This window comes from Phocicoccus schoeneichii (assembly GCF_014635565.1).
In the GTDB taxonomy this organism is placed as follows: Bacteria; Bacillota; Bacilli; order Staphylococcales; family Salinicoccaceae; genus Phocicoccus; species Phocicoccus schoeneichii.
The window spans coordinates 518,272-748,957 of the sequence record NZ_BMDB01000001.1 but is presented as its reverse complement, the minus strand read 5'-3'; the positions used below and the strand labels follow the sequence as shown (position 1 = coordinate 748,957).

The following is a 230,686-nucleotide window of genomic DNA, read 5'->3' as shown; positions in this document are numbered from 1 at the left end:
GGTGCAGCAGACATGAGTGGTTGGATGATCATGGGTCTACCAGGGGAAGTATACTCAATAGGTCTATCCGCATCATGGATTGCAATTGGTCTAACACTTGGTGCGTACATAAACTACTTTGTAGTTGCACCTAGACTTCGAGTTTACACAGAAAAAGCGAATAACTCGATAACACTTCCTGAATTCTTTAAAAACCGTTTAGATGATCAGTCTAATACGATTAAGATTTTAGCAGGGCTTATCATTGTTGTATTCTTCACACTATATGTGAACTCAGGTATGGTAGCAGGCGGGAAACTTTTTGAAAGTGCTTTTGGTCTTAAATATCATTATGGATTAATTTTAGTAGCAGCAATCGTTATTTTCTATACATTTATTGGCGGTTATCTTGCAGTATCACTGACGGATTTCTTCCAAGGTGTAGTTATGTTAATCGCTATGGTTATGGTTCCAATCGTAACGATGATGCAATTAAACGGATTAGATACTTTAGGGGATGCAGCGCGCCTCGAACCAACAAACTTAGATTGGTTTAAAGGAACTACTGTAATAGGTATTATCGGATTTATTGCATGGGGACTTGGATATTTTGGTCAACCACATATCATCGTACGTTTTATGTCGATTAAAAGCGTAAAAATGCTACCAACAGCGCGCCGTTTTGGTATTAGCTGGATGGCAATTAGCTTATTAGGTGCGGTGTTAGTTGGTTTAACAGGTATCGCATTTGTTGATGCACAAGACGTAGTAATAAAAGATCCAGAAACAATCTTTATCTTAATGGGACAAGTATTATTCCATCCACTAGTTGGTGGTTTCTTACTTGCAGCAATCTTAGCGGCAATAATGAGTACGATTTCTTCACAATTAATTGTAACGTCTAGTTCATTAACTGAAGACTTTTATAAACTGTTCCGTAAAGAATCACCAACAGAAGATCGTCGTAAAGAGTTCTTACTTGTTGGACGTTTATCTGTACTTGTCGTAGCAATTGTTGCGATTTTCTTAGCTTGGACTCCAAACGATACAATTTTAAACCTTGTAGGTAACGCTTGGGCAGGATTTGGTGCCGCATTTGGACCACTTGTACTCCTTTCATTATATTGGAAGAATCTAACAAGAACTGGTGCAGTCAGTGGTATGGTTGCTGGTGCAGTTACAGTACTCGTATGGATTGTATGGGTGAAACCACTTGGTGAAACTTATGAATTCTTTAACTTGTATGAAATTGTACCGGGATTCTTTATTAACTTATTTGTGGCATATTTTGTGAGCTTAGTTACTAAGAAACCTGCCATTGATGTTGAAAGAGAATTAGAAGAAGTTAAAGCAGAAATTAAATCAACAATGAATAGCTAAAAAATAAAACTCTCATTCTTAAGAATGAGAGTTTTATTGTGTTTTTATCGTCTTTGTTTTCTTCCTAGACCCATAGCACGATTCATTTTTTCTAAAGTACGTGACGTAACTTTAATTGCTCTGTCCCGACCTTCGTCTAAAATGTCATTTAATTCGTCTGAATTCAGGTAATAATTTACTTTTTCTTGGAATTCAGTTAAGAATGCCTCAATGACCTCTCCTAAATCTTTTTTAAAGTCACCATAAGTTTTACCTTCGTACATCGCTTCTAATTCAGAAACTGATTTTTTTGCAAAGATAGAATAAATTTCAAGTAAGTTTGTGATGCCTGGTTTATTTTCTCTATCATATTTAACAACCATATCTGAATCTGTCACGGCACTTCTAATCTTCTTCGCTGCTGCTTTAGGATCATCCATTAGCGAGATAAACCCACGCTGATTCTCATCACTTTTACTCATCTTTTTAGTTGGTTCTTGTAAGCTCATGATACGTCCACCGAATTCTGGTAGCTTCGTTTCAGGTAAGGTAAAGATATCATTGTAATGATGGTTAAAACGCTGTGCTAAAGTTCTTGTTAGCTCTAAATGTTGAGATTGGTCATCGCCAACAGGTACAACATCTGCATTATATAGTAAAATGTCAGCTGCCATTAGAGTAGGATATGTGAATAACCCAACAGGGATACCTTCTTTTTTAGAAGCTTTTTGAGACTTATCTTTAAATTGAGTCATGCGCTCTAATTCACCCATATAGCTGATTGTCTGAAGCATCCAAGTTGCCTCTGCATGGGCGGGAACTTCACTTTGAATAAAAAGTGTTGCTTTTTTAGGATCAAGTCCTGATGCAAGATAAATAGCTGCTAAGAGTTTAGTATTCTCTCTCAGTTTAAGACGATCTTGAGGCGAAGTGATCGCGTGTAAATCAACGATACAAAAATATGATTCGTGGTCATGCTGCATTTCAACGAATTGGCTGATTGCACCAACATAGTTACCAATTGTTGGAACGCCACTTGGTTGAATTCCTGAAAATAATTTTTTCATCATATACTCCTTAAAAATCTTATTATATTTAGTTTAATACGAATAATCATTTCAATCAACGATACATATTTATCATAAAGACATAATGTTTTCAAACTTTTTAACAAATTCTCATACTATTTTAATGTTCAGGCAGTATAATAATAAGTAATCAGAGATAGATATTGCTATAATACTGATTAATACAACCGAATATTGGGTATAACTATACAAATATTCGAAAGAAATGGGAGTGTAAGTATATGGTAACATTATTTACTTCACCTAGCTGTACATCGTGTCGTAAAGCAAAAGCTTGGCTAGAGGAGCATAACATTCCATATTCTGAAAGAAACATTTTTTCAGAACCCCTAAAATTAGACGAGGTTAAAGCGATCCTGAGAATGACAGAAGACGGTACTGATGAAATTATCTCTACACGTTCAAAAGCATTCCAGAAGTTAAATGTGGATATTTATAGCCTTCCAATGAATAAACTTTATGATTTAATCATGGACAACCCAGGCATGTTAAGACGCCCAATCATCCTTGACCACAAACGATTACAAGTAGGGTATAACGAAGATGAAATTCGTAGGTTCTTACCACGTACAGTAAGAACGTTACACCTAGAAGAAGCAAAAAAACTAGCAGAGTAATAGAATAATGATATGATATAGAAAAGCGCCTGTAGCTCATGTTTACAGACGCTTTTTTAATGGGTATAGAATGATAACTCGTTATTGTGGAAATTTAGTTAATTTCACGTATAATAAATGTTACTAGATGAGAGTAGGGAGTGAGTCAAAATGAGAATAGAGCGAATAGATGACTCGACACTCAAATTCTATATTACTTATCAAGATATAGAATCTCGTGGCTTCGATAGAGAAGAATTATGGATGAATAAGAGACGCGGAGAAGAATTTTTCTGGCAGCTCATGGACGAAGTTAAAGATGAACACACAGTCGAATTCATTAATGAAGGTCCGTTATGGATTCAAGTTCAAGCGTTTGATAAAGGACTTGAAGTAACTGTTTCAAAATCACAACAACACCCTGAGTCTATTGGCATTCAAAAAGGCCAGCTCGGGTTAGACCATGATGAAATTACTAATTTCCTTGAAGAGACGTTACAAGAAGAACAGACAGGTGAGATTGACCATACTGATCTTGAACGCGTGAAACGTATGTTAAATAAAGAACTAGGTTCTCATAACCTCTATAGAAAACCACTAATTGTTGAGTTTGACGAATTCGATGACTTAATCGATTATGCATATCACCAAGAACAAGACGAAACGTTATATGACGATTTGTTTATCACATATGAAGGAAAGTATTATTTCCTAATATACTTTGGAAAACAAATTTCTGATGAAAAACGTGAACAAACACGCGTACATCTATTAGAGTATGCGAATTTAACGCATACTACTGAAGAAGTACTAATGGAATATGGAAAAACACTGTTATCTAACAACGTTAGACGCATGGTGAGAAATAAATTTGCAGCGTAAAAAAGCAAACCCTCCTTTTACATGTATATATGTATAAGGAGGGTTTTTTATGTTTATTGCGATAGATGAAGTTGGAAATGAAATAGAAGCCATTCATGCATCTAGATCCAAAAAATATTATTGCCCCGTATGTCAGAGTGAAGTGATTGTAAAGCGAGGTGATATAAAAATCGCACATTTTTCTCACCAAAACATAAATATGTGTGAGAGGTATTTATATAGAAGAGAATCTCCACTACATTTAAAATTAAAAAACAATCTTTATTTGATGTTAAAACCAAATTACGATGTGAGGTTAGAGTATTATCTACAAGAGATAGAACAAATTCCAGATTGTTTAGTTGAATGCAGTGTAGCCCTAGAAATTCAACTTTCTAAAATTTCACCATCCCTAATAATGGATCGCACAAATGGATATAAGACACTCGGTATTGATGTTCGATGGATTCATGATGATTCAGGGATTGTTGCTAAAAATGACACGATTTACTTGAGTCATTTTCAAATTTCTACTTTGAATCAATTTCACCTATTCACTGTGGATAGTGAGACAATGACATTTTACATGTATCGGGTGATTGGGAATGTTGGAGGCATGAGATGGCGTTATGAGAAAAAGAAGATTTCTTATCATGATCTCATCAGACCAGTAGAAGACATTTACGAGTTTATTAAAATGGACCGTGTTTTTATCGATAATGAAATTAAAAGAGCTAGAATGATGCGTAGTGTTCGAAATAAGACGTTAAGCTATCTATATTTACTACAATTAACAGCTGATGAACTCCCAACACTATTCATGTATTTGACTCCATTTGAGCGTTTTATAGAAGAACCGCAACTAGAATGGAAGTTGTATCTCTACTATCATATTAAGAATAAATCGTTTGATTATCATGCGTTTTTAGAATATATTACGCTACGGAAAGTAAATACAAATCTCACAAGTAAAGATATTGCAAATGGTTTGCTATATGATTTTAAAAAAATACTTCGAATTTCGAATGAATAACTTGCCAATCATATATTATATTGAGAAAATTAAGTTATCAAGAGAATGTTTGGAGGATTTAGAATGTCAGAATTAATGAAACGTGAAGATCAACTACTAGAAAATACATGGGATCTCACAACGATTTTTGAATCAGATGAAGCGTGGGAAGAAGCGCTGAAAAATATTGAATCTAGAATCGGTGAAGAAGAAAAGTTTAAATCAGGTTTTGATTCTAAAGAAGTATTGCTTGAAGCACTAGAGCTCGAGCGTGACATAGATATAGATTTCGGTAAGGTTTATGTATATGCACATCTTAAACATGACCAAGATACTTCAAATGATGTCTACAGTAACTTAGAGTCACGTGCACGTTCACTAGGAGTGAAATTATCCTCTGCATGGAGTTTCTTTCTACCAACGCTAATGGAAATTGATGCGGACACTTTAACAGAGTGGGCTGCGGACGAATCATTTAAAGACTTCAAATTAGATATTGAAAAAATTAATAAGCGTCGTCCTCACGTGTTAAGTGACAAAGAGGAAAAGCTACTTGCTGAAGCGGGCGAAGTTTTATCTACACCAACGTCAACATACATGATGTTTAATAATGCGGATTTAACTTTTGATAAGGCTAAAGACAAAGATGGAAAAGAGTATTCTGTAACTCAAGGTACATTTGTCGACTTATTAAAATCAAGCGATCGTGAATTACGTCAATCGGCATACGAGAATCTTTATTCAGCATACCAGGGATTTGAAAACACGATGAGCAAGACACTTGAGGGTGTTGTGAATGCACATATCTTCAGTAGTAATGCACGTGGTTATGAATCAGCAAGAGCACAAGCTTTAGCAAATAACCATATTCCTGAAGCGGTATATGATCAACTTGTTGAAACAGTAAACAATAATTTACATTTATTACACAGATATACTGAATTGCGTAAAGAATTACTGGGTCTTGACGAACTCAAGATGTATGACATTTACACACCGCTTGTGAATGAAGAGTTTAAAATGACGTATGAAGAAGCACAAGAGTGGATGTTAAACGCATTACAACCACTTGGTGATGAATACGTATCAATCGTTAAAGAAGGATTAGACAACCGCTGGGTAGATATCTATGAGAACAAAGGTAAACGTTCTGGTGCATACTCATCAGGTACTTATGGAACAAATCCATATATCCTAATGAACTGGCAAGACAACGTTGATAACTTATTTACGTTAGCGCATGAATTTGGACACTCAGTTCATAGTTACTACAGCCGTAAAAATCAACCTGCTAATATTTCAGGTTACTCAATCTTCGTAGCAGAAGTAGCGAGCACATTTAACGAAGCACTTCTTGCTGATTACATGTACAACAAGTTAGATGACAAGAAAAAACAACTGTACTTATTAAACGAACAATTAGAAGGTTTCCGTGGAACAGTGTTCCGTCAAACAATGTTTGCTGAATTCGAGCACAAAATTCATAGCCTAAAAGAAAGCGGTGTACCACTTACTGCAGGTAAATTAAATGAAATTTATGGTGAATTAAACAAGAAATATTACGGAGATGCTGTATCATATGATGAGTATATCTCACGTGAGTGGGCGAGAATTCCTCACTTCTATATGAATTACTATGTATATCAATATGCAACAGGATACTCAGCAGCAGCAAGTCTTTCAAAACAAGTACTGGAAGGCGGAAGCGAAGTAGCAGAACGTTATATTAACGAATTCTTGAAAAAAGGATCTTCAAACTATCCAATTGAAATTCTTAAGAATGCTGGAGTAGACATGACAACTGCAGAACCAATCGAAAATGCAATGAAATTCTTTGAAGAAAAGCTAGAGCAGTTCGAAAAACTAATCAAAGAATAGCAAAAAAACCGCTACGAGCGGTTTTTTTGTCTCGATTCGGCTTTTTGGTCAAAATGTCCAAAGAGTTTGTGAAGTTGTACACAGGCAACAAACATGTGAAATCATTATCATAATCCTTGAGAAACCGTTGTAATCGTGCTATATTTAATTCATGGAAAAATAATTCACTGAAAAACATACCCCTTTTGTTAACAGTGAAGTAAAGTTTCTCCCATCCCCTTTGTAAGGAGTACACTATAGAAGGTGTGCTCTTTTTTTGTGAGAAAAATGAGGTTTAGTACCTCGAAAGAGAGGGGTTAACGACTAATCTCTCGAAATTCATAGCAGTTGTAAAATGGAATCTTACTCTACTTAAAGATGTAAAATTTTACAAACCAAATAAAAAATCCAACAATGCAGCTTCTAATCAACTACATTGTTGGATTCATCTAACATCTATTCTGTTTTGGCTATTTTGTAATATTCTGTGTCGACGAGTTTGACTCGATTGATCACATGTTCGAATTCGAGTCTTCTGAGTTCATTGAGTAACACGCCTTCTCGCCAATCGTATATTGTCTTCAATTCTCTAAAGCTCACGAGTTCATTTTTCATGATGTAGTCTTTTATGTTTGGTAATGCTTTTTTCTTCACATCTATGCCAAGCATTTCATGAATGATATGTGCGTACACATAATAGTCGTATATACCTTCTACTTTCAAGCCGTCTTCCTTCACGTCTCCACTAAAGAATACGAAAGTAGGGTGTTCTTCTATTTCTAATTCACGATAAAGTGCTAGGTCACGCTTTAAAAGAATGTGTAAATTTTCGCTGCCAACTTCTTCTTTGAATGCGCTCATATCGAGACCTGAAAGTTCTGCACATTCTTCTATCATCTCACTTGTACAGAGGCCATTCACTGGTGTGATTCGATTAAATAAAAATCTCATGAATTTACGAGCTTTCATGCGACCTTGTACTTCTGCTGCTTTGTACGCAAGTGCAATATTATCTTGGTTGGAAGTCGATTGAGCCTGGCATTTTGTCAGTACTTTCAAAGATGGTGCAAGTACTTTTGTAATATGCAAGTGTCCCTTATATTCAAGTAATAACTTATTTATAATAGCCTCCATTTCAAGCGATGTCTCTTGAAATGGATCGAAAAAATAAAACGCCTCTACCCTATAATCTACAGGATCTATAAAGAGAGGAATAATATTTGATTTACTCACTGTATGTCACCTCATGAAATTTAACCATTATTGTTCAAAAGTATTGACCATATGATTGGCTGTTAAAGTATATCGAGCAAGTAGGTGTTCACTAAGGTCACTATTTAGTCCAACATCATTCATTGCTTTTCTCATATTATCGAGCCAAGCGTCTCTTGATTCTTCCGTAATTCTAAATGGCATATGTCTAGCACGCATCATCGGATGGCCAAATGTTTCATTATATAAATTTGGTCCACCTAAAAACTGTGTTTGAAACAACTTTTGCTTATATGCTGTATCTTCCCAGTCTCCCGGAAACAGGAAGTTAATACGATCATCTTTTTGAACATGCTGATAAAAAACATCAATCATTTCATAAAGCTTTTCCTGTCCAATAGTCTCATAAACTGATACCAATTTACCCATCTTTCCTTTCTACTAACTTCCTATAAAAACGTTCGCTCTTAACAACTTCTTCAGTTCTCTGAATATCATAGTGGTCAAGAATCTCATTAAATACTACTTTACCATCACTCACATTTTTTGCCTCAAATTCTAGCTCATAATCAGTTTCACCGAAGTATTGGCTCTCATCCAGCACTAATAAACCATTTTTATATGTGCGTTCATAGCGGATTGTCTCTAATTGCCCTTGGATTTTTAAAGTATTCGTATCAATATTTCTTTCCTTTAGAACATTTATTATATCAGCTCCGAGGTCAGATTCATCGATATTTGTTTTCTCGAGCACTGATTCATCCAAAATTTGATGATATTCAGTAATTACATGTGCTTCGTTTGGAACTTTTAATGTAAGTACAAAACGATCTTCAAGTTCCCTGATGCGCAGCATCAAAATATTTTTTCTAATTTGTAAGTCCTCTGTGTCAATATAGAAGTTTGTTTGATAAAAGGGAGTAATGTCAATAAAAAGGGAATCTCTAATTTGTTTGAATTGGTTACTCGTAATTAAATTTTTAAATTCAATTTCAGTCTCTATCATATCTTACACCTCAATCATTATTATGCGTATTTAATCTTTACCTGTAAAGCAATCAGATTTAATATGGGATACGAGTAAATATATGGTAAAATATATGTCGGTAGGAGTGAAAAAAATGGATATTTATGTTACTGAAATGAAATTTGAAAATGAAGTATTAAATGTATTTACAGAGGCAGACGTTGAAAACTGTACTGCATTGAGTCAAATGATTGTTGACTCAGATGATTTCTCATTTATTTATCTTTTAGATAACGGTGTCGATTATGTGAGACTCCATTTTGTAAGTGAGACTTGGGAAATGTTAGAGAGATATAGAAATCAAAAAATAGTTTTAAACGAAACCTTAGAACTCAGCGATTTTTATGACGAACTTAACTATTTAATTTCAAACATCGAAGGCAACAACAACTATGGTAAAGAGTTTGAAGCGAAAGTGGTAGAAACGTTTAAGGCATAGGAGGCATTAATATGGATGAATGGGATGTTTTTTTATCACCATACAGACAAGCCGTCGAAGAATTAAAGATAAAATTAAAAGGGATCCGAAAAGATTACCAAATCAATCGTATGTCATCGCCCATTGAATTCGTAACAGCACGTGTCAAACCTGTGCAAAGTATCATCGAGAAAGCGAGTAAAAATAATATCTCATACGATAACTTAAGAGAAGGTATGTATGACATCGCTGGTGTCAGAATCATGTGCCAGTTCGTTGATGATATTGAAATTATTCGAGATCAAATCAAAAAAAGAAAAGATATGCGAATTGTTGAAGAACGAGATTATATTACAAACACAAAAGAAAGCGGTTATCGTTCTTATCACATCATTATCGAATATCCAGTTGAAGACATTGACGGGCAAGTGAAGATCTTAGCTGAAATTCAAGTCCGCACCCTAGCAATGAACTTCTGGGCGACAATAGAGCACACATTGAACTATAAATATTCTGGAGAATATCCAGAAGAAATTAAAGAGAGATTGCAGACAGCTGCTGAAGCGGCGAATAAACTCGATCAAGAGATGTCATTAATTAGAGAAGAAGTTCAAGAAGCACAAAAGTTCTTTTCTAAGAAGCGTAATCTATAGAGGAGGTACAGTATGCACTTTCAAATCATATCTAGAAGAGACGAGATTTCATCAGAATTACAAAAAAAGATGATCGAACGACTCATAGATGCGGGTATGGCTTTAAATGAGGAAAGTCCAGAACTTGTGATATCAATCGGTGGTGACGGCACGTTACTCAGTGCCTTTCATAAATATCAGCATCGCCTAAAAGAGACGTGCTTTGTTGGTGTACATACTGGTCACCTTGGATTCTATGCAGATTGGAATCCTGAAGAAGTCGATGAATTAATCGATTTGATTATCAAAGAGAATTTTGACGTAATCGAATATCCACTCGTTGAAACGAAAGTAATATGTGCAGATAAAACACATGAATTTCTATCATTAAATGAATCTACTTTAAAAATGCCGCGTGGAACGACGTTAGTCATCGACGTTAGCTTAAGAAAAGGATTATTCGAGAGGTTTCGTGGAGACGGAATTTGTATATCAACACCATCTGGGTCAACAGCATATAATAAGTCGCTAGGTGGAGCAATTATTCATCCATCGTTTAGAGCGATGCAACTGACAGAAATCGCGTCTTTAAATAATCGTGTTTTCAGAACTGTGGGATCACCTATGGTATTTCCAGATACACATTTTGTACGTATCACAACGACTACAGAAGCTCCGCATGCAGTCACTGTAGACCATTTACATTTTGAAATTGATGGAATCGAGGAAATTGAATATCGCGTCGCAAAAGATACAATTCGATTTGCACGATTTAGACCATTTCCGTTTTGGCAACGTGTCAGAGAATCATTTATTTCTAACTAAAATAGGGGGAAGTCATGGAAACTAACAATAGTAAAGAAATTGAATCACATCAAGATATCGACTTTGAAGTCGTGTTTCTTGAGATGAGAAATTTATTAAATAATAACGAATATGACATGTTTAGAGAAGCGTTCCTTGACCTCCATACTTATGAGCAAAGTGAATTCTTCCTGACATTAACTGAAGGTGAAAGAGAGAAACTCTATCATTTCTTATCACCAAAAGAAGTCTCAGACTTCTTCGATAGCTTCGAATTAGAACCAGATGAATATGAAGAACTCTTCAGTGAAATGGACGCACGTTATGCAGCTCAAGTTGTAGGGCTCATGCAGTATGACAACGCAGTAGACATTTTAAATGAACTTCCAAAAGAAATGGCTGCGACGTACTTACCGCTCATGAACCGTGAAGATCGCGAAGAAATTCGTTCACTTATGGATTATGAAGAAGATACCGCTGGCGGTATCATGACGACGGAATTTGTATCTATTGATAGCGAAATGACCGTCCGTCAAGCAATGGAGCACTTAAAAAAAGTAGCGCCAAATTCAGAGACGATTTATTATCTATTTGTCACAGATCCAAGAAACAAACTTGTAGGTATTATCTCTCTTCGTGATTTAATTGTTGCAGAAGATGATGCATATATTGGTGACATCATGAAAGAACGCGTAATTTCTGTACGTGTTTCTGATGACCAAGAAGAAGTTGCAAACATTGTGCGTGATTACGATTTCCTAGCTGTACCGGTTGTGGATTTTCAAAATCATTTAGTCGGTATCATCACAGCGGACGACATTATGGACGTTATACACGAAGAAGCGGAAGAAGACTACTATAAACTTGCTGGGATGAGTGAAGAAGGTTCTCCGCAAGACGGAAATGCACTACAAAGTGCGAAGAAGCGTCTACCATGGCTCATTGGACTTACGTTCATGGGTATGATTACTGCAACGATGCTTTCAACATTTGAAGAAACACTACAAAAAGTAGCAATTCTCGGAGCGTTCATTCCAATCATCGGTGGGATGGCAGGTAACGCTGGAACGCAAAGTCTTGCAGTAGCGGTACGTGGACTTTCTACAGGTGAGATAAAAGACCAGAGTCTTATTAAACTCGCACTTAAAGATATTTTTACTGGAATGATCACGGGGCTTGTCTGTGGGGTACTATTATTTGGTATTATCTCTATTCTATTCGGACAACCAATGCTCGGAGTTATTGTTAGTGTGTCATTATTTGTAGCGATGACTGTCGCAACATTATCTGGAACGTTTATCCCAATGGGTATGGCAAAACTCGGCATCGACCCAGCAGTAGCAAGTGGTCCATTTATTACAACAAGTAACGACATTATCAGTTTAGTCATTTATTTCTCATTAGCAAATGCTTTAATGAGTGCTCTTGTTTAATTTCTAAATGATTTTAATTGATTTTTATGAGTAAGAACTTTAAAATTAGTAGTAGGTACTAAAAACTAGGAGGTCTACCATGAATTTAGAAGGTAAAACGTATGTCATTATGGGTGTTGCGAACAAACGCTCACTCGCATGGGGTGCTGCACAAGCATTAGACAAAGCAGGAGCAAAGATTGTTTTCACATCACTTTCTGAGAGATTCTCAAAAGAGATTGAAAAGCTTGCATCTGAACTTGAAGGAGATCACGATATCATCGTGGAATGTGATGTGTCAAAAGACGAAGACGTTGAACGTGCATTTAAAGAAATTAATGAAAAAACAGGCGGATTCGATGGTGTGTTACATGCAATCGCATTTGCAAATAAAGAGGAATTAAAAGGTGGATATTCTGAAACTTCACGTGACGGATTTAAACTAGCTTTAGATATCTCTGCATATTCTTTAGCAGTTGTTACAAAAGAAGCGAAGAAATATATGAACGAAAATGGTTCAGTGGTTACACTCACTTACCTTGGTGCAGAACGTGCAATGCCTAACTACAACGTTATGGGTGTAGCTAAAGCAGCACTTGAAGCTTCAGTAAGATACTTAGCATTTGAATTAGGTGAAGAAGGTATGCGTGTAAACGCAGTATCAGCAGGCCCAATTCGTACTCTCAGTTCATCAGCTGTTGGTGAGTTCAAAACAATCCTTAAAGAAATTGAAGAGCGTGCGCCATTACGCAGAAACGTAGACCAAGTAGAAGTAGGTAACGCGGTAGCATTCCTATTATCTGATTTCGCATCAGGAATTACTGGTGAAGTATTACATGTGGACAGTGGATACAGCATTATGGCATAAAAAAATTTTCCCGAGCCATCGGGAAAATTTTTATTTTTTTATAAAGTATTCTACTGCATGTTCAAGTTCAGGTTTCCAAGTTTTCCAGATATGACCGCCTTCTAATTCCTTATATGTGTATAGATATGGCGTGTATTCTATTTCTTCATTTAGCTCTCTGTTTGGAGTTAAGAAATCCGCTTCTTTACCCATAATAGTCGTAAATCGTTTTTCATCTAACCCAATAGTATGGTAGAAGTCTATTTTTTCAATACCAGGACTTTCCAAGATAAAATCTTTAAACGTGTCCGAAATCATCGGAGAAAAAGCCAACACTTTGTTGAACGTGTTCGGATAACTAATCGCTGTTTTTAGTGCAAAGCTTCCTGCGAGACTTTCCCCCATTAAGATTCTAGAACTCCCCATCTTAAAAGTAGAGAAGTTTTTATCCATAAATGGTGCAAATTCTTTAGTAACGAATCTCATAAAGTCTGTAGACTTATCACCTTCTGGATGGAAATAATGATTACGCCACTCTACTGTCGGGTATGGAATACCTATGATGATTGCGCGTTCAATTTTATTTTCTTTGTAAAGTCGCTCATAAATTCTATCGATTTGTCCATACTTAAAGAAGTCTTGAGAATCGAATGTGAAAATAGTGTGGTACTTGTAAAGATCTGTATAATTTTTAGGTATATAATATTGAAATGTGACTTCCTCACCGAGGATTTCGGAGTGGATCGTACTTTCATGAATACCTTCTGTTTTATCCATCAAGAATCACCTCTTAGCTCTCATTATATCTATCTCTTATACCTATGTGAATAAAAATTAAAGTGGTATAATAAAATTTAAGAAAAAAGGAGGCAATAGAATGACGAATAAAGTTTGGTTTCAAAGTGGCGTCGCAATAATCATGACGCTCGTAATCATCTTTATGGTGACAAAAGTTGATTACGTGTTCAAACCATTTATAACTATATTTGCAACTATCGCTTTGCCGCTCTTATTGGCTGCAGTCTTATATTATATAACGATCCCAATTCAAGAATTTTTAGAGCGACATAAAAGCCCACGTTGGCTATCGATTATTGCATCCCTATTAATGATTGTAATTGTAGTTACTGTACTTTCGATCTCAGTTATTCCGATTGTGTCAGAACAGGTGCATAACTTAGTGACTCGTGCCCCGCTATTACAACGTGAGGCAACAAGCGTTGTGAATCAACTGATGGCACAAAGAGACAGATTACCATTCGAAGTTAATATTGAAGAAATAACAGATAAAATTGTGAATTTTGGTTCTACAATATTTACAGGAATTATCAGTAACGCATTCAAGATTATTATGAATACTGTGTCTGTCGCAATTTCCTTAGTACTTATTCCGTTCTTCTATATCTTTATGCTTAAAGATCATGAACGCCTAGTACCAATGATAACTATGCCATTCACAGGTAGACTTAAACTATTCCTTCTTGATGCACTTAAAGACATTGACTTAACATTACGTGCATTCATTCAAGGTCAAATGTTAGTTTCATCTATTTTATGTATTATATTATACATTGGTTATTTAGCAATTGGACTCGATTATGCATTATTACTTGCGATCTTCGCACTATTTATGAACGTTGTACCATTCGTTGGTCCATGGGTAGCCTTCTTACCAGCAGGTATTTTAGCACTGATTCAAGACCCGATGATGTTCGTATGGGTATCACTCATTACTTTAGGTGCTCAGCAATTAGAATCACACGTAATTACACCAAACGTAATGGGTAACAGATTACAAATGCATCCACTTACAGTAATTACAATCGTGTTAGCTGCAGGAAACATTGCAGGATTCATAGGAATCTTAGTTGCGATTCCAACCTACGCTGTAATTAAATCAATCATTCAAAATATCTGGAGATATCGCCGTGACTTATCCGATACTTTCACATCAGATGTACCAGAAAAACGAATAATCAAATAGGAGGGTAAGAGAGAAATCTCTTGCTCTTTTTTGTCTTTATTTTAATACCAAACGATATATCAATTGGAGGGGATAATATGAATCCAATTGAGTATTTAAAACAACAAGGATTTAAGGTGACGAGTAATCCGAATCAGTATGCGTCTCGAGTTTTTGGTCTCAGGAATTACACGTTGAATGGGTATAACTATGATAGTTATTGCGGAGGGTATCATTGTGCATATGATCTCGTAAAGTCAGATGGCGCGAAGATTCCAGCAGTGATGAGTGGGGTGGTTGTTGCAGGGACTAGAGTAAAAGGTAATTTCGGTGCGACTATTGTAGTGGCAAATAAAAAGCTAAATCGACAAGTTATATATGGTCATTTGAAAGAGAATATTTGTGTGAAAATAGGAGATCATGTTTCTGTTGGTGACACAATTGGCTTTCAGGGGAACACAAATTATTATGGCGTCAATATGGCGAGTCATCTGCACATTCAGTTTCAAAAATATGGATATTTAAAAGAACGTGATTTTGTGTGTAATGGCATTGATTGTAAGGATATGAATATTTTAAAAGATAAAATTCAAGGGACATTTATTTCGTCAGCCACAATTAATATGCGTAAAGGCATGAGTGTGAAAAGTGAAAGGATTGGCAGCGTTCATATCGGTTTTGAAATGAAATTTAAGAAAATAGAATATCGTGAAGGTCATTACTGGATTGAAGGCACACGGGGTAAGGATAAGTTTTATATCGCGATTGGTAATGCACATTCAATTTGGGGAAAAATAAAAATGTTGTGATACTTTTGTATCACAACATTTTTTATGTGTGTCTGTTTTGTAATCTAGCATCAATCTTTTGAAGCATTTGGTTGATTGTGACTTGATTAAACATTTCTACGAAAAAGACTACAATAATTGCATAAAGGATCGCAGCACCAACTACATAAATATTTCCTGTCAATACAGTCATAACGATTGCAGGAATTAATACTAGCGCAACATAAAGAACGAGCATGATTACTCTATTTGAATCGATTGAACGTTGTGCAGTTTTAATGTCTTCACCGAATTCACGCGTTGCATAATCAAGGTCTACATTGTTGTCATCTGTGTATACACTCGTAATTTTTGGCTTACGGTAAAGTTTGTCTTCAACATACCTTAGATCCATGTGTTTAGAGTTCCAAGTTAAATCTTTAAAAAATCCCATCGTTCGTGCCCCCTTTTTTAAAAGTGTTCTTACAATAAGTATATCCCTTATAGCCGTCTAATTCAAAGGTGTAAATTCGAGTTTTTATTTTTCGTTATTTTTTAAAAAAATTGAATAATTATGTGTAAATAGGGTATTTATAATTATAATCCACAAACACGTGGATATCTTTATGGGGGTGACAGAAATGTCAGAAGAAAAACAGTTTTCGAGACGTGATTTCTTGAAAACGACAGGTGCAGCAACTGGCGGAATCATCGGAGGGTCGCTACTCGGTGGGTTTATTGGGTTTAATCTGAACGATGATCAGAGTGAACAAGCAGAACAGAATAAGACAGATGGTCATTCTGACGGACACGAAAGTTCTGGCGGGGGTTTATCAGATAAAACGCGTGTGTTCTTTATGACGGACGAAGACTTTATAGTCGTTGAAGCGGCGATGGAGAGAATTTTCCCAGAGTCGAAAGTAGGTCCAGGTGCAAAAGAACTCGGCGCAGCGTATTATCTTGACGGTCAACTTGCAGGGCAGTGGGGGTCTAACACGAAAGAATATATGGTTGGACCATTCCATGAAGGACTTCCAACGCAAGGGTATCAGTCTCCGTTGACACGAGCAGAATACTTTACAATTGGTATTAACAAGTTGAAGAGTGAAGCACAAGATAGACACGATAAAGGATTCCATGAACTAGATGAGAAAGATATGGATGCAATTTTACAAGATTTCCAGGATGGTAAAGTGGACTTAGGGGTACCTAAAAATATTGCAACGAGCGCTTACTTCTTTACGATGTTGCGTGGGGCGACTTTAGAAGGTGTGTACTCAGATCCAGTGTATAGAGGAAACAGAAATATGGAGGGCTGGAAGATGAAACAGTTCCCAGGACATCAACATTCATACCTACAGTTAATTGAATCAGATGAATTTCAAGAAATCGATCCAATGCCAAACTTTGGTATGTAAAGAAGGGTGAAATAAAATGGCTAAAGAATTAGAAAAAGTAGATGTTGTAACAGTTGGTGCTGGATGGACAGGAGGAATCGTAGCTGCAGAAGCAGCTAAAGCAGGTTTAAAAGTTGTAAGTTTAGAGCGTGGTAAAAGACGTGGAACGAAGAACTATCAACACGTCCATGATGAATTAAAATACGCACTTAGATATGAATTGATGCAGGATGTTACTAAAGAGACGATTACATTTAGGAATAATCAAGATCAGCGTGCGTTACCTATGCGACAAATGGGTAGCTTTTTACTTGGTGAACACGTCGGTGGTGCAGGTACGCACTGGAATGGTTGGACATATCGATTCTTACCGTATGATTTTGAAATTAAGACGATGACAGAAGAAAAATATGGTAAAGAAAAACTAATGGAAGATAAAGGATATAGATTTCAAGATTGGGGCATTACATACGATGAATTAGAACCGTATTTCGACCAATTTGAAAAGACTGCTGGTATTAGCGGTGAAGAAAACCCACTTGGCGGTAAGAGAAGCGACAAATATCCAAACCCTCCAATGGTAAAAACTAAAATTTTAAAAATGTTTGAAAAAGCAACTAAAGAAATGAAGTATCATCCATACATGTTACCTTCAGCAAACATGTCTCAAGAATATACAAACCCTGATGGAGAAAAAATGGGTGCTTGCCAATATTGTGCATTCTGTGAGAGATTTGCTTGTGAGTATGCTGCAAAAGCAAGTCCAGAAGTTACTGTAATACCTACTGCTGAAAAAACAGGTAACTATACAATTCGTACAGAAGCAAACGTTGTTGAAATTATTAAAGACGGGAATAACAAAGTTAAAGGTGTTAAGTTTGTGGACACTGTAACGAAAGAAGAGTTTATTCAACCGGCTGATGTTGTTGTACTTACAAGTTACATGCTTAATAACTATAAGCTTCTTAGAATTTCAGATATCGGTGAACAATATGATCCTAAGACTGAAAAAGGTACATTAGGACGTAACTATTGCTATCAAACAACAGGTGGAGCTACAGGATTCTTTGACGAGCAATTTAACACATTTATGGGTGCTGGTGCATTAGGTATTACACTCGATGACTTCAACGGAGACGAGTTTGACCATACAGATTTAGACTTTCTTCATGGCGGCAGTTTATATACAACTCAAACGGGTGCACGACCAATTCTCTCAAACCCAGTTAAAGCAGGTACAAAAAATTGGGGAGAAGAGTTTAAAGAAGAATCTATCAAAAACTATACACGTACTATCAATGTGTCCGGACAATGTGCAACGAGTCCACATAAAGATAACTATCTAGATATTGATGAAGATTACACAGACGCATATGGATTACCGCTCGTAAAACTTACGTATAACTTTACTGACCAAGATCGCTTACGTACGAAGTATCTTGCGGAACGTTCTGGTGAAGTATTAGAAAAGATGGGTGCGAAGCATGTGGACGTTGGTGGAGATCTAAAAGACTACGACATCGTTCCTTACCAATCTACACACAACACAGGGGGCACTGTGATGGGTGATGACCCAGAAATTTCAGTAGTAAATAACTGGTTACAACATTGGGACGCAGATAACTTATTTGTAGTTGGAGCAGGAAACTTTGCGCACAACTCAGGCTACAACCCAACAGGAACAGTTGGTGCACTGGCATACCGTTGTGCTGAAGGGGTAATTAAATACCATAAAAATCCAGGTAGACTGGAGAAATAGTTATATCATATTACTCTCTAACTTTGATTAGAGAGTAATTTTTTGAATTGTGGTGCGCGATTTTAAATTTGATGCGGTTCCTGAAGTTTTGTGGGTATTTATCTTGTGAAATTTAAATATTTGATGCAACTACTATCAAATCGCAACTCGCATTATTGGTGTCGTTGTGGTTCACTCAAGATAAAAACAGAGGTGAACCGTGGATTGAACAAGTTAGAAATTTTGAAGAAACGTATGGCACTCAATACTTCTGAGTCTAAATTATTATTTCTTAAAAGAACGGGCGATGAAGGGGAAACGTATGTGTCGAAAGTGTTGTCTGAGAGGTTGGAAGTTCAGCCGTTTGTATTGGAAGATTTTTTGTTCGAGATTGATGGCAGCGAATGCCAAATCGATTTTTTAGTGATGTTTGAGTATGAGTGTTTGTTGATTGAAGTGAAGCATTATGAGGGAGATTTTATTTCGGGTGATGAATACATAACCAAGGTGGATTCCAAGAAGAAATATCCGAACCCATTGGCACAACTGGCTCGAGCGACTGATAGATTAGAGAAATTATTTATGAGAGAGAATATTCGTATGAAAATTGTGGCGTTAGTCATTTATACGCATCCGTGTTTTTATCTATATCATGCACGAGTAGATAGTCGAATCGTGTTTTTGTCACAAACGAGAAGATATGTGGCGGAGTTAAATCAGAAGCCGTGTAGAATTGGAGAGCGACATAAAAAGATTTTTGAGAGATTGAATTCGCTACGCCTCGAAACATCTGCATATGAGAAAAAGATCGTGTACGAATACGAAGATTTGAAGAAATGCATAACCTGTGCGAAGTGTGATGGTGAGATGGAGCGCAGAAGCACTGGAGACAGGAAGTTTATCTATTGCAATATGTGTGGCGTTCGAGAAAAACTTTATGACGCCATACTACGAAACGTTGCAGAACTAGAATATCTATTTCCTGATAAGGAGCTGACCCTGACGCTGGTGTTGGAATGGGTTGGTGGATGTATTACAAGAAAGTTTTTAACTAAAATACTTTTATCGAGATATGAGTTAATCAAAAAAGGGCGTAGCTCGTATTATATAAAAAAATCTTGAAAAAATTACTAGTGAAACATTATCATATCTTCGTTTCGAACATAATCAGGTCGTGGAAGTTGTGCTATGGGTAAACCACACCTTGAATAGACGTTAATCAGGTCGTGGAAGTTGTTGTATGGGTAAATCACACCTTGAATAGACGTTAATCAAGTCGCGGAAGTTGTTGTCTGGGTAAACCTCACCTTGAATAGACGTTAATCAAGTCGTGGAAGTTGTTGTATGGGTAAACCGCACCTTGAATAGACGTTAATCAGGTCGTGGAAGTTGTTGTATGGGTAAACCGCACCTTAAATAGACGTTAATCAAGTCGTGGAAGTTGTTGTATGGGTAAATCACACCTTGAATAGACCTTAATCAAGTCGTGGAAGTTGTGCTATGGGCCAACCGCACCTTGAATAGACGTTAATCAAGTCGTGGAAGTTGTTGTATGGGTAAACCGCACCTTGAATAGACGTTAATCAAGTCGCGGAAGTTGTTGTCTGGGTAAACCGCACCTTGAATAGACGTTAATCAGGTCGTGGAAGTTGTTGTATGGGTAAACCACACCTTGAATAGACGTTAATCAGGTCGTGGAAGTTGTTGTATGGGTAAACCACACCTTGAATAGACCTTAATCAAGTCGTGGAACTTGTGTCTTGAGTAGACCACACCTTGAATAGATCTTAATCAGGTTGTGAAATTGAGTTAAGATAAACCACGTCCTGATTAGATTTTAAATATCATGCTAAATAAAGAAATCTCGAAACCCACGTCCTGATTAGATTTTAAATATCATGCTAAACAAAGAAATCTCGAAACCCACGTGATGATAAGTTCCTAATAATCATATGTCACACAATTAGTGACCGCGTTTAGCAGATTGATATGTAAATCTGGCATAGTATAGCCTCACCCACACATTTGTTTTAATCGAAAATGCATAGTATTATTAAATAATAGAATAAGTTGGGGTTTTCGTGATGTTTTAATCGATAAAGTGATTGATTTGCAGTTATTTAGTGAAATAAATCACAAAACAAAAACTCGCTCAAGTGAGCAACAACTCACTCGCGCAAAAATTAATTCATTCACACAACCAATCAACCAACTTCAATCGGTAAAATTCACTCGCGTGAATTTTTTCTAGTTAATATCATTACACGATTTCAGGTGAATATTATGGAAGAAAAAGAGACAGAGATTGTCAAACAGAAACGCAGAAAGCTTACGCAAGAAGATAATATGGCGAGCTTGACTGAGCATCTCATGGATTTACGTGCGGTGGTCATCAAGAGTGCAATTGTTATCGTTATTTGGTTTGTCATTGTTTTTGCGACTGTGACTTGGTGGTTCCCTTTTGTGTCTAAGGGTGCGGATATTGTTGTACTCGGTCCGTTCGAAGTCATTCGTTTCTACATACAGACTTCTGGGGCAATCAGTTTAGGATTATCGATTCCTTTTATCTGTTGGTTCTTATGGCAATTCATGAAGCCCGGACTTGTCGAACGTGAAACGATGTTCATTAAAAGTAGTTTACCCGGTATGTTAGTCCTATTTATTGCTGGTGTAGCTTTTGGATATTTCATTGTCCATCCAATCAGTTATTTTTTCTTAATCTCTATGGGTGAACGTAACTTTGACGTACTTGTTACGGCAGATGAATACATGAGCTTCTTACTAATGACGACAATTCCATTTGGCTTGATATTCCAGTTGCCAGTCGTGATTTTATTCTTAAATTATATTGGACTACTCGATGCAGAGATAATGCAAAATATGAGAAAATATGCGTATTTTATACTACTCGTCGTGACGGCTCTCATTGCGCCGCCTGACTTATTCACGCATTTAATTACACTTTCACCAATGATCTTACTCTATGAAATCAGCATTATTCTGATAAAAAGACGAGATAAGAAAAAAGCGAAAAAAGCCCAAAAAGAAGCACATTCATAAATCACTCTTACAATACGTAAGAGTGTTTTTCATGAATGTTTATAAATGCACCAAATAAAGGTATAATTGTAATAGTGATGAGGTGGAGAGATGAAAACAGAACAACTATTATCGTTATTAAAAATTAAAAAAGTGCACGGCACATTGCCAGAGTCAGTGACAGATATTTCAATCGACTCTAGAGAAGCGCATGCGACAAGTATATTCGTCGCGATTGCAGGTGCGAACTTAGATGGATTTGATTTTATTGATGATGCAATAGACAAAGGATGTACGTTTATTCTGTCTGATAGAACGAGAGAACTGCCAGATAATGTGGGACTTCTTCAAGTAAAGGATCCTGAAAAAGTTGCAGCATTATTCAGTGAGCACATCTATGAATTTCCACACGAATCGATGACGATGATTGGCGTTACAGGTACGAATGGTAAAACGACTGTGTCTATGATGATTCATAACTTGAGTCTCGCTATGGGGAAAGAGACTGCATACTTAGGTACAAATGGATTCATGATTTCAGAAAAGCATTTCCCGTCAGCGAATACAACACCAGAGACGACACGTTTACACAGAAATCTAAAAGAAGCTGAAGATGAAAAGATGGATGTCTTCACAATGGAAGTATCTTCACATGCGTTAAAGATTGGTCGTACATACGGACTGAACTTTGATATTACAATTTTTACGAATCTTTCTCAAGACCATCTCGATTTCCACAAAACGATGACAGAGTATGGATTTACGAAAGGTCTTCTATTTAGTCAACTTGGTCAAGATCTTCGTAAACGCAAATATGTAATTCTAAATAACGATGACGAGTGGTCAGACGAATTTAGAACGATGACACCATACGAAGTGATTACATTTGGTAATACGAGCGATGCAGATTTTTATCCAACGAATATTAATGGTACGCTTGAATATACAGAGTTTACGCTCAATACTCCGGAAGGTGAATTTTTCATTCACTCACCGTTCGTTGGTGATTATAATATCTCGAATTTAATTTGTGCGATTATTTCTGAATGGGTTCAAGGATATGAGTTTGACGAAATCATTTCTGCAATAAAAGATATGAAGCCTGTGTCTGGTCGACTTGAAGTTTTAGACAAGACGCTGCCTATCGATCTTATAATCGATTTTGCACACTCACCAGATGCACTTCAAAAAGTGGTTGAAACAGTTCGTCCATTCAAGAAACAGAAGCTCATTTTACTGCTCGGAATGACTGGTGAGCGTGACTATTCTAAAGCTGAAGCGATGGGGCGTATTGCCTCGATGGCGGACTACGTTTTTATTACGGTAGACAACCCAGGTAATGATGATAAACACATGCTCATCGATATTCTAGAGCGCGGGATGACCCATAAAAATTATGAGACGTACATTGACCGTGAAGAAGCCATTAAACGCATGGTCGATTTTGCTGATGAAGGGGATACCCTGTTACTCGTTGGTAAGGGCCGCGAGCCGTATCAAATTATGGAAGGACATGTGAAAGTGCCGCACAGAGACGACCTTATCGTTCTCGACGCAGCGTATCGCAGATTTAAAAGTGATGAATACGAAGAAATTTAATATAGATTATAACGATATTGAAACAGAAATTTATATGATAGAAGATAAAGACACGCTAGTCTCAATACCAGACTTGTTTTTATCTTTTAAACTAGAGGAAAGAGACGAAATGGAAATCGTCTCTTACTTATTTAGTGTGATGGACGAAAGTGATGCGGAATTATTCGCAGATCGAATTTTAAAAGAACTAGGAGAACATAATGGGATTTAAAGAAGAAATAGAAAAAAGAAAGACGTTCGCAATCATCTCTCACCCGGACGCAGGTAAAACGACACTGACAGAAAACTTGCTACTCTTTGGTGGTGCCATTCGTGAAGCGGGTGTAGTTAAAGGACGTAAGACAGGTAAATTCGCAACTTCAGACTGGATGAAAGTAGAACAAGAACGTGGGATTTCTGTGACGAGTTCTGTGATGCAATTTGACTTTGATGGGTATAAAATCAATATTCTAGATACACCAGGGCACGAAGATTTCTCGGAAGACACGTATCGTACATTGATGGCAGTAGATAGTGCGGTAATGGTAATTGATGCAGCGGAAGGTATTGAGCCACAAACGTTAAAATTATTCAAAGTAGCAAAAATGCGTGGCATCCCTGTATTTACGTTTATTAATAAACTCGACCGCATGGGTAAAGAACCATTTGAACTATTAGAAGAAATCGAAGAAACATTAGATATTGAAACATATCCAATGACATGGCCAGTCGGAATGGGACCAAGTTTCTTTGGAATCATAAATAGAAGAACGCGTGAAATCAATCCGTATCGTGAAGACGAACCATTAAAATTCAACGATGAGTATGAACTTGAAACACCGCATAAAATCGAAGAAGATAGTGCTTACCAAACTGCAATGGAAGAATTCATGTTGGTAGAAGAAGCGGGAGATCCGTTCGATAAAGAAAAGATCGCTCGTGGTGATTTAACACCTGTTTTCTTTGGTTCCGCACTCGCATCATTTGGTATTGCAGAATTCCTCGATACATTCGTTGATTTTGCACCGTCACCTAAAGCAAATGAAACGAAAAACGGAGAGATTATTGAGCCAACAGACAAAGAGTTTTCTGGGTTTATCTTTAAAATTCAAGCGAATATGGACCCAAGACACCGTGATAGAATCGCATTTATGCGTATTGTATCTGGTGAGTTTGAACGTGGTATGGACTTGACGTTACAACGTACGGGTAAGAAATCTAAGATTACGCGAGCGACGATGTTTATGGCAGACTCAACGCAGACACTTGACCATGCATATGCAGGAGACATCATTGGACTTTATGATACAGGAACGTATCAGATTGGAGATACGTTAACTTCAAGTAAACATATCGAATATGTAGACCTTCCACAGTTCACGCCTGAATTATTCATGAAAGTTTCAGCGAAGAACGTAATGAAACAGAAGCACTTCTATAAAGGGATTGAACAACTTGTTCAAGAAGGTGCGATTCAATATTATAAGACGATTCACACGAATCAACCAATTTTAGGTGCAGTGGGTCAATTACAGTTTGAAGTATTTGAGCACAGAATGAAAAATGAATACAATACAGATGTCATTATGGAACCGATTGGTAAGAAAATTGCGAGATGGATTGAAAATGAAGAGACAATCACAGATGCAATGAGTACGACTCGTTCGACATTAGTAGATGATCGTTTTGGAAATAAAGTCTTCTTATTTGAGAACGAGTTTGCCCTAAGATGGTTTGTGGAGAAGTATCCGGTGGTAAAACTATATAGTCTACTTTAATCTTTACATGTCTCAAAAAATTAAGTATAGTATTCTTAACAAGCAAATATGTACTCTATGGGGAGTAACGACTAGAATTTCTATCAACATATCGTCATGACGGAAAAATCCCGGTGTGTTGAGCAAAATTAATTTTTGTACAGTGAGACCATAGCAAGTAGACATATCGTCTATTTGTTCATGGTCTCTTTTTGTTTGTAAAAGTAAAGGAGAGAAAAAATGGATACAGCTATTTTATTAGAATATGGTTGGGTTTTAATTGTACTCGTTGTATTAGAAGGATTACTTGCAGCAGATAACGCAGTCGTTCTTGCCGTAATGGTAAAACACTTAGAACCAAAACAAAGACAAAAAGCATTGTTTTATGGTTTACTTGGTGCGTTCGTCTTCCGTATGGTCGCAGTATTAATGCTCGTTTGGCTCGTTCAATGGTGGTGGGTACAAGCAATTGGTGCACTATACTTACTATACGTTTCAATTAGTCACATACTGGCCTTCTTCAAGAAAAATGATCATTCAACCGAAGATTTGATAGAAAAAGAGAAGAAGAAAAAGCATTCAGGTTTCTGGATGACAGTATTAAAAGTAGAAATTGCGGATATCGCATTTGCGATTGACTCAATTTTAGCAGCAGCTGCAATCGCTTTAGCGTTACCACACATTGGTGGCGACTTCTTTGGTATTAACGTCGGTCAATATACTGTAATGGTGGTCGGAGGACTTATGGGTGTAATCATCATGAGATTCTTCGCGAACTGGTTTGTTAAGATTTTAGACCAAAAGCCAGGACTTGAAGTTGCAGCATTTACGATTGTTGGTTGGGTAGGTATTAAGCTTGCGGTATTAACACTCGCTCACCCAGATCTTGGAGTAATTCCTGAAGACTTCCCACATTCAACAATCTGGAAAGCAATATTCTGGTCAGTAATGGTTATCATTATACTTGTTGGTTGGTTTAGTGATAAATTTAAAACAAACAAAGCTGCTTAAAAAGAACTAAGGAGTGTGTTGTACATGTCGAATGAACAAAGACCGGAATCTTTCGATGAGAGATTCAGACGCAGATCTCATTCATTTGAAAATGATGATTTCGAAAAAGATAACACTGACGAAGTGGCGGATACTGAAAGTGGAGTAGAAACAGAGACGTTTTCGTCTAAGGAGACAGATGATTATTACGTTGAACCGAGAGAAAAGAGAAACGGTGGGTGTTTATCATCTGTTCTATTACCACTAATTGCAGGTATAGTTGGCGCCATACTTGTAGTGATGCTCTATCATACGTTTTTTGATGGCGACACTCCGGTAACAGATAATAATACGGATCAAACAGAATCTAAAGAATTAAATGAAGTAAAAAAAGATTTAGAAGAAGAGCATTCTGATAAAGTGATTACGGACACAACAGCAGCTGTAGAAAAAGCAAGCCCAGCGGTTGTTTCTGTAATTAACCTCCAAGAAACACAATCATTATATGGTCTTGGTGCAGGTGAAATTCAAGAAGCGGGAAGTGGCTCTGGAGTGATCTATAAGATAGATGACAACAATGCATACATCGTGACGAACAATCACGTTATAGAAGGTGCATCAGAACTTAAAGTGAATTTAGAATCTGGTGAATCGATTCCTGCTGAGCTCGTTGGTACAGATATTTGGACAGACCTTGCCGTACTTCGAGTAGAACGTGGTAATATCGATGTTGCGATTGAGTTTGCTGATAGTGATAAAGTGCTTGTAGGTGAAGATGCGATTGCAATCGGATCACCACTTGGTGCGATGCTATCTGGCTCTGTATCACGCGGTATCGTATCTGCATTGGACCGTGCGATTCCTGTAGACTTTGACAACGATGGTGTCATCGACTGGGAAGCAAATGTACTTCAAACTGACGCAGCGATTAACCCTGGTAACTCTGGTGGCGCATTAATTAACAGTGATGGGGATTTAATCGGAATTAACTCTATGAAGATTGGCCAAGACAATGTTGAAGGTATTGGATTTGCGATTCCTTCAAACGAAGTGACAAGAATCATTAAAGATCTTGAAGAGCATGGAGAAGTAAAGCGTCCATTTTTAGGCGTAAGCATGATGGACCTTTATACGATTTCTAGTGATATCTTACAAGGACAACTAAATTTACCTGAAGATGTTACAGCTGGTGCACTGGTTACTGGAGTTCAAGAAAACTCTCCAGCAGATATCGCAGGGCTTAGAGAGTACGATGTAATTGTGTCACTTGACGGTGAAAAAATCGAGAACTCTCTAAAACTCCGTCGTTATCTCTACGAGAAAAAAGAAATCGGTGATGAAATCACGATTGAATTCTATAGAGATGGAGAAAAACAAAGCACAACAGCAACATTAGAATAATATAAATTTTAGACTAGGGATTCCCTAGTCTAATTTTTTATAGATGAGAATCTGAATTATATTGAAAGACTTTAAAATAGAGCGTATGATAAATGATATTAAAGGGGTGAGAGAATTTGCAGTCTATTATGAGTGTGTTTAAAAGTACAAGTCCTCAAAGACTCATTCTATTTTATTATGCACTGTGTCTATTTGTTGCAACATTACTCATGCAAATTCCGCTTCTGTATCGTAGTGGAGCATCTGTATCATTTATGGATACAGTGTTTGTCGCAGCATCAGGGATTTCAGTTACCGGACTTACGACAGTGAATATCGCAGAAACATTCTCTGTACCTGGGTACATTGTTTTGATGTTTATCTTGAATCTCGGTGGTATTGGGATTATGGCCGTATCTACCTTTGTCTGGGTTGTACTAGGAGTTAAAGTCGGTCTTAAAGAACGTGCAGCAATCATGGTAGATAACAGTCAGGTTAAGATGAGTGGCGGTGTAAAACTCGTTTTAAATATCGTCCAACTCCTTTTTGTGATAGAACTGATTGGTGCAATCATCTACACAACTATTTTCTACATAGAAACAGGAAATTTTGCGAAGTCTTTACTGGATGGTGTGTTTTTATCGGTTTCAGCAACGACGAACTGTGGGTTCGACTTATATGAACAGTCTTTGATTGGCTACAGCAACAACTACATTATCCAGGTGCCTGTTATGTTACAAATCGTATTAGGTGCAATCGGATATCCGGTATTAATAGAGATAAAGGAATACTTCAGCAAGAAGAACAAACGATTCAAATTTAGTTTATTTACAAAAGTGACAGTAACGATGTACTCGATTTTGTTTGTGTTAGGAGCGTTTATGTACACACTCTTAGAATGGAACGGGAATAGTGCAGAAGAATCAGCATTCTCTAAAATTATGAATGGTGTGTTTATGTCGATATCTGCGAGAAGTGGTGGGATCGTTGTGGAAGACCCATCGACGCTTAATGAAGTGACTCAGATGATTCTTTCGATGCTGATGTTTATTGGGTCATCACCATCATCAGCAGGTGGGGGAATTAGAACTACAACACTTCTGATTATCATTGTGACAGTATATGCGTTTTCTAAGGGACGTAAACATGTGAGTATGTTTAAACGTAGGATTGCACGTCAAGACATCGACAGAGCGTTTGTAGTGCTTGCTATTGCGATGTTCTTGGTATTTATCGGCGTATGTATTATCGCTTTTGTAGATGGGTCTAAGCTCGGTCTCGGTGCGATTATATTTGAAGTAACGAGCGCATTCGGAACGTGTGGTATGTCGATGGGGATCACAAAAGACTTATCAACGGTAAGTGAATGTGTCATAATCTTATTCATGTTTATCGGACGAGTAGGATTCGTATCATTCTTACTCTCAATCGGTGGAAAACAAACAAAAGAAGTATTTAAATACCCAGAAGAAAGACTGATGGTTGGGTAAAGAATAAAACTAAAAAAGTGTACTCGAGAATACCCGAGTACACCTTTTTAAATTATTTAAGAATTTTGTAGCGTTTATGATTGACGACTGTTTTTTCGAAATCTTCGTTTTCATCCCAGTCTTCATTAATTGTAATATCTACAATTACAGAGTTTTCATTTACTTTTTCAACTCTACCCAGTTGGCCATCGTTGAATTCAACGAAATCTCCGACCTCAGCTGGAATAATTTCAACTTCTTCTTCTTTCTTACTCAAATGAACCCCTCCAAACGCATAGTCACGTTATTATACTAAAAAAACACACTTTTTTCAAGTTTGTAGGGTTTGCTTTAGTTTATTTCTGATACTCATTCGTATATTCTTTGCTGTTGAGTTTGATACACCGAGCATGATAGCAATTTCTGAGAGTTTATATCCATGTAAGAGGTATGTAAACACATATTGTTCTCGCTCATTTAAATGTTTTTTTAGATCTTCAAATAATAAGTCATCGTAGTAATCTGAACTTGAGTAAGTTTCCATAAGTTCATCTTCAGTAGTGGTGTGATAGTTTTGGTAATTTGATTCTTTTCTAATCGCATCAATCATGCGCTGATAGATTCTTGTGTAAATAAACTGATCGAGCGTACAGTTCGCTTTTTCTTTATTGAATGTAGTCTGTGCATTATATACTGCAATTCTTCCTATTTGCATGTATTCATCAATATGGTACATAATCCCAAGTTTCTTTATAATACTCATAATCATCGGTTCATACGTTTTAATATCTTTCAATTGATTTCCAATCTGATCGATCGTTTTATTTCCGGATAATCACAGTGTATGTAAATGGATGTAAAAAAACCAAACAACTAATTAACAAAAATTAACAATAAGTTAACTTTATATATTGTTTTTTATCTATATTGTCATATAATCGATGTATAACTTGAAGTTATATTAATAATATTAAGCGAATACGCGTAGACAGAAAGGAACATACATGCATATCGAACTCACAAATCATTGTCTTTATATAGAACCAATCTTAGATGCAAAGTATGCATCTCGAGCAGTATTTACAGACAGAATCGCATATAGCACAAAATCTTCTACAAAATGGATTGATGATACTTTGAAGAGATACTATGCTACAAATATTGAAGCAAGAAAGTATCACGCAAAATTTCACTTTAATTTCCACAGACTAACTCCAGTTCTTTTTACCACACATAACGGTTTTCTCTTATTTCCACTTCCTAATAAGCAATTCAAATTGAATAATTACTGGATTAATTTAAGTAAATGTTACGCATTTAAAGGAAGTGATGTTGGTGTAACGATTGAATTTACCAATGGAACTTTCTTTGATGTACCAGTGCCACTTACAGTTTTTGAAAAGCAATATACAAGAGCATTATTTTTAAATGATCAATATGGAAAATTTATCATCGCTAGAGACAACCGCAATCTTATGAATGATAGTGGTAAAATTGTATATAATATGAGTAATTCAAATGAATAAACTTGTAAAAGTATATGATTGTATCTTAGAATTAGTATCAAGAGAAGGGACTGAATCGTTTGAAATTAACTGTAAATGTAAAGAGCGAACAACTCGGTTCAAATCAGTTTACTTACCAAATTTCTGCAGAAGAAAAACTAGATAAATTGATGCAATTAATTATTCTTGACCAAGAATTTTTAACACATGAAGCGGGCAAATTAAACTATGGTGAGTATCCATTCCAAGAATTTCAATCTTTAACTATTGGTAATCTATTTCATGGCACGGATCGTATTGTAGTAGAGGGTAGTAGTGTCCAGATTGAAATATTAAATAATAAACAAGAGAAAAGAGACACAGACTTACTACTGTTTGATTACACTCAGTTTATAAAAGCATGTGACATATATAATGATTTGTTAAAAGAAATCGAAGTAGAGAACGGTACGGTGTTTTATATTCAACAAAATAGAGAGCAGTATCTCGTTAGAAAAGAAGAACATCACCTAGAGTTCTATCATTTTAAACGTCAATTTGATAACGCATTTGATGAAGAGGGGCGTACACCGTTCTTTATAGTGGAATTTAAATCACGTAAAGCACTCACAGTATCAGAGTCTCATTTTATTAAGAAATATCGTTATCCAAAAAGCGATTATCTAAACCCAATTATCCATCTGGAGCTCGCAAGAATCTCTCAATCAGTCATTCAAGAAATGACACTTCTAATTCATCGGTTATTTACGATTTTAGGTCGATTTGTAAATGCGAATGTTGAAATTGATGACGTGGAAAAAGTACCATCATACATTCAAGTAGATGAAAAAGAAACAATTGGATTTGTAAAGTACGCTGACTTAGCGAGTCTCATCCAAAAAGATAATTAGATGGTATATAATTAATGTAGAATGGAAGAAGTCGTATGGCAAACCAAAATAAATATGTGACTATTTCTGGTGTTTCATTTATCAATATTGAAAAATCACAATTTCTTAATTCTATATTAATACCTAGAATTAAAAATGAAGAAAAGACATTTATCGTAACTGCAAATCCTGAAATTGTAGATCGTACAATTCATGATCACGAATATAAAGAAGCAGTATTAAGAAGTGATTTTACTGTTGCTGATGGCGTCGGTATACTTGTCGCCGCTAAAATGAATAAAATGAATATTAAAGAAAGAATCGCAGGATATGATCTTCTCGTAGATCTTTTAGAGTTTGGTAATGAAGAAAGACTCAAAGTTTATTTACTCGGTGCAGAGGAAAGTGTAAATAAAAAGGCGAGTGATCATGTCAAAGTCAACTTCCCTAATGTTGAAGTCGTCGGACGTCATCATGGTTTCTTTGATATGAATGACGACAGAATAGCAAAAGAAATTAATGAAACAAAACCAGATATTATATTTGTGGCACTCGGTGTTCCAAGACAAGAAAATTGGATTCATAATAATATTGACCAGTTTAATAAAGGTGTATTTATGGGCGTTGGTGGAAGTTTTGATGTACTTGCAGGAACGGTAAAACGTGCACCAGATATGTGGATTAAACTGAACTTGGAATGGCTTTATAGAATGATGAAACAACCAGAACGTTTTGGTAGAAACTTAAAGATACTAAAATTTATGATACGACAGTTACCCATATTCAAAAGAAAATGACTATAGGAATGAAACTATGACTGATAATAAATTAATAAACGTAATTTTATGTGCACTTATTGCTGGAATCATTGCAGCGCTTGGTACCTTCTTTTTTATTGATAATAAATATGATGCAGTGAGTAAGGTGTCGATTGCAGATAGCGATATAGAATTACCTTTAGCGAAAGAATTAAAAACAGAAGAAATTATAAATTCATTAATTGAATCAAATGATTGGGAATTGACTTCAACGGAATTAATGGATGCAATAAAAATCGAACAGGAGGATAACACTTACTTATTACATACTTCATTCAATAACAAAGAAGACTCCGTCCAAATTGCAAATGAGTATACAGAACATCTTGTTACTTATTTCAATGGATATGAGATCTCTGTAGATGAATTAAGTCATCTGTCTTCAGTGAGTAACCAATCTATTCTGCCTAAAGTTTTATATATCTCAGCAGGTGTATTAATTGGTGTGTTAATTGGAATATTAATGAATGTAATGCGTAATCCAAATAACAAAAAAACTTCAGGTAAGAGACCTGAATCTATAGCGAAGTACCCTGTGCTAGGTACAATCAAAGTATATTAGGTGGTGAAGTAATGAGTATCTTAAATAGAAACAGAATTGTGATTGATTCACCAAACGATATGATTTCGAATGCATTTATGAAAATGTCAGAAAAACTAAAATTTTATGCAGGAGATGACAAGAAAGTCATTCTCTTTATGTCTGCAGAAAATGGCGATGGTAAATCAACCGTTGCAACAAACACGGCGATTAGTCTAGCTAAACTTGGTAGCAAGGTCGTTTATCTTGATGCAGATTTTGAGAATCCGTCAATCAATGAAACGTTTGATATGCAGATGCGTAAAGGTGTGTCTGATGCCGTTTTACATGATGAGGATATCTCATATATGATTTATGATACATCAGTTTATGGGCTCAGTATTATATTTGCAGGACTAGAAAAAGATAATACGGGTATGGTATTACTATCTAATAAATTTAAATATTTAACAAAGACACTAAAAAACTCATTTGATTTTTGTGTTTTAGATATTAATTCAAGTAAAAATGAAGACGTATATCTAGAAGCTTTAAAAGATTTTGTAGATGGTGTTGTTATAGTGGACAACAGAAGTAGAGATAATGAAGGTTTAGAAGCTCTCATTCAATTAATTGAAAAACATGAGATTGACATTATTGGTGTCGTGAATAATTTAGAAAAACAGTAATAATAGGAGTAGAGATGAGCACATTTACTAATTATTTTTCAAAACATGTGAGAGAAAAGTTTACTAAGTTTATAGAGCTTGTCGATATTAACGAAGAAAGGGATCACTTTACATTTACGTATGAAGTGCTCCCATTTATTAATTTAAGGGTAATATCGAATTATACTGCAAAGGTGTTTATAAAGGATCGTAGTTATCCATTACAGTGCACCTATCAAGATCGTATCATCAAAGTAGTACTTCCAAGGCACTTTTTTGATGATGTGCCAGACAATTTGATGATTCAGCTATACTCGTTTGACGTACCGATGCGTATCAAGTTAGATAGAGAGTCTGAAGATGAGACAATAAAAACCCAATATTTAATCAATGAGAAGCTTTATAATATTAAAGCAAAAAAAGATACGTATCTATCTAAAAGATTTATGACTTTAAACTTTAAAGATACACCTGTCGAAATTAGTGATTTGCAGGTAGAGAAAGATTTATTCAGGTTAACATTTAAGGATTTTAATGTGTCTAACAAGACACAATTGTTTTTATCTTACCCGCACAAGTTTATAGAACTTGCTAAGCATGTTGATGATGATAAGTCACTCACAGTCTTTAATATAGATGATTTAACACATGGACGTGCACGACTTTATATTGGGAACGATAATGAAATTTATCCGATTTCAAATACACAGAATCTATCTTTAAAGCTGTTTTCGAAACTATATCTGTTCAACTTTAGTTCAGTAGATGGAAAGTTCACGATTGATATTGATGAGCATGTTGTTTATCCAAAATCATTTATTGTGAATGAAGTCGAGGATGGAAAAATAAAGGTACAATTTGATATCGACACAATGGGCGTAATAGAGCATCCACAATTTGGTATTTTTGACCCAACTTTAGACGTGCTAAAGCGCTTTGATATGTCTGATGATTTAAAGGTAGAGTTACCAATTGAAGCACTAGTCAGTGACTATACACGTAAGAAAATTAATATCATCAACGATGACATCAAGTATCAAGTAAATATTAGTGAAGCATATATACAAGACTTTATGTCGGGAGAAGTCACGTTTATGGACGAGGTATTAACTGCTCATTTCTATAAACGTCGTGATGATTACCTGGGATTCAATGTGAAAAGACCCAAACTATTGAGACGTGTCACAGAAATTAAAGATTTTACCTTTACAGGTTTTGTAAAAGAAAAGGGGAAATTTAATTCTACGTCTACAGTAATGATTTTTGAAGATCGTTTTAGTGGAGAACAATATATTGAACCAATTGAGAAGAAATTTAATGTCGAGTTAAATGTAGAAAAACTACTTCAAATCATGAGCAGAAATAAAACTGTAATCGACGTATTTGTGGGACTATTAGATGACAATCTAGAAGTGATTACAAAGGCTAAGATTACGTATAAATTCTCTGATTATAAAAAAGATAACTATTACGACCAAAAGGTCATCACAAAAGATAACGGAGATCATGTTCATTTCTTAGTGACGACAACACCGTTTAATAACTTGAAAGTTGAAACGTTTGTGGTGCCTAAAGCACTCGATACTCGATTAGTTAGAAATAAGAATGTTTGGTTACTAGGTGAGCGTTCAGATACTGCACAAGAAAATGGGATTACACTTTTTAAATATCTGAGTGAACACACTGATGTTGATGCGTACTATGTCATTGAGGAGGACAGTCTCGATTACGACAAAATCAAACATTTAGACAATGTACTCACATTTGGTAGTTTAGAGCATTATCAAAAGTCACTTGAAGCGGGCGTGCTGCTTTGTACACATGACTTTGAGAATATCTTACCGTATAAACCAGCATGTGGATTCTTTAACTATGAGGATACAGTAAAAGTATTCTTGCAACACGGGGTGCTTGGACGTAAACCTGCTGAGTACCATAAAAAGTACTATGATGATCCATTTGATTTATTCATTGTTTCATCTGACAATGAAAAGTTTGATGTAGTAATGAAAGAGTTGGGTTATAGCATCGATGAAGTTGCGGTAACAGGACTTGCAAGATTCGACCAGCTACCATTAAATCAAAAAGCGAGTCATATACTACTTATGCCAACGTGGAGAGATTGGATTAATACAGATGAAGCATTCTTAGAAAGTGAATATTACCGTAGATATAAATCATTCATTGAAAACGAACGTCTTCATGAAATACTTGAAGCGAATAATGTGTATTTAAATTTCTATCCGCATTATAGAGCACAACCATTTTTCAATAGAGATTTACTTGAGACGAATGACTATGTAAATTTTATAGAGCTTGGTGAGAGAACCGTTCAAGACTTACTGATTGCCCATGCGCTTCTAATTACAGACTATAGCAGTGTGAGCTTTGATTTCACAATGATGAAAAAACCAGTTCTGTATTATCACTTTGACGAGTCTAGATTCTTTAATAGAGGAATCCTAAGACCAGTGAACGAAACATTCCTTGGTGATATTGCAGAAACTGAAGAACAGCTTGTGAGTGATATAGAAAAGATTATTCAAGACGGATTTAAAGCTAACGTCGAAGACCTATCTGGTATATTTAAATATATCGATCATGATAACTGTAAGAGAATATATGAAGTTGTTTCTGGAGTTATTGATTCTAAATAAGACGAGATATTTAAAGTAAAAAAAAGCTGGGACGAAATTTATTTCGTCCCAGCTTTTGTATTATAAACTGCAAATCATATCAACGTGTGGGATTCCAGCATCATCGAATTCACCTGATGACACTTGATATCCTATTTTTTCATAGAACGGGATTGCATGTGTTTGTGCACCAAGCTTAGCCCATGTGAATCCTTTTGATTTTGCATGTAAGTGTACAAAGTACATGAGGTTCATACCAAAATGTTTCCCTCTATGTTCTTTTAACACAGCCATACGTTCGATTTTAACTGTCGTATCATCATACTTTCTATATCGAACAGTACCTGCCGGCTCATTATCTAAAAGGAGTAATACGTGGACACATTCATCTTCGTATTCATCAATTTCCATTTCTAGTGGTACATTTTGTTCCTGAACAAAAACTGTTTCTCTTATTGTTACGCAATCTGGATAATATTTCTTATCATCTGATACGAGAATTTCCATGTTTTTCGCCTCTTTTTTACACAAATGACAAAACCGAAGTACGATTTGGTCATAATGTGTTGTTTTAAAACTTAATTGATACTACCAACCATTATTTTCACTATCTTGTTCATTGTTTTCAGTACCATCATCATAATATTCATTATTCATTCCGTCAACGTCATCAACGTTTGTGTCACCTTCAATTTCATGCTGTTGAAGTGTTTCTCTTGTGACGTCAAAGCCAGTTCCATATGGACTGTCATAGCCTTCTTCTGTGTAGAATGGTTCTTCTTCTAAATTATAGTTCTCAACAATATCAGTAGGAATGATTGCACCTGGATTCATCCAATATTCGTATCGAATATTCTCAAAGTCATCAGCAACTGGTGGATCAAGGTTTAAGATTTCTCTTAAAGTTTTTGAGATGACGAATAAGTGTTCATTCGCAGGTTTATAATAATATGCTCCATTATGTGCCCAGTAATCATCACCTAGAATCATAGAAGATTCAAAGTCGATTTCATTTTTACTAAAGTATGTTGCAATGTTTCCTAACTCATTCATAGTGAAGTTATGGTTTACATTTCGTGCAACAACTTTTACAAGATCATCATATTTAGAAATTGCACCGGTTGATTTTGCTTTTTGCATAATAGCTTTAATCATTTGCATTTGTCGTTCGCCCCGACCGAAATCTGAGTCATATTGTCTACTTCTAACAACAGCTAGCGCCTGTTCTCCGTCTAACGTTTGTTTACCTTTCTTCACTCTTGTTTTACCGTCATCATAAGGGTTTGGCTCTACCATATCGAATGGTACATCAAACTCAACACCATTTAGTGTATCAACCATTTCTACTAAAGCGTCAAAATTTAAACGAATATAGTAGTCAACTGGGACATTTACAAGATTTTCAACTGCATCAACAGCACTAGGTACACCACCAAGTGCGTGTGCATGGTTGACTTTATCGAATGTTTGTTCATTAGACATGTATGTTAAACTGTCACGAGGAATACTTAACATTTTTACAGAGTTAGAATTCTTATCAAATGTTGCAAGGATCATAGAGTCTGTTCGGAATTGATCCCTTGAAAGATTCTCTTTTTTAGAACGGCTTTCGTTCTCATCAATTCCCATAATTAAAACTGTAAAACTATCTTCAACAGATACTTCTTTGCTACGAAGCTCTGATTTACTTCTGTCATTACCAATATCTTCGTATGAATCGGAGACACCTTTATTTACTGTATAAAATAAATAACCAATCCAAATCACAGCTGCAATAGCAGCGAGTATTAATAGTACAACGAATGCTTTTAGAAATTTGTTCATAATATGCTCCAATTAATTAATTTACAATAGACCAATATAAACGTATTAAGAGATTTTTTCAATCAATAACTGTGTGTTGTTCCCTTTTGAGAATTCATTCCATTTATTTTTGAAGGTCTCAATGTCGCTTAGATCAAAGTTGTTTCTGTTTATAATATTAACGATATCTAATGTAGAATAGGCAATTTGTCCGACAACTAGATTAGAATATTCACCAGTAAGGCCACGCGTAATTTTATAATCTTCTAAATCATACGGATAAAAAATGATTGGTTTATTAAAGTTTGCGAAATCAAAAGCTACTGAAGAATAATCTGTAATTAGTATATCAGTTACAGAAAGAACATTCTCAATAGATTCTTTATTAGATAAGTTTAAAACTCGTTTGTTATTGAATTTTCGATCATTATAAATTACAGATGGATGTAGTCTAAAGATAATCGAATAATTCTCAGGTAAGGTAGTAAGCATATGCTCAATATCAATTTCTAATTCACTCACATTAAAAACATTGTCTCTATATGTTGGTGTATAAGTGATTACTGTTTGTCCATTAAGTTCAGGATATGAACGAATCATATAATTTTTAGCGTTATTGACTTTAGCGACATTCACATAAAAATCACTCGATGGCATACCAAAATTTAATAGACTTTTATCCTCTACACCGAAAGACTGTTTAAAAATATTGCCCATAATCGTAGATCCATTAAGTACATAATCAATATTACGATATGACTCTTTAAATCTTTTAACAGAAAGAGCACTTCTCTTCTTCAAAGAATGATCTTCAAGTCCAAACTTTTTAAACGCACCAACAGCGTGCCATGTTTGGAAGATAGAACCATTTAAGTATTTTGCTGCACCAAGAAATGGGTAGAAATTATCAATGACAATTTCTGAAGCGTTACTTAAGTCTTTCATCATCTGTATATGTGTCCTTAAGTTATGCTTACTATAAATAGTTAATTGGCTATGTTTGAAATCTAAAGGTTGTTTACTATAGTTATAAAAAACGACTTGTTTTTTTGTTTGATCCATAAGTTCAGGTATCGTATCAGAAGCATTTTTTAAAAATGTAGATATGAATACAATTTTTTGTTGAGGTCGCTTTCTTCTATTAATTAAGAAAAACAACTTTACGAATAATACATAAAGTTGTAATGCAAGTTCTTTAATCATTTTGGCCTAAGTCATTTTTGATTTTAGATGTTGAAATACCTTCAGTTCTTGGAAGGTATACGACTTCACAATAATCTTTTAGGAAGTCGAATTTACCTTCCCAGTCGTGTCCCATAACAAATGTATCGATGTTATGTTTTTGAACATCAGAAATTTTTTGATCCCAAGACTCTTCAGGAATAACCTCATCAACATATTTAATTGCTTCTAAAATTAATTTGCGATCCTCAAACGAATGGTAGGCATGTTTGTGTTTAAGAGAGTTAAACTCATCAGTAGAAGTAGCAACTACAAGGTAGTCACCCATTTCCTTAGCTCTTCTTAAAATATTAACGTGACCTGCGTGAAGAAGGTCGAATGTTCCGTAAGTAATGATTTTTTTCATATCTTTCACCTTAATCTTTTATTAATTTTATTATATAATCTATTCTAATCAATATTAGGTATAATATAAACTATAGATAGTCATATTATAATACAATTATCAAGGAAGTTACGAGTTAATGAAAATTATAAAAGCAATATTATTACAAATTTATAAAGACTTTTTTGTTCTTGCAGGTAAAGTACTGCCGAAAAATAACAAATTAATCGTATTTGAGAGTTTCTTAGGGAAGCAATTTAGTGATAATCCTAGAGCACTTTATGAATACATGATAGACCAATATGGTGATGAGTATGATCTCGTATGGAGTGTGGATAGACGATACGTAGATGTATTTGAAGAGAACAATATTAAATACTTAAAAAGGTTTTCGTTAAAATGGTTACTTACATTAAATAGAGCAGGGTTATGGATTTCTAATAGTAGAATGCCTTTATGGATCCCAAAACCTAGGAAAACAAAATATTTACAAACTTGGCATGGTACGCCTTTAAAACGACTCGCACTCGATATGGATGCAGTTTTGATGCCAGGAACAGATACGGAAAGCTATAAGAAAAACTTTACAACTGAGTCTAGTAAATGGGATTATTTAATTTCGCCAAATCCATATTCTACAGAAATATTTAGACGCGCATTTAATTTCAATAAAACAATGCTTGAAACAGGATATCCAAGGAATGATATCTTAGTAAATAGTAATAATGATGAATACATCAACAAATTAAAGATTGATATGGGTATCAGAAGAGATAAGAAGATTATTCTATATGCTCCGACATGGAGAGATAATGAGTATTACCAAAGAGGTAAATATAAGTTTGATATTAAATTAGATTTAGAACGTATGAGAGAATCGCTTTCTGATGATTATGTGATTCTTCTTAGAATGCATTATCTCATTGCTGAGAATATTGATACATCAAAGTATGATGGTTTTGTAATTGATATGTCTAAATATGAAGATATTAGAGATTTATATCTCATTTCTGATATACTACTTACGGACTATTCATCGGTATTCTTTGATTATGCGATATTAAACAGACCTGTTTTATTCTTCACATACGATCTTGAAAGTTATAGAGATAATCTAAGAGGGTTTTATTTTGACTTTGAAAAAGAAGCGCCAGGTCCGTTACTTTATGATACAGCAGAAATTATTGAGCAGGTACACTTGATTGAAAATGGCGAATTTGAATTCAGTGAGCGACTTGCTGAGTTTAGAAAGGTATATTGTAGTCTCGAAGATGGCGCAGCATCAAAACGTGTCATGAATAGAGTGCTATAACATTGAAGGGATATTATTAATGAAATCATTTTTTAAGTTAATTCAAGAACAGATTGATAACTTCTATCTTGTTCGTAGATTATCCATGTATGATCTTGTCAGTAGTAATAAAAATAACTATCTTGGTATATTATGGGAACTGTTAAACCCAATGACACAGATTGTTATTTACTGGTTTGTATTCGGTACATTAAGAAGCAGAGCACCAGTAGAAGTTGCAGGAGAAGAAATACCATTTATCATTTGGCTAATTGTCGGTTTTCTTGTATGGATATTCTTTTACCAAGCATCCATTGGAGCATCAAAGTCTATTTACTCAAGACTTAGAATGTTATCAAAAATGAACTTTCCACTTAGTGTAATTCCAAACGTAGTAATTTTCTCTAAGTTATACATTCATCTTGGAATGCTAGGTATTGCATTTATTATCTATCAATTTGCTGGATATTACGTATCGATTTATTTTGTTCAGATTATATACTTTATTTTCTGTCTATACGCATTTACATTTGCGTTTGGTCTTATTATGTCAACACTATCTACAATAGTAAGAGACGTGCATTTATTCTTAAACTCAACATTAAGAATGGGATTATACGTATCAGGAGTTTTATGGCCATTAAGTATATTAGCAGATTTCCCTAAAATTCATGCATTACTTAAATTTAACCCATTAATCTATGTGATTGACGGATATCGATATTCATTCTTAGGATCAGGTTGGTATATTGTTGAGCATTGGAAATATGGATTATACTTCTGGGCTGTCGTTTTAATTATGTTACTAATTGGTTCAGTTTTACACATGAAATTTAGACGTAATTTTATTGATTATTTATAGAGGTGGAGTTTATGAGTAAAGTAATTGAGGTAAAAAATGTCTCTAAACGATATAAGCTCTATCGAAATACAAAAGAACGATTATTGAGTATTTTTAATAGGGACAAATATGGTGAAGATTTTTACGCCCTAGATAATGTTAACTTTGAAGCGGTTGAAGGAGATGTGGTTGGTTTTATTGGAACAAACGGCTCTGGTAAATCAACGCTTTCAAACATAATTTCAGGTATTGTACCTGAAACTTCTGGTGAAGTTCATACGCGAGGTAGCGTCATGCTGATTGCTGTCGCAGCTGGTTTAAATAATGACTTAACTGGAAGAGAAAATATTGAGCTCAAATGTTTAATGCTTGGATTTAGCAAACAAGAAATAAAAGAACTAGAGCCTGAAATCATTGAATTTTCAGAGCTTGGTTCATTTATAGATCAGCCAGTTAAATCTTATTCTAGTGGTATGAAATCAAGACTCGGATTTGCAATTTCAGTCAGTGTAGATCCAGATATTTTAATTATTGACGAAGCTCTATCCGTAGGTGATAGAGCATTTGCTGATAAGAGCTTAAAGAAAATGAAAGAATTCAAAGAATTAGGTAAAACAATGATTTTCGTATCTCATTCCATAGGTCAAATGAAGATGTTTTGTGACAAGATTCTTTGGTTAGAATTTGGACGAGTAAAAGCTTACGGAGAAGTAAATGAAGTATTAGGTATGTATGAAGCATTTTTAAACAAATGGCAAAATATGTCTAAAAAAGAACGAGAAGATTATAAACAGCGCGTGCTTTCAGAACCAGCCAACAGCGAAGCTGTTAAAAACGATAATGAAGTACAAGTATATTCAGATGAGGCACTTCTACTCGAATCATCAGACGACTATACAACTGTACCTACAAGTCGTCTAGCACACATCAGAGGAGGACAATCCAAAGTTTATAAAGCGCCAAACAGTGAAGAATACATCCCTTCAGATGAATTTAAAAATCATGTGTATCATGTAACAAAAGAAGCGAACTTTAGATTCGATAAATACTTTTTACTTAGCACAGAAAAAAGTTCTGAAACAGGTACAATAGGCTGGATGAAAGAACAAGACGTTCAAAGTCATCTTTATGTTGAAGTAGACTCTGATGAAAAAGAGGGTATATTAAAAGGAATAGGTTCAGGTTCAAAAGAACCATGGGGCGGAAAGAAACAGTTAGCATATAAAGACTTAGCTGTATTTGAAGGACAAAAAATAAAAATTGTTAAAACAGTACTCATAGGTAAAAACATTTGGTATCAAGGAACAGTTGAAAAAGGAAAGTTATTCTGGCTACATGTAAATCAATTAGAAAATCTAATTTAAAGGATCGATTTATAATGATTAGAAATATAACAACTACTATACCAAAACAATTTGGCGGAAGAACAAGATTAATTCTAAGGCGAATTAAACTTATTCATGAAGCTATGAATATAAAACAAGACATATTAACTACGAATTATAACATCGACTACCCTGATATAATTTCAGATTTAAAAGAGAGTAACGAATTGCCTGAATCAATAGAACATATAAATATATATGATTACTACTCTGGAAGTAAATTATTCTGCAAATCTCCATCTTTTTTCTTCAAACTAAAATCAAAATTTGAAAAACATTCTCTAACGATTGATGGTTTAACAGATAAATTAGATGAAAAAAAACATTGTGTTAGATATTACAGAAATATTGATGAAAAACAGCTATATGTAAAATATAGGAAGTATGATTCAAAGTTTAATCGTATAATCTTTGAGGATGAATTTAGCGTTTTTACTAAAAAACGAATAAAACGAAAAGAGTATGATAAGAACGGTAGGATGCATAGGATAACTATATATAATCCAAATAATGATTTTAAATTATTGGATAGATTATATGACAATGAATCTAGATTATTTTGTGAACGTCGATATTATAAAAATAATAAAATTAGGGGCATAATTTTATACAAAAATGACAAAGTATTTAAATCTTTCAAAGGAGAAAAAGAATTTTTCATAGATTTCTTTAATAATGTATTTAATGATGGAGATATAGTATTTAATGATGCACGTCTTTTAGATCGTGCAAATTTCGTTCAGACTAAAGATACAAAAAATGTTATTGTTTACCATAGTACTGAACGTGATTTAAATGGAGAGTTAAAGGCTTCATACGCAACATCAACTAAAAACGAGTCTAATGTTTCAAAATACATTACATCAACTGAAATGCAAAAAGCCAGTTTAATAAATAATTATGAAATTCCTGAAGAAAAAGTGAATGTAATTTCTAGTTATATAGATCCTGTTTCACAAATTTCATACAGAGATAATAGTGACATTATCTACGTAGGTAGACTAGACGAAAATAAGCAAGTTATAGATATTATTGAAGCGTTTGATTCTATTAAAGACGAGATACCAGAAAATTGTGTCCTTAGAATTTACGGTGAAGGTCCTAATTTAGAGTCTTTGAAAAGTCAAATTAAGAATCTAAAGCTAGGAAAACGAGTTAAATTTATGGGATTTGCAAATAACTTAGATGAAGTTTATAAAACAGCAAAAGTATCAGTTTTGACTAGTAAGTTCGAAGGATTTGCTCTCTCGATTATGGAAAGTATTAACTATGGTTGTCCAGTAGTAGCATATGACATAGAGTATGGCCCGAATGAAATAATTACTCAACTTGAAACGGGAGTACTAATAGAAAAGCACAATGTAAAAATGTTGGCAGATACTATTAAAAAAATTATAAATGATGAGATTACTTTTGAAAATGTACAGACAGATGAAAAGTTTACAAAAGAAAGTATTCAAAATAGATTCATTTATCTTATTAATGAGTTAGGAGGCAATTAGTATGATTAAAACAATCACATCCACGTTACCTCTAATTCATGGTGGGCGCACACATGCGCTATTGAGAAGAATTAAATTTCTTGAGGAAGAACTAGGTATAAAAGATCAACAAATAATCACTACGAACTATAATGCAAATTATTATGAGGTTTATAGGAGCTATTTACAACAAAAAAAAATTTCTAAAAACATTGATATCATAAATATATATGATTATATTTGTCGTGGTATGTTACTTGACGAATCCCTGATGAAGAAAATAGAAACAGAAGTAGAAATAGAAGGGTATAGTAGTGAAATTGTGCCAAAAAGAAATGCGGTCAGATATTATTATGACGGTGAATACGTTCTTTTTAGAAAGTATTATGATAAAACGAGAATTATTCAATTTGAGGATATAATGACTCAATCGTGTAAACATAAAATACAAAGAAATGAATATAATTCATATGGCATGTTACATAGAATAATTCATTATTCAGTAGAAAAGAATGTTAAGATTCATGAAGAACTTTTCAATCTTAAAGGTCAAAAATATATGGAAAAGTTTTACAGTGACAAAATACCAAATCTAGTTATTGGTATACAAATATATGATACTAATAATCTATTATCACTATCATTTTCAAATGAAGATGAATTATTTGTTTGGTTCTTTAGTAAAATATTTAATGATGGAGATACTATATTTAACGATGCAAGGTTATTAGACTATGGGTTGCTAAATAATACTAAAGATACGAGAAATTTTATTGTCGTGCATTCTAATCATTTAAATAATGAAAACAAATTAAAAAAAAGCTATCAATATTCAATTAATAATCATGATAAGGTGAGTTCTTTTATAGTATTAACTCATAAACAAAAGGCCCATTTGCAGCAAGAATTTAATATTCAAAATAACAAAATTGAAGTTATACCTCATTTTATAAAATTTAAAAAAGTAGATAGAAATAATATAAAAAATCAATTTGTTTATATTGGCAGAATCGATGAAAATAAACAAGTAGATCACATTGTAGAAGCCTTTTCAAAATTTTGTAAAACTGAGGATCAAGTTAAACTCATCATATACGGTAACGGCACTAAAACATGCATTGAGAATTTAAAGAAATTGATAGAAAGTAAAAGGTTAGATAACAAAATAAGTTTAAAAGGATATTGTGCTAATCCTGAAACTAAATTTAATGAATCAATCGCTTCTTTTCTTACAAGTAAAACCGAAGGCTTTGGTTTGGTAGTTATGGAAAGTCTGAACGCTGGTTGTCCAGTAGTATCATATGATTTAAACTATGGACCATCAGATCTTATTAAAAATGGTAAAAATGGAATTTTAGTTGAGCAGAATAATATAAACGAACTGGCTAAAGCTATGAAACAAATAACACAAGAAAAATTTCGTCATGTAGAAAATCTGCCTGAATTTTCAATAGAAGTTGCACAAGAAAACTATAAGAATTTATTAGGTATGTAAAAAGCAAGAGCCAAAAATATTGGCTCTTGCTTTATTTTTTGCTATTTTGTATTTGTTTATGAATCATATCACCAATAATTTTAGAAGCTATACCGTGATCTACAGAACAAAATCTATCATAAAAATGATTTATTGGTTCTGTATAATCTTTTTCTACCTTAGACATATTTGAGAGTTGTTCAATCAAGTCATCAGATGTCTTAACAATAGGACCAGGTAAATCATTCATATAATCAAGGTAGAATCCGCGAAGTTCTCCTTCATATTTTTCCAAATCATAAGCATAAAAGAATTGAGGACGTTTAAGTATCCCGTAATCAAACATAACGCTTGAGTAATCAGTGATCAGGCAATCACTGATTAGATATAATTCAGATATATTATTATATGAAGATACATCTATAGCAAAGTCTTCAAATCCTTTAATATCTAATACGTTAGAGATTAGGTAATGCATACGTAATAAAATAACATACTCATCTCCTAGTTCTTCGTACATTTTCTCTAAGTTTATCTTTAACTCAAAATTATATTGTCCTTTTTTAATGTACTCATCATCTCTCCAAGTTGGTGCATAAAGTATGACCTTTTTATCTTTTGGTAAGTTAAGCTTTTCTCGGATTTGAGAAATATATTCTTTATCATTTGCACGATTAACCAATACATCATTTCTTGGATAGCCGATTTCTAAAATGTTTTCTTCTTTCATCCAAAATGCAGACTTAAAGATTTCTGTTGAATATCTGTTAGGAGAAATTAAAATATCCCATCGCTTTGTTTCGTTTCTAAAGTTTCTCTTATATCTTTGTGTGTTTGTACCTGGCATTTTAACATTATCCATGTCATTTCCAAGACGTTTTAATGGTGTACCATGCCACGTTTGGATATAAAGCTGATCGTTCTTTTTCTCAAGATGAAGTGGTGTTCTTGCATTTGTTACCCAGAAACCTGCTTTAGAATATGCTTCGTAGGATTGTTTCGAAAATCTTTTGATTTTTTCAGCATGCCCTGGAACTCGTGTAGATCCAGGTCGGCGAAGTATCCATTTATAGTTATACTCAGGATAAGTCTTCATCATATACTCATATACAGCTTTTGGACTATCACTATATGCTTGTCCAGCAAAGGATTCAAAGAGTATTGTTTCGGGATCGACTTTAGTATACCTATTTTTTAATTCATACCAAGAACGGTTTTTTGTTCTATGATTTGTTAAAACATGTTTTAAAAGTCTAGCCCTATATCTAAAGTCATTTATTTGAGAAGCAAGTTTATCTTTCTTAAACTTCATAGAAAACATTTCTAAATTAAAAAATGGTTTTTTCTTATCTATTAAGAATGTATCGATAAATGCTACAGCTTTATTTAGAGCTTCTTTATTATTTGCATGTCGTTCTGCAATTTGGGCATGGTGTGGATCAAATTCTATCTCTAATTTAGAAATTAAATCCATTCGTATAAATGATTTTATTTCTTCAGTATGTGCATGTTCATATGAATAAATTACACGATCAACATAATCCATAAATTCATCATCGAAGTCATTCTCCGCAAACTTTAAAACATCTAAAGTAGGGTAACCATCTTCTTTATAATAGAGTGGGAATCCATTGAAAAGTAGAATAGATGAATTTATTGAGGCTACTTCTAAGATCATTGCACAATAGGCATAAATATCGATGTTTGTATTTAATCTAATGTTACATTTGTTCAACAGGTCAGTTTTAAATAAAACACCAACTATACTGCTCTGCCTCAATAACTTAGCATTACTTAATTGCGAAGAGTCTTCTGTTTGTTTCAACTTGTCATAGTCTACATATTGCGGAATGGTAAATGTTTTTTGGAAAAGACTTGGTACAATCATGTCATATTCGCCTAAGAATTTTCTAAAGTGTGATGTAGAGTAACTTGGTAAAATATCTCCAGCATCTAAGAACATGAAATAATCTGATTCAATACCATCTATCACTTCATTCATTATTTCAAGTTTGTTGCTATTACCTAATGAAGGAATTATTTGATATTCAATATTTGTATCAGACATAGCTTCATGCAACAGTTCAATGTTGTCTTCAATATCGGGTGTTGTAACTACAATAAATTTAAAATCGTGATTACGTTGATTAATAATACTTTTTACCGTCTCTAATGAAAGTGCAATATTTTCGTTAGAGATTAGGATATAACTTAAGCTATTCATAGTTCTCTCCTTCATTATTACCTATATATATGTTAATTAAATTAACGGGTTTGGTCAATTTATTTCATTATCATATCTAGCCATTTAATTTCTATTAAGTATATTTCCGACACAAAATTTCCTCATTTTTGATTTTAATTTAACACTTCGCTATGTTACAATTCCATTACAATAGTTACGAGTTGGAGGCAACCATGAAAAAATACATATTTCTCTTCAGTATTATTCTTGCCGTTCTTACTTTAGCCGCATGTAATAATGAAGATCTTGCTAATAATATTAATAATGGGAAGTCTAATGATTCTATCCAGCATATGGATACGGAGTTCTCTGAATTTAAAATTGCCACGTATCAATCTAAAGAGAATCCTCTCATTGAAATTAAATATCCTGTTTTTAAAAATGATGATATCAATAATAAAATCATTAGATATCGTGATCACGATATCACTGAATTCATCAAAATGGTTAAAGATGATAATGAGAACAACTTATTAATCATCGACATTGATCCTAAACAGTTCAATGATGATGTCTATTTCTTCAACAAGACAAAGAAAGCGCGTATCTCTGATTCTGATATTTTTTCACAGCACAATATTTTTGCTGTAAATCTAAAAAGTGGTCAAGTGGGTAGTACGGAGTCATTTTTTAAGACAGATTCTAAGACACGTGAGTCTTTGTTTAAAATTTTAGATGAAGCCATCAGTGCTGATGGTTCTATTTTTCCTTATTATCAGCACCATAAACTTGAAGCGTATGTAAATAATATGACAAACGGCTTTCTGAATATCGAATTTGATGACGATTACGCAATTTTTCAATTTGATTCTGAGGAAATAGGACTGCCTGCAATGGGAACGCCTAAAGTAAAAGTATTAAAAAAAGACCTAATTCCTTTAATGGATGAAACGATCCAGCATTGTATCACTGGTCAGAAACCTAAGCCTGAAGAGACTGATTCTAAAGAAACAGAAGGGTCTAAGGATAATAAACAGGCAAAGGAGTATTTAACTATTCGTGAACTTGACCCAAACCAAAAAATGGTTGCTCTTACTTTTGACGATGGTCCTAAGTCTGATACGACAAATAAATTACTCGATAAACTTCAAGCTAAAAATGTGAAAGCGAGCTTCTTTATGCTTGGTTCTAGCATAGAAGCTTTCTCGGACACTGCTACACGCGTGGATAGAGAAGGACATGAGATTGGCAATCACTCATATTCACATCAGGATATGATGCAAGTGAGTTTTGATGAAATACGAGCAGAAATAAACGATACAAGTGCTTTAATTGAAATGTATACAAATCAGACACCGAAGTTCTTTAGACCGCCGTATGGTTCATTTAATGCCACGCTTGAAGCGAAGGTAAACATCGAAACATCTTATTGGTCTGTCGATACGAAAGACTGGCTTACTCACAACACAGATGCCATTCTGAAAGAAATTAAAGAAAATGTACAAGATGGTTCTGTGATTTTACTTCATGATATTCACATGGAAAGTGTGGATGCTATAGATGATGTTATTGATTACTTAACAAGTGAAGGATATCAGTTTGTGACTGTTTCCGAAATGTCCCATTACAAAGGGGAAAATACACTAAAAATGCGCTAGCTTCATAGCGTATTTATTTTGCGTAATATGTTATAATTTTTTAGGATTGGAGTGTAGGAAATGATAAAAAATATAATCAATTTTTCAATAAAGAATAAACTCGCAATTGTATTAATGACAATCATTGTTGCGGTTGCCGGTGCTTATTCTGCATTGAAAATGAACATGGAAATGTTACCGAACATTTCATCACCTGTTCTCACAGTGACGACGCCTTATCCTGGTGCGACTCCTGAGAACGTGCTTGAAAGTGTAACAGATCCAATTGAAAACCGTGTGGCGAGTATGGAAGGAGTAGAGGACGTTCAATCGCAATCTATGCAAAATGCGTCTGCTATTACGATTACATATGATTTCGGCACAGACATGGACAAAGCTGAAGAGGAAATAAAGGATGCCATCGAGTCACTTGACTTACCTAAAGAGGCAAGTGATACGACAATCAACCAGATTTCAATGTATGAGTTCCCGATTATCAGCTATAGCTTTACTGATAAAGACAACGACCTAGAAAAGCTAACAAAAGATATCGAAGAGAACTTACTGCCTAAAATTGAAGGTGTGGATGGCGTTTCAAGTGCAACTTTTGCTGGTCAAATGTTGACAGAAATTACGCTTAATTTCGATGAAAAAGCACTCGAAGAAAATGGCCTAACTGAACAAGATGTACTTCAATACATCAAAGCTTCAGCAAGTGATTTCCCACTTGGGCTATACACATTTGAAAATGACTTAAAGTCAATTGTAGTTGATGGACAGTTCACTTCTATTGAAGCATTAAAAGATTTAGAAGTTCCTGCTGGACAAAAAGAGGGTGCTGATGCGCCTGAACTTTCAGATGCTGAAAAAGCACAAATGTCTCCTGAGCAACTTGAAAAGATGCAAAAAGAGATGGAAGAGAAGATGAAAGAAGCTGATATTCCAACAGTGAAATTAGGAGATATCGCTTCGATTGAAAATACACAAGAGCGTGAGTCTATTTCTAAGACTAACGGAAAAGATTCTCTTTCAATTCAAATTGTAAAAACAACAACTTCAAACACGGTATCTGTTGTAGATGGTGTTAAAGAAGTTATAGATGATTATGTAAAAGAGAACAGCAACACTGAAGCGGTTCTTATGATGGACCAAGCGAAACCCATCGTTGATTCAATTAAAACAATGGTTGAGAAAGCTTTAATTGGTGCGTTATTCGCAATCATCATGATTCTTTTATTCTTAAGAAATATCCGTTCCACATTAATTGCGGTTGTTTCAATTCCAATGTCTATTCTTATGGCATTCTTAGTGCTGAAACAGTTTGATATTACAATTAACATTATGACACTCGGTGCAATGACAGTAGCGATTGGACGTGTTATTGACGACTCCATCGTTGTAATAGAAAACGTCTATAGAAGAATGAAGTTAGATGACGAGCCATTAAAAGGCCGTGCTTTAATCGCGGATGCAACAAAAGAGATGTTTATTCCAATCATGTCTTCAACTGTTGTTACGATTGCAGTATTCTTCCCACTTGCGATGGTAACAGGTGAAGTCGGAGAAATCTTTAGACCGTTTGCATATACAGTAGTATTTGCACTCGTTGCATCGCTCATTATTGCGATTACTATTGTGCCTATGCTCGCACATGTATTCTTTAGAAAAGGTGTAAAGAACTCTAAGAGTAAAGAAGGAAAACAAGGGGTCATTCAGCGCGTGTACCATAGTGTGCTTGAATGGTCTTTATCTCATAAATGGATAGTGAGTATTGTAGCAATAGCAATCTTTATTGGGTCACTTATGCTTACACCACTCGTAGGGACATCATTCATATCAACAGGTGATGATAAATTCCTAGCACTGACGTATAAACCAAGCCCTGGTGAAACGGAAAGTGAAGTAGTGAAAAAAGCTGAAAAAGTAGAAGATATTTTAAATGAGAATAAAGATGTATTAAATATCCAATACTCAGTAGGTGGGGAAAACCCAATGAGTCCCGGTTCTACGACTGATACGGCGATGTTTGTTGAGTATGATAAAGACACTGAAAACTGGGATACTGAAGCTGAGAGAGTATTAGATAAGATTGATGAGTTGAAACATGAGGGTACATGGAAGAACTTAGACGTCGCAACAGGAGGATCTTCAAACTCAGTTTCTATAACTGTAACAGGACCTTCTATTGAAGCTATGAGAGACACTGTAAAAGAAGTTGAAGATGTTTTAAATAATCAAGACACACTGACAAACGTGTCTTCATCAATTAGTGACTCTTATGAAGAGTACCAACTTGTAGTGGATCATAAAAAAGCTGCCAAACTTGGACTTTCTGCAGGACAAGTCGCACAAGAGTTAAACCAATATGATCCGAAAGAAACAGTTGCTACTGTCGCATTAGATGGTGTGGAAACAGATGTTATCTTAGTGCATGATAAGAAAGAGTCATGGACTGAAAAAGAACTTGAAGATACGAAATTCACGACACCACTTGGTAAAGAAGTAAAACTCTCTGAGTTTGTGACAATTGAAAAAGGGACATCATCCGACACGATTACACGTAAGAATGGAGATATCTCTACAACTGTAGATGCGAAAATCAACGCAAAAGATATCGGTACGACAACAGAAGAGGTTCAAGCAGAGATTGACAAAATTGAAACACCAAATAATGTTTCAATTAAAGTCGGAGGAACGACTGAGGATATTGAAGACAGCTTTAAACAGTTAGGAATGGCAATGCTCGCAGCTATTGCGATTGTGTACTTAATCTTAGTACTTACATTCCATGGTGGTATTGCACCGTTCTCAATTCTCTTCTCGTTACCATTTACAATTACAGGTGTCATTTTAGCACTCCTAATTTCTGGTGAAACACTCTCTGTACCATCGATGATTGGACTCTTAATGTTGATCGGTATCGTTGTAACGAACGCGATTGTATTAATTGACCGAGTCATCCGAATGGAAGAGTCAGGTTTACCTACTAGAGAAGCACTCCTTGAAGCAGCCACAACACGTGTGCGTCCAATTCTGATGACGGCACTCGCAACAATTGGTGCACTTGTACCTCTAGTATTCGGTGGAGATAGTTCTGTGTTAATCTCTAAAGCTTTAGGTGTAACAGTTATTGGTGGTCTATTGTCTTCGACGCTACTCACACTAATTGTAGTACCTGTTGTTTATGAGATGTTAATGAACTTAAAACATAAATTTGTAAAATCAGAAGAATAAAAATTTAACCACTAAGTCACAAAATGTGATTTAGTGGTTTCTTTTTTTGCCTAAAACATGCATTATAGATTTAATAATACCCTTGAGGTGATGACAATGACCGTTGAAATGATTTTTGTTTCTATATTAATACTTGCTATGCTGACTTTACTTTTATTTGAAGTCATTAGAGCAGACTTTGTTGTGTTTTTATTCTTAGTTATATTTCTGATGACTGGCATCATTTCTACCAATGATGCATTAGCTGGATTCTCTAATGAAGGGGTAATGACCATCGTCGTTCTCTTTATCGTTGCAAGTGCAATACAAAAACATGGTGTAATCGAGAACTTAATATATAAAATGCTCGGTAAAAATAAAAGTGCACGCACAGCGATGATTAAATTTACTGCGCCGGTAGGAATCGCATCTGGGTTTCTAAACAACACTCCGATAGTGGTTACTTTAACGCCTATTATCAAGAACTGGGCGATCAAGAATGGATTTAGTCCTTCAAAGCTCTTAATTCCACTTTCATATGTCACAATCATGGGTGGAACACTGACTTTAATTGGTACAAGTACGAACTTAATTGTACACGGACTATTACTTGGGGAAGGGTTAGAAGGATTTAAATTCTTCGAATTCTCTGTAGTTGGTGTTGCGATTCTTTCTGTCGGTTTAATTTATCTTGCAACGATTGGGTATAAACTGTTACCTGATACATTAGGTGCCATGGAACAAATCGATTCAGAGACAAAAGAGTTTTTAGCTGAAGCTTATATTTTAACTGACTTTGAACAAGTAAATCAGTCTGTAATTGATGTTACAAATGATACATTAAAAGGGATATACATAGTCGATATATTTAGAGATGAAAAACGACTACCAGAAGTCACAGCATTCACACGATTACGTGCAGGTGACAGAATTGTGTTCTCAGCGACGCTTGATACAATTGGAATTGTTAAACAAGTGAAAGGACTATCGATTCGTACGGGTAGTGAATTAACGCTAGATGATCTGCAAAACAAAAACACAGTGCTCGTTGAAGCGGTCGTTTCACATAACTCATCTCTTTTAAATAGAACGTTAAAAACATCAAACTTTAAATCGCGATTCAACGCAGGAGTAATTGCGATTCACAGAAATAACAAGCGAATTAACTCAAAAGTGGGAGAGATTGTCTTAAAAGCAGGGGATACGTTACTGCTTCTTGCTCATAATGATTTTATCGATAAAAACAAGTTCACTGATGACTTCTACGTTGTTACAGCAGTGAAAACTCCAGAAGAATTTTTGCAGAACCAGAAGCAAGGTTGGTTTGTTATTGGACTTATGGGGATAATGATTGGTCTTGTGACATTCGGTGTACTTTCTATGTTTAAAGCGATGTTACTACTCGTTATTATTTTATTCGTATTTAAGTTAATTTCTATCCATGATGTTACGGGTGCAATACAGTTTGACGTGATACTCTTAATTGCCAGTGCGTTTGGTGTAGGTAAGGCGATAACAAACTCTGGACTGGCAGACTTTTTAGCGATACATCTCGTAGACATCGTTAAGCCATTGGGGATACTCGGATTATTGTTTGTTATTTATATTATAACGAATATCTTTACAGAACTTATTACAAACTCCGCAGCAGCCGTCCTCATGTTCCCAATTGCCCTTGAAATGGCCGAGCTCATGAATGCAAATTACCTAGGATTTATTATTACTGTAACAATTGCTGCATCATCCAGCTTTATGACACCAATTGGTTATCAGACAAACCTAATCGTTTATGGGCCTGGAGGATATAAATTCAGTGATTATATTAAGGTCGGAGCACCACTTTCAGTTATTGTAATGAGTATAAGCGTAAGTCTGATTTATTTATTGTGGTTTTAATGTTTAATATTTCTAAAAGGTGGCAATATATAACTATATACTTTTAGGAGGCATTCACATTGAATAAAAAAGTAGCAGTATTAATGACAGATATGGTAGAAGATATCGAATATACAAGCCCGAAAGAAGCAATTGAAGCTGCGGGTTATGAAACAGTGATTGTTTCTCCAAATGGTGGGACTGTAAAAGGTAAAAATGGTGGAGAATTCGAATCTGATGTTAAGGTGAGTGACGCGAATCCAGAAGATTACGTCGGAATATTAGTTCCTGGTGGCTTTTCTCCAGACGGATTACGTGGAGACAAAGATGATCTACCAGCAAAATTTGCAACTCATTTCTTAGAAAATGATAAACCAGTATTCTCAATTTGCCACGGACCACAATTACTTGTAGATACAGGTAAATTAAAAGGACGTACGATGACTGCAGTTAAAAACGTTAAAAATGACGTTATTAACGCAGGTGCAGAATTCAAAGATGAATCTGTAGTTGTCGATAAAAACTTAGTTTCATCAAGAACACCAGATGACCTTGATGACTTTAATAGAGAAATTAAAAAGCAATTAAAATAATTGTTGTTTATAGGTCTTCTAGCCTCATTCGGTTAGAAGGCTTTTTTATTTTCATTGTGACATATTTTTATTATTGCTATAATTTTATTAAGTGTTGAAAGGGGATACATAATGAATATTACGGATAAGTTAGACGAGTTTCATAATGAAATTAGCAAGGTGTTTATTTCTGACAGAAAAACAATAGACCTCATTTTTATCTCTCTCTTAAGAGAAGGACATATCCTCTTTGAAAGTGTGCCAGGTACTGGGAAGACAGTGCTCTCAAAAGCGATTGCGCGAGCGATTGGTGGAGATTTTAAACGAATACAGTTTACTCCAGACGTCTTACCAACGGATATTACTGGTATGAATATGTACAACATGAAAGACGAAGTGTTTGAGTTAAAGTTAGGTCCAGTGGATACGAATGTACTACTTGCAGATGAAATCAACCGTGCAACACCAAGAACACAATCCGCATTACTTGAGGTCATGGAAGAGAGACAAGTAACGATTGATGGTGAACGTATTGAATTGAAACGTCCATTTATTGTACTCGCGACACAGAACCCGATTGAATCGTCACAAGGGACTTTTGATTTACCTGAAGCACAGCTCGATAGATTTTTAATGAAGATTGATTTAGAGTATCCGAGTCGTGAGAGTGAACTTCTAATGATGGATCAACACATGGTGCAATCGAAGTTAGATGAAATTACACCAGTCTTCACACTTGAAGAAATCATCTCACTTCAAAATGAAGTATATCAGGTAGAGGTTAATGAAACGGTTAAAAATTATATTTTAGACATTGTTGAAGAGACGAGAAATCATCCTTATGTAGATCTTGGGGTGAGTCCTCGTGGTACTTTACACATTATGAATACAGCACGTTCAGTAGCGTTTATAAACGGACGAAATTATGTCACACCTCAAGACGTAAAAGAAATTATTTTACCGGTAATTAGTCATAGGATCATGCTGTCGATTGAAGGTATGACAGTAGATTCGCCTAAGAGCGTTGCTGAGACAATCGTGAGAGGTGTAGAAGTACCAGTCGAAACTGGAGTCGAACGATGAAGTTCAAAGCACATTATTTACCATCGTGGTTAAATACAATGCTTTACGGTGTATTTCTCACTTATTTAGTGTGGGCGGCTTTTTATCCAGCAGATTATTCACGTATATTTTTCTATATTTTAGGAATCATTGGTGCAATTTTGCTTCTTTCTGATTTATATGCGGCGCTATCTCACAAGAAACTAGAAGTTGAATTTGTAGAGAAGTCGGACCGTAAATATAAGGGCGAAGAAGGAATCATGACTTTCAAAATCACGCAACATGGTCTCTTCCCAATTGTTGGTGCGAGTTTAGATATTAATGCAGGTGATTACATTATTTTTGAGGGAGATAAAAAGAAGCGCTCTGTATCGAGAACGCATAAACGTCTTTCTTTTAGTGTTATGCCTAAGAAGAGTATTTATATTTCAGCGAAATACACAGCAATTGAACGAGGCGTTTCAAAAGTGTTTGGGAGCACTTTATCTTATCCTAACCTGTTTGGATTTAATAACATTGTACTCGAACAAAAATCGAGTAATACAACGGAGGTTATTGTCTATCCAGAGATTAAAGTTTCGAAATTTAAGCCGTTTAGACTACGAAATATCGATGGTAATTATCGCAAACAAAACGCATTGTTCCAAGATAAAATGTTAAAAGTTGGATCGAGAGAATACATGCCGACTGATCAATTGAGAGATATTCATTGGAAACAGACGGCGCGCACTAGTACGCTCAGAACAAATGTATATGAACAAGTGACAGATTTAGAAGTCTTGATTTTGGTGAATTTACGATCGGATAAATCGTATGTTGCTGTTGAGTATATCGAAGAGATTTATGAAAAGGTCGCTTATATTTCGTACCAATTGACGCATGATAATATCCCATATCAACTAATTTCTAATGTAAGACATATTCATATCAATGATTATTTACACGTGCCTCTCGGGAGTGGCGCGACTCATTATAAGCGTACGTTAGAATTTTTAGCACGATTGAAATCTATTGATTTTACTGTACCGTTTGAACATCTTATACGACGAGTGCCAAATTTAAATCATGTGCCGAGCCACGTAATTTTTACGGGACCGACTGATGAGACGATAGAAGAAGCACTGTTAGAGCTCAAGAAGAAACATATTAATATCTATCAGTTAGATAAAGAGTCTCTCGTTCTATTTGGACCTTCAGGAGGTGCAAGATGATCCGTTTATTTAAAGAACTTTTTCCAAAATATGTGATTGAAATGATGACAGTGATTATCATTCTTGCACAAATGAACGCTGTCTTTAACGAAGCACCTCATTTATTTTTGAATAGTATTGTTCTTGTGTTCGTATTTTTTATTGGCGCAGTGATTACAGGTAAAGCGAGATCGTACATTCTTTATTTTCTAATACCAGTATTTTTTGTATTGTTTTTGATTGTTGGTAACCATCTACTTGTCGCTATTTTGTATAGTGTATTATCAGTTTTTCGTTTTGACAGACTCTATATGGATCGTACGACAGATAGACAACAAGAAGCAATTGGTATATCACTGATTGTCGTGATTTTATCTCAATTTATTCGAACGGGAATATTGAGTGCAGATAACTATTATTTTTACGCTTGGATGTTTATTGCTCAACTGATTCTTTATTTTATGTTAAAAATTGTGGAGCAAATGACAGATAGCACCGTTAAGTTTTCGGATTATCTGAAGACGATTATCCCGGTAGGTTTAATTCTAATTATTGGCGGTGGTGTCGTAGCCGTTCTAGTTAAAGGAATCACTGGACTATTGAAACTTGCACTCATTGGTGTCTTGAACGGTATTTTTTTCTTGATGAAACCACTCTTCTTGTGGATGGAAAACTTAGATTTTGTAACTCCTGAGATTTCTGAAGAAGAGCGCACAGAGGAAGGACTTGATGAGACTGTACTTGATTTAATTAATATGAAAGAGCAAAAGAGTCTTATGGAGAATCTACCACTGGATATGATCGTGATTGGTTTTATCGTAGTTGCGGTTATTATAACTGTTATTATTTTAGTGATGAGAAGTAAAAATGAAGAAGTATACGATAAAGATAAGCCTGAGGTAAAGGTTGTTCCTGCAATTACAGATAAACTGAGACAACGTATTAGATTAGTAAAACCAGATGATCCAATTCGAGAGGTGTACTTTGACTTTGAGCGATGGACGAAAAAGATGGGGGTCGGTCGTTTTTCTGATGAAACGATTGAAGAATGGATTGAGCGAGAAGGCTTTACTGACATCTTTAGCGCTGAAGAACTCGAAATCTATAGCAAGGTGCGCTACGGATCACACTCTTACACGGATGTTTCAGCGTTCAAAGCGCACATCAATACAGTAAAAGATAAAATTAAAGAAAAGTTAAGAGAGGAAAAAGAAGAATAGGGCGTAATTAAGTCGTAGTTTCTTGTTAATCAAGATTCCACGACTCGAATAGAGCGTAATTAAGTCGTGGTTTATTGTTAATTGAAATTCCACGACTCGAATAGAACGTAATCAAGTCGTGGTTTGTTGTTAATCGAAATTCCACGACTCGTTTAGAGCGTAATCAAGTCGTAGTTTCATCTGAATCAAAATTCCACGACTCGTTTAGAACGTAATCAAGTCGTGGTTTGTTGTTAATCAAAATTTCACGACTCGAATAGAGCGTAATCAAGTCGTAGTTTCTTGTTAATCAAGATTCCACGACTGGAATAGAGCGTAATCAAGTCGTGGTTTCATCTGAATCAAAATTTCACGACTCGTTTAGAACGTAATCAAGTCGTGATTCAACGTAAACGACAAATACACGATTCAATTATCGTACAATACAAAAAATCTCCGAACTTCATTCAAGAAGCTCGGAGATTTCCTATTTATTCTTATTTCGTACAGACCATGTTGAAAAGATTGCGAGTGCGACAAGTGCAATGAGTGCAATTATGTAACCCATTATTTCACTGTTACCTTTCTCGCAGCAGCATTTGCTTTTCCGAAGCGATCAATCACTGTATAAGCAATATAGTATTCACCAGATTTAGAAGTATCCACTTCGTCTCCTTGGACTACCGCATCATTCGTGATGTCATGTCCATCTGTATCGTAGATTTTTACACCCTTTTTCGGATCAAAATCTGTTCCAGCTGAAATCTCTACATCATCAATATTTGTGAATGTTACGCGTGTATTCTTATTATTCTGAGCGGATTCAGATTTTTTCGGAGTAGGCTTGATTTCATCCGTCGGATTTTCAGAAACGTGCACAATTCTAGTGATTTCATACCAACCACCAGTACTATTTGTTACTTTGTACTTCACGTAGTAGTCACCAATTTTTGACGTATCTACTTCTCCACTCGTCGTAATATTAGAAGTCACATCACCATCACGCTTATCTACAGCGTACACGCCAGCTAATGGGTCAAAAGAATCACCAACTTGCACATTAAATTCATCCACGTTAAAAAGGTTCGGATAGCTTGTTGTTACTTTCTTTTGAATATCTTCTATTGTTTCAGCAGATTCATTTTTACTTGTCTCTTCTTTAGATGTTTCAGTTTGATTCGGTTCATAATCTGCCACGTATTCGCCAACCACTGGTGCAGTCGGAAGTAGGGCAATCAACATTTTTATAATTGTAGAATTCATAAAGAACACCTCTAACTTCAATCGTTACTCCTATTTTACAAGATAAAGACAAAATAAAAAAGCTGAACATAGAAATGTTCAGCTAAATATAGTATTACAGATTATTTTGGCGTTTTGCTGCAAGCAATGTGTTGTTTAATACCATAGTGATTGTAAGTGGACCAACTCCGCCTGGAACTGGTGTGATGTAGCTTGCTTTTTCAGAAGCACTTTCGTAATCTACGTCACCAACGAGTTTACCGTCAACTACAGTGTTACCAACGTCGATTACAATTGCACCTTCTTTAATGTCTGCACCAGTGAGTAATCCTGGTTTACCAACCGCAGATACAACTACGTCGAAGTCTTTGATTTTTGAAACCATGTCTTTAGTTCTTGAGTGCATTAAAGTAACAGTTGCGTTTTGGTCAGTCAGTAATTTTGCTACTGGTTGTCCAACGATATGGGAACGACCGATTACTGCAACATCTTTACCTTCTAAAGAACCCGTGTGTTTTAATAATTCCATAATCCCAAGTGGTGTACATGGTACGAATGTTTCTTGACCTGTGTAGAGTTTACCGATGTTAACTGGGTTAAATCCGTCAACATCTTTTTCAGGTGTGATTGCATCGAGTACCTTGTTTTCATCTACTTGTTTAGGAAGTGGAACTTGGACAAGTATTCCGTGAACGTTCTTGTCTTGGTTTAATGATTCAACAGTTTTAAGTACTTCTTCTTCTGTTGCATCTTCTTCTAAGTGAACAATGCCCGACTCCATACCAATGTTTTCTGCAGCTTTGTTTTTAGATTTAACGTAGCTAAGTGAAGCACCATCATTACCTACGATTACTACCGTTAAGTTAGGAGTCACCCCTTTTTCTTTTAATTCACTTACTTGTCGTTCGAGATCCGCACGGTAATCTTTTGCGATTTCTCTACCATTAAGAATTTCTGCTGTCATTTAAATCCCCCTAGACTTTGTGTTACCTTTATTATTTCAAATTACGTCTATAATTGCTAGTATCAATATTACAAAAGTGTTACTTTTTGATTCCAAATTGAAAGCGTTTTTAGTACAATGGATTTACAGAACAATTCCGTAAAGGGTGTTTTATAATGAATGTTGCAGTAATAGGTAGTGGAGGAAGAGAGCACGCAATTGTTAAAATGCTTTCTGAATCTAAGAATGTAGATGAAATCTACGCAATCCCTGGTAACGCAGGCATGAACGACCTTTGTGAAGTGATGTATCGAGTGCAAGAAGATGACTTTCATGCAATCGCAGGGATTTGTATTGAACGACAAGTGGATTGGGTGATTATAGGTCCACCGGAACCTCTAGAAAAAGGACTTGCCGATTATTTAATTGACGAGTACGGGTTAACAGTTTTTGGGCCGCGCAAAAAAGAAGCTCAAATGGAGACTTCTAAAGTATTTACGAAAGAACTTTTAAGGAAATACAATATACCAACAGCAAATTTTGAAATCTTTAGAACTTACAGTGAAGCAGAAATCTATTTAATGGAAACAAATTTCCCGAAAGTCATCAAACAAGACGGACTCGGAAGTGTCACAGGTGTTGGTGTAGAAGTAGTAAACTCGTTAGATGAAGCGATGGAAGCATTGAAGAATCTCGCAATCGTCACGCAAGATGATAGCATTGAACCACTCATTATCGAGGAGTACATGGACGGAGAAGAGTTTTCGCTCATGGTATTAGTCAACGGTGATACATACCATGCATTTGAAACAATTGCTCAAGACCATAAGAGTGCTTACGCTAAAGGTATTGGCCCAAACACAAACGGTATGGGTGCATATGCACCAGTGACACACATCACTGAAGATATTCGCGAGGAAGCCATAAACCAATTAATTGAACCAACAATCAATGCGATGGTAGAGGAAGACCTCGACTATTTTGGAGTCCTCTACTTAGGTGCGATGCACACAAGTGAAGGCGTTAAGGTCGTCGAATATAACTCAAGATTCGGTGATCCGGAAGCGCAAGTATTAATGGGCTTACTAGAAAATGATTTCCTAGAGATGTTAAACAAACTTAAAAATAAAGAGCCTTTTGAAATGAAATGGAAAGATGGATTCTTAGCAGGGATTGTCCTTGCAACAAAAAACTATCCAATGAAAGTAGATCAAGGACTGCCACTCTATATTCCAGAAGAATTGATGGACGAAATATTTATTAGTGGAGTCTCGCAGACCGAAGAGGGAGATTACATTTCATCTGACGGACGTGTCTTAATGGTCACAGGATTTGCTAAGACGATCGATGAAGCGGTCAAGAAGGCATATGATAATATGGACCAGCTTTCTTATAATCCAGAGAATTTTTATTACAGAAAGGATATTGCTCATAGAGCACTAGGAACTCCTGTTTAAACAGATGCATAAATTGCATCTGTTTTTTTCTTATCAGATGAATTATGAAGGTCACTCTTATATAATATGTATAGTTGAGGTGACATCATGTTAAAAAAGTTGAAGTTTAATACAGAGATTATTGCGAGTTATTTACTCGGAGTATTCTTTATGATTCAAGGTTTGTTTCTGATAATCAATGCAGGACGAATCAGTAGTCAAAATGAAAGTATTGAAATCGATAAAATTAAAAATATCATAGATTTAATTAATGTATTCTTTATAGAACTGACTAATATATTAGAACCGATTTTAGGTTCTCATTTTTTAATTCCAGTCGTTGTTGGAGTATTATTCATACTGCTTGGTGCTTGGATGTTTAAAGCAGCACGTGTTATGAAGATAACGACACGATATGATCGTAGATTTATTATATTCTTCTTTTCGTTAACTGGAGTCATGTTTATTTGGACAACGGTTCTCATGTTCCAAGTTTATGGATATACAAGTATTTTATTCTTAATTGCCTTTATTATTCATTTACTTTATAACATTTTTAATGAATATTTAGATCATAGATTTAGAAAAGAACAATATCTCATCATCATGTTTTTCTATATGATTGCGTACTTTTTTACACAAAATGCTGTATATAGTGATATTGGACGTGGCATCACGCCAACAGACGTCTTATCAATCAATATGTATTTCTCGATCACTTGGATGTTGGCGCTACTCTCACTTTCGGTGGGCGTGTTTTTATCTAAAGCAGAGAATATATTGAAGAAACCTGTTTCTGAAATGAATGAACAAGAATATTCGAGAGTAAAAGAACTGAGACGTGCAAGAAAAATCAATGTTGACGTGAACAAGTACTTTGATTTTACGAAATATTTATATCAATTCAGAAAACGTGTTGTAGATAAGTTATTTACGTTCTTCGAAATCACACCTAAACACTGGTTCAGAATCAATTACGTGGAACTTACTTTAGGACTTGTTATGTTACTCATGATTTTCTTAGAGTTCAATAACCGAAACGGTGTCGTGTTTGAAGGATTATTTAAAATCTCAAACGTACAATATATCTATGAATGGGTAAACTTAGCGATCACATTTATTTTAGCGTTCTTGTATATGTACTTTACAATAATGAATACGTTAAAAAATAAGTATTATCACAGACAAATGATTATCATTGTCGCATTATTTATTAAATTTAGTACGAGTCTATTTATTACAATCTTTAGAGCGGTTGAGTTGTCTATATTTATCTTACCACTCAACATTTTCTTAGTAGTGTTGACTCTACCACTCATGTTAATCAGTATCTTTAAATCATTTAATGGGAGTGAGAACAATGACTCTAAAAAAGCATAGCTACTTTGGACGTACGGATGACCCAGCCATTAAAGAAAGATTTCATCAAGTTGTAAAAGATTATAACGATGAAAGTCAAAGTGACGTGATTTTAGGCTTTATGTCTGATGAAGGCGTTAGACGCAATAAGGGGAGAGTTGGTGCGTCTCTAGCCCCAGAAAAGATTCGTGAAAAACTCGCTTCTCTTCCCTTTACAAGTGAGATTTTTGATAGAGGATCAGTTGTAGGTACTGAAAACCTTGAGGCATCACAACATGAATTAGGCAATGAAGTCAGCACTCTTTTAAAGAAAAATAGTTTTGTTTTATTATTCGGTGGTGGACATGAAACGCTTTATGGGCATTATTTAGGTGTAAGAGATGCATTTAAAGATGAAAAATTATGTGTACTAAATATTGATGCACATTTTGATTTGAGAAATGAGTCGCCGTCTAGTGGTACGATGTTCCATCAAATTTTATCTACTGATAAAAACATAGATTATCATGTCCTTGGTATTCAACCATTAGGGAATACTGAAACACTGTTTAAAACAGCAGAACACTTTGGTGTTGAGTACAACACCATTGATGAGTTTAGAGAAGATAAAGAGTTACTCATGGCTTTATCAGAAAAACTTGGAAATTACGACAAGGTGTTTATGACACTATGTATGGATTCGGTGAAAGCGAGTGACGCACCTGGTGTGTCAGCACCAAGTCCAAATGGATTCACAAGTTTAGAGATAAAAACAATCTTAGAACATGTTGCTACACTCGAAAACTTAGTGTCATTCGACATTTCAGAAGTATCACCAGAACTTGACAGAGACGATATGACGAGTGCACTTGCTGCATTTTTAGCAGTAACATTTTTAAACGCTAAGAATAATAAGTCTTAATATTGGGTATAGAGTGTTAAATAAGGAGTGGTTTTATGGCATTAACAGAACAACAAATTGAAGCAAGAAGAAAAGAAGCAGAAGAATTAGTTAAACAAAAAGCGAAACAATCTGGAATCGCAGCAATCGTACCTGTTCCATTTTTTGATATGGGAACAGACTATAAATTAATGACTGAAATTGAAGAAGATATAAACGATATATTTGGCGTGACAAGTGAAGAATTAGAAAAAAGTAAAGATTCTCTTAAAACACGTATTGCAATCATGGTTTCAAGTGGTGCAGGTGAATTTCTTGCGAAGCAAACAACTAAAGTCGTTTTAAAGCAACTTCAAAATAGAAATAAACGTACAAAAGTTGGTCCTATATCTGTCGGAACAGTGGTCTCTCATGGTACGAGCGCAATCGTAAGTTACACGCTTATGAGAAAGCTCGGAATGGATCATATTGAAAAAGTTGTTAAATATTTAAACTCCAAGATTGTAGTTTAGTGTGCAATTGTTTATGAAATCGTGTACAATAGTTTGTGAAACTATTAATTTAATTTGATGAGGGAGTTACCAAAATGCAACAAAGAACATTTGATATTGTAGATGAAACAGGAATTCACGCTAGACCTGCTACGATTTTAGTTCAAACAGCGACACGATTCGAATCAGATATTGAACTCGAATATAACAATAAAAAAGTCAACTTGAAATCAATTATGGGTGTCATGTCACTTGGCGTTGGTAAAGGTGCAGAAGTTACAATTTATACAGATGGCGAAGATGAAGCGGAAGCATTAGAAAAAATTACTGAGGCATTGAAACAAGAAGGACTGACTGAGTAATGACTGAAATTATTAAAGGTAATCGCGGTGGTGGCGGTATCGGCTTTGGTACAGTCGTTAAATACCAAGAAGTTGTCTTTAATATTGATGAAAACAGAATACCAGAAGAAGAAATTCAGACTGAACTTGATAAGCTCGTTTCTGCAGTAGATATTGCACGAAATGAGCTTATTAAAATTAAAGAGAGAACGATTCAGAATGGTGAATATACGGATGCAGCGATTATGGAAGCTCAAATTATGATGCTAGATGATCCAGAACTTCATCAAAATATTAAAAACAAAGTATTAAACCTCCACAATGTCACTCATGCATTATATTTGGAAAAGAACGATATTATAGAATCATTTGAAAAAATTAATGATGCGTATTTACGTGCGCGTAAGCAAGATATAAACGATGTTTTGAAGCGCGTACTCTATAAACTAGAAGGACATAGTACTTTAGATTTAACAGAATTAACAGAACCATCTATTATCGTTGCGAAAGATTTACCCCCATCTATTGTTGCGCAACTCGACAAAACGGTGATAAAGGGAATCGTCTTAGAGAATGGATCAGAAAACTCACATACCGCAATCATTGCAATGAGCCATGGGATTCCACTAGTGTCGAACGTAAAGAACGCACTCCGGATGGCGCGGCCTTTCGATATGATGATTGTAGACGGTGACAACGCAGAAGTCGTATTCAACGCATCCATTTCGGATACGTGGTTTTATCTTAAAAAACAAAGTGATAAGTCGAAAGCAAGTGAGCGCCTAGCGCCGTATCGTTCAAAAATTACAGAGACTAAAGATAAAAAACGCATCAATTTAGGTGCGAACGTTTCGACAAAGGGGACGGTTGATGAGTCGCTTGATATCAACGTAGATCAGGTTGGTTTATTCAGAACGGAGTTCGTGTACATGAGTCGCTCGAATTATCCAAGTGAAGAAGAGCAACTCGAAATCTATAAAGACGTAGCCAAAAAGATGGACGGGAAGCCAGTAACGTTTAGAACACTCGACGTCGGTGGCGATAAATATCTCCCTTACTATGATCACGATGAGGAAACAAACCCATTTTTAGGTACGCGAGGGATTCGTTTTTCACTTATGAATGAGCATGTCTTTAGAACACAGATGCGTGCATTTATTCGTGCGAGTGAGTATGGGGATGTACGTGTGATGTTTCCGATGGTAAATACGGTTGCAGAGTTTAAAACACTTGCACGTATTTTTGCTGAAGAAGAGAAGAAACTAGGACTTTCATTAAAGAAACGCATTCCTCTTGGAATTATGATCGAAACACCTGCTGCAGCAATGCATGCAGAATATCTCGCAAAGCATGCTGATTTCTTTAGTATCGGTTCAAATGACCTCACACAATTTGTGATGGCAGCAGACCGAATGAACCCTAACGTTTCATCGTTTGTTGAAATATTGAACCCAGGATTATTGAAGCTTATTCATTATGTTATTAAATGCGCACATAAAGAAAATATAGAAGTCGGACTATGCGGAGAGCTCGCACATGATAGAGGAGCAATCCCAATTCTTTTAGGACTTGGAGTTGATTCACTCAGTGTGCATCCGTCACACGTATTACAAGTCAGAAAATTCATCCATGAACTCGATTACGAAAAATTAAAAGCATTTGAACGTCACATTTATGAAGTAGAAAGTGAAAGTGAAATGATGGATATGGTAGCGATGGTGATTCGTCACAAATAATTCACTTAATCGGCTTAACTTAACTTTGTGAATATGTTAACATATCATGGAGTACAGACAATATAGGGTATATATAAAATCTAGTTAACGCATTTAGGGGGAATTTTTAATGGAAGATGTGCTTCTTGGACGAATTCTAACCGGTATGACACTTGCGTTCCACATCATTTACGCTACTGTAGGTGTAGGAATACCCATCGTCATTATGGTCTTTGAATTCTTAGGAATAAAGAAAAATGACTATCACTATCTAACTATGGCGCGACGTATCGCAAAAGGATATACAGTTACTGTAGCAGTAGGGGTAGTGACCGGGACAATCATCGGGTTACAACTCAGTCTCATTTGGCCAGACTTTATGAAGCTCGCAGGTCAAATCATTGCCCTACCATTATTCATGGAAACATTTGCTTTTTTCTTTGAGGCAATTTTCCTTGGGATTTATCTCTACACATGGGATAGATTCAAAAATAGATGGCACCATTGGTTGCTTACAATTCCAGTTGTAATTGGATCATCAATATCAGCAGTATTTATTACAACAGTAAACAGCTTTATGAACACACCAGCTGGTTTTGATCTTGTAGATGGCGTATTTAAAAACGTTGATCCAATCATGGCAATGTTTAACGCATCAACAGGCGTGCGTGTATTCCACGTCGTTGTGACAGCATATATGACAGCAGCATTCTTCATGGTGACAGTTGCAGCAGTGAATTTACTACGCGCAAAACACAAAGAAGATAGAGAGTATCACAGAAAAGGCTTGAAAGTAAACATGATTATTGGTGTTGCGGTAGCAGCACTCACTCTATTAGCTGGGGATTTATCAGCAAAATTCTTACATGAAGAACAACCAGAAAAGCTTGCTGCATTTGAATGGCACTTCGAAACTGAAAAGAATGCAGACTTAATTCTTTTTGGTGTATTAGATGAAGAGAATCAAGAAGTTAAAGGTGAGCTACGCATTCCGTCAGCATTATCCATTCTGTCAGGAACGAGCCCATCAACTGAAGTTACTGGGTTAAATGATATTCCGAGAGATGAATGGCCACCACTTGTTGTCCACTATTTCTTTGACATCATGGTTGTCTTTGGAATGTTCGGGCTCGGCGTATCTGTCCTTTATTTTGCATTAAAACTGTTCAAGAAAGAAGAATGGGCACACTCTAGATTTATGCTATATTTATATGCATTATCTGGACCACTCTGTTTCGCAGCAATTGAAGCAGGTTGGTTTACAGCTGAACTTGGACGTCAACCATGGATCATTAGAGGATACATGAGAGTATCAGAAGCGATTACTCAAGCAGATGGACTCGGAATCACAATGATTATGTTTGGTATTTTATACCTCATCCTTGGATATACAACAATCCAAGTAATGGTGAATATGTTCAAGAACACATCTGCACGTGATTCTCAAATTGAATATTACGGTAAAGAGAGCTTGATGGAACAAGGAGGTCGATTCTAATGAACTATGAAATTATTGGAATCACGGTACTTTGGACGTTTCTATATGGCTACGTAATTATCGCATCTGTTGACTTTGGTGCAGGGTTTTATAACTTCTACGCCAAAGCGACAGGAAAGTCGAACATCATCACACCAATCATCACGAGATATTTAAACCCAGTTTGGGAAGTAACAAACGTTTTCTTTGTTTTCTTCTTTGTTGGGATTGTAGGGTTTTATCCTGAAACAGCATATTACTACGGAACAACATTACTGATTCCTGCATCAATTGCTTTAATTTTATTGGCAATCCGTGGAAGTTATTATGCATTTAACCAGTATTCAAAAGATTCGAATATCGTGTGGGCGTTTCTTTACGGAAGTACAGGACTACTGATTCCTGCGGCACTTTCGATTACACTTGTAATCTCTGAAGGTGGATTTATAGAAGAAAAGTTTGGCGGCATTGACTTGAACATAACAGAGTTATTATTTAGTCAGTATGCATGGTCAGTAGTATTCTTAGCAATCATCTCTGTGCTTTACATCTCAAGTGCATTTCTTACGTTCTATGCGAACAGAGCACGTGCATTTCAAGCAGTAGAAGTGATTCGTAAGTGGTTCTTAACTTGGACAATTCCAATGTTAGCAATCTCACAGTTCGTGTTCTTAGGACTCAGAACAAATAACGAAGCGCACTTCTTGAACGCACAAAACTATTGGTATCTATTCGGTTTATCTTTAATGTTTATGGGTATAGCTGTGTATTTAATCTACAAGGGAAGAAATTATGGCATGGCATTCATTATGGTAATGCTGCAATTCTTCTGTGCGTTCTTTGGATATGGTATGAGTAAATTACCGTATATCCTGTATCCGTACGTGAAAATTGACAGTGTAGTGAATGAGGCAATGGCGTTCTGGCTCACAGTCGTATTCATTTTAGGATTGCTACTCCTAGTTCCAAGTCTTATAATGTTAATGAGAATGTTCCTCTTTGATAAGGACTATGTCCAAGGTAAAGAGAACTAAGGAGATTAGAGTATGAAAAAAGAATTTGCTGTAATCGGACTCGGGCGATTTGGTTCGAGTATCGTACAAGAGTTACGAGAATTAGATGCGAATGTACTCGCAATTGATAAAGACGAAGATGTAGTAAATGAGTATAAAGATATTGTGACTGAAGCAGTTATCGGAAATACGACAGATGAAGCGGTGTTACGAAGTGTTGGTATCACCAACTTTGACCATGTCATCGTTGCAATTGGCGAAAATATTCAAAGCAGCATTTTGACGACATTAATCTTAAAAGACTTAGGTGTCGAGAAAGTTACTGTGAAAGCTCAAAATGAATATCATGGTAGAGTACTTGAGAAAATTGGTGCCGATCATGTCATTCACCCAGAGCGCGATATCGGTAGACTACTCGCACATAGAATCGTGTCGAGTCATACTCTTGATATTTTAGAAATCTCAGAGGAACATTCAATTGTAGAGTTCAAGACGACAAAGAAATTAAATAACAAATCGATACTGAATCTCGGGTTCCGAGAAAAATACGAAGTTTCGATCCTCGCAATTAAGCGCGGCGATCAAATCATCGTAAATCCAGACCCCGTCATCAAGCTCATGTCAGACGATGTCTTAATCCTGATTGGAAAAGACACCGACCTATCACGCTTCGAGACTAGATTCGGCATAGATGAGTAGATTTTATAAGATTACCACCTGCAGACTGTGAAGTTCGGGGGTGGTTTTTTGAGTGATATGGGGTTTAGGATTCTTATCTTTAAAGTAGGGATGGATTGATGTCTACTTTACAAATAAATTGGTTTTATCTTTAAAGGAGAGATGGATTGACGTTTACTTTGCAAATAAATTAGTTTTATCTTTAAAGTAGGGATGGATTGATGTCTACTTTACAAATAAATTGGTTTTATCTTTAAAGTAGGGATGGACTAACGTCTACTTTACAAATAAATTGGTTTTATCTTTAAAGTAGGGATGGATTGATGTCTACTTTACAAATAAATTGGTTTTATCTTTAAAGTAGAGATGTACTAACGTCTACTTTACAAATAAACTATAGTTTCACATAACTTCGGTCTTTATTATTTCCTTTTTCAATCATATGAGATTTCAAATATTTTCTAACACTATATTGTGAAATCGATTCTCCGATCCATTCATAAATACGTGAGGTTGTAATCTTCATCTCAGGAAATAACCATATAAACTCATCTATATTTCTAGTCAAGGCTATTTGTGTTCGTTCTATTACTTTACATTTTGAACATTTCATCTTCACTTGACTGATGCTCTCCATCCTCCCATCACATTTCTCGCAGCTCATTTTTTTATCTAGTTGGTCATATTCGTATTCATACTTTTTCTCATAAGATGAAAACACACGATGTCGTGCATATATGATTTCTTCTAGTTTGGTATGTCGCTGATTCAAGTAACAAGATTCATTGTTCAGTTTTTTAATAAATCTCCTGATTTGACCAGGGTGAATGATGGGTAGGGACAAGTCGGATTGATAGAGCTGGAATTCTTTCCCTGTAAAAACAAGTCGTGGAATAACTTCAAAGTTCATCTTTATTTCTCGTAAAAATTTTCTAAACATTCGAGTTGCTCGGTTTAATTGTTCTAGAGGACTATCAATCTCATCCTTACTCGATACAAAATAAAATTTACCGCGATCATAAAAATAATCTCCACTGTAATTCTTAACTTCAATCAGCATACATTTATCCTGAAAAATCATCAGACAATCAAATTGACATTCTTTCTCTTCAACAACCAAGCGAACGCCGTACAAAATAATTGGTTTAACTTGCAATTCTTCCTCAAATAATTTCGAAAGATAAAGTTCTCCCTCTAAACCTGTTTCGTCTCGTCGTATCTGTCCAGAAATAACCATATCAACAAACTCGCGTTTCATTAAAATTTGTGCTGTCGTATTCATATTTGTCTTTTTAGGTATCTTAAGCATGACGCACCTCCAACTAAACATGATTCTATACAGCCGAACACCTACCTACAAGATAATTCGGATCAAATATTCAAATTTGAATAATTTAAATTTAGAATCCATCAACCATAAGGGTTACAAGTAATAATTAAAACGCCCATATGATGACTTTTCCAATGATAAAAATCGCCACATAGGATTACAGCAGAAAAAAAGCCATTTTGATAAGTTTCCCAAAAAGGAAACCCACAAAACAGCTCTAATATTTTATTTCGATTTTAAAGTTTTGTCGTTTACGCGCATGATCATTGGTAAGATCATTGGGCTACGTTGTGTTTTCTGATATAGATATTGTGACAATTCTTCAATGATGAGTTGTTTTACGTTATACCATTCAACGTTTTCTTCAGATGCGAGCAAGTTTTCGATGGATTCACGTAACTTTTTCTCTGCACCTCTAATGAGTCCGAATGATTCTCTCATGTAGACGAATCCGCGTGAAATAATATCTGGTCCAGATAATAATACTTGGTCTTCAAAGTCAATAGAGACAACCATAACTGCGAGACCTTCTTCAGATAATTCTTTACGATCGCGAAGTACGATGTTACCGATATCTCCGATACCAATACCATCCACAAACACTGTACCGCTTGGCACTGAATGAGTGACTTCAGCATGATCTTCAGATAGAGTTAGGACTTCACCATTTTCCATTAAGAATACATTGTCTGCTTCGACACCTGTGTCTACAGCAAGGTCTTTATGGATTTTCAGCATGCGGAATTCTCCGTGAATTGGCATGAAGTATTTTGGTTTCATCAGACGTAACATCAGTTTTTGTTCTTCTTGTGAACCGTGTCCAGACGTATGAATGTTTGATAGACGACCGTGGATGACTTCAGCGCCACGTTTGTATAATGCGTTAATCGTACGGTTGACGCTTAGTGTATTACCTGGGATTGGTGATGAACTGAATACAACAGTGTCATCAGGAATAATGCTGATTTGTCTATGAGTACCATTCGCAATACGTGATAGGGCAGCCATTGGCTCACCTTGAGAACCTGTACATAAAATCATTATTTTATGTTTCTCAAAACGGTTAATTTGTTTTGCTTCAATAAATGTTTCAGGTGGTGCTTTAATATAACCAAGCTCAGTACCGATTCTAATATTGTTTTCCATGCTTCGTCCGAATACACAAATCTTACGGTCAAACTTTACTGCTGCATCAATTGCTTGTTGCACACGATAGATGTTTGATGCGAAAGTCGCAAAGATAATACGTCCTGCACATTGTCTAAAAATGTCTTCTACATTTTGTCCGACTTGTTTTTCACTGATTGTGAAGTTCGGAACTGTTGCGTTCGTTGAGTCAGATAAAAGACAGAGTACACCTTCTTCACCGATCTGTGCCATTTTAGCGATGTTTGCTGGCGCACCTACTGGTGTAAAGTCGAATTTAAAGTCTCCAGTATGAACGATGTTTCCAACAGGAGTTTTTACTACGATTCCGTATGCTTCAGGAATAGAGTGAGTTGTAAGATAAAATTCAACCTTGAAACTATCGAAGTCGAGAACCGTGTCTTCATCGATAGGAATGAGTTTAGTACGGTGCATGAGCTTGTGTTCTTCAAGCTTATTTTTAATTAAGCCTAAAGCAAGCGGGCCAGAGTAGATAGGTACTGAGATTTCTTTTAATAGGAAAGGAATTCCTCCGATATGGTCTTCGTGACCATGCGTTACAACGAGCGCTTTGATACGATGTTCATTTTCTTTTAGATATGTGTAATCAGGTATTACGTAATCAATACCGAGTTCGTCATCGTTTGGGAATTTGATACCCGCGTCGATCATTAGAATGTCGTTACCTATTTCAATGCAGTAAGTGTTCTTTCCAATTTCACCTAGTCCCCCGAGGGCGAAAACACCTACATCTTTAATGTTACTCATTTACCTTCGTAACCTTGAAATCTGCGTTGTTATCACGTTCATACTCTAAGTGGTCGGGACTGAGTGTTTCGATGAACTCGATTGTAATATCTTCATTTTGTAAGAACTTTCTTACGTCTTCAATTGTTTCGGCTTCAACGTATTTAATAAGAGTTTCTTCTCTAATTAAGCGTTGTGTTTTGTGGCCTTGATAAAATACTTTAAATGTTTTCATAAATCTATTCTCCTTAAAAATATATAGAAATGTATTGTAAGTTTTTCATAAAAAAGATGTGCTCCTTTTTTAGCAAGCACATCTATAAATTAGGATTATTTATCCTTCATATACTCCTGTTGCAGTAACCCACTACGACCTAAGATGCTCTTTAACTTCTTTTTGAGTTTTTCTTTTAACCTTCTCAACATGAAAATCACACCTTTATCACTTATCCTTATTTTACCTTATAGACTTATACGTTGCAAAGACTTTATACTAATAGTAAGAGGTGAGATAAATGGATGCTCAAGCGTTATATCATAAGATACGCACAGAAGAAAAGCGCGAGGATAAGCCGTTTGATTATGTCGAGTTCAATAAACGTGATTCCCATATCGTTATGAATATCGTGTATCAAACAAACGCATATATCAGCAGTGATGATCACCATACGTATAGACATGACACTGATCCCGAAATTTTAAATGAGGAAACATACGACCAATTAAAGTCGTTACTCATTGAAAGAGGGATACGTTTTATTGAACGTGTCGACGAATTTATTTAGCTTTATTACTCGAGTGGTGTTGCGCCTTCTTTTGGTAGTAATGGTGTTTCTTTATTAATGTGATCATAGAATAAAATTCCATCTAAATGATCCAATTCATGTTGTAATACAATCGAGAGCATACCACTCGCTTTAATCACAACTTCATTTCCGTCAATATCTAATGCACGGACTTTAATTCTTTTTTTACGATGGACTAAGCCATCGATGTCTTCATCTACACTTAGGCATCCTTCGCCTGTTGGAAGAAATGATTCTTGAACTGAATGACTGATGATTTTTGGATTGATTAACATCAAATCATAGACAGGTTCATTATTTTCATCAGTTAAATATACTGCAAGCATTCGCTTGTTTAAGTTTATTTGTGGTGCCGCTAATCCAACACCCGCACGTAAATCATATTTTTCAGCAATTTCCTCATCTTGTGAGTTAATTAAAAACTGTCTCATTTCACGGAGTTCGTTTTGTGTTTGTTCGTCAATAGTAGTCACTTCGTCAACCTTTGTGCGAAGAATTGGATGACCATCTCGAACAACATCTTTCATCGTAAGCATATTTAGCCTCCTATCAAAATACATTTCTTAATTATACTATAATTTCACAGAATTTTCACGACTCATCTACGATATTTGTGATTGTTTATCATCAAGCTTACTTATAGATTAAAACACGTGAAAAACTTACGGTTATGTATGTATTATGATATTATTAATGTAAGCATTTTATTGAAAGGTATGGTGAACAAGTATGGCACCGAAAAACAAAAGTTTTGACCCGGTAGCTCAATTAAAAGAAATTGAAGAGTCTTTTGAACTTTTTCAAATTTTAGATGAGAACGGTAAGATTGTGAATAAATCAGCAATGCCTGACTTATCTGATGAGGAGCTTGTTGAGCTTATGACGAGAATGGTTTGGACACGCGTACTAGATGAGCGTTCTACATCATTAAACCGTCAGGGTAGACTTGGGTTCTATGCGCCTACTGCAGGACAAGAAGCATCACAGATTGCAAGTCATTATGCATTACAAAAAGGGGATTACGTTTTACCAGGGTACAGAGATGTACCACAACTGATTTGGCATGGACTGCCTTTATCGAAAGCATTCCTATTCTCAAGAGGACATTATGAAGGGAACCAATTCCCTGAAGGTGTGAATGCACTTAGCCCACAGATCATCATTGGTGCTCAGTACGTTCAAACAGCAGGTGTTGCTCTTGGGATTAAAAAACGTAAAAAAGATAATGTAGTAATCACATATACAGGTGACGGTGGTACTTCACAAGGGGACTTCTACGAAGGTATTAACTTTGCAGGAGCATTTAAAGCACCAGCGATTTTTGTAGTACAAAACAACCAATATGCTATTTCTACACCAAGACACGTTCAAACTTCTGCTAAAACATTAGCGCAAAAAGCAGTTGCTGCTGGTATTCCAGGCGTTTATGTAGATGGAATGGATGCGCTTGCGGTTTATAAAGTAACTAAAGATGCAAGAGAGCGTGCTATTAATGGAGAAGGACCAACGCTTATCGAAACTGTTACTTACCGCTATGGTGCACACACATTAGCTGGTGACGATCCAACGAGATATCGTGAGGACAACGAGCAAACTGAATGGGAGAAAAAAGACCCAATCACTCGTATGCGTACGTTCTTAGAAGAAAAAGGTCTATGGTCTAAAGAAAAAGAAGATGAAGTGATCGAACAAGCACGTGCAGACGTGAAAGAAGCAATCTCAGAAGCTGACAAAGCTGCTTCACAAAAAGTCACAGATCTTATGGACTTAATGTACGATGAAAAGCCAAGCAATGTGGAAGAGCAATATGACTACTACAAAGAAAAGGAGTCAAAGTAACATGGCACAAATGACAATGATTCAAGCGATAACTGATGCGATGCGTACTGAATTAAAGAACGACGAAAACGTTCTAGTATTCGGTGAAGACATCGGTGTCAACGGTGGTGTATTCCGTGCAACTGAAGGACTATACGAAGAATTCGGTGAAGATCGTGTATTCGATACTCCATTAGCTGAGAGTGGAATTGCATCACTTGGTTTAGGTTTAACATTAGAAGGATTTAGACCTGTTGTTGAGATTCAATTCTTTGGTTTCTTATTTGAAGCTATGGATGGAATTGCGGGACAAATTGCACGTCACCGTCAACGTTCAGGTGGAACAAAACCAATGCCAATCGTAATCCGTGCACCATTCGGTGGTGGAGTAAACACTCCAGAACTTCACGCGGATTCATTAGAAGGATTAATGGCACAAACACCAGGTTTACGTGTAGTCATTCCTTCAACACCTTATGATGCGAAAGGATTACTCATTGCAGCGATTCGTTCTAATGATCCTGTTATTTATCTAGAACACATGAAGTTATACCGTTCATTCCGTGAAGACGTACCTGAAGAAGAGTACGAAGTGGAATTAGGTAAAGCAGCAGTGAGAAGAGAAGGTACAGACATTACTTTAATCGCATATGGTGCGATGGTACAAGAATCTCTAGCAGCAGCTGAAGCACTTGAAAAAGATGGAATCAGTGCTGAAGTCATCGACTTACGTACAGTTTCTCCAGTAGACTACGAAACACTTGTAGCTTCTATTGAGAAAACAAATCGTGCAGTAGTAATTCAAGAAGCACAACGTCAAGCAGGTGTTGCTGGACAAGTGGTTGCAGAATTACAAGAGCGTGTGATTTTATCTCTTGAAGCGCCAATCAAGATTGTAGCTGCTCCGGATACAGTGTATCCATTCACAGCTGCGGAAAAAGTTTGGTTACCAAACAAAGAAGATATTATCGAGAAAGCGAAAGACGCGATCAATTTCTAACCAGATGGAGGGTAAATAAATGGCATATGAAGTAAAACTTCATGATATCGGTGAGGGTATTCATGAAGGTGAAATTGCAAAATGGTTTATTGCCGAAGGCGATAAAATAGAAGAAGATGATACCCTAGTAGAAATTGCAAACGACAAAGCAGTTGTTGAATTACCTTCTCCAGTTTCAGGAACGATTGAAAAAATTCACGTCCCTGAAGGAGAAGTAACGACGGTAGGTAGTATCATCGTAACAATCGATGATGGTTCTGGTCCTTCAGAATCTACTGAAGATAAAGAACCAGAAACTGATGAAAAAGAGTCAGACGAAAAAGAAACAAAAGACGAGGTTGCTAAAGAGGTAGAGAAATCTGAACCTGAGGAAGCACCTAAAAAAGAATCTGCATCTAAAGATGTAGAGGCTGAAGAGTCTGATTCAGATAAGAAATTTATTATCGCTATGCCACGCGTACGTAAATATGCACGTGACAACGATGTTGACATAAAAGCAGTATCAGGTAGCGGTAAAAATGGTCGTATTTTAATTGAAGATATCGATGCTTATCTAAATGGAGATCAAAAATCAGCTGAAGAAACAATCGCAACTGAAACGGAGTCAGTAGAAGAAGTTGCTGAAACAAAAGAAGAATCTAAAGTTGCAGCAGTATCTACTGGAGAACGTGAAACACGTGAAAAAATGTCTAGAATCAGAAGAACAATTGCAGATGCAATGGTTAATTCTAAACAAACATCACCACACGTTACAAATATTGACGAAGTAGTTGTAGATAAACTTTGGGAGCATCGTAAGAACTTCAAAGATGTTGCAGCAGAGCAAGGTACGAAACTTACTTTCTTACCATACGTCGTGAAAGCTGTCGTTTCAGCACTTAAGAAATATCCTGAATTAAATACGTCTATTGATAACGAAACAATGGAAATTATTCAGAAGCATTATTACAACGTAGGTATTGCTGCGGATACTGAACGTGGATTAGTCGTTCCAGTTGTTCGCGATGCCAATGCATTATCAATGTTTGAAATTGCTGATACAATTTCAGAACTTGCAGATAAAGCGCGTGACGGTAAACTTACTTTAGATGAAATGAAAGGCGGATCAATTTCTATCTCTAACCTAGGTTCAGAAGGTGGAAAATGGTTTACGCCAGTCATCAACCAACCAGAAGTAGCGATTATCGGTATTGGTAGAATTGAAGAGGCACCAATTGTACGTGACGGTGAGGTTGTTGCGGCACGTGTCTTAGCACTTTCTATCAGTTATGATCACAGAGTCATTGACGGTGCATTAGCTCAAAAAGCATTAAATCATATTAAACGCTTATTAAATAATCCAGATTTATTATTAATGGAGGGGTAAAGAATGGTAGTTGGAGATTTCGCAATTGAGGTAGATACGGTTGTTGTAGGTGGCGGTCCTGGTGGATACGTTGCAGCAATCCGTGCAGCTCAACTCGGTCAAAAAGTTGTATTAGTAGAACGTGATAAAGTTGGAGGCGTGTGCTTAAACGTTGGTTGTATCCCTTCTAAAGCACTAATTTCTTCATCACATAGATTCCAAGAAGCACAAGATTCTGAAGATATGGGTGTGACAGTAGAAAACGTTAAACTCGACTTCACAAAAGTACAATCATTCAAAGAAAGTGTTGTACAAAAACTTGTTGGTGGTGTTGAATCACTACTTAAAGGTAACAAGGTTGAAGTTGTTCAAGGTGAAGCTTACTTCTCATCTAATAACAGCATCAAAGTTGCTCAGGAAAATAGCGCACAAACTTATGAGTTCAAAAATGCAATTGTTGCGACTGGATCTAGACCAATTGAAATCCCAGGATTTAAATTTGGTAAACGTATCATTGATTCAACTGGTGCGTTAAATCTAGAAGAAAAACCTGAAAAGTTAGTTGTAATCGGTGGAGGATATATCGGTACTGAACTAGGTACTGCATATGCTAACTTTGGCACTGAAGTAACTATTTTAGAAGGTACTAAAGACATCCTTGGTGGATTCGAAAAGAATATGACACAACTTGTTAAACGCAACCTTAAGAAAAAAGGCGTTGAAGTTGTAACACAAGCGATGGCGAAATCAGCTGAAGAAACTGAAAATGGCGTGTCAATCACTTATGAAGATAAAAATGGTGAAGCACATACAATTGAAGCAGACTACGTTCTTGTAACTGTAGGTCGTCGTCCAAACACTGACGAAATTGGTTTAGAACAAATTGGTGTTAAGATGACTGATCGTGGAATTATCGAAGTAGACAAACAAAGCCGTACAAGTGTAGACAACATCTATGCAATCGGTGATATTGTTCCTGGGCTACAACTTGCGCATAAAGCAAGCTACGAAGGTAAAGTTGCTGCAGAAGCAATCGCTGGAGAAAAATCTGAAGTAGATTACATCGGAATGCCAGCAGTATGCTTCACTGAACCAGAACTTGCTTCAGTAGGATACAACGAAACACAAGCAAAAGAAGAAGGTCTCGACTACGTAACTGGTCGTTTCCCATTCGCTGCTAACGGTCGTGCTTTAGGTCTAAACAAAACAGATGGATTTGTTAAAATCGTTGCACGTAAAGAAGACGGGCTTGTTATCGGTGCTCAAATCGCTGGTAACGGTGCTTCTGATATTATTTCAGAGCTCAGCCTTGCAGTTGAAACTGGCATGACATTAGAAGACATCGCGCTTACAATTCATGCTCACCCAACTTTAGGAGAAATTCCTATGGAAGCAGCAGAAGCAGCACTTGGTCGTCCAATTCACTCAATGTAATTTTTAATAAGCGTCCTTAGGGACGCTTTTTTTATAACCGAAAGGAGATAAAAAATGGAGAAATCATATAGTTATCCGCTAGATTTAGACTGGAGTACAGAAGAAATGATTACAGTGGTAGAATTTTTTCAATGTATTGAAGCAGGATATGAAAATGGGATAAAAGCAGCAGATTTGAATGATGCATACAACAATTTTAAAGATATTGTTCCTTCAAAAGCAGAAGAGAAAACAATATTTAGAGAGTTTAAATCTGTTTCTAGTTTAGAACCGTTTACGTTAGTTAAACAGTTAAAGATAAGTCGTCCAGAAGACATTTTAAAAGTTTAAAAAATGTATTGTTAAATGCGAGCAAAAAAAATATAATTAATTGAATTAAAGATTAGGAGGAGAAAATGACAGAGATACGTTTACAGAATATTCACCAATATTTTGATGATGCACATATATTAAAAAATATCGATTTTACTTTTTCTGAAGGCAAATTTTACACAATCTTAGGTCCATCTGGATGCGGTAAAACAACATTATTAAAGATCATTGGGGGATTTGTTAATCCAACTTCTGGAGACCTTTATTTTGGGGATAAAAAAATGAATGACATTCCTGCAAACAAGAGACAAGTGAATACAGTTTTCCAAGATTATGCACTCTTTCCACATTTAAATGTATATGAAAATGTCGCATTTGGTTTAAAAATTAAGAAGGTCTCTAAGAGTGAACGAGATGAGCGCATCAAAGAAGCACTTCGTTTTACTAACTTAACAGATTTTAAAGAACGAGATATTGAGAGCTTATCTGGTGGACAGAAACAGAGAGTGGCGATTGCCCGTGCAATTGTAAACGAACCTGACATTCTTCTCCTAGATGAATCATTGTCTGCATTAGACCATAACTTACGAGTGGAAATGCAGTATGAATTAAAAGAACTCCAACAAAAATTAGGCATTACTTTTATCTTTGTCACACATGACCAGGAAGAAGCACTCGCATTAAGTGATGAAATTTTAGTCATGGATAGAGGACATATTGTACAAGCAGGTAGTCCGAAAGATATTTATGATGAACCGTTAAATAGATATGTTGCAGATTTTATTGGTGAATCCAATATCGTCGAAGGTGAAATGCTTGAAGATGGTAAAGTGTCGATTTATGGTCGCGCGTATGAATGTGTCGATGGTGGTGTAAAACGTGGTACACCAGTCGAAGTAATGGTACGTCCTGAAGACATCATTCTAAAACCTGCAGGCGAAGGACATTTAAATGTTACTGTGGACTCAATTCTTTTCAGAGGGGTTCATTATGAAATTTGTGTCCTTGATGAAGATGGTTATGAATGGGTGATTCATACGACACAAAGAAGTGAAGAAGGTAAAAAGGTCAGCATTTATTTTGATAAAGAAAACATGCATATCATGGTTCCAGGTGAAAAAGAAGAAGAATTTAACGAACGATTAGAATCATATGAAGGTATTCTATAATGAAAAGAGTATTAGCAATTCCGTATTTATTATGGATGGTCGTATTTGTGATACTTCCGATTTCGTTTATGATTTATTACTCTTTCAATGACATGAGTGGCAATCTAACGTTACAAAACTATGCAGAATTTTTAAGTAGTAACTACTTAAAAATGACTTTAAATTCGTTTTGGTATGCCTTTTTAATTACAGTGATTACTTTACTTATTAGTTATCCATTAGCACTCGTTATTTCAAGATTAAAACACAAAACGTTTTGGTTACTAATCATTATTATTCCTACTTGGATTAATATCTTACTAAAGACGTATGCATTTATCGGAATTCTAGGTATTAATGGTGTCGTAAACACTATTTTTGAAACAATTGGACTTACACAAATTCAGTTACTGTTTAGTGATTTTGCATTCATAACTGTTGCAGTTTATATTTTTATTCCATTTATGGTGCTCCCAATTTTTAACTCTATAAACGGGATCAACAAGAACCTCATTTCGGCATCTTATGACCTTGGTGCTTCAAAATGGGAAACACTCACAAGGGTGATCTTTCCTTTATCTTTAGAAGGTGTAAAGTCAGGAATTCAAATCACGTTTATTCCAGCACTTAGTTTATTTATGCTCTCAAGACTTGTAGCAGGAAACAAGGTTGTGACACTTGGAACTGCGATTGAGCAACAGTTCTTAATAAATGAAAACTGGGGCATGGGATCGACGGTTGGCGTTTTCCTTATACTCTTCATGGTATTCGTCATGCTAGCCACGAGAACGAAGAAGGAGAGTGTATAAGATGAACACATTAAGCAAAAGTTTTTTAACACTGATGATTATTTTCTTGTACTTCCCAATTCTCTATCTCGCGTTCTATTCGTTCAATGCAGGTGGAACAATGTCGAACTTTGACGGTTTCACATTAGATTACTATAAGAGTGTAATCGAAAATAAAGCGCTCATGACAGTCTTAATGAATACTATAGCAGTAGCACTTATTTCAAGTGGCATTTCTACTGTGATTGGTTTGTTTGGCGCATTGTTTCTTTACTTTATTAGACAAAGGTATGTGAAAAATACGTTATTAACTTTAAATAACGTATTAATAGTGTCACCTGACGTGATCATCGGCGCATCACTGTTAATTCTATTCTCGTTATTTGGAATTACATTAGGTAGTGTTAGCGTCATTCTAGCGCATGTTGCATTTAGTGTCCCAATTGTTGTACTCATGATTTTACCGAGTCTTTATCAGCAAAATAACAATTTGGTACTTGCAGCACAAGATTTAGGAGCAAGTGCATGGGATGTCTTAACAAAAGTCTTAATACCGAATATAAAGCCAGGTATATTTGCTGGATTCTTAATGGCACTTACGTATTCTCTTGATGACTTTGCAGTGACATTCTTTGTGACTGGTAACGGATTTAGCACATTATCGGTAGAAATTTATGCAATGGCAAGACGAGGAATTACACTCGAAATCAACGCGATATCAACTGTGATATTTGTCGTTGTTTTAATCATCGCAATCATTTACTACTTTGTATCGGACAAAAATATAAAGAGAGGTAAGACGACATGAGATTTTTAATTTCATTAATTGCAACAAGCTTAGTTGTTGGCGGACTCTTTTTATTTGGTACGAAACTATTGAATCATTCGTCAAATGCCGAGAAAGATGTGTTATATGTTTACAACTGGGGCGAGTATATTGACCCTGAACTAATCAAGCAATTTACTGAAGAGACAGGAATTCGTGTCGTTTATGAGACATATGATTCTAATGAAGCGATGCTTGTAAAAATCAAACAAAAGCAACGCTATGATGTCGTATTCCCGAGTGAATATACTGTTGAAAAGATGAAAAAAGAGGGATTACTAATTCCGATTGATCATAGCAAGATACCGAATATCAAAAACATAGATGAGTCATTCTTAGACCTTCCATTTGATCCAGGAAATGAATATTCTCTTCCATACTTCTTTGGGACTGTAGGTATTCTCTATAATCCAGAAACAACTCAAGGCATTGACTTTAGTTCATGGGAAAGTCTTTATGATGAGACACTTGTAAACAATGTTCTCCTAATTGATGGTGCACGAGAAACGATTGGGTTTGCACTGAATAGTGAAGGGTATTCTTTAAACTCAATAGACAAATATGAACTCAAACAAGCTGAAAGAAAACTAGAATCGCTTTCACCGAATGTTCGTGGTATCGTTGGTGATGAAATTTCTTCTATGATGAGAGAAAATGAAGCGAAAGCTGCTGTTGTATGGAGCGGAATGGCGATGGATATCATGTATGAGAATGAAGAGTTACAGTACGTGATTCCTGAAGAGGGCACAAACCTTTGGTTTGATACAATGGCAATTCCAAAATCTGCTAAAAATATTGATGGTGCTCATCAGTTTATCAACTTCCTATTAGAAAAAGATGTTGCATTACAAAATACAGATTGGGTGGGCTATGCCACTCCTAATAAGGCTGCTTTTGAAGCGTTAGATGAAGAAGTAAAAAGTGCTAAGGAATTTTATCCGGATAAAGAAACGATGGCCACGCTTGAGGTTTACCGAGATTTAGGTCCAAAGTGGACAGAATACTACAATGAATTACTATTAGAATTTAAAATGTCACTAGATTAGTGTTTTTCACTATAGATTTCAGGGTAAAAACAATTATAGAACAGAAACTTACTTCGGAGGTAATTAATATGGTTAAAGAATACACACAGGTTGTGCAACCAGTCAGCCGTGTTCCTGAAAAAATATTCGGGTGGATTGGGTGGATTGCGCTACTCGCATTAACAGCGTATCTTGCATTCTTCTCATTATTCACTGCGAGAGATCCACAATTCATGGAGTCGATTCGTATGAACGCACAAGATGCAGTTCAAGGAACTGACCTAACAGTAGATGAGCTCATGCAGGTTATTGAAGTTACCACTCAAAACTTTTGGTTAGCTGCAGTCATTTTATTAATTCCATTAATCATTGCATTCTTTGGTTTAATTAAAATGAGAAAACGTATTTTAGCAGGTATTTTATTACTAATCGCTGCTATTATTATTGCTCCATTTGTAATTACTTTATTCTCTTCACTGATGTTCGTGATTGCGGCAATTCTATTATTTGCTCGAAAAGATAAAGTGATTACTCAAGGCGCAACGAATGAGTATATCAACAGAAGACCAGATTATGCGAGAGATAATTATGACAGAAACGACCGTTCAATCAAACAGAATCGTGACGATTTTGAACGAGACGTTGAAGATCACAACCAAGAAGAACTGAATCGAATTAGAAATAGAAATGAATCTCAATATGAGCGTGACATCGAATCTCATAATCAAAGAGAATTAAACAGAATTCAAGACGAACGTGACGGTTATGATGATTTAGAAAAAACACGTCAATTTAGTGCAGTTGATGAAAACCTTAAATCACAAGATGTAGACTATCCTGTAACTGATGAAGAATACAATTACGATACAGAAGACGCAGCACGTACAAGAAGAGAAAATGTAGATCGCCGCAATAACGACGATTTATAATATAGAAATAGGATGACGACACCGTCATCCTATTTTTTGTTCCAAAATAGTCTAAAACCATCAAATGAAAACGTATTTATTCGGAATTATCTGATATTTTAGTAAAATGCTCTTTTTATATTTTGAATTTTCTGATAACATTACATGTATTACATTTTTGGAGGAACACACAATGAAATCATTGACTCGATTTAGTACATTTATTGGTAAAACATTTGCCATCTGGGTGCTTATCTTTGCAGTACTTGCTTTTATGATTCCAAATCTTTTTTCTTGGATCGCACCTTATATTAACCCGTTACTCATGATTATCATGTTTGGAATGGGACTAACACTTACAACACAAGATTTTAAAAATGTGTTGAAGGCTCCGTTTAAAATTTTAGTTGTGGCTGTCGCGCAGTTTGTCGCGATGCCAATCATTGCAGTTTCTCTCGTTTTTCTATTTAACTTACCTAAGGAAATTGCGATTGGAGTTATCTTAGTTGGATGTTGTCCAGGAGGGACTTCTTCGAACGTAATCACATATCTTGCGAGAGGGAACGTGGCTTTATCTGTTACTGCTACTTCAGTAACAACGCTTCTTGCACCAATCGTAACACCAGCATTAACTTTATGGCTTGCAGGAGCATACTTACCTGTTTCATTTAACAGTCTGTTTTTATCGATTGTAAAAATTGTTTTAATTCCTATTATCCTAGGTTTTGCTGTTCAATACTTCTTTGAGACTACGACACAAAAAGCAGTTGGTTTACTGCCACTCATTTCTGTAGTAGGGATTATCGGTGTATTAACAGCAGTTGTTGCGAACAACACAGAAAACATTATTAAATCAGGATTACTCATTTTAATTGTCGTTGTATTACATAACGTACTTGGATATGTGCTTGGTTATTTTATTGGTAAGTTGTTTAAATTCAATCTTGCAGATAAAAAGACGACATCCATCGAAGTGGGTATGCAAAACTCTGGTCTTGCTGCAGCGCTTGCTACAACACATTTTGACCCGATTGCCGCTGTGCCAGGTGCTATTTTTAGCATATGGCATAACTTCTCAGGTAGTATTGTTGCAAATTTCTACAGCAAAATGAGTGAAGATAAAAACAAGAAAAAATCTAAAGTTTATACATTAGAAACTGAAATTTAATATAGGAGTGTTTAAACTTGGTAGAGAAAAAAGATCTTAGAATAAAGAGTCATGTCTATACAGAAAGTAATATTAAAGCACCAAATAGAGCGATGCTTCGTGCAGTCGGTTTTACTGACGAAAGTTTTGAAAAACCACAAATTGGCGTTGCTGCAAACTGGGCAGAGACAACACCTTGTAATATTCACTTAAATGATCTTGCCCAATTTGCAAAAGAAGGTATCAGTGAAGCAGGTGGAGTACCAATTCAGTTCAATACGATCACGGTTGCTGATGGAATTGCGATGGGTACACCAGGAATGAGATTTAGCTTACCTTCAAGAGATATCATCGCGGATTCATTAGAAACAGTCGTCGGTGGTCAAAACTTAGACGCATTAATTGCAATCGGCGGATGTGATAAAAATATGCCTGGCGCAGCAATTGCGATGGCGAATATGAATGTACCTTCAATATTTGTGTATGGTGGAACAATTGCGCCAGGAAAACTTAATGGTAAAGATATTGACTTAGTAAGTGTGTTCGAAGGTGTCGGTAAATGGAACAATGGCGACCTCACAGACCAAGAATTAAACGCAATTGAATGTAATGGCTGTCCAGGACCAGGTGGATGTGGAGGTATGTACACTGCAAACACAATGGCATCTGCGCTTGAAGCGATGGGGATGTCATTGCCTGGATCTGCATCTAACCCTGCAGCTACGAAAAATAAAGAAAAAGACGTTTACGAAGCAGGTAAAGCGATATTGAACATGTTAGAACTCGGTATTTATCCAAGAGATATCATGACGAAAAAAGCTTTTGAAAATGCGATTACAGTTGTCTATGCACTTGGTGGCTCTACTAACGCGATTCTGCATTTACTCGCGATTGCACATGCTGCTGAAGTGGAACTAGACATTTCTGACTTCAATAGAATGCAAGAAAAAGTCCCACATTTAGCTGACTTAAAACCTTCAGGTAAATATGTTTTCCAAGATTTATTTGAGGTTGGAGGTGTCCAAGGTGTTATTAAATATCTTTATGAAAATGGTTTAATTCATGGAGATTGTATTACATGTACTGGTAAGACAGTTGCAGAAAACCTAGAAGAAATTGAACATCTAAAAGAAGGACAAGATGTTATCATGCCGCTGGAAAATCCTAAACGTAAAGATGGACCGCTTATAGTATTAACAGGTAACCTAGCACCACTTGGTGCTGTTGCGAAAGTATCAGGCGTAAAAGTACGAAGACATGTTGGTCCTGCAAAAGTATTTAATACTGAAGAAGCAGCGACTGAAGCGGTAATGAATAACGAAGTTGAAAAGGGCGACGTTGTTATCGTTCGCTACGTTGGTCCTAAAGGCGGACCAGGGATGCCAGAGATGCTGTCTTTATCATCAATTATTGTTGGGAAAGGTCTCGGCGAGGATATTGCACTCGTTACAGACGGACGTTTCTCAGGAGGTACACATGGACTTGTAATTGGACACGTTGCACCTGAAGCCCAAGATGGTGGACCAATCGCACTTGTGGAAACTGGAGATGAAGTTACAATCGATCAAGATACAAAAGAACTCTCGTTCAAGATTAGTGAAGAAGAATACAAAGCTCGTAAAGAAAGATTAGTTTTACCTCCGTTATACAATAAGGGTGTACTCGGAAAATATGCACATATTGTGTCTAACTCATCGAAAGGTGCAGTTACAGATTTCTATAACAGGGATGATTTATAAGCCTTTGTAAAATAAATTAACTTAAAATTAAAAGAATTTAGAAAATTCATGAAAAACACTTGCGTTTTTGTTTGGAACACTATATTATTAGTTTCAACATTGAATTTTCTGAAAATTTAAATAACAATTATAAAAATACACATTGAAGGGACAACATGCTACTATAACGTATTTCAAAGAGATCAAGCGGATGGTGAAAGCTTGAATTACGTGAGTAGCATTCTCACCCAGAGTTCAGCTTCTGAAATTAGAGTAAGAGTTTGCGGCACACACCGTTACATGTGAACTACATACGTAGTGAGGCGTTTAGTTTAAGAACGCAAATTTTGGGTGGTACCGTGAAGACCTCTTCTCCCCATTGACATTCAACTGTCGGGGAGAGAGGTCTTTTTATTTTTACTTTGGAGGAGGCACACGATGAATTCACAAACAAACCATTTGAAAACTGGTGCGGATATCTTAATTGAAGCACTTGTTCAGGAAAACGTGGAATATTGTTTTGGTTATCCTGGAGGTGCAGTGTTACCAATATACGACGCACTATATAGATCAGGTGAATCACTTGAACATATACTATGTAGGCATGAACAGGGATTGATTCATGCTGCAGAAGGATATGCAAGAGTAAGCGGAAAAGCCGGAGTCGTCTTTGCAACAAGTGGTCCGGGAGCAACAAATTTAATTACAGGAATCACGGATGCAATGATGGACAGCTTACCAATCGTCATCTTTACAGGACAAGTTGCTCAAGCAGTGATTGGAACAGATGCATTCCAGGAAGCAGATATCATTGGGATTACAACTCCAATCACAAAGCATAACTTTCAAATACAAGATGCAAGAGATATAAAAAAGATTGTGAAGGCGGCCTTCCACATTGCAACAACAGGAAGAAAGGGTCCAGTACTTGTTGATATTCCTAAGAATATTCAAGAGACAATCATTACACAACAACACGATGACAAAATTGATTTACCAGGATATCAACCGAATGTGATACCACACATGAATCAAATCAATAAATTAAAAGAAGCATTAAGAAATTCAGAGCGACCAGTTGTGTTAACTGGTGCAGGACTTGGAGTGTCTGGTGCTGAAAAAGAATTCAAAAAATTTATTGATACGTATCAAATACCAGTGGTATCCACGTTACATGGATTAGGCGTTTTCGATGGAGAGCATGAGTTGTTCTTAGGAATGGCTGGTATGCATGGCACGTATTCAGCAAATTTGGCAATACATGAAGCAGATTTGCTTATCAATATTGGATCACGATTCGATGACCGTTTAACAGGTGCAATCCGATCATTTGCACCAAATGCAATTGTGTCACATATCGATATTGACCCAGCCGAGATTGGAAAAAACATCCATACACATATTCCAATCGTTGCGGATGCAAAAGAAGCGTTAGAATCACTAAATAAAGCACACATTAAAACTCATAGTATAGGGGCCTGGAGAGATAAAGTACTGGCTCTAAAGAAAGAATATCCACTGTGGTATAAAACAGGAGAAGAATTGATATCACCTCAGTGGTTATTAGAACAAATTTATGAAATTACTAATGGCGATGCAATTATAACGACAGACGTTGGTCAACATCAGATGTGGGCGGCACAATTCTATAAGTTTAAGAAGCCAAGACGATTCGTTACAAGTGGTGGCCTTGGCACAATGGGATTTGGTGTACCTTCAGCAATTGGGGCACAACTCGCATTTAAAAATGATGTTGTTGTTTCAATTAATGGTGACGGTGGATTCCAGATGAACATGCAAGAACTTGCCACAATAAAGGAGAAGAACCTTCCAATCAAAATTATTATCATAAATAACGAAGCACTTGGAATGGTGAGACAGTGGCAGGAAAAATTTTACGACGAGAGATACTCAAGCTCCCTTTTGAGTGCCAACCCAGACTTTGTGAAGTTAGCTGAAGGATTTGGCATAAAAGGTATGAGAGTTAAAGATGAAAACAAGGTAAAAGAATGTTTAGAAGAAGCATTTAATTATGATGGACCTGTTTTAATCGATGCTAGGGTACAGAAACTGGATCTTGTATATCCGATGGTGCCAGCTGGCAGAGGTAATCATGAAATGATCGGGGTGAAATCATGCGACGCATAATTGTTTTAGACCTAATAAATTCAAGTGGTGTCTTAAATAGAATTACTGGAATGTTGAGTAAAAGAAATTTTAATATCCATTCAATTACCGGCGGTCCTTCTGAAAGTGGGACAACAAAGATGACTGTCGTTGTTGATATCCCTAAATCATTAGGAGCCGAGCAGCTTACAAAACAATTAAATAAACTCATCGATGTCCTAAAAGTGACAGATATTACTGAAGAATCTTTCGTTGAACGAGAGCTCGGGATGTTTAAAGTTAATGTGAGTCGTATAGAAAGAAGCGAAATTGAAGCAATCGTACGTCCGTTCAGAGCACGAGTCTTAGATATTTCAACTGACTCGATGATTATTGAAGTGACGGGTGTACCTTCAAAAATAGATGCTTTCTTTGATCTTATAAAACCGTATGGAATTGAAGCAGAATCAAGAACAGGAATTACAGCCTTCACAAGAGGCTGAATTATAAAAGCATAAAATTAATCGAAAGTAGGAAAAAGATTATGGCTAAAGTTTATTATGAAAAAGATATCAATGTAAAAGATTTAGAAGGCAAAAAAATTACAGTAGTAGGATATGGCTCGCAAGGACATGCACATGCTCAAAACTTAAAAGATAACGGATATGAAGTTACTATCGGACTTCGTGAAGGTAAGTCAAAAGAACGTGCAGAAAAAGATGGTTTTGAAGTGAAATCAGTTCGAGAAGCAGTTAAAGATGCTGATGTAACAATGATTTTATTACCAGATGAAAACCAACCTGCTGTTTACAACAATGAAATCCATGAGAATTTAAAAGAAGGATCAGCGCTCGCATTTGCTCATGGTTTTAACGTTCACTACAGTCAGATCGTACCAAGAGAAGATGTGGACGTATTCTTAGTTGCACCAAAGGGACCAGGGCACTTAGTTCGACGCACATTTGTTGAAGGTGCAGGTGTACCTGCATTGTTCGGTGTTTATCAGGACAAAACAGGTACTGCGCGTGAGACAGCTCTTGCTTATTCAAGTGGAATTGGCTCTGCACGTGCCGGAGTATTAGAAACGACGTTCTTAGAAGAAACTGAAACAGATCTATTCGGAGAACAGGCAGTATTATGTGGGGGATTAACTTCACTTGTAAAAGCTGGTTTTGAAACATTAACAGAAGCGGGGTATCAAAAAGAGCTCGCTTATTTTGAAGTATTACATGAATTAAAACTCATCGTTGATTTAATGTACGAAGGTGGCCTTGAAAATATGAGATATTCAATCTCAGATACAGCTCAGTGGGGTGACTTCGTAAGTGGACCAAGAGTTGTAGATGCAGATACGAAGAGCAGAATGAAAGATATTTTAACAGATATCCAAGATGGTACATTTGCAAAAGAGTGGATCTTAGAAAATCAAGCTGGTAGACCAAGGTTTAATGCAATTAATAGACGTGAAAAAGAGCATCCAATCACAGAAGTGGGAAGAGAACTTCGTGCACTGATGCCATTTGTTGAAAACCCAATTAACGAATAAGAAAAGGAATGTATGTGTATGACTCGAATTAAAATTTTTGATACAACTCTAAGAGATGGAGAACAATCACCTGGTGTAAATCTAAATAAAAGTGAGAAACTTGAGATTGCGAAACAGTTGGAAAAGCTTGGAGTAGATGTGATTGAAGCGGGATTCCCAGCGGCAAGTGTTGGGGATTTTGAAGCAGTAAAACTCATCGCTGACACAATTAAAGATTCGACAGTAACTGCACTCGCAAGATGTGTAAAAAGCGATATTGACCGTGCATGGAGCGCACTCAAAGATACTAAAAATCCGCGCATTCATGTGTTTTTAGCAACTAGCCCTATACACATGGAGCATAAGCTCAAAATGAATGAAGATGAAGTGATAGAGACTTCTGTAGAATGTGTCGCTTATGCTAAAGAAAAATTTAAGGAAATTGAATGGTCTGCTGAAGATGCAACACGATCAGATTTAGACTTTTTAGTACGCATTATCACAAAGGTAATAGATGCAGGAGCAACTGTAATCAATTTACCGGATACAGTTGGATTTACAACTCCAGAAGAATATGGTGCTATGTTCAAATATATAAGCGAGAATGTTCCTAATATCGAGAAAGTTGAATTATCAACACACTGTCATAACGATCTTGGTCTTGCAGTTGCAAATACACTTGCAGGAATTGAAAACGGAGCAACACAAATTGAAGTATCGATGAATGGTATTGGCGAAAGAGCAGGAAATGCTGCATTAGAAGAAGTTGCCGTATTACTTCATATTAGAAAAGATTTTTACCCGTATCATACACGTGCAGTCTTAAAAGAAATTAAAAGAACGAGTGATCTTGTATCCAATCTTTCAGGTATGCAAGTTCAACGTAATAAAGCAGTCATTGGCCAAAACGCGCATTCACATGAATCTGGGATTCACCAAGATGGCGTGCTCAAAAATAGAGAGACATACGAAATCATTACTCCAGAACTTGTAGGTGTGACTGATGCAAATACAATTTTCATAGGTAAACACTCAGGATCTCATGCATTTAAAGAAAAAATCGCAGAGTTTAACATGTCTTTATCAGATGAAGAGTCGAAAGCCGCATTTAAAGCATTTAAGAAAATTACAGATGTTAAAAAAGATGTCACAGATGATGATATTTATGCAATTCTGATGGAGATTAAATCAGAATCTGAAATGGTAGAACGATATCGTTTGAATGATTTCCAAATTAATTATGACGAAGATGGTGTGTGTACGGCACAAATCGAAATGGTATTTCCAAATGGTACAGTACGTACTTCTAAAGGTTCTGCATTCGGTAGTGTTGAAGCATTGTTTAAAACGTTTGTATCAATGATTCCATATACAGTAAACGTAATAGACTATTCAATGCGATCAGTAGGTAAAGGTAAGGATTCATTAGCGGAGGCACACCTTAAAGTTAACATCGAAAATCAACAGATTACAGGTCGTTCAACAAATCAAGATGTACTAAAAGCGTCACTTGATTCTTATATCAATGCAGTAAATAGATTTATGATTCATGAAAAACAAAAGGCAGGTGCGTATTAATGGCCAAAAAAATTGTCTTATTGCCTGGAGATGGTATTGGACCAGAGATTATGGAATCTGCAGTAAGAGTAATGGATCAGATAAGTAAAAGCTTTAATGTAACATTCAGTTACGAAACAGCAGATATTGGGGGAGTGGCAGTTGATAATCATCACACACCTTTACCACAAACGACAATTGAAGCATGTAAAAATGCAGATTCAATTTTACTCGGTGCTGTAGGAGGACCAAAGTGGGATAATATCGAAGTCAGTAAGCGTCCAGAACAAGGATTACTTGGGATTAGAAAAGCATTGAACCTATTTGCTAACTTGAGACCTATTCGTGTTTATAAACCGCTTGTTCATGCTTCCCCGTTAAAAAGTGATCGTGTCGAAGGCGCTGATATCTTAATTGTTCGTGAACTCACTGGAGGACTTTATTTTGGAACACCAAGAGAACGTAGAGATAATGGCAATACTGTTGTAGATACTCTCCAGTACACAAGGGAAGAGATTAAACGCATCATGCATATTGGTTTTCAGTCAGCAATGGGACGAAGTAAGAAATTAACATCAGTAGATAAAGCGAATGTCTTAGAATCATCTAGAATGTGGAGAGAAATTGCAGAAGAAGTATCGAAAGAGTATAAAGAGGTAGAGCTTGAGCATTTACTTGTGGATGCTGCAGCTATGAAACTCATTACAGAACCAAAGTCATTTGATACTATTGTTACTGAAAATTTATTTGGTGATATTTTAAGTGATGAAGCGTCTATTATACCGGGTACAATCGGAGTACTTGCATCTGCTAGCTTGAACGATAAAAGTCTTGGGTTATTCGAACCGATTCATGGATCTGCACCAGACATAGCAGGTAAGGGGATTGCTAATCCAATCAGTATGATTTTATCAGTTGCTATGATGCTACAACACTCATTATCTATGCCAAAAGCAGCTGAGGTAATTGAAAAATCCGTAGAACGTGCACTAGATGAAGGATATCATACAGGCGATTTAGACATGGATGGAAAAGTTTTAAATACGGTTGAAATGACGGACAAGATTATTGAATTTATGAGGGAGGAGTAGTCTATGAGTAAAGAGACAATTATTGAAAAGATTTGGAATAAGCATGTGGTGTATAAAGAAGAAGGTAAACCAGATATTCTCTACATTGACTTACATCTTATTCATGAGGTGACTTCTCCACAAGCATTTGAAGGACTTAGACTCGCAAATAGAACGGTCCGTCGTCCGGATTTAACTTTTGCAACTATGGATCATAATGTACCGACTAAAAATGTCGAAGAAATCAAAGATAAAATTGCAAAACAGCAACTAGACGCTTTAAGGGAAAACTGTAGTGAGTTTGGTATTAAACTTGCTGGAATGTTCCACAAAGATCAAGGTATTGTACACGTCATTGGGCCACAACTGGGGTTAACACAACCCGGTAAGACAATCGTGTGTGGAGACTCACATACATCGACTCACGGTGCATTTGGTGCACTTGCATTCGGTATTGGTACAAGTGAAGTTGAGCATGTATTTGCAACACAAACATTGGCTCAAGAGAAACCTAAAACGATGAATGTTAAGGTGAATGGTGACCTGCCAATTGGTGTTACGGCAAAGGACTTAATCCTTGCGATTATCGCTAAGTTTGGAGTGAACTTCGGTACAGGGTATGTAGTTGAATACACTGGACAAGCAATTCGGGATCTTACTATGGAAGGGCGTATGACAGTTTGTAACATGTCTATTGAAGGCGGTGCACGTGCTGGTTTAATCAGTCCAGATGAGAAAACAATCGATTATCTATATGGACGTAAATATGTGCCTAAAGACGAAGAAGCATTTGAAGCACTTAAAGAAGAATGGCTAAATCTTAGAACGGATGACGGTGCAAAATACGATAAAACAATAGAAATAGATGCGACTAAAATCGAACCACAAGTATCATGGGGAACAAACCCATCGATGGTTGTACCAATCACAGGCAAGACACCAAAAATAAGCGAAGTGGATAATAAAGATGAAGTCATGAGAGCTTTAGAATACATGGGACTTGAAGAGGGTCAACGTATCACAGATATTGATGTTTCACACGTATTCATTGGATCTTGTACAAATAGTAGACTAAAAGATTTAAAACGAGCAGCAGAGATTATTAAAGGCAAAAAAGTTAAAGAAGGCGTAAAGGCAATTGTTGTACCTGGCTCATTCTTAGTTAAAGAAGAAGCAGAGACAATTGGACTAGACAAAGTATTTACTGACGCTGGATTTGAATGGAGAAATTCAGGGTGTTCAGCTTGTCTTGGAATGAACGATGATATTATTCCAAGCGGTGGACGTTGTGCATCAACATCTAACCGTAACTTCGAAGGTAGACAAGGAAACGGTGCAAGAACACATCTAGTCAGCCCTGAAATGGCAGCAGCAGCAGCGATTGAAGGACGTTTTGTAGATGTTAGAGCATATAGTTTTGCATAATATTAGGAGGGAGTCCGATGGAAAAATTTATAGCACATTCAGGTAAGGTTTTCGCTCTTAATAGAGAAAACATAGATACCGATCAGATTATTCCAAAACAGTTTTTGAAACGTATTGAGCGTACAGGGTTCGGTGAGTTTGTATTTTATAATTGGAGATATGATGACGACGGGAATCTTCGCTCAAACTTCCATCTAGATGATGAGGAATACAGCGGTGCAAGTGTATTGGTTACAGGACCAAACTTTGGATGTGGGTCAAGTCGTGAGCACGCACCATGGTCATTATTAGATTATGGATTTAAGGTGATCATTGCACCAAGTTTTGCAGATATATTTTATAATAACGCATTTAAAAATGGTATTTTGCTTATTACATTAGATGAGGAAAAAATTGAGGAATACACTGAGAAAAGTCAAAGTGGTGACTTTAATCTAGAAATTGATTTAAAGAATAAATGGATTAAAGAATCAAGCGGTGAAATTACGCCGTTTGATATTTCAGAGTATCATCGTGAGAAATTATTAAATGGTTGGGATGATATTTCTCTAACATTGTTACATGAGGATAAAATCAAAGAATACGAGGAGCGTGAAGTGCCAGTGGGGATTATTTAACTGGCGATTTAATTAGAGATGCATGGGAGAGTCTTCAAGGCGTGTCTCAAAAAACACCTTTAGTTACATCGCAAACGACAAATGATATAACAGGTAAGACTGTATACTTTAAAATGGAGAATCAACAAAAAACTGGTGCATTTAAGTTTAGAGGCGCAAGTTTTAAGTTAAAGAAGTTAACTGATGAAGAATTAAATAGAGGTGTCGTAACAGCATCTGCAGGTAATCATGCACAAGGTGTTGCATTAGCAGCATATAAATTAGGTGTTAAAGCAACGATTTATATGCCTGTGAATACACCTATACAAAAGGTTCGAGCAACTGAAAGCTATGGGGCAACTGTCGTTCTAATTGGAGAAAGTTTTGATGATGCATATCATGCATCACTCGAGTTTCAAAAAGAAACCGGTGCAACGTATGTTCATCCATTTGATGATGTCCATGTAATAGCGGGACAAGGAACAATCGCTAGGGAAATGATTGCGGAAATTAAGAATCTAGAATGTATTATTGTACCGATTGGTGGAGGGGGTCTCGCTTCAGGCATTGCATTTACAGCAAAGTCAATTAATCCGAATATTCGAATTATTGGAGTTCAAGCATATGGTGCAAAAGCGATGTATGAATCTTTTCATCAAAATAAACATGTTGTACTTGAAAAAGTAGATACAATTGCGGACGGCATTGCAGTGAAAGAACCAGGAAAGATTACTGAACAGGCATGTAAAAATTATGTGGATGATATTGTGACGGTAACGGATGGTGAAATCGCCAATGCGATGATCTATATGTTAGAGAGAAATAAGACATTAGTTGAAGGAGCTGGTGCGAGTCCACTCGCATATCTACTGTATCACCATAAAGATATTGTAGAGCAAAATATTGGACTAGTGATCAGTGGAGGTAATGTTGATATCAGCCGATTTGGAGAATTCCATAAACTTGCTAATGAATATACTTCGTATTAAAAGAGACACCGTACAATAAATGTACGGTGTCTTTTAACATCAATCATTATTAATATAAAATTTTGAAAGTATTTTAAATGTTTCTTTAATATCTTCCAAGAAACTATTGTCTGTCTTTAATGCATCACTATCTGGATAATATATTTTTCCGATTAGAAATTCGCCTTTTTTAACGTGAGCTAATCTTTCTAGCCCTTTTTTAATTTCAGCTTCATCTATATCACTAAGGAGTAACTTATCAGGTTTCATATGATCGAGTGTAATAAAGAAGTCTTTACCAAGCGATTCAATATCATCAATCTGTTTCATCCAAATTTTACTCGCGTATTGTTTACCGGGTGCTTCGTAGATAATGCCATATTGTACAAATGCATGGTCCTTAAACAATCCAATTTGGAAATTTGGCAACATTTTATATCCACGTTTGTTCGTTGAGAATGCAACCCATGTATCATCAGGTGGATTGATTGTACGGCGTGCATGCTTTGCAACATGCGGGAAGTGTGCTTCACCAGTTAATTCAGTAAGAAAAGGTGTGAGGTCTTCACCAAGATTCTCTAACTTAGGACGTGTGATTTCAATGAGTTCTTCCATTCTATTTTCAAGACCCTCAATTTTAAACACGTCAAAATCTCGTTTAGTAAATTTATATTTAGTCATTATGTCCTCCAGTAGTATACTTTTATATCTATTCTTGTATGATAAAATAGATATAAGAAACTTTCAAATGGAGGGATTCAATGAGTGTTTACTTGTTTGCAAAAGAGTTAATAAGAAATAGTGGGGCATTTATTAGGAATCGTATGGAGGAGTCCTTTCAAGTAGAAAGTAAATCAAATCCAAATGACCTTGTAACAACTGTAGATTTGGAAACTGAACAATATATTAGAGCGAAAATAAAAGAAATTTACCCAGAACATAATATTGTAGGAGAAGAATATGAAGCTGATATAGTAGACAGCAAGTCTGGCTATCTCTGGATTATTGACCCAATTGACGGGACTTTAAACTTTGTTCATCAAAGGGAGAACTTTGCGATTTCAATTGGTATTTATAAAGATGGCGAACCATATGCTGGGCTCATCTTAGATGTCATGAAAGATAAACTAGTTTCTGCTGAAGTGGGTAAAGGTGCATTTGTAAATGATGAAAAACTAGAAACAGTAAAGACTTCACATCTCTCAGATTCACTTGTCGGAATTAGTCATAAATGGTTAATAAGAGAGGATATTAAAGCGCCACTCATAGAAATTGTAAAAGAGTGCCGTAGCCCAAGATCCTTAGGTAGCGCAGCACTTGAATATGCACAACTCATCGAAGGGAGAATTGAAGCGGCTATGTTCTTTAGACTTTCTCCATGGGATTTCTCAGGAGGAAAAATTATTGGTAATGAAGTAGGGATTATTACAACGGATTTCTTAGGCAGGCAAAATAATTGGCTAGAACAAACAAGTGTTCTTGCGACAAATGCAGTTTTACAAAAAGAAATAACAGATATTATAAAAAAAGATGATGGTTTTATCTTGGCACATGATACGTTCCATAACATTCATAAAAGTGACCTTTAGGTGTTACTTTGTTAAAGTACTTTTTTAATATCGATTGAATTCGGTAGAGTGAGAGTTTACCTCCTAAATGAGCGTAGACCTCACTTTTTTTAAATGGTCTTTGGAATGCAAACGTAATATAGGAATATACTAACTCCTCGATATCAAATATCGATGGACAGTCTAGACAGTTTAGTACATGTGTATTCACTTCAATATTTAATGAGTGACAATTGATACATTTTAGCCCTGTTTTAAATGTATCGTTTATTTCATCTTTCTTATCAATGAGATTTAAAACAGGGCGTTGAGCTTTTTTGATTGACTCGTATTTTCAATTCTTTTTAAATAGCTTGATAGTGTACGTGGTGTTAAAAAAGGATAGTTTGATTGACCAATGAGTGAAAAAGATTCATCTAAGACTACATAATTTAAGAAAATTGGTTTCTTAAATCCATCTTGTTCAATCTTAGTATCTTTGATTACATTGTAGTAGGCGTCACCTAGATTTAAATCAAGTACGGGAAGGTTGTTTTTAAGTAGGATATTAAACGGATTAATAGTATGTAGACCAGTAAGATCTAAAATTTTAAAAAGATGGACGGTTGTAGAAGTGACAATCATTGCTTCGATTGTTTCTTTTTTATTCTCGATGGGTAATGTTAAATGCCAATAGATTTCGATTTTAGAATGATCGATTTTTTTGAGATAGGTGTTAAACACAGATTCTAATACATTCATGCGTTTTAAATGTGCATATTCTTCTAGCTCTTCTTCACTAAATGAAACACGGTTATAAAGGAACTCATAGACCTTGAGTTTATCGTTTTTAATTTTCATGTAGTCACCTCAAGTTTTTTTCAGTATATAAGTTGCTACAAAAATGTTCAAAACGTGATTTTTGAATTTTCGAGATAAAAAAACACAGTCCGTTATAAACAGTAGGTAAAAAGATTATAGACTGTGTTTAGATTAAAGTTTAATTTAATTTTATAACCAATCGTTTTCTCTATACCGTTTTTTAAGAGTAAAGCCTACACCGAATGTAGCAATGAATAGACCAACAGTGAAGATTGCAAGTAGCCACATTTCTTCAACTAAAAGAACTGCAAATACGACCATGAGTAAGACTGCAAAAATGGCTAAAATTAGAAATGGTGCTTTTGATTTTGGTTTCAAAAGTGACGCCTCCAGAAAAAATAAATATTTATAGTTATTGTAGCACATATAATAACATTCATTGTGATATAATATTTTAGTTAGATACACAGATTGAAGGGAATTATTTGATGAACTTAAGAAAAGATATCAGAAACATTGCAATTATTGCCCACGTTGACCACGGAAAAACGACACTTGTAGACCAGTTACTCAAACAATCAGGAATCTTCCGTGCAAACGAACATGTTGCAGAACGTGCAATGGACTCAAATGACATTGAAAGAGAACGCGGAATTACAATCCTATCAAAAAATACAGCGATTGACTATGAGGGTGTGCGTATTAACATTCTAGATACTCCTGGACACGCTGACTTTGGTGGAGAGGTTGAACGTATTCTTAAAATGGTAGACGGCGTAATCTTAGTTGTCGATGCTTTTGAAGGAACAATGCCACAAACGCGTTTCGTATTAAAGAAAGCATTAGAAGTTGGTTTAAAACCATTAGTAGTTGTAAACAAAATTGACAAACCACAAGCACGCCCAACAGAAGTAGTGGATGAAGTATTAGAATTATTCATTGAACTTGATGCAGATGATGATCAGTTAGAATTCCCAGTTGTATACGCATCAGCAATGAATGGTACAGCAAGTCTTGATCCAAAACAGCAAGATGAAAACATGAAATGTTTATATGACACAATTATTGAAAGTGTCCCAGCACCAATTGATAACAGTGATGAGCCATTACAGTTCCAAGTTTCATTACTCGATTATAATGATTACGTTGGTCGTATTGGTATTGGCCGTATTTTTAGAGGAGAACTTCATGTTGGTGAACAAGTATCCCTTATAAAATTAGACGGTACAGTTAAAAACTTCCGAATCAGCAAAATGTTTGGTTACTTTGGATTGCAAAGAGATGAAATCGAGAGTGCAAAATCTGGAGATATCATTGCTTTATCTGGACTTGAAGATATCAATGTAGGTGAAACTGTTACACCTACAGATGTTCAAGAACCAATGGAAGCGCCAATTATTGATGAACCAACATTACAAATGACATTTTCAGTAAATAATTCACCATTCGCTGGTCGTGAAGGTAAATTTGTTACAGCACGTAAAATTGAAGAACGTTTAAATGTTCAATTAGAGACAGACGTATCATTAAGAGTAGATCCTACAGACCGTCCAGACGCATGGAAGGTGTCAGGTCGTGGTGAACTTCACTTATCTATTCTTATCGAAAACATGAGACGTGAAGGATTTGAGTTACAAGTATCTAAACCAGAAGTAATCATTCGTGAAATCGATGGTAAAAAAATGGAACCATATGAACGTGTACAAATTGATGTACCAAGTGAATATGCAGGTTCTGTAATTGAATCGCTTGGAACTCGTAAAGGTGAAATGGCAGATATGACTCAGAGTGCAAATGGACAGACGCGTCTAATCTTCCATATTCCTGCACGTGGACTAATCGGTTATTCCACAGAATTCATGTCGTTAACGCGTGGTTATGGTATACTTAACCATACGTTTGAAGGCTACAGACCATTACTCAAAGGTCGTATTGGTGGGCGTAGAAATGGTGTACTTGTTTCTATGGACAAAGGTTCAGCTAGCACGTATTCAATTCTTAATTTAGAGGACCGTGGTACAAACTTCATGGAACCAGGAACTGAAGTATATGAAGGAATGATTGTTGGTGAAAACTCTCGTGATAACGACTTAACTGTTAACATCACTAAAGTTAAAGCAGCAAACAACATTCGTTCAGCAACAAAAGAACAAACACAAACTATGAAACGTCCAAGAATTTTAACGTTAGAAGAAGCGCTTGAGTATATCAATGAGGATGAACTTGTTGAAGTGACACCAGAATCAATACGTATGCGTAAAAAGATTCTAGATAAAGGTGAAAGAGATCGCGCTGCGAAAAGAGAAAAAAAGAAATCTGAGGAGTGAAATTAGTTGTTTTTCCCTCAAGTATTGCTGAATACGGGTGCGAATTTATTGGATAACAGACTTTCATTTTTTGCGAGATTGTTTGGAGTAGATACAAATCCAGAAGTAGGCATGTGGTTATTGTTCATCGCAATTTATCTATTGGCTGTACTTTCGTACGTGCTTGGTTTTGCAAAGAAAATTAAGCTTTGGCAAAATATTGTTATCTATATTTTGATGTTTATTGGCTGTATACCACTCACGTTATTTGGTGCGTTTTATCCAGTAGCAGAATGTATGGTAGTTATTGCAGCGGTTATGGGAATCTATAGATTTAGACTCCACCAAGATAAGAAAAGTGGCAAGATAAAAGTAAAGAGTGAATAATAGACAAACTAAAAATGCATTCCCAGATATTTGGGAATGCATTTTTTTAAATAAATTCTATTTTAGTCACGTATTCATAACGTTCAAGGAGTAAGTTGTTTTCGATGATTAATATATCAATCATACCATCGTCGTATAAACGTTTACCTTCTTTTGAAAACTGAGCATAATGACTGTATCGATCTTTATAAGGTAATTCAGTTACTCCATCTTTATGAGTAATTCTATATGTAAATGTCTCTGGTTCTGCATATTCAAGGAATGGAGAGAGATTCATTACAAATGTACCTTCTAAAAGCTCTTGTTTTGTTGATTTAAATTGCTTTTCAGTTTTTAAAGTTGGAGGTAGTGTATCACCTTCAATGATTTGTCTATTCCATTCTTTATTATCTTCGAACGAGATTTCATCTTCAGAAGATACTAAAGTATCTAGGTGTAATTTTCTATCATCAAAAATCCATGCACTAGAATCTAGTGTGATTGTAAACTCTACTTTTCCAGAAATTGTTAGTAACATTGTGGTGCTCCTTTCATATTCAAATTAAAGTATAACAGTTTTTTGAATTTGTACATATTTTATTGTTCATATTTCTGGTCTCTCTTGTAAAACTAAACCATGTAGAGTAATATTTAATTGAGATATGAAAGGGGTTGTCTCATGTGTCTGACATCGAAACTCTAAGCCGATTGGCTTACGAACAACTAGAAATAGATGCGAATCGAATTGTACAACTCATCGAAGTTCAAATGGCTAATTTGACAATGCCACAATGTCCTGTATATGAAGAAGTATTGGACACTCAAATGTTTGGTTTGTCTAAAGAAATTAACTTCGCTGTGAGATTAGGTCTCATTGATAAAGATAGAGGTAAGGAGATTTTAGAACACCTTGAAAAAGAAGTTTCTAAAGTTCATGATGCTTACTATAAACATAAAGAAGAAAATCGAGTCTAGAGAATAATCTTTAGACTTTTTTAAATTGGAGAATTTTTTATGGAACAAAAGAAAGTTAAAAGCAAGACAACGATGCAGCTGAATAAGTACATAGATTATACAATACCACTCATCTATATCATCCTAGCAGTAATTGGACTTATCACGATTCTTAGCGCTACGATGGTGAGTGCAGGTCAAAATCCAAACCTGGGTTACAATCCTGCATATTATTTTAATTCACAGTTAAGATATGTGATTATTGGATCCACAGTGTTCATGTTTATGCTTTTCTTCACGAAGAGCAGCTTTTATAAACAAACATGGTTACAAGTTGCTATGGTCTTTGGAATCGTGATTTTACTCATATTAATATTAGTGATGGGTGACGAGGTTAACGGTGAGAAAAACTGGGTGAGAATTGGTTTCATCAATATTCAAGGTTCAGAATTCTTGAAAATTGTTGCGATTCTATATTTAGCTTATATCTATGATCTTAGAAATAAAGTACACAATGGATTAGAAGCAACGGACTGGAAACACTTAGCGCCTTTTGGAATTATGCTAGGACTCGGTGCTTGGATATTAAATAACGACTTTGGTACTGGTTTAATTATATTATCAATTATTTTTGGAATGTTTTTTTATTTAAACTTTCCGAGAAAATATACATTTTATATTGTTGGAACAGTAGTCATAGGTTTAGCATTATTTGTACTCGCGTTTATTATATTTGATGGTAGTTTTATACCCACTTATCAAATGAACAGAATACAGACATTTATGCATCCCTTCCAAGACACGTTAGGTAGTGGATATCAGCTATCTAACAGCTTGATTGCAATATCACATGGTGGATTATTTGGAACTGGACTTGGAAATGGAATCATGAAACTTGGTTATATTCCAGAACCACAAACAGATTTTATTTTTGCAGTATTTGCAGAAGAATTTGGTCTCGTTGGAGTAATCATAGTACTCTTACTTTATGCATTTTTAGTGTATAAATGTTTCTATTATTCAACAGTATCTAAAGATCTATTTTTAAAACTAATCACATTTGGGATTGGCATTTATATAATAGTTCAATGCTTCTTAAATATTGGAGGAATGTCACGTGCGTTACCATTAACTGGTGTGCCGTTACCTCTCATGAGTTTTGGAGGATCGAGTTTTCTTAGTATATCGATTGCTTTAGCACTTCTTTCAATTGCAGCAAAAGAAATAAGGTATAGAAGAAGCTTAGAGAAATAAATAAGGCTTGGGAAATTTCCCCAAGCCTTATTTTTCTCTATATTCATTTCTAGATAATAATAAGATGTAGTAACAAAGCATTCCGAACAGCAAAGTGATGAAGAGTGCGTGGAATAGGGCAATGAAGATATTCACATATGTAAATATAGTAAGAGCTCCTGTAAGTACCTGAAGTAGTAACAGTACAAACATAATTGTCCAACCATTTTTAATCACTCTATAATTACTGTAATGCTTATATACATGGATTAGTGCAATGACCATCCACACAAATAATATTAGAACTAAAAATCTGTGACCCATCTGAACCCACTGATAGAAGTTCGTTGGAATGATTTGATTTGGCATACAATGAGGCCAAGATGTACATGCAAGTGACGCATCTGCATGTCTTACTAGAGCACCACTATAGATTACAAAATAGATAAAAATTGTAATACCAATCGTGTGATTTCTAAGCGTTTGTTTAATAATTAAATCTTTAGTATCGAATTTCTGATCGACGTGAAAGACGAGTAATGTAAGTACAAATACTGCAGCAAAACAAATAAGTGAAATACCAAAGTGTGCTGCTAGAACAAAATCTCCGTGCCAGAGACCGACTACTGCAGCTGCACCTACTAATGATTGAATTAATATAAATGATAGTGATACATAGACTAAAAATTTAGTCTCACGTACATGTGACATTTGTCTCCATGCCATAACACCAAATAAAATTAGAAAGATAATTGCTAGTCCAGATACACCTCTGTGTGCAATCTCTATTATTGTGTCGAGTGGCCAATCTTTTGGAAATAACTGTCCGTGACAGAGTGGCCAAGAATCTCCACACCCTTCAGCGGAACCAGTTTTCGTTACAAGTGAACCTCCGATTTGAACGAAAATCATGATCAGGGTTGTTATCACTGCGACAATTTTCAAGTTTCTATACAAAATGTAACACCCCAAGTTTCCTGAGTTGCTTATGTTTTACAATTAATAAATATAAACTAAATAAACTGTTCTTGCAATCATTAAAGTTAATAAATAGACTTAACAAATCGTAAATTTGTGGTAAAATCAATATGTAAATGGCAACTCACTATAGTATAGAATAGAACCAAAGGTTCAAAAATGACTATTAATGAACATTCTTTGAACTTTGTTAGTGAAATTTAGACTTATACTATAGATTAAGCTTGTAATATCCTTTATCATTATAAGGGAGAAGTGTCTTTGAAGGGAGGCGTATAGATGCATGGAGAAATGTCTAGCAATAGACAACATCTGACAGTCAGTAAAAGAATTAGTGCATTCAGAGTATTAATTAAAGAAGGAATTATAAAAGCGAACTTGATTCCCGCATTTGCTGCAGGATTCTTAGCAGTAATGTATTATAATCAGTCATTTTTTAAATCCATCCCTGTGTTATTACTCATGTTACTCGCAACAACTCTTTTAATCGGCGGTGTCTGTGCGTTGAATAACTACTACGATCGCGATATCGATAGTGTTATGTCTTCAAAACAAGATAGACCAAGTTTAGACGGTACTTTTTCAGGTCCTGACATTTTGAAAATTGGTTTCTCAATGGCAGTGCTCGGAGAGATTATTCTCTTCATGATTAACAGTACGGCGGGTGTTATTGGATTACTTGCAGGTTTTGGATATGTGGTGCTCTACTCTATATATTCTAAACGACATCTTGTATCAAACACCGTTATTGGTGCATTGCCTGGCGCAGCACCACCGTTGATCGGTTGGGCAGTTATTGAACCAAACTTACATATCCTCGCGTGGGCGATGTTTATTGTAATGTTCATTTGGCAACCACCGCACTTTTATGCACTAGCAATTAGAAGAAGTGAAGAGTATAGCAATGCACAAGTACCAATGTTACCTTCAGTTAAAGGTAATAAACGCGCGATGTATTCAATCGTTATGTGGATCGCTTTACTTATTCTCACACCGATTTTAATGGCAGAACTTGGAACTTGGTTTGTAGTAGTCTCAAGCTTACTTAACTTAAGTTGGCTCGTAATTGCTCTAAACAAGTTCAAACCTATTGAAGACTATAATCGTTATGCCGGGAGAGTATTTGTCTTCTCGTTGAATTACATTCTTATATTCTATGTGATGATCATAGTTGCCGGACTATTAATCTGAACATAATCTTTTGAAAGTGGGGTTAAATTAGATGAAGAACAGTTGGACAAAAACAAAATTTATTATGTTAATGTCTGTTCTTACTATGTTCCTTGCAGGGTGTGGAGAGAATCATCTCAGTACACTAAAGCCTGCAGGTGAAGTTGGGAGACAACAATTCAATCTGATGGTTATTTCCATCGTAATCATGATACTAGTAATTGTCGTTGTAACAGTTGCATTCAGTATCGCAGTATTCAAGAGTAGAAGAAGCCAGTTAGGTGAAGATTTCAAACCTAAACAAGTTGCTGGTAACCACACACTAGAAGTTATTTGGACTTCTATTCCGATTGTTCTACTAATCATCCTTGCAATTCCTACAGTATATTTCACTTTCCAACAAGGTGACACAACTGAAATGGTAAATGCTAAAGGTGAAGCAAACGAAGATGTAACAATTATCAACGTTACAGCACACCAATACTGGTGGGAGTTTGAATACGAGCATGAGGGTGTAGTAACGTCTCAAGATTTAGTTGTTCCAACTGGAGAGAAAGTATTCTTCAACCTTAAAGGGGCAGATGTAAAACACTCGTTCTGGATTCCAGCAGCGGGGGGTAAACTTGACACTAACGTTGATGGTGTGAACAGTTTCTTCTTAGTGTTTGATGACGACAAAGCACAAGATGCAGACCGTTTATTCTACGGTAAATGTGCTGAGCTATGTGGACCATCACATGCTTTAATGGACTTCAAAGTAAATGCTCTAGAAAAAGATGACTATGAACAATGGTTAGCTGACATGAAACAAATTGAAGAGCCAATCCAAGCTGACGCAGGAGACGCAAAAGAAGGGCAAGATATCTTCAATAACTCATGTATCGGATGTCACGCAGTGACTCCAACTGGTGCTGGTGCAGTGGGACCAAACTTAACTAACTTTGGTGACCGTGAACTAGTTGCTGGTATCTTAGAGCATAACAAAGAAAACTTAGTTGACTGGATCAAAGATCCTGAGTCAATCAAACCAGGTAACAAAATGACTGGTAAATATCAGTTAAATGATGAAGAAATTGAAAAAGTTGCAGAATACCTCATGACATTAAAAGTTGATGAAGGTACAGGCGACAAATCAAAATTACGCGAAAGTAAAGACGAAGAAGGAGGAGATAAGTAATGGCACAGGTAAAAGGTAAAAAAGCTGGCTTTGGTGCAGTATTATGGGATTACTTAACAACAGTTGACCATAAGAAAATTGCGATTATTTACTTGGTTGCTGGTGGATTCTTCTTCGCTTTAGGTGGTATTGAAGCGATGCTTATCAGAGCTCAGCTTGCAGTACCTAACAACGACTTCTTATCAGCAGGTCTGTTTAACGAAGTAATTACAATGCACGGTACAACGATGATATTCTTAGCTGCCATGCCACTACTGTTTGCATTTATGAACGCAGTAGTTCCGTTACAGATTGGTGCACGTGACGTTGCGTTCCCATTCTTAAACAGTTTAGGTGTTTGGTTGTTCGTATTTGGTGGTATCTTCCTTAACCTTTCATGGTTCTTAGGCGGAGCACCAGATGCAGGTTGGACAAGCTATGCATCGCTATCTATCGCATCACCTGGTCATGGTATTGACTTCTATGCAGTTGGTTTACAGATTGCAGGTGCAGGTACTTTAATTTCAGGTATTAACTTTGTAACAACTATTATTACGATGAGAGCTCCTGGTATGACTTACATGAGAATGCCATTATTCACATGGACAACTCTTGTAGCTGCTATTCTTATCGTATTCGCATTCCCACCACTTACAATCGGTGTCTTCTTACTGATGTTTGACCGTATGTTCGGATCTAACTTCTTTATTGTAGAAGCCGGTGGTAACACAATTATTTGGGAACACTTATTCTGGATCTTTGGACACCCAGAAGTATACGTATTAATCTTACCGGCATTCGGTATATTCTCTGAGATCTTCTCAACATTCTCTCGTAAGAGACTGTTTGGTTACTCAGCAATGGTATTCGCTACAGTACTTATTGGATTCTTCGGATTCATGGTATGGGCACACCATATGTTCACTGTAGGTCTTGGACCAACTGCGAACGCAATCTTTGCTTTAGCAACAATGGCAATTGCCGTACCGACAGGTATTAAGATCTTTAACTGGATCGCAACTATCTGGGGCGGAAGTATCGAGTTCACAACGCCAATGCTTTATGCATTAGCATTCATCCCATCTTTCGTAATGGGTGGGGTAACAGGTATCATGCAGGCAGCAGCGCCAGCAGACTACCAGTACCATGACTCATATTTCATCGTTGCTCACTTCCACTATGTAATCGTTGGTGGGGTAGTATTCGCATTACTCGCTGGACTTCACTTCTATTGGCCAATTATAACGGGGACAATGTTAAGTGAAAAATTAGGTAAGATTGAAATGGTAATCTTCTTTATTGGATTCCACTGTACTTTCCTAATCCAACACTGGTTAGGTCTATGGGGTATGCCACGTCGTGTATTCACATACCTAGACGGACAAGGTTATAACACTGCCAACATGATTTCATCTATAGGCGCAGCCTTGATGGCGATTGCGGTAATCATATTATTAATTAATATTATTAAAACACTTGTTAAAAACGAAAAAGTTGGAACGGACCCATGGGGTGACGGCCGTACATTAGAATGGTCATTACCAATACCAACTCCATATTACAACTTTGCTAATACACCGCTTATCCGTGGTATTGACGCCTTAGCGTTAGAAAAAGAAGAGGGCGATGGAACAATTCCTGCAGCAGGTCCTGTAGAAGCAATCCATATGCCAAACAATTCATTCATTCCATTCATGATTTCATTTGGTTTATTCGTAGCTGGTTTTGGTGCGTTATACTTCGCATCAGGAAAACCTTGGGCAATCGATGCGGTAGCAAACCTACCAGAAAAACCATGGGCACTATACGTGTTAATCGCTGGTCTAGCAATTACATTCATTTCAATGGGTGTTAGATCATGGAAAGATGATTTAGGTTATTACATTCCTAAAGAAGAGCTTGAAGCTGATTTAAGAGAATTAGAAGCTAGAGAAAGAGGTGCAAAATAATGGCTGAAATAAGATACGATGTACCAAATGAACAATGGCCAGTGCACCCAGAAAAAGCAACTTTAGAAGGACGCAACAAGTTTGTTGGGTTCTGGACATTCCTTGCTGGGGAAACAGTACTTTTCGCTAGTTTATTCGCAACGTACTTAGCGCTTAAAGACCAAGTACCAAGCCAAGAACATTTAGTAGCAGCTGATTTATATCACCTAGAACTTGCATTCGTAATGACGATGTTCTTATTAACATCATCACTTACATCAGTGTTCGCTGTATATCACATGAGAAATAATAACTTTGGTAAGATGCAATTATGGTTAGGAATCACTGTACTTTTAGGTGCAGGATTCTTAGCACTAGAGATTTACGAGTTCGTAGAATACGTAAAACTTGGACATACGTTTAGATCAAGTGCATTCGGTAGTGCCTTTTACTTCTTAATCGGTACACACGGATTCCACGTTATCGTCGGTTTGATTTGGATTACACTCTTAATCATCCGTAATGCAAACCGTGGATTATCTGTTTATACTGCTGCTAAAGTGAACACAGCTTCACTGTACTGGCACTTCATCGACGTAGTTTGGGTATTCATCTTCACTATCGTTTATCTGTTAGGGGTGTTATAGATGGCTGAACAAAATCATGAACAGTTAACAGAATCACAATTAAAGTATCTGAGAATGGAACGTACGAAAGAAATGAGAATCCAAATGATTTCATTCGGACTCATGATCTTCTTAACATTTATAGCATTTGCACTTGTTGCACTTGAAATTGATAAGAACTTTGTTATTCCAATAGTAATTGGATTAGCGTTCTTACAAGTAGTATTACAATTCTACTATTTCATGCATATGAAAGATAAAGGTCATGAATTTGCGAAACTATTCATCCTTGTAGGTATGTATTTTGCAATTGCATTCGTAGTATGTTTCATCATGATCGTTTGGATTGGTAACCCAATCTAAAACTATAAAAGAGGCTAGAAGTTCTAGTCTCTTTTTTAATTTGTAATAATATTGTCAACTAGGGTCTATTGAGATTTCTCAATAATGCTTTATAATTAAGCTATCGAATAAAAAAGGGTGATGAATAATGGATAGACTTCTATCTATTAGAATCTTCGGATTTATAGCTAACTGGAGCCCATTTCTACTAGTATTTACAATTGCAGTAGCAATTGCATATTTCTTACTAACAATGAAATGGTATAAAGAATTCGAAGGTGGAAGAAAACTAACACCATTTGAGATATTTATGTCTCTTAGCGTATTCATACTGTTCTACATTACTTTTGGTTCACCAATAGATATATTGAGTCATATTCTATTTACATTCCATATGATTCAAATGGCGCTTGGGTTACTCCTTGTACCGCCAATGCTGTATTTCGCAGTTCCTGATTATTTATGGCGATATCTCGTTAAGCAACCCGTGTTAAGACAACTACATAAGATGTGCCAAAAGCCTTTAGTTGTACTTGTATTATTCTGTGCAGCGTTTAGTCTTTATCACATTCCTGTTGTCATGGATGCACTTAAGATGAACCAATCACTACACGTACTTGCACTTGCAATTCTTTTTATTACTGCGACGATGTGTTTCTGGCCAGTATTAAACACAATCGATCCACAAGAGAAACATATGGGTGGATTATTTAAGATGCTATATGTATTTGGTATCGGAGGACTATTACTACCAGCGTGTGGTCTGATTATATTCGCTGAAGCACCAATGTTTAAAACGTATACAGAAAGCGGTTCTTGGTTAAAAGCGATGGAATTATGTGTGCCTGCAGGCGTATTAGACTCACTTAAAGGTCAAAATATGATTTCAGGACCAGAGTACTTCAGTACGATGACACCTCTTGGGGACCAACGTACAGGCGGTATTATCATGAAAATTTTACAAGAAGTGTTTTTCTCTGTTATTCTGGGATATATCTTCTTCCACTGGTGGAAATCTGAAAGTGGAGACCAAGAAGAAATTACTAGAAAGAATTTAGAGAAAGTACTTAAACAACAAGAATTGGATAGACAATATAGATAAGAGGATAATCATTTATGAACTTACATTTTATTTTGCCAACGATCAGTACATCATTTATCGTCTTAAGTGCGATTATGATGGCGATTGGTTTAGCAAAAATTCTCGGAAAAAATAAAGATTTAGAAGGTCATGACAGATTCATGACTTTATCAGCAATTTTTGCTGGTATTTTCTTTGTAATCTACGTTTCTAAAACAGTCTTTATTGGTAGTACGACTTTCGCTGGACCAGAAACATTAAAAACATATTATGTAATCTTCCTAATTACGCATATCTGTTTGTCTACTATTGGTGGAGTACTTGGGGGTTATCAAGTATTTACTGGTAAGAAAAACAAACTAGGTATTCATAGAAAGTTAGGTATGTTAACATCTGTGATTTGGTTTATTACTGCAATCACTGGAGTTATGGTGTATGTGTTACTTTACATCATGTATCCAGGTGGAGAACAAGCAGGACTCTTCGAAGCTATTTTTAATCACAAATAATTAAGGACATAATAAAACCCGAAGTGATCCTCACTTCGGGTTTTTGTTATGCTAATTCAACTAAGTCAGTATGAATCTTTTTAATTTTTTGGATTGCATGATCTACAATACGCTCAGGGAAATACTCATCTTTACCGTATTCGATTCCTGTTGGATAGTAGTGTTTCCCCATGTAAGGGTCCATGAGTTGTAAAGTTGCATTACGCGCACCTACGTCTCCTTCCACTGCATATCCTGGGAAGCGTAAGTAATAAATTCCTTCTGGAATTTCATATTTGTAGTCAAAAGTCATACGTTCGTAGTCCCAGCTTCCACCAAGTACACAACCGTTTTTATTCATCACTAATTGTAAAACATCTTGTGGTATAATTACGTTTTCAATACCAGAGTTTTCAAATACCATCGAATTGCCCTCCCGTTTGTTCCATTACATTCATTTTAATCTATTCAAACCTTAAATACAAATACATTTTTGTTAAGTTTAAATCAATTGCATGTGATAAAATAGCGTTAGGGAGTGAGTGTTATGTTTCTAACCTTTTCAGATGTTGAAATATTGGATCAGTTGGACAAAGTAGGCCTCATGATTCGTGAATCAGAAGAATATCATTCATATTTAAAATATAAAGAATTGCTACATACAGACAATGAGTGTCGTGTGCTTATAAATAAATTTACTAAGTTGAAAGAAGAGTTCAGTGAAGTGGAACGATTCGGTAAATATCACCCAGACTTTAGTGAGATGCGTAAAAAAGTAAACAAGATGAAAAAAGAAGTGGATATGAATCCTGTTGTTATCGAATATCGACGTGCAGAATATCTCCTTCAAAACATCTTAGACGAAGTGATGTTTATAATCGGTCAATCTGTGTCAGAACATGCGAATGTTGTGAGTCATAATCCATTCTTTAGTGGTAAATCTAGCGGCGGTTGTAGTACAGGTAGTTCATGCAGTTGTGCAAGTTAATATATTAATAAAAGGTATGTCTCAATATTTAGGAGACATACCTTTTATGTTGTTAAAATTAGTTACAGTTCAAATTTATCTCTTAAACCGTGATGTGCGATATCTGGATAGTCAGTGACAATCGTGTGTGCACCACTTTCTAGTAGTTTACTCATCGTTTCTATATCATTGATCACCCAGTATCCTGGTGTGATATTTAACTTTTTAAGGAATTGGATGAAAAAACGTGAATCCAGTCTGAGTTTACCAACTGAAGTAGGCAACTGGAATGTGTCTCTTGTTGGAGTATAGAAGTGGCTGAAGCCAGATATAAAATGTAAATAGGCTTTAAGTACTTCGTCTACACCAGCACCTAATGCATACTTATTTTTAGCATATAAGTTAAATTGATTGATTTGGTCATCGTGGAAACTTGTAATAAGTACACGGTTCCTTACGGATTTACTCTCTAATAAATCATATAACTTTTTTACAACAATTCCACCAGCACGTGTTTCGATTGGGTCTTTAATATCTATATTGATAAGCATACTTGGGTACAAGTCGAGCAATTCATTCAGAGTCATAATTTTAGCATCTTTGTGATCACGATATGGATGACTATCGTCAGACAGTTTGAAGTGATGTCCAAAGTCAAACGTTCTAAGCTCTTCTAGAGTATAATCTGAGACTTTACCGAATCCGTCTGATACACGATCGATATATTCGTCATGGAAGACAACAATCTCTTCATCTTTCGTGAGACGAATATCAATTTCAAATCCGTCGACATTAAAGTTTAAAGCATTATCGAATGCGAGTTTTGTATGTTCAGGACGGAGCCCAAGACCGCCGCGATGTGCGAATAAGTATGGAGAGTTCCTTTTGAAATAGGGTTTAACTTCTACAACAGGTTGCTTAACAATACATTTACTTGCTGTATAGGCCACACTCCCAATGAGCGTGCCGAGTATAATTGACTTTTTTAATTTTGACATATGAATCCTCCATCTTTGTATATTAGTGAAATTCATAAATATGTTATGATACGTTTAAAGGGATTTATGGGTGAATATTATGATAACGAAACGTATTGGTTTATATATATATTTTAAACAAAATAAATTTATACGACAATTGCGTCGCTATGGCAACGTCGTGTATGTGAATACAAAACAAAAGTACATGCTTGTCTATATTAATGACTCTGATCTCGAAAAGACACTCGAGCATCTTTCAAAACTAAAGTATGTGACGAATGTATTAGAGTCAGAGTATAGAAACATCAAGACTGAGTATAAGAAATTTGATGAAGGAACATCACCTTCATTCGAGGCTACTGAAGCGGTGGAATGATGTGGTTTAATCTTAATACTCCAATGATGTATTGATAGTACAATTCTTCTTCATGGAAATCTTCAGGGTCTCTTGAAGACATATCAATTTTTTGAATGTTTTTATCGTCTAACCACTTAGAAATAATAGTATACATTTCTCCTTCATGACCTTTTCTTAGGCCTCTCAATATAGTGTAGAGTGCCTGGAAATTCTTTTCAACAGGCTTCATGATGAGGACAAATGTCGATGGTGCATCTTCGTGATGGATAAAAACAGCTTTATCAATACGGGTATGGTTATATTCAATGAGCGCCTGAAGCTCAAAAATTTCACTATAACCATTTCCTAATAAAATAAATTTTTGCACAGGAATTCTCCTTCGTAATTATGTTCTATATACAGTATAAAATTAATTTGATTAGAAAGAAAGGTGACAAGAGTGCGTATCATCGCAGGAAAGTATAAAAACAAACGTATCGAGACACTAAATAAAAACGATACACGTCCAACTGGAGAAAAGTTACGAGAGTCTATGTTCAGTTCTCTAGGAGCGATTTATGGCGATATCCTTGACCTTTTTGGAGGAAGTGGGGCACTGACTATAGAGGCGATTTCTCGTGGCGGTGAACGCGCTATAATTATCGATGGAGCGATGGACGCAATTAAGGTTATAAAAAATAACGTGGAGGATCTTGATGAAGAGATAGAAGTCTACCGAAATGATTATAGAAGAGCAATCAAGGCATTACATAAACGAGAGAGACAGTTTGATTTTATCTTTATAGATCCGCCGTATAATAAAAAAGTCGCAGATATTGCGATTCACATGATCGATGAGTTTGATTTGTTAAAACCGGATGGCACGATTATTGTGGAGAGTGGTAAGAATGAACATATAAAAATTGCGCCATTTGAACTAGAAAAAGCAATCGAGCAAGGTACAACTAAGTGTCAATTTTTAAGGAGAGATTTAAATGACTAAAAGAATCGCTGTGTGTTCAGGTTCATTTGACCCGATCACGTATGGTCATATGGATATTATAGAGCGTGCGTCGCGCGTATTTGATATCGTTTATGTATGTGTTTCAAAAAATGTGAGTAAGTCGTCATTATTCACACCACAAGAGCGTGTCGAACTGATTGAAGAGGCGATGAGTACTTTAGATAATGTAGAAGTTAAAATTTTTGATGGGCTATTAATTGACTTCTGTAATGAAGTGGGTGCAACTGCAATTGTCAGAGGACTACGTGCAGTCTCTGACTTTGAGTATGAGATGCAGATGGCGTCTATGAACAGAAAACTTAATGATAACGTTGAGACGGTGTTCATCATGACAAATAATAAATACTCATTCATCTCAAGTTCAATCGCAAAAGATGTTGCGAGCCATGGTGGTAAAGTGTCAGACGTTGTTCCACCGGTAGTAGAGAAAGCATTAAAAGAGAAGTTTAAAAAATAGGTGTATATGAATTAAGACCTTGTATCTATTCAGATACAAGGTCTTTTATTAAACTCTTCTGTGAATGATTACAGGTGTGTTAAAGTCATTCATTGTTGTACCAGTTAAAGTGTTATAAATTTCAGTTGCTTTGATTTCATCTTTGAAATATTGACGCGACTTTTTATTGATATTAGTAAATATGTGTTTATCTTTTAAAGTAGATAGATAATATTGACCAGTGACGTTCATTGCAAGCACGCGTACAGCAGTAGGTAATTCTGTCTCACTTACGTCATACTCTGTAATATTTAAGAGCACATATATAAGAAGTCGTGAAAGTCTCGTCCATGTGTAACGTTTTGTCTTAATTAAGGTCAAGAACTCAGCATATGATTCTGCTTGTTTAATATACTCAATGAGCCTATTCTCAAGACCTTCTGTCATCATGTAAATACTTTTTAGTTCGTCTTCTGTGCTTCTTAAGAGAATTGCTTTTAATGTCTTAAACATAGTCTCGTTGTCGACAACACCACGTTCAATAATTTTTCGTGCTAAGCGATATGGCATATACTTCTCTGCAGTTTGTTGGTCTTTATCTTTTAATAACTTACGAAGTCCAGTAGCACTCTGGAATTCTTGCAACTCGTCATGCGTATCGTGGAAACCGGTACCTTTACGCTTAATAGTGTGAGGCGTGATATTTGCTCCCAACATCTCGATTGCTTTCATATAGCTGATGCCTAGTGTGTTATTTGGTTCAGATAATAATGAGTTATCGGTTAATGTTTCAATGGCACGTGGATAAGACATGCCTGATTTTATTAACTCTTTTAATTCATCTTGATTGATTTCTTGTTCATTTTTAAGTGCTTCTTTGAATGCAGCCATGTCACCAGATTCACTACCAAAACAAATATCTGTCGTACCGAGTTCCATTGCCATTTTGACTGCACCAATTGCAAAGTCATCGGCATAACTAATGGCGTTAATTAGAGGAAGTTCGATAACAAGATCGACATGCTTAATGACTTCTTTTGCACGGTCGAATTTATTGATGACTGCGAGTTCTCCGCGCTGAGTAAAGTTGCCACTCATAATAGCAATAGTAACATCAGGATCCACAAGCTCTTTCGCTTTTTTGATGTGATACAGATGTCCGTTATGAAGCGGGTTATATTCAGTTATAAGAGAAAGTATTTTCAAGTTAAACACCACCATGATATAGTTATACTTAGTATAGCAAAGATTACTAAATTAATAAGTATTGTGTTAAGAAAATAACTTGACACTAAATAGATATTTCTGTACAATATTTGTTGTGCTTATAAGAGGTGAAGAGAGATGAAGTGGTCACTTTCACAGCTTAGGAAGTTTAAAGATAATGCATTTACTTTTAACTCTAGTATACAATTAGAGGATATTACTGATAGACGTGATATCATCGAAATTTTTGATATTGAAATTTCAGGTGATATTATTCATGGAAACAGAAGATTCGATGTGAACTTACATATCGAAGCAGATGTACACATGATTGATAGTCGCTCAGGTGATACTGTGAAGTATCCACTTTCAGTTGATACTGTCGAAATTTTCGATGAATCGATTGAATCGGATAGTGAGATTGATGAACAAGATGACAATCTCCACGCGGTTCTTCACGAAATTGACCTTGAGCCAATAGTGAGAGAACTCATCATAGTCAATATCCCAAACGTATATACAGAAAGTGAATCATTGCCAAGTTCATCGAACACTGATAATTGGAAAGTCTTTGGGAGTGAAGAGGAACTTGAAAAAGAACGACCTGTTGACCCAAGACTTCAAAAATTACAATCACTATTTAGTGACGAAACGGAGGATTAAATAATGGCAGTACCTAAAAGAAGAACATCTAAAACTCGTAAAAATAAACGCCGTACACACATTAAATTAAGTGCACCTGGTATGACAGAGTGCCCAAACTGTGGTGAAATGAAATTATCACACCGCGTATGTCCAGAGTGTGGATCATATAAAGGCGAAGAAGTTACAGTAGCTAACTAATTAACATGGGGTTAACCCCATGTTTTTTTATGTTTACTTTTAAGCGTGTTATTTGAGAAACTTGCGTTATTTACTTATAATTTCAGTAACATATAAAATTAGGAGAATTTTAAATGATCTTCGAATATATAGCTTATAATGAACCGCTCATCAAGAATAACACTCTTGATGATTTAAAATTCTTTGGGATGAATACATTATCTAAAGAGACAATTGAAAAGATAAAAGAGAGACCAACTCATGCTCATACAAAAGCACTTGCGCTAGTTATAGAAAAAGAGATGAGTAAGTATGGTTTAGACGAGGCTCAAAGAGAAAATATAGAGAAATTAAAAAATGGTCATCGTGTAATCATTGGTGGTCAGCAAGCTGGACTCTTAATGAGCCCGTCATACATTCTTCATAAAATTATCACGCTGTTCATTTTACAAAATGATGTGAAGAAAAAATTTGATTATGATGCAATACCCGTCTTTTGGATTGCAGGCGAGGATCATGATTATGAAGAAGTGAACCACACTCATGTATATGACGGATATCATAACCGCGTTAAGAAGATTTCATATAAACCAAACTTAACCGTACCAATGAGTATCGGTTTCTATGACTTTGATAAGAATGCAATGAAGTCTGTTATAGATGAAATGTTTAATTATCTTAATGACAATCCAAAGCTTGTCCAAATTAAAGAAGTATTGGTCCAAAAACTAGAAAACTATCATTCATGGACAGATTTTTTTACGGCACTTGTACATGAACTATTTAAAGATAAAGGTCTACTCATCGTAAATGCGCATAGTAAAGATATTCGTGAATTAGAAAAAGAGACATTTAAAAAGATGTTCAATAATCATGAAATAATTGATGCTGCATTTAGAAGTGGTCAAGAGAAGTTTACATCACACTTCAATATAGATAGGACAATTGAGACTGAAACAAATGTTCATCTTTTTGTTAACTCAACAGATAGACGTGCACTCTTAAAATATGAGGACGGTCTTTATCGTACCGAAGACAATGAGTATACTAGAGATGAAGTTCTAGCACTGATTGAAAACGACACTGTACAAATGAGTAACAACGTCGTCACAAGACCAGTGATGCAAGAAAGTCTCTTTAACACGCTAATTTTTGTTGGCGGTGGTGCTGAGGTAAAATATTGGGGAGAACTCAGTGAAGTGTTCGAAACATTAGAAATTCCGATGCCTCTCGTGGTAAAACGAATGGAATTCATGTATGTTCCTAAGGAAATAGATAAAAAGCTAGAAAAATATCAGTTAACGTTCAGCAAAAACCTTCTTGAAGATATAGAGAAAAAAAGAAAAGAGCTTGAGAAAAATAACGAAAATAGCCGTTTATTGAAAGCACTGAAAAAACAAGAAGCAAAAGTGATGAATCAATACGATGACTTGAAACACTGTTGTCAGTCGGACTGGGAACGCCAACTCATTGAAAGTAACTTTAAAGCGCAAATGAAGCAAGTCGATTATCTCAAGAGAAGATATAAAATAGAGGCGATGAGAAAAATTCGTGAAGAGTTAAGTGATCTTAAGAAAATAGAGCAAATTCTACTACCATTTGGAGTACTCCAAGAAAGAATCTACCATCCACTCATATTTTTCACAGATATTTGGGATTATTCCCCACTTGTCTACCATGAAAGCTTGGTTTTAATAAAAGAATAGAAATGTTGATATAAAGCGATTTTCCCACAATGGAAAATCGCTTTTTTTATTTCCAGAAAAAATATTGTAAAAATTTATATGATTTGTGGAGTAAAGTGGTTGATTGTGGTAAATTAGACATAGAGAAGTGGGGTGAGATTATGTTCATGGGTGAGTATAATCATAATTTAGATACAAAAGGCAGAATTATTGTACCAAGTAAATTTAGAGAAGCACTCTCAAATGAATTTGTGATTACTCGTGGACTTGATAAGTGTTTGTTTATCTACACAAATGACGAATGGTCTCGCATTGAAGAAAAGATGAAAGAACTCCCACTCACACGTAAAGATGTACGTAAATTCATGAGAATGTTCTTTTCAGGTGCAATTCGTGTTGAAGTTGATAAGCAAGGTCGCGTGAACATCCCACAAAACTTACGTGAATATGCAGGTTTAACTAAAGCATGTACCGTTATTGGTGTTTCTAGTCGAGTAGAGATATGGGATACCGATAAATGGAACGATTTCTATGATGAATCTGAAGATAATTTTGAAGATATCGCTGAAGATCTCATCGACTTCAATTTCTAGAGGTGAAACTATGTTTAAACATAATACAGTGCTCTTAAAAGAGACGGTCGATGGACTGGATATAAAACCAGATGGTATTTATGTTGATGCGACACTTGGCGGTGGAGGACATACGGAATATCTACTGAGCCAAGTTTCAGATGGACGAGTGATCGCATTTGACCAAGATATATACGCAATAGACAAAGCAAAAGAAAAATTTAAAGATGTTGAAAATATCACTTTTGTTCATAGTAATTTCAGTCATTTAAAAGAAGAACTGGAGAAATTAGGAATAGACAAGATTGACGGTATTCTTTATGACCTTGGTGTCTCTAGTCCACAGTTAGATATTACTGAACGTGGATTTTCCCACTCAAAAGAAGCAAGACTTGATATGAGAATGGACCAATCACAATCACTCGATGCATATGAGATTGTGAATACATATCCATACGAAGATTTAGTGAGAATCTTTTTCAGATATGGCGAAGAAAAATTCTCAAAACAAATTGCACGTGAAATAGAAAGACTCCGCGAAATACAGCCAATTGAAACAACTACTGAACTTGCAAGTATCATCAAGAGTAAAATCCCAGCAAAATTTCTAAAAATGTCAGGACATCCAGCTAGACGCGTGTTCCAAGCGCTTCGTATCGCTGTTAATGACGAACTAGGCGTATTTGAAAAAAGTCTAGAACAAGCAATTGACTTACTTAAAAAAGATGGACGTGTTTCAGTAATTACGTTCCATTCTTTAGAGGATAGAATCTGTAAGCAAATCTATCAAGAATATGAAAGAGGCCCAGAGCTGCCTAAAAATATGCCGATTATACCAGAAGGGTACGAGCCGGTATTAAAGAGAGTAAATAAGAAGCCTATTTTAGCTTCAGACGAAGAATTAAACGAAAATCCACGTGCACGAAGCGCGAAATTAAGAATTGCAAAAAAATTGAAATAATGATCGGAAGTGTGTAAAATATGCAAGCGGAAAGAATACGTAAAATTGACCAGCAAATGGAATATGTAGAAAAACCAAAATACGAGTATGTTACGAAATCTAAGTGGGTCAACTTGCGCTTTAACGAGCTGCTTATTTACGCGTGTTTGATAATCATGGTTGCACTAAGTGCATACTTCTTTTTACATACAAAGCAAGAAGCTCACGCACACCAAGCAACTCAGGCGCAACTCACTAACGAAATTTCATTTAGAGAAAAAGAAATAGACGAACTTACAACTGAAGTCACTCACCTTTCTTCTTACGATCGTATTTATGAAAAAGCCAATCAACTCGGGCTCAAAATGGAAAATGGAAATGTAAAGGTTGTAAAGAAGCATGAAAAAAAGTATGAAAAAAAGAATGAGTAAAGATTTTAAAGCAATCAACACACATAATATCCCAAAATTTACACTCCTGATTTATATCATATTAGGGGTGTTTTTTGGTTTTATCATATTGAACTTTATTAACTTAATGATATTTAAAAGTATTGATGACTCGGATCTACAAAAACTTGGGGAAGAAAAGTTTACGAGATCCATCACACTTGATTCAAATAGAGGACAGATTTTAGACCGTCATGGCGAGATACTCGCGAGTGATATGGAAGCATATCGAATTGCGGTTATTGTCGATGAGAATTATCCAAATCATCTTACGGATAAAAAGAAAATGTCTAAAGAACTTTCTAAAGTCATGTCGATGTCCGAAAAAGAAATTACTAAGATGATAGATGAAGGAATTAAGAATGACCGTTTCCAAGTAGAGTTTGGTACAAAAGGTAGAAATGTGAGTTATAAAAATAGAAAACAACTAGAAAGTAAGGAGTTAGATGGACTTACATTCATCCCTGAAATCAAACGATTTTATCCAAATGGCGTATTTGCATCGCATATCATTGGTTTTTCTGAGCCAAATGAAGATGGCAGGCTTGTAGGATCTCTTGGTATTGAACGTGAGTACAATGAAGCGTTGGATGGTGAACCAGGGTATTCTAATTACACACAAGATATATGGAGTTATGTTGTACCTGGCACTTTAGAAACAGAGTCTGCTGTAGACGGAATGGATGTTGAACTTACATTAGACTCTAACATTCAGCTCTATTTAGAAGAGTCGCTAGACGAAATGCAAGAGTACTTTGAACCAGAAGAGTTATTCGCTTTTGTTGCCGACGCGAAAACTGGTGAAATTTTAGGAGCAGGGCAACGACCCTCATTCAACCCAGACACACGTGAAGGGTTTGGTAACAGCTGGCTCAACGTGTTATATGAATACCAGTTTGAACCAGGAAGTACATTTAAAGTGTTTGGATTAGCTGCTGCTATTGAAGAAGGACAGTACAACCCAAATCAATACTATGAATCAGGATCTCGTGACGTTATGGATACAACAATCTATGACTGGGAAACAGAAGGCTGGGGGACAATCACATACAATGAGGGTATGCAGTATTCATCAAACACACTGATGATGGACCTTCAAGACAGAGTCGGTGCTGATAAAATGCTCGATTACTATAAAAAATTCGGTTTCGGTGAAACAACCGAATCAGAGTTTAGTACAGAAGCTAAAGGACAAATTGTTTGGGAAAATGAGTTACAACAAAAAACATCGTCATTTGGTCAAACGCTATCAGTAACACCAATTCAGATGATTCAAGGTATGACCGCACTCTTAAACGAGGGTATGATGAAAAAACCGTATATCGTAAAATCAGTAACAGATCCTAATACGAATAAAACTGTTTATGAGGGTAAAGAAACAAATGTAAGGCAAGTTATTTCTAAAGAAGCGGCAGAGAAAACTGTCGATGAAATGAATACATTAGTCGCAGGTTCTATGGATAGAAACTCGATGTATGCACTTGATGACTACGGTGTAACTGGTAAATCTGGTACAGCACAAATTTATGACCCAGAAATTGGGGGGTACATTAGTGAACCATATCAATTTATTACATCATTCATTGGATATGCACCGAAAGAAGATCCACGTGTCATTGTTTACTACGGTATCAAACGTGCATCAAAAAATAAGAGCGACACATGGGATTATGGTGTAAGTCTTGGGTTTAACCCACTTATGGAACGTACTTTAAAATATCTTGAAGTTACAGATAGTACTGAAGGTAGTGACGCTGAAGAAGTTAAAGTTGAAGACTATACTGGTAAGAAAATTGAGCGTGTAGCAAACTTAACGAACGACTCACTAAATGTCATTTATAGTGGTGAAGGAGATACGATTAAAGATCATTATCCTAAAAATGCTACACTGCTTAAAAACGAAACAATATATGTAAAAACTGACGGTGAACTCACAATGCCAGACATGCGCGGATTGTCTAAACGCGAAGTCATCACATTACTTGATTTCCTTGGTATAAAAGCGAGTCTTAAGGGAGAAGGCTATGTGAAGAGTCAGTCAATTGCACCGAATACAGTTCTCGGTAAAAAATCATCTCTAACAATACAACTGGATTCAAACGATCCAAACAACTAGGAGGAAATCATGTACTATGCATTTTTGATTATTTCATTTATCGCAACTGCAGTTTTAATGAAATTTCTAATCCCGACATTGAAACGATTAAAGTTTGGTCAATCGATTAGAAAAGAAGGACCAGAGGCGCATCTTGCTAAAACAGGGACACCGACAATGGGCGGAATTAGTTTCATAGCTGTAACGACGATTCTATCAATTATCGCACTGTTTATTGTGGAAGATACTTCAAAGCTCATTATCTTGATAATTGTAACTTTAGGGTTTGGACTCATCGGATTTGTAGATGATTACATCATCGTAGTCAAAAAGCAAAACGAAGGTTTATCATCAAAACAAAAAGCACTGTTTCAAGTCATTGTCTCAGTCATCATTTTCATCATCATGATTATGTTTATTCCTGATATTGAACGAGGCATTCAGATTCCAGGAACAGACTTCTTGATTCCACTTGGATATTTCTTTGTAATCTGGATTGTGTTCTGGCTTGTGGGATTCTCAAATGCGGTGAACTTAACAGATGGACTTGATGGTTTATCTACATCAACGACAATTATTGCTTTCGCATCATTTTTAGCGATTGCGTTAATTAATCATGAAATAGAAATTAGTCTTTTCTTATTCATTTTAATTGGAGCACAACTTGGATTCTTTATTTATAACAAGTTTCCAGCAAAAGTCTTCATGGGTGACACAGGGTCCCTTGCACTTGGTGGGATTATTGCAACAGTCTCAATTATGTTAAACAACAGTTTATTATTACTACTCATCGGTATTGTATTTGTAGTAGAAACAGCATCAGTAATCATGCAAGTAACGAGTTTTAAACTTACTGGTAAACGTATCTTCAAGATGACACCAATCCATCACCATTTTGAGTTATCAAACTGGAGTGAATGGAAAATCGTCATTGTCTTTAGTTTAGTCGGACTTGTTGCAGGTATAATCGGAGTATTCTTAGGAGTGTAGTATATGAATCGATATAAAGATAAAAACATTATTGTACTCGGTTATGGAAGAAGCGGTAGAAGTGCAGTACATGCGTTAAATAAACTCGGCGCACGAGTTACACTGACTACTAACGAAAACTTAGTAGATGAAGCGGTATTAGAAGAGTTAAGAAAAGAAACTGTTCAAATAGTAGATGGACACCATCCGACTCATTTATTAAATGATGCAGATCTCATTGTAAAAAATCCAGGAATTCCATATCGTATTCCATTTTTACAAGAAGCAATCGAGAGAAATGTACCAATCATTACTGAAGTGGAGCTCGCATATGAACTTCATAAGAAAGATATTATTGGTATCACTGGTACGAATGGAAAAACGACAGTGACTACTTTAATTGGAGAAATGCTTACAGATGAAACTCATCATCCAATATTATGTGGAAATATTGGTTATCCAGCTGCTGAAGCAGTGTTAAATGATGATTCTGAAAATCTAATTATGGAGCTCTCATCATTTCAGTTAATGGGCATCATCGACTTTAAACCGAATATCGCAGTGATTACTAACATCTACGAGGCACATCTTGATTATCATAAAGATGCGACAGAATATAGAAATGCAAAATTAAGCTTATTAAAAAATATGACAGAAGACAATCTTGTTATTTTTAATCTAGCACAGAAAGATATTCTAAACCCTATAGATTGTAAGGCGAAAATTAAGTACTTTAGCCTTAATGAACAGGCTGATGCATATGTGCTTGATGGAAAAGTTTATGTGAACGATAAATATATTATTGATGTAGATGATATTGTTTTAAAAGGACCACATAACTTAGAAAACATCTTAGCAAGTCTCTTAGTTGCTGATGAAAAAAATGTACCTGTAGAACACATGGTAAAAATACTTACCTCATTTAAAGGAATTGAACACAGACTCGAATATGTCGGAGAAAAAAATGGTGTTAAATACTACAATGATTCAAAAGCAACCAATGCACTTGCAACGACATTTGCATTAAGAAGTTTTGATAGAGATACAATATGGATTGCTGGTGGACTTGACCGCGGACAAGACTTTGTAGAGATTACTCCATATATAAAAAACGTCAAACTCGCAATTCTTTTCGGTGAAACGAAACATAAATTAGCTCAGTTTTTATCTGCACATGAAATTGAAACAATTGAAACTGAAAACCCAAATACAGCTGTAAAAATTGCTGATGAAAATAGTACAGAAGGTGACATTGTATTATTCTCACCAGCATGTGCATCTTGGGATCAATATACAGACTTTGAAACTCGTGGAAACCACTTCAAAGAAGGGGTTAACGCACTTTAAAAAGGAGGATAGCCATGAAAGATGAGCCTAATATTGATGAGTTAAAGAAAAAACTCAGAAAAAATAAGAATGACGACACATCTAAAACTGAACAAAAAAAAGAAATCAAAGAAACAGAATCCATTCACTCATCAGACGATCATGCGCCTATCCAACAAGAAGAGAATGATCATGAAGAATTAGATGGATGTGTCATTGAGCACTATACAGATAATGACGATGAAAAAGGGCAAAAAGAAAACAAGAAGGACACTGAATCAGAAGAAACCTCAACTAAAGACGACAGTGACAGTATCGAATTAAATGAGACCCAAGACAAAATAGAAGTCACAGAGTTAACGAGTCTTGAACCGAGTGAGTCAGAAGAAAAGTCAGATTCTGAACCAGAAAATATAGAGAAAAAGCCTAAGAAGAAAAGAAATATCAACTATAAAAAATGGTCGATTATACTTTTCTCAGCAACAATTATATTCTTGGTTGCATCATACCTAATTAGTAGTAAGAGTGATGTAAAAGAAATCGTTGTTAATGGGAATGAACATCTTTCGACTGAAGAAATTCTCGAACGTTCTGAGATTAAGAAAAAAGACAAGATGTATCTAACAAGTGAAGGTAAAGCAGAACAAAATATTTCACTCCTTCCAATTGTTGAAAGTATTACTGTGGAACGTGACTTTCCGAACACAGTGAATATTACTGTAAAAGAATTTGAGGTTGTAGCATATGTAGAGAGTAAAGGACGCTATTATCCGGTACTAGAAAATGTGCAAATACTTCGTGGATTTGACATGACACCGACGGATGCACCAATCATTCATTTCTTTGACGGTGTTGAGTTTGAAGGCATGGTAAAAAGTCTAAACCAAATGAATCCTCAAATTCTGGCGATGATTTCGGAAATATTCTATCGTCCAAATGAAGAGACGAATGCACGCATTCAATTATATATGAATGATGGCCAAGAAATTATTGCCGATTATAATACAATTGGTGATAAAATAGATTATTATGCGGGAATGAAAAAAGAGATTGGTAATAAAAAAGGATTGATTGATTTAGAAGTGAGTAACACCTTCTTACCTTACTCCTCAGAAGAAGTCGTGAGAATCAAGAGAAGTATGAGAAGTGTACCAAGACAAGTACCGTATTTAGAAGAAATAGAGGCATCTTTAGAGGACATTAAACGCAGTTTAAAAGCATTCGAAATAGAGAGCGAAGAATAAGTATAAAATATTGTGAAAACATATTGTATTCAGTTCACAATTATTGATAAATACTGTAAACTATAGATTAGACTATTGTGAAAAGAATCAATATTTAGGAGGCATTCAGGTGAAGGAACAGTATTATGTTGCCCTTGACATAGGGTCATCGAGTGTAAAAGTCGTGGTTGGAGAAAAATTTCACGATGGTGTAAACATCATTGGAACCGGCCAAACCTTCACTGATGGTGTATCAAAAGGTATGATCCGAGACTTCGATCTCGCTAAAAGTGGAATCATAGATACAGTTAAAAAAGCTGAACTCTTATCTAACATTGAAATCGATGAAGTATTTTTAAAAGTACCGATTACGAATTCGGATATTGTTTTTGAAACAGAAACACTTAGATTTACAGGAAGAGAAACTGAAATCGATGGTGAACTGATTGAAGAATTATTAGAAAATATTAGATTAAAAGAAATTTCATCAGAAAAAGAAATTGTTACTGTATTTCCAGTATCCTTTTTAGTAGACGAACTTCATGAAGTGGAAGACCCTAAGGGAATACTTGCAAGAGAAAGTTTAACTGTACGTGCTGGAGTTATTTCAGTAGACCGTACGTTATTCATCAACATGGGGAATTGTGCTGAAGAAGCGGGTCTCGACATCATTGATGTAACATCAGATGGATTTAACTATGCTCATATATTATCAGATACAGAAAAAGAACTCGGTGCGGTTGTCATTGACATCGGTGCTGATTTAACGCAATATGCATACTACGAAAGAGGCACGCTCCGCTATCTAAACGTGATTGATGTAGGTGGTAACGACATTTCTCACGCTGTTGCAGAAGAATTCAATACTGATTATCACTTTGCAAATCGTGCAAAAGAACAATATGGTCATGCATTTTATGAAAAAGCGAGTGACACTGAAAAAGTGACATTACCGCAAAACAGTAAAGATGGTGACATTGAGGTAAGTGCAAAAACACTTGCTGACGTGATTGAAGTCGTAACAGAAGATATATTTATGGAAATCTTTGAAGATTTAGCAGAAAATGGAATTACGAAAGTGAATGGCGGTTTCGTCATCACTGGAGGTACAGCAAACTTACGTGGAATTAAGGATCTTGTACAAGACATCGTATCGGAAAAAGTGAGAATTCATATTCCGAGCCAAATGGGTGCAAGAAAACCTGAATTCACAAGCGCAATTGCAACAATCGAGAGTGGTATTTTATTTGATGAACTTTTAGATTATGTTACAATTGATAATCATGCTAACGTCTATGAAGACATAGATGAAGACGAGGAAATCGTCGAAACAACAGATGGTTCTTTCTTCTCATCACTGTTTAAAGAACGCAAAGAAAAGAACGCGAACATTAAAACAAATGATGATGAAGAAAAAGAAGAAATCTCTTACGAAGAACCATACAACAACGAAGAGGCACGATACGTTGAGGAAGACGTTGAAATCGAACCAGATGAGTCTGATGAAGATGTTAACTACGTTGACGAAGCGCCTAAAGAGAAGAAGTCCGATAAAACGAGCTTCATGAAAAAAGTATTTAAGAATCTATTCGAGTAAGTATATTGGGAGGAAATGATTAGATGTTGGAATTTGAAACTGGGTTTAACCATCAAGCAACTCTTAAAGTTATTGGTGTAGGTGGCGGTGGGAACAACGCCGTAAACCGAATGATTGATGAGGGTATGCAAAACGTTGAATTTATTGCAATTAACACAGATGGACAAGCGCTTAACTTATCTAAAGCTGAATCAAAAATTCAGATAGGTGAAAAATTAACACGTGGACTTGGAGCAGGTGCAAACCCTGAAATCGGTAAAAAAGCAGCTGAAGAGTCACGTGAACAAATCGAAGACGCAATCCAAGGTGCGGACATGGTGTTCGTTACTGCTGGTATGGGTGGCGGTACTGGTACTGGTGCAGCTCCTGTAGTTGCTAAAATTGCAAAAGAGATGGGTGCATTAACAGTAGGAGTTGTTACACGCCCATTCTCATTCGAAGGTAGAAAACGTCAAACACAAGCAGCTGCTGGTGTTGAACAAATGAAAGCAGCAGTAGATACTTTAATTGTAATTCCTAACGATCGCTTACTCGATATTGTTGATAAATCTACACCTATGATGGAAGCATTTAAAGAAGCGGATAACGTATTACGCCAAGGGGTTCAAGGTATCTCTGACTTAATCGCAGTAAGTGGTGAAGTAAACCTTGACTTCGCAGACGTTAAAACAATTATGACTGACAAAGGTTCTGCATTAATGGGAATCGGTGTTTCATCTGGTGAAAACCGTGCAGTTGATGCTGCTAAAAAAGCTATTTCAAGCCCATTACTTGAAGTATCTATCGTTGGTGCACAAGGTGTCCTAATGAACATCACAGGTGGGGAAAACTTATCTCTATTTGAAGCACAAGAAGCAGCAGACATCGTACAAGATGCTGCAGACGAAGATGTAAACATGATCTTTGGTACGGTTATTAACCCAGAGCTTGAAGATGAAATCATCATCACTGTGATTGCAACTGGTTTTAACGAAAAATCAGTAGCTAGAGAAACAGTACGTCCAGCACAAGTTGAGCGCACACCACAACCACGCCAAACGTTCGAAGAGCGTGAAGTTGTTGATGAGAATAACTTTGAAACTTCTAGACCATCATTTGATGAAGAACCAAGAGTACGTCGCGAAGAAAAGAACGATACAGACGTTCCATCATTCATTCGCGGTAGACGTAACCGTAGAAGATAATCTTATTTAAAGTACTCACGGAGATATTGATTTCAATATCTCCGTTTATTTATATAGGAGGACTATTATGTTACAAGATTATAAACATTTTGTTGGTGTAAATAATAGAGACTTATGTTTTGGTTATACAAAACGTCTATATGGGTTTAGCGACTATCCTAAAGATGCATTCAACATGGCACTGTATATAAATGATGATTTAAACAATGTACATAAACACCAAGAGATTTTGGCAAAAGAATTAGATTTTCAAACGGAAAATTGGATCATTCCAAATCAGCGTCATAGCAATAGAGTCGTAGAAGTAACATCAAAAGATAAAGGTACGAATGTTAAGACACTTAGTGACGAACTCATGAATGTGGATGCGATGTATACGTATGAGAAAGATATTCTTTTAGGTATGAACTATGCAGACTGTACGCCTATTTTTATCTACAGTACGAGTGATAGTTTTATTGGTGTCGCACATGCAGGATGGCAGGGTACAAAATTAGAAGTTCTAAAAGAGTTACTTAGAGTGTACAAAGGAAATATCAAAGATTTACGTGTTGTTATAGGTGTAGCAATCAATAAAAACAGCTATGAAGTTGATAGTAATGTCGTCGATGGCACTTGGGATATACCTAGTAGTGCAATCGATATATATGGTGATAAATACTTGCTTGATTTAAAAGAAATCAACCGTAAACAAGCAATTGATTTTGGATTAGATGAGTCACAAATACATGTCACACACTATGGCACAGAAATGGATGAATTTTTCTCATATCGATTAGAAAAAGGAAACACTGGCCGTGCACTCGGATTTATTGGAAGGAGATCTAAATGATTAAAGAAAATTATGATCAAATTTTAAATGAAATTGGAGAAGACGTAACGGTGATTGCTGTTACGAAATATCATTCGACAGAGGAATCATTAGAAGCATATGAAGCTGGAGTGCGTAACTTCGGTGAAAACAGAATCGAAGGATTCATGGAAAAGCGCGAAGTGATTCCTAGAGACGGTGAAATGCATTTTATCGGAACACTACAATCTAGAAAAGTAAAAGACGTCATCGATGATTTACACTATCTTCACAGTCTAGAAAGGAAATCAATAGCCAAACGTATTGAACAATATGCCCAACATGAGGTAAAATGTTTTATACAAGTAAATGTTTCTGGTGAAGAAACAAAACATGGTTTAGAACCTTCTGCAGTAAAAGATTTTTTAGAAACTTTAGAAAAATATTCTAAAGTTAAGGTCATTGGATTAATGACAATGGCACCTGAAACAGATAATGAAGACGAAATACGTAACTGCTTTAAAACGCTACGTGAATTACGTGATGAACTATCCGAAACGTATCCTTCTATTACTGAACTCAGTATGGGCATGAGTAATGATTATAAAATTGCCGTAGAAGAAGGTGCAACTTTCGTTCGCATTGGAAGTAAATTGATGGGAAGATAGGTGACTAAATATGGCAATTAGAAAAATGATTAAAGACTTATTCGTTGTTGAATCCGAAGAAATGAATGAAGTAGGCACTAAAAAAGTTCATGATTCTGATAAAGTGACTTCTGTAAACTTTACCGAGACTACTAAAAAACGAGAACGTCCACAAAGAGAAATGAGACAACAGTCTAAACCTAAAGTAACAGAAGAGAAAAAACAAGTGCTTGGTGGGAATAATAAAATGAGTGGAATCAATTCTAAAGTATGCCTATTTGAACCGTATGTTTTTGCTGAAACTCAAGATATTGCGGATGAATTAAAGAACGATCAAACAGCGCTTGTAAACTTAACACGTTTAGACAGAGATGCTAAAAAACGTATCATCGACTTTTTAAGTGGTACAGTATATGCGCTTGACGGAGATATTAAGCGTGTAGGAACAGATATTTTTCTATGCACACCAAATTCAGTTGGCGTAGAAGGAGAAATTTCTGATTCTGACAACGCGTAAGGAGATTTAAATTGGATAATATGCAAATCGCAAGAATTGTTGCAACAATATTTGATATATATGCTATTCTGTACCCAATATTTTCATGGGGATTTATTATATATATATTATCAAGCTGGGTTCCTGGACTTAGAGAATCTAGATTTGGTGAAATTTTAGGACGTGTTTATGAACCATTACTAGAACCGTTTAGACGCATTATTCCTCCACTAGGCGGAATGCTCGACCTTTCACCACTTGTATTTATCATAGTTTTACAGTTGTTTAACTATGGAATGCGCTCAATTTTTGCTACAATTATAAATGGACTATTAACATAGAGACAAGTTGTTCTCTATGTTTTTTTATAGGAGTAAATATGGAAACTATATTTCAGCATTTTAGACCAGAAGAAAAAGAAAAAATAATAGAGATTTATTCGAAATTTGAAATCGCTGAACGTGACTACTATCCAGTGCTGCTCGATTTTTTAGATCCGAGAGAGCGCGTAATCGTAAATAATATTAGTGGTCACTTCGAAGACCTTACTGTCGAATATTATGGTGGTGGGAACAGTGAAGACAGAGAACGCATGAGAGCTGTCATTTATCCTAGTCTCATTCCAATCAAGTTAGACGTATTTCAAATCACAACTTATAAAATCGACTATCCTGAAAAGTTCGTAAATTTATCTCACAGAAATATATTAGGTGCCATGATGTCTCTTGGATTTGAACGTTCAAAATTAGGAGATATTGTATTTGGTGAAAGCATTCAATTTGCGATAGATTCAAATTTAAAAGATTATATAAAAATGGAACTCACTCGAATCAAGAATGCACCGATTAAACTCGTTGAAATACCATCTGAAGAGATGATTCAAGGGAATATCGAAACACACAACATGACAATTGTGGCTTCATCTTACAGAATTGATACGATTGTGAGTGAAGTACTAAAAGAAGGTCGGGCAAAATCTAAAGCAAGAGTTGAAAAAGAAAAAGTAAAAGTCAATCACTCGCTTGTCACGAACCCTGCGTTAAATATTGAGATTGGTGACATCGTTTCTGTACGGGGATTTGGCCGATTTATTGTAAATGAACTCGTGCATGAAACGAGAAAAGGAAAGTATCGAATTTCTGTAAAAGTATATGTAGAGAATGTTTAGTAGTTGACTATTGAACTAAATTTTCGCATAATATTAGTATTAGACATGCAATTGACGCTCTTTTAAATAGCGACTAGAGGACGGTGTGAGCTCTAGAAAATCGTCAAATTGATATCACTAATCCTGAACAAAAAATTATATTAAATGATAGATAAAGTGGGCGTATTAACGTCAAATAGGGTGGTACCGCGGTTTTCCGTCCCTATTTTGACATACGCTCGCTTTTTTTAATAGTTTAAAAAGAACGAAATAATTGGAGGATCATTCATGGATTATAAAGACACTTTGTTAATGCCTAAAACTGCATTTAAAATGCGTGGTGGCTTAACAACTAAAGAGCCTGAAATGCAAAAACGTTGGGCTGAGATGAATCTATACAACAAAAAATTAGAATTAAACGAAGGTAATACACCATATGTATTACATGACGGACCACCATATGCAAATGGTGCATTACACGTTGGGCATGCCTTAAACAAAATCATCAAAGACTTCATCAACAGAAACAAGCAGATGCGAGGGTTCTATACACCTTACGTTCCAGGTTGGGACACACATGGTCTGCCAATTGAACAAGCACTCACAAACAAAGGTGTAGACAGAAACAAAATGACGGTTGCTGAATTCAGAGACAAGTGTATCGAATTCGCAAACTCCCAAATCGATATCCAACGCGATGGCTTTAAACGTATGGGTGTTGATGGAATTTGGGATGATCCCTACCTCACATATAAACCAGAATTCGAAGCACAACAAGTCAGAGTACTTCGTGATATGGTTGCGAAAGATCTTATTTACAGAGGTAAAAAGCCAGTATACTGGTCTCCAGTTTCTGAATCTTCACTTGCGGAAGCGGAACTTGAATATAAAGATAAACGTTCACCATCAATCTTTGTATCATTCAAAGTTATGGATGGTAAAGGTGTATTAGATAATGACGTAAAACTTGTGATTTGGACAACAACACCTTGGACGCTTCCAGCAAACGAAGGTATTGCGGTTCATCCTGACTTAAACTACGTTCAATTTAACTATGATGGTAGTGAATATGTCATTGTTGAAGATTTACTAGACAGTTTCTTAGAATCTGTAGAGTGGGACAAAGATAAAGTGACAAGAACTAAAGAAGTTAAAGGTTCTGAACTCGAATATATCAAAGCACAACATCCATTATTCGATAAAACATCACTTGTAATCTTAGGAGATTACGTAACTACTGATGCAGGTACAGGACTTGTTCATACAGCGCCAGGACACGGGGATGATGACTATATCATTGGACGTAAATATGGATTAGAAATCCTTTCACCAGTAGATGACAAAGGTGTGTTTACGAGTGAAGCAGGTAAGTATGAAGGGTTATTCTATGATGATGCAAATAAAGTCATCACGGACGATCTTAAAGAAGCGGGCGCACTTATTAAGCTCAACTTCTATGATCACTCATATCCACATGACTGGAGAACAAAAACACCAGTTATTTTCCGAGCAACACCACAGTGGTTTGCATCAATTGACAAAGTTCGAGAAGAAATCATTGAAGCACTAGATGGTACTAAATTCCAAGTGGAGTGGAACCGTGAGCGCATGACGAATATGATTAAGAATCGTGGAGACTGGGTTATTTCGCGTCAACGTGTTTGGGGTGTACCACTTCCATTCTTCTACGCAGAAAATGGAGAAGAAATCGTTGATGTTGAAGTAATAGATCACGTTGCAAATCTATTTGAGGAGCATGGATCTAACATCTGGTTCAGTAAATCAGCTAAAGAATTACTACCAGAAGGATATACGCATCCTGGTTCACCAAATGGTGAGTTCACAAAAGAAATGGACATCATGGACGTATGGTTTGACTCCGGTTCAACACACCGTGGTGTATTAGATTATAGAGATTACCTCACATACCCAGCAGATCTTTACTTCGAAGGTTCTGACCAGTATCGTGGTTGGTTTAACTCATCACTCATCACAAGTGTTGCGTCACGTGGCGTGTCACCATATAAAGAATTACTTTCACATGGATTCGTTATGGACGGAGAGGGCAGAAAAATGTCTAAATCAATCGGTAACGTCATTGATCCAAATAAAGTAATGCAACAAATGGGTGCGGACATCTTAAGACTATGGGTAATGTCATCAGATTTCCAAGAAGACGTGCGTGTATCGGACGATATTCTTAAGCAGGTCTCTGAAGTTTATCGTAAAATTAGAAACACATTCAGATTCTTACTAGGTAACGTGAATGATTTTGATCCTAAAACAGACGCGATTTCTTACGATAACCTAGAAGATGTAGATAAATACATGTACAATGTATTTACTAAATTCACAAATGAAACATTAGATCGTTACGACGCGTATGATTATCTTTCAATCTATCAAGCGTTACAGAATTTCATCAACGTAGATCTATCTAACTTCTACTTAGACTATGGTAAGGATATTCTGTACATTGAAAAGCAAGATTCACACATTCGTCGTAGTTTACAAACAGTTCTTTACAAAGTGCTAACTGACTTAACTAAGCTACTTGCGCCAGTTCTTGTTCATACAGCTGAAGACATCTATGACCACACACCACATACAGATAAAGAAAGTGTTCACTTAACGTACATGCCTGAAAAAGGTGAAGTGGATACAGAGCTTCTTAAGAAATGGGAAACAGCTATGAACGTTCGTGATGACGTTTATAAGGCGTTAGAGGTAGCTAGAAGCGAAAAAGTCATTGGTAAGTCATTAGATGCGAAAGTATCACTCGTACTACCAGAAGGAATGACTGATCTCGGAGTAGATACTAAGTTAAATCAATTATTCATTGTTTCACAAGCTGAAATTGTTGATGAATTAACTGATGGCGAAACTTACGGAAAAACAACGATTAAAGTTGAACATGCTGACGGTGAAAAGTGTAACCGTTGCTGGAACTATGTCACAGACAAAAATCTAGTGTCTGGTAATGATGACGTATGTGATCGTTGCCGTGACGTTGTAGATAGTATGTAAGGTGCACGCATGAAAAACTATAGACTCTTACCGATGTCTATATTAGGAATAGCAATCATATTTTTAGATCAAGTGACTAAACTCCTCGTAGTTAAATTTATGGAACTCGGGGAGTCTATTCCTTTAATAGACGGATTTTTATATCTTACGTCACATAGAAACGAAGGCGCAGCATGGGGCATGCTACAAGGAAGAATGTGGTTATTTTACATCATCACAGTATTCGTTATTGTAGTACTTGTCATGTTTTATAAGCGTGAAGCAAAGACGAGTCTTTTATTACAAATATCACTAGTACTCTTAATGGCTGGTGCAATCGGGAACTTTATCGACAGATTACTCTTCCAAAAAGTGGTTGATTTTGTAGATACAGTTATTTTTGGATATGATTTTCCAATATTTAACGTTGCCGATGCATCGCTCACAGCTGGAGTTATATTAATGGTGATTCAAATTTTCTTCTTTGATAAGGGGGACAAAAATGAAAATTAATTTAACTGAAGATGCAATTGGAAAACGACTGGATCAGTTTTTAGTCCAAATCATTGAAGATACTTCAAGAACAGATGTTCAAAACCGAATTAAAGAAGGGTTAATTACTGTTAATGGAAATACAGTAAAGCCTAACTATAAGATAAAAGAAGACGACTTGATTGAATATCTGGAACGTGAACTCGTCGACTCAGAAATCAAACCTGAAAACTTAAATCTAGATATCATCTATGAAGACGAAGCGGTTGCTGTTGTGTACAAACCAAAAGGTATGGTTGTTCATCCAGCTGCTGGTAATAACAGTGGAACGTTTGTAAACGGATTGATGTATCAACTCGATTCACTTTCAGGTATCAATGGTGAACTACGTCCGGGTATCGTTCATAGAATCGATAAAGACACGAGTGGTCTTTTAATGGTTGCGAAAAACGATGTTGCGCACAGAGATTTAAGTGAACAACTTCAAAATAAAACTGTAGATAGAAAATATGTTGCTTTAGTGCATGGTGTGATTCCACATAACAAAGGTACAATTGATGCACCAATTGGTCGTAACCCTAAAGAGCGTCAAGAGATGGCGGTTGTCGATAACGGTAAAGATGCGGTTACACATTTTAATGTAATCGAGCGCTATGAAGATTACACACTTTTAGAATGTGTTTTAGAAACAGGGCGTACGCACCAAATTCGTGTTCACATGAACTATATTGGATATCCAATTGTAGGAGACCCAAAATATGGTCAGAAGACGAAGTTCAAAACAAATGGACAGTTATTACATGCAGGTACGGTTGGTTTTATACATCCAACAACAAAAGAGCACTTAGTGTTTAAGTCTGAATTACCTGTTGAATTTACCGAAGTTTTAAATGAATTAGGAGAATTTGAAGTTTAAGGTTGACTTTTAGCTCATACATGAGTAATATAATTTACGAACATAACTGAATACGAATGTGTCTTTAAATTGTGTCCAGAGAGGCCAATAAGACATGAATATATAGAGTTATAGGGGACGAGTGCGCTTGTACACCTATAGCTCCACACGACTATACTCATGTCTTCTAGGCATGAGTATTTTTTTATGATCAAGGAGGAATTATGTTGGAAAAACGAACAATTTTAGACGAAGTAGGAGTGAATCGTGCACTAACGCGCATGTCTCACGAGATTTTAGAAAGATACAAGGGAAGCGACGATGTGATCGTACTCGGTATCAAAAGACGCGGTGAGTTCTTAGCGGAACGCATCCAAGAAAAGATTGAGAGCATCGAAGGCGTGAAAGTACCACAAGGTACAATCGATATCACACATTTCAGAGACGATGCCAAGAGAGATTTAAATGCTCAAGGTGTTGAAATAGAAACAGACTTGAATAATAAGCACGTTGTTTTAGTAGATGATGTACTTCAAACAGGTCGTACAATTCGTGCATCAATAGATGCAGTACTACAATATGCGAGACCACAGAGAATCTCACTCGCGGTACTCGTTGATAGAGGGCACAGAGAGCTCCCGATTCGTCCAGATTATGTCGGTAAAAATATTCCAACTAGACGAGACGAAAACGTCAGTGTCAATATCGAAGAAGTCGATGGTGAAACAAGAGTATTTATTTCTTAAGAAAGAAGAGGCGGAATAAATGGCATATGATCAGGAAGAAATTTATGTAAGAACAGTTGAACCAAAACTTGATGTACATGAGAAACCACGTCCAAAAGATGCATTACTACTCAGTATCCAACACTTGTTTGCAATGTTCGGAGCAACAGTACTCGTACCATACTTAACAGGATTACCAGTTTCAGCAACACTGATTGCGAGTGGTATCGGTACACTACTATACATCATGATTACTAAAGGTAAGATACCTGCATATCTAGGTTCAAGCTTTGCGTTTATCTTCCCAATCACGATTGCACTACAGAGTAACAGTCTCGGAGAAGTACTCACAGCACTCTTCTTCAGTGGAGTGGTGTACGTCGTAATCGGAATAATCATTCGCTTCGTAGGAGTCGATTGGCTCATGAAGCTACTACCACCAATCGTAGTTGGTCCAGTAATCATGGTAATCGGACTTGGGCTTGCACCAGTTGCAGTCAACATGGCAATGTATGAAAATCCAAACGATATGACGGGATACAACATCACGTATATCACGGTTGCACTCATCACACTAGGTATCACAGTACTTGGTTCAATATTCTTTAAAGGTGTATGGGGACTCATTCCGATTCTTATCGGTATCGTCGGTGGATATATCACAGCGGTACTATTCGGAATTGTAGACTTTACAGTAATCAAAGAGACATCGTGGTTACAGTTACCAGAAGTGCATGTCCCGTTTAGTGATTACACGCCACAAATCAACCTAGGTCTCTTCTTAGTCATGTTACCGATTGTTTTCGTAACAATCAGTGAGCACATTGGCCACCAAGTAGTTATAAATAAAATTGTCGGCAAAAACTTCTTCAAAGACCCAGGACTACACAGATCTTTAGTAGGTGATGGTATAGCAACAATGTTCTCAAGTGTTATCGGTGGACCACCAACAACGACTTATGGTGAAAACATTGGGGTACTTGCAATCACGAGAATATTCAGCGTTTGGGTCATCGGTGGAGCAGCTGTAATCGCGGTAGTCCTTGGTTTTATCGGTAAGTTTACAGCTGTCATCACGAGCATCCCGAGTCCAGTAATGGGTGGGGTATCCATCTTACTGTTCGGTATCATCGCATCAAGCGGTCTTAGAACGCTGATTGACGCTAAAGTTGACTTCGATAATAAGCGTAACTTAGTCATCGCATCGGTCATCCTAGTCATCGGTATAGGTAAGGCACATTTAGACTTCGTCATCGGACAAATTCCATTTAACTTAGAAGGTATGGCACTCGCAGCATTCATCGGAATTGTATTAAATCTAATCTTACCTAAAGGGGAGAATGAATAATGAAAAACTTATTATCAATGGAAGACGTTAGCCCAAAAGAAATTTACGAAATCATTTCAAGAGCACAAGAAATCAAAAAAGGTGACTACAACAAGTTCTCATCAGATAAAACGATTGTAAACTTATTCTTTGAAACGTCGACTAGAACGAAATCAAGTTTCGAGATGGCGGAATACAAATTAGGTATTCACGCAATTCCATTTGAAGTCTCTCAGTCCGCAGTTCAAAAGGGAGAATCTCTCTACGATACATGCAAAACATTAGAAGCAATCGGTGCAGATGCACTCGTTATTAGACACCCTGACGTAAAATATTACGAGCAATTAGAAAATATCAATATCCCAATCATCAATGGTGGTGACGGAAGTGGGTCACACCCATCTCAATCATTACTCGACATGATGACAATGTATGAACACCACGGTCGAATTCACGGTCTTAAAGTAGTGATTGTTGGTGACATCATTCATTCACGTGTCGCAAAATCAAACGCGACTGCATTACAAAAAATGGGTGCTGAAGTATACTTCTCAGGACCAAAAGAATATCAAGACGATACGATTGACGTTCCTTACATGGAACTCGATGAAGCGGTTGAAGTATGTGACGTAGTCATGATGCTACGCGTGCAAAACGAACGTCACGACAGAAAGATGTCGATGACAAATGAAGAGTACAACGAAAAATACGGTATCAATGAAAAAAGAGTGGCACGCATGAAAGATGATGCAATCCTCATGCACCCAGCACCAATGAACCGTGGTGTAGAAATTACTGACGTATGTGTTGAAGGTGATAAGAGCGTAATCTTCGAACAAATGGCAAACGGTGTGTTTATTAGAATGAGTATTTTAGAACAACTTATCCAAGGAGATGAAGAACGTGCTCTTAAGAAAAGCAAAGTTATGGCAAGATAATTCTTTTATAGAAACAGATATTTTAATTAAAGATAAAAAAATCGAGAAGATTGACACTGACATTGAATATGATGGAGAAGTCATTGACCTTAAAGGAAAACTTGTAACTCCAGGGCTTGTGGATGTACATGTACACTTCAGAGAGCCAGGATTTGAGCACAAGGAAACAATCGAGTCAGGATCAAAGGCAGCAGCACGTGGCGGATTTACGCTTGTGTGCCCAATGCCAAACACAAATCCAATCATTGACAATGTTGAGAAATTAGATCGAGTAAACAAAATCATTGAAGATACAGCAGTAATTAAAGTTCTGCCTTATGTATCAATCACAGAAGGACTAAAGGGAGATACGCTTGTTGACTTTGAAGGGCTAAAAGAACACGGTGCGTTCGCATTCACGGATGACGGAGTGGGTGTCCAAACAGCAAAAACGATGTATGACGCGATGAAGCGTGCAGCTGAACTCGATAAGGCAATTGTTGCTCACACTGAGGACAACTCACTCGCGCATGGTGGAGCAGTTCACGAAGGTGACGTTAGCGAAAGACTTGGTGTACAAGGGATTCCTAGTCTAGCAGAATCTACACAAATTGCGCGTGACGTTCTACTTGCTGAAGCAGCAAACTGCCACTATCACGTATGTCACGTATCGACAAAAGAGTCAGTTCGAGTGATCAGAGATGCGAAACGTGCAGGCATTAAAGTAACAGCAGAAGTGACGCCACATCACCTAGTATTAGATGAAACAGACTTTACAGAGCTCGATCCAAACTTTAAAATGAACCCGCCACTACGTGGGAGTGATGATAGAGAAGCATTAATCGAAGGTCTACTTGACGGTACGATTGATTTTATCGCAACTGACCATGCACCACACCATGAAGATGAAAAAGGACAAGGTGTTGAAAAAGCACCATTTGGAATTGTAGGCATTGAGCATGCATTCCAACTCGTCTATACGAAACTTGTTAAAACAGGTGTGTTCACACTTGAACAAGTCATTGAGTGGATGACGAAAAAGCCATGTGACGTATTTAACTTAGACGCTGGAACACTTGAAGTCGGTAAAAATGCTGACATTACGGTCATTGATTTAGACGATAAAGTTACGATCACTAAAGATGATTTTGTATCTAAAGCATCGAACTCACCATTCATTGGCGAGACGCTAGATTCAGATATCTTTATGACGATTGTTGACGGTAAATGTGTGTATCAAAAATAAGAGGTGCGTTCTGTGAATTATGTATTAGAAGTGTTGTCGCAAGAAATGATTGCGGATAATATCTATAAAATGAATATCAAAGATTCAGACGATAATTTTATCAAAAAAGAATTAAAGTCACCGGGTCAATTTGTACACGTGAGAGTTGGGAACAAGACGGAGCATGTGCTTCGTCGACCAATCTCTATTTCTGAAATCGATAAAGACAAGCATTTCTTTACGATTGTCTATCGTGCAGAGGGCAGCGGGACAAAAGAGATGGCTAAATTAGAAGCTGGAGACTTTGTCGATTGTCTCGTGCCACTTGGCAGAGGATATACGATTGAAGATTTAGATCATGTGCTAATCGTTGGTGGTGGGATAGGTGTTCCTCCATTATTAGAACTTGCGAAACAGTTTAATGATAGAGGTGTTAAGACCACTCATGTGCTTGGGTTTAGATCAAAAAAAGATGTTTTTTACGAAGAAGAATTTAATACATACGGTAAAACCTATATCGTAACAGAAGATGGATCATATGGTGCTAAAGGATTCGTAACGCATGTTTTAGATACATTAAACATGAGTGATTACGATAAATTTTATGCATGTGGTCCTAAAATTATGTTAAGCGTACTAGATAATACATTACCGATTCCTGGGTTTATCTCACTAGAAGAGCGTATGGGATGTGGATTTGGTGCATGTTACGCATGTGTGTGTCAGAAAACAGATGGCACACAAGTGAAGTTATGCACGGAAGGTCCAGTATTTGAAAAAGGAGAGATTGTGCTTTGAGTAAAAATAACATGAATATATCTCTTCCTGGACTAGAGTTAAAAAATCCAGTCATGCCGGCATCAGGATGCTTTAGCTTTGGACAAGAATTCTCGGACTTTTATGATCTAAATGAACTTGGCGCAATTATGATAAAAGCAACGACACTTGAAGAGAGAAAGGGAAACGCAACTCCGCGAGTTGCTGAGACGTCAAGTGGGATGTTGAACGCAATTGGATTACAAAATCCTGGACTCGAACATATATTAAATCACGAACTGAAATTTTTAGAGCAATTTGATACGCCAATTATCGCAAACGTTGCAGGATATACGATTGAAGATTATGTTGAAGTTTCTAAAGAAATCTCGAAGTCACCAGTCGTGAAAGCACTAGAATTAAACATCAGCTGTCCGAATGTTAAAGAAGGCGGTATTCAGTTTGGTACAGATCCTGAAGTTGCTAAAGAACTCACGAGACGTGTGAAAGAAGTTTCAGAAGTACCAGTTTACGTGAAATTATCTCCAAACGTGACGTCAATCGTTGAGATGGCTGAAGCGGTAGCAGCATATGCGGACGGCATCACGATGATTAACACGTTAGTTGGAATGCGTCTCGATAATTTTGGTAAGCCAATTTTAGCGAACTTGACTGGAGGACTGAGCGGTCCTGCAATTAAGCCGGTTGCCATTAACATGGTGTATCAAGTGAGAAAAGCATTACCTGAAATTCCTATTATCGCGATGGGCGGTATCGCCACTGTCGAAGATATCATTGATTTTATCTCCGTAGGTGCGGATGCTGTTGCAATCGGAACAATGAATTTCACAGATCCGATGATTTGTCCGAAACTAATTAAGGGACTTGATGAATACCTCGAAAAAAATAATATTGCACATTTAAGCGATTTGAAAGGTCGCGCATTTGTTTAAATAAGAGCTCTGGAGGACATTATGACAAAACCAATTATTGCACTCGACTTTAATACATTCGACGAAGTACAGAAATTTTTAAGTCAGTTTGACGAATCTCTCTATGTAAAAGTGGGGATGGAATTATACATGCTAGAAGGTAGAAACGTAATCAAGGAACTTCGCGCTATGGGACATGATTTATTCTTAGATTTAAAGTTACATGACATTCCAAACACTGTGGCAAGAACAATGGCAGGTCTTGGAAAACTGGACGTCCAAATGGTGAACGTTCATGCAAGAGGCGGTAGCGAAATGATGCGTCGCGCGAATTTAGCATTCAAAGAACATAACCCAGAGGGCATTTGTATTGCAGTGACAGAACTTACAAGTACAAATGAAAACATGGTGAAGAATGAATTGAGATCCGAGATTTCTTTAGAGGAATCAGTCTTAAATTTAGCAGCGCTTACGAAAGAAGCGGGGCTAGATGGCGTGGTTTCATCTCCATTAGAAAGTCCGTTAATTCACGAAAAAATTGGCGAAGACTTTGTAACAGTGACGCCAGGAATTAGACTTAGCGAAAATAGAAATGACGACCAAGTGCGCATCGTAACTCCAGAACATGCGCGTGAACTCGGTTCTAACTACATCGTTGTTGGTCGTCCAATCACGCAGAGTCACAATCCAGTTGAGGCATACCATCACATCAAATCACTTTGGGAGGGTCATAATGAGTAAGTCAATTTCAGAAATACTTTTAAACATCGGTGCAGTAAAGATAAACACAGACGAAAAATTCACATGGGCGAGTGGAATAAAATCGCCAATCTATTGTGATAATAGGAAGACAATTGGATTCCCAGAAAAGCGCGAACAAATCGTAGAGGCATTTGTGGCGAGTATTAAAGAAAATTTCTCTGACGTAGAAGTCATCGCTGGAACAGCAACCGCGGGAATTCCGCATGCTGCTTTTATTGCGCAAGAAATGGCACTGCCAATGGTATATGTGCGCGGTGAAAAAAAGGCACACGGTGCTGGTAAGCAGATTGAAGGATGCGAAGTTGACGGCAAAAAGGTTGTAGTAATTGAGGATCTTTTATCAACTGGCGGGAGTTCGTTGAAAGCAGTGAATGCACTGAAAGAGAGTGGTGCCGAAGTCCTTGGAGTCAGCGCAATTTTCAGCTATGAACTCGCGAAATTGAAAGAAAACTTTGGCGCAGAGTTGTTAGAATATCACACACTCACAAACTTAGATGAGTTACTAGAAGAGAGCGAGAAGTCGGACGCTCTCACAAAAGAACAGGTCACAACCGTAAAAGAATTCCGCGACAGTTTATAATAATTAGAAGATAAAAACAAAAATCCCCGAATTCGTTGGAGTTAATAATAGGCTTACGAATACACGAGGATTTTTTTGTTGGATTTTAACTGTATAAGTTTGTAATATATGGACGATAATTTTTAGAAGTTGTTTTTATTGTACGAATTGGAGTCCGATATGGCCGATAGTTTCAGTAATCTGTATTTATCGTACGAATTGGATTCCGATATGGCCGATAGTTTCAGGAATCTGTATTTATCGTACGAATGTGAATCCGATATGGCCGATAGTTTCAAGAAGCTGTATTTATCGTACGAATATGAGTCCGATATGGCCGATAGTTTCAGGAATCTGTATTTATCGTACGAATATGAAGTTGATATGGCCGATAGATTCAGGAATCTGATTTTATCGTATGAATATGAAGTCCGATATGGCCGATAGTTTCAGGAAGCTGATTTTATCGTACGAATATGATTCCGATATGGACGGTAATTTCAGGAATCTGATTTTATCGCACGAATACGAGTCCGATATGGCCGATAGTTTCAGGTAGCTGTTTTTATCTGACGAATATGAAGTTGATATGGCCGATAGTTTCAGGAATCTGATTTTACCGTACGAATATGAGTCCGATATGGATGATAATTTCAGGAAGCTGATTTTATCGTACGAATATGAGTCCGATATGGACGGTAATTTTAGTAATCTGTATTTATCGTATGAATCATATGATATAGTGCCTATCCCTAGTTGTACCAACAGGATTGAGATGTTTAATAAGAATATTTCTAATTACTTTTTGAGAAATTATACTGTTAGTCCAATCATAAATTGCAGCTGAAGTGATCTTCCTATCTTTAAATAGTAAATTATATTCTCGAACCATGCGGAGAATAGCGTCGTCGATAGTTTCTAGTTTGTCACAAGACGCGCATACTAGATGTTTCCTGCTTTTATCGGTTAATTTCGTCATCCAATTACTACAATTCACACAAGGAATCCCTTTTTGAATTGTGTCATATTCATATTCGGGGATTCTTTCATATACTGAATTCTTCAATCGCACAGATTTCAATTTCGCTGCAATTTTAAAATGATAGTCACTGAGATCACAGCGTTTGTCATTCAATTCTCTTAAAAATCTGTCCAAAGTCGCATTATAAAAAACCGGTAAATTCCCAGGTACCTCATACAGGTAAAATTTGTCATTGATAAACACAATCTTCTCAGAAATGTTTATACGAATCCCGAGTAATCTAAACAGATCACCTAACAATACTTTCGCGCGCGCGACCTGCGGGAACGGTTGTGAATATAGCCGCTTCATACTCCCATTAAAAAATATTTCTGCGTCGCGATACACATACTCTCCAGAATAATTTTTTACCTCAATCAACACACACTCATTCTGAAATAACAACAAACAGTCAATCTGGCATTCATCATTATTCGCCATAAATCTAAAATCAAAAAGCGCAAGCGGCTTCACATCCAGATGCTCTAACAACAACCTACGGATTTTATCTTCACCGATATAGCCCTGACTCTGACGTTCATAATTCAAAGTCTCGATTTCAGGTAAACTTTTGCGAGAATTCAAGTGTTCCAAGACAGCTAATAAGTCAGGTTTTAATGGATTTTCTATTTTCTTCAGTCCTTTCACCATGAGTAAATCACACGGCCAACTTTTACACAAATGTTTCAGATAAAAACCCACAAACTTTTAATAAAATTTCACTCTAAAAAAAGTAAATCACATTTTTTGTTGTATAAAAAAGTCTCCCTAAAATTTAAGGAGACTTTACTTCTAATTTTTTGACTGTCACTTCATCTGGTGTTACAAAAACTGTACTTTGATTTGTATATGTGACAAATCCAGGTTTTGTTCCTGGAATATTTTTCACATGTTTAATTAAAGTGTAATCTACTGGCACGGATTCTGACTGTTTTCCTTTAGAAAAGTATGCCGCAATCTTCGCCGCTTCACGAATATCACTTTCTTTAATTTCATTTTCCGTATGCGTAATCACGACGTGAGATCCTGGCATATCTTTAACATGGAACCAAAGGTGGTTATTTTGAGCATGTCGATTTGTTAAATAATCATTTTGCTTATTATTTTTCCCAACTAAGACACGCAATCTGTTCGACGTTTTATATTCACTTAGAGTAACGCCTGTTTTCTTCTTTTTCCTATTGGTTTTCTTATATTTAATTACACCTTGTTCCATCAGTTCTTCGCGAATTTCTTCAACCTCATCACTTGTAGTGATGGACTCCATTTGGTGTAATAAATTCTCGAAATACTCGAGATCATTCTCTGCGATTTCAATCTGCTTCACGGCTTCATTTTGTCTGTTTTTCATCTTATTATAAAGCGAGTAGTAACGTTGTGAATTTTCAGCAGGTGACAGATTCTTCTTCAAAGGAATCTCAACTTCCTCGTTCGTGTAATAGTCAAACACTTTCGCGGATTCACTATACGGTTTCAGCTGATGCATATACGCAGTGAGCAACTCACCGTATTTCTGGTATTCATCCATTGACTTTGATTCTTCTAAATCCACAGCTAAATTATCAAGTTTACGCTTCGTCTTCGCAATATTTTGCGATACTACATGATAATAATCTTGTGCTTGCTGTTTCACACGCGCATGCACGTATCTATTATGATAAAAATCATCAAGCAACTCTGAAAGTGTCTTATACGTTGTTTTTTCAATCCCTTTATCTTCAAAAATAGAAAGTGGTGCGTAATAATAATTCTCTTTTTCGTCATGATATAAAACAGGTTCTCGCTCAAGAGCTTCAAGCGTCTCACGAATAGCGAGAACTACGTTATCCGGCTTAAAATATTTAGTGCGGTTTTCAACTTCACTAATGAATAATGGACTCACACCTTCGACATGCTTCAGAATCTGCTTACCAACCTTGCCACTATTAAAATCGATAAACTTAGGCAATTCGTCGAGTTCTGCTGTTCTTGGGTTCAACTTCTTCAGAGTAGGCGGTGCAGTATACGTAAACCCGGGCATCACCGTACGCTCGTTATTATTAGGTGTCAGATGTTTAATCGCATAAATAATTTTATTTTCGTCATCTGTCAAAATAATATTTGAATGACGACCCATAATTTCTAGGATTAAGACACGTTCAATAGGATCGCCAATCTCATCAATATTATTGAAGTGTAAGTGAATACGACGATCGTTTCCAATCTGTTCGATCTTATTTAAGAAGCCACCTTCGATGTCACGACGCAGCATGCGTAAGAACATTGGTGGATCGAAAGGTGTTTCATATTTTTCATGTGTGATATGAAAGCGTGAATAAGTAGGATGTGCACTAATCAGTAACTGATGATTTACTCTGTTACTTCTAATTCTTATCGTGACTGTCATATCATCAATTTGATGTACACGGTTCACTCTTCCGCCGATGAGTGACGAAAGTTCATCTACTAACTCATGTACAAAGTTACCATCTAGTGCCATGTGTCATTCCTCCGAATTAATTAATATACTTATTCTAACATGGGATGATACTATTATAAAAATATGAGATGAATTTAAGTCTAATTTATGGTACATTATTAGATAATCACAATTTTGAAAGGTTTCTTGAAATGACTCTTGATAAAGGTTTACTCATTGTGCTATCTGGCCCATCAGGCGTAGGTAAAGGCACTGTAAGAAAAGCGGTTTTTGATAATCCAGATACAGACTTTAAATACTCAATTTCGATGACAACTAGAAAAAAACGCGAGGGTGAAGTCGACGGTGTTGACTATTTCTTTAAGTCACATGAAGAGTTTGAAGCGTTAATAGAACAAGACAAGTTTATAGAATATGCGGAATATGTTGGAAATTACTACGGTACACCTGTGGATTTCGTCCGTGAAACTTTAGAAAAAGGTCACGATGTATTCTTAGAAATCGAAGTTGAAGGTGCTAAACAAGTGAGGGACAAATTCCCTGAAGCTCTATTTATTTTCCTTGCACCACCGTCCATTGCACATTTGAAAGATCGTCTTATTGGTCGTGGCACTGACTCTCAAGAAGTCATCAACTATAGAATACAAGAAGCAAAGCGCGAACTTGAACTTATGAACTTATATGACTATGTTGTGATCAACGATTCTGTTGATGAAGCGTGCAGAAAAATACACAGTATTGTTGAAGCAAGTCATTTAAGACGTTCAAGAGTAGAGCGTACTTTAAGAAAATTATTATTGGAGGCAGACAATTAATGTTATACCCAGCACTTCACGAATTAAAATCAAACGTAGATTCAAAATATATGATCGTAACTATGGCAGCTAAACGTGCACGTGAGTTACAAGACCATCCGGATTATGCAGTATTTGGTCCTTACAAATCTGTTAAAAACGTAGGAAGAGCATTAGAAGAAATTGCAAAACATAAGGTAATTAAAACTAACTAAGCTGACAAAGTACTTTTGTCAGCTTTTCTTGATATAGGGGTGAACAAAATGGCGAATATAGTCATTGGTGTTACTGGAGGCATTGCGAGTTATAAAGCAATCGACTTAACAAGTAAATTAATCCAAAGTGGTCATAGCGTACGTGTTGTTCTAACAGATAATACGTTAGAATTCGTAACGCCCTTAGCGTTCCAAGCAATTAGTAGAAATCACGTATACACTGACACGTTCAAAGAGGAAGATCCGAGTGTAATCGCTCATATCAACATCGGTGAATGGGCAGACATCATCCTCGTGGTTCCAGCAACAGCCAACACAATTGGTAAGCTTGCGAATGGTATTTACGACAATATGTTATTAAACGTTCTTGCTGCAACTAAAAAGCCAATTATCATCGCACCTGCAATGAATGTTCACATGCTAGAGCAACCACCTGTTCAAAAAAATATTGAGTACTTAAAATCAATTGGTTATCACTTCTTAGATAGTGAAGTTGGATTCCTGGCATGTGGATATATAGCGAAAGGTCGCTTGGCAGATACCGCTTCAATTATCGAGTATATGAATTTTATCTTAAATGAGTTAGATGAAACAGAACCTACTGATAAAGATAAAAACCGACTCACTGGTAAAAAGGTACTCATCACGGCAGGTCCAACACGTGAGAAGCTCGATCCAATTCGTTATATCACAAACGTATCGAGTGGCAAAATGGGGTATAGTTTAGCAAAGGTTGCGAAGAAATTAGGGGCAGATGTCACTTTAGTTAGCGGTCCGGTAAATCTTGAAAAACCAGAAGGCATTACAGTCATAGATGTCGTGTCTACTGATGATATGTACCAAGCAGTAAAAGAGCATATGGATGCGGATATCGGGATTTTTTCAGCGGCGGTGAGTGATTACACACCATTAGTTGTTAGTAACAATAAAATGAAAAAAGATAAAACACAAGAACATTTAAGAATAGACTTAAAAGAAACAACGGATATTTTAGACTATGTTGGTCATAACAATGATCAGATGTATATTGTTGGGTTTGCAGCAGAAACGCATGATGTCGAACGCTATGCACGTGAGAAGTTGAAACGTAAAAACGCAGACTGTATCGTAATGAACGATGTGTCGCGTAAAGATATCGGAATGAATAGTGATGATAATGAAGTCATGATGATATTTAAAGAAGGCGATGACTTAAAAATTCCGAAATCTAAGAAAGAAAGTATCGCAGAAATGATTCTTGAAACTGTAATTGAAAGGATAGAGTAAACATGTTTGCTTCAGTCATCGTATCGGTATCGAGCAATTCAGTCGATAGACTTTTCACATACAAGATTCCAGATTCTTTAGTCGACACGATACGTGTGGGGCATCGTGTGTTTATCCCTTTTGGAAATAGAGATATACAAGGGTTTGTTATTGAGATAAAAGAGACTGCAGACATTGATGTTTCTAAAGTTAAAGAAATCAATAGGATTATGGATGGAACTCCAGTTCTCACTGAAGAACTGATACAGCTTTCGAAAAAAATCGCTTCATATTACGTGGATAGACAAATCTCTGTGATTGAGGCAATTCTTCCAGTCGCGCTCAAAACGAAATCTAAAACGATACTTAAATTGAGTGAACACGCAGGTAATGAGGCGACTGTACTATTTAATGAACTTCAAAAGAATAACGAAGTCATTGTTAGAAATTTAGACAAAGATGAACTCAAAAAAATCGTCCCTTTCATGAAATCTAAAGAATTAATAGAAGAAACGATTATTGCGCAACATACAAAAAAGAAAACAAATCGTGCTGTGAGAAGTCTATATACGGGCAATATGCCGAGTGAACGTGCAGTAAAACAAAGAGAATTACTCGAATGGATCGAGAGTGAAGACGCACCGATTACATTACTCAGAATTAGGGACGCTGGTTACTCGGTTCAACTTGTTGATGCACTAGAAGTCAAAGGGCTTGTTGAACGTGTTGACGTGATCGTAGACCGAGATCCATATGATACACGTGTATTTTTTGAATCTGAAAGACATACGTTAAATGATGAACAGCAGATCGCATATAATAAAATAAAAGATGCAATGATCGAAAATAGACAGGAGACGTTTCTACTTCACGGAATTACAGGAAGCGGTAAGACAGAAGTTTATCTTGAAACGATTGAGCATGCATTAAATAAAGGAAAAGAAGCGATTATGCTAGTTCCTGAAATTGCACTTACACCTCAGATGGTGCACCGCTTCAAAGCGAGATTTGGTGATGATGTTGCGGTACTCCACTCCGCACTTTCTCATGGTGAGAAGTATGATGAGTGGCGAAAAATCAAAGAAGGTCGTGCGAGCATCGCGATTGGTGCAAGAAGCAGTATTTTTGCGCCATTTAAAAATATCGGTATCATAATCATCGATGAAGAACACGAGTCCACGTATAAGCAAGGAGAACGTCCTTTATATGATGCCAGACAAGTCGCCCTTTGGCGTGCAGCGTACTTCAATTGTCCACTGATATTAGGGAGTGCAACACCTAGTTTAGAGTCTTATGCAAGAAGTGAAAAAGGGGTCTATAAAAGACTTGAACTAAAACATCGGGCGAAAGCACAGCCTTTACCTGAAACGACGATTGTGGACATGGCTTTATCTAGACAAGAAGGGAATATTTCGATTGTCTCAGATATTTTGAGAGAGAAAATCATAGAACGCATCGAAAAGAATGAGCAGATTATTCTCCTTCTAAATAGAAGAGGGTATGCACATTTCTTACTGTGCCAAGATTGTGGGCATGTACCGATGTGTCCGAACTGTGATATTTCACTCACGTATCATAAGTCAAATGGTACACTGATGTGTCACTACTGTGCGTTTGAGACACCTGTACCAAATAAATGTCCAGAATGTCAAAGCACCGCGGTGACATTTAGAGGTTCTGGGACTGAAAAGGTTGAAGAAATACTCCGTGATATGTTCAACACGGAAGTTGTCCGTATGGATATTGACACAACAAGAAATAAAGGGATGCATGAAACACTGCTCTCACACTTTGTAGAGGATAATATTCCAATATTACTTGGGACTCAGATGATTGCGAAGGGGCTTGACTTTCCAAATGTCACGCTTGTTGGAGTGTTGAATGCTGATACGACTCTAAACATACCTGACTTTAGAGCAAATGAACGGACGTTCCAGTTGCTGACACAAGTTGCAGGTCGAGCGGGTCGTGGAGATAAAACAGGAGAAGTTATTTTTCAAACGTATAACCCTGATCATTACGCAATATTAGACGCACAAATGAATCGATATATTGATTTTTATAAAAAAGAAATGGAATACAGAAAGATTGCACGATATTCTCCGTATTATTTTCATGTCCTATTCACGATTACAAGTGAGAACTTCAATCATTGTGTGAAAGCATCACACGACGTGAGTACAAAGTTACTTGAGCATATTTCAAACCAGTCAATCGTAATCGGGCCAAGTCCAAGTCCGATTGAGCGCATCAAAAATAAGTTTCGATTCCAAATTTTACTCAAATATAGACATGAACCAGCGTTGTTAGAAATATTGGAACAACTAGACCAAAGATATTATGTAGCATATAAAAAGAGTGGTGTCTCACTTAGAATCGATGTTGACCCACAATTCATAATGTAGGTGAAATAATGACAAAAATAATTTTTATGGGTACACCAGACTTTTCAGTACCAATATTAGAAGCAGTACACAATGAATATAATGTAGATCTCGTGGTCTCACAACCGGATAGACCAGTTGGTAGAAAGCGTATCTTGACTGCACCACCAGTGGCTGCAGCAGCTAAAAAGCTCGGTATTCCTGTATATCAACCAGAGAACGTCTCTAAGGAAGGGCTAGAAATAATCACTCAGTTGAACCCTGATTTAATTATCACAGCTGCATATGGGCAGCTATTAAGTGAGAAAGTCTTAAACATACCAAGACTCGGTGCAATCAACGTTCACGCGAGTCTTTTACCTAAGCACAGAGGTGGCGCACCAATTCATAGAAGTATCATCGAAGGCGACGAGAAAACAGGCGTTTCCATTATGTATATGGCAAAAACGCTTGATAGTGGAGATATAATCGCACAAAAAGAAATACCAATACTAGATGAAGACAGTGTAGGCACAATGCATGACAAGCTTAGTTACTTAGGTCGCGATCTTCTACTAGAAGTGCTTCCAAGTATTTTAAATGATACAAATCACAGGACACCTCAAAATCACGAAGAGGCAACGTTTAGCCCAAATATATTAAAGAGTGACGAGTATGTAGATTTTAACAGAAAAGCAAGAGAGGTCTTTAACCAAATTCGAGGACTGAATCCTTTTCCAGGCGGATATACATTATTAGATGGAAAACGATTAAAACTATATGCATCAAAAATTACAAATGAACAAACAACAGAACCAGCAGGTAAGATTATCGAAATCACTGTAGACGGGTTCATGGTTGCAACAAAGGATGAACTGCTTCTAATCACAGAAGTGCAACCGGCAGGTAAGAAAAGAATCCAAGCAGTAGATTTTATTAACAACAATCCAAGTTATGTTGGACTTGTACTAGGAGAATAATATGAATGTAAGAGAACTTGCGCTAGATGCATACACAATCATTATGGATGCGGGCGGTTACTCTAATCTAGTCTTAAATCAGATGATTGAAGAAAATGATCTCATAAAAGAAGACAGAGGATTACTGACGGAAATCGTCTACGGTGCAATTAGCAATAAAATGACAATTGAATACAAACTTGCACCTTTCTTAAAGACACGTGTGAAAAGATGGCAACGTAATTTGCTTATTTTATCTATTTACCAACTCGATTATTTAGATAAAATTCCAAGCTACGCTGTAATTAACGAGGCAGTTGAGATTGCAAAAGAAGTCGGTGGTAGACAGAGTGCTAACCAAGTGAACGGCATTTTAAGAAACTATTTAAGATCTGAAAAAAGAGATCCAAGTACGATTCAAAATATACAACGCCGAATTTCACTTCAATATTCTTTACCAAAATGGATTGTAAAACAACTGATTTCGCATCACGGTGAAGAAACAACTGAGGAAATAGCAAAAAGCCTACTAGAACGACCTAAGATGTACTTGCGCACAAACAAGAAAAAAACGGATAGAGAGTCTCTAATTGACACACTAACTGAAGAAGGTGTTCGTGCGGAAATCTCGCCTGTTCATAGCGATGCGATTCATGTTAAAGGTGGCGGACTTACCAATACACGTGGCTATAAAGATGGCTTATTCGGTATTCAAGATGCAAGTTCGATGTGTGTCAACTATGCGTTACAATTAGATATAGATGATACGATTTTAGACGCATGTTCAGCTCCAGGTGGTAAAGGATTCCATGCATTAGAATCCATGAAAGACGGACATGTTGATTTTTGTGATATTCATGAACACAAATTACTTCTTATCAAACAAGAAGCAAAGCGACTTGGACACAAAAATCTGACTATCTCACTAAAAGATGCTGCAGAAAGTGATTACGGTAAAATGTACGATAAAATTATCGTAGATGCACCGTGCTCTGGTCTTGGTGTAATTAGAAGAAAGCCAGAAATAAAGTATAAAGTTCGTGAAGAAGATATCGAATCATTTGTAGAACTTCAACTTAGTATCCTAAATAATGCAGTGAAGTATTTGAAACCAGGTGGTGTTTTAGTATATTCTACATGTACATTACATCAGATGGAAAACGAGAATGTAGCATATACTTTTAAGAAGTCACACGATGATATCGAGTTTGATTCTTTCCAAATTGAGCCATTTGAATTTGAAGGTACGAATCGTCAAATTTTGCCACATGAATTTGGAACAGATGGATTTTATATCGCACGATTTGTTAAAAAAGCTTAGTCTTCTTAGGGAGGTCAATTGTGAACATTAGTACGAAGAGTATTACAGGTAACTATAGAGAATTAAATGAAGACCGTATCGGTGTGTTTAAAAATAAGACTGATCAAATGCTACTTCTTGTAGCAGATGGAATGGGTGGCCATGAAAAAGGTGAAGTTGCCGCTCAATTTGTCATCGATAAAATCGAAGAAACATGGATAAATTCAAACTTTTTTAATGAGCAAGAGCTAGAACCATTCTTAAGAGATTTAGTGATAAAAACAAATCGAGCACTTTATTTATATTCAAATGAAGAAACTACAGAACATAACATGGGTACAACACTTGCAATGGCAGTGATTACTGACGAATCAATATATGTTTTAAATATTGGAGACTCTCGTGTATATGCATTACAAAAACGAGAAATTTTACAGGTGACGAAAGATCATACATTTGTAAACATGCTTGTTGAATCAGGTGAAATTACACAAGAAGAAGCATTCGTTCATCCACAAAGAAATATTGTGACTAAAGCACTTGGAACTACGAGACTCGTCCAACCAGATGTCTTTAAACTTAGAAATAGACAGTATGACTATCTACTTCTCGCTTCAGATGGTTTGACAGATAAAATGAATGAAGAGACACTCCACAACATTGTGTATAAGGGAAATGATGTGGATCGTATTACTGAAGATTTAGTAAATGAAGCGGTGTCTTTGAAGTCGAAAGATAATATAAGTGTAATCCTTGCACAGTTGAAAGATGGTAGAACATAATGACTGAAAAAATTATAGCCGATAGATATTTACTTAAAAAGTATCTTGGCGGTGGAATGAGTTCTGTTTATCTTGCAGAGGATATTATCCTAGATAGAGAAGTCGTAGTAAAACTCATCAAGGCGGATCCGTATAATAAAGAAAAAACTGTAGAGCGATTCCAACGTGAAGTACAAAACGTAACTAAATTATCTCATCCAAATATTGTAACGGTATTAGATGTGGATGATTCAGATGAATACAATATTTTAGTAACTGAATATGTGGATGGTTCAAACTTAAAAGAATATATAAACAAAAACAATCCAATTGATTTTGAAAAGATTATTGAGTTATCTATCAGTGTTTTAAGTGGTATTGAACACGCCCATAACAGAGGTATTGTTCACAGAGATATTAAACCACAAAACATTTTAATTGATAAAAAAGGGAATATAAAAATCGCAGATTTTGGTATTGCGAAGGCACTTAGTGAAACACGTCTCACAGAGACAAACCAAGTGATGGGATCTGTACAATACATTTCACCAGAACAAGCAAAAGGTAAAAGTGCAGACGAACGCGCAGACATATATTCATTTGGTATCATGCTATTTGAGCTAATAACTGGTGAATTACCATTCCAAGCAGAAACACAAGTATCTGTCGCCTTACAACATATCCAAGATGATATTCCGAATATTAATGACTACAGAGAAACGCCAGTGGGACTTGAAAACATTGTACTCAAATGTACAGAGAAAGAACCTGAGAACCGTTACTCAAATGTTAGGGAAGTCATTCAAGTATTACTCAACTATAGAAATGAGACGATTCATTATCTTCAAAAGGGTAGAAAAGAACCTGAGAATCGTCCAGCACCAATTCCAGTACCTTTAAAAGAAGATACACCAAAGGTTGAAGCAAAAGAAAAAGAACCAGTAGTAGCACCTGTTCAAGAAGAGCCTGAAAAGAAAAAGAAACGTATTTGGCCGTGGGTTCTTTTCCTTCTATTTGTACTCGTTTCTTTAGCCGCTGTGATTTATCTACTATGGCCGAAAGAACCGAATACTGTAGAACTAGTTGATTTAAGCGAAATGTCCCAGGCGGATGCTGAAGCAAGACTAACCGAGATGAATCTTGTTTTAGGTGAAGTGACTGAAGAGTACAATGATGATTTCGCTTCTGGTAATGTCATTGCGTCGGCACCTAAAAAAGGAGCAGTACTAGAGGAAGGTTCAACAGTTGATTTAATCGTTTCTAAGGGTCCTGAACCTTATACTATGGGGGATTTTGTCGGAAGTAAGTTGGAAAGTGTTCAATCAGATATTGATGCACTGAAGTTTGATAAGGTAGATATACAGACAGAATACAGTAATGACGTGCCAGCTGGTGAAATTATGAAGCAGTCGATTCGAAGCGGAGTATCTATCTTCCCTGAGAACGAGACACTGACACTTACGGTGAGTGATGGTGTAGAACCTGTTGAAATTTCTAACTACGTTGGATGGCAGTTAACAGATGCTAGAAACGAGTTAGAATCGCTTGGCTTCAAAGTAAATGTCATCAATGAAATATACGATGAGGAAATTGAAAGTGGTGCAATCGTGAGTCAAGATCCAAGTTATGGATCATTTTTACCAGGTTCACCAATCAATTTAATCGTTTCAAAAGGTAAGGAGCCGAAAGAAATCACACAATATCAACTCAATATCGAAATTCCTTATTCATCAAGTAAAAAAGATAAAAAACCAAGTAAAGTTAAAATCTATATCGATGATAAGGATCACGACTACGACGAGATCCTAGAAGAATTTGAAATCACTGAAGACCGTAAGCATACAATCACTCTCGCATTAGAGGAAGGCGAGGATGGAAAGTATAAAGTTGAAGTCGATGGAGAAAAGATTATAGAAGAAGTAGTAGAAAACGAGTAAATATTGGCACTGTGAGACAGTTATTTGTATAATTGATTATGGAAACTTCAAGTGGAGGAATAAATTATGGCAACTTTAAAAAGAGACAAAGGTTTAGACAACACATTAAAAGTGATGCGCGAAGGTTACTTATATACAAGTAATCAAAGAGAACGCCTCGGCACAAATGTGTTTGAAACACGCGCGTTAGGTGGTAAATCATTCGTTGTACTTAACGGGAAAGAAGCAGCTGAACTGTTTTACGATAACGATAAGATTGAGCGTCAGGGCACATTACCTAAACGTGTTGTAAATACACTATTCGGAAAAGGTGCAATTCATACAACAACAGGAAAACAACACATTGACAGAAAAGCTTTATTCATGTCATTAATGACTGAGGGTAACCTTGAGTATGTACGTGAATTAACACGTAACTTCTGGATGGCTAACACAGAGCGCATGGAGCAAATGGATGAAGTTAACGTATACCGTGAATCAATCATTCTATTAACTCGTGTTGGTACACGTTGGGCGGGAGTACAAGCTCCAGAATCTGAAATCGAACAAATTGCTACAGACATGGATATCATGATTGACTCATTCAAAGGTCTAGGTGGCGCATTTAAAGGATACAGATCATCTAAAGCTGCACGTAAACGTGTTGAAGACTGGTTAGAAGATCAAGTAATCAAAACACGTAAAGGTGAAATTCACCCTCCAAAAGGAACTGCACTTTATGAGTTCGCTAGATGGACTGACTATGAAGGAAATCAAATGGATTCTAGATTATGTGCGATAGACTTAATGAACACATTCCGTCCATTAATCGCAATCAACCGCTTCATTTCTTATGGAGTACTTGCACTTCATAAACACCCTGAAGCAGTTGAAAAAATGAAAACAGTTAAAGATTATCCTTATATGTTCAGTCAAGAAGTACGTCGCTTCTTCCCATTCGTACCATTCTTACCTGGTAAAACGAAAGTGGAAGTTGAAATTGATGGGGTAACATTACCAGCGGATCAATCACTTGTTATTGATATTTACGGAACAACTCATGATCCAAAATTATGGGATAATCCAAATGAATTCAACCCAGAAAGATTCTTAGATTGGGATGGATCACCATTCGACCTTATTCCGCAAGGTGGCGGAGACTACTGGACTAACCACCGTTGTGCTGGTGAGTGGATCACAGTAATCATCATGGAAGAATCATTCAAATACTTCGCAAACAAAATTGTTTACGATGTACCAGAACAAGACATGGATGTTAACTTAAATAGTATCCCAGGATACGTAAACAGCGGAATGATCATTTCGAACGTACGTGAAAACGTAGACCGCTCATAATATTAAGACTAAGACACTCAAAGTTTTGAGTGTCTTTTTTAATTTTCTGAATTCAAGCGTTTTCATATATTTGTATTTAGGGTATAATTTAATTAAACTTGAAATTGGAGGTATAAATATGTACAAACGTATAGTTATGTTTTTATTAGTTGCTGTTACCTTAGTTTTAGTGGCATGTGGTAACGACAACAAAGAAAGTAGCGATGGAGGAGATAAGGATACAAAAGGCTTAGATACACGTATCCTTACGATCGCGACTGGTGGATCTTCTGGTCCATATAACATTATCGCAACGACACTTGCAGACGGTTACTCTAAAGAGTTTGGCATTAACTCAAGAACGCAAACCACTGGTGCGTCTGTTGAGAACTTAAATTTAATGGCGCAAGAAAAAGTTGAAATGTCATTTGTTATGAGTGACGCATTACTTCAAGCACTTGAAGGTACAGATGGATTTACTGAAAAAATAGACAACGTTCAAATTTTAGCAAACCTCTATCCAAACTATGTTCAAATCATCACAACTGGTAAAACAGGTGTAGAAAGTGTCGATGACATCAAAGGTAAACGTGTCGCTGTAGGTGACCAAGGATCAGGTGTTGAAATCGCAACGAAAGCAGTGTTAGAAGCACATGGCATTACATATGATGACATAGAAGTAGACTATCTCGGATATGCTGAAGCTGCTGACGCACTTAAGAGTGGTTCGATCGATGTTGCATTTACGACAAGTGGATTACCAAATGCATCAGTGATGGAACTTCAAAACTCTGTAGATTTAAAAATTGTTCCAATCGAAGCTGAAGCAGTTGAAACGCTTAAAGAAAGCGTACCTATCTTTGAATCATTACCAATTCCAGCTGGAACATATGGAAATGATGAAGACATTCCAACTGCTGCAATCAGAAACGCACTTGTAGTACGTTCTGACTTAAGTGAAGATGATGTGTATGAACTTACAAAATATCTATTTGAGAACCTAGACAAATTAGAAAACTCTCACCAGGCAGCAAAAGATATCAACTTTGAAGAAGCACAAAATATCTCAGTAGGCGAACTGCACCCAGGTGCAAAACGCTACTATGATGAGCAGTAAAAAATTAATCTTAATTGGGAGCATTATCTTAATGCTCCTTTTTCTAATATTGATCAAGGTCGATTATTTAAAAATTACTGGGGAAAATGGACACGTTGAAAAAATTTATAATGATTCTTTTGAGATTCATTGGATTCATTCTGTTGAAAAAGAAGAGTGGTTCGAGACCTATGAAATAAGAGATGGTGCACTTTTCTTAACAAAATCATCATTTAAAACATTTGGTGCAGGTGTGCCAACAGATGTGAAATATATATCTAAATTAAATGATGATGGTTTTGTTGAACTGACAATCAATGAATTAAGACCGCCAATTTTACTTAATGTCTCAAATAACGTACAAACAACAGTTCATTTTGATTCTAATGAATTAAAGTTATATGAAATTTATGAAGACTATAGTTCAGTTGAGATAGAGGTAGCGTCCACACCACTAATTTTTTATTTACTTCGATTATAGGAGGTATAACATGACGAAGCGTGACGAAAAAGAGGTTATAACAGCTGAAGATATCGTAGCTAGAGAAGGTGAAAATCTAGAAGCTGATGTTCAAGAAGTTTTAGAAAAATATGACCGAGATTCAACAACTCGTGTATTTAAATCGAAACATGTCGCAATGATTGTATCGATTATTGCAGTATTTTACTCATTGTTTCACATATACATTGTCTTTAATCCGATTCCAACATTACAAGCACGTGCGATTCATGTTGCAGTAGGTCTTGCTTTAATCTTCTTACTTTACCCAATATTTAAAACGTCAGATAGAACGAAAGCACCTTGGTATGATTGGGTTTTAGCATTACTTGGTCTTGCGACTGCAGGGTACATAGTATTTAACTACACAGCAATCGTAACGGAACGTGGTGGAATTCCAAATACGACGGACCTAATCTTTGCGGTCCTAACTGTTGTGCTAATCTTTGAAGCAACGAGAAGGGTAACGGGATTCATTCTTCCGATACTTGCGTTACTGTTCTTAATTTACCCGTTCATTAGTTCCTTAGATTTTATGCCGAACTTACTATATACACGTCCATTTGATTTTGGCGATGTATTTGGACACTTATACACTAAGACTGAAGGCCTTTATTCTACAGCCATTGGTGCATCTGTGAACTTTATCTTTCTGTTCATTTTATTTGGTGCATTCTTACAAAAGTCTGGAATGGGGTTATTCTTTAACGATTTAGCACTTGCATTAGCTGGAGGATATAAAGGTGGTCCTGCTAAGGTAGCAGTTGTATCAAGTGGGTTCATGGGTAGTATCAACGGTGCGGCAGTAGCAAACGTAGTAAGTACAGGTGCATTTACTATTCCACTAATGAAAAAAGTAGGATATGGTAGAACATTCGCTGGAGCCGTTGAGGCAAGTTCTTCAATTGGTGGACAAATCTTGCCACCAATCATGGGTGCGAGTGCGTTTATCATGGCAGAGACTACAGGAATTAAATACTCTACGATCGCACTTGCAGCAGCAATCCCAGCACTACTTTACTTTGGTGCAGTGATCATGCAGGTTCACTTTAGAGCAGGTAGAAATAACCTAACTGGAATTAGTAAAGCAGCATTACCACAAGTTTCAACAGTACTTAAAGAACGTGGACATTTACTATTACCAATTGTTGCTTTAATTTATATGCTTTACTTGAACTTACCAATCGGTAGAGCAGCGATTTATACGATTGGTATCACAATCTTAGTCGCTCAGATTAAGAAAACAACGCGCATGTCATTTAAAGATGTGTTGGAGGCACTTGAACTTGGTGCGAAACAATCACTGTCAGTTATGATTGCCTGTGCGATTGTTGGTGTCATCATTGGGGTAGTATCACTAACAAGCTTCGGTTCAGTACTTGCTTCAGCAATTGCTGCACTTGGCGCAGGTTCATTACTACTTACATGTTTCTTCACGATGATTGCTTCACTCGTACTTGGAATGGGGTTACCATCAATTCCAGCGTATATCATCACAGCAACTATGGCAGCACCAGCTTTAGCTGAATACGGAGTGCCAGTACTTGTTGCACACATGTTTGTGTTCTACTTCGGTATTTTCGCGAACGTAACACCACCAGTGGCACTAGCGGCATTTGCGGGTGCAGGTATTTCAGGTGGAGATCCGATGAAGACAGGATTTGCAGCATTTAAACTGTCGTTAGCTGGTTTCTTAGTCCCATTTGTATTCGTATTCGATCCATCATTATTACTCATTAATGTGGAAGGACTTGCGATGAATGCGAGAGAATATCCACTTGCGAATATGATGGATGTCGCGGTCGTTGTGACAACCACAGTTATTGGTATCGTTGCGATTTCTGCAGCACTTGAAGGTTACTTTGCTACAAACTTAAACTGGCTATTTAGAATCCTAATCGGTGCAGCAGCAATTTCTCTGATTATCCCTGAAACAATCACGGATATCATCGGACTCGCAATTGTAATTGTGATATTTGCACTGAACATTATTAAAAGTAGAAAAGAAAAAGTGTCACCAGCATAAAATAAACCAGCAGAATTCTTTAGTGAATTCTGCTGGTTTTTATATTATTTAAATAATTTTTCTCCGTCGTATGCACTGATGCCGCCTTCTAAGTTCGTTGCATCATAGCCATTATGTTCCATGTATTCTACAACTCTCGCGCTACGACCCCCCGCACGACACATGATGTAGTATTTCTTGTCTTTATCGAGTGAAACCGTCTCAACGTCAAATTCTGACATAGGTGTATGACGTGTGCCTTCGATGTAACCTTCTTCACTCAGTTCGTTAATTTCTCTTACATCTAAAATTTCTACATTATCTTCATTAAGAAGTTTTGGTATTTCATTAATGTGTACTTCCACAAATATTCCTCCCAGTTATGTGTATACATGCAATATAAGTATAATATATTTTAACAAAATACCATAGGTATTCAGATATTTGATATACTATTATAGATAAATTATAAGAGGAGCGTGTCATGAGAACAGGACGAATTATTAAAGCACTCTCAGGATTTTATTACATCAAAGTAGATGAAGAGGTATATCAAACACGGGCGCGTGGCATATTTCGTAAATCAGGAATGAACAGCCCATTAGTTGGGGATATTGTTGATTTTGAATCAGACAATTTAACTGAAGGTACACTCACAACTATTCACGAAAGAAAGAATGCACTGAAGAGACCGCAAGTTGCAAACGTCGACCAAATGCTCATTACGATGAGTTTGAAAAGTCCGGATTTCAGTTTTTATCTGACCGACCGCTTTATTGCATATAGCGAATCATTTGATATTGAGCCCGTGTTAATTATTACGAAAAAAGATTTAAATACTGATGAAGCGTTAATTGAGAAGATAAAAGAAACGTACAAAATGTATAAGATATTCTTTACTTCTAAAGAGCATTTTGACGAAGATTTAAGAGAGGTTTTTACAGATAAACTATCAGTACTTGCAGGGCAAACAGGGGTTGGAAAGAGCACTTTGCTTAACACATTATTACCAAAACTTGGACTCGAAACTGGTGAGGTGAGTAAGGCGCTTGGTCGTGGAAAGCATACAACGAGACATGTAGAGCTCGTTGAAAAGAACGGTGGTCTTGTTGCCGATACACCAGGGTTTTCTACTATAGAATTTACGCACATAGAAAAAGAGGCACTTAAATATTGTTTCATAGATTTCGATATGCCGAGTGAGTCTTGTAAATTCCGTGGATGTAATCACATCAACGAACCCAAATGTGGTGTGAAGAGTGCGGTAGAATCTGAAGATATAAATAGGACGAGATACGAGAGCTATCTACAAATTTATGAGGAAATAGAAAACTACAAGGAGCGATATTAATGGTTAAAGTATTACCATCATTATTAGCAAGTGATTTTTTAAACTTAGGTTCTGACATGAAGAGAATGGAAGAAGCTGGGGCTGATATTTTTCATCTAGATATTATGGATGGACAGTTTGTACCAAACATTTCATACGGAATTCCAGTATGTGAAGCGATTGCAAAAGAATCTAATATACCCTTAGATGTTCACTTAATGACTGAAGATCCAGAACAATTTGTTGATGAATTTCAAGCGATGGGTGTAGAGTATTTAAGTTTTCATATCGAAGCAACTGCTCATGCGCATAGATTGATCACTCATATTCAGTCTAAAGGTATGAAAGCAGGGATTGTCTTAAATCCAAGCACACCTGTAGAGTCAATCAAATATGTCCTAGATATTGTAGATTTCGTACTTGTAATGACTGTAAATCCTGGATTTGGTGGACAAAGCTTCATTATGAGTGGTATCGATAAAATTAAAGAACTCGATGAAATTAGAAAGAAGAAACAATTAGACTTCCTCATTGAAGTGGATGGTGGCGTGAATGATGAAACTGGTAAATTATGTGCTGAAGCGGGTGCGGATTTATTAGTGAGTGGTTCATTCTTATTTAAATCAGAGGATCCAAAACAAACAATTTTGGATATTAAACAAAAATGATGATAAATGTATTGCTTAGAGAGACGAATGTCTCTCTTTTAAATTTAGATGGGGACTGGGCAGGTGTTGACAAAGGTGCACTTATCCTATTAAAATCGGGTATTGTTCCAACTTATGCCTTTGGTGATTTTGATTCAGTAACGAAAGAAGAACTCAAATTTCTAAAGAGCCATTTAAAAATAGATGTCGTACAAAGCGAAAAAGATTATACGGATACAGAACTCTGTCTTTTATCGCTCGTAGAAGAAGGATACACTGAAATCGACGTATATGGGGCATTTGGGGGCAGAATGGATCATACGCTTATGAACATCTATTTACTACAAAATGATGCGCTACGCGAGGTTAACATCCACTTAAAAGATAAAGAGAATGATTTAAGTCTTTTAAATAGTGGTAAACATAAGATAATCAATAAAGGTTTTAAGTATGTCTCATTTATTCCAATTCATGAAAACACAGTGCTTTCTTTAGAAGAACTTAAATATGAATTAAATGAGGAAAATATTTCACCAGGAAAAACATTAACAGTAAGCAATGAATTTATAGGTGACGTGGCAACAGTAACTACGAATAAAGATATTTTATTAATACATTCTATGGATAAGAGGTGAGTGGATGATATTATTAGGATCTTTTGTAAACGGACTTGCGATAGTCATAGGTGGTCTACTCGGTCTCGTTTTTACATTTATTCCAGAGCATATAAAAGATTCCATTTTAAAAGTTCAAGCACTTGTAATCATGAGTTTAGGTATACAGATGGTTGCTGGTTCAACTGACGTTTTAACGACGCTACTCAGTTTGATTATTGGTGTCGTCATTGGTGAAGTTTTAGCCCTTGAAGAACAACTCAACAAAATGGGGCACATGATTGAATACAGAATGGGAGATAAAAACGGTGGTAATATTTCTCAAGGTCTTGTTTCAGGGTCACTTGTCTTTATCATCGGTGCGATGGGTATCGTTGGTGGTCTAGATGCAGGTCTTCGTGGATCTCATGACGTACTATTTACAAAATCAATCATGGATTTCTTTATTGCACTAGTTATGACAGCAACCTATGGCTTAGGTGTTGTAATTTCAGGAATACCGACGTTTCTATATGAAGCGGGAATTTCACTTGGAGCTAAAGGCTTCGCAAGTTTTATACCAGAGGCTGTACTGAATGATATGACAGCACAGGTAAGTGCGACAGGTGGAGTAATTCTGCTTGCGATTGGACTAAATATGTTAAACGTAACTAAGATGAGAGTAGGGAACATGATCCCATCTATCTTCATCGGTATGTTCATGGTTTGGGTTATGAGTATTTTTAACTAATTATAGGCAAAATAAAAAAGAACATTGCAGTTTGCAATGTTCTTTTTTATATAGCGATTAAACGCGTTCTACTTTACCTGATTTTAAAGCACGTGCTGAAACCCAAACACGTTTAGGTTTGCCATCAACCATGATTCTAACTTTTTGTAAGTTTGCACCAAAAGTTCTTTTGCTTGCGTTTAGTGCGTGAGAACGGTTGTTACCAGATCTTGCTCTACGACCAGTTACGTAACATTCTTTTGCCATTCGTCCCACTCCTTTACAATTTAATTGCTAATTCTAGTTTACGAATACTATAATATAATACATGAATATAGTATTATATTCAACAAAAAGTTCGTAAATTACAACTGTTATTAATAATGCCCTGTTTTATAGCACTTGTCAATAGGCATGTAAATTGACTATAATAATATGATGATTAGGAGTGAGTTATATGTCACTAGAAATTAAAAATGATTTAGGAACAATTGATATTTCTATGGATGTCATCGCAAACATTGCTGGTGGTATCATGAGTGAAAGCTACGGAGTCGTGGGTATGGCATCAAAAACATTTAGGGATGGTTTTGCTGAACTACTTGGAAAAGAAAATTATGCACGTGGAGTCGTAGTTGAAAATGAATCTGACAAATTGAAAATAGACTTATATATTATCGTTCTATATGGAGTTAAGATTTCTGAGGTTGCAAGTAATGTGCAATCAACTGTAAAATATACACTTGAGAAGACTTTGGGATTAGAAATTGATTCTGTGAATATTCATGTACAAGGAGTTAGAGTGATTAACTCTGACGAGTAATAAGAAGGGATTTATTATAATGGAGAAAATAGATGGTCAACAGTTTCGCCAGATGATTTTACTTGGTGCAAACAACTTAAAAAAGAATGCGGACTACGTTGATTCACTTAACGTATTCCCAGTTCCTGACGGTGATACTGGAACTAATATGAATTTATCGATGTCATCGGGTGCAGATGAAGTTAAGGATGTAAAATCTACGCATGTCGGAGAAGTAGGTAAACATTTCTCAAGAGGACTTTTAATGGGTGCACGTGGAAACTCAGGCGTAATTTTATCACAATTATTCAGAGGGTTTTCTAAGCACGTTGAAGAAGTAGAAACTCTAGATATTCATTCATTCGTTGAAGCATTAGAAGCTGGAGTTAAGACAGCGTATAAAGCTGTAATGAAACCAGTAGAAGGTACAATTCTAACAGTAGCTAAAGATTCAGCTCAAAAAGCCGTTGATTCAGTAGATTCTGTGACAGACATCGCAGAACTTATGAAGATCGTTGTTGAAGAATCTAAAGCGTCACTTAAGAGAACTCCTGACTTATTACCCGTTCTAAAAGAAGTTGGTGTAGTAGACTCTGGGGGACAAGGTTTAGTTTATGTGTACGAAGGATTTTTATCAGCATTAACTGGTGAAGAAATTGTAGAAGATGAAGCGGATTCAGTTGATACAGATGAATTTATTAATGATACGCATGAATTTGAAGAGTTTATGTCTGCAGAAGATATTACATTTGGTTTCTGTACAGAATTCATGGTTCGTTTTGAAGATGGTAAGAAAGAGTTTATTGAAGAAGACTTCAGAAACGATATGGACAAATTCGGAGATTCATTACTTGTGATTAATGACGATGAAATCGTTAAAGTGCACGTGCACACTGAAACACCAGGTAAAGCACTTACTTACGGTGCAGAATACGGTGAGATTATCAAGATTAAAGTAGACAATATGCGTGAACAGTTCAGAGCAATTGAAGATAAACGTGGCAAGTCTAATGAGAAAAAAGAAAAAATAGACACAGCAATTATCGCAGTATCAAGTGGTGAAGGTATTAATGAGATGCTTAAAAGTATCGGTGTGACACATATCATCAGTGGGGGTCAAACAATGAACCCATCAACTGAAGATATCATTAACATCATTAAAGACGAAGATGTAAAAGAAGTTATCATTATGCCAAACAATAAAAATATCATCATGGCAGCTGAGCAAGCACAAGAATTATTGGAAGTGCCAAGCATCGTGATTCCAACACGTTCAATTCCTGAATGTGTCAGCGCGATGTTTGCATATACGAAAGACGCATCTTTAGAAGCTAATGAAGATGACATGGTTGAAGCAATTCAGCATGTGAAAACTGGTCAAATTACGTACTCAGTACGTGATACTAAAATCGATGATATCGATATTAAGAAAGACCAACACATGGGTATTTTAGACGGTAAAATTATAACGTCAAACGATGAAGGCTCTGAGACTTTAGATGTCCTAATTCGTAAGATGATTGATGAAGATACAGAAATCGTTACTGTATTCATCGGTGAAGACGGAAATAATGATACACTAGAAAGTGTGTTGGATAAGATTGAAGAAGAATTCGAAGATGTCGAATTTGAAGTTCATGATGGTAAACAACCAGTATATAGTTACTTAATTTCAGCAGAATAATTTCAGAGCCACACCAATGGGTGTGGCTTTTATAGAATGGGCGGTTTTTTTATGAAGTATAAAAGTGTCTTTGATATTATAGGTCCTGTAATGGTAGGTCCATCGAGTTCACATACTGCCGGTTCAGTGAGAATCGGACTCACAGCAAGAAATTTATTTGGAGAACAACCAGATAAAGTGGATATTTATCTGTACGGATCATTTAGAGATACATACAGAGGTCATGCGACAGATGTTGCTTTAGTAGGTGGGGTACTTGGCTATAACACCGATGATAGCAGAATCATACATGCACTAGATCATGCAAAAGAACAGGGTGTGACAATCAATATCATTGAAATGATGGAAGAAAGAAGTCACCCAAATACAGCATTACTCCATCTCTTTAAGGGTGAAGAGGAACTAATGGTCGAAGGTATCTCAATTGGTGGAGGTAAGATACAACTTGTATCGATCAACGATTATCCAATCAGTATATCTGGGAACTACCATGCGCTACTCGTATTCCACGTGGATGAGTTTGGTACAATTGCAGATGTAACTGCGATATTAAAAGACCAAAAAGTAAATATTGGTAATATGAACGTATCACGAAAAGAAGTTGGACAGATTGCACTCATGACAATTGAGCTAGATGGCTCAATTGAAAAATCAACTGTCGATAAAATTAATAGTACAAAAGGTGTTAAGCGCGTAATTGAGCTTCACGGAGATTGAGAGGTAGATCATATTGGCAATTTTTAATAGTATAAATCAACTCATTACAAAAGCACAAAATGAACAAAAATCGATTGCGGACATCATGATTGAACAAGAAGTTGAAGTGTCTGGACTCACTCCATTAGATGTGATGAATGGCATGGAACTGAACTTAAAGACAATGGAAAACGCAGCAGCTGAAGGTATAGAAGGTGTTGTATCTACAACAGGACTTACTGGAATGGATGCACTAAAAATGCAGAAGTACATTGAGAGTGGGCGTGGATTGTCTGGAGACCTAAATCTATACGCAATTGCATTTGCTGTTAGTACGAATGAAGTGAACGCTGCAATGGGACAAATTTGTGCCACGCCTACTGCTGGATCTGCTGGTGTTGTACCCGGCGTTTTATTTGCCATGAGGCAAAAAAATCCAGACCTTACTCGTGAAGAAATGCTTAAGTTCTTATTCACTGCAGGTGCATTTGGTTTAGTTGTTGCAAATAACGCCAGTATTTCTGGAGCAGCTGGTGGGTGTCAGGCAGAAGTCGGAAGTGCATCTGCGATGGCAGCAGCAGCACTCGTTGAAATGAATGGAGGCACACCAGAAATGTGTGCGCATGCATTCGCAATCGCATTAAAAAATATGCTTGGACTCGTGTGTGACCCAGTCGCAGGACTTGTAGAAGTTCCATGCGTGAAGAGAAACGCAGCAGGAGCATCAAATGCGCTTACTGCAGCAGATATGGCGTTAGCAGGCATTGAATCAAGAATTCCTGCTGACGAGGTTGTTGAAGTAATGTACAAAATTGGCTTAACGATGCCTTCATCTCTAAGAGAAACAGGTCGTGGTGGACTTGCAGCTACGCCGACTGGTGAAAGATTAAAACAAGAACTATTTGGTAGTTAACGATGTACCACGTGATAGAGCCGGCTTTTTTAATTGATGACTTACCAGGCGTCGGTCCGAAGACAAAAGAACGTTTGAACAGTATTCATATCGTCGATGCAAATGACGTTGTTTTTAAGATTCCGAATAGTTATATGAGTCATATACCCGTTGATCTAAATTCAGTAGAAGTTGAAGAGACAGTGACTGCAGAAGGAATTGTGAAAACAGATCCGACAGTTACTTATATGCGACGCGGTATGAATCGACTTGTATTCTTTATGGAAGCAAATGATATTTACTTTAAGGTCACGTTTTTTAATCAACCTTTTTTAAGAGATAAAATCAAGGTCAACGAGACCGTCAAAATATTTGGTAAATTCAATAAGCTAAAGCAAGAGATGAGCGCACAGAAGCTTATTTTTAACACTAATGAGAAGTTAGAAATCAGATATGCATTAAACAAGGCCATGCATAACAAGACGTTTAAAAACCTTGTAAAAGAAACATTCAAAAAAGCACAGTTCAAGCATGATATCCCAGACATATTAATAGAAAAGTACCAACTCATGCCGATTAAAGATGCGTTATATCTGCTACACTTTCCTGAATCATTTGAAGATGTGAATCGTGCGCGTAGAACAGTAAAATTCTACGAGCTGTTCATGTATCAAGTAAAAATCATGGAAAAACGTCGACAAGAGCGTGTGAGGGATGTAGAAACTATTGTCCATTATGATATTGATCAGTTAAAAGCATTTATACAAACACTCCCGTTTGAACTGACGAAAGATCAGAAGACGAGCGTCAATGCGATTTGTCGAGATTTATTATCGGATTACTCAATGCACCGACTACTTCAAGGTGACGTGGGGAGCGGTAAAACTATTGTTGCAGGTATTTGTGTGTACGCTGCAAAAACGGCACGTGTTCAAAGTGCGCTTATGGTTCCAACTGAAGTACTTGCAAATCAACACTTTGAATCTCTTTCTGAAACATTTAGTGGAGAGTTAAATCTTGCATTGCTCACAGGTTCTACGACTAAAAAGGAAAAGCACGAGATATTAAATCGTTTGAAGAGTGGCGATATCGATTTAATCATAGGTACTCATGCTTTAATTGAAGATGACGTCGTATTCAAGAACCTTGGGTTTATCATCACAGACGAACAGCATCGCTTTGGTGTGAATCAGCGTGAAAAATTGAATAATAAAGCGAGACACAAAAATGTATTGTACATGACCGCCACTCCAATCCCAAGAACGTTATCTATTACGACATTTGGTGATATGGATGTGTCTATAATCAAAACGATGCCTGCAGGACGTAAGCCAATTGAAACGACCTGGAGGCGTTCGAACGAATTAGATGAAGTCATGAGCTTCATTAGAAGTGAACATAATAGAGGTCACAGTATATATGTCGTAGCACCACTCATTGAAGAATCAGAAACACTCGATCTTATTACAGTGAATGAAATTTATGAGTTATTTATGAATGAATTTGGCAGTCAAGAAGTGGTTCTTGTTCACGGCCAAATGAAAAACGATGAAAAAGCCCAAGCAATGGAAACTTTTGAGTCATTAGATAAACGCATCTTAGTGTCTACAACGGTTATTGAAGTAGGGATTAACGTTCCGAATGCAACAGTGATGGCAATATTTAACGCAGAACGATTTGGTCTCTCAACTCTTCATCAACTCAGGGGACGCGTTGGACGTAGCGATAAGCAGAGTTACTGTATTTTAATCAGTGATCCTAAGACAGAACAGGCTGCGGAGAGAATGAATATCATGACTGAGACTACAGATGGATTTATTCTATCTGAACGAGATTTAGAAATGAGAGGTCCTGGTGATTTCTTCGGAATTAGACAGAGTGGGCTTCCAGAATTTAAGGCTGCAGATTTAGCGGAAGATTATAGGATGCTTGAGATCGCACGTGACGAAGCAATTCAGCTATTTGAGAGGTGAAATATGAGAATTTTTACAAGAATACTGGGAGTATTACTTATACTCACTGCCCTTTGTTTATTTTTCTGGCAAGACATTAGAGAAGTGTTTACAGATCGCTTAAACGATAAAATAATCGAAGGCTTTCAGAATGAAGATAATGACGTGAAAGTCAATGCGCTTGAAAAATTCATCACTGGTGCTGAACCGTCAGGTAAAGCGGGTATCAATATTAAAGATGATATGATTGGCATCTTAAAAATTGAAGCTGCAAATATCACTGAACCTGTTTATTACGGGCCACTTTCTGAAGAGAAGTTAAGAAATGGTGTCGGATTATTAGAAGCATCTGATCATCTTGATATGCAGAATATACCAATCGCTGGTCATCGCGTTGAAGGTGCAGGAATTCGGTTTAACTATCTCGATAAAGCAAATGTAGGAGATGAGATTGAATTCATAACGAGAAAAGGCATAAAAAAATATAAGATTTATGATATTTTTGAAGTCACGCCTACTGAAGTGGATATACTCGACCAACATGAGGATGAACCACAAATTCTTACTTTAATTACTTGTGAAGACTATAATCCAGAAACGCTTTTATTTGAGAAACGCTTGATTGTAAAAGCAAAAATCATAGAAGAAGACTAGTCCATAAACTAGTCTTTTTTTAATTGAATTTATGAGTTAAGTTTAATATACTAAATTAGTACCAACTACTAAATGGGGCGATTACTTGGTTAAATACAAAAAAGAAGATAGGCAAAAGCTTTTAAAGTTATATATTGAGAGAGATCCTTTTTTAACTGATGAAGCACTTGCGGAGCGATTGAATGTTTCTATTCAAACGATTCGACTTGATAGGCAAGTATTAAAGATTCCAGAGCATAGAGTTCGAATTAAAAGGGTGGCGGAAGAAGTAGATGAAATTAAGAGCATTATGCTTGAAGACGTCATCGGTGAAATCGTAAATGTTAAATTAAATGAGAGTGGAACTTCTGTATTCAATGTAGAAGAAGCACATGTATTTAATAACAATACGCTCACAAGAGGGCATTTTTTATTTGCTCAAGCAAATTCACTTTGTGTTGCAATGATTAATGTACCGCTCGCACTGACTAAAAGTGCCAATATAGAATTTAGAAAACCTGTTCATTTAGGAGATAGAGTAGTCGCTCACGCTAAAGTAGTTCAAACGATCGGAAAAATTGCTACAATAAGAGTAGAATCTTTTGTTGAAGATATCCTCGTTTTTGTCGGGGAGTTTGAGATGTATTTTAAAAATGAAGGTGAAAGTAAATGAAAACAATTGCAGTAGATCTAATGGGTGGCGATAACGCCCCTGAATCTATCGCAAATGGTGTGATAGAAGCAGTAAATGAGTATGATGATATTAAGATTTTAGCTTACGGGCTTAAAGGATCTTTTCCACATCAACATGAGCGCGTTGAATTTATTGAGGTATCAGAATCAATTAACTCTGATGATGACCCAGTAAAATCAATCCGACGTAAGAAAGATTCTTCACTTGTGAGAGCAGCTAAAGCAGTAAAAGATAAAGAAGCGCTTGCAGTTTTATCTGCAGGTAATACAGGTGCACTCTTAACTGCTGGATTATTTGTTGTGGGTAGAATTAAAGGAATTGAAAGACCAGCGATTGCATCGATGATTCCAACTACAGGTGACAAAGGGCTCATGCTTCTAGATATGGGTGCAAACTCAGAAAACAAGCCAAATCATTTATTACAATTTGCACAGATGGCAACTGTTTATGTAGAAGCGGTTGAAGGTCGCAAAAACCCGACTGTGGGTCTTGTAAATAATGGTAGTGAAGAAATCAAAGGCACAACACTTACAAAAGAAACTTATCAACTACTTAAAGATAGTGATTTAAATTTCCAAGGATACTTTGAGACACGTGACGTTTTATCTGGTAAATATGATATCGCAGTAACAGATGGATTTACTGGTAACATCATTTTAAAAACGATAGAAGGAACATCCATGAGTCTCTTAAGCGAAGTGAAGAATGTATTCTTGAAACGTGCGGTAAATAAAGTTGCGGCACTCGTTCTAAAGAAAGATGTTGAAGCTCTTAAAGATATGATGGATTATCGTCAATTTGGTGGAGCACCATTACTTGGTCTTGATGGCATAGTATTAAAAGCACACGGTTCTAGTGATTCATTAGCAATCAAGAATGCAATTCGAGTTACAAGAAGTCTAGCAGAATCAAATGCGATCGAGAAAATTAAGGAGAGAATAAAAGATAATGTCTAAACTAGTACTGTTTCCAGGACAAGGTGCGCAGTATGGCACTATGGCAAAAGACTTATATGAGAATAGTGACAAAGCACGTGAATTACTCGACAAAATTTTTAATGCGATCGATTTTGATTTAAAGTCAATTATGTTTAGTGAAGATGATGAGAGACTTAATGAAACACAGTACACGCAACCTGCATTATTTGCACATTCACTTGCTGTACTTGCTGCAACAGATATTCAAGGAGACTACCTGATTGGTCATTCACTTGGAGAGTTGCCAGCCCTTGTACATGCCGGTGTTTTATCTTTAGAAGATGGTATTAAAGCAGTTGTAAAACGCGGTGAACTGATGAGCCAAGCAGATACTGGTGCGATGGCAGCAATTATTGGTATGGATAAAGACAAGCTTGTAGCACTTTGTGAAGAGTTATCCTCAGATACAGAAAAAGTAGCACCTGCGAATATTAACGCACCTGACCAAATTGTGGTTTCTGGTGATAAAGACAAGGTTGAAGCATTCACAAGTGTCGCAAAAGAACATGGGGCAAGAAGAGCGATGCCATTAAAAGTATCCGGTGCATTCCACTCATACTTAATGGACGATGCGAAAGTCTTATTCCGAGAATTCGTAGAGTCAATTGAATTCAATAATGCTGTAATTCCTGTAATACAAAACGTTTCTGCAAAAGCTGAGACGGATGCGAGCACAATTAAAGAAAACTTGATTGAACAGATTACATCACCAGTACGTTTTGTAGAATGTGTAGAAACGGCAGTGGAATTAGGCGTAACGGAATCAATCGAAGTAGGACCTAAGAAAGTTCAATCAGGTCTTGTTAGAAAGATTAGTAAAGAGATTTCAACTAGAAATATTGATACATTCGAACAAGTGGAGGGATTTATCAATGAGTAAAATTGCATTAGTAACAGGCGCGTCTAGAGGTATTGGTAGTGCAATAGCAGAACGTCTTGGAAAAGATGGGTATACAGTAATTGTGAACTATTCAGGTAGTAAAGATCGTGCGGAAGCAGTTGTGAATAAAATTAAAGAAGCGGGCGGAAATGCTGAGAGCTATCAATGCCACGTACAAGAATATGACAGCGTAAAAGAGATGATCAAATACATTACTGATACGTATGGTCAAATTGACGTTGTTGTTAACAACGCAGGTATCACTAAAGATGGACTACTCATGCGCATGAAACCTGCAGATTTTGATAACGTAATTGATGTTAACTTAAAAGGTGCATTTAACGTGATTCAAAATGTATCGCGTCCGATGATTAGAAAAGCATCTGGACGTATCATTAACATTTCAAGTGTCGTTGCGAGTTTAGGGAATGCAGGGCAAGCAAACTATGTGGCATCTAAAGCAGGAATTGATGGGTTAACGCGTTCCGTTGCGCGTGAACTCGCCGCTAAAAATATCACAGTAAACGCGATTGCCCCTGGATTTATCGAAAGTGATATGACTGATGTATTATCTGATGACGTTAAAGGTAAGATGCTCGAACAAATTCCTTTAAAAACATTTGGTCATTTAGATGATATTGCTGGAACAGTTTCGTTCTTAGTGAGCGATGCAGCACGCTACATTACTGGCCAAACGATTCATGTCAACGGCGGAATGTACATGGGTTAATCCATGTGATATCATTGTAAGGAGGTGAAGTGTAATGGCAAATTTTGACAAAGTAAAAGACATTATTGTTGATAAACTTGGTATCGATGAAGATCAAGTAACTAAAGAAGCATCATTTAAAGATGATCTTGGTGCTGACTCTTTAGACATCGCGGAATTAGTAATGGAACTTGAAGACGAGTTCGACATGGAAATTCCTGATGAAGAAGCTGAAAAAATCAACACAGTTGGAGACGCTCTTGATTATATCGAGAAGTTAGAAAACGAAAAATAATTTTTTAAATCCACTTTTCGAAGTGGATTTTTTCTGTTTTAACTATGATGTCTGAAGGGTTTTAGGTAGAATATATAGAGGTGGTGAGAACTATGGAGAATGTAGTAAACAGAATTAAAAATGATGACTATTCTAAGGTCAGAGTAAAAGAATTTATAGAACTATTTTCAATATTCAGCAAAGAAATTAGTTTAGAAGCTAAAAATATTGAATTATATATGCAAGCATTTATGCATAGTTCATTTGTCCATAATCTCGGTGCAGACCGTATTGAATCAAATGAGCGCTTAGAATTTTTAGGAGATGCGGTATTAGAATTGATGGTTTCAGATTTTATCTTTAAGAAATTTGAGACATTGCCAGAAGGCGACTTGACGAAACTTCGTGCAAACATTGTATGTGAACCATCACTTGTAATATTCGCGACAGACTTACACATGGAAAAAATGCTTTTACTCGGACCAGGTGAAGAGAAAACAGGTGGCGCATTAAGACCATCGATTATCTCAGATATGTATGAGGCATTTTTAGGTGCATTGTACCTAGACCAAGGTAGAGATAAAGTGCATGATTTCTTGAATCAATATGTCTTCCCAAAGATTACTTCAAAGAACTATTCAGCTGTTGTGGACTATAAGACTACACTTCAAGAATATGTGCATAAGCACTATAAAGATAGCGTTCGATATATCTTAGTGAACGAAGACGGACCGAGCCATAACAAACGTTTTACACAAGCAGTAGAACACAGAGGCAAAATTATTGGAGAAGGTACGGGAAGTTCTAAAAAAGAAGCAGAACAGATTGCTGCAAAACAGGGACTTTTATACCTAGAGTCTAAGGAGTAAAGAATGGTATTTTTAAAGAATATTGAAGCGAAAGGATTTAAATCTTTTGCTGAAAAAACACGAATTGAATTTAACAAAGGACTGACTGCAGTTGTTGGTCCAAATGGTAGTGGTAAAAGTAATATCATCGATGCCATTCGTTTTGTCTTAGGAGAAACATCCGCACGTACGATTCGCGGTTCTAAAATGGAAGACGTTATTTTTAACGGGACAGTAAAGCGCGGTGCAGAAAACAGTGCGACCGTGACGTTATCTCTAGATAACACAGATGGCATACTACCAGTAGATAAAGACATCGTAAAAGTCACACGTATTTTATATAGAAGTGGCGAAAGTGAATATTACTTAAATGGAGAACGAGTAAGACTCAAAGAGATCACTGAGCTATTTATGGATCAAGGGATCGGTAAAAGTGCCTACAACATCATCTCACAAGGTGAAGTAGACGATATTTTAAATGCAAAACCAGAAGATCGTCGTACAATTATCGAAGAAGCTGCTGGTGTTATAAAGTATAAACATCGTAAGAAAGAGTCAGAACGTAAATTAGAAGATACAAAACAGAACTTAGACCGCGTGCATGATATTATTTCTGAACTTGAAAGTAGAAATCGTCAGTTAGAAATGGAAAGTAAAGTAGCAGAAGAATATCTTGCTCTTATGGAAGAAATGAAATCGAGTGATATCGAGGTCACTGTGTACGACATTGATACGTATATAAAAGAAGAAAACTCTTTAAAAAATCAGTATCAAAATTCTGAGCGTTTATTAGAAGAACGAAAACATCATGTAGCTTTACTCGACGTTGAAATTGAAAATTTAAGAGATAAACGAGAGCGTGTTGCTAGGAAAGAGCGTACGCACAATGAGAAAATTATAAATGAGACGCGTGAATTGGAAGTTGTAAATGGTAAGATTGCTCTCTTTGAAGAACGTAAACACACACGCGGACAACTATCAATGGACCTTTCTATTGAAAAAGAAAATAGGGAATCTCGTTTAGCTGAATCGCGCGCATTATATACGGAAAAACAGAATTTTATTGAAACACTACTTGCAGAAGAAAAAGATATAAAATCTGATATTCAAACCATCCGTAAAAATATTGAACGTTTAACAAGTCAAGATGACGTTTCAGTTGAAGACTTGAAAGATCAATATTACGCATTGATGGTTGAGAAAACCAACTTAGAAAATAAAGAAGCGCATCAAAATGAATCGAAGAATCGAATGGATGCTTCTGAAAAGGAAAAACGAGAAAGAAAAGAAGCACTCGGATCAGAACTCAGTGAAATGAAGAGAAAAATCAAAGCTTTAGAAGAAACTGAAGCAGCTTCAAGTCGTACATTAAATGAGGCACGTGACGTATATCGCGAGCTAAAATCACGATATGATGAGACAAATGCTGAATACGACAGACTGAGTGAAAATTATCAGAAAGCAGAGAATCTGATCAGACAAGAATCTTCAAGACTCGATGTCTTAATCAACTTGCAAGAGAATTTCCAAGGATACTATCCGGGTGTCCGTACAGTTCTTAAAAATAAGAACAAACTAAATGGAATTATTGGTGCAGTTGGTGAACTCATTAATATCGATGAAAAATATGTAACTGCGCTCGATACAGCACTCGGAGCTGGTAGTCAAAATATTGTTGTGGAGACAGATCAGGATGCAAAGCATGCAATCCAGTTCTTAAAGAAAGAACGTCACGGATTTGCGACATTCTTGCCACTTTCAACAATTGTAGAAAGACACTTAACGAATGATATAAAAAATATTTTAAATCGTTCTACCGTCGACCATAAAATTCTTTCAAGTATTGTTAAGGTAGATAAAAACCTGACTAGACTTGTGAACCACTTAATCAATACAACGATAGTCGTTGATAATCTAGACGACGGAGTAAAGCTAGCGAAAGAAATTTCTTATCGTGCAAGAATTGTTACGCTAGAAGGTGATACGATTACGACAGGTGGTGCGATGAGTGGTGGTTCGAAAACGCGCCAAAACTCAGTGCTTAAAATGAAACAGGATGTTGAACAAGGAAAAGAAAAACTTGCTTCATACAAAAAAAGCACAAAAGAACTGTCTAATAAATTAGATGCATTCAAAGAGACGATAGCAGATCTCACTGTTGAACTTAAGAAACAAGAAACGCATGGATCCAAAACAAGTGAAGAGAATGAAGAAATTAATCGTGAACTCGAACGTCTAAGATATTCATACAGTTTAAAAAATGAGACGTTTGAATCACTTGTGTCTGAACTTCAGTCACTCAATCATTCAAGTGGTTTTGAAGACTTTACAACACTCATTAAAGAAAAAGAACAAGAGATTAGTGAGTTAAGTAACGAGATTGCACTTCTTTCAGATAAGACATCTAACCAAGAGGAACGTTTATTAAGTGAGAAAGAAGCATTGCATTTAAAGCGTCGTGACTTATCAAAACTCGAAACAACTCAGAACTATGAAAAAGAGCGACTTCTTTCAATCGAAAATACAATAGAAGAATTAGTGTCAGAAATAAGTTCTTTAGACGAGCGCATTAAGATGACTGAGAATGAAAACATCGCACTAGACATTGATGAGTTATTAAAAGATAAAGACAGACTATCACTCAATTTAAACTCACTTTCTGAGCTGACAGAATCTCTCGAAAAAGAACTCACAGAATTAAGTACATCATATAAAGAAAGTATTGAACTTAGACAAAGCCATTTAGATGATATTGAAAATCTTCAAATTGAACTTAGAGAAATTCACGGTAAGAGAGAAAAAATATCCACTCATCTTAGTCAAAGAATTGACTATTTAAGTGAGACGTATCAACTCACATTCGAACGTGCAAAAGAACTCTATAGTAATTTTGAAAATATCGAAGAAAAAAGACAACGTATTTCTTTAAATAAGCGTAGTATAGAAGAGTTAGGAAACGTGAACCTCGGTGCTATCGATGAGTACAAAGTTATAAATGAACGTTACACGTATTTAAAAGAGCAAGAGGATGATTTGTTAGAAGCGAGACATACATTGCTTTCTGTCATTGATCAGATGGACAAAGAAGTAACAGAACGTTTCAAAGAGACACTCGAATCCGTGAGTACACAGTTTACTGAAGTGTTTAAAGAAATGTTTGGTGGTGGTTATGCCGAACTAAAACTCATTGACGATGGAGATTATTTAAACTCAGGCCTTGATATCATCGCACAACCTCCAGGTAAGAAACTGACGCAGATGTCACTCATGAGTGGAGGAGAGCGTGCTTTAACAGCAATCAGTCTTCTATTCAGTGTGCTGAGAGTAAAAAACAGTCCATTTATCATACTCGATGAAGTAGAAGCGGCACTCGATGAATCCAATGTTATTCGATATGCGGAGTACTTACGAGGATTATCTAGAAAGACACAATTCATTGTCATTACCCATAGGAAAGGTACAATGGAAAAGAGTGATCGACTCTTCGGAGTGACTATGCAAGAACGTGGTATTTCTGAGTTAATTAGTGTAGACCTTAAGAATTATGTAGAACCTAGTGAAGGAGAAGTAAATAATGAGCTTGTTTAATCGTTTGAAAAGAAAGTTTTCTGGTAAGCATTCCGATGAAGAAATAGAGAAAAAAGAGAGTGAAGAACTCAGCAATGAGCTAGATGATGGTCTGATTTCCATAGAAGAGTTTGAAGAATGGGAACAAGAACAGATCGGTTATAAATTCCGAATGGGTCTTGAAAAATCTCGTGAGAGATTCCAAGTACAAATCAATCAACTTATGGCGACGTATCGTACAGTAGACGAGGATTTCTTCGAAGCGTTAGAAGAAGTACTAATTAGCGCAGATGTTGGCTTCAATACTGTAATGGAATTAACAGATGAACTACGTGATTACGCGAAATTAAAAAATATCACTGAGACTGCAGATTTAAAAGAAGTCATTGTAGAAAAAATGATTGAGATTTATGAAAGAAACAATCATATTTCAGAAGAAATGAACATGCAAGAGGATCTCACAGTTATTCTTGTTGTGGGTGTGAACGGGGTAGGTAAAACAACTTCTATTGGTAAGCTCGCTCATCGTTACGTTAAAGAAGGTAAGAGTGTAATGCTTGCAGCGGGTGACACATTCCGTGCAGGTGCGATTAACCAACTTCAAGTTTGGGGAGACCGAGTTGGTGCAGATGTCATCAAACAATCAGAAGGATCTGACCCAGCTGCAGTTGTATTCGATGCAGTCAATGCAGCGAAACGTCGCGGAACGGATGTGTTAATCTGTGACACGGCAGGACGTCTGCAAAATAAAGGTAACCTTATGAAAGAGCTAGAGAAAATTAAAAATGTCATCAAAAAAGTAGACGAAAATGCTCCGCACGAAGTATTATTAGTTCTCGATGCTACGACAGGTCAGAACGCTCTTAGCCAAGCGAAAGCATTTAACGACGTGACTGAAATTACTGGTATTGTTTTAACAAAACTCGATGGTACAGCAAAAGGGGGTATCGTGCTTGCAATTAAGAACGAGCTCGGTATTCCAGTTAAGTTTGTTGGACTTGGTGAGAAAATCGATGACCTAGAAGTATTCAGTGCAGAGAACTATGTATATGGACTCTTCTCAGACATGATCGCTGAAGCAAGTGATGATGAAAAGAGTGAAAATGTAGATGACAAATGATTTAGAACGCACAATGCGGATGAATTATCTCTATGATTTTTACCATAGTCTTCTCACTGAAAAACAGCAAAGATATGTAGAGATGTATTATCTAGAAGATTTACAACTCACTGAGATTGCTGAAAACTTAGACGTGACGAGACAAGCTGTGTATGATAATTTAAAACGTACATCAGAACTCTTAGAACACTACGAGAAAAACCTTTCGATGTATAAAAACTATCTACATCGTGTACAATTATTAGAGACACTTAAAGAGAAACTTGGTGAAGTCCCAAGTGACATAGAGAAAATACTCTTAGAACTTGAAGAGTTAGATTAGGGAGGCTATATAATGGCTTTTGAAGGATTAGGTGGACGCTTACAAGACATTATGGACCGCATTAAAGGTAAGGGTAAGGTCACAGAACAAGACATTAAAGAAATGATGCGTGAAGTGCGTCTTGCCTTACTTGAAGCGGATGTAAACTTTAAAGTAGTACGTCAGTTCATCAAAGATGTATCTGAACGTGCAAACGGTGCAGACGTTATGAAGAGTCTGACACCAGGACAGCAAGTCATTAAAATTGTTCAAGAAGAACTGACAAGTTTAATGGGTGGAGAAAACTCAAAAATCAATATGAGTCAAAAACCACCAACAGTAATCATGATGGTAGGTTTACAAGGTGCAGGTAAAACAACAACTGCAGGTAAACTCGCGTTACTTTTACGTAAATCATACAATAAGAAACCAATGCTGATTGCAGGTGACATCTACCGTCCAGCGGCAATCGATCAGTTAGAAACAATCGGTAAGCAACTCGACATCCCCGTATACTCAATGGGAGATAAAGAGCGTGTGGAAACAATTGTTGAGAATGGTCTAAAATATGCACGTGAAAACCATCTCGACACTGTAATTATTGATACAGCAGGTCGTCTGCACATTGATGAAGATTTAATGAACGAGTTAAAAAATGTTAAAGAAATCGCAAAACCAAACGAAATCATGCTCGTTGTAGACTCTATGACAGGACAAGATGCAGTGAACGTTGCAGAAAGCTTTAACAACTTACTCGATATCACAGGTGTGACACTGACTAAATTAGACGGTGACACTCGTGGTGGTGCAGCACTTTCAATTCGTTCTGTAACAGAAAAACCAATTAAATTTATTGGGGTTTCTGAGAAGATGGACGGTCTAGAAGCGTTCCACCCAGAACGCATGGCAAGCCGTATTTTAGGTATGGGTGATATTTTATCTATTATCGAAAAAGCGCAAATGAATGTGGACTTAGAAGATCAAGCTGAACTTGAACAAAAACTCAAAGAGAATACATTTACGCTCGATGATTTCTTAGCACAAATGGATCAGGTGAAGACGTTAGGACCTCTTGACGAACTCATCAAAATGATGCCTGGAGCAAACAAAATCAAAGGTCTCGATAAAGTTAAAATGAATGGTAAAGAGATCGATCACGTTCAAGCAATCATTCGTTCTATGACGATGGAAGAGCGTGAGAAACCAGAGAAGCTCAACATCTCAAGAAAGCGTAGAATCGCAGCAGGAAGTGGACGATCCCTCCAAGAAGTGAACCGTTTACTGAAACAATTTAACGAAATGAAGAAGATGATGAAGCAATTTACAAATGGTAAAGGTAAGAAGAAAAACCCATTCGGTGGGATGGGACTACCATTTTAAAAATAAATTGAACTTGTAAAGGGAAAGGCCTTTACAAGTTCTTTTTCATCTGGTATAGTTATTAAAGTAAAAATGAATATTAGAGAGGAGTTCATATAAATGGCAACAAAAATTAGATTAACTCGTATGGGTTCTAAAAGAAATCCTTTCTACCGTATCGTAGTTGCAGATTCACGCAGCCCAAGAGATGGTAGAATTATTGAGCAAATTGGTTCATATGACCCAGTTACTAAAAACGAAGATAACGTTGTTTTAAACGAAGAAAAAGCGCTTGAGTGGTTAAGAAATGGTGCGAAACCATCTGACACTGTACGTAACATCTTCAGTAAACAAGGTCTTATGGAGAAATTCCATAACGAAAAATTCGGTAAATAATTATGAAACAACTACTACAAACAATTCTTGAACCGATGCTAGAGCATCCGGAGAGTTTGACTCTTTCGGTGGAAGAGACGCCAAGTAAAGTGGTCTATCATATCGATGCACACGAAAGTGATATCGGTAGAATTATTGGCAGACGTGGACGTATGATCAAAGCAGTACGCACAATTATGTCTAGCTCAAATAATGATCACAAAAAGAGAGTGTTTGTCGATGTAGACTAAAAACACATCACTTTGTGATGTGTTTTTTTATTGAGGTGATTGAGATGAAAATTGTTATTGGAGATTTGGTGAATTTCCATGGAATTAAAGGCGAAGTAAAAGTCTTAAGCGATTCAGACTTTGCAGAAATTCGCTTTAAACCCGGTAATGTAGTAGAAATAAACAACACAGAATATACGATTAGTGGGTACAGAACGCATAAAGGATTCCACATGTTAACTTTTGAAGGTGTAACAAACATCAATGAAGTAGAAGATCTAAAAGGAAAACCAGTTTATGGTGAAGTGAGTGAAGAGGAAGAACTTGCTGAAGGTGAGTACCATTACAAAGATATCATCGGACTAGAAGCACAATTACTAGAAACTGGAGAAGTTTTAGGGAAAGTAGTTAATATCGTTGAAACTGGAGCTAAGGATGTCTTCGTAATCAAAGGGAAGAAAGAGATTATGATTCCATTTGTTGAGGAGTTTATCCCAGTAGTCGATTTAGAAAAAGGAATCATTCAGATCACTCCGATTGAAGGGATGATTGAATGAACATCCATTACTTAACATTATTTCCAGAGATGTATGACGGAGTGCTCAACCAATCCATTTTAAAGCGTGCAAAAGAAAAGGGGATCGTAAACTATCATACGGTAAACTTTAGAGACTATGCAGAAAATAAGCACAATCAAGTCGACGATTATCCATACGGTGGAGGTGCAGGAATGGTTTTAAAACCAGAACCTGTGTACAACGCCATGGATGAGATTAATACTCGAAATGCGCGTGTCTTATTAATGTGTCCATCAGGTCGTCCGTTCGATCAGAAGTTCGCTGAAGAGTTGTCTAAAGAAGAGACGATTGTCTTTATCAACGGACACTATGAAGGCTATGACGAGCGTATTAGAAATCTTGCGACAGATGAGGTCTCAATTGGAGACTATGTGCTGACAGGTGGAGAGCTCGCATCTATGACAATGACAGATGCGATCGTGCGTTTAATCCCTGGAGTGATTGAAGAAGAAAGTCATATGGATGACAGTTTCTCGACAGGTCTGCTCGAGTACCCACATTATACACGCCCGAGAGAATATCGTGGTATGAAAGTGCCGGATGTACTGCTCAGTGGAAATCATAAATTGATTGAAGAATGGAGACAAGAACAGTCTCTTAAGAAAACTAAAGAACGTCGCCCAGACTTACTCGAAAATTTTGATAAAAACAATAAAAAATAAGTTGAATAAGAGCGCGTGTTGTGCTATTATAATACGAGTGCACATGCATATATATCACAATAATCCGCTGCATGAAATTTGCAAGATAATTGGAAGAAGAGGAGAATTATTATGTCACAACAATTATTAAATGACATTACTAAAGATCAGTTACGCACTGATATTCCAGAATTCAAAGCTGGAGACTCAGTTAAAGTTCACGTACGTATCGTTGAAGGATCACGTGAAAGAATTCAGATCTTCGAAGGTGTTGTAATCAAACGCCGTGGTGGAGGCATTTCTGAAACATTCACAGTAAGAAAAATTTCTTACGGTGTAGGTGTAGAACGTACATTCCCAGTACACACACCAAAAATCGATAAAATTGAAGTTACACGTAAAGGACGCGTACGTCGTGCTAAACTTTACTACTTACGTAAATTACGTGGTAAAGCAGCACGTATTAGAGAAATCCGCTAATTTAAAGAAACTCGAGACTCATGTCTCGAGTTTTTTTGTATTTTGGTGGAAGTGTGAGCAGTTATGGTGTGTGGTGTTTATCATATGAGTGGAATTGAACAAATCGACATGTGGCTTGCTGCGAATCGGTATTAGACGTGACGATTAAGAGCTAAACGTCTTGCGGTTTTCTGGGAATGGGAATTAGACATGACGATTAAGAGCTAATCATGTCGTGACTTTCCTTGAACACAGATTCCACGACTCGAATAAGAGCTAATCATGTCGTGGTTTTCTTCGAACTCAGATTCCACGACTCAAATAAGAGCTAATCATGACGTGACTTTCCTCGAACTCAGATTCCACGACTCGAATAAGAGCTAATCATGTCGTGGTTTTCCTCGAACTCAGATTCCACGACTCAAATATGAGCTAATCATGTCGTGGTTTTCCTCGAACTCAGATTTCGCGACTCGATTATAAGTTAAAAAAGTCGTGGTTCTCCTCGAACTCAGATTCCACGACTCGATTATGAGTAACGTACATCTGGTTAGCTGGTATTTATCGTTTTAAGGATAATAGGAACATGTAAACTGAAGTTTTTAAGTATATGTAGAATTCTGATCGCTAATAGGACATGAAATTTCTATTTCTAAGATTACGTGTATCATTTCATACGATAGTACCACATGTAAATTAATTTTCTAAAATTACATGTCTCATTCCACCAAAAATTATTTACGAAGCTTATCACTATACAATCCTAAGTACTATTTTTTATCTCCAAAACTCACGTTCGAAGCGCACGACCTATTTTCTAATACCCACAAAAATATGGTAAAATAAGATAATTATTATAGAGGTGAGATTATGACGATTAACTGGTTTCCTGGTCACATGGCCAAGGCGCGTCGTGAAATTGAGAGCAATTTAAAAAAAGTTGATGTGGTCATCGAGATTACGGATGCGAGAATCCCATATTCGAGTAAGAATCCGATGATGGATAAGATTGTACAAAATAAACCGAGAATCGTTGTTTTAAATAAAATGGATTTAGCGGATCCGAAGGAGACGAACAGGTGGATCACCAAGCTGAAAGAATTGGGTGTTTATCCGATCGCACTAAATTCTCGTGAGACGAATATCTTAAAGAAAATTGAGCCGATCGCTCGTGAAGCGACTCAAGATATTTTTGATAGAATGCTTGCGCGCGGTATTAAACCACGTCCAATTCGTGCGATGATTGTCGGTATTCCTAACGTGGGTAAGTCGACATTTATCAACAGTATGGCGCGTAGAAAGTCTGCAAAAACGGGTAACACACCTGGGGTCACTAAGACGCAGCAATGGATTAAAGCAGGCTCGATCATTGAACTTCTAGATACTCCGGGTGTGCTTTGGCCAAAGTTTGAGGATCAGACGGTTGGTTTAAAACTTTCGCTGACAGGCGCTATCAAAGACACGGTTGTTCCTCTCGATGAGGTTGCGATTTATGGCATCAATTATTTAATTGTAGAAGATAAAGACACGTTTGACTCATTTTACAAAATTAACAATTATGATGAGACAGATGTCCTATCAATTTATGACGCAATTGGTATAAGCCGTGGCATGAAATTACGAGGAAATGAAATTGACTATGAAGCTGTCACAAATCGCGTGATTCATGATATTCGTAACGGTACAATTGGTAGATATACATTCGACAAGGTAGAGATTTTAGATGAAGATTAGTGAAGTTAAAGCATTTCTAGAAACAATAAATAATATTAATGAATACAATGCGCTCGCACTCCACAGTGACGAGCGTGTTGGCGTTCAAAAACTACTTAAACAAAAGTTCAACTTACTTCAAAAAGATCTGCTGCTAGTAGAGAAGTACAAAGAAATGAACTATTACGAAAATAGCTTCGATACATCTGTCATCGCTGGTATCGACGAAGTCGGGCGTGGTCCACTTGCTGGTGAAGTCGTTGCAGCTGCAGTAATTTTAAAAGATAAAATCATCGGGCTCGATGATTCCAAAAAACTCAGTGAAAAAAAACGTAACGAGTTATATTGCAAAATTATCGAAACATGTGATTACGGTATCGGAATCGCTACAGTAGATGAAATTGACACATTAAATATTTACGAAGCAACAAAGGTTGCAATGAAACGTGCAGTAGACTCACTAGAATCAAAGCCAGACCATCTTTTAATAGACGCCATGACACTTAACATTGGGATCCCTGAAACTAAAATCATTAAAGGGGACAGCGTCTCAAATTCAATTGCAGCAGCATCCATTGTCGCGAAAGTTTTTAGGGATGAACGCATGAAAAACTACGCAAAAAAATATCCTGGATATGGCTTTGAAAAAAATAGTGGTTATGGTACAAAAGAACATTTAGAAGGAATCAATCAACATGGTGTCACAGAAATACACAGAAAATCATTCCAACCTATCAAAGATATCTTATCAAAACGATCAGAATAAATTTTTACTTATGATGTATGAGACTCATTTTCTATCAAGATTCAACTAGAATTTAGTGGCGTTTGGTTTACTTTATCACTAGTCTTTTTTATAATTAGTATTGAAAGCAATATCATACAACCTTTAGGAGGCAAACCATGAATATTCATGAGTATCAAGGGAAACAAATTTTCCGCGATGCTGGTATCAACGTACCAAATGGTCATGTTGCATTAACACCAGATGAAGCGGTAGAAGTAGCAAAAACATTAAACAGTGAGGTATATGTAGTCAAAGCCCAAATCCACGCAGGTGGGCGTGGTAAAGCTGGCGGAGTTAAAATCGCTAAAAGCTACGATGAAGTGCGCGCATACGCAGAAGAACTCTTAGGTTCTACACTCATCACTCACCAAAATGGTCCAGATGGAACAGAAGTACGTCGTCTTCTAATCGAAGAAGGTTGCGATATTAAAGATGAATACTATATCAGCTTTGTTGTAGACAGAGCTACAAATAGAGTAGTACTTATGGGATCTGAAGAAGGTGGAATGGACATTGAAGAAGTGGCTGAAAAGACACCTGAAAAAATCTTCAAAGAAGTCGTAGACCTAGCAACTGGTCTCTTACCATTCCAAGCAAGACGTCTTGCATTCAACATTAATATTCCGACAGAACTCGTAAACAAAGCTGCAAAATTATTCTTACAACTATACGATGTATTCGTAACTAAAGATTGCTCTATCGTTGAAATTAACCCACTAGTTACAACTGGTGACGGAGATGTTATGGCGCTTGATGCGAAACTTAACTTTGACTCAAACGCACTATACCGTCAAAAAGACGTTGTAGAACTACGTGACTTTGACGAAGAGGATCCAAAAGAAATCGAAGCATCTAAATTTGATTTATCTTACATTGCATTAGATGGAAACATCGGTTGTATGGTAAACGGTGCCGGACTTGCTATGGCAACAATGGACACAATTAACCACTTCGGCGGTAAGCCTGCAAACTTCCTTGACGTGGGAGGCGGCGCAACTGCTGAGAAAGTTACAGAAGCATTCAAATTAATCTTAAGTGATGAGAATGTTAAAGGTATTTTCGTTAATATTTTCGGAGGAATCATGCGTTGTGATGTAATCGCTGAAGGTGTAGTAGAAGCTGTTCATAATGTAGGACTTGAAATTCCATTAGTTGTACGTCTTGAAGGTACAAACGTAGATAGAGGTAAAGAAATTTTACGTGAATCAGGTCTCGCAATCACACCAGCAAGCACGATGGCTGAAGGTGCACAAAAAATCATTGCTTTAGTAGACGAAAGCAAATAAGAAGGGGTTACAAAAACAATGGCTGTATTTGTAGATAAAGACACAAAAGTAATTGTACAAGGAATCACTGGTTCTACTGCGTTATTCCATACAAAGCAAATGCTTGAGTACGGAACTAAAATTGTAGCAGGAGTAACACCTGGTAAGGGTGGCCAAGAAGTTGAAGGCGTACCAGTATTCAACACTGTAGAAGAAGCAAAAGAAAAAACAGGTGCAACAGTATCAGTAGTATACGTTCCAGCACCATTTGCTGCTGACTCAATCATGGAAGCTGCTGATGCAGAACTAGAACTAGTTATCTGTATTACAGAGCACATTCCAGTACTTGATATGGTGAAGGTTGTTAAATATTTAGAAGATAAAAACACGCGCCTAGTAGGACCAAACTGTCCTGGTATCATCACTGCAGATGAAACTAAGATCGGTATCATGCCTGGATATATTCACAAAAAAGGTCACGTAGGTGTAGTAAGCCGTTCTGGTACATTAACTTACGAAGCAGTTCACCAATTAACTGAAGAAGGTATTGGTCAAACAACTGCTGTAGGTATTGGTGGGGACCCAGTAAACGGAACTGACTTCATCGATGTATTAAAAGCATTCAACGAAGATCCAGAAACACTCGCAGTAGTGATGATTGGTGAAATTGGTGGTACGGCAGAAGAAGAAGCTGCTGCATGGGTTAAAGAACACATGACTAAACCTGTTGTTGGATTCATCGGTGGGCAAACAGCACCTCCAGGAAAACGTATGGGCCACGCTGGTGCGATCATCTCAGGTGGTAAAGGAACTGCTGCAGAAAAAATTAAAGCACTTAATGAAGCTGGAATCGAAACTGCAGACACACCATCTGTAATCGGTGAAACTTTAATTAACCGTATTAAAAAAGAAGACGGTTTATATGAAAAATGCTTAACTGTAAAATAATAGTAATAAATTGAATCGAATTCACGATTTAACACGTTAGAGTGAAAAAAATCTAACGTGTTTTTCGTGTTTCATTAAAAAAACTGTATCCAATATGTAAACGCACGCGAGTACATTCTTTCTTATAATATGGGTGGAGGTATAATATGAAAGAACTTAAATACAGTTTTGCTCACATCACAGCGAAAGAATATAAGAATCTTGGAGATCCTAATGAAACGCTCTATAAAAAGTTAAGAATAGCTGAACAGTTAGACACAGATAAAATATTAGATGGGTTAAACAAAAATGGCATATCATTTATCACAATCAATGATCCAGAGTATCCGTCATTATTAAAAGAAACCTATGACCCACCATATCTCCTTTATTACAAAGGAGATATATCTCTTCTTAAAAAACAATCATTTGCTATCGTCGGCAGTAGAAAGGCGGCGACCTACACTAAAGCTGCATTAAAACAAATCATTCCCTATCTAAAAGACTATTGTATTATCTCAGGACTTGCATACGGTGCAGATGATATTGCACATAGAATCGCAATTGATAATAATATACCAACAATTGGTGTCTTAGGTTTTGGTCATAACACACATTATCCAAAGACTACGGAACAAACGAGAAATATAATAGAAGAAAAATATTTAACAATCAGTGAATTTCCACCAAATTCACAGATAGAAAGATGGAAGTTTGTAAGTCGTAATCGGTTAATTGCAGGAATTGCTGTTGGCACGCTCGTCACTGAAGCGGAAATTAAGAGTGGTAGTCTGATCACCTTAGAGATGGCTATGGATGAAAATAGACATACTTTTTGTCTTCCGGGTAATATGACATCACAGTTGAGCATTGGTACAAACTTAAGAATCCAAGAAGGAAGCATACCTGTTGTTTTTCCTGAAGATATTACTACAATTTTGAATGAATCTAAAATTATTTGATACGAAAAGTTTGACATTATTCTTTTGTTCTGTGTATCATTTGTTGTTGAATACAGAAATCAATTGGGAGGCAATAATTTTGGCAGATAATTTAGTTATTGTAGAATCCCCAGCAAAAGCAAAAACAATTGGTAAGTATCTAGGAAAAAGATACAAAGTTGTTGCTTCAATGGGACACGTAAGAGATTTGCCCCGCAGTCAAACAGGTATTGACGTTGAAAATAATTATGAACCGAAATATATTACAATTCGTGGTAAAGGTCCACTTCTTACACAATTAAAAAGAGATGCTAAAAAAGCAAAAAAAGTATTTCTAGCGAGTGACCCCGATAGAGAAGGTGAAGCAATTGCTTGGCACCTTGCAACAGCTCTTGGAGAAAATAATGAATATCACAGAGTAGTGTTCAATGAAATTACAAAAGAAGCAGTTAAAGAAAGCTTCAAACATCCTCGTGAGATGGACATACAATTAGTAGATGCACAACAAGCACGTCGTATGCTTGATCGTCTTGTTGGGTACAATATTTCACCAGTATTATGGAAAAAAGTTAAAAAAGGCTTATCTGCTGGTCGTGTACAATCTGTTGCACTTAAACTAATTATTGATCGTGAAAACGAAATCCGTAATTTCAAACCAGAAGAGTACTGGTCAATAGAAGGTACTTTTAAATATAAACGTTCTAAATTTACAGGTAAGTTTTATAAGTTAAAAGAAGATAAACAGAAAACAAAACTACCTAATAAAGAAACTGTTGATAAAATTCTTTCTAAACTTTCAGGAGATTCATTCATTGTCGACTCAATTGAAAAGAAAGAAAAACTAAGATACCCAGCATACCCATTTACAACATCCACACTACAACAAGAAGCAGCAAGAAAACTAAACTTCCGTGCAAGAAAAACGATGATGTTGGCGCAACAACTATATGAAGGAATCGACATTAAAAAGCAAGGTACGATTGGTTTAATCACTTATATGAGAACAGACTCAACTCGTATCTCGCCAGTTGCGAAAGAAGAAGGTTTTAACTTCATCGAAAAAGAGTATGGTAAAGATTATGTTCTTAGACGTAAAGATAAGAAGACGGAAGGTGCACAAGATGCACATGAAGCTGTGCGTCCAACATCAATTCTTAGAACGCCTGAAGAAATGAAACCATATCTGACTCGTGACCAATATAGACTTTACAAGCTAATTTGGGATCGTTATACAGCAAGTATGATGGCACCAGCAGTGTTCGATACAGTACGTGTAGATTTAAACAATAATGACGTTATCTTCAGAAGTAATGGGCAAACGCTCAAATTCAATGGTTTCCTTCGTGTTTATGAAGAAGGCACAGATGAAAAAGAAGAAGATAAAGAAAATAGAATACCAGAATTAAGTGAAAATGATGAAGTGAAGAGTGAACAAATTGATCCAAAACAACACTTCACACAACCACCACCACGTTATACGGAAGCTCGCCTTGTTAAGACTCTTGAGGAATCAGGAATTGGGAGACCATCGACGTATGCACCAACAATTGAAACGATTCAGAAGAGAAACTACGTGAAGCTTGACCAAAGACGTTTTGTTCCAACAGAGTTAGGAGAAATCGTCAATGAACAAGTGACAGAGTACTTCCCAGATATTATTGACGTTGCATTTACAAAAGAAATGGAAGAGCAACTCGATGAAATTGCTGAAGGTAAAAAAGGTTGGGTAGAAGTTATCGATCAGTTCTACAAAGGATTTAGTCCACAAGTTGAAAAAGCGGAATCTGAGATGGAGAAAATTGAAATCAAAGATGAACCTGCTGGAATCGACTGTGAAAAATGTGGATCACCAATGGTTTATAAGATGGGACGTTATGGTAAGTTTATGGCTTGCTCAAATTTCCCAGAATGTAGAAACACAAAACCAATCGTTAAGAAGATTGGTGTGAGTTGTCCGAAGTGTGAAGAGGGCGAAGTCATCGAACGTAAGTCAAAAAAAGGACGTATATTCTACGGATGTGACAAATATCCAGATTGTGACTTTGTATCTTGGGACAAACCAATTGGAAGAGATTGTCCAAAATGTGAACATTACCTTGTCGAAACGAGAAAAGGTAAAAACGTAAAAGTGAAATGTTCAAACTGTGACTATGAAGAAGATGCATCATAAAAGTATCTAGCCACGCTAGGTACTTTTTTATGTGTTCAGAATATTATAAAGTGAGTGCAATTTTCTAACAAATGTATTAAAATATCTAAGGACAGTTTAGAAAGTGTGAGACGTATGTCATTAGAAAAACAATTTCTTGAATTATTAACACATCAAAAAAGATATTCAGAGCATACTGTTAGAAGTTATGAAAAAGACTTGGAAATGTTCAACGTGTTTTTATCAAATGAGCACTTAACATTTGATACATTTCAATTTCAGGACGCAAGAAATTTTTTGAGTTTTTTATATGATCAAGGCCTTAAAAAATCAAGTGTTTCAAGAAAAATTTCATGTCTCAGAAGTTTTTATAACTATCTGATTCGAAATGGTCACATAGAAAAGAATCCGTTTTTAAATGTACCTTTTCCAAAAGAAGAGCAGCATTTACCAGATTTTTTATTTGAGAATCAAATAAATGAACTTTTGGAATCTCTAGACAAAAATTCAAAAATGTATACAAGAAATAGAGCAATTCTAGAATTGTTTTATGCGACAGGTATACGTTCAGAAGAACTTTTGACTCTAACTCTTGATAGAATAGACTTAAAGATGGGTATCATTAAAGTAACAGGTAAGGGTAAGAAAGACAGACTTGTTCCTTTGAATGAACATGCAACAGATGCAATTAATGAATACGTTGAAATTTTTAAAGACAAGATTATTGAGCACGACGCTTTATGGCTAAATCATAATTTGAGACCATTAACAGACAGAGGTCTCAGATATGTTGTGAATGATTTGATGAAGAAAAGCGCCATTCAAACGGGTCTTCATCCTCATGCTTTAAGACATACGTTTGCGACGCACATGTTGAATAGTGGTGCTGATATCAGAGCAGTCCAAGAGTTGCTTGGACATGAGTCGTTATCGACGACTCAGAAATATACACACTTATCGAGAGAACAGCTTAGAAGAGAATATTTAAATGCACACCCATCAAATAGAAGGGATGATTAAATTGGCAATTAAAGGAACTACGATATTTGCGATAAAACACAATGGACAATCTGCAATGGCAGGTGACGGTCAAGTGACTCTTGGCAATCAAGTAGTAATGAAACATAATGCACGTAAAGTGAGACGATTATATGAGAATAAGGTTGTTGCAGGATTTGCAGGAAGTGTAGCTGATGCATTTACACTTTTTGAAAAATTTGAGGGCAGATTGTTCCAATATAACGGTAATCTTGAACGTGCAGCAGTAGAGCTTGCAAAAGAGTGGAGAGGCGACAAGATGCTTCGTCAACTTGAAGCAATGCTTATAGTGATGAACAAAGACACGATGCTATTAGTGTCAGGAACAGGAGAAGTAATCGAACCTGATGATGGTATCTTAGCAATTGGAAGTGGTGGAAACTTTGCGCTCAGTGCAGGACGCGCAATGAAACTTCATGGTGAAAACCTGAAAGCAGAAACGATTGCGTATGATGCACTTAAGATTGCAAGTGAGATATGTGTGTTCACTAATGATAGAATTATTTTAGAGACAATTGACGGTGAGTAAAGGAGTACGATTATGTCAAACAATTTATCACCAAGAGAAATAGTAGAGAAATTAAATGAAAACATTGTGGGTCAAACAGATGCGAAACGTAAAGTAGCCATCGCAATGAGAAATAGATATAGAAGAATGCGTTTAGACGAGTCACTACGTGCTGAAGTTATTCCAAAAAATATCTTAATGATCGGACCAACAGGTGTGGGTAAAACAGAAATTGCAAGACGTATGGCTAAGATTACTGGCGCCCCATTTACTAAAGTAGAAGCAACTAAATATACTGAAGTAGGGTATGTAGGTAGAGATGTTGAATCTATGGTGCGTGACCTCGTTGAGGCAAGTGTTAAACTCGTGAAAGAACATGCTGTAAAAACTGTTGAAGATGAAGCGACTAAACTTGCAAATGAAAAAATTGTAAAACTATTAGCACCAGGAATCTTTAAGAAGAAAACAACGACTAATCCATTCGAGATGTTACAAAACTTTGGTCAAGAACAAGAAGATATTGAAGAAGTAGATGATACTGTTCGTACAAAGAGAAAAGATGTCGCAAATGATTTAGAAAAAGGTCTACTTGAAGAAAAAGATATTGAAATTGAAGTGGCAGAAGAACAAAGTCTTGGTATGATGATGCCTGGCATGGATAATGGCATGGGCGACATGTTAAAAAACATGATGCCGAAAAAGAAAAAGAAACGTACGATGAAAGTAAAAAAAGCGCGTGAGTATTTAAAGCGTGAACAAGCAGAACTTTTGATTGATTCAGATAATGTAAATGAAGAAGCAATAAAACTTGCTGAATCACTTGGTATTATTTTTATCGATGAAATTGATAAGATTGCTATGAATAATAACAATCAAGCAGGAGTATCTCGTGAAGGTGTGCAACGTGACATCTTGCCAATTGTTGAAGGAAGTGTCGTAGAGACTAAATATGGTCCAGTAAACACAGAACACATCCTTTTCATTGGTGCTGGAGCATTCCATGTGTCTAAACCAAGCGATTTAATTCCAGAATTACAAGGTCGTTTCCCAATCAGAGTAGAGCTCGACAAATTATCTGCAGATGATTTCATCAGAATTTTAAAAGAACCAAAGAATTCTCTCTTAAAACAGTATGAAGCACTCTTACAAACTGAAGAAGTAACAATTTCATATACTGATGGAGCGATAGAGAAGCTCGCGACATATGCATATGATGTCAATAGTGAAACGGATGATATTGGAGCAAGACGTCTTCATACAATCATGGAAACGCTACTTGAAGAACTTCTATTTGAAGCGAGCGGCATGGCTGGTACGCACGTAGAGATTACAGAACAATATGTAGACTCTAAATTAGAAAAAATTAAAAGTGATAAAAACTTAAGTGAGTTTATTTTATAGAATAGGAAGTGTTAAATTAAAATGGCAACGTTATTAAAACGAGCACGGGAATTAAAGAACTTAATACAGGAGAATGTAGACTTTGAAGAATTGGCAGATCAGATGAGCCATATCTTAGATTGTAATACTTTCATCGTTTCAGACAAGGGCGCTTTACTCGGGTATGGGACGCATCATGAAGAATTAACAAACAGAAGAATGCAAGAAATGATTGAAACGCGTCAATTCCCAGATTACTATATGAAACAAATTATGAATCTAAAAGATACTTTAGAAAATATTGGCTTTGAAAACTCAATGACAATATTTCCAGAAGAAGAATCATACCAATCATCAGAAACTTGTATCATCCCAATCTTTGGTTCAGGCATTCGTCTAGGAACTTTAATTGTAGGTCGTGTACAAGAAAAATTCACCGGTGAAGATCTAGTTCTATGTGAATATTCAAGTACTGTAGTAGGTATGGAAATGATGCAAGAACGTCAACACGAAATAGAAAAAGCAGCAAGAGATAAAGCGAGCATTGCTATGGCAATTCGTTCACTTTCATACTCTGAAAAAGAAGCGATTGAGCACATTTTTGAAGAGTTAAACGCTCCTGAAGGATTATTAGTTGCATCAAAAGTGGCAGACAGAGTAGGTATTACACGTTCTGTAATCGTGAACGCACTGCGTAAATTAGAGAGTGCTGGTGTTATCGAATCACGTTCACTCGGTATGAAAGGTACATTCATTAGAGTAAGAAAGCCTGGATTCTTAGAAGAGTTAAATAAAGAATCTTTTTAATACTTGAAAATGCGTTCTATGTATGATAATATTTTTAATGGCTTGAAAGCCAAATTACACACGATTTAGTAGGTTGTTTATCGGTGCCTTTATAGGTGGTAAACATCGCTTTATCGGAGGTAAAAACCAAGGAGGAAATAAAATGTCAGTAATTAGTATGAAACAATTACTAGAAGCTGGTGTACATTTCGGACACCAAACTCGCCGTTGGAACCCAAAAATGAAGAAATATATCTTCACTGAGCGTAACGGCATCTACATCATCGATCTTCAACAAACAGTTAAAAAAGTTGGAGAAGCTTACGATTTCATTAAAGGTATCGCTGAAGAAGGCGGACAAGTTTTATTCGTAGGTACTAAAAAACAAGCACAAGAAGCAATCAAAGAAGAAGCTGAACGTGCTGGTCAATTATACGTTAACGAAAGATGGTTAGGTGGTATCTTAACGAACTACAACACTATCAAAGGACGTATTAAGAGAATTGACGAAATCGAAAAAATGGAAGCAGACGGTTTATTCGAAGTACTTCCTAAAAAAGAAGTTGTTGAAATTCGTAAAGAATACGACCGCTTAAACAAATTCTTAGGTGGTATCCGCAACATGAAAGATATGCCAAAAGCAATCTTCATCGTTGACCCACGTAAAGAAAGAAACGCAATTAACGAAGCTAAGAAATTAAATATTCCTGTTGTAGCAATGGTTGATACGAACTGTGATCCAGATGAAGTTGATTACGTAATCCCTTCAAACGACGATGCAATTCGTGCAGTACGCCTTATGACTTCAAAAATGGCAGACGCTGTTCTAGAAGCACAAAAAGGTGTATCTGATCAAGAAGTTGCTGAAGAGCAAAATATTGATTTAACTGAAGAAGAAACTACTGAAGAAGTAGCATCAACTGAAGAGTAAAATAAACAACATGGTGATAAGTAACTCGTTTCTTATCACCTTTTTTTGAAAATACTGATAAAAATATAATTGTGGAGGAATTCATAATGGCACAAATTACAGCTAAATTAGTAAAAGAATTACGTGATAAAACAGGCGCAGGTATGATGGATTGTAAAAAAGCGTTACAAGCAACTGACGGAGACATCGATGCTGCAATCGACTACTTACGTGAACAAGGTATTGCTTCTGCTGGTAAAAAAGCAGACAGAATCGCAACTGAAGGTCTTGTTGAAATTGCAATCAATGGTAACGATGCTGCAATCGTTGAAGTTAACGCTGAAACTGACTTCGTAGCACGTAACGATCAATTCCAAAACTTAGTTAAGAAAATCGCTGAACATATCGTAGCAACTAAACCAGCTGATCTTGAGGAATTAAACAACTCTGAAATCGATGGTCAAACAGTTGAAGAGTTAATGAAATCAGCAATTGCAACAATTGGTGAAAACATGAACATCCGTCGTTTCCAAGTTGAATCTAAAACAGACAACGATGCATTCGGTGAGTACAAACACATGGGTGGTACTATCGGTGTGTTAACTGTAGTTGAAGGTTCTACAGATGAAGAAGTAGCTAAAGATGTAGCAATGCATGCTGCTGCTTTAAATCCTAAATACACTTCAGCTGATGAAGTATCACAAGAAGAATTAGATCAAGAGAGAGAAGTATTACGTAACCAAGCACTTAACGAAGGTAAACCTGAAAATATCGTTGACAAAATGGTTGAAGGTAGAATGCGTAAGTACTTAGAAGAAATCGTAATCACAAGCCAACCATTTGTTAAAGACAGTGACAAAACTGTTGGCGAATTCCTTAAAGGAAACGGTGCAACTCTTAATACATTCGTACGTTACGGACTTGGTGAAGGTCTAGAAAAACGTAACGAAGACTTCGCAGAAGAAGTATTCGGTCAAATGGGCCAATAATATAAAAAGACACTTCGGTGTCTTTTTTCTCTATATAGCAGAAAACATATAAAAGGATGAACAAAATGGAAACTTCAAAATATAAACGTATCGTTTTAAAGTTGAGCGGTGAAGCTTTAGCTGGTGGGGAAGGTTTTGGAATTAAGCCTGACGTTATTAAGACAGTTGCCAAAGAAATTGCAGAAGCGCGTGAATTAGGTGTAGAAATTGCAGTTATCGTTGGTGGAGGTAACATTTGGAGAGGTAAAACAGGTAGTGACTTAGGTATGGAACGTGGTACAGCAGACTATATCGGTATGCTTGCGACAGTTATGAATTCTCTTGCTTTACAAGATAGCTTAGAGCAACTTGGACTAGATACTCGCGTATTAACATCAATCGAAATGAAGCAAATTGCTGAACCGTATATTCGTAGAAGAGCAATTCGTCACTTAGAAAAAGGCAGAGTCGTAATTTTTGCTGCTGGTATTGGTAACCCATACTTCTCAACAGATACAACTGCAGCATTAAGAGCGGCTGAAATCGATGCAGATGTTATTCTTATGGGTAAAAACAACGTTGATGGTGTATATTCAGCAGATCCGAAGCTTGATCCAAAAGCTAAAAAGTTCGATACGCTTTCATATATCGAAGTTTTACAAAAGAATTTACAAGTTATGGACGCAACAGCAACATCCTTTTGTATGGACAACTCTATTCCACTTGTGGTATTTTCAATATCAGAAGATGGTAACATTAAACGCGCTGTAACAGGCGAAAATATTGGGACTACAATTACTAAGTAAAGAGGGAACAAAATGGCTAACGAAGTTTTAAAAAATGCAGAAGACAAAATGAAACAATCTATTAGCGCATTAGAAAGACAACTTGCAAGTATTCGTACAGGTACTGCAAACGCAAGTCTTTTAGATCGAGTAACTGTAAATTACTATGGTGCAGATACTCCATTAAACCAACTTGCAAACATTCAAGTACCTGAAGCACGTATGTTAACTGTAACACCGTATGACAAGAGTTCAGTAGATGATGTTTTAAAAGCAATCCAAGCTGCTGATTTAGGTGTGAACCCAACAAGTGACGGTACAATGATTCGTATCACAATTCCACAACTTACTGAAGAACGTCGTAAAGACCTTTCTAAAGAAGCACGTGCTGAAGGTGAACAAGCGAAAGTCGCGATCCGTAATATCCGTCGTGATGCAAATGACGCACTTAAAAAACAAGAAAAAGATTCAGAAATCAGTGAAGATGAATTACGTACTTTAGAAACACAAGTACAAGATTTGACAAATAAATACACTGCTGAAATCGACACAGTTTGCGATAACAAAGAAAAAGATATCATGGCTGTTTAATTTAAATTTCAATCATACAGGTAACTTGCGTACCTGTATTTTTTTATGTGCATTTATGATAAAATTAAATAATATCTATGCTTAAAACACATGTGTATTATTTTATAAAAGGGGCTACACTAAATGGACACTTTAATGAGGAATATACCGCAACATGTAGCCATCATTATGGATGGAAATGGTAGATATGCAAAACGCCTTGGAATGCCTCGTATTAAAGGACATCAAGAAGGTATGGAGAATGTTAGGCGAATCGCGCTTACTGCAAATGAGTGCGGTGTAAAATATTTAACTCTCTTTGCATTTTCTACTGAAAACTGGACAAGACCTTCTAAAGAAGTGTCTTTTTTAATGAAACTACCCGGTAATTTTTTAGGAAAGTTTTTACCAGAACTAAAAGATAAAAACATTAAAATTAGAACAATCGGTAATTTTGACGGATTACCGAAACATACACAAAAGTCTGTTTCAAAAGCTGTTTTAGAAACAGCAGAAAATTCAGGTATGGAACTAATCTTCGCTCTGAACTACGGATCTCGTGATGAGATTATTCACGCAGTTAAATCAGTCGTAGAGTCTGTTCAAAATGGAGATACAGCAATAGAAGATATAAATAATGAATTCTTCAGTCAACACCTCTTTACAAAAGATGTGCCAGACCCAGAAATTTTAATTAGAACAAGTGGCGAATATAGAATCAGTAACTTTTTACTATGGCAGATTTCTTATAGCGAACTCTTTTTTGCTAATGAAAGTTGGCCAGAATTTACACCAGAAAACTTTGAAGATATACTATCTCAATATCAAAAGAGAGAGAGACGTTTTGGAGGTTTAAAGGAGGAATAGCATGAAGACTCGAACGATTACTGCAGTAGTTGCATTACTTATCGCACTACCGTTTGTCATCTATGGCGGACTACCATTTTTAATTGCAGTATATGCCATGGCTTATATTGCGCTTTATGAGATTTTGAAAATGAATCGCATACATATATTCAGCACGCCTGGAATATTATCAATGATTGCATTATTCTTCGTACTCAGTCCAAATGATCGATATTTACCATTTCTACACGGGCATCAAGTAGAGTTACTAATTGGGATCGCGCTTGTCATGCTGTCATTTACAGTAATATCTAATAATAGATTTAGTTTTGTAGATATGGGCTTTTGTGTCCTTGCTGTCGCTTACATCGGAATTGGTTTTATGTATGCCTACGAGACAAGAAGTGCTGGGTTTATCTACTTAATTTATGCACTTTTAATTGTGTGGGTTACAGATACGGGTGCTTATTTATTTGGACGCGCATTTGGTAAAAATAAATTGTGGCCAAGAATTAGCCCAAATAAAACAATTGAAGGTTCAGTGGGTGGCACTCTGTGTGCTGTTTTATTAGCTGTTTCCTTCTCGTTAATGAATTATCTTGATACGAGCATGATTTCACTTGCAATTTTCACTGTAATTTTAAGTATTTTTGGTCAAATGGGAGACCTTGTGGAATCTGCTTTAAAGAGACATTTTGATGTGAAGGACTCAGGAACAATTCTACCTGGACATGGGGGAATATTAGACCGGTTTGATAGTTTTATTTTTGTTCTACCCCTCATGAACATCCTACCAATTATCCAATAGGAGACAGATTATGAAAATCATATCAATACTTGGAGTTTCGGGATCTATCGGGACACAAGCGATAGATGTATTAAGAAACCATAAAGATAAATTTCAATTAGGTGCGATTTCTGTAGGAAGAAATATCAATTACTTAGAAGAAATCCTAGAAGAATTTAATCCACCACTTGTATCAGTGATGGAGGAATCAGATTATCTTAATTTAAAACAAAAATATCCCGAGATAGAATTCACATATGGTGATGAAGGTCTCATAGATGTTGCGACGTATAAAACCGATCTATTACTTACCGCTGTAATGGGTAGTGTTGGATTAATACCTACAATTAAAGCCATTGAAAGTGGTACGGATATTGCACTCGCAAATAAAGAGACGCTTGTTGCAGCAGGAAGTATAGTCATGCAAAAAGCTAAAGAATATAACGTAAAAATTATTCCTGTAGATTCTGAGCATTCGGCAATTTATCAATGTTTAAATGGTGAGAATCTAAATGAAGTTAAAAATATTATCATCACAGCAAGTGGTGGGAGCTTCAGAGATTTAACTCGTGAAGAGTTAAAGTCTGTGACACTTAAAGATGCCTTAAATCATCCAAACTGGTCAATGGGACAAAAAATCACAATTGATAGTGCGACGATGATGAACAAAGGATTAGAAGTTATCGAAGCGAAACATCTTTTTGATTTAGAGACCACACAGATAAAGACACTCTTACATCGTGAAAGTATTATTCATTCCATGGTAGAATTTGTAGATAACAGTATGATGGCTCAAATTGGTAACTCAGATATGAGGACTGCAATTCAGTATGCATTTAGTTATCCTGAGCGTATTTATAAAGATAACCCATTAGACTTTAATACAATCAGCACATTAAATTTCAAACCAATGGACTTAGAACGCTTCAAGATGTTGAAATTTGCATACGATGCATTAGAAATTGGTGGAACAATGCCTGCTGTTATGAATGCAGCGAATGAGTTTGCTGTAGCAGAGTTTTTAAATGGAAAAATAGAGTTTTTAGAGATTGAAGATATTGTGGAAAGTAGAATGAATCAACACCAAGTTGTACAAAATCCAGACTTAGAAACAATTCTTTATTACGATGCACTATACAAAAGAGTGGAGGTAAACGAGTGGTAGGTATTTTAGCATTTATCGTCGTTTTTGGTCTACTTGTTACAGTCCATGAGCTTGGACATTTATTATTTGCGAAGCGTGCAGGTATTTACTGTCCTGAATTTGCGATTGGTATGGGACCAAAAATATTTTCATATAAATTTAATGACACACTCTACACGATTCGATTACTGCCAGTTGGTGGTTACGTTAGAATGTCAAGTGCGGACATGGAAGTTAACCCACTAAAACCAGGTATGAGCATTAGTATTCGTTTAAACGAACAAAATGAAATTACTCACGTTTTACTGGATGATAAACATAACTTCACAAATGTAGAAAAAGTAGAAGTAATCGAGAATGATTTTATGAAAGAAATGGTTCTCGTTGCAAATAGATATAGTGATAATGAAGTGATCACTTACCATCTTGCAGATACGTCTTATTACGTTGAAAACTCTGAATTAGAACGTATCCCAAGACGTGATGAAAGATTTGAGACTAAGAGTCCCTTCGCAAAATTTATGACATTATTTGCGGGGCCATTATTCAACTTCTTACTAGCTGCAGTACTTTTCATCGTTTTAGCGTATGCAATCGGACGACCAAGTACTGAACCGATTGTTGGAGAAGTACAGAGCGAGTCTCCTGCAGAAGATTCAGGATTAGTGCAAAACGATAAAATTATCGGAATCAACAATGAAACTGTGAAAGACTGGACAGATATGACTGTATTAATCCAAAAACATGGTGAAGGTGGAGAAGCACTAAACCTTGAAGTTGAACGCGATGGAAATGTCGAACAAATTAATTTAGAACCCGCAGTGGACAGAATTGAAGGACCTGATGGGTCAGTTCATGAACGTCTAATTATTGGTGTGATGCCAGTCAGAGAAAAAGGTGCATTTGCTCCAATACTATGGGGACTGGAAGACACATATGATAACGGGACAAAAATTTTCAAATTATTAGTGCAAATGATTGGTTCGATTTTTAACGGTACATTTAGTTTCGATATGTTAAACGGACCAGTAGGAATTTATAAAGTAACAGAAACAGTTGCTGCACAAGGATTGATTGCTCTGACATTATTTACGGGCATGCTCAGTGTGAACTTAGGAATCGTCAACCTATTACCGATTCCCGCTTTAGACGGTGGGAGAATTCTGTTTGCATTATACGAAATGATTTTTAGAAAACCTGTGAATAGAAAAGTTGAAATTAACATTCAAATCGTAGGAGTATTATTTGTTATTTTAATTATGATCTTAGTCACTTGGAATGATATTAAAACGTTCATTATAGGAGGATAAAAATGCGTCAAACACAAATGTTTATACCAACTCAAAGAGAAGTACCATCTAGTGCAGAGAGTTTAAGTCATAGGCTGATGTTACGTTCAGGAATGATTAAACAACTCGCTGCGGGGATATATACGTATTTACCTATCACGAAATTAGTTTTAAATAATATCGAACAAATCGTGAGAGAAGAAATGAATGCAATTGGTGGAGCAGAAGTCTTAATGCCCGTATTACATCCTAAAGAACTTTGGGAAGAATCCGGTCGTTGGGACAAATACGGTAGTGAATTAATGAGAATGAGCGACCGTCATGATCGTGAGTTTGCACTTGGGCCAACTCATGAAGAAGTCATCGTGTCACTTGTACGTGATGAATTAAAGAGTTACAAGAAATTACCACTAACGCTTTACCAAATTCAAACGAAATTCAGAGATGAATTAAGACCAAGATTTGGATTATTACGTGGACGTGAGTTCATCATGAAAGATGCATATTCGTTCCATGTAGATGAAGAATCATTAAGAAAAACATATCAAGATATGTATCAAGCATACTCAAACATTTTTACTAGAGTAGGACTAGACTTCAGAGCAGTTGAAGCGGACAGTGGAGCTATCGGTGGTTCACATACGCATGAGTTCATGGCTTTATCTGAAATTGGTGAAGATACGATTGCATACACTGAAAACAGTGATTACGCAGCGAACATCGAAAAAGCGGAATGCTTAAGACCAACTGAATTCAGTATTGAAGAGAAAAGAGATATTGAGAAAATCGAGACTCCAGATGTTGCATCGTGTCAGGCACTTGCAGATTTACTTGAAATCGACTTAAAAGAAACAACGAAAACAATGGTCGTTAAAGTTGATGGTGAGCTTGTTATGATCGTGTTACGTGGAGACCATGAGTTAAACGATATAAAAGTGAAGAAATATTTTGAAGCGAGTAACGATGTTGAATTTGCAGAGGAAGCAGAAATTTTAGAAGTGTTTAATGCACATCCTGGATCTCTTGGTCCTGTAAATTCTCCGGTTAAAGTTTACATCGACTATCAAGTTGAAGCGATGAGAAACTATCCGGTTGGAGCGAATGAAGATGGTTACCACTTCAAGAATGTAAACGAATCTGATTACACAGTAGAAGGTACAGGAGATTTCAGATTTATTACTGAAGGGGAAATGGCTGCTGACGGCAGTGGTCCAGTTAAATTTAGAGAAGGTATCGAAGTTGGCCAAGTATTCGAGCTCGGTACGACTTATTCTGAAAAAATGGGACTTACAGTGCTAGACAAAAATGGACGTGCGACTCCAGTGTTAATGGGTTGTTACGGAATTGGTATTTCGCGTACATTATCTGCAATCATTGAGAAATATCATGATGATAACGGAATTATGTGGCCAAAATCAGTGACACCTTTCGACATTCATGTCATTTCAATGAATGTTAAAAAAGACGATATCGTTGAAGTGGCTGACTCACTCTACACAGATTTAGAGAAGTCGTACAAAGTACTATACGACGACAGAGATGAGCGTGCAGGCGTTAAGTTTGCTGACTCAGACTTAATTGGTATCCCAGTTAGAGTTGTTGTTGGTCGCGGTGCAGCTGAAGGAATCCTAGAAGTGAAGTTCAGAAATAGTGATGAAAAACATGAAGTCAAATTAGATGAATTACAGAGCTTTATAGAAGAAAACTACAACGCGTAAATCACACGATTTACGCGGTTTTTTAGGAGTGGGACTTGTGAATACAAAAGAGCAATTTAAGGTGCTTTTGACGCAATTAGATATGGAGAGTACTGATGCGCTCGATACAGGTCAATTAAAACGTGTTGTTGTTGATGATAAGAATCGAGAGTGGCAACTACACATTCATTTTGAAACTCTAATATCATATCCAATCTATCAACAGCTAAAAGTAAATATTCATGAAACGTTTAGTAAAATTGCGAATGTAGAACTCATAGTGACGACAGATAATTTTACGGATCATGATGTTTATCAATACTTAGAATGTTGTTTAGAAGATATAAATGTGAGTACAAACTTCTTGCGACAAGTGCTTAATGCACGAAAAACATTTCAAGAAGATGTCCTGAGATTCAGTTTTAATAATGATATTTTAAAGAATTATTTCGATAAAAACATCAAAGCAAATTTATTAAAACAATATACGAATCTTGGAATTAACATTAAGATGATAGAGTCGGTTGTGGATATTGCACAGCAGCAAGAGGAAGAAAACTCTATGCAAGAGCGCTTAGAAGAAGAACGTATCAAGTTCTTAGAAGAATTCCAGAAGTCACAAAATGAAAAAGTTGAAGTGGTTGACGCACCAGTTGTTAAACAGATTGGTAAACATATGAACTTTGACGGGGTACGTCCACTTGAAAACGTTATAGAGGAAGAGTTCAACGTAAAAGTTGAAGGTGTGATTTTCCAAAAAGATGTTATTACGACGAGAACAGGCAAAAAAATCTTGAATATGAAAGTAACGGATTATACCGATTCAATTCAAGTGAAAAAGTTCGGTCGTAATGGTGAAGAAGATGTGTTCGAAGCATTATCTAAAGGTGACTGGGTCATAATTGAAGGTAACGTAGAATATGATGAATTTGCGCGTGATCTCGTTTTAAACTTACGTGCTCTAACTCTTATCGATAAACCCAAGCACACTGATAGTAGTGAAAGTAAACGTGTAGAACTTCATCTACATACAATGATGAGTGCAATGGATGGTGTAACGAAAGTTCAAGAGTTTATTGATCGAGCTGAAGAGTATGGGCACACGAGTATCGCAATCACTGACCACAATAATGTTCAAGCATTCCCGGAAGCATACAACTATGCGAAGGGTAAAGACATCAATGTCATTTTTGGTATGGAAGCTAATCTCGTAAACGATGGTGCAAGACTTGCATTTAAAGAAAAAGATGTATTTTTAGAAGAAAGTACATATGTCGTATTTGACGTTGAGACGACAGGTCTATCCAGTCGATTCGATAAAATAATAGAACTCGCAGCAGTGAAAGTTCATAACGGTGAAATAGTAGATAAGTTTGAAAGCTTTATTAATCCACACGAACCACTTTCAGAAGTCATTAAGAACTTAACAGGAATCACAGACGGTATGCTTGTAGATGCGCCTGAGTTTAAAGATGTACTTCCTAAGTTTAAAGAATGGGTTGGAGACGCAATATTTGTTGCGCATAATGCGACTTTTGATATGGGCTTTATCGACACAGCGTATGAAACACTCGGATATGGTCCGTCAACAAACGGTGTTGTGGACACTTTAGAAATCACTAAAGTTTTAAATAAAGATCTAAAACGTCATAACTTAGCGGCGCTCTCTAGATATTACAACGTTGAACTAGTGAGTCACCATAGAGCGATTTATGACGCAGAAGCAACAGGATATATCTTTATAAAAATGCTTCAGCAACTAAAAGAAGCGGGTATTACGAAACATAATGAACTGAACACACTAGCGAGAGAAGACGCGTATAAACTAGGTCTGACAGATCACGCGACAATTCTAGTTAAGTCTCAAGAAGGATTGAAAAATCTATTTAAGATTGTTTCAGACTCATTGACGACAAGTTTTTATCAAGTACCGCGTGTGAGACGTAGTGTACTAGAAGAATATCGCGAAGGTCTATTAATTGGAAGTGCGTGTGACAACGGTGAAGTGTTTAGTGCGATGCTTCAAAAATCATATGAAGCGGCACGCGACGTGGCTCATTTCTATGATTATCTCGAAATTTTCCCGAAATCACTTTACAACAATCTTTTCGCGCGTGAAATGATCAAAGATGACGCGATGTATGAAGAGCTTGTGCACAATATGATTGCGCTCGGTAAAGAACTCGGTATTCCAGTTGTTGCCACTGGAAATGTACATTACCTTGATCCAAAAGATAAACTCAGAAGAGAAATTATCATAAAAGGAAACCCAGGTAATCCGCTGTCACGTTCAGTATTACCAGATGCTCATTTTAGAACAACGACAGAAATGCTTAAAGACTTTGCGTTTTTAGGTGAAGAAGAAGCGTTTGAAATCGTCGTTAAAAATACGAATTTAATTGCAGATATGATTGAAGATGTAGAAGTCATCAAAAAAGATTTATACACACCAAAAATTGAAAATGCAGAACAAGAAATTGAAGAAATGACTTATAGTAATGCAAGAAAACTATATGGTGAAAATCTACCAAGTATCATTGAAGAACGTTTAGAATTCGAGCTCAATAGTATAATCGGTAACGGGTTCAGTGTAGTATACTTAATTTCGCAAAAACTCGTTAAAAAGTCATTGGATGATGGGTACTTAGTTGGTTCGCGGGGTTCTGTCGGTTCATCACTTGTAGCGACAATGATGGAGATTACAGAAGTGAACCCGATGCCACCGCATTATATCTGTCCAAACTGTAAAGAAAGTCACTTCTTTAACGATGGTAAATATAACTCAGGTTATGATTTGCCTGATAAAAACTGTGAAGTCTGTGACGTTCCTATGATAAAAGAAGGACAAGATATCCCGTTCGAAACGTTCCTAGGATTCGAAGGAGACAAAGTACCAGATATCGACCTTAACTTCAGTGGGGAGTATCAGGCAAAAGCCCATGCGTATACGAAAGAACTGTTCGGGGAAGACTATGTGTATCGTGCAGGAACAATTTCAACACTTGCTGATAAAACAGCATTCGGTTACGTTAATGGATACATGAACGACAATGGTCTCGTGAAGCGTAAAGCTGAAATCGATCGCCTCGCAAGTGAAGCGGAAGGGATTAAGAGAACGACTGGACAACACCCAGGTGGTATTATCGTAATACCAAACGATATGGACGTATTTGATTTTACGCCAATTCAATATCCAGCAGATGATACAGAAGCAGAGTGGCGTACGACGCACTTTGACTTCCACTCAATCGATGAGAACGTACTGAAACTAGATATATTAGGTCACGTTGACCCAACGATGATTCGTATGCTCGAAGACTTAACGGGTCTTGATCCGAAAACAATTCCAGCAAACGATGAACGTACGATGAGCCTCTTTAAAGGTCCAGAAACACTTGGAGTGACTAGAGAAGAAATTCACTCTGAAACAGGAACATACGGTGTACCTGAATTCGGAACGAACTTCGTACGTGAGATGCTCGTAGATACAAAACCAAGTACATTCGGTGAACTCGTCCAAATCTCAGGACTGTCACATGGAACGGACGTATGGCTTGGAAACGCACAAGATTTAATTAGAAAAGGTATTTGTGACTTATCAAGTGTAATCGGGTGTCGTGACGATATCATGGTAACTCTAATGTACAAAGGATTACCTCCAGCAGTCGCCTTCCAAATTATGGAGAGCGTACGTAAAGGACGTGGACTTCGTCCGGAATGGATCAGCATTATGAAAGAAAACGGAGTCGAAGACTGGTATATTGAATCATGTAAGAAGATTAAATACATGTTCCCGAAAGCACACGCAGCCGCATATGTACTGATGGCATTTAGAATCGCATACTTTAAAGTTCACTATCCAAAGGAATATTACGCGACTTATCTTTCAGTACGAGCAGCAGACTTTGATCTATTACTCATGACAAGAGACCGTTCAACAGTAAGTGCACGTGTGAAAGAAATGAAAGATGAGTACAACGAATTGTCTAAGAAAGAAAAAGACTTACTTGTTGTATTAGAAGTTGTAAACGAAATGCTTCATAGAAATATTAAGATGAAACCAGTCGACATCGAAAAATCAGATCCAATTAACTTTATTATCGATGGAGATAGTTTAATTCCTCCATTTGTAGCAGTTCCTGGACTTGGAGCAAGTGTTGCAAGAACGATAGCTAAAGTTAGAGAGACTGAGAAGTTTATCTCTAAAGAAGATTTAAACAAAAAAGCAGGAGTGTCACAGAAAGTTGTAGAATATCTCACAGAGCTTGGCAGTCTTGATCATTTACCAGATAAGGCTCAGCTTTCTATATTCGACATTTAAAAATATATATGGTACAATATCAATGATATTAAATACTGTAATGGGGAGAAGAGCGCACGCAAGTACGCTCTTTTCTTACGTTCTGATTGAGGTGAAGTGACACATGAATAGTAGAGAAACAAGTATTTTTGAACATGCTGAACCCGTTGTACGTGAACTCGGCTACAAACTGATTGAAGTTGAATATGCGAAAGAAGGTCCAGACTACTTTTTAAGAATATATCTTGATAAGCCAGGCGGAATTACACTGGATGACTGTGTAAGAGCGAGTGAGGTCCTTGGAGATAAGCTTGACGAATGGGATTTAATTTCTGGAATGTATTTCTTAGATGTGTCATCACCAGGCGCTGAGCGACCAATCAAAGATGATGAAGATTTAGAAATGACACTGGAAAATGGTATCTATGTGAAAACTTATCAAAACATAGATGGTAATAAAGAGTGGACAGGTATTTTAAAATCATATGATGAAGATACGGTGACAGTGATGTACCGTGACAAAACAAGAGAAAAAACAGTAGATATCGACAGAAGTTTAATTGCTACAATCAGAAAAGCAGTTTTACTATGAACGGAGGAAGTTAAGTGAATCAGGAATTATTGAATGCGATAGAATACATTCAAAAGGAAAAAAATATTCCTACAGAAGTATTAATTGAAGCGATTGAAGCAGCATTACTTACTGCTTACAAAAAGAACTATGAGGACCACAAAAATGTCCGCGTTGAATTAAGCATGGAAACAGGAAATTACCGCGTTGTTTCACGTAAAGACGTTGTAGAAGAAGTATTCGATCCAAGTGAAGAAATTGACCTTCTAACAGCGCGCACATATAATCCAGCTTATGAAATTGGTGACCCTTTTGACGAAGATGTAACGCCAGAAGACTTTAACAGAGTTGGTGCTCAAGCAGCAAAACAAGCAGTAATGCAACGTATTCGTGATGCAGAACGTGAGATTCTGTTTGAAGAGTACATCGGCAAAGAAGATGAACTCATCATCGGCGTAATCGACAGAATCGACCACCGTTTCGTATATGTATCTCTCGGTAAGACAGATGCTGTTTTATCTGAAGCAGAACGAATTCCAGGTGAAGAATATAAACCAGGAGAGCGCATTAAAGTGTACTTAAATAAAGTAGAACAAACGACTCGTGGACCACAGATTTATGTTTCAAGAACTCATCCAAACCTTCTTAAGAGATTGTTCGAAGAAGAAGTACCTGAAATTTATGACGGTACTGTAGAAATTATGAGTGTTGCACGTGAAGCGGGTGAGCGTTCTAAGATTTCTGTACATGCAGTAAATAGTGATGTAGATGCTGTTGGATCATGTGTTGGTGCACGTGGTGCTCGTGTTGAAGCAATTGTGGACGAACTTTCTGGAGAAAAAATTGATATCGTATTATGGGATGAAGATCCTAAAGTTTACGTTAAAAATGCACTGTCACCATCAGAAGTTATTGATGTAATTGTAAATGAAGAACACAAATCAACGACTGTAATTGTACCGGATCATCAATTATCATTAGCAATTGGTAAACGCGGACAAAACGCGAGACTCGCTGCTAAGCTTACAGGTTGGAAAATCGATATCATTTCTGAGTCTGATTTTAACAACGAAGAAGATGACTCGGACAGTAACATAGAAGAAATAACTGAATAAGAGGTGTTTCTATAGTGGTGCGTAAAATTCCGATGAGAAAAGATATTTTATCTGGTGAAATGTTTAAAAAGCAAGACTTGATTCGTATTGTAAAAACAAAAGACGGAGAAGTATTTGCTGATGAAACAGGCAAGAAAAACGGACGCGGTGCCTACGTGGTGAAAGATTTAGATAAAGTCAATGAGGCACGCGAAAAGAAAATCTTAGAGTCGAAGTTAAAAGTAGATTCAGAGACACTTGGACCTATTTATGACGAGATTATTCGTTTAATCTACAGAGAGGATATTCCAAAGCGATGAGTAAAGTACTTAATATGCTGGGATTAGCCACTCGTGCAAGAAAAGTAACTAATGGTGAAGAAATCACATTAGATGCAATAAAACAACATCAAGTACAACTCGTATTTTTAGCGAGTGATGCAGGACAAAGTACAAAAAAGAGAATCGAAAATAAATGTAATAGTAATAATATTCCACTCGTTACAGAGTTTACAAAAACTGAACTTTCAATGGCTACTGGCGCGTTAAATAGGGTAGTTATAGGAGTAACAGATAGTGGATTTAGAAAACATATGCTCGAGCTCTTATAGGAAAGGAACGTGTTTCAATGAGTAAGATGAGAATTCATGAATACGCGAAAGCTCATGATTTACAGAGTAAAGATGTAATCGACACATTAAATGCCAATGGGGGAGACTTTAAAAGTCACATGGCATCATTAGAGGATGAAGATATTAAAGTTCTCGATAATAAATTTAAAAAGGCTGAGCCAAAGAAAGAAAATAAAAAGCCTGAAAACAAAAAGCAAGACAATAACAACAAGAAAAATAATCAACCTCATGGTAAGAACAATAAAAACAACAAGAATAGCAAAAATAACAAGAACAACAAAAACAACCAAAACAAAAACAACCAAAACAAAAACAACACTGCTAAAAAAGACCATGGTAACGATAAAAAGACTGCTCCTAAAGAAGAAGGACCAAAAGTATTTACTTATGTAGAAGGTATTACTGTTGGTGAACTTGCTGAGAAAATCGGTGTAGATGCTTCTAAAGTGGTTAAAGATTTATTCATGCTTGGTATCATGACAAATATTAACCAATCATTAGATAATGAAGCAGTTGAGATTGTAGCAGATAACTATGGTTATACTGTAGAACAAGAAGTTGTGATTGACGATACAGACTTAGATGTATACTTCGATATTGATGAGAGTGAATTAACTGAAGAGCGTCCAAGTATTGTTACAATCATGGGACACGTTGACCATGGTAAAACAACACTTCTTGACTCTATCAGAAATGCAAACGTGACTGAAGGAGAAGCGGGCGGAATCACTCAGCACATCGGTGCTTACCAAATTAACTGGAATGATAAAGACATCACTTTCCTTGATACACCAGGACACGAAGCGTTCACAACAATGCGTGCACGTGGTGCTCAAGTAACAGATATTACAATTCTAGTTGTTGCAGCAGATGACGGTGTAATGCCACAAACAATTGAAGCATTAAACCACGCGAAAGCTGCAGAAGTACCAATTATTGTTGCTGTAAACAAAGTAGATAAGCCAACAGCAAATCCAGACAGAGTTATGACTGAGCTTGGTGAATACGGATTATTCCCAGAAGACTGGGGCGGAGACACAATCTTCGTACCACTGTCAGCATTAACGGGTGAAGGTATCGATGATTTATTAGAAATGATCACGCTTGTTGGTGAAATGCAAGAACTTAAAACGTCACATGACCGTGAAGCAATCGGTACAGTTATCGAGGCAGAGCTTGATAAGTCACGTGGACCAGTTGCAACTTTACTTGTTCAACACGGTACTTTAAACGTAGGAGACTCTCTAGTAGTAGGTAATACTTACGGTAAAGTACGTGCGATGGTGAACGATTTAGGTAAACGAATTAAAACTGCAGGTCCAAGTTTACCAGTTGAAATTACTGGTTTAAACGATATTCCTGAAGCGGGAGACCGTTTTGTTGTCTTTAAAGATGATAAAAAAGCCCGTCAAATCGGTGAAGAACGTGCAGAAAACAAAGTACTTCGTGACAGAGAAGTTACGAATAAAGTCAGCCTAGAAAACCTCTTTGAAACACTTAAAGAGGGTGAACTAAAAGACTTAAACTTAATCTTAAAAGCAGATGTACAAGGTACAGTTGAAGCATTAGCAGCATCACTTATGAAGATCGATGTTGAGGGTGTTAACATCCGTATCATCCACACTGGTGTAGGTGCAATCAACGAATCAGACGTAACACTCGCGAACGCATCTAATGCGATTATCATTGGTTTCAACGTACGTCCTGACTCAAATGCACGTCGTACAGCGGATGCAGAGAAAGTAGACATTCGTCTACACAGAGTGATCTACAAAGCGCTTGAAGAAATTGAACAAGCGATGAAAGGTATGCTTGATCCAGAGTACGAAGAAAAAGTAATTGGTAATGCTGAAGTACGTCAGACATTCAAAGTATCTAAAGTAGGTACGATTGCAGGTTCTTACGTTACAGACGGTAAAATTACAAGAGACGCAGGCGTACGTGTGATTCGTGACGGCGTAGTGATTTTCGAGGGAGAACTTGACGCACTTAAACGTTTCAAAGATGATGTGAAAGAAGTTGCAGCAGGATACGAATGTGGTATCACTGTTAAAAATTATAATGACCTTAAAGAAGGCGACATTATCGAAGCATTTATCATGGTTGAGATTGCGAGGGTTTAATTATGGTAAAAAGATCTGACAGAGTAGCTGAAGAAATTAAAAAAGTAATCAGTGAAACTTTAATTACAGAAGTGAGCGAGAAAGAAGACAACTTAGGTCTCATAACAATCACTGAAGTAGAAGTTACAGAAGAAATGGAGAATGCAAATGTATTCTTCACAACTCTGAATGACGATAAAGAAAAAACAAAAGAGATGCTTAACAAATACAAAGGATTATTTAGAACAGCAGTTGCTAAAAAAATCCGTATGAGAAAAGCACCAGAAATCTTCTTCCATTACGATGGATCAGTTGAATACGGTAGCCGTATCGACGAACTACTAAATCAACTTAGTAAAGAAGACTAATTAGAAGTTTAGACACGAGAAACTTTTCTCGTGTCTTTTTTTGTTTTAGATTACTCATCTATACTTCAGTCACTTTATCCTTTCTGACTACTCTCATATTCGTTATAATTAAAGATGATTAATATTAGGAGATATAGTTATGTATAATGGTGTTTTTGCGGTTGATAAGCCGGAAGGGATGACGAGTCATGATGTGGTTACTCGTGTTCGTCGTCTATTAAAAATGAAAAAGGTAGGACATACGGGGACGCTAGATCCTGCCGTAACTGGTGTGCTTCCAATCGTTGTTGGTAGTGCGACTCAGCTCACTGAGATCTTACAGGAGAGAGACAAGGGATATCGTGCGACGGTGACTCTTGGTTTCAGCACTAATACTGAGGACCAGACGGGCAAAGTAGTTGAAACCTCTGATATTAGAGCTGTCGACATCTCTAAAATCGACGAAGTAATCGAGAGTTTCTTAGGGGATTATGATCAGCAAGTACCAGCGTATAGCTCAGTTCGTGTGAACGGTAAGAAGCTTTATGATTACGCTCGGAAAGGGATTGAAGTAGAGCGTCCTGTACGTACTGTCGAAATCAAAGAAATCACTCGTGTCTCTGATATTGTCGAAGATAAAGACACGATTTGCTTCGACATCGACGTTATCTGTTCGAAAGGAACATATATCAGAACGCTTGCTGTAGACATCGGTCGTAAGCTCGGCATCCACGCGCACATGTCCAAACTTCGTCGTACATTATCGTGTGGTATTAAACTAGAAGAGACAACACCGCTAGATCATCTGTCTAAAGAAGACTTAATACCAATTTTAGATGTTTTAGATGATATTCCAAGATTCGAAATCACAGAAGAAAACGACATTTTTCGTATTGCAACTGGGCAAAAAATCACAGATATTGATATGATTAAAATAATTGGTTCTGATTTAAGCCGTGTACTCTTCACTGTTGAAGAAAAACCTGTCGGTATTTATCAGAAACATCCCACAAAAACTGGATGGTATAAACCTTTTAAAATGTTTTTAACAAGAGAGGATTTAATGGAGTAATGGAAGTTATCAGACTGCAGTATCCAAACGAATTTAAAGTAAATGAAGATGAACAAATCGCAGTTGCTCTTGGATTCTTCGATGGATTACACATCGGACACCAAGAAGTTATCAATACAATGATCGAAATTGCAGAGAAGAAAGGGTTAAAAAAATCTGTATTAACATTTGACCCACATCCGTCCGTTGTTCTAAGTCAAAAACAACAACGCACGACATATATCACACCTCTTCCAGTTAAAGAGAAAATGCTTGAAGAATATGGTATCGACTATTTGTTTGTCGTTAATTTCTCAAGTGAATTTGCACAACTTTCACCAGATACTTTTGTAAAAGATTATCTAATTGGTAGCAATGTAAAAGAAGTCATTGCTGGATTTGATTTCTCATATGGGTATATGGGCAAAGGTTCTGTAGCAACTCTAGAGCAATATAGCGAATTTAATATAACAAGTATCGTTCAAAAAGAAGATGATGGAGAAAAGATCTCAACAACACGTATTAGAGAGTTATTAAGCGAAGACAAATTAGAAGAGGCAAACCGCCTACTTGGTCGCTCATACAGTATAGAAGGTTTCGTCGTGCAAGGAGAAAAGCGTGGTCGCACAATCGGTTTCCCAACAGCGAATATCGAGCCGTCTTATAAATATTTCTTACCATCGCTCGGCGTTTATGCAGTAACATTGACAATTGGATCGGATCCTACAGTTTATAAAGGAGTCGCTTCAATCGGTGTGAAACCAACGTTCCATGAAAATCACAAAGTAACAATTGAAGTGCACATCATTGACTACGATCGTACAATTTACGGTGAGACAGTTACTGTTTACTGGGAGCACTTCATTCGACATGAACTCAAATTTGATGGATTAGACGCGTTAATTGAAGCGATTCAAGAAGATAAAGACAAGGCAATCGAACTGTTAAAAGACAAATAAAAAAGCGCCAGATGACTTGCTATAGTGATGTGAATTTTGTATAATTGTCTAAGTGCTTTATCTTGGTGATTAGAAACTCCAACTGTCACTCAGATATTAGCGTATAAAGAAAAAGGAGGATATTGCTATGTCAATGTCAAAAGAAAGAAAACAACAATTAATTGAAGAGTACCGCGTACACGAAACTGATACTGGATCTCCAGAAGTTCAAATCGCAGTTCTAACTGAAGAAATCAACACTTTAAACGAACACTTACGTACTCATAAAAAAGACCACCACTCACGTCGTGGACTTCTTAAAATGGTAGGTCGTCGTAAACACCTATTAACTTACTTACGTGAAAAAGACGTTCAACGTTACCGTGACTTAATCGGTAAACTTGGATTACGTCGTTAATTTAGTAAAATAGAGGCATGTTTCCTTGTTTTTATAAGGGGACATGCCTTTTGTTTTTAGGTTTTAACCAGTTATTTAAAAGCGTTTTATAAAGATTAGGTGGTACGGTTTTTGAATTCAATTTCCTTATAGACATCAGTGTTTAGCCTAACTTTTTTTGCTATAATATAAAGACTAATAATGGTATGATAAAGAGAGTGTATATAGAGGAGAGTAAAAAGATTATGACTGAAACAAACAAACAAGTGTTTGAAACAGAATGGGCAGGACGTCCATTAATCGTTGAGTATGGCGAAGTAGCAAAACAAGCGAATGGGGCTGTACTTGTACGTTACGGTGATACTGTGGTTTTATCAACAGCTACAGCATCTAAAGAACCAAAAGACATCGACTTTTTCCCGTTAACAGTTGCATTTGAAGAAAAATTATATGCAGCAGGTAAAATCCCAGGAGGATTTAACAAACGTGAAGGTCGTCCAAGTGAAGAAGCAACATTGACAAGTCGTCTGATTGACAGACCATTAAGACCATTATTCCCAGATGGATTTAGACATGATGTTCAAATCATTTCATCTGTATTATCAGTTGACCCGGAAGCATCTACTGCAATGGCAGCAATGCTTGGATCTTCACTCGCATTATCAGTATCTAATATTCCATTTAACGGACCAATCGCTGGCGTTAAAATTGGACTTGTTGACGGAGAGTTCGTTGTAAACCCAAGCGAAGAGATTTTAAAACACTCTGAACTAGAACTTGATGTTGCTGGTACATATGAAGCCATCAACATGGTTGAAGCAGGAGCAAAAGAAGTGCCGGAAGACAAAATGTTAGAAGCAATTCTTTTCGCACATGAAGAAATCAAAAAAGTAATAGAGTTTGAAAACAAAATTATTGAAGCCATCAACCCAGAAAAAATGGAATTCATTCCAGCTGAAGTAGATCCTTCATTAAAAGCACAAGTAGAAGAAATTGCTGAAGAAAATAATATTGGGGACGCAATTTTAACTGTAGACAAACAAGACCGTGAAGCACGCATTGCTGAAATTCGTGAAAAAGTAATCGCACTATTTGACGAAGAATCTGAAACATACGAAGAAGATGTTAAAGCTGCACGTGGTGTATTTGAAGCATTGGTTTACGACGAAGTTCGTCGTTTAATTACTGAAGACAAAATTCGTCCAGATAGACGTAAGCCAGACGAAATCAGACCACTTAATTCACAAGTAGGTCTACTGCCAAGAGCACACGGATCTGGTTTATTTACACGTGGGCAAACTCAAGTACTTTCAGTTGCGACTCTAGGTTCTATGAGCGAGTACCAAATCATCGATGGTTTAGGTGAAGCAAGTGAAAAACGCTTCATGCATCACTATAACTTCCCACACTTCTCAGTAGGGGAAACTGGACCGTTACGTGCACCAGGTCGTCGTGAAATCGGACACGGTGCATTAGGTGAACGCGCATTACAACAAGTTATTCCTTCAGCTGAGAAATTCCCGTACACAATTCGCGTTGTTTCTGAAGTATTAGAATCGAACGGCTCATCTTCACAAGCATCAATCTGTGGTGGTACACTCGCATTAATGGATGCTGGTGTACCAATTAAAGCACCCGTTGCAGGTATTGCAATGGGTATGATGATGAAAGACGGTAACTATACAATTCTTTCAGATATTCAAGGTATGGAAGACGCTTTAGGAGACATGGACTTTAAAGTTGCAGGTACTGAAAAAGGAATCACTGCAATCCAAATGGATATTAAAATTGATGGATTAGCTGAAGAAATTCTACGCGAGTCATTAGAACAAGCTAGAGTTGGACGCTTACACATTTTAGAAAACATGTTAGCAACATTAGAGGGGCCAAGAGAAACACTTTCTAAATACGCACCTAAGATTGAAACAATGACAATCAATCCGGACAAAATCCGTGATGTTATTGGACCTGGTGGTAAGAAAATCAACGAAATCATTGATGCAACAGGCGTAACTCTTGATATTGAACAAGACGGTACAATCTTCATCGGTGCAGTTGATCAAGAAATGATCACTAAAGCGCGTGAGATTATTGAAGAAATTACACGTGAAGCGGTTGTTGGAGAAGTGTACATGGGTACAGTTAAACGTGTTGAAAAATTCGGTGCATTCGTTGAGCTATTCAAAGGAAAAGACGCACTCGTACACGTATCACAACTTGACACCAAGCGTGTTGAAAAAGTAGAAGACTTTGTTAAAGAGGGCGATCAGTTCTTAGTTAAAGTAACTGAAATTGACAAACAAGGACGCGTCAATGCATCGCGCAAAGTTTTAATAAAGAATGACGAAGAGAAAAAAGATAAGTAAGGAGGGGTAAAGTTGGCAGAAAAGAAAGAAGAAACACCAAAAATTAAAATTATACCTCTCGGCGGTGTTGGTGAAATCGCAAAAAACATGTATATCGTTGAAGTAGAAGACGAAATGTTTATGTTAGATGCGGGACTCATGTTTCCTGAGGACGAAATGCTCGGTGTAGATGTCGTCATCCCTGACATCACTTATGTTAAAGAGAATAAAGATCGCCTAAAAGGTATCTTTATTTCTCATGGGCATGAGGACTCAATCGGTGCTTTACCTTACATCATCGAAGAATTAAATGCACCAATCTATGCCTCAAAATTAACGATTGGTTTAATCAAAGAAAGATTTAAAGAACATAAAGTGAGAAAGAAACAAAAGTTCTTTACTATTACATGTGACTCTAAAATGAACTTTAAAAATTGTTCATTTGAATTCTTTGAAACGTCACATACGATTCCAGATTCATATGGTTGCTCAATTGAAACTAAGTGGGGAAAAATCGTTTATGCTGGTGAATTCAAATTTGACCAAAGTCTTGAAGGAGACTATGGCTACAATATGGGTAAAATGTATGAAATTGCAAAAAGCAATGACGTACTCGCACTCATCAGTGATTCAACTGAAGCGGAAAAACGAGGGTATAATACACCAGAAAACATTATCGAAAGCCATATTTTAAGTGCATTCTTAAAAACACGTGGTCGTATTATTGTGTCTTGTTATGCATCTAACTTTGTTAGAATTCAGCAAGTATTAACAAACGCACATAAAGCAAATCGTAAAGTGACATTCTTAGGTAAGACTTTAGAGTCGAGCTTTAAAGTAGCGAGAAATTTAGGATATTTCAACATTCCTGATGGATTATTAATCCCATCTCATGAACTAAAAAAATATCCAGATAATGAAGTTGTAATCATCGCAACAGGTTCTCAAGGTGAACCAATCGAAGCGTTAGGCCGTATGAGCCGTGGCTCACATGATGTTACGAATATCAAAGAAGGCGATGCTGTTTATATCTTAACGACACCATCGTCGAACATGGAAGTGGTGTTATACAGCACGCTAAATGATTTAGTAAAAGCTGGAGCCGACGTACATTCACCAACTTCAGATATTCACGCATCTAGTCATGGTCTAAGTGAAGAATTAAAAATGATGTTAAACATATTTAAACCGGAATACTTCATTCCAGTTCAAGGGGAATACAAAGAGCAAATTGCTCACGCTAAGCTTGCAACAGAAACAGGTGTTGTACCTGAGAAGATTTTCCTTTTAGAAAAAGGAGACGTGGTAAGCTTTGATGGAAAAGAAATGACATCAAGTGATAAAGTGACCGCTGGTAACGTATTAATTGACGGTAAGGGTGTCGGAGACGTCGGTAATATCGTATTACGAGACCGTAGAATTTTAAGTGAAGATGGAATTTTTATTGCGGTTGTTACCATTGACAGAGAAACTAGAACAATTGAAGCAGGACCTGAAATTCAATCACGAGGATTCGTGTATGTAAAAGAGAGCGAAGAACTGTTAAAACAATCTGAAGCACTTGTAAGAGAAATTGTTGAAGATTCGTTATCAAACAGACGTGTCGATTATAGTACACTGAAACAAAATGTGAGAGATGCTCTTGGGAAGTATCTATTTGAAAGCACAAAACGCAGACCAATGATCATTCCAATCGTTTCTGAAATATAATCACACTATGGAGATACTCGTTTGTATCTCCTCATTTTTTATTTATTGAAAGGACTTTTGCTATGGCGAGAAAGAAAAGTACGAGACGTAGTAAAAAGAAGGATAGACAACGATATTTTGCCCTCACAAGCTTCTTAATAATTTTAATTATACTTATTGCAGTCTTTCAACTCGGCTCCGTAGGTGAATATATCGATTCTATGTTTACTTATCTCTTTGGAACAAGCAGATATTTTACGTATATGATTATCGTACTGACAAGTGTTTATACAGCAATGAACCTTCATTTTCCGTTTACTAGACGTATGATGGGTTATGTATTTTTACAGTTTGGCTTTATATACTTATTCCACGGGATTCTATACTTTACGAATCGACCACTGACTGAAAACTTCTATACGTTTATGGAAACGAGAGTTCTAATTGAAGAGACTGGATTTAAAAACTTCACTGGTGGAGGCACAATCGGCCAATCCATGTTTTCATTCTTAAGTAGTGGAATTAGCTTCTTCGGGACGATGGTTTTATCTATCGTATTCATTTACTTTGCGATTATTCTAATTAAAAACGAAAGTATTGAAGCAGCACTTAGAAGAGATTTCGTAAGAGTGGGTGAGATGTTTAAGAAATTATTTAAATCTACTTCAGAGATGGTTTCTTCTCAAAGAGAGAAATCTAAAACTAAAGTAGATAAAAAACAAGAAACACCTGTTGTTAAATCAACGTCAGATGATGAAAAACCAGAAAAACAGAATAAACAACAGAGAAAAAAACCACTTATGGATGCGTTTAAAAAGAAAGATCAGACTGAAAAAGCGACAACAGAAGAAGCTCCTGAAGTATTTGAACCACAGATTTTTGTATCTGATGAAGAATATATGGATACAGGTGACGATATTCAGGAAGAAAATTCAGAAGAACCGTCTGACTTTAAAATTGAAGAAGAGAAAAGCGATTCTGTAGAACTCGAATACGAAGAAGAAGACCTCGACGAAACCATTAGCACGGATGCACCAAAACCGAATACGGAAGAAGATGAGCTTGATGATTCTGAAGTTAAAGCGCTCATCGAATATAAGACTCCTCCAATTACATTACTGAAAGATGCGGATAACGTAGAAAAAGTTTCGAATAAAGCAGTATTAGAGCAAGGTAAAGTGCTAGAAGAAACACTTCGCAACTTTGGAGTGAGTGCGAAAGTTTCTAAGATTCGAATTGGTCCAGCCGTTACACAGTTTGAAATCCAACCTGATATTGGTGTAAAAGTATCTAGAATAATCAACCTTCAAAACGATATTGCACTTTCTCTAGCAGCGAAAGATATTCGTATTGAAGCACCAATTCCAGGTAAGTCAGCTGTTGGTATTGAAGTACCAAACTCAGTTATTTCTATGGTGACGTTACGCGAAGTTATGAAACGTAAATCAACAGACAATGTGCTTGAAGTGGGACTTGGTAAAGATATTTCAGGTGCACCCATCATGGCAGAGTTAAATAAAATGCCTCACTTACTTGTAGCAGGTTCTACAGGTAGTGGTAAATCTGTATGTATTAACGGTATTATCGTATCTATTTTACTGAACGCTAAACCACATGAGGTAAAACTCATGATGATTGACCCTAAAATGGTAGAATTAAATGTCTATAATGGTATTCCTCATTTACTGAGCCCTGTTGTTACAAATCCACAAAAAGCTGCAGATGCGTTAAACAGAATCGTAAATGAAATGGAACGTCGTTATGATCTATTCAGTGCGACTCATACGAAAAATATTTCAGCATACAATAAATATTTAGAGAAAAATGCAGAGAATCCTGATAAGGTCACTAAGATGCCCTATATCGTAGTAATCATAGATGAACTTGCAGACCTTATGATGGTTGCATCAAAAGATGTAGAAGCGTCGATTACAAGAATCGCACAGATGGCACGTGCAGCGGGTATTCATTTGATTATCGCGACTCAGCGTCCGTCCGTTGACGTTATCACAGGTATTATCAAGGCAAATATACCTTCAAGAATTGCATTTGCCGTAAGTTCATCTACAGACTCAAGAACAATTATCGACTCTGGAGGCGCAGAAAAACTACTTGGTAAAGGAGACATGCTCTTCTTACCATCTGGACGTTCTAAACCGCTTCGTGTGCAAGGTGCGTTTCTTTCAGACGATGAAGTACTCGATGTCGTAGAATTTGTTACATCACAAATGAAAGCAAACTATGAGAAATCTGTTATTTTAAATCAAGAGAAAAAAGAAGTAGAAGAAGTCGAATCAGAAGACGAACTATACGGTGAAGCAAAATGGTTTGTTATTGAAGAACAGCGCGCGTCAGCAAGTTTACTCCAACGACAATTTAGAATTGGTTATAACCGTGCAGCTAGACTCGTCGATGATTTAGAAAGAAATGGTATCATTGGACCAGCGAGTGGTTCAAAACCACGTAATGTACTGGTACAAGAGCATGATGTATAAGGAGTTTTATATGTGAAAATTAATGAAACTACTGTAAATAATATTCCGATAATAGATATTAGAACAGATAAGTTCAAAACATTTACGATACGTATCTCATTCAGAAATACGTTAGATGAAAAAACAACAACGATTAGAAATATTCTTTCAAGAATGATGATTAAACGCACGAAAAATTTAAGAACTGAAACAGAGCTTGTTCAGTTCTTAGCTAAATATTATGGTGCGCATCTGACTGAAGGAACGACAAAACGTGGAGATTCGCATATCGTGAATTTCACATTAGAATTTGCCAACGAACGTTTTATTCATGAAGATTTAAACATCTTTAATGATTTATGTGAATTCTTAAATGATATCTTAACAACACCATTTGAATATACAGACGAATGGCAATCATTCTTAGACCAAGAGAAGAGACTTCATAAAAATAAGCTCTCTCTTCTCCTGGACAGTTCTATGCAGCGTGCGTATATCAACATGCTAAATATCATGTTTAAAGATGAACCAAATCGTCACATGTCTTTCGGTAAAATCGATGAGATTGATTCAATCACATTAGAAGACATCATGAAAGAGCACAAAAAGATGATGGAAGAAGACGAAATGGTCGTTCTCGTTGTCGGTCAAACAACAGACAACAACATTAAATCTTTAGAAAAAATTTATTCACGTGATAATTATGTGAAACTGCCGTTCAATGGATTTAATGGACAAGTGTCGAATGTTATCAATTATCAAACAGATGTCGAAAAAATTGAACAAGCAAAAACAATCTTAGGTTTTAGAATCGATAAAAAACAAGCAGACATGATGAGTGCGCGAATCTTTAACAGAATGTTTGGTGGCGGTGCTGCATCATTCTTATTCATGAACTTGCGTGAAAAGTTATCGTTAGCGTACCAAATTCATTCAGAACTAGATATTAAAAACGGTGTGCTCTTCGCAATTGCAGGTGTAGATTTTAACAGAGTGAAAGAAACAGAGATTCATGTCATGAAAGAATTAGAGAAATTTAGAAATGGTGATTTCACAGAAGAATTCTTGCAAGAATCTAAAAATCAATTCCTTTCAGCACGCTTAGATGCGATGGACAAACCTAAAGGTGTTATTGCGACATTATATGGTCACTTCTTAGCAGGTATTGATTTTGATTATGTAGATGAGCAACTATCGCTTGTTACAAAAGAATCTGTAATGAATGTAGCCAAACACACGCATTTAGATACTGTATATACATTGACTGGAGGTGAGTCAAATGGAAGTCACACACTATAAAGATATAGACGAGACAGTCTATCATGAAAAAATGAATAACGGTTTAGAAGTTGTTTATATCAAGAAGGGTGGATTCAACAAGAAGTTTGTCACCTACACAACTAAATTTGGTTCAATGGACAATGACTTTACTGTAGACGGCATACGTCACCAAATACCTGACGGTATCGCTCATTTCTTAGAGCATAAGATGTTCGAGAAAGAAGACGGAGATGTATTCAACAAATTCTCTCAGAACGGTGCAAACGCGAATGCATTTACATCATATGACAGAACAACATATCTATTTTCTTGTACTGAAAATTTTTATGAGAACTTAAAATTACTTATGGATATGGTGGAAACACCGTATTTCACAGATGAATCGGTAAAAAAAGAAATCGGTATTATCAATGAAGAAATCAAGATGTATCAAGACAATCCAGGGTTTAGAGTGTATAACCAATTGTTAGAATCTCTTTATCAGAAGCATCCAATCAGAATTGATATCGCAGGCACACTAGAGTCAATCAGTGAAATTACAAAAGATACACTCTATATGTGCCATGAGACATTTTATGCACCAAACAACATGGTCATGGTGATCGTCGGAGATTTCGATACTGAAGAGTTGTTTGAGTTTATCCGTACGCATCAAGACAACCGTAATATCGAGGTCTTAAAAGAAATTACGCACCACTTTGAAGTAGAACCTAAAGACGTTTTAGAAAGTGTTGCAACGACTCCAATGAACGTGTCAGATACTAGACTCATGCTTGGATTTAAATATTTAGAGTCTGGTGAAGAAGATAAATACAACGAAGCCAAACGTGATATTATCATGATGTTTGCGCTAGATATGGTATTTGGTGCACAGTCTAAATATTATTATGAGCTGATGAATGAGTCGTTAATAGACGAATCATTTAACTTTGGATTTTCAGCAGAGCACACATATGGACACACACTCTTTACGTCACGAGGAAGTAACGCTAAAGACGTTGTGAAACGCATATTAGAAATTATCGAAGAAGTGAATACGACGGATTATTTCACAGATGAAATGCTGTTATCACAAAAGAGAGAGTTACTCGGAGATTATTTATCATCCCTTGACTCACCAGAGTATATCGCAAACCAATATACAAAATATCTACTTGACGGAAACAACTTATATCAAGTGCCATCAATCGTAGATGGTATTACTCTGGAAGATGTGAAAGTGACGTTTAAGGAAGTCTTAGACCCTAAATATATGTCAGAATCACTCATTGTACCGTATGAGTAATATTTTAATTGTCGGTGCAACAGGAGACATAGGTAATGCGATTCATGAACAATTTAGTGAGAGTTACATTATTACGGTATCTAAAAAAAGAAGACCACTACTAAAGAGTAACCATCACTTCTTAGATCTTACTAAAGAAGTGAATAATGGTGATATGGAAGAAATATTTGCCGGATTAACGCATCTTGATGCACTCATTTATACTCCAGGATTCGCACAGTTCGATATGATCCAAGATGTGACGATGAATGATATCGATACTCAGTACACACTCTCAATTAAAAACTTAGTAGTCTTTATCCAAGCAGCACTTCCACTTTTAAAGAAAAGCAAAAATGGAAGAATAATTGTTGTTACTTCAATATGGGGTCAAGTAGGAGCGAGTTGTGAAAGCATTTATTCATCTATGAAAGGTGCTCAAAACACACTTGTAAAATCGCTCGCCAAGGAACTCGCATTAACCAATGTTACAGTTAATGCGGTCGCACCTGGCGTTGTTCGAGGGTCTATGACAAACGAATTAAGTGACGTGGATCAACAAATTTTATTAAATGAACTTCCACAAAATAGATTTATTGATGCGAGTGAAGTAGCATCTCTTGTAGAATTTATTTGTACTGAATCTTCAAAGTCTATTACTGGAGAGGTATTCAATTTAAACGGTGGTTGGTATACTTAAATGGAATTAAGGAAATGTGGTGAAACAATTGAAACTTGGTCCATTGCTTAGAAAAAGGCGTGAACAGTCTGGTGTTACTTTAAAAGAAATGTCTGAACGTTCTAAATTAAAAAGAACAATTATACAAATTATAGAAACAGGGGAGTTCTTAAATCTTCCTAACCCAAAACATGCAAAATTATTAATACTAGAATACACAAGAGCGCTTAACTTGAATGGACACGAGTTAATTGAGCGCTATAAAGATGAATTACCAACAAAAAAAGAAGTGATTGAAACAAGGCATAAGAGTCAAAATGATGCTTTCCAGTATTTAAGAAAGTCTCTCATCACTCTAGGAGCCATCATACTATCTCTGTTTGTTGTTTGGTTTATTCTTTTACAGATTGGAGCAGACGGCAATCTTTTTACTAAAAAGCCAATTTATGACGCAGTTTCAAGTGAAGGTGCAATCGTAAAGAACCAAAAAGAAGAAGTCCAAAGTGAGACTAATATAGAATTTGTTGGTTTAGATGGTAACACGCTCGTTTATAACATTGAAACGAGTGAACCAATTAGTTTTTCGTTCCATTCTAAAAATACCTTAATCAATCTAACAGACAATCTAAATACTGGATATGTCTATGATACGATTAGTGAAGGTCAATATGATATCAATGATGATGCGACTGAATTATTATTTGCTGTTGAAGATGCAACAAGCATGAATATCACAATCAATAATATTCAGTTAAATCCTGAAGATAGAAGCGATAAGAAAACTGTATTCTATCAGTTCAATATAGAAAGGAAATAATTATGAATCTTCCAAATCAGATTACCGTTGTACGTATCTTACTGATTCCTGTCTTCATCGTTTTTGCAATTGTAGACTTTGGATTTGGTAATACAAGCTTTTTAGGTGGATTAGAGATTCGTGTAGAGCAATTAATTGCGGGAATTATCTTTGTTGTCGCAAGTTTAACTGATGCACTCGATGGATATCTTGCACGAAAATTAAATTTAATTACAAATATGGGGAAATTTTTAGACCCATTAGCGGATAAACTACTCGTTGCAAGTGGGCTGATCATTCTAGTTGAATGGCATACAATTTCAAGTTGGATTGCTATCGTCATCATTGCACGTGAATTTGCTGTGACTGGTTTAAGACTCTTACAAGTCGAACAAGGGTTTGTAAGTGCCGCTGGCCAACTTGGGAAAGTGAAAACAGTTTTCCAAATGCTTGCACTCGTATTTTTACTATTTGGTGATATATTCGTAGAGTATATTGAGTTTTCACTTGGTATGATTTTCATGTATATTGCTGTGTTATTTACAATACTCTCAATGATTGAGTATTTTTATAAAGGCAGAAACGTTTTTATGAATCAAAAATAGTACAGAAAATAGACAACTGTAAAATTCATATGCAGTTCATGATTAATGCTAAAATATAATTAAAGAACTGTCACTAAAAAAGCGAACGTATATTCGCTTTTTTTATTTTGCTGTGTTATAATTTGATAGAACTTATATATCGGAAATTTCGGAGGTTTATTATGAGCGAAAGACAAAAAGCATTAGACACTGTTATAAAAAATATGGAAAAAGCATTCGGTAAAGGATCAGTAATGAAACTTGGTGACGACCCAGGTCGTAAAGTAAACACAACATCTTCAGGTTCTATTACACTTGACAGTGCACTTGGTGTAGGTGGATATCCACAAGGACGAATTATTGAAATTTATGGACCAGAATCATCCGGTAAAACAACTGTTGCACTTCATGCGATTGCAGAAGTCCAACGCCAAGGCGGTATCGCTGCTTTCATCGATGCAGAGCACGCACTTGATCCAGTCTATGCTAAAAACTTAGGCGTAGATATTGAAAACCTCTACCTTTCTCAACCAGATACAGGTGAGCAAGGATTAGAAATTGCAGAAGCATTTGTTAGAAGTGGTGCAGTGGATATCGTTGTTGTAGACTCAGTAGCAGCTCTTACTCCTAAAGCAGAAATTGAAGGAGAAATGGGAGATACGCACGTTGGTTTACAAGCACGACTAATGTCACAAGCACTACGTAAACTTTCAGGTGCAATTTCTAAAAGTAATACAACAGCAATTTTCATTAACCAAATTCGTGAAAAAGTCGGCGTAATGTTCGGTAATCCAGAGGTAACTCCTGGTGGACGTGCGTTAAAATTCTATAGCTCAGTACGCTTAGAAGTACGTCGTGCAGAACAGCTTAAACTCGGTCAAGATATCGTTGGTAACAGAACAAAAATTAAAGTCGTTAAAAATAAAGTGGCACCACCATTTAGAGTCGCAGAAGTAGATATCATGTATGGTCAAGGCATTTCTCGTACAGGAGAAGTCATTGATCTAGGTGTAGAATACGACATTGTTGATAAGAGCGGTGCTTGGTATTCATACAACGGTGAAAGACTCGGACAAGGTAAAGAAAATGTTAAAGAGTATCTTTCAGAGAACAAGGCGATCTTAGATGAGATCGAAAGTCGACTAAGAGAAGCACTTGGATTTAATGGTGAGCAAAACGAAGTTTCAACTGAAGAATTTGAAGACGAAGATACACTATTAGATAACTAATCTTTAATCAAGCACTGGGCTCTCCTAGTGCTTGATTTATTTTAAAATAAACTATACTATAAATATGTATGATAAATTCAAAAATTTAAAATACATTATAATCAACACACTGAAAAATAAGCTTTAGGGAGGTGTTTTTTGTGGACTTACAAGACATTTTCTTAATCTTATTTGGTATTATCCTAGGTGTTGTTATCGGATATTTTATCGTAAATAATATATTGACTAAAAGACAAGAAGAAGCAAGAAAGTCAGCGAGTCATATTATTGCGGAAGCTGAAAAAGAAGCAACGAACTTGAAGAAAGAAAAGTTGCTTGAAGCAAAAGAAAAGAATCAAAAATTAAGAGAAGCATTTGATCGTGAAACGAGTGAGTCACGTGATAATCTAAAATCATTTGAATCTAGACTTTTAAATCGTGAAACGACTCTTGATACTAAGAGCGAACTCTTAGATAAGAAAGACGAGATGCTTGATTCAAAAGAGGCAAAAATTGAAGAAAAACAGCAAATGGTAGATGCCAGAGAAAAAGAGATTAACGAAATTATCAGTCAACAAAATTCAGAACTAACTCGCATCTCCGGACTAACAAGAGACGAAGCAAAAGAAGAAATTTTTGCAGAACTCGAAAAAGAACTGTCACATGATATGGCCGTAATGGTCAAAGAAAAGAAAGCCGAAATGGAACAAACTGTAGAGAAAGACGCAAGAGAGCTTCTTGCAACTGTGACTCAGCGTTATGCAGCTG

The 230,686-nt window shown here is 36.4% G+C and carries 221 protein-coding genes, 1 pseudogene and 1 other annotated feature (2 of these 223 running past the window's edge); of the genes and pseudogenes, 190 read left to right on the top strand and 32 right to left on the bottom strand.

From position 1 onward, the window contains the following. Positions 1-1,359, top strand: the 3' portion of a protein-coding gene (putP, locus tag IEU51_RS03855; protein ID WP_186085520.1) for a sodium/proline symporter PutP. Its footprint begins 192 nt before the window's first position; only the last 1,359 of its 1,551 coding nucleotides appear in the window; its start codon lies beyond the left edge, outside the window; the stop codon is at positions 1,357-1,359. Between the two features lie 44 nt (positions 1,360-1,403). Here putP and trpS read toward each other — a convergent pair whose 3' ends face one another. Further along, a complete protein-coding gene (gene trpS, locus IEU51_RS03850; RefSeq protein ID WP_186085523.1) occupies positions 1,404-2,405 on the bottom strand; it encodes a tryptophan--tRNA ligase in 1,002 nt (333 codons plus the stop codon). Between the two features lie 242 nt (positions 2,406-2,647). Between trpS and spxA the strand changes: the two genes are divergently transcribed. The 4 genes from spxA (at position 2,648) to pepF (ending at position 6,773) form a co-directional block, all read left to right on the top strand. Further along, entirely contained in the window at positions 2,648-3,043 is a 396-nt protein-coding gene (gene spxA, locus IEU51_RS03845) for a transcriptional regulator SpxA (protein ID WP_186085525.1), read from the top strand. 150 nt (positions 3,044-3,193) lie between these two features. Beyond that, a complete protein-coding gene (locus IEU51_RS03840; RefSeq protein WP_186085527.1) occupies positions 3,194-3,904 on the top strand; it encodes an adaptor protein MecA in 711 nt (236 codons plus the stop codon). Between the two features lie 49 nt (positions 3,905-3,953). Beyond that, positions 3,954-4,916: a competence protein CoiA gene (locus IEU51_RS03835; RefSeq protein WP_186085529.1), complete on the top strand. Its 963-nt coding sequence runs from the start codon at positions 3,954-3,956 to the stop codon at positions 4,914-4,916. Positions 4,917-4,979: 63 nt separating this feature from the next. After that, entirely contained in the window at positions 4,980-6,773 is a 1,794-nt protein-coding gene (pepF, locus tag IEU51_RS03830) for an oligoendopeptidase F (protein ID WP_186085531.1), read from the top strand. A 435-nt stretch (positions 6,774-7,208) separates the two neighbouring features. Here the strand turns inward: pepF and IEU51_RS03825 are convergent, their stop codons facing one another. From IEU51_RS03825 to IEU51_RS03815, 3 genes are read right to left on the bottom strand one after another with little or no spacing between them, the layout of a single operon-like run. Further along, positions 7,209-7,985, bottom strand: coding sequence for a DsbA family protein (locus IEU51_RS03825; protein WP_186085534.1), 777 nt, complete (start codon positions 7,983-7,985; stop codon positions 7,209-7,211). Between the two features lie 27 nt (positions 7,986-8,012). Then, positions 8,013-8,393 carry a globin domain-containing protein gene (locus IEU51_RS03820; protein ID WP_186085537.1) on the bottom strand — a complete coding sequence of 127 codons (381 nt, stop codon included), beginning with the start codon at positions 8,391-8,393 and terminating at the stop codon, positions 8,013-8,015. Continuing rightward, positions 8,386-8,970, bottom strand: coding sequence for a CYTH domain-containing protein (locus IEU51_RS03815; RefSeq protein WP_186085540.1), 585 nt, complete (start codon positions 8,968-8,970; stop codon positions 8,386-8,388). The genes IEU51_RS03820 and IEU51_RS03815 overlap by 8 nt, the downstream gene beginning before the upstream one ends. 115 nt (positions 8,971-9,085) lie before the next feature. On the opposite strand from IEU51_RS03815, the gene IEU51_RS03810 reads away from it, so the two are divergent. The 5 genes from IEU51_RS03810 to fabI all read left to right on the top strand — a co-directional run bounded on the left by IEU51_RS03810 (position 9,086) and on the right by fabI (position 13,125). Further along, on the top strand, positions 9,086-9,430 hold the full coding sequence (locus IEU51_RS03810; protein ID WP_186085543.1) for a UPF0738 family protein: 345 nt from the start codon (positions 9,086-9,088) through the stop codon (positions 9,428-9,430). A gap of 11 nt (positions 9,431-9,441) precedes the next feature. After that, entirely contained in the window at positions 9,442-10,062 is a 621-nt protein-coding gene (locus IEU51_RS03805) for a GTP pyrophosphokinase (protein ID WP_186085546.1), read from the top strand. Positions 10,063-10,074: 12 nt separating this feature from the next. After that, the gene (locus IEU51_RS03800; protein ID WP_186085549.1) at positions 10,075-10,866 is read left to right on the top strand and encodes an NAD kinase; all 792 of its coding nucleotides are present in this window, start codon (positions 10,075-10,077) and stop codon (positions 10,864-10,866) included. A 14-nt stretch (positions 10,867-10,880) separates the two neighbouring features. Next, on the top strand, positions 10,881-12,278 hold the full coding sequence (mgtE, locus tag IEU51_RS03795) for a magnesium transporter (protein ID WP_186085552.1): 1,398 nt from the start codon (positions 10,881-10,883) through the stop codon (positions 12,276-12,278). Positions 12,279-12,357: 79 nt separating this feature from the next. Further along, positions 12,358-13,125 (top strand): enoyl-ACP reductase FabI, encoded by a 768-nt coding sequence (gene fabI / locus IEU51_RS03790; RefSeq protein ID WP_186085555.1) that lies wholly within the window; start codon positions 12,358-12,360, stop codon positions 13,123-13,125. A 30-nt stretch (positions 13,126-13,155) separates the two neighbouring features. Here the strand turns inward: fabI and IEU51_RS03785 are convergent, their stop codons facing one another. Next, entirely contained in the window at positions 13,156-13,881 is a 726-nt protein-coding gene (locus IEU51_RS03785; protein WP_186085558.1) for an alpha/beta hydrolase, read from the bottom strand. Positions 13,882-13,981: 100 nt separating this feature from the next. On the opposite strand from IEU51_RS03785, the gene IEU51_RS03780 reads away from it, so the two are divergent. After that, positions 13,982-15,088, top strand: coding sequence for an AI-2E family transporter (locus IEU51_RS03780; RefSeq protein ID WP_186085560.1), 1,107 nt, complete (start codon positions 13,982-13,984; stop codon positions 15,086-15,088). A 77-nt stretch (positions 15,089-15,165) separates the two neighbouring features. Continuing rightward, on the top strand, positions 15,166-15,876 hold the full coding sequence (locus IEU51_RS03775; protein ID WP_186085563.1) for a M23 family metallopeptidase: 711 nt from the start codon (positions 15,166-15,168) through the stop codon (positions 15,874-15,876). A gap of 22 nt (positions 15,877-15,898) precedes the next feature. On the opposite strand, the gene IEU51_RS03770 is transcribed toward IEU51_RS03775, so the two are convergent. Next, the gene (locus IEU51_RS03770; protein WP_186085566.1) at positions 15,899-16,288 is read right to left on the bottom strand and encodes a hypothetical protein; all 390 of its coding nucleotides are present in this window, start codon (positions 16,286-16,288) and stop codon (positions 15,899-15,901) included. A 187-nt stretch (positions 16,289-16,475) separates the two neighbouring features. Between IEU51_RS03770 and IEU51_RS03765 the strand changes: the two genes are divergently transcribed. From IEU51_RS03765 to IEU51_RS03720, 10 genes are all read left to right on the top strand, one after another. Beyond that, complete coding sequence (locus IEU51_RS03765; protein ID WP_186085569.1) at positions 16,476-17,252, top strand: gluconate 2-dehydrogenase subunit 3 family protein; 777 nt, start codon at positions 16,476-16,478, stop codon at positions 17,250-17,252. Between the two features lie 16 nt (positions 17,253-17,268). Beyond that, entirely contained in the window at positions 17,269-18,990 is a 1,722-nt protein-coding gene (locus tag IEU51_RS03760; protein ID WP_186085572.1) for a GMC family oxidoreductase, read from the top strand. A gap of 204 nt (positions 18,991-19,194) precedes the next feature. Beyond that, positions 19,195-20,091, top strand: coding sequence for a nuclease-related domain-containing protein (locus IEU51_RS03755; protein WP_186085575.1), 897 nt, complete (start codon positions 19,195-19,197; stop codon positions 20,089-20,091). 1,161 nt (positions 20,092-21,252) lie between these two features. Next, complete coding sequence (tatC, locus tag IEU51_RS03750; protein ID WP_186085578.1) at positions 21,253-22,029, top strand: twin-arginine translocase subunit TatC; 777 nt, start codon at positions 21,253-21,255, stop codon at positions 22,027-22,029. A gap of 90 nt (positions 22,030-22,119) precedes the next feature. Then, positions 22,120-23,607, top strand: a complete 1,488-nt coding sequence (locus IEU51_RS03745) for a UDP-N-acetylmuramoyl-L-alanyl-D-glutamate--2,6-diaminopimelate ligase (protein ID WP_186085581.1) — start codon at positions 22,120-22,122, stop codon at positions 23,605-23,607. Then, positions 23,588-23,818 carry a YueH family protein gene (locus IEU51_RS03740; protein WP_186085584.1) on the top strand — a complete coding sequence of 77 codons (231 nt, stop codon included), beginning with the start codon at positions 23,588-23,590 and terminating at the stop codon, positions 23,816-23,818. The genes IEU51_RS03745 and IEU51_RS03740 overlap by 20 nt, the downstream gene beginning before the upstream one ends. After that, positions 23,808-25,364, top strand: a complete 1,557-nt coding sequence (locus IEU51_RS03735) for a peptide chain release factor 3 (RefSeq protein WP_186085586.1) — start codon at positions 23,808-23,810, stop codon at positions 25,362-25,364. Before IEU51_RS03740 ends, IEU51_RS03735 begins: the two co-directional genes overlap by 11 nt. A gap of 219 nt (positions 25,365-25,583) precedes the next feature. Then, a complete protein-coding gene (locus IEU51_RS03730; RefSeq protein ID WP_186085589.1) occupies positions 25,584-26,354 on the top strand; it encodes a TerC family protein in 771 nt (256 codons plus the stop codon). A gap of 24 nt (positions 26,355-26,378) precedes the next feature. Continuing rightward, positions 26,379-27,734 carry a S1C family serine protease gene (locus IEU51_RS03725; protein WP_186085592.1) on the top strand — a complete coding sequence of 452 codons (1,356 nt, stop codon included), beginning with the start codon at positions 26,379-26,381 and terminating at the stop codon, positions 27,732-27,734. A gap of 128 nt (positions 27,735-27,862) precedes the next feature. Then, positions 27,863-29,203, top strand: a complete 1,341-nt coding sequence (locus IEU51_RS03720; RefSeq protein ID WP_186085680.1) for a TrkH family potassium uptake protein — start codon at positions 27,863-27,865, stop codon at positions 29,201-29,203. A gap of 52 nt (positions 29,204-29,255) precedes the next feature. On the opposite strand, the gene IEU51_RS03715 is transcribed toward IEU51_RS03720, so the two are convergent. Continuing rightward, positions 29,256-29,432 carry a YkvS family protein gene (locus IEU51_RS03715; RefSeq protein WP_186085683.1) on the bottom strand — a complete coding sequence of 59 codons (177 nt, stop codon included), beginning with the start codon at positions 29,430-29,432 and terminating at the stop codon, positions 29,256-29,258. A gap of 81 nt (positions 29,433-29,513) precedes the next feature. Next, on the bottom strand, positions 29,514-29,978 hold the full coding sequence (locus tag IEU51_RS03710) for a sigma-70 family RNA polymerase sigma factor (protein WP_186085595.1): 465 nt from the start codon (positions 29,976-29,978) through the stop codon (positions 29,514-29,516). Between the two features lie 208 nt (positions 29,979-30,186). Here IEU51_RS03710 and IEU51_RS03705 point away from each other — a divergent pair, with 208 nt between their 5' ends. Genes IEU51_RS03705 through IEU51_RS03680 form a run of 6 tightly spaced genes read left to right on the top strand, consistent with a single transcriptional unit; the run spans position 30,187 to position 36,219 of the window. Next, positions 30,187-30,708 carry a competence protein ComK gene (locus tag IEU51_RS03705; protein WP_186085598.1) on the top strand — a complete coding sequence of 174 codons (522 nt, stop codon included), beginning with the start codon at positions 30,187-30,189 and terminating at the stop codon, positions 30,706-30,708. A 59-nt stretch (positions 30,709-30,767) separates the two neighbouring features. Then, the gene (locus tag IEU51_RS03700; protein ID WP_186085601.1) at positions 30,768-31,577 is read left to right on the top strand and encodes a hypothetical protein; all 810 of its coding nucleotides are present in this window, start codon (positions 30,768-30,770) and stop codon (positions 31,575-31,577) included. Positions 31,578-31,612: 35 nt separating this feature from the next. Further along, positions 31,613-32,353 carry a WecB/TagA/CpsF family glycosyltransferase gene (locus IEU51_RS03695; protein WP_186085604.1) on the top strand — a complete coding sequence of 247 codons (741 nt, stop codon included), beginning with the start codon at positions 31,613-31,615 and terminating at the stop codon, positions 32,351-32,353. Between the two features lie 16 nt (positions 32,354-32,369). Next, on the top strand, positions 32,370-32,936 hold the full coding sequence (locus tag IEU51_RS03690) for a YveK family protein (RefSeq protein ID WP_186085608.1): 567 nt from the start codon (positions 32,370-32,372) through the stop codon (positions 32,934-32,936). Between the two features lie 11 nt (positions 32,937-32,947). After that, positions 32,948-33,583 carry a CpsD/CapB family tyrosine-protein kinase gene (locus IEU51_RS03685; protein ID WP_186085611.1) on the top strand — a complete coding sequence of 212 codons (636 nt, stop codon included), beginning with the start codon at positions 32,948-32,950 and terminating at the stop codon, positions 33,581-33,583. A gap of 14 nt (positions 33,584-33,597) precedes the next feature. Then, complete coding sequence (locus IEU51_RS03680) at positions 33,598-36,219, top strand: CDP-glycerol glycerophosphotransferase family protein (RefSeq protein ID WP_186085614.1); 2,622 nt, start codon at positions 33,598-33,600, stop codon at positions 36,217-36,219. A gap of 60 nt (positions 36,220-36,279) precedes the next feature. Here the strand turns inward: IEU51_RS03680 and IEU51_RS03675 are convergent, their stop codons facing one another. From IEU51_RS03675 to tagD, 4 genes are all read right to left on the bottom strand, one after another. Further along, positions 36,280-36,705 carry a GNAT family N-acetyltransferase gene (locus IEU51_RS03675; RefSeq protein WP_186085617.1) on the bottom strand — a complete coding sequence of 142 codons (426 nt, stop codon included), beginning with the start codon at positions 36,703-36,705 and terminating at the stop codon, positions 36,280-36,282. A gap of 81 nt (positions 36,706-36,786) precedes the next feature. Beyond that, the gene (locus tag IEU51_RS03670; RefSeq protein ID WP_186085619.1) at positions 36,787-38,022 is read right to left on the bottom strand and encodes an LCP family protein; all 1,236 of its coding nucleotides are present in this window, start codon (positions 38,020-38,022) and stop codon (positions 36,787-36,789) included. 45 nt (positions 38,023-38,067) lie between these two features. Continuing rightward, positions 38,068-39,204: a CDP-glycerol glycerophosphotransferase family protein gene (locus tag IEU51_RS03665; protein ID WP_186085622.1), complete on the bottom strand. Its 1,137-nt coding sequence runs from the start codon at positions 39,202-39,204 to the stop codon at positions 38,068-38,070. Then, positions 39,197-39,589, bottom strand: a complete 393-nt coding sequence (gene tagD / locus IEU51_RS03660; RefSeq protein WP_186085625.1) for a glycerol-3-phosphate cytidylyltransferase — start codon at positions 39,587-39,589, stop codon at positions 39,197-39,199. The genes IEU51_RS03665 and tagD overlap by 8 nt, the downstream gene beginning before the upstream one ends. Positions 39,590-39,707: 118 nt before the next feature. On the opposite strand from tagD, the gene IEU51_RS03655 reads away from it, so the two are divergent. Genes IEU51_RS03655 through IEU51_RS03635 form a run of 5 tightly spaced genes read left to right on the top strand, consistent with a single transcriptional unit; the run spans position 39,708 to position 46,061 of the window. Continuing rightward, entirely contained in the window at positions 39,708-40,880 is a 1,173-nt protein-coding gene (locus tag IEU51_RS03655; protein WP_186085628.1) for a CDP-glycerol glycerophosphotransferase family protein, read from the top strand. 19 nt (positions 40,881-40,899) lie between these two features. Continuing rightward, the gene (locus IEU51_RS03650) at positions 40,900-41,721 is read left to right on the top strand and encodes an ABC transporter permease (RefSeq protein WP_186085631.1); all 822 of its coding nucleotides are present in this window, start codon (positions 40,900-40,902) and stop codon (positions 41,719-41,721) included. A gap of 11 nt (positions 41,722-41,732) precedes the next feature. Further along, a complete protein-coding gene (gene tagH, locus IEU51_RS09405) occupies positions 41,733-43,064 on the top strand; it encodes a teichoic acids export ABC transporter ATP-binding subunit TagH (RefSeq protein WP_186085634.1) in 1,332 nt (443 codons plus the stop codon). Positions 43,065-43,078: 14 nt separating this feature from the next. Continuing rightward, positions 43,079-44,587 (top strand): glycosyltransferase, encoded by a 1,509-nt coding sequence (locus IEU51_RS03640; protein ID WP_188349269.1) that lies wholly within the window; start codon positions 43,079-43,081, stop codon positions 44,585-44,587. A 1-nt stretch (position 44,588) separates the two neighbouring features. After that, the gene (locus tag IEU51_RS03635) at positions 44,589-46,061 is read left to right on the top strand and encodes a glycosyltransferase (protein WP_186086656.1); all 1,473 of its coding nucleotides are present in this window, start codon (positions 44,589-44,591) and stop codon (positions 46,059-46,061) included. Positions 46,062-46,092: 31 nt separating this feature from the next. On the opposite strand, the gene IEU51_RS03630 is transcribed toward IEU51_RS03635, so the two are convergent. Then, positions 46,093-48,279 (bottom strand): bifunctional glycosyltransferase family 2 protein/CDP-glycerol:glycerophosphate glycerophosphotransferase, encoded by a 2,187-nt coding sequence (locus IEU51_RS03630; protein ID WP_186086659.1) that lies wholly within the window; start codon positions 48,277-48,279, stop codon positions 46,093-46,095. A 179-nt stretch (positions 48,280-48,458) separates the two neighbouring features. On the opposite strand from IEU51_RS03630, the gene IEU51_RS03625 reads away from it, so the two are divergent. The 7 genes from IEU51_RS03625 (at position 48,459) to IEU51_RS03595 (ending at position 58,994) form a co-directional block, all read left to right on the top strand. Continuing rightward, a complete protein-coding gene (locus IEU51_RS03625) occupies positions 48,459-49,883 on the top strand; it encodes a polysaccharide deacetylase family protein (RefSeq protein ID WP_186086679.1) in 1,425 nt (474 codons plus the stop codon). A 60-nt stretch (positions 49,884-49,943) separates the two neighbouring features. Next, positions 49,944-53,096 carry an efflux RND transporter permease subunit gene (locus IEU51_RS03620; RefSeq protein WP_186086683.1) on the top strand — a complete coding sequence of 1,051 codons (3,153 nt, stop codon included), beginning with the start codon at positions 49,944-49,946 and terminating at the stop codon, positions 53,094-53,096. A 96-nt stretch (positions 53,097-53,192) separates the two neighbouring features. Beyond that, positions 53,193-54,971 carry an SLC13 family permease gene (locus IEU51_RS03615; RefSeq protein WP_186086686.1) on the top strand — a complete coding sequence of 593 codons (1,779 nt, stop codon included), beginning with the start codon at positions 53,193-53,195 and terminating at the stop codon, positions 54,969-54,971. Positions 54,972-55,030: 59 nt separating this feature from the next. Beyond that, the gene (locus IEU51_RS03610) at positions 55,031-55,543 is read left to right on the top strand and encodes a type 1 glutamine amidotransferase domain-containing protein (protein WP_186086689.1); all 513 of its coding nucleotides are present in this window, start codon (positions 55,031-55,033) and stop codon (positions 55,541-55,543) included. A gap of 111 nt (positions 55,544-55,654) precedes the next feature. Beyond that, positions 55,655-56,605 carry an AAA family ATPase gene (locus tag IEU51_RS03605; protein ID WP_186086692.1) on the top strand — a complete coding sequence of 317 codons (951 nt, stop codon included), beginning with the start codon at positions 55,655-55,657 and terminating at the stop codon, positions 56,603-56,605. Beyond that, on the top strand, positions 56,602-57,795 hold the full coding sequence (locus IEU51_RS03600; RefSeq protein WP_186086695.1) for a DUF58 domain-containing protein: 1,194 nt from the start codon (positions 56,602-56,604) through the stop codon (positions 57,793-57,795). Before IEU51_RS03605 ends, IEU51_RS03600 begins: the two co-directional genes overlap by 4 nt. Further along, on the top strand, positions 57,792-58,994 hold the full coding sequence (locus tag IEU51_RS03595; RefSeq protein ID WP_186086698.1) for a hypothetical protein: 1,203 nt from the start codon (positions 57,792-57,794) through the stop codon (positions 58,992-58,994). Before IEU51_RS03600 ends, IEU51_RS03595 begins: the two co-directional genes overlap by 4 nt. A 546-nt stretch (positions 58,995-59,540) precedes the next feature. Here the strand turns inward: IEU51_RS03595 and IEU51_RS03590 are convergent. Continuing rightward, positions 59,541-60,236 (bottom strand): immunoglobulin-like domain-containing protein, encoded by a 696-nt coding sequence (locus IEU51_RS03590; RefSeq protein ID WP_186086701.1) that lies wholly within the window; start codon positions 60,234-60,236, stop codon positions 59,541-59,543. A 94-nt stretch (positions 60,237-60,330) separates the two neighbouring features. Further along, positions 60,331-61,179 carry a bifunctional methylenetetrahydrofolate dehydrogenase/methenyltetrahydrofolate cyclohydrolase FolD gene (gene folD / locus IEU51_RS03585; protein ID WP_186086703.1) on the bottom strand — a complete coding sequence of 283 codons (849 nt, stop codon included), beginning with the start codon at positions 61,177-61,179 and terminating at the stop codon, positions 60,331-60,333. A gap of 155 nt (positions 61,180-61,334) precedes the next feature. Between folD and purD the strand changes: the two genes are divergently transcribed. The 9 genes from purD (at position 61,335) to IEU51_RS03540 (ending at position 70,569) form a co-directional block, all read left to right on the top strand. Continuing rightward, positions 61,335-62,615 carry a phosphoribosylamine--glycine ligase gene (gene purD, locus IEU51_RS03580; RefSeq protein ID WP_186086706.1) on the top strand — a complete coding sequence of 427 codons (1,281 nt, stop codon included), beginning with the start codon at positions 61,335-61,337 and terminating at the stop codon, positions 62,613-62,615. A gap of 99 nt (positions 62,616-62,714) precedes the next feature. Continuing rightward, positions 62,715-63,974, top strand: a complete 1,260-nt coding sequence (gene auxA / locus IEU51_RS03575) for a lipoteichoic acid stability factor AuxA (protein ID WP_229713825.1) — start codon at positions 62,715-62,717, stop codon at positions 63,972-63,974. Then, entirely contained in the window at positions 63,955-64,854 is a 900-nt protein-coding gene (locus IEU51_RS03570; RefSeq protein ID WP_186086711.1) for a formimidoylglutamase, read from the top strand. The genes auxA and IEU51_RS03570 overlap by 20 nt, the downstream gene beginning before the upstream one ends. 35 nt (positions 64,855-64,889) lie before the next feature. Continuing rightward, entirely contained in the window at positions 64,890-65,345 is a 456-nt protein-coding gene (locus IEU51_RS03565) for a DUF697 domain-containing protein (RefSeq protein WP_186086714.1), read from the top strand. Positions 65,346-65,419: 74 nt separating this feature from the next. Next, positions 65,420-65,686: a phosphocarrier protein HPr gene (locus IEU51_RS03560; RefSeq protein WP_186086717.1), complete on the top strand. Its 267-nt coding sequence runs from the start codon at positions 65,420-65,422 to the stop codon at positions 65,684-65,686. Beyond that, the gene (gene ptsP / locus IEU51_RS03555; protein WP_186086720.1) at positions 65,686-67,401 is read left to right on the top strand and encodes a phosphoenolpyruvate--protein phosphotransferase; all 1,716 of its coding nucleotides are present in this window, start codon (positions 65,686-65,688) and stop codon (positions 67,399-67,401) included. The genes IEU51_RS03560 and ptsP overlap by 1 nt, the downstream gene beginning before the upstream one ends. A 109-nt stretch (positions 67,402-67,510) precedes the next feature. Then, the gene (locus IEU51_RS03550; protein WP_186086723.1) at positions 67,511-68,878 is read left to right on the top strand and encodes a cytochrome ubiquinol oxidase subunit I; all 1,368 of its coding nucleotides are present in this window, start codon (positions 67,511-67,513) and stop codon (positions 68,876-68,878) included. Beyond that, on the top strand, positions 68,878-69,891 hold the full coding sequence (locus IEU51_RS03545) for a cytochrome d ubiquinol oxidase subunit II (RefSeq protein WP_186086726.1): 1,014 nt from the start codon (positions 68,878-68,880) through the stop codon (positions 69,889-69,891). The genes IEU51_RS03550 and IEU51_RS03545 overlap by 1 nt, the downstream gene beginning before the upstream one ends. Before the next feature lie 12 nt (positions 69,892-69,903). Then, on the top strand, positions 69,904-70,569 hold the full coding sequence (locus IEU51_RS03540) for a potassium channel family protein (RefSeq protein WP_186086729.1): 666 nt from the start codon (positions 69,904-69,906) through the stop codon (positions 70,567-70,569). A gap of 373 nt (positions 70,570-70,942) precedes the next feature. On the opposite strand, the gene IEU51_RS03535 is transcribed toward IEU51_RS03540, so the two are convergent. From IEU51_RS03535 to IEU51_RS03525, 3 genes are all read right to left on the bottom strand, one after another. After that, positions 70,943-71,857: a nuclease-related domain-containing protein gene (locus tag IEU51_RS03535; RefSeq protein WP_186086732.1), complete on the bottom strand. Its 915-nt coding sequence runs from the start codon at positions 71,855-71,857 to the stop codon at positions 70,943-70,945. 246 nt (positions 71,858-72,103) lie between these two features. Next, positions 72,104-73,792 carry a ribonuclease J1 gene (rnjA, locus tag IEU51_RS03530; RefSeq protein WP_186086735.1) on the bottom strand — a complete coding sequence of 563 codons (1,689 nt, stop codon included), beginning with the start codon at positions 73,790-73,792 and terminating at the stop codon, positions 72,104-72,106. Further along, the gene (locus tag IEU51_RS03525; protein ID WP_186086738.1) at positions 73,785-74,006 is read right to left on the bottom strand and encodes an RNA polymerase epsilon subunit; all 222 of its coding nucleotides are present in this window, start codon (positions 74,004-74,006) and stop codon (positions 73,785-73,787) included. The genes rnjA and IEU51_RS03525 overlap by 8 nt, the downstream gene beginning before the upstream one ends. Positions 74,007-74,286: 280 nt before the next feature. Here IEU51_RS03525 and IEU51_RS03520 point away from each other — a divergent pair, with 280 nt between their 5' ends. Beyond that, entirely contained in the window at positions 74,287-74,556 is a 270-nt protein-coding gene (locus IEU51_RS03520) for a hypothetical protein (RefSeq protein ID WP_186086741.1), read from the top strand. 5 nt (positions 74,557-74,561) lie between these two features. On the opposite strand, the gene def is transcribed toward IEU51_RS03520, so the two are convergent. Further along, on the bottom strand, positions 74,562-75,113 hold the full coding sequence (def, locus tag IEU51_RS03515; RefSeq protein WP_186086743.1) for a peptide deformylase: 552 nt from the start codon (positions 75,111-75,113) through the stop codon (positions 74,562-74,564). Between the two features lie 193 nt (positions 75,114-75,306). On the opposite strand from def, the gene pdhA reads away from it, so the two are divergent. The 20 genes from pdhA to ilvA all read left to right on the top strand — a co-directional run bounded on the left by pdhA (position 75,307) and on the right by ilvA (position 97,314). Further along, a complete protein-coding gene (gene pdhA / locus IEU51_RS03510; protein WP_186086746.1) occupies positions 75,307-76,416 on the top strand; it encodes a pyruvate dehydrogenase (acetyl-transferring) E1 component subunit alpha in 1,110 nt (369 codons plus the stop codon). A 1-nt stretch (position 76,417) separates the two neighbouring features. Then, positions 76,418-77,395 (top strand): alpha-ketoacid dehydrogenase subunit beta, encoded by a 978-nt coding sequence (locus IEU51_RS03505; RefSeq protein ID WP_186086749.1) that lies wholly within the window; start codon positions 76,418-76,420, stop codon positions 77,393-77,395. Positions 77,396-77,414: 19 nt separating this feature from the next. After that, complete coding sequence (locus tag IEU51_RS03500) at positions 77,415-78,761, top strand: dihydrolipoamide acetyltransferase family protein (RefSeq protein WP_186086752.1); 1,347 nt, start codon at positions 77,415-77,417, stop codon at positions 78,759-78,761. Between the two features lie 3 nt (positions 78,762-78,764). Then, complete coding sequence (lpdA, locus tag IEU51_RS03495) at positions 78,765-80,174, top strand: dihydrolipoyl dehydrogenase (RefSeq protein ID WP_186086780.1); 1,410 nt, start codon at positions 78,765-78,767, stop codon at positions 80,172-80,174. Positions 80,175-80,228: 54 nt separating this feature from the next. Beyond that, complete coding sequence (locus tag IEU51_RS03490; protein WP_186086783.1) at positions 80,229-80,504, top strand: UPF0223 family protein; 276 nt, start codon at positions 80,229-80,231, stop codon at positions 80,502-80,504. Between the two features lie 65 nt (positions 80,505-80,569). Next, positions 80,570-81,655 carry an ABC transporter ATP-binding protein gene (locus IEU51_RS03485; protein ID WP_186086786.1) on the top strand — a complete coding sequence of 362 codons (1,086 nt, stop codon included), beginning with the start codon at positions 80,570-80,572 and terminating at the stop codon, positions 81,653-81,655. Beyond that, positions 81,655-82,443, top strand: coding sequence for an ABC transporter permease (locus IEU51_RS03480; RefSeq protein WP_186086789.1), 789 nt, complete (start codon positions 81,655-81,657; stop codon positions 82,441-82,443). The genes IEU51_RS03485 and IEU51_RS03480 overlap by 1 nt, the downstream gene beginning before the upstream one ends. A gap of 1 nt (position 82,444) precedes the next feature. Next, a complete protein-coding gene (locus IEU51_RS03475; protein ID WP_186086792.1) occupies positions 82,445-83,230 on the top strand; it encodes an ABC transporter permease in 786 nt (261 codons plus the stop codon). Then, complete coding sequence (locus IEU51_RS03470) at positions 83,227-84,294, top strand: ABC transporter substrate-binding protein (RefSeq protein ID WP_186086795.1); 1,068 nt, start codon at positions 83,227-83,229, stop codon at positions 84,292-84,294. The genes IEU51_RS03475 and IEU51_RS03470 overlap by 4 nt, the downstream gene beginning before the upstream one ends. Positions 84,295-84,362: 68 nt before the next feature. Next, the gene (locus IEU51_RS03465) at positions 84,363-85,202 is read left to right on the top strand and encodes a DUF4064 domain-containing protein (RefSeq protein ID WP_186086798.1); all 840 of its coding nucleotides are present in this window, start codon (positions 84,363-84,365) and stop codon (positions 85,200-85,202) included. A 172-nt stretch (positions 85,203-85,374) separates the two neighbouring features. Further along, on the top strand, positions 85,375-86,349 hold the full coding sequence (locus tag IEU51_RS03460) for a bile acid:sodium symporter family protein (protein ID WP_186086801.1): 975 nt from the start codon (positions 85,375-85,377) through the stop codon (positions 86,347-86,349). Positions 86,350-86,366: 17 nt separating this feature from the next. Next, positions 86,367-88,067 carry a dihydroxy-acid dehydratase gene (gene ilvD, locus IEU51_RS03455; protein WP_186086804.1) on the top strand — a complete coding sequence of 567 codons (1,701 nt, stop codon included), beginning with the start codon at positions 86,367-86,369 and terminating at the stop codon, positions 88,065-88,067. 133 nt (positions 88,068-88,200) lie between these two features. Further along, positions 88,201-88,428: a binding site (T-box leader), on the top strand. Positions 88,429-88,484: 56 nt separating this feature from the next. Continuing rightward, on the top strand, positions 88,485-90,194 hold the full coding sequence (gene ilvB, locus IEU51_RS03450) for a biosynthetic-type acetolactate synthase large subunit (protein WP_186086807.1): 1,710 nt from the start codon (positions 88,485-88,487) through the stop codon (positions 90,192-90,194). Further along, the gene (gene ilvN / locus IEU51_RS03445) at positions 90,182-90,655 is read left to right on the top strand and encodes an acetolactate synthase small subunit (protein WP_186086824.1); all 474 of its coding nucleotides are present in this window, start codon (positions 90,182-90,184) and stop codon (positions 90,653-90,655) included. Before ilvB ends, ilvN begins: the two co-directional genes overlap by 13 nt. Positions 90,656-90,675: 20 nt before the next feature. After that, positions 90,676-91,698: a ketol-acid reductoisomerase gene (gene ilvC / locus IEU51_RS03440; protein ID WP_268234185.1), complete on the top strand. Its 1,023-nt coding sequence runs from the start codon at positions 90,676-90,678 to the stop codon at positions 91,696-91,698. Positions 91,699-91,716: 18 nt separating this feature from the next. Continuing rightward, entirely contained in the window at positions 91,717-93,255 is a 1,539-nt protein-coding gene (locus IEU51_RS03435; protein WP_186086829.1) for a 2-isopropylmalate synthase, read from the top strand. After that, complete coding sequence (leuB, locus tag IEU51_RS03430; protein ID WP_186086832.1) at positions 93,255-94,325, top strand: 3-isopropylmalate dehydrogenase; 1,071 nt, start codon at positions 93,255-93,257, stop codon at positions 94,323-94,325. Before IEU51_RS03435 ends, leuB begins: the two co-directional genes overlap by 1 nt. A gap of 3 nt (positions 94,326-94,328) precedes the next feature. After that, positions 94,329-95,729, top strand: a complete 1,401-nt coding sequence (gene leuC / locus IEU51_RS03425) for a 3-isopropylmalate dehydratase large subunit (protein ID WP_186086835.1) — start codon at positions 94,329-94,331, stop codon at positions 95,727-95,729. 17 nt (positions 95,730-95,746) lie between these two features. Then, positions 95,747-96,346, top strand: coding sequence for a 3-isopropylmalate dehydratase small subunit (gene leuD, locus IEU51_RS03420; protein WP_186086838.1), 600 nt, complete (start codon positions 95,747-95,749; stop codon positions 96,344-96,346). 41 nt (positions 96,347-96,387) lie between these two features. After that, positions 96,388-97,314, top strand: coding sequence for a threonine ammonia-lyase (ilvA, locus tag IEU51_RS03415; RefSeq protein ID WP_229713819.1), 927 nt, complete (start codon positions 96,388-96,390; stop codon positions 97,312-97,314). A 39-nt stretch (positions 97,315-97,353) separates the two neighbouring features. Here the strand turns inward: ilvA and IEU51_RS03410 are convergent, their stop codons facing one another. Next, positions 97,354-97,974 (bottom strand): YktB family protein, encoded by a 621-nt coding sequence (locus tag IEU51_RS03410; RefSeq protein ID WP_186086841.1) that lies wholly within the window; start codon positions 97,972-97,974, stop codon positions 97,354-97,356. Positions 97,975-98,054: 80 nt separating this feature from the next. On the opposite strand from IEU51_RS03410, the gene IEU51_RS03405 reads away from it, so the two are divergent. Continuing rightward, on the top strand, positions 98,055-98,882 hold the full coding sequence (locus tag IEU51_RS03405; RefSeq protein ID WP_186086844.1) for an inositol monophosphatase family protein: 828 nt from the start codon (positions 98,055-98,057) through the stop codon (positions 98,880-98,882). Between the two features lie 273 nt (positions 98,883-99,155). Here IEU51_RS03405 and IEU51_RS03400 read toward each other — a convergent pair whose 3' ends face one another. Together IEU51_RS03400 and IEU51_RS03395 are read right to left on the bottom strand one after the other, a co-directional pair. Continuing rightward, the gene (locus tag IEU51_RS03400; protein ID WP_186086847.1) at positions 99,156-99,701 is read right to left on the bottom strand and encodes a hypothetical protein; all 546 of its coding nucleotides are present in this window, start codon (positions 99,699-99,701) and stop codon (positions 99,156-99,158) included. A gap of 150 nt (positions 99,702-99,851) precedes the next feature. Further along, a complete protein-coding gene (locus IEU51_RS03395; RefSeq protein ID WP_408634872.1) occupies positions 99,852-100,040 on the bottom strand; it encodes a DUF5325 family protein in 189 nt (62 codons plus the stop codon). Positions 100,041-100,147: 107 nt separating this feature from the next. Between IEU51_RS03395 and typA the strand changes: the two genes are divergently transcribed. Further along, a complete protein-coding gene (gene typA, locus IEU51_RS03390; protein ID WP_186086853.1) occupies positions 100,148-101,989 on the top strand; it encodes a translational GTPase TypA in 1,842 nt (613 codons plus the stop codon). Between the two features lie 48 nt (positions 101,990-102,037). After that, entirely contained in the window at positions 102,038-102,355 is a 318-nt protein-coding gene (locus IEU51_RS03385; RefSeq protein ID WP_268234177.1) for a YlaH-like family protein, read from the top strand. Positions 102,356-102,401: 46 nt separating this feature from the next. Here IEU51_RS03385 and IEU51_RS03380 read toward each other — a convergent pair whose 3' ends face one another. Beyond that, entirely contained in the window at positions 102,402-102,872 is a 471-nt protein-coding gene (locus IEU51_RS03380) for a hypothetical protein (protein ID WP_186086856.1), read from the bottom strand. 143 nt (positions 102,873-103,015) lie between these two features. On the opposite strand from IEU51_RS03380, the gene IEU51_RS03375 reads away from it, so the two are divergent. Both IEU51_RS03375 and IEU51_RS03370 read left to right on the top strand, forming a co-directional pair. Beyond that, complete coding sequence (locus tag IEU51_RS03375; RefSeq protein WP_186086859.1) at positions 103,016-103,309, top strand: YlaN family protein; 294 nt, start codon at positions 103,016-103,018, stop codon at positions 103,307-103,309. Positions 103,310-103,348: 39 nt separating this feature from the next. Then, entirely contained in the window at positions 103,349-104,542 is a 1,194-nt protein-coding gene (locus IEU51_RS03370) for an FtsW/RodA/SpoVE family cell cycle protein (protein WP_186086862.1), read from the top strand. Positions 104,543-104,569: 27 nt separating this feature from the next. Here the strand turns inward: IEU51_RS03370 and IEU51_RS03365 are convergent, their stop codons facing one another. Continuing rightward, complete coding sequence (locus tag IEU51_RS03365) at positions 104,570-105,478, bottom strand: COX15/CtaA family protein (protein ID WP_186086865.1); 909 nt, start codon at positions 105,476-105,478, stop codon at positions 104,570-104,572. Positions 105,479-105,790: 312 nt separating this feature from the next. Between IEU51_RS03365 and cyoE the strand changes: the two genes are divergently transcribed. From cyoE to IEU51_RS03330, 7 genes are all read left to right on the top strand, one after another. Then, positions 105,791-106,690, top strand: a complete 900-nt coding sequence (cyoE, locus tag IEU51_RS03360; protein WP_186088361.1) for a heme o synthase — start codon at positions 105,791-105,793, stop codon at positions 106,688-106,690. Between the two features lie 31 nt (positions 106,691-106,721). Then, positions 106,722-107,846 carry a cytochrome c oxidase subunit II gene (gene coxB / locus IEU51_RS03355; RefSeq protein WP_186086867.1) on the top strand — a complete coding sequence of 375 codons (1,125 nt, stop codon included), beginning with the start codon at positions 106,722-106,724 and terminating at the stop codon, positions 107,844-107,846. After that, positions 107,846-109,774 (top strand): cytochrome c oxidase subunit I, encoded by a 1,929-nt coding sequence (locus IEU51_RS03350; protein ID WP_186086870.1) that lies wholly within the window; start codon positions 107,846-107,848, stop codon positions 109,772-109,774. Before coxB ends, IEU51_RS03350 begins: the two co-directional genes overlap by 1 nt. Beyond that, positions 109,774-110,400, top strand: a complete 627-nt coding sequence (locus IEU51_RS03345; protein WP_186086872.1) for a cytochrome c oxidase subunit 3 — start codon at positions 109,774-109,776, stop codon at positions 110,398-110,400. The genes IEU51_RS03350 and IEU51_RS03345 overlap by 1 nt, the downstream gene beginning before the upstream one ends. Continuing rightward, positions 110,401-110,742 (top strand): cytochrome C oxidase subunit IV family protein, encoded by a 342-nt coding sequence (locus IEU51_RS03340; RefSeq protein WP_186086875.1) that lies wholly within the window; start codon positions 110,401-110,403, stop codon positions 110,740-110,742. A gap of 127 nt (positions 110,743-110,869) precedes the next feature. After that, entirely contained in the window at positions 110,870-111,823 is a 954-nt protein-coding gene (gene ctaG / locus IEU51_RS03335) for a cytochrome c oxidase assembly factor CtaG (protein ID WP_186086878.1), read from the top strand. A 14-nt stretch (positions 111,824-111,837) separates the two neighbouring features. Beyond that, positions 111,838-112,311 (top strand): DUF420 domain-containing protein, encoded by a 474-nt coding sequence (locus IEU51_RS03330; protein WP_186086881.1) that lies wholly within the window; start codon positions 111,838-111,840, stop codon positions 112,309-112,311. A gap of 46 nt (positions 112,312-112,357) precedes the next feature. On the opposite strand, the gene IEU51_RS03325 is transcribed toward IEU51_RS03330, so the two are convergent. Next, positions 112,358-112,714 carry a YugN family protein gene (locus tag IEU51_RS03325; protein WP_186086883.1) on the bottom strand — a complete coding sequence of 119 codons (357 nt, stop codon included), beginning with the start codon at positions 112,712-112,714 and terminating at the stop codon, positions 112,358-112,360. A gap of 123 nt (positions 112,715-112,837) precedes the next feature. Here IEU51_RS03325 and IEU51_RS03320 point away from each other — a divergent pair, with 123 nt between their 5' ends. Next, positions 112,838-113,278, top strand: coding sequence for a YlbF family regulator (locus IEU51_RS03320; RefSeq protein ID WP_186086886.1), 441 nt, complete (start codon positions 112,838-112,840; stop codon positions 113,276-113,278). A gap of 62 nt (positions 113,279-113,340) precedes the next feature. On the opposite strand, the gene IEU51_RS03315 is transcribed toward IEU51_RS03320, so the two are convergent. Further along, complete coding sequence (locus IEU51_RS03315) at positions 113,341-114,255, bottom strand: glycerophosphodiester phosphodiesterase (RefSeq protein WP_186086889.1); 915 nt, start codon at positions 114,253-114,255, stop codon at positions 113,341-113,343. 79 nt (positions 114,256-114,334) lie between these two features. On the opposite strand from IEU51_RS03315, the gene IEU51_RS03310 reads away from it, so the two are divergent. Next, complete coding sequence (locus IEU51_RS03310; protein WP_186086892.1) at positions 114,335-114,613, top strand: YlbG family protein; 279 nt, start codon at positions 114,335-114,337, stop codon at positions 114,611-114,613. Here IEU51_RS03310 and IEU51_RS03305 read toward each other — a convergent pair. Continuing rightward, positions 114,594-114,962, bottom strand: coding sequence for a DUF7147 family protein (locus tag IEU51_RS03305; RefSeq protein WP_186086895.1), 369 nt, complete (start codon positions 114,960-114,962; stop codon positions 114,594-114,596). The two genes, IEU51_RS03310 and IEU51_RS03305, sit on opposite strands and share 20 nt — an antisense overlap. 63 nt (positions 114,963-115,025) lie before the next feature. Between IEU51_RS03305 and rsmD the strand changes: the two genes are divergently transcribed. After that, on the top strand, positions 115,026-115,577 hold the full coding sequence (rsmD, locus tag IEU51_RS03300) for a 16S rRNA (guanine(966)-N(2))-methyltransferase RsmD (protein ID WP_268234176.1): 552 nt from the start codon (positions 115,026-115,028) through the stop codon (positions 115,575-115,577). Then, on the top strand, positions 115,570-116,055 hold the full coding sequence (gene coaD, locus IEU51_RS03295; RefSeq protein WP_186086901.1) for a pantetheine-phosphate adenylyltransferase: 486 nt from the start codon (positions 115,570-115,572) through the stop codon (positions 116,053-116,055). Before rsmD ends, coaD begins: the two co-directional genes overlap by 8 nt. 48 nt (positions 116,056-116,103) lie before the next feature. Here coaD and IEU51_RS03290 read toward each other — a convergent pair whose 3' ends face one another. Beyond that, positions 116,104-117,240 carry a nucleotidyltransferase gene (locus IEU51_RS03290; RefSeq protein ID WP_186086903.1) on the bottom strand — a complete coding sequence of 379 codons (1,137 nt, stop codon included), beginning with the start codon at positions 117,238-117,240 and terminating at the stop codon, positions 116,104-116,106. Positions 117,241-117,378: 138 nt separating this feature from the next. On the opposite strand from IEU51_RS03290, the gene IEU51_RS03285 reads away from it, so the two are divergent. The 28 genes and pseudogenes from IEU51_RS03285 to pyrE all read left to right on the top strand — a co-directional run bounded on the left by IEU51_RS03285 (position 117,379) and on the right by pyrE (position 144,799). Further along, positions 117,379-117,903: a YceD family protein gene (locus IEU51_RS03285; RefSeq protein WP_186086906.1), complete on the top strand. Its 525-nt coding sequence runs from the start codon at positions 117,379-117,381 to the stop codon at positions 117,901-117,903. 3 nt (positions 117,904-117,906) lie between these two features. Continuing rightward, a complete protein-coding gene (gene rpmF / locus IEU51_RS03280) occupies positions 117,907-118,083 on the top strand; it encodes a 50S ribosomal protein L32 (protein ID WP_186078058.1) in 177 nt (58 codons plus the stop codon). A gap of 113 nt (positions 118,084-118,196) precedes the next feature. After that, a complete protein-coding gene (bshC, locus tag IEU51_RS03275; protein WP_186086908.1) occupies positions 118,197-119,768 on the top strand; it encodes a bacillithiol biosynthesis cysteine-adding enzyme BshC in 1,572 nt (523 codons plus the stop codon). A gap of 140 nt (positions 119,769-119,908) precedes the next feature. Beyond that, complete coding sequence (gene mraZ, locus IEU51_RS03270; protein WP_186086910.1) at positions 119,909-120,340, top strand: division/cell wall cluster transcriptional repressor MraZ; 432 nt, start codon at positions 119,909-119,911, stop codon at positions 120,338-120,340. 10 nt (positions 120,341-120,350) lie between these two features. Next, positions 120,351-121,280: a 16S rRNA (cytosine(1402)-N(4))-methyltransferase RsmH gene (rsmH, locus tag IEU51_RS03265; RefSeq protein ID WP_186086913.1), complete on the top strand. Its 930-nt coding sequence runs from the start codon at positions 120,351-120,353 to the stop codon at positions 121,278-121,280. A 20-nt stretch (positions 121,281-121,300) separates the two neighbouring features. Beyond that, complete coding sequence (gene ftsL / locus IEU51_RS03260; protein WP_186086916.1) at positions 121,301-121,690, top strand: cell division protein FtsL; 390 nt, start codon at positions 121,301-121,303, stop codon at positions 121,688-121,690. Further along, positions 121,683-123,824 carry a penicillin-binding transpeptidase domain-containing protein gene (locus IEU51_RS03255; protein ID WP_186088362.1) on the top strand — a complete coding sequence of 714 codons (2,142 nt, stop codon included), beginning with the start codon at positions 121,683-121,685 and terminating at the stop codon, positions 123,822-123,824. The genes ftsL and IEU51_RS03255 overlap by 8 nt, the downstream gene beginning before the upstream one ends. Before the next feature lie 9 nt (positions 123,825-123,833). Continuing rightward, complete coding sequence (gene mraY, locus IEU51_RS03250) at positions 123,834-124,793, top strand: phospho-N-acetylmuramoyl-pentapeptide-transferase (RefSeq protein WP_186086919.1); 960 nt, start codon at positions 123,834-123,836, stop codon at positions 124,791-124,793. A 3-nt stretch (positions 124,794-124,796) separates the two neighbouring features. Further along, on the top strand, positions 124,797-126,119 hold the full coding sequence (gene murD, locus IEU51_RS03245) for a UDP-N-acetylmuramoyl-L-alanine--D-glutamate ligase (RefSeq protein WP_186086922.1): 1,323 nt from the start codon (positions 124,797-124,799) through the stop codon (positions 126,117-126,119). A gap of 14 nt (positions 126,120-126,133) precedes the next feature. After that, the gene (locus tag IEU51_RS03240) at positions 126,134-127,342 is read left to right on the top strand and encodes a cell division protein FtsQ/DivIB (protein ID WP_186086925.1); all 1,209 of its coding nucleotides are present in this window, start codon (positions 126,134-126,136) and stop codon (positions 127,340-127,342) included. Between the two features lie 109 nt (positions 127,343-127,451). After that, positions 127,452-128,918 (top strand): cell division protein FtsA, encoded by a 1,467-nt coding sequence (gene ftsA, locus IEU51_RS03235; protein ID WP_186086928.1) that lies wholly within the window; start codon positions 127,452-127,454, stop codon positions 128,916-128,918. A 23-nt stretch (positions 128,919-128,941) separates the two neighbouring features. Next, positions 128,942-129,895 (top strand): annotated as a pseudogene (ftsZ, locus tag IEU51_RS03230) (cell division protein FtsZ); the annotation flags it as partial. Between the two features lie 274 nt (positions 129,896-130,169). Continuing rightward, a complete protein-coding gene (pgeF, locus tag IEU51_RS03225) occupies positions 130,170-130,934 on the top strand; it encodes a peptidoglycan editing factor PgeF (protein ID WP_186086934.1) in 765 nt (254 codons plus the stop codon). After that, positions 130,931-131,560, top strand: coding sequence for a YggS family pyridoxal phosphate-dependent enzyme (locus IEU51_RS03220; protein ID WP_186086937.1), 630 nt, complete (start codon positions 130,931-130,933; stop codon positions 131,558-131,560). The genes pgeF and IEU51_RS03220 overlap by 4 nt, the downstream gene beginning before the upstream one ends. A 10-nt stretch (positions 131,561-131,570) precedes the next feature. Further along, on the top strand, positions 131,571-132,056 hold the full coding sequence (locus IEU51_RS03215; protein WP_186086940.1) for a cell division protein SepF: 486 nt from the start codon (positions 131,571-131,573) through the stop codon (positions 132,054-132,056). Between the two features lie 20 nt (positions 132,057-132,076). After that, on the top strand, positions 132,077-132,376 hold the full coding sequence (locus IEU51_RS03210; RefSeq protein WP_186088363.1) for a YggT family protein: 300 nt from the start codon (positions 132,077-132,079) through the stop codon (positions 132,374-132,376). A 38-nt stretch (positions 132,377-132,414) separates the two neighbouring features. After that, positions 132,415-133,203 carry a YlmH family RNA-binding protein gene (locus tag IEU51_RS03205; protein ID WP_186086943.1) on the top strand — a complete coding sequence of 263 codons (789 nt, stop codon included), beginning with the start codon at positions 132,415-132,417 and terminating at the stop codon, positions 133,201-133,203. Positions 133,204-133,470: 267 nt separating this feature from the next. After that, positions 133,471-136,209, top strand: coding sequence for an isoleucine--tRNA ligase (gene ileS / locus IEU51_RS03200; RefSeq protein WP_186086946.1), 2,739 nt, complete (start codon positions 133,471-133,473; stop codon positions 136,207-136,209). 9 nt (positions 136,210-136,218) lie between these two features. Next, positions 136,219-136,701, top strand: coding sequence for a signal peptidase II (gene lspA, locus IEU51_RS03195; RefSeq protein WP_186086949.1), 483 nt, complete (start codon positions 136,219-136,221; stop codon positions 136,699-136,701). Continuing rightward, positions 136,691-137,596, top strand: a complete 906-nt coding sequence (locus IEU51_RS03190; RefSeq protein ID WP_186086952.1) for an RluA family pseudouridine synthase — start codon at positions 136,691-136,693, stop codon at positions 137,594-137,596. Before lspA ends, IEU51_RS03190 begins: the two co-directional genes overlap by 11 nt. A gap of 206 nt (positions 137,597-137,802) precedes the next feature. Then, the gene (gene pyrR, locus IEU51_RS03185; RefSeq protein WP_308808173.1) at positions 137,803-138,321 is read left to right on the top strand and encodes a bifunctional pyr operon transcriptional regulator/uracil phosphoribosyltransferase PyrR; all 519 of its coding nucleotides are present in this window, start codon (positions 137,803-137,805) and stop codon (positions 138,319-138,321) included. Positions 138,322-138,340: 19 nt separating this feature from the next. Continuing rightward, entirely contained in the window at positions 138,341-139,648 is a 1,308-nt protein-coding gene (locus IEU51_RS03180; protein WP_186086958.1) for a solute carrier family 23 protein, read from the top strand. Beyond that, the gene (locus tag IEU51_RS03175; RefSeq protein WP_186086961.1) at positions 139,648-140,565 is read left to right on the top strand and encodes an aspartate carbamoyltransferase catalytic subunit; all 918 of its coding nucleotides are present in this window, start codon (positions 139,648-139,650) and stop codon (positions 140,563-140,565) included. The genes IEU51_RS03180 and IEU51_RS03175 overlap by 1 nt, the downstream gene beginning before the upstream one ends. Further along, positions 140,522-141,790, top strand: a complete 1,269-nt coding sequence (locus IEU51_RS03170) for a dihydroorotase (RefSeq protein WP_186086964.1) — start codon at positions 140,522-140,524, stop codon at positions 141,788-141,790. Before IEU51_RS03175 ends, IEU51_RS03170 begins: the two co-directional genes overlap by 44 nt. A 45-nt stretch (positions 141,791-141,835) precedes the next feature. Then, the gene (locus IEU51_RS03165) at positions 141,836-142,567 is read left to right on the top strand and encodes a dihydroorotate dehydrogenase electron transfer subunit (RefSeq protein ID WP_186088364.1); all 732 of its coding nucleotides are present in this window, start codon (positions 141,836-141,838) and stop codon (positions 142,565-142,567) included. A gap of 11 nt (positions 142,568-142,578) precedes the next feature. After that, the gene (locus IEU51_RS03160) at positions 142,579-143,478 is read left to right on the top strand and encodes a dihydroorotate dehydrogenase (RefSeq protein ID WP_186088365.1); all 900 of its coding nucleotides are present in this window, start codon (positions 142,579-142,581) and stop codon (positions 143,476-143,478) included. 18 nt (positions 143,479-143,496) lie between these two features. Beyond that, on the top strand, positions 143,497-144,198 hold the full coding sequence (gene pyrF / locus IEU51_RS03155) for an orotidine-5'-phosphate decarboxylase (protein ID WP_408634876.1): 702 nt from the start codon (positions 143,497-143,499) through the stop codon (positions 144,196-144,198). Continuing rightward, entirely contained in the window at positions 144,191-144,799 is a 609-nt protein-coding gene (pyrE, locus tag IEU51_RS03150) for an orotate phosphoribosyltransferase (protein WP_186086970.1), read from the top strand. The genes pyrF and pyrE overlap by 8 nt, the downstream gene beginning before the upstream one ends. A 709-nt stretch (positions 144,800-145,508) precedes the next feature. Here pyrE and IEU51_RS03145 read toward each other — a convergent pair. Next, the gene (locus IEU51_RS03145) at positions 145,509-146,450 is read right to left on the bottom strand and encodes a nuclease-related domain-containing protein (protein ID WP_188349268.1); all 942 of its coding nucleotides are present in this window, start codon (positions 146,448-146,450) and stop codon (positions 145,509-145,511) included. 124 nt (positions 146,451-146,574) lie between these two features. Beyond that, the gene (locus IEU51_RS03140) at positions 146,575-148,278 is read right to left on the bottom strand and encodes an Rqc2 family fibronectin-binding protein (RefSeq protein ID WP_186086976.1); all 1,704 of its coding nucleotides are present in this window, start codon (positions 148,276-148,278) and stop codon (positions 146,575-146,577) included. A gap of 131 nt (positions 148,279-148,409) precedes the next feature. On the opposite strand from IEU51_RS03140, the gene gmk reads away from it, so the two are divergent. From gmk to IEU51_RS03080, 12 genes are all read left to right on the top strand, one after another. Next, the gene (gene gmk / locus IEU51_RS03135; RefSeq protein WP_186086979.1) at positions 148,410-149,033 is read left to right on the top strand and encodes a guanylate kinase; all 624 of its coding nucleotides are present in this window, start codon (positions 148,410-148,412) and stop codon (positions 149,031-149,033) included. After that, a complete protein-coding gene (gene rpoZ / locus IEU51_RS03130; RefSeq protein WP_186086982.1) occupies positions 149,033-149,227 on the top strand; it encodes a DNA-directed RNA polymerase subunit omega in 195 nt (64 codons plus the stop codon). The genes gmk and rpoZ overlap by 1 nt, the downstream gene beginning before the upstream one ends. A 48-nt stretch (positions 149,228-149,275) precedes the next feature. Then, entirely contained in the window at positions 149,276-150,493 is a 1,218-nt protein-coding gene (gene coaBC, locus IEU51_RS03125) for a bifunctional phosphopantothenoylcysteine decarboxylase/phosphopantothenate--cysteine ligase CoaBC (protein WP_186086985.1), read from the top strand. Positions 150,494-150,495: 2 nt separating this feature from the next. Next, on the top strand, positions 150,496-152,877 hold the full coding sequence (priA, locus tag IEU51_RS03120; RefSeq protein WP_186086988.1) for a primosomal protein N': 2,382 nt from the start codon (positions 150,496-150,498) through the stop codon (positions 152,875-152,877). 8 nt (positions 152,878-152,885) lie between these two features. Continuing rightward, entirely contained in the window at positions 152,886-153,815 is a 930-nt protein-coding gene (fmt, locus tag IEU51_RS03115) for a methionyl-tRNA formyltransferase (protein ID WP_186086991.1), read from the top strand. Between the two features lies 1 nt (position 153,816). After that, entirely contained in the window at positions 153,817-155,115 is a 1,299-nt protein-coding gene (rsmB, locus tag IEU51_RS03110) for a 16S rRNA (cytosine(967)-C(5))-methyltransferase RsmB (protein ID WP_186086994.1), read from the top strand. 20 nt (positions 155,116-155,135) lie between these two features. Next, positions 155,136-155,876 (top strand): Stp1/IreP family PP2C-type Ser/Thr phosphatase, encoded by a 741-nt coding sequence (locus tag IEU51_RS03105; RefSeq protein WP_186086997.1) that lies wholly within the window; start codon positions 155,136-155,138, stop codon positions 155,874-155,876. Continuing rightward, entirely contained in the window at positions 155,876-157,792 is a 1,917-nt protein-coding gene (gene pknB / locus IEU51_RS03100; RefSeq protein ID WP_229713815.1) for a Stk1 family PASTA domain-containing Ser/Thr kinase, read from the top strand. Before IEU51_RS03105 ends, pknB begins: the two co-directional genes overlap by 1 nt. Positions 157,793-157,858: 66 nt before the next feature. Continuing rightward, complete coding sequence (locus IEU51_RS03095; RefSeq protein ID WP_186087000.1) at positions 157,859-159,127, top strand: cytochrome P450; 1,269 nt, start codon at positions 157,859-157,861, stop codon at positions 159,125-159,127. 118 nt (positions 159,128-159,245) lie between these two features. After that, positions 159,246-160,223: a TAXI family TRAP transporter solute-binding subunit gene (locus IEU51_RS03090; protein ID WP_186087003.1), complete on the top strand. Its 978-nt coding sequence runs from the start codon at positions 159,246-159,248 to the stop codon at positions 160,221-160,223. Between the two features lie 31 nt (positions 160,224-160,254). Then, positions 160,255-160,683 (top strand): DUF1850 domain-containing protein, encoded by a 429-nt coding sequence (locus IEU51_RS03085; RefSeq protein ID WP_229713813.1) that lies wholly within the window; start codon positions 160,255-160,257, stop codon positions 160,681-160,683. 10 nt (positions 160,684-160,693) lie between these two features. Then, on the top strand, positions 160,694-162,727 hold the full coding sequence (locus tag IEU51_RS03080; protein ID WP_186087006.1) for a TRAP transporter permease: 2,034 nt from the start codon (positions 160,694-160,696) through the stop codon (positions 162,725-162,727). 44 nt (positions 162,728-162,771) lie between these two features. On the opposite strand, the gene IEU51_RS03075 is transcribed toward IEU51_RS03080, so the two are convergent. After that, entirely contained in the window at positions 162,772-163,071 is a 300-nt protein-coding gene (locus tag IEU51_RS03075) for a rhodanese-like domain-containing protein (protein WP_229713811.1), read from the bottom strand. Positions 163,072-163,190: 119 nt separating this feature from the next. Between IEU51_RS03075 and rsgA the strand changes: the two genes are divergently transcribed. From rsgA to IEU51_RS03055, 4 genes are read left to right on the top strand one after another with little or no spacing between them, the layout of a single operon-like run. Continuing rightward, positions 163,191-164,057, top strand: coding sequence for a ribosome small subunit-dependent GTPase A (gene rsgA, locus IEU51_RS03070; RefSeq protein WP_186087009.1), 867 nt, complete (start codon positions 163,191-163,193; stop codon positions 164,055-164,057). Further along, complete coding sequence (gene rpe / locus IEU51_RS03065; RefSeq protein ID WP_186087011.1) at positions 164,057-164,704, top strand: ribulose-phosphate 3-epimerase; 648 nt, start codon at positions 164,057-164,059, stop codon at positions 164,702-164,704. The genes rsgA and rpe overlap by 1 nt, the downstream gene beginning before the upstream one ends. Further along, complete coding sequence (locus IEU51_RS03060; RefSeq protein ID WP_186087014.1) at positions 164,701-165,318, top strand: thiamine diphosphokinase; 618 nt, start codon at positions 164,701-164,703, stop codon at positions 165,316-165,318. Before rpe ends, IEU51_RS03060 begins: the two co-directional genes overlap by 4 nt. A gap of 4 nt (positions 165,319-165,322) precedes the next feature. Beyond that, the gene (locus IEU51_RS03055) at positions 165,323-166,027 is read left to right on the top strand and encodes a DUF554 domain-containing protein (protein ID WP_186087017.1); all 705 of its coding nucleotides are present in this window, start codon (positions 165,323-165,325) and stop codon (positions 166,025-166,027) included. A 57-nt stretch (positions 166,028-166,084) separates the two neighbouring features. Here IEU51_RS03055 and rpmB read toward each other — a convergent pair whose 3' ends face one another. Further along, a complete protein-coding gene (rpmB, locus tag IEU51_RS03050; protein ID WP_186087020.1) occupies positions 166,085-166,273 on the bottom strand; it encodes a 50S ribosomal protein L28 in 189 nt (62 codons plus the stop codon). A gap of 190 nt (positions 166,274-166,463) precedes the next feature. Here rpmB and IEU51_RS03045 point away from each other — a divergent pair, with 190 nt between their 5' ends. From IEU51_RS03045 to rny, 60 genes are all read left to right on the top strand, one after another. Next, entirely contained in the window at positions 166,464-166,829 is a 366-nt protein-coding gene (locus IEU51_RS03045) for an Asp23/Gls24 family envelope stress response protein (protein ID WP_186087023.1), read from the top strand. Between the two features lie 16 nt (positions 166,830-166,845). Further along, positions 166,846-168,492: a DAK2 domain-containing protein gene (locus IEU51_RS03040; protein WP_229713856.1), complete on the top strand. Its 1,647-nt coding sequence runs from the start codon at positions 166,846-166,848 to the stop codon at positions 168,490-168,492. 51 nt (positions 168,493-168,543) lie between these two features. Next, positions 168,544-169,209 carry an L-serine ammonia-lyase, iron-sulfur-dependent subunit beta gene (gene sdaAB, locus IEU51_RS03035; RefSeq protein WP_186087028.1) on the top strand — a complete coding sequence of 222 codons (666 nt, stop codon included), beginning with the start codon at positions 168,544-168,546 and terminating at the stop codon, positions 169,207-169,209. A 19-nt stretch (positions 169,210-169,228) separates the two neighbouring features. Beyond that, a complete protein-coding gene (gene sdaAA / locus IEU51_RS03030; protein WP_186088369.1) occupies positions 169,229-170,101 on the top strand; it encodes an L-serine ammonia-lyase, iron-sulfur-dependent, subunit alpha in 873 nt (290 codons plus the stop codon). A 2-nt stretch (positions 170,102-170,103) separates the two neighbouring features. Continuing rightward, complete coding sequence (gene recG / locus IEU51_RS03025; protein WP_186087032.1) at positions 170,104-172,053, top strand: ATP-dependent DNA helicase RecG; 1,950 nt, start codon at positions 170,104-170,106, stop codon at positions 172,051-172,053. Between the two features lie 3 nt (positions 172,054-172,056). Next, positions 172,057-172,686, top strand: coding sequence for a sortase (locus IEU51_RS03020; protein ID WP_186087035.1), 630 nt, complete (start codon positions 172,057-172,059; stop codon positions 172,684-172,686). Positions 172,687-172,771: 85 nt separating this feature from the next. Further along, positions 172,772-173,338 (top strand): transcription factor FapR, encoded by a 567-nt coding sequence (gene fapR, locus IEU51_RS03015; RefSeq protein ID WP_186087037.1) that lies wholly within the window; start codon positions 172,772-172,774, stop codon positions 173,336-173,338. Next, positions 173,335-174,315 (top strand): phosphate acyltransferase PlsX, encoded by a 981-nt coding sequence (gene plsX, locus IEU51_RS03010; RefSeq protein ID WP_186087040.1) that lies wholly within the window; start codon positions 173,335-173,337, stop codon positions 174,313-174,315. The genes fapR and plsX overlap by 4 nt, the downstream gene beginning before the upstream one ends. Further along, positions 174,308-175,216, top strand: a complete 909-nt coding sequence (gene fabD / locus IEU51_RS03005) for an ACP S-malonyltransferase (protein ID WP_186087043.1) — start codon at positions 174,308-174,310, stop codon at positions 175,214-175,216. The genes plsX and fabD overlap by 8 nt, the downstream gene beginning before the upstream one ends. After that, the gene (fabG, locus tag IEU51_RS03000) at positions 175,209-175,946 is read left to right on the top strand and encodes a 3-oxoacyl-[acyl-carrier-protein] reductase (protein ID WP_186087046.1); all 738 of its coding nucleotides are present in this window, start codon (positions 175,209-175,211) and stop codon (positions 175,944-175,946) included. Before fabD ends, fabG begins: the two co-directional genes overlap by 8 nt. A 34-nt stretch (positions 175,947-175,980) precedes the next feature. Next, the gene (locus tag IEU51_RS02995; protein ID WP_186087049.1) at positions 175,981-176,220 is read left to right on the top strand and encodes an acyl carrier protein; all 240 of its coding nucleotides are present in this window, start codon (positions 175,981-175,983) and stop codon (positions 176,218-176,220) included. A 92-nt stretch (positions 176,221-176,312) separates the two neighbouring features. Beyond that, complete coding sequence (gene rnc / locus IEU51_RS02990) at positions 176,313-177,068, top strand: ribonuclease III (RefSeq protein ID WP_186087052.1); 756 nt, start codon at positions 176,313-176,315, stop codon at positions 177,066-177,068. Positions 177,069-177,071: 3 nt separating this feature from the next. Further along, complete coding sequence (gene smc, locus IEU51_RS02985) at positions 177,072-180,635, top strand: chromosome segregation protein SMC (RefSeq protein WP_186087054.1); 3,564 nt, start codon at positions 177,072-177,074, stop codon at positions 180,633-180,635. Beyond that, on the top strand, positions 180,622-181,734 hold the full coding sequence (ftsY, locus tag IEU51_RS02980; protein ID WP_186087057.1) for a signal recognition particle-docking protein FtsY: 1,113 nt from the start codon (positions 180,622-180,624) through the stop codon (positions 181,732-181,734). The genes smc and ftsY overlap by 14 nt, the downstream gene beginning before the upstream one ends. Then, a complete protein-coding gene (locus IEU51_RS02975; RefSeq protein ID WP_186087059.1) occupies positions 181,724-182,056 on the top strand; it encodes a putative DNA-binding protein in 333 nt (110 codons plus the stop codon). Before ftsY ends, IEU51_RS02975 begins: the two co-directional genes overlap by 11 nt. 12 nt (positions 182,057-182,068) lie before the next feature. Beyond that, positions 182,069-183,415 carry a signal recognition particle protein gene (gene ffh / locus IEU51_RS02970; protein WP_186087062.1) on the top strand — a complete coding sequence of 449 codons (1,347 nt, stop codon included), beginning with the start codon at positions 182,069-182,071 and terminating at the stop codon, positions 183,413-183,415. A gap of 99 nt (positions 183,416-183,514) precedes the next feature. After that, positions 183,515-183,790, top strand: coding sequence for a 30S ribosomal protein S16 (rpsP, locus tag IEU51_RS02965; RefSeq protein ID WP_186087065.1), 276 nt, complete (start codon positions 183,515-183,517; stop codon positions 183,788-183,790). Positions 183,791-183,792: 2 nt separating this feature from the next. Next, positions 183,793-184,020, top strand: coding sequence for a KH domain-containing protein (locus tag IEU51_RS02960; protein WP_186087068.1), 228 nt, complete (start codon positions 183,793-183,795; stop codon positions 184,018-184,020). Positions 184,021-184,064: 44 nt separating this feature from the next. Beyond that, the gene (rimM, locus tag IEU51_RS02955; RefSeq protein WP_186087071.1) at positions 184,065-184,556 is read left to right on the top strand and encodes a ribosome maturation factor RimM; all 492 of its coding nucleotides are present in this window, start codon (positions 184,065-184,067) and stop codon (positions 184,554-184,556) included. Continuing rightward, positions 184,553-185,239, top strand: a complete 687-nt coding sequence (gene trmD, locus IEU51_RS02950; RefSeq protein ID WP_186087074.1) for a tRNA (guanosine(37)-N1)-methyltransferase TrmD — start codon at positions 184,553-184,555, stop codon at positions 185,237-185,239. Before rimM ends, trmD begins: the two co-directional genes overlap by 4 nt. 111 nt (positions 185,240-185,350) lie before the next feature. Then, positions 185,351-185,698: a 50S ribosomal protein L19 gene (rplS, locus tag IEU51_RS02945; RefSeq protein WP_186087077.1), complete on the top strand. Its 348-nt coding sequence runs from the start codon at positions 185,351-185,353 to the stop codon at positions 185,696-185,698. An 849-nt stretch (positions 185,699-186,547) separates the two neighbouring features. After that, positions 186,548-187,411, top strand: a complete 864-nt coding sequence (gene ylqF, locus IEU51_RS02940) for a ribosome biogenesis GTPase YlqF (protein WP_186087080.1) — start codon at positions 186,548-186,550, stop codon at positions 187,409-187,411. After that, positions 187,401-188,156 (top strand): ribonuclease HII, encoded by a 756-nt coding sequence (locus tag IEU51_RS02935; protein ID WP_186087083.1) that lies wholly within the window; start codon positions 187,401-187,403, stop codon positions 188,154-188,156. The genes ylqF and IEU51_RS02935 overlap by 11 nt, the downstream gene beginning before the upstream one ends. A gap of 137 nt (positions 188,157-188,293) precedes the next feature. Continuing rightward, positions 188,294-189,463: an ADP-forming succinate--CoA ligase subunit beta gene (gene sucC / locus IEU51_RS02930; RefSeq protein WP_186087086.1), complete on the top strand. Its 1,170-nt coding sequence runs from the start codon at positions 188,294-188,296 to the stop codon at positions 189,461-189,463. A gap of 18 nt (positions 189,464-189,481) precedes the next feature. Beyond that, on the top strand, positions 189,482-190,390 hold the full coding sequence (gene sucD / locus IEU51_RS02925; RefSeq protein WP_186087089.1) for a succinate--CoA ligase subunit alpha: 909 nt from the start codon (positions 189,482-189,484) through the stop codon (positions 190,388-190,390). Between the two features lie 146 nt (positions 190,391-190,536). Further along, a complete protein-coding gene (locus IEU51_RS02920) occupies positions 190,537-191,331 on the top strand; it encodes a DNA-processing protein DprA (RefSeq protein ID WP_186087091.1) in 795 nt (264 codons plus the stop codon). Positions 191,332-191,410: 79 nt separating this feature from the next. Beyond that, on the top strand, positions 191,411-193,480 hold the full coding sequence (gene topA / locus IEU51_RS02915) for a type I DNA topoisomerase (protein ID WP_186087094.1): 2,070 nt from the start codon (positions 191,411-191,413) through the stop codon (positions 193,478-193,480). 114 nt (positions 193,481-193,594) lie between these two features. After that, entirely contained in the window at positions 193,595-194,479 is an 885-nt protein-coding gene (gene xerA, locus IEU51_RS02910; RefSeq protein ID WP_186087097.1) for a site-specific tyrosine recombinase/integron integrase, read from the top strand. After that, positions 194,472-195,026 (top strand): ATP-dependent protease subunit HslV, encoded by a 555-nt coding sequence (gene hslV / locus IEU51_RS02905; RefSeq protein WP_186087100.1) that lies wholly within the window; start codon positions 194,472-194,474, stop codon positions 195,024-195,026. Before xerA ends, hslV begins: the two co-directional genes overlap by 8 nt. A 12-nt stretch (positions 195,027-195,038) precedes the next feature. Then, on the top strand, positions 195,039-196,406 hold the full coding sequence (hslU, locus tag IEU51_RS02900; protein ID WP_186087102.1) for an ATP-dependent protease ATPase subunit HslU: 1,368 nt from the start codon (positions 195,039-195,041) through the stop codon (positions 196,404-196,406). A gap of 21 nt (positions 196,407-196,427) precedes the next feature. Further along, complete coding sequence (gene codY / locus IEU51_RS02895) at positions 196,428-197,192, top strand: GTP-sensing pleiotropic transcriptional regulator CodY (RefSeq protein WP_186087105.1); 765 nt, start codon at positions 196,428-196,430, stop codon at positions 197,190-197,192. A gap of 142 nt (positions 197,193-197,334) precedes the next feature. Continuing rightward, positions 197,335-198,102 (top strand): 30S ribosomal protein S2, encoded by a 768-nt coding sequence (gene rpsB / locus IEU51_RS02890; protein ID WP_186087108.1) that lies wholly within the window; start codon positions 197,335-197,337, stop codon positions 198,100-198,102. An 86-nt stretch (positions 198,103-198,188) separates the two neighbouring features. Next, positions 198,189-199,070: a translation elongation factor Ts gene (gene tsf / locus IEU51_RS02885; protein WP_186087111.1), complete on the top strand. Its 882-nt coding sequence runs from the start codon at positions 198,189-198,191 to the stop codon at positions 199,068-199,070. A 65-nt stretch (positions 199,071-199,135) separates the two neighbouring features. Further along, the gene (pyrH, locus tag IEU51_RS02880) at positions 199,136-199,855 is read left to right on the top strand and encodes a UMP kinase (RefSeq protein WP_186087114.1); all 720 of its coding nucleotides are present in this window, start codon (positions 199,136-199,138) and stop codon (positions 199,853-199,855) included. A gap of 12 nt (positions 199,856-199,867) precedes the next feature. Next, positions 199,868-200,425, top strand: a complete 558-nt coding sequence (gene frr, locus IEU51_RS02875; RefSeq protein ID WP_186087117.1) for a ribosome recycling factor — start codon at positions 199,868-199,870, stop codon at positions 200,423-200,425. A 123-nt stretch (positions 200,426-200,548) separates the two neighbouring features. Next, positions 200,549-201,271 (top strand): isoprenyl transferase, encoded by a 723-nt coding sequence (locus IEU51_RS02870; protein WP_186087120.1) that lies wholly within the window; start codon positions 200,549-200,551, stop codon positions 201,269-201,271. 1 nt (position 201,272) lies between these two features. Next, a complete protein-coding gene (locus IEU51_RS02865) occupies positions 201,273-202,058 on the top strand; it encodes a phosphatidate cytidylyltransferase (protein ID WP_186087123.1) in 786 nt (261 codons plus the stop codon). Between the two features lie 10 nt (positions 202,059-202,068). Continuing rightward, positions 202,069-203,202 carry a 1-deoxy-D-xylulose-5-phosphate reductoisomerase gene (gene dxr, locus IEU51_RS02860; RefSeq protein WP_186087126.1) on the top strand — a complete coding sequence of 378 codons (1,134 nt, stop codon included), beginning with the start codon at positions 202,069-202,071 and terminating at the stop codon, positions 203,200-203,202. Then, positions 203,196-204,491: an RIP metalloprotease RseP gene (gene rseP, locus IEU51_RS02855; RefSeq protein ID WP_186087129.1), complete on the top strand. Its 1,296-nt coding sequence runs from the start codon at positions 203,196-203,198 to the stop codon at positions 204,489-204,491. The genes dxr and rseP overlap by 7 nt, the downstream gene beginning before the upstream one ends. Positions 204,492-204,493: 2 nt before the next feature. Then, complete coding sequence (locus IEU51_RS02850; protein WP_186087132.1) at positions 204,494-206,188, top strand: proline--tRNA ligase; 1,695 nt, start codon at positions 204,494-204,496, stop codon at positions 206,186-206,188. A 37-nt stretch (positions 206,189-206,225) separates the two neighbouring features. Beyond that, positions 206,226-210,488 carry a PolC-type DNA polymerase III gene (locus tag IEU51_RS02845; RefSeq protein ID WP_186087135.1) on the top strand — a complete coding sequence of 1,421 codons (4,263 nt, stop codon included), beginning with the start codon at positions 206,226-206,228 and terminating at the stop codon, positions 210,486-210,488. A 103-nt stretch (positions 210,489-210,591) separates the two neighbouring features. Continuing rightward, positions 210,592-211,059 (top strand): ribosome maturation factor RimP, encoded by a 468-nt coding sequence (gene rimP / locus IEU51_RS02840; protein ID WP_186087138.1) that lies wholly within the window; start codon positions 210,592-210,594, stop codon positions 211,057-211,059. A gap of 14 nt (positions 211,060-211,073) precedes the next feature. Then, complete coding sequence (gene nusA, locus IEU51_RS02835) at positions 211,074-212,153, top strand: transcription termination factor NusA (protein ID WP_186087141.1); 1,080 nt, start codon at positions 211,074-211,076, stop codon at positions 212,151-212,153. A gap of 32 nt (positions 212,154-212,185) precedes the next feature. Then, positions 212,186-212,452, top strand: a complete 267-nt coding sequence (gene rnpM, locus IEU51_RS02830; protein WP_408634875.1) for an RNase P modulator RnpM — start codon at positions 212,186-212,188, stop codon at positions 212,450-212,452. Next, positions 212,449-212,742, top strand: coding sequence for a L7Ae/L30e/S12e/Gadd45 family ribosomal protein (locus tag IEU51_RS02825; RefSeq protein WP_186087144.1), 294 nt, complete (start codon positions 212,449-212,451; stop codon positions 212,740-212,742). The genes rnpM and IEU51_RS02825 overlap by 4 nt, the downstream gene beginning before the upstream one ends. A gap of 17 nt (positions 212,743-212,759) precedes the next feature. Next, a complete protein-coding gene (gene infB / locus IEU51_RS02820; protein WP_186087147.1) occupies positions 212,760-214,886 on the top strand; it encodes a translation initiation factor IF-2 in 2,127 nt (708 codons plus the stop codon). A 2-nt stretch (positions 214,887-214,888) separates the two neighbouring features. After that, positions 214,889-215,233, top strand: coding sequence for a 30S ribosome-binding factor RbfA (rbfA, locus tag IEU51_RS02815; protein ID WP_186087151.1), 345 nt, complete (start codon positions 214,889-214,891; stop codon positions 215,231-215,233). Positions 215,234-215,372: 139 nt separating this feature from the next. Continuing rightward, entirely contained in the window at positions 215,373-216,284 is a 912-nt protein-coding gene (truB, locus tag IEU51_RS02810) for a tRNA pseudouridine(55) synthase TruB (RefSeq protein WP_186087154.1), read from the top strand. After that, positions 216,284-217,222 carry a bifunctional riboflavin kinase/FAD synthetase gene (locus IEU51_RS02805; protein WP_186087157.1) on the top strand — a complete coding sequence of 313 codons (939 nt, stop codon included), beginning with the start codon at positions 216,284-216,286 and terminating at the stop codon, positions 217,220-217,222. The genes truB and IEU51_RS02805 overlap by 1 nt, the downstream gene beginning before the upstream one ends. Positions 217,223-217,349: 127 nt before the next feature. Beyond that, positions 217,350-217,619 (top strand): 30S ribosomal protein S15, encoded by a 270-nt coding sequence (rpsO, locus tag IEU51_RS02800; protein WP_186087160.1) that lies wholly within the window; start codon positions 217,350-217,352, stop codon positions 217,617-217,619. A 224-nt stretch (positions 217,620-217,843) separates the two neighbouring features. Next, the gene (pnp, locus tag IEU51_RS02795; RefSeq protein ID WP_186087162.1) at positions 217,844-219,964 is read left to right on the top strand and encodes a polyribonucleotide nucleotidyltransferase; all 2,121 of its coding nucleotides are present in this window, start codon (positions 217,844-217,846) and stop codon (positions 219,962-219,964) included. A 12-nt stretch (positions 219,965-219,976) separates the two neighbouring features. Then, a complete protein-coding gene (locus tag IEU51_RS02790) occupies positions 219,977-221,653 on the top strand; it encodes a ribonuclease J (RefSeq protein WP_229713809.1) in 1,677 nt (558 codons plus the stop codon). Between the two features lie 62 nt (positions 221,654-221,715). After that, a complete protein-coding gene (locus tag IEU51_RS02785) occupies positions 221,716-224,127 on the top strand; it encodes a DNA translocase FtsK (RefSeq protein ID WP_186087165.1) in 2,412 nt (803 codons plus the stop codon). 12 nt (positions 224,128-224,139) lie between these two features. Beyond that, on the top strand, positions 224,140-225,405 hold the full coding sequence (gene yfmF, locus IEU51_RS02780) for an EF-P 5-aminopentanol modification-associated protein YfmF (RefSeq protein WP_186087168.1): 1,266 nt from the start codon (positions 224,140-224,142) through the stop codon (positions 225,403-225,405). Next, positions 225,386-226,672, top strand: coding sequence for an EF-P 5-aminopentanol modification-associated protein YfmH (yfmH, locus tag IEU51_RS02775; protein ID WP_186087171.1), 1,287 nt, complete (start codon positions 225,386-225,388; stop codon positions 226,670-226,672). The genes yfmF and yfmH overlap by 20 nt, the downstream gene beginning before the upstream one ends. After that, complete coding sequence (locus IEU51_RS02770; protein WP_186087173.1) at positions 226,665-227,351, top strand: SDR family oxidoreductase; 687 nt, start codon at positions 226,665-226,667, stop codon at positions 227,349-227,351. The genes yfmH and IEU51_RS02770 overlap by 8 nt, the downstream gene beginning before the upstream one ends. A 16-nt stretch (positions 227,352-227,367) precedes the next feature. Next, a complete protein-coding gene (locus IEU51_RS02765; protein ID WP_188349267.1) occupies positions 227,368-228,147 on the top strand; it encodes a helix-turn-helix domain-containing protein in 780 nt (259 codons plus the stop codon). Positions 228,148-228,149: 2 nt separating this feature from the next. Beyond that, positions 228,150-228,731 carry a CDP-diacylglycerol--glycerol-3-phosphate 3-phosphatidyltransferase gene (gene pgsA / locus IEU51_RS02760; protein ID WP_186087179.1) on the top strand — a complete coding sequence of 194 codons (582 nt, stop codon included), beginning with the start codon at positions 228,150-228,152 and terminating at the stop codon, positions 228,729-228,731. Between the two features lie 158 nt (positions 228,732-228,889). Beyond that, positions 228,890-229,939 (top strand): recombinase RecA, encoded by a 1,050-nt coding sequence (recA, locus tag IEU51_RS02755; protein ID WP_186088372.1) that lies wholly within the window; start codon positions 228,890-228,892, stop codon positions 229,937-229,939. A 140-nt stretch (positions 229,940-230,079) separates the two neighbouring features. After that, positions 230,080-230,686 carry the beginning of a ribonuclease Y gene (rny, locus tag IEU51_RS02750; RefSeq protein WP_186087182.1) on the top strand. 953 nt of this gene lie beyond the right edge of the window, so 607 of the gene's 1,560 nt are visible here — the first part of the coding sequence; it begins with the start codon at positions 230,080-230,082; its stop codon lies off the right edge, out of view.

Excerpts from the sequence above, each read along its gene's own strand:
- trpS (WP_186085523.1), bottom strand. The coding sequence starts at position 2,405 with ATGAAAAAATTATTTTCAGGAATTCAACCAAGTGGCGTTCCAACAATT.
- spxA (WP_186085525.1), top strand. The coding sequence starts at position 2,648 with ATGGTAACATTATTTACTTCACCTAGCTGTACATCGTGTCGTAAAGCA.
- IEU51_RS03840 (WP_186085527.1), top strand. The coding sequence starts at position 3,194 with ATGAGAATAGAGCGAATAGATGACTCGACACTCAAATTCTATATTACT.
- IEU51_RS03835 (WP_186085529.1), top strand. The coding sequence starts at position 3,954 with ATGTTTATTGCGATAGATGAAGTTGGAAATGAAATAGAAGCCATTCAT.
- pepF (WP_186085531.1), top strand. The coding sequence starts at position 4,980 with ATGTCAGAATTAATGAAACGTGAAGATCAACTACTAGAAAATACATGG.
- IEU51_RS03820 (WP_186085537.1), bottom strand. The coding sequence starts at position 8,393 with ATGGGTAAATTGGTATCAGTTTATGAGACTATTGGACAGGAAAAGCTT.
- IEU51_RS03815 (WP_186085540.1), bottom strand. The coding sequence starts at position 8,970 with ATGATAGAGACTGAAATTGAATTTAAAAATTTAATTACGAGTAACCAA.
- IEU51_RS03810 (WP_186085543.1), top strand. The coding sequence starts at position 9,086 with ATGGATATTTATGTTACTGAAATGAAATTTGAAAATGAAGTATTAAAT.
- IEU51_RS03805 (WP_186085546.1), top strand. The coding sequence starts at position 9,442 with ATGGATGAATGGGATGTTTTTTTATCACCATACAGACAAGCCGTCGAA.
- IEU51_RS03800 (WP_186085549.1), top strand. The coding sequence starts at position 10,075 with ATGCACTTTCAAATCATATCTAGAAGAGACGAGATTTCATCAGAATTA.
- mgtE (WP_186085552.1), top strand. The coding sequence starts at position 10,881 with ATGGAAACTAACAATAGTAAAGAAATTGAATCACATCAAGATATCGAC.
- fabI (WP_186085555.1), top strand. The coding sequence starts at position 12,358 with ATGAATTTAGAAGGTAAAACGTATGTCATTATGGGTGTTGCGAACAAA.
- IEU51_RS03785 (WP_186085558.1), bottom strand. The coding sequence starts at position 13,881 with ATGGATAAAACAGAAGGTATTCATGAAAGTACGATCCACTCCGAAATC.
- IEU51_RS03780 (WP_186085560.1), top strand. The coding sequence starts at position 13,982 with ATGACGAATAAAGTTTGGTTTCAAAGTGGCGTCGCAATAATCATGACG.
- IEU51_RS03775 (WP_186085563.1), top strand. The coding sequence starts at position 15,166 with ATGAATCCAATTGAGTATTTAAAACAACAAGGATTTAAGGTGACGAGT.
- IEU51_RS03770 (WP_186085566.1), bottom strand. The coding sequence starts at position 16,288 with ATGGGATTTTTTAAAGATTTAACTTGGAACTCTAAACACATGGATCTA.
- IEU51_RS03765 (WP_186085569.1), top strand. The coding sequence starts at position 16,476 with ATGTCAGAAGAAAAACAGTTTTCGAGACGTGATTTCTTGAAAACGACA.
- IEU51_RS03760 (WP_186085572.1), top strand. The coding sequence starts at position 17,269 with ATGGCTAAAGAATTAGAAAAAGTAGATGTTGTAACAGTTGGTGCTGGA.
- tatC (WP_186085578.1), top strand. The coding sequence starts at position 21,253 with ATGGAAGAAAAAGAGACAGAGATTGTCAAACAGAAACGCAGAAAGCTT.
- IEU51_RS03745 (WP_186085581.1), top strand. The coding sequence starts at position 22,120 with ATGAAAACAGAACAACTATTATCGTTATTAAAAATTAAAAAAGTGCAC.
- IEU51_RS03740 (WP_186085584.1), top strand. The coding sequence starts at position 23,588 with ATGAATACGAAGAAATTTAATATAGATTATAACGATATTGAAACAGAA.
- IEU51_RS03735 (WP_186085586.1), top strand. The coding sequence starts at position 23,808 with ATGGGATTTAAAGAAGAAATAGAAAAAAGAAAGACGTTCGCAATCATC.
- IEU51_RS03730 (WP_186085589.1), top strand. The coding sequence starts at position 25,584 with ATGGATACAGCTATTTTATTAGAATATGGTTGGGTTTTAATTGTACTC.
- IEU51_RS03725 (WP_186085592.1), top strand. The coding sequence starts at position 26,379 with ATGTCGAATGAACAAAGACCGGAATCTTTCGATGAGAGATTCAGACGC.
- IEU51_RS03720 (WP_186085680.1), top strand. The coding sequence starts at position 27,863 with ATGAGTGTGTTTAAAAGTACAAGTCCTCAAAGACTCATTCTATTTTAT.
- IEU51_RS03705 (WP_186085598.1), top strand. The coding sequence starts at position 30,187 with ATGCATATCGAACTCACAAATCATTGTCTTTATATAGAACCAATCTTA.
- IEU51_RS03695 (WP_186085604.1), top strand. The coding sequence starts at position 31,613 with ATGGCAAACCAAAATAAATATGTGACTATTTCTGGTGTTTCATTTATC.
- IEU51_RS03690 (WP_186085608.1), top strand. The coding sequence starts at position 32,370 with ATGACTGATAATAAATTAATAAACGTAATTTTATGTGCACTTATTGCT.
- IEU51_RS03685 (WP_186085611.1), top strand. The coding sequence starts at position 32,948 with ATGAGTATCTTAAATAGAAACAGAATTGTGATTGATTCACCAAACGAT.
- IEU51_RS03680 (WP_186085614.1), top strand. The coding sequence starts at position 33,598 with ATGAGCACATTTACTAATTATTTTTCAAAACATGTGAGAGAAAAGTTT.
- IEU51_RS03675 (WP_186085617.1), bottom strand. The coding sequence starts at position 36,705 with ATGGAAATTCTCGTATCAGATGATAAGAAATATTATCCAGATTGCGTA.
- IEU51_RS03670 (WP_186085619.1), bottom strand. The coding sequence starts at position 38,022 with ATGAACAAATTTCTAAAAGCATTCGTTGTACTATTAATACTCGCTGCT.
- IEU51_RS03665 (WP_186085622.1), bottom strand. The coding sequence starts at position 39,204 with ATGATTAAAGAACTTGCATTACAACTTTATGTATTATTCGTAAAGTTG.
- tagD (WP_186085625.1), bottom strand. The coding sequence starts at position 39,589 with ATGAAAAAAATCATTACTTACGGAACATTCGACCTTCTTCACGCAGGT.
- IEU51_RS03655 (WP_186085628.1), top strand. The coding sequence starts at position 39,708 with ATGAAAATTATAAAAGCAATATTATTACAAATTTATAAAGACTTTTTT.
- IEU51_RS03650 (WP_186085631.1), top strand. The coding sequence starts at position 40,900 with ATGAAATCATTTTTTAAGTTAATTCAAGAACAGATTGATAACTTCTAT.
- tagH (WP_186085634.1), top strand. The coding sequence starts at position 41,733 with ATGAGTAAAGTAATTGAGGTAAAAAATGTCTCTAAACGATATAAGCTC.
- IEU51_RS03640 (WP_188349269.1), top strand. The coding sequence starts at position 43,079 with ATGATTAGAAATATAACAACTACTATACCAAAACAATTTGGCGGAAGA.
- IEU51_RS03635 (WP_186086656.1), top strand. The coding sequence starts at position 44,589 with ATGATTAAAACAATCACATCCACGTTACCTCTAATTCATGGTGGGCGC.
- IEU51_RS03630 (WP_186086659.1), bottom strand. The coding sequence starts at position 48,279 with ATGAAGGAGAGAACTATGAATAGCTTAAGTTATATCCTAATCTCTAAC.
- IEU51_RS03625 (WP_186086679.1), top strand. The coding sequence starts at position 48,459 with ATGAAAAAATACATATTTCTCTTCAGTATTATTCTTGCCGTTCTTACT.
- IEU51_RS03620 (WP_186086683.1), top strand. The coding sequence starts at position 49,944 with ATGATAAAAAATATAATCAATTTTTCAATAAAGAATAAACTCGCAATT.
- IEU51_RS03615 (WP_186086686.1), top strand. The coding sequence starts at position 53,193 with ATGACCGTTGAAATGATTTTTGTTTCTATATTAATACTTGCTATGCTG.
- IEU51_RS03605 (WP_186086692.1), top strand. The coding sequence starts at position 55,655 with ATGAATATTACGGATAAGTTAGACGAGTTTCATAATGAAATTAGCAAG.
- IEU51_RS03600 (WP_186086695.1), top strand. The coding sequence starts at position 56,602 with ATGAAGTTCAAAGCACATTATTTACCATCGTGGTTAAATACAATGCTT.
- IEU51_RS03595 (WP_186086698.1), top strand. The coding sequence starts at position 57,792 with ATGATCCGTTTATTTAAAGAACTTTTTCCAAAATATGTGATTGAAATG.
- IEU51_RS03590 (WP_186086701.1), bottom strand. The coding sequence starts at position 60,236 with ATGAATTCTACAATTATAAAAATGTTGATTGCCCTACTTCCGACTGCA.
- folD (WP_186086703.1), bottom strand. The coding sequence starts at position 61,179 with ATGACAGCAGAAATTCTTAATGGTAGAGAAATCGCAAAAGATTACCGT.
- purD (WP_186086706.1), top strand. The coding sequence starts at position 61,335 with ATGAATGTTGCAGTAATAGGTAGTGGAGGAAGAGAGCACGCAATTGTT.
- IEU51_RS03570 (WP_186086711.1), top strand. The coding sequence starts at position 63,955 with ATGACTCTAAAAAAGCATAGCTACTTTGGACGTACGGATGACCCAGCC.
- IEU51_RS03565 (WP_186086714.1), top strand. The coding sequence starts at position 64,890 with ATGGCATTAACAGAACAACAAATTGAAGCAAGAAGAAAAGAAGCAGAA.
- IEU51_RS03560 (WP_186086717.1), top strand. The coding sequence starts at position 65,420 with ATGCAACAAAGAACATTTGATATTGTAGATGAAACAGGAATTCACGCT.
- ptsP (WP_186086720.1), top strand. The coding sequence starts at position 65,686 with ATGACTGAAATTATTAAAGGTAATCGCGGTGGTGGCGGTATCGGCTTT.
- IEU51_RS03550 (WP_186086723.1), top strand. The coding sequence starts at position 67,511 with ATGGAAGATGTGCTTCTTGGACGAATTCTAACCGGTATGACACTTGCG.
- IEU51_RS03545 (WP_186086726.1), top strand. The coding sequence starts at position 68,878 with ATGAACTATGAAATTATTGGAATCACGGTACTTTGGACGTTTCTATAT.
- IEU51_RS03540 (WP_186086729.1), top strand. The coding sequence starts at position 69,904 with ATGAAAAAAGAATTTGCTGTAATCGGACTCGGGCGATTTGGTTCGAGT.
- IEU51_RS03535 (WP_186086732.1), bottom strand. The coding sequence starts at position 71,857 with ATGCTTAAGATACCTAAAAAGACAAATATGAATACGACAGCACAAATT.
- rnjA (WP_186086735.1), bottom strand. The coding sequence starts at position 73,792 with ATGAGTAACATTAAAGATGTAGGTGTTTTCGCCCTCGGGGGACTAGGT.
- IEU51_RS03525 (WP_186086738.1), bottom strand. The coding sequence starts at position 74,006 with ATGAAAACATTTAAAGTATTTTATCAAGGCCACAAAACACAACGCTTA.
- IEU51_RS03520 (WP_186086741.1), top strand. The coding sequence starts at position 74,287 with ATGGATGCTCAAGCGTTATATCATAAGATACGCACAGAAGAAAAGCGC.
- def (WP_186086743.1), bottom strand. The coding sequence starts at position 75,113 with ATGCTTACGATGAAAGATGTTGTTCGAGATGGTCATCCAATTCTTCGC.
- pdhA (WP_186086746.1), top strand. The coding sequence starts at position 75,307 with ATGGCACCGAAAAACAAAAGTTTTGACCCGGTAGCTCAATTAAAAGAA.
- IEU51_RS03505 (WP_186086749.1), top strand. The coding sequence starts at position 76,418 with ATGGCACAAATGACAATGATTCAAGCGATAACTGATGCGATGCGTACT.
- IEU51_RS03500 (WP_186086752.1), top strand. The coding sequence starts at position 77,415 with ATGGCATATGAAGTAAAACTTCATGATATCGGTGAGGGTATTCATGAA.
- lpdA (WP_186086780.1), top strand. The coding sequence starts at position 78,765 with ATGGTAGTTGGAGATTTCGCAATTGAGGTAGATACGGTTGTTGTAGGT.
- IEU51_RS03490 (WP_186086783.1), top strand. The coding sequence starts at position 80,229 with ATGGAGAAATCATATAGTTATCCGCTAGATTTAGACTGGAGTACAGAA.
- IEU51_RS03485 (WP_186086786.1), top strand. The coding sequence starts at position 80,570 with ATGACAGAGATACGTTTACAGAATATTCACCAATATTTTGATGATGCA.
- IEU51_RS03480 (WP_186086789.1), top strand. The coding sequence starts at position 81,655 with ATGAAAAGAGTATTAGCAATTCCGTATTTATTATGGATGGTCGTATTT.
- IEU51_RS03475 (WP_186086792.1), top strand. The coding sequence starts at position 82,445 with ATGAACACATTAAGCAAAAGTTTTTTAACACTGATGATTATTTTCTTG.
- IEU51_RS03470 (WP_186086795.1), top strand. The coding sequence starts at position 83,227 with ATGAGATTTTTAATTTCATTAATTGCAACAAGCTTAGTTGTTGGCGGA.
- IEU51_RS03465 (WP_186086798.1), top strand. The coding sequence starts at position 84,363 with ATGGTTAAAGAATACACACAGGTTGTGCAACCAGTCAGCCGTGTTCCT.
- IEU51_RS03460 (WP_186086801.1), top strand. The coding sequence starts at position 85,375 with ATGAAATCATTGACTCGATTTAGTACATTTATTGGTAAAACATTTGCC.
- ilvB (WP_186086807.1), top strand. The coding sequence starts at position 88,485 with ATGAATTCACAAACAAACCATTTGAAAACTGGTGCGGATATCTTAATT.
- ilvN (WP_186086824.1), top strand. The coding sequence starts at position 90,182 with ATGCGACGCATAATTGTTTTAGACCTAATAAATTCAAGTGGTGTCTTA.
- IEU51_RS03435 (WP_186086829.1), top strand. The coding sequence starts at position 91,717 with ATGACTCGAATTAAAATTTTTGATACAACTCTAAGAGATGGAGAACAA.
- leuB (WP_186086832.1), top strand. The coding sequence starts at position 93,255 with ATGGCCAAAAAAATTGTCTTATTGCCTGGAGATGGTATTGGACCAGAG.
- leuC (WP_186086835.1), top strand. The coding sequence starts at position 94,329 with ATGAGTAAAGAGACAATTATTGAAAAGATTTGGAATAAGCATGTGGTG.
- leuD (WP_186086838.1), top strand. The coding sequence starts at position 95,747 with ATGGAAAAATTTATAGCACATTCAGGTAAGGTTTTCGCTCTTAATAGA.
- IEU51_RS03410 (WP_186086841.1), bottom strand. The coding sequence starts at position 97,974 with ATGACTAAATATAAATTTACTAAACGAGATTTTGACGTGTTTAAAATT.
- IEU51_RS03405 (WP_186086844.1), top strand. The coding sequence starts at position 98,055 with ATGAGTGTTTACTTGTTTGCAAAAGAGTTAATAAGAAATAGTGGGGCA.
- IEU51_RS03400 (WP_186086847.1), bottom strand. The coding sequence starts at position 99,701 with ATGAAAATTAAAAACGATAAACTCAAGGTCTATGAGTTCCTTTATAAC.
- IEU51_RS03380 (WP_186086856.1), bottom strand. The coding sequence starts at position 102,872 with ATGTTACTAACAATTTCTGGAAAAGTAGAGTTTACAATCACACTAGAT.
- IEU51_RS03370 (WP_186086862.1), top strand. The coding sequence starts at position 103,349 with ATGGAACAAAAGAAAGTTAAAAGCAAGACAACGATGCAGCTGAATAAG.
- cyoE (WP_186088361.1), top strand. The coding sequence starts at position 105,791 with ATGTCTAGCAATAGACAACATCTGACAGTCAGTAAAAGAATTAGTGCA.
- coxB (WP_186086867.1), top strand. The coding sequence starts at position 106,722 with ATGAAGAACAGTTGGACAAAAACAAAATTTATTATGTTAATGTCTGTT.
- IEU51_RS03350 (WP_186086870.1), top strand. The coding sequence starts at position 107,846 with ATGGCACAGGTAAAAGGTAAAAAAGCTGGCTTTGGTGCAGTATTATGG.
- IEU51_RS03345 (WP_186086872.1), top strand. The coding sequence starts at position 109,774 with ATGGCTGAAATAAGATACGATGTACCAAATGAACAATGGCCAGTGCAC.
- IEU51_RS03340 (WP_186086875.1), top strand. The coding sequence starts at position 110,401 with ATGGCTGAACAAAATCATGAACAGTTAACAGAATCACAATTAAAGTAT.
- ctaG (WP_186086878.1), top strand. The coding sequence starts at position 110,870 with ATGGATAGACTTCTATCTATTAGAATCTTCGGATTTATAGCTAACTGG.
- IEU51_RS03330 (WP_186086881.1), top strand. The coding sequence starts at position 111,838 with ATGAACTTACATTTTATTTTGCCAACGATCAGTACATCATTTATCGTC.
- IEU51_RS03325 (WP_186086883.1), bottom strand. The coding sequence starts at position 112,714 with ATGGTATTTGAAAACTCTGGTATTGAAAACGTAATTATACCACAAGAT.
- IEU51_RS03320 (WP_186086886.1), top strand. The coding sequence starts at position 112,838 with ATGTTTCTAACCTTTTCAGATGTTGAAATATTGGATCAGTTGGACAAA.
- IEU51_RS03315 (WP_186086889.1), bottom strand. The coding sequence starts at position 114,255 with ATGTCAAAATTAAAAAAGTCAATTATACTCGGCACGCTCATTGGGAGT.
- IEU51_RS03310 (WP_186086892.1), top strand. The coding sequence starts at position 114,335 with ATGATAACGAAACGTATTGGTTTATATATATATTTTAAACAAAATAAA.
- coaD (WP_186086901.1), top strand. The coding sequence starts at position 115,570 with ATGACTAAAAGAATCGCTGTGTGTTCAGGTTCATTTGACCCGATCACG.
- IEU51_RS03285 (WP_186086906.1), top strand. The coding sequence starts at position 117,379 with ATGAAGTGGTCACTTTCACAGCTTAGGAAGTTTAAAGATAATGCATTT.
- rpmF (WP_186078058.1), top strand. The coding sequence starts at position 117,907 with ATGGCAGTACCTAAAAGAAGAACATCTAAAACTCGTAAAAATAAACGC.
- bshC (WP_186086908.1), top strand. The coding sequence starts at position 118,197 with ATGATCTTCGAATATATAGCTTATAATGAACCGCTCATCAAGAATAAC.
- mraZ (WP_186086910.1), top strand. The coding sequence starts at position 119,909 with ATGTTCATGGGTGAGTATAATCATAATTTAGATACAAAAGGCAGAATT.
- rsmH (WP_186086913.1), top strand. The coding sequence starts at position 120,351 with ATGTTTAAACATAATACAGTGCTCTTAAAAGAGACGGTCGATGGACTG.
- ftsL (WP_186086916.1), top strand. The coding sequence starts at position 121,301 with ATGCAAGCGGAAAGAATACGTAAAATTGACCAGCAAATGGAATATGTA.
- IEU51_RS03255 (WP_186088362.1), top strand. The coding sequence starts at position 121,683 with ATGAGTAAAGATTTTAAAGCAATCAACACACATAATATCCCAAAATTT.
- mraY (WP_186086919.1), top strand. The coding sequence starts at position 123,834 with ATGTACTATGCATTTTTGATTATTTCATTTATCGCAACTGCAGTTTTA.
- murD (WP_186086922.1), top strand. The coding sequence starts at position 124,797 with ATGAATCGATATAAAGATAAAAACATTATTGTACTCGGTTATGGAAGA.
- IEU51_RS03240 (WP_186086925.1), top strand. The coding sequence starts at position 126,134 with ATGAAAGATGAGCCTAATATTGATGAGTTAAAGAAAAAACTCAGAAAA.
- pgeF (WP_186086934.1), top strand. The coding sequence starts at position 130,170 with ATGTTACAAGATTATAAACATTTTGTTGGTGTAAATAATAGAGACTTA.
- IEU51_RS03220 (WP_186086937.1), top strand. The coding sequence starts at position 130,931 with ATGATTAAAGAAAATTATGATCAAATTTTAAATGAAATTGGAGAAGAC.
- IEU51_RS03215 (WP_186086940.1), top strand. The coding sequence starts at position 131,571 with ATGGCAATTAGAAAAATGATTAAAGACTTATTCGTTGTTGAATCCGAA.
- IEU51_RS03210 (WP_186088363.1), top strand. The coding sequence starts at position 132,077 with ATGCAAATCGCAAGAATTGTTGCAACAATATTTGATATATATGCTATT.
- IEU51_RS03205 (WP_186086943.1), top strand. The coding sequence starts at position 132,415 with ATGGAAACTATATTTCAGCATTTTAGACCAGAAGAAAAAGAAAAAATA.
- ileS (WP_186086946.1), top strand. The coding sequence starts at position 133,471 with ATGGATTATAAAGACACTTTGTTAATGCCTAAAACTGCATTTAAAATG.
- lspA (WP_186086949.1), top strand. The coding sequence starts at position 136,219 with ATGAAAAACTATAGACTCTTACCGATGTCTATATTAGGAATAGCAATC.
- IEU51_RS03190 (WP_186086952.1), top strand. The coding sequence starts at position 136,691 with ATGAAAATTAATTTAACTGAAGATGCAATTGGAAAACGACTGGATCAG.
- IEU51_RS03180 (WP_186086958.1), top strand. The coding sequence starts at position 138,341 with ATGGCATATGATCAGGAAGAAATTTATGTAAGAACAGTTGAACCAAAA.
- IEU51_RS03175 (WP_186086961.1), top strand. The coding sequence starts at position 139,648 with ATGAAAAACTTATTATCAATGGAAGACGTTAGCCCAAAAGAAATTTAC.
- IEU51_RS03170 (WP_186086964.1), top strand. The coding sequence starts at position 140,522 with ATGAAGAACGTGCTCTTAAGAAAAGCAAAGTTATGGCAAGATAATTCT.
- IEU51_RS03165 (WP_186088364.1), top strand. The coding sequence starts at position 141,836 with ATGATTGCGGATAATATCTATAAAATGAATATCAAAGATTCAGACGAT.
- IEU51_RS03160 (WP_186088365.1), top strand. The coding sequence starts at position 142,579 with ATGAATATATCTCTTCCTGGACTAGAGTTAAAAAATCCAGTCATGCCG.
- pyrE (WP_186086970.1), top strand. The coding sequence starts at position 144,191 with ATGAGTAAGTCAATTTCAGAAATACTTTTAAACATCGGTGCAGTAAAG.
- IEU51_RS03145 (WP_188349268.1), bottom strand. The coding sequence starts at position 146,450 with ATGGTGAAAGGACTGAAGAAAATAGAAAATCCATTAAAACCTGACTTA.
- IEU51_RS03140 (WP_186086976.1), bottom strand. The coding sequence starts at position 148,278 with ATGGCACTAGATGGTAACTTTGTACATGAGTTAGTAGATGAACTTTCG.
- gmk (WP_186086979.1), top strand. The coding sequence starts at position 148,410 with ATGACTCTTGATAAAGGTTTACTCATTGTGCTATCTGGCCCATCAGGC.
- rpoZ (WP_186086982.1), top strand. The coding sequence starts at position 149,033 with ATGTTATACCCAGCACTTCACGAATTAAAATCAAACGTAGATTCAAAA.
- coaBC (WP_186086985.1), top strand. The coding sequence starts at position 149,276 with ATGGCGAATATAGTCATTGGTGTTACTGGAGGCATTGCGAGTTATAAA.
- priA (WP_186086988.1), top strand. The coding sequence starts at position 150,496 with ATGTTTGCTTCAGTCATCGTATCGGTATCGAGCAATTCAGTCGATAGA.
- fmt (WP_186086991.1), top strand. The coding sequence starts at position 152,886 with ATGACAAAAATAATTTTTATGGGTACACCAGACTTTTCAGTACCAATA.
- rsmB (WP_186086994.1), top strand. The coding sequence starts at position 153,817 with ATGAATGTAAGAGAACTTGCGCTAGATGCATACACAATCATTATGGAT.
- pknB (WP_229713815.1), top strand. The coding sequence starts at position 155,876 with ATGACTGAAAAAATTATAGCCGATAGATATTTACTTAAAAAGTATCTT.
- IEU51_RS03095 (WP_186087000.1), top strand. The coding sequence starts at position 157,859 with ATGGCAACTTTAAAAAGAGACAAAGGTTTAGACAACACATTAAAAGTG.
- IEU51_RS03090 (WP_186087003.1), top strand. The coding sequence starts at position 159,246 with ATGTACAAACGTATAGTTATGTTTTTATTAGTTGCTGTTACCTTAGTT.
- IEU51_RS03085 (WP_229713813.1), top strand. The coding sequence starts at position 160,255 with ATGCTCCTTTTTCTAATATTGATCAAGGTCGATTATTTAAAAATTACT.
- IEU51_RS03080 (WP_186087006.1), top strand. The coding sequence starts at position 160,694 with ATGACGAAGCGTGACGAAAAAGAGGTTATAACAGCTGAAGATATCGTA.
- rsgA (WP_186087009.1), top strand. The coding sequence starts at position 163,191 with ATGAGAACAGGACGAATTATTAAAGCACTCTCAGGATTTTATTACATC.
- rpe (WP_186087011.1), top strand. The coding sequence starts at position 164,057 with ATGGTTAAAGTATTACCATCATTATTAGCAAGTGATTTTTTAAACTTA.
- IEU51_RS03060 (WP_186087014.1), top strand. The coding sequence starts at position 164,701 with ATGATGATAAATGTATTGCTTAGAGAGACGAATGTCTCTCTTTTAAAT.
- IEU51_RS03055 (WP_186087017.1), top strand. The coding sequence starts at position 165,323 with ATGATATTATTAGGATCTTTTGTAAACGGACTTGCGATAGTCATAGGT.
- rpmB (WP_186087020.1), bottom strand. The coding sequence starts at position 166,273 with ATGGCAAAAGAATGTTACGTAACTGGTCGTAGAGCAAGATCTGGTAAC.
- IEU51_RS03045 (WP_186087023.1), top strand. The coding sequence starts at position 166,464 with ATGTCACTAGAAATTAAAAATGATTTAGGAACAATTGATATTTCTATG.
- sdaAB (WP_186087028.1), top strand. The coding sequence starts at position 168,544 with ATGAAGTATAAAAGTGTCTTTGATATTATAGGTCCTGTAATGGTAGGT.
- recG (WP_186087032.1), top strand. The coding sequence starts at position 170,104 with ATGTACCACGTGATAGAGCCGGCTTTTTTAATTGATGACTTACCAGGC.
- IEU51_RS03020 (WP_186087035.1), top strand. The coding sequence starts at position 172,057 with ATGAGAATTTTTACAAGAATACTGGGAGTATTACTTATACTCACTGCC.
- plsX (WP_186087040.1), top strand. The coding sequence starts at position 173,335 with ATGAAAACAATTGCAGTAGATCTAATGGGTGGCGATAACGCCCCTGAA.
- fabD (WP_186087043.1), top strand. The coding sequence starts at position 174,308 with ATGTCTAAACTAGTACTGTTTCCAGGACAAGGTGCGCAGTATGGCACT.
- fabG (WP_186087046.1), top strand. The coding sequence starts at position 175,209 with ATGAGTAAAATTGCATTAGTAACAGGCGCGTCTAGAGGTATTGGTAGT.
- IEU51_RS02995 (WP_186087049.1), top strand. The coding sequence starts at position 175,981 with ATGGCAAATTTTGACAAAGTAAAAGACATTATTGTTGATAAACTTGGT.
- rnc (WP_186087052.1), top strand. The coding sequence starts at position 176,313 with ATGGAGAATGTAGTAAACAGAATTAAAAATGATGACTATTCTAAGGTC.
- smc (WP_186087054.1), top strand. The coding sequence starts at position 177,072 with ATGGTATTTTTAAAGAATATTGAAGCGAAAGGATTTAAATCTTTTGCT.
- ftsY (WP_186087057.1), top strand. The coding sequence starts at position 180,622 with ATGAGCTTGTTTAATCGTTTGAAAAGAAAGTTTTCTGGTAAGCATTCC.
- IEU51_RS02975 (WP_186087059.1), top strand. The coding sequence starts at position 181,724 with ATGACAAATGATTTAGAACGCACAATGCGGATGAATTATCTCTATGAT.
- ffh (WP_186087062.1), top strand. The coding sequence starts at position 182,069 with ATGGCTTTTGAAGGATTAGGTGGACGCTTACAAGACATTATGGACCGC.
- rpsP (WP_186087065.1), top strand. The coding sequence starts at position 183,515 with ATGGCAACAAAAATTAGATTAACTCGTATGGGTTCTAAAAGAAATCCT.
- IEU51_RS02960 (WP_186087068.1), top strand. The coding sequence starts at position 183,793 with ATGAAACAACTACTACAAACAATTCTTGAACCGATGCTAGAGCATCCG.
- rimM (WP_186087071.1), top strand. The coding sequence starts at position 184,065 with ATGAAAATTGTTATTGGAGATTTGGTGAATTTCCATGGAATTAAAGGC.
- trmD (WP_186087074.1), top strand. The coding sequence starts at position 184,553 with ATGAACATCCATTACTTAACATTATTTCCAGAGATGTATGACGGAGTG.
- rplS (WP_186087077.1), top strand. The coding sequence starts at position 185,351 with ATGTCACAACAATTATTAAATGACATTACTAAAGATCAGTTACGCACT.
- ylqF (WP_186087080.1), top strand. The coding sequence starts at position 186,548 with ATGACGATTAACTGGTTTCCTGGTCACATGGCCAAGGCGCGTCGTGAA.
- IEU51_RS02935 (WP_186087083.1), top strand. The coding sequence starts at position 187,401 with ATGAAGATTAGTGAAGTTAAAGCATTTCTAGAAACAATAAATAATATT.
- sucC (WP_186087086.1), top strand. The coding sequence starts at position 188,294 with ATGAATATTCATGAGTATCAAGGGAAACAAATTTTCCGCGATGCTGGT.
- sucD (WP_186087089.1), top strand. The coding sequence starts at position 189,482 with ATGGCTGTATTTGTAGATAAAGACACAAAAGTAATTGTACAAGGAATC.
- IEU51_RS02920 (WP_186087091.1), top strand. The coding sequence starts at position 190,537 with ATGAAAGAACTTAAATACAGTTTTGCTCACATCACAGCGAAAGAATAT.
- xerA (WP_186087097.1), top strand. The coding sequence starts at position 193,595 with ATGTCATTAGAAAAACAATTTCTTGAATTATTAACACATCAAAAAAGA.
- hslV (WP_186087100.1), top strand. The coding sequence starts at position 194,472 with ATGATTAAATTGGCAATTAAAGGAACTACGATATTTGCGATAAAACAC.
- hslU (WP_186087102.1), top strand. The coding sequence starts at position 195,039 with ATGTCAAACAATTTATCACCAAGAGAAATAGTAGAGAAATTAAATGAA.
- codY (WP_186087105.1), top strand. The coding sequence starts at position 196,428 with ATGGCAACGTTATTAAAACGAGCACGGGAATTAAAGAACTTAATACAG.
- rpsB (WP_186087108.1), top strand. The coding sequence starts at position 197,335 with ATGTCAGTAATTAGTATGAAACAATTACTAGAAGCTGGTGTACATTTC.
- tsf (WP_186087111.1), top strand. The coding sequence starts at position 198,189 with ATGGCACAAATTACAGCTAAATTAGTAAAAGAATTACGTGATAAAACA.
- pyrH (WP_186087114.1), top strand. The coding sequence starts at position 199,136 with ATGGAAACTTCAAAATATAAACGTATCGTTTTAAAGTTGAGCGGTGAA.
- frr (WP_186087117.1), top strand. The coding sequence starts at position 199,868 with ATGGCTAACGAAGTTTTAAAAAATGCAGAAGACAAAATGAAACAATCT.
- IEU51_RS02870 (WP_186087120.1), top strand. The coding sequence starts at position 200,549 with ATGGACACTTTAATGAGGAATATACCGCAACATGTAGCCATCATTATG.
- IEU51_RS02865 (WP_186087123.1), top strand. The coding sequence starts at position 201,273 with ATGAAGACTCGAACGATTACTGCAGTAGTTGCATTACTTATCGCACTA.
- dxr (WP_186087126.1), top strand. The coding sequence starts at position 202,069 with ATGAAAATCATATCAATACTTGGAGTTTCGGGATCTATCGGGACACAA.
- IEU51_RS02850 (WP_186087132.1), top strand. The coding sequence starts at position 204,494 with ATGCGTCAAACACAAATGTTTATACCAACTCAAAGAGAAGTACCATCT.
- rimP (WP_186087138.1), top strand. The coding sequence starts at position 210,592 with ATGAATAGTAGAGAAACAAGTATTTTTGAACATGCTGAACCCGTTGTA.
- rnpM (WP_408634875.1), top strand. The coding sequence starts at position 212,186 with ATGAGAAAAGATATTTTATCTGGTGAAATGTTTAAAAAGCAAGACTTG.
- IEU51_RS02825 (WP_186087144.1), top strand. The coding sequence starts at position 212,449 with ATGAGTAAAGTACTTAATATGCTGGGATTAGCCACTCGTGCAAGAAAA.
- infB (WP_186087147.1), top strand. The coding sequence starts at position 212,760 with ATGAGTAAGATGAGAATTCATGAATACGCGAAAGCTCATGATTTACAG.
- rbfA (WP_186087151.1), top strand. The coding sequence starts at position 214,889 with ATGGTAAAAAGATCTGACAGAGTAGCTGAAGAAATTAAAAAAGTAATC.
- truB (WP_186087154.1), top strand. The coding sequence starts at position 215,373 with ATGTATAATGGTGTTTTTGCGGTTGATAAGCCGGAAGGGATGACGAGT.
- IEU51_RS02805 (WP_186087157.1), top strand. The coding sequence starts at position 216,284 with ATGGAAGTTATCAGACTGCAGTATCCAAACGAATTTAAAGTAAATGAA.
- rpsO (WP_186087160.1), top strand. The coding sequence starts at position 217,350 with ATGTCAATGTCAAAAGAAAGAAAACAACAATTAATTGAAGAGTACCGC.
- pnp (WP_186087162.1), top strand. The coding sequence starts at position 217,844 with ATGACTGAAACAAACAAACAAGTGTTTGAAACAGAATGGGCAGGACGT.
- IEU51_RS02785 (WP_186087165.1), top strand. The coding sequence starts at position 221,716 with ATGGCGAGAAAGAAAAGTACGAGACGTAGTAAAAAGAAGGATAGACAA.
- yfmH (WP_186087171.1), top strand. The coding sequence starts at position 225,386 with ATGGAAGTCACACACTATAAAGATATAGACGAGACAGTCTATCATGAA.
- IEU51_RS02770 (WP_186087173.1), top strand. The coding sequence starts at position 226,665 with ATGAGTAATATTTTAATTGTCGGTGCAACAGGAGACATAGGTAATGCG.
- pgsA (WP_186087179.1), top strand. The coding sequence starts at position 228,150 with ATGAATCTTCCAAATCAGATTACCGTTGTACGTATCTTACTGATTCCT.